This is a genomic window from Ensifer sp. Root127 (assembly GCF_001425225.1).
GTDB classification, from domain to species: Bacteria; Pseudomonadota; Alphaproteobacteria; order Rhizobiales; family Rhizobiaceae; genus Ensifer; species Ensifer canadensis.
Genome location: NZ_LMDX01000053.1, coordinates 1 through 225,822, shown reverse-complemented (window position 1 = coordinate 225,822; position 225,822 = coordinate 1). Strand labels below are relative to the sequence as shown.

The window sequence follows — 225,822 nt, the reverse complement described above, 5'->3', positions numbered from 1 at the left end:
AGCGGCCTATCACCGATGCGGCATTGGCTGAGCCCGCTCCGAAAGCGGCATGGAAGGTAATACCATCCTGGTTCATCCACGGAGATGCCGATAGGAATATTCCGCCACATGCGCTGCAGTGGATGGCCGATCGCGCAAACTCCAGGAAAACAGTTGTCGTTAAAGGTGGGTCACATGTCGTCATGATCTCTCATCCCGGCGAAGTCGCAAAGCTCATCGAGCAAGCCGCTTCGGAGAAGTAATTCTTTGTAGCAGGGGGGCCGGTGTCGGACACCCGACGCCGGCGGTTTCCCAAACGATCTTCCATATCGCGTGGCGTGACTTCGGCGCGCGCGCCGCCTCTCCCTGGTTAAAGGTGGCCGGGCGACGCTCCGGCCAATCCGGGTCGGATCTCCTAAACCTTGGTTTGGGAAGCCTCGCCTAACTCTCGGTGTTACCCTGATGACTGTCGAAAGCAGGAGAGAAGAATGGAACCCCTCAGATACCCCGTCCTTGCCATGATATGGTTTAACATACTGCTCGCCGCCTGGCTCTCGGTATACATGCTCTATGATCCGGAAGGATGGTATTATTTCGTCCCTGGCGTAACCAATACGGGCCTCTACAATCAGCATTTCATTCGAGATATCGGCATCATTCAGGGTTTCATCGCTCTGGCCTTCGCAATCGGCTGGTTCAAGCCGGGCCGTCGAATCGAGCTTTGGGGAGCTGCAACTCTCTGGCTGATCGCACACGCCATCTTTCATCTCTGGGAAGTTGCGGTCGGGATATGTTCGGCCTCTGTCATCCTGCGCGATTTTCCTGCCGTGAGCTTGCCGGCACTTTTCGGCATTGCCGCAACTGGCTGGGCCTGCGCTCGCGGTCAACGATTGGCTCCTCTACCAAAGGCAAAAGGGATCGTCTCCTGAAATCACGAAATCGATGATGGAAAGGACGATGCAATTTGCACCGCCCTTTACATCATCTAACCGAACGGAAGCTGCGGTTACTCTCTAACCGGCAATGCTCTTGGTAAGCCACTCGTGGAAAGACAACTTGCCAGAGATGGTTTGCTTCATGGGCAAAAGCCCGTCAGGAGATAATGCTACACCGAAGTATAGTGCGTCCTTGTCGAGACTGACCGGGCGATTGTCCGCGGTGGCAGTGAGCAATTCGCGGGCCAGATCGGCGAGTTCGATGGATTGCGGTCCACCAAGTTCGACGACGGTGTTTTGCGGCACGGCCACCGCCAGCTTGGTGATCCAGTTTGCCGCTTCGTCTGCTGAGACCGGACGTACGGCGATCGCCGGCAGGCGTAAATCTCCGTTGACCGCCGCAGCGTTCACGATACCGCTGAAGAACTCGAAGAATTGGGTGGAACGGACGATCGTGTAAGGCAATCCGGAGGACCGGATCAGGTTTTCCTGGACGAGTTTGGCGCGGAAGTAATCATTCTCAACCATACGGTCCGTTCCAACGACGGAGAGCGCCAGATAATGCCGGACCCCGGACGTCTTGGCTGCAGCGAGCAGGTTCTTCCCCGATTGCCTGAAGAACGTCAGGGCATCGCCATCTCCGAACGAGCCGGAATTTGTAACGTCGATCACCACATCGGCACCTTCCAGTGCCTTTTCCAGACCCTCACCGGTCAAGGCATCGACCCCTGTTTTCTTCGATGCAGCCACGACATCGTGTCCGTCCTCTTGCAGTCTGCCGACGATCCTGGAACCCATGGCGCCGCTCGCGCCGATTACCGCTACTTTCATCTCGAACTCCATCCGATGCATGACGAGTGGATGATAGGCCTTTGGCCCGGGCGTTCGACTAAACGAAGTTATGGGTTGACCCCCGATTGTTGCAATCTAGCCTCCAATCCCTGTACTTTATCCATTAGCTCAAGGTCCGGTTTCCACGACCCACGTGACAGTGAAGAACATGCCGCAGGGTATAGGACCGCATAGACCAAGGTGTACGGTCACGAGCTCCCTCATCCGTGTTAAATATTGCTTCAACGGCAAGACAAGCCGTCATAACCTTCGCTGTGCGTGCGGGTTTGAACCGTCGGTCGGACAACGCATATCTCAAGTGTATACGGGCCGTTGCGCGATAAAAGTTGAGGGCAATCTGATGCAACACACTCAACCCAAGATGGAAGACGCTGCCGAGCCGATTGTGTACGTCGTTGACGACGACGAGGCGATGCGAGAAGCGTTGCTTGATCTGTTCATGGTGACCAACAAGCGGGCGACGGCATTTTCCAACGGTCCCGAGTTTTTGGAAACGGCTGATATCTGTGCGCCAGGTTGCCTCGTACTCGATTTCCGAATGCCGGGAGGAACTGGCCTGGATCTTCAAGAACGTCTGTCGAAGGCCGGTAGTCGTCTTCCCGTGATCTTTCTGACAGGTCATGCGGACATCCTGACGAGTGTAAAGGCAATGAAGGCGGGGGCGATGGATTTCATCATCAAACCTTTCGCCGATCAGGATCTCCTTGATGCGGTGGATCGAGCCATCAAGCTCGATTCCGAACGACGCAAGGTGGACGCGGAACGGAATCGAATCCAAGCATTGGTCGACACCCTCACGCCCCGCGAATTGGAGGTGATGTTTGCGGTCGTCAGCGGGCTGATGAACAAACAGGTCGCGTATCAGCTCGGTATCAGCGAAATGACCGTGAAGCTCCATCGCATGAGCCTCATGCGCAAGATGCAGGCTCGCTCGCTCGCGGATCTCGTTCGGAAGGTCGAGCAAGTTCGACGGAACTGAGAAGCCGACAAGCCGCACACGCCCCCCAAACCTATGGTTAGCTATGAGCCCAATCGTAATTCCCTAGATTTGCATCTGCCGACAGTCACACCAGTGGACCGACGGATCAAATATAGGAACTACACAATGACACGGCGCATTAATTTCGCGAAGGAATCGCCCAATCTCATGAAGAAGTTCATGGAATTCGTGACGGCGACCAAGGAAAACTCCGTCGAGGAATCCATTCGCAACCTGGTCAACGTTCGCATCGCGCAGCTCAACAACTGCACCTATTGCCTCGACATGCACATCAAGCAGGCGAAGATCCAGGGCGAGCGTGAACTGCGCCTCTACCACGTGGCATCTTGGCGTGAATCCACGCTTTTTGCACCACGGGAGCGCGCAGCCCTCGCATGGGCGGAAATCGTGACGAAACTGCCGGATCTCGGCGTTCCCGACGAAATCTATGAACGCGTTCGTTCGCATCTCAGCGAGAAGGAAATCTCCGATCTCACTTTTGCTGTCATGTCGGCGAACGCGTGGACCCGCGTAAATGCCGCGTTCAAGTCAGTACCGGGCTCGTCCGATGCCATGCTCGGCCTCGACAAAGCAGACCTGAAGTAATTAACGCGGCGCACCGGATCGACTGGTGCGCTTTCCAGCTGGAATTCTCATACTCAAGGAGCGAACTATGAAGATCGTCGTTATCGGTGGAACCGGCCTCATCGGCTCGAAATTGGTCAAGCGCCTTCAGGGGAAGGGGCATGAAGTCATTGCCGCATCGCCAGCATCCGGAGTGAATACAATCACCGGCGAGGGGCTGGAGAAGACATTGGCCGGAGCGCAAGTCGTGGTGGACGTTGCAAACTCGCCGTCCTTTGAAGACAACGCGGTCATGGAATTCTTCCAGACATCCGGCCGCAACCTGATGGCCGCTGAAGAAGTCGCCGGCGTGAAGCATCACGTCGCGCTTTCGGTCGTTGGAACCGAACGTCTTCAGGCGAGCGGCTATTTTCGGGCGAAACTGGCCCAGGAAAAGATTATCAAGGAAGCGAAAATTCCTTACACGCTGGTTCACTCGACGCAATTTTTCGAGTTCATGTTCGGCATCGCCCAATCTGGGACCGAGGGTGAAAAAGTTCATCTCTCGCCCGCCATGATGCAGCCGATCTTGTCGGATGACGTGGCTGACGCTCTCGCCGATCTGGTGCTTGGCCAACCTCGCAATGCCATCGTTGAAATTGCAGGCCCGGAGCCCATCAAGATCGCAGATGCCGTCACGAAATACCTCCGGCAGATCGGAGACAACCGGGAGATCGTCGTTGACAACAAGACGCGATACTTCGGCGCTCTTCTAGACGACACGACCCTGATGCCTGCCGCCGGTGTGCGGCTCGGCGCAGTTGGCTTTTCGGAGTGGGTAAAGACGGCCACTCCGCCGCCGGCGCGCTAACGCCTTTGTCGGAGCCGATGAAGGCTCCGGTTTTCCCTCTCATGCGCGAGCGCTCGTACAGTTCTGCTCGCTATTGGCAGCTATCACGGTCAGGCTATTCCCTTGCCGAGGATCGCATCAACGTTGCGACGAAGTCGGTAAACAGCTGCAGTCGGAAGCTCGGCAATCTGCCTGATGCATGCACAGCCTGGAACGGAACGGTTTGCAATTTCACGTGCGGAAGGAGCTCGATAAGAAGACCCCGATCAATATCGTCCTGGACCGTCCGCTTTATCAGATGTGCTGCACCGACGCCGCTCAGCGCCGCATCGCGGATGGCCGTGGCTGAATCCAGGTCGATCCGGCCTGACGGCAAGATGCTGCCGCCGTCAACGAAGCCGATGGGATAGGGTTTGCCATCTGCGACATATCGGGCGAATGGTATGTTCTTCAGTTGGCCAAGGCTCTCGATATCTCCATGCTTGCGGAGAAAGGAAGGCGATGCGACGAGCGTCATGTCGAGGTGCGAGAGTGTCTTGCACATCAGGCCTGTCTGCTCGACCTGGCCGACCCTGAACGCCACGTCATAGTTTTCCCTCAGGAGATCGACGTGCCGGTCCGTCATGCCAACAGACAACGAAATCTCGGGGTACATCGGGACGAACTCGGTGAATATCGGTTCCAGAATCATCCGGCCGAGTTCGCTGGGCAGACTGGCACGCAGATGACCTGCGGGCGCCCGATAAGACTGAACCGTCTCTGCGGAACTGTCGATCTGCTCGAGCAACGGCATTATCTTGTCGTAGAAGGCTTCGCCTTCCTGCGTCATTGCCAGAAGTCGGGTCGAGCGGCGGAACAGATGCACGCCCAGCAGGCGTTCCAAACGCGAGATGCTTTTTGAAATTGACGATGGCGTCGCTCCGAGGCTGCGGGCAGCCGCACTGAAGGAGCCTGCCTGAACCGTGCGAACGAATGCTATCAGTCCGGTTGCTTCCCTCAGCAGCCTAAGCATGTCGTGATCTCCGACTTTAATTTGTTGTGATGCTCTGATCGTTGCCAGGGCGCGCAAGTCTTACCGCTCTCTTCCTGATCGAGACATCAAACAGAAGTTTGGGTTGCCTTGCATGCGCCAGAAGCACCTATCAAGCTTTGTCGAAGCGATCGGCGACATGGACGCCGGGTGAAACGGCCCGCTCCGTCCGATACCTTTTCCCAAATACATGATCCTGCCTGTCGCCGTCAAAGGATGCGTTCGCCCAAACTTAGGTGTACGAAACGAACGTATAGCTACAACCAATCACATCGATTGGTACGGTTAGTCGCCGGATTTGTAGATCGATGAAGTTTAGATCCTCAGATTTACACGGTTTATTTTCCAATATTTCTTTGAATAGGAGATGAACATGAACCTGGGTTCCACCACGCCGACGCGGCGAGACATGATGACAGGCACACTGGGACTTGCTGCCGCGACAACGGCAATTGCCGCCAGCTCGGCGCGAGCCAAGGAGCCCGCCAAGGGTGCCGGACATCGGTCCGATGGCGAATACGTCACGTCGAAAGATGGTACTGCAATTTTCTATAAGGACTGGGGTCCGAAAAGCGCGCAGCCGATCGTATTCCATCATGGATGGCCCCTTAGCGGCGATGACTGGGACGCCCAGATGCTGTTCTTCCTCGGCAAGGGCTTCCGCGTCGTTGCGCATGACCGGCGCGGCCACGGTCGCTCCGCCCAGGTAAGCGATGGACACGATATGGATCACTATGCAGCGGATGTTGCTGCTGTGATAGAGCACCTCGATCTTCGCAACGCAGTTCACATCGGCCATTCCACCGGGGGCGGTGAGGCGGCTCACTATGCGGCCCGTCATGGAAAGGAGCGCGTTTCCAAGCTTGTCCTTATTGGCGCTGTCCCGCCGATCATGGTCAAGACCTCGGCCAACCCTGGCGGCCTTCCAATCGAGGTCTTCGACGGCTTGCGCTCCGGTCTGGCGGCTGACAGGTCTCAATTCTACCTCGATCTTGCCGGCGGCCCCTTCTATAGTTTCAACCGGGAGGGAGCGAAGCGCTCTGAGGCGATAGTCCAAAACTGGTGGCGCCAGGGCATGGCGGGTGCCGCAAACGCCCACTATCTTGGCATTAAGGCGTTCTCTGAAACGGACTTTACTGACGATCTGAAATCAATCGATGTACCGACCCTCGTCCTCCACGGAGATGACGATCAGATCGTGCCGATCGCAGACTCCGCCCTCCTTTCGGCAAAGCTCCTGAAGAACGCGACGCTGAAGGTTTACAAGGGGCTTCCCCATGGGATGGCGACCACCCACGCCGGTCTTATCAACGAAGATCTGCTGGAATTTATCGTGGCTTGATGATGCGAGAGGGTGCCGTCGGCGCCCTCTTTTCCTCGAAAGCGTCGATACCTATTCAGCGGGCGGGCTACTCCCGCCTGCAAGGCACTTTTGAGGGATTTTGCGACATCGAAACGGCGGCAATCCAAACAGACGTATAGCTGTTCGCTCGAGGGTCGCTTGGGCACGATGATTGCGCCGCATGCAAAGCTTGTTTGCGCGTGGAAAATTTCATTCCACACCATGGATGATGGACAATGACCCAACGCCTCAATTACGCTCAACTTTCGCCGGACCTCTTCAAGGCTCTTATGGCGCTTAGCAACGAAGTCAAGAAAGGCACGATCGAGCAGTCTATTCTCGACTTGGTCGACATTCGCGCATCGCAGATCAACGGCTGCGCGTTCTGCCTCGATATGCACTCCAAGGAAGCGACTATGCATGGCGAGCGCCCGCTTCGCCTTCACCACGTTGCCGTGTGGCGCGACTCGACCCTTTTCTCCTCCCGCGAGCGGGCAGCGCTTGCCTGGACCGAAGCCTTGACCAAAGTCTCTGATAGCGGCGTCCCGGACGAGCTCTACGAAAAGGTCCGGGGGCAATTGTCTGAGAAGGAAATTTCCGATCTCACCTTCCAGATCATGGCGATCAATGCATGGAATCGCGCCAGCATCGCGGTCAAAGCTGTGCCCGGCTCCGCCGACAAGGTTTTCGGCCTTGATAAGGCGCAACTGGCCTAACGAGCAATGGGTGGCCGGTGACCTTACGGCCGCCCTCCAATTTACTGCGGTCCTGACCTCGGTCAGCGACCGCGATGGACCTCCTATCTCAATCGCCAGCTGCTTCAATGGGCCGGCATCGAGGATAAGGAGGGTGGAGCGACGCAAAAGTGCCAGCCAGTTGGCAGGGTTGATCGTCGAAATCGTCCACTCGGACGATCGTAAACGCGTTTCGGGCCAATCTCGATCGCTCGTTCAAGTCGAGTGCCGACGCGCGAGCAGCTGATGGCTGAAACAAGGAGGGATGGAAGGGATGTCCGATCGAAGCGTCGACGTTCTCATCTTACGGCTGAGACGCAGAGAAGCCTTCGAACCCGCCATTGATCAAGACGCAGCGCGGAGCCAGGTATCTCCTCGACGCGGACGTGTCCGTCATTACCCAGGCTCGACAGCGGTGATGCTGCCCATCTGCCACCAACCGGAGTTCGTTGTGAAATGTCGCTCGAGGCATACACGTGCGATGTTCACTGAAGCAGTTCGGATTTTCTCACGAGGTCACTGAGAGAGCGGGCCTGCATCTTTCTCATGGCGCTCCCGCGATGAAGCTTGACCATAATTTCGCTGATCCCCAATTCATAGGCGACCTGCTTGTTCATCAGACCATCTGTCACAAGCTTCATCACTTGCCTTTCGCGCGGTGTGAGGCTTGCCGCACACTCGCGAACATGTCTCAGTTTGGAAGTGATCTCACGCTGTTTTTTGCCCTCCTCGATCGCGGTGGTAACCGCGCTAATGAGTTCGTCTGGCTGGAATGGCTTCAAGAGAAAGTCGATGGCTCCCGCTTTCATGGCGGAGACGCTCGTCGTTACATCTCCGTCTCCAGTCATGAAGACAATCGGTACATCGAAGCCGGCTTCCGACAGCCTTCGCTGAAATTCTATACCGCTCACGCCCGGCAAATTGACATCAAGCAACAGGCAACCGACAGCATGCGGGTCGCCTCGGTGGTTAAAATCGGTTGTGTCGACGAAGGCCTCGGCCTGCATCCCTACGGCTTCGAAAAGTTCGAGCAGCGACAAGCGAAGTTGCTCGTCGTCGTCGATAATGTTCACTACCGGAATGTCGGTGGTTGTCTCAACGTTGTTTGCGTGTTCAGGCACGGCATCGCTCCCTCAGTTGTCAAGCTTCGACACTTCGTGGACCGCGATTTTACTCCAAAGGACTGAGCTGGCTATAAAACCAACGTTTGCTGCGTGCGGGGTGAGCGGCGGCAGCGGAGCTGCCTCCGCCGTCGGCAATCGAACTCACACCTTCGTTCCTACAGCAAGCTGTACCTTCGTTTGGGTTCCTGCGTGTCCGTGCGAAGGCTACAGCCTTGCACAGTGGCTCCCGTCGATCTGTGCCGCCGCGCTGACGCGAGTCTCTCATATTTTCGCGCGATGCCGGCGAACCGTTAATCGGAGCACACCATGCCGACGCCCCTTCCTTTAGTGCCGCTCGTAATGCTGAACCTGCTTGGGCTGGCGGGAATTATAGTCTGGCATCTGCAGGGACGAGGTCGCCCCAATGCACGACTTGTCGTTCAGATCATCTTCTTCGCTGCGATGACGGCAGCTCTTTTGGCTGCGCAGGTTGCACCTTTCCGGTTTGAGAGAATCCACGAAGAAGTGTTTGCGCGGTTTCTCGTCGACTGCGGTAAGGTCTTGTGGTGGACGCACCTTGCCTGGGCAGTGATCGGTTTTACGCGCATCTACATAGTGCTGGACAAGCGACCCAGGGAAGCGCGCCTTATCCAAGATCTCCTGGTGGCCGTCGTCTATCTCGGCACTACTCTTTCAATGATGGCATTCGTCTTCGGCATGCCGATCGGTACACTTCTTGCAACCTCGGGCGTCGTGGCGATCATTCTAGGCCTTGCCTTGCAGAATACATTGTCGGACGTCTTCTCCGGCATCGCCCTGACGATTGGGCGTCCCTATGTTCTGGGCGACTGGATTCTGCTGGCAGACGGAACTGAGGGAAGAGTTGTCGCTAGCAATTGGCGGGCGACCTGCATCCTTACATCGGCAAACAATCTCATCGTGCTTCCAAATAGTGTGCTTGCCAAGCTCGGCCTGACGAATTTCAGCCGCCCGACGGAAACGCACCAGATCAAACTGCCAATAAGAATCTCTCCCACGCTCCCACCGAGCGAATCGATGGAAGTCTTGAGTCTGGCTCTCGATAGCTGCAAGTTGATCTCCAGAGAGGCGCCGCCAACGGTGGCGCTCAAGAAGATGGATGGTATGGGCATAGACGTGGAACTGCTCTTCTATGTCTCCACTCCGGGCGAACGCGTGGCTGCATGCAATGAGGTCATCGATGCCGTCTTCCGCCATTGCGCGGAAAATGGCGTCTCGCTCGCGATGCCGGCCGGCTCCTATGTGTTTGGCACACAATCTCCCATCGGGAGCCACCTGACGCCGACGATGCTCTCTGCGAGGGAGTTGCTGCGGGCCGTGCCTGCTTTTGCTGGATTGCCTCTCGACGAGCGCAACGCGCTTGGTAGTCAAGCGACGACCCGGCAGTTTCCTGCAGGTGCGACAATCGTGACAGAGAATGAGACGTTTTCGAGTTTGATGATCATACAGTCCGGTATTGTCTGCAAGCGGTGGAACGGAAAGGATATCGAGCGGCTTTATCCTGGAGAAATCTTCGGCGCGCGCAGTCTGCTTTCGGACACACCGGAGAGCGGCAGTTTCGAGGCGCTGACCGAAATCTCCATTTCTGTCATCGCAAAGGAGGCGCTCGATAAAGTTATCGGATCTCACCCACAATTGGCGAAAGATCTTGCATCGAGGCTTTCCAGGACCATATCCGATGAGCAATCAGATACTGACACTCCTCTCTCCCAGACGGAAAAAACACCCGTTCTATGGGCTATGACCAACGGGTAGAGATTTAGATCCCGTGTTGGGATTCGACCGTTCGGGCGCGGCGAAAACCCAAGCGAAAGTGGCCGTTACGGCGGCTCTGTATAGAGTTGGCCCAGAACGCTGTCACGGACACGCCTTCGGGCTCCGCGTCCCAACTCCGGCAGCACCTTGACTAACTTCCGTATAGTTTCGGCTCCTATCCCCTCGGTCTAGCATTGCGACACCTGATGTTTCCCATGTCTTTGCCAAAGGGAGCTGGTGGTTGAGTGAGATGTAGATGGAATTGGCTCGATGCCGTCGAATGAGGCCGGATGGTTTTCTCGCCGGGAAGCGCAACCTTTACTGGAAGTATCGGAGTACCGCCGGCACGCGGGTGTAGATGAGGCGGAGGAGCGGCGGCTGATTACCTTGCTAGGTCGATATGCGTCCCGCCACGAGCTACAGATGAATATCATTCGCTCGCTTCGCCGGGTTCGCTAGCACCCAATTATCGCCAGCCGCTGTGCGAAAGACATCATGCGGGAAGCGTTATCTCGAAAACAGTGCCACCCCCGGCAGCATTCCCAGCCTTGAGAGTGCCGCCATTTGCCTCCACCATGCTGACGCAGATGGCGAGGCCGATCCCCAAGCCGTATGGTTTTGTGCTCTGGAATGCTGCAAACAACTTACCCATGATAGCAGGCGATATCCCCGGGCCGTTATCCATGACGGACATCCTAACCGAAGTGGTGCCGGCGTGCGCCAAACCGATCCGGATCATTTTCCTGGGGCCGTCCATGCTCTCCATTGCCTGGATTGCATTGGCGATCAGGTTAACTAACACCTGCTGAAGCTCGATCCTGACTGCGTTCACCGCAGGCAAATCCCTTTCGGACTCGACGCGGATGTCGACCTTGGCGCGAAGCAGATCCGGCGTCATCAATGCACAGGTTTCGTCGACCAGCGACATCAGATCCAAGACCTCTGGCATGCGTCGTTCTTGCCTTAGCAGGCGCCGAGTATTCTCGATAATGTCGCTTGCGCGCTTGCAGTCCCGCACCAGTCGTTCCGCTGATCGCCGCACCGCGACGAGGTTGGGCGGGGCCCTGGACAACCACTTCAACAGGGTTTGAGTGTTGACAGTCAGAGCGGCGAGCGGTTGGTTGAGTTCGTGGGCAAGCGAGGCAGATAGGGCGCCCACGGTTGCGGCTCTTGCTGCTTTGGCCAACTCGGCCTGCGCCTCCAACAGCGCCTTCTGTGTCATCTCTCGTTGTGTGATGTCGACCATTCCGACAACGACGCGGTCAAAGGCAGCCGTGTCTTCCGGAAAGCGCAGACTGATGATCACCTGCCGGGTCTCGGCGTCGTGCCTGACGATAGTTCCGGTCTGCTCGAGGCTTTTTCGTTCATTGAAAATCGCATCAAGGAGGTTGATGGTCGTTTCACGGTCGGCCAGGACGTGACCTGCCATCGCGACGGCGGTTCCTTTTGTCGCTGCATGGCCAAGCAGTTCGATGGCAGCATCGTTTGCAGCAATCGTCCTGACCAAACGGGCGCATTTTTCCACGACGTCAGGATTACCAAGGGCATATGCTCGAAAGTCGGGGATGCCTTCACGCTTGAGTGACAAAAGATAGGTTCTTGCTGAAGAATAGTCGCGCTCCCATAAGGCGACCCGGCTTTGTTCGAAGATCGAGCGATAACGGCGCTCGCTGTCGCGAAGCGCCTTGTTCGATGCGATGAGTTCGGTGCGAGCTGCAGCGTTCCTGAGGATGAGTGCACAGGTAACGGAAATGGCTGAAAGCGAAACCGTCAGGCGAAGCAGACTGGAGATGTCGAAAATGAAACCGTGACCCATCGTGTAAGAGACGACAGTCAGAATATTACATGTCACGCCTACGAAAATTACCCCTTGTCGGCTCAGCAAGCCCGCCGAGAGTAGCATCACGACTACATAGAGCACCGCTATCGCGCTCTCGATTGTCGTAAACGCATCGATGTAGAAGACCGCAGCACCAAGAGCTGCGGCCGCAACTGTATTAGCGATATCAAAAGGCGTAGCGTTTCGAACGCTACCTTTGGTCACCGGGTCTTTACGGATCTGTTGATTGCCGTTTTTCGCCGAGCGACGCCGAAAGGCGGAATTGTCCAAGGCGATACGGGCATGATCTGGGAGCGGCGTCAAAAGCGGTATGTCATCAATGGCTAGTGTCGATGGATAGACGCTATCAGCAGCCGGCTTCGGTGAGGACTATACTCGTGGATAGGTGCAGCTGTGATTTTGTCGGCCCACCTGCAGCCGGGTCGGTGTTCACCGATATTTCATCCAGCAAAGGCTCCAGTCATCGAAACCGATGCGTCCCAGAGACGCCGTGCCGCAACAGGATCGATTGCCCAACTTGCAACCCCCTTGCTGCCTAATTCGCCGTTGTAGGGTTGGGCGACGCCGAAGTCTTCGAGATATTCGCCTCCAAACCCATCAAGCTCGGGGCTGGCACCTGCCCAGACCATTGAAGCGGCGCCTTGTTGCGGGGTCTTGCGGCCGTTCGCTGGATCGATGCGCAGGTTTCCATCTGCATCGTATGCGTCGAACCGTGCCAAGTATTCCGGCGTCAGGTGCCTGACGATATCGGTCAGGATTTGGCCCGGATGCAAGGAAAAGGCGCGCACGCCGACTTCGCGTCCGCGCCTGTCGAGCTCAACCGCGAACAGTGCGTTTGCTGTTTTGGCCTGACCATAGGCGAGCACGCTGTCATAGGCGCGGCGGACGAAATGGATATCGTCGAAATCGATACCTCCCGCCTGATGTGCGCGTGAGGAAACACTGACAACACGCGCGCCATTCGCGCGCGTGAGCGCCGGCCATAGAGCCGCGGTCAGTTGGAAATGGCCGAGGTGATTGATCGCAAACTGCCCCTCGTGGCCGTCCGAGTTGCGCCACAGTGGGGTTGCCATGACGCCGGCACTATTGATCAGCATCGATATGGGTCGCCCACTGGAAACGACTTCTGCCCCGAATGCCGCAATCTCGCTGGGAACCGAGAGGTCCAGATCTGCGATCGTTACGTTGCGCAGATGTGCAAGATTTCGTTGGGCCTTTGAGCAGTCCCGCGCCGGAACGATGACGGTAGCGCCGACGCTGGCAAGCGCGCGTGTTGCCTCCAGACCTAGACCTGAATAGCCGCCAGTGACAACGGCGGTCGTGCCATTTAGGTCAAGCCCTTCGACCACCTGCTGTGCTGTGCTGGCAACACCAAAACGCGAGTTAATGAGATTCGGATTGTGCATGTATGGCTCCGTGATGCTTGTGCCAGGGATATATCGGCACTACCTCTGGAGGATCCATCATCAAGGCGCCAAAGTACTGTCGTGATCGTCCAAAAGCACAACGAAGATGCACTCTCATCCATTCTGGAATGTCTTGGCGCCCGAACCCTCTGCTCGATGCGATTGGAGGCTGGCGGGAGTTGGGCCGTCCATTTTCCCTTGCCGCGGGTACTCAAGTTCGATTTTGTTCGGCGCGGCGAATGCTGGCTACGCCTCAGTGGCGCCGAGCCAGTGCGGATCAACGCTGGTGATTGTATCATCGTAGCCGGCGTCCACTATGAGCTTGCCAACGCTCCGGATACGCCGGCCCTTCCTGCACAGGAGGTGTTTTCGCCAGCGGGACCCGCACAAATCGGCGCTGTGACGGACTTCACTGTCCTCGGTGGGACGCTTCAACTCGACGCTGGCGACGTTCTGTTCGTAACGGGCGTGTTACCTTCCGTTGTCGTAATACGGGCGGATGAAATGGCACCAGTAGGGTGGCTATTGGAGCATCTGGATCACGAATGGGACAGCGGCAGGCCTGGAGCTCGACTGGCGAGTAACGACCTCATGCGCCTTGCTTTCATTCACGTATTGCGTGCGCATTTGGCGAAGCTCGACGAGGGCGTCGGATGGCTTCACGCTCTGATTGATCGAAACTTGGGCCCAGCGATGCGAGCCATTCACGCAGATCCGACTCGTGCCTGGACGGTCAGCGAACTGGCGCGCATCGCCGGGCAATCGCGGTCTGGGTTTGCGGCAAGATTTCGCGCTCATGTGGGATTGTCGCCAATGGACTATATCGCCCGTTGGCGGGTGAGATTGGCATCCGCCAAGCTCCGCGGAAGCAATTTGCCGATATCACATATCGGCCAGGAACTTGGATTTGCGACTGACAGTGGATTTAGTGCCATGTTTCGCCGGGTGATGGGCATGTCTCCCCGACAATACCGCCGGAAGCAGGCCGATCTGCACACATGATCGAGGTGACATAGTTCTCCGGAGTGATAGGGCTCCTGGAAGAAGGAACCAATCGCCAAATGCCTCGTTCACCTTAAGATTGTTTTAACGAGAAGTGCCGTGACAATGCGTTGTGCTTTCGCTAGCCATTGGTGCAGGTGGAGAAGATTGCATGCCGCAGTCTGTTCAAGTGACAGTGCATGGCCAGGAGGACCGTTCATCCATGGCAATCGATGGGGAACAGGAACAGCAGGCAAGTAAACAGAGACCCGTCGTTGCAGTCGTCGATGACGATCCGGTTGTGCTCGAAGCGCTGGAAGACTTGCTGGAATCGGCCGGTTATTCTGCGCGCGGGTTCCCGTCTGCCGCGTCTTTGCTTTCCAACGGTCTCTCCGGGTTGGATGTCATAATCACCGATATTGGAATGCCAGGAATGGATGGCTTTGAACTCTGCGATGCCGTGAACTCTGTTCGGCCGGAAATGCCGGTTTTCTTGATGACCGGCCGCCACGACATTGAAGGCAAACGGAGCGAAACATCGAACTTGGGGATATTCCGCAAGCCGTTCGACACCCGAGTTCTTCTTGCGGCGGTCAAAGACGCATTAGCTTGACGAGATGAAAGCGAAGGGATGCCGGCGACAATGTGCGAGCCGCTTTCCACTCGGCAAGATCTCTCTTGCCTGCGCGTGGCGCAGACCCGAAGCGTTCAAGATCTTTCTGCCGATGGATCGCAAGCCAGTCCTTGAGGTTGGAGATGCGCAAGTTCGCGCCGGGCGTGCGCGGGCGCTGCATCGCCCGGTGCGCTTCCTCCAGTCCTCCGGCAACGGCTTGGCTGGATGCCAAGAGGGCAGCCGCGACCAGCAGATTCGGCAAGTGAGCCGAACGGCATGGGCAACATTGTCGGACGCGCCTTCCGTTTTCGGGTGATCGGACCGGTGCTACTCCCTGCAGTCTATCGCCATTCGAAATCGCAAAAAGGTTTCCAAGAAAGAAAACTGTTGTTGCGTCGATGGCAGGGCAGGTCTATAAGTTTCCAATGTTGGAAACTTAGGAGTGACCCATGCTGACGCTCTACATCCACCCACTTGCCTCCTTCTGCCACAAGGTTCTCATAAGCCTTTATGAAAGCGAGCTGGTCTTTGAGGCAAGGACGGTGGATTTCTCCGATCCGGGATCGGCCGCAGCGCATTTTGAACGTTGGCCTGTCGGGAAGATTCCCGTGTTGCATGATAGCGCAACAGGTCGCGTCGTGCCCGAGACGAGCATCATCATTGAGTATCTGCAGACGCGATACCCCGAGCAATTCCGCTTCCTCCCTGACGACGCACGGCTGCGGCTGGACACGCGGCTCTGGGATCGCTTCTATGATCTCCATGTCAGTGTGCCCATGCAGAAGATCGTCACGGACCGGATCAGGCCGGCCGGAGCCGGAGATCCGTACGGAGTTGCCGAGGCGCATGAGGCGCTCGAGACGGCCTATGCAATGATCGAGACGCAGCTATCGGGAAAGGCCTGGGCGGTGGGTGACGACTTCACGCTGGCGGATTGCGCCGCCTTCCCAGCCTTGTTTTTCGCATCCGTCGTTCATCCGATTGGAGGCGTGAGGCCCGCGTTGTCCTCCTATCTGGATCGGCTCCTGTCACGCCCGTCGGTGGCGCGTGTAATGGACGAGGCACGTCCCTTCTTCCGGTTTTTCCCTTATAAGGAGGCCCTGCCAGAGCGCTTCCGGGAGAAGACTGAATGAAGAACACACCGCAGACGAATTTCGATCGGATGTTTCATGCTCTCTCGGATCCTTACCGAAGAGCCTTCATCGAGCAGCTTTCGAAGGGACCGGCCGCGGTGAAGGAACTCGCTGCACCAGCGGCCGTGCAACTTCCGGCGGTCCTGAAGCACCTTCGTGTCCTCGAGGAAGGCGGCATCGTCATCTCCGAAAAGGTCGGCCGCGTGCGGACCTACCGGATGCGCCCAGACGCCTTTCGTGCAGTGGGCAACTGGATCGATGAGCGCCAGAGCGAGATGAACGATGCCTTCGATCGACTGGCTATTCTGATGGCGCAAACACCGGAAAAGAAGGATCACTGATGGGAGTCAATGTCGACCACCGCACGTTCGTCATCAAGCGCGCACTGCCGGGTAGCCCCGCTCACGCATTTCGCTTTTGGTCTGATCGTGCCTTGAAGCGACAATGGAATGCCTGTCATCCCGACTGGCATGTGCTGGAAGATCGGTTCGACTTCCGAGTCGATGGTTGCGAACGCTTGGTCTGGCGCATGCCTCAGGGGATCGTTCAGGAGATGACCGCTCATTTCCTCGAAATCGCCGAGCGGCAACGCATAGTTTATGCCTATACGATGCGGACAGATGGCCGAAGCTTTTCTTCATCTCTTGTAACCGTGGAGTTCGAAAGCACGCCTACAGGAACCGAGATGACCTTCACCGAGCAAGCCATGTTTGCAGATGTCAAGCACGCAGAGAGAAGAGAAAGTGGCACAGGCGTTGGATTTGATCGGCTGTACCAGGCTATGGAAGCTGCCTCGATTGGGTGATGGGCCTGAACTCCCGCTTTTGGTGCAATACGGGCTTTTGTCGTGCAATTTCTGTTTTTACTTACGCATCATAGCAGTGGCATGATTCCGTTCCTCGAAGCGCGCATCTGACCGGGCTCGGATCAGCTTCGCGGGGGCGCCTCAAACAGAACCTACGTGACGCACCTTGATGGTCCAACGCCGCCTAGCCTTCGCTACCGGTGGCGCTGTTGCACCTCGCGCCAGCCATATTGCCCGTCCGTGACTTTTCCTTCGAGCGCGGCATCAGTTCGATCTGGACATCCTTCATGTGCGACGGGCTGACCGTGTCCGCGCTGATGCCAAAGGTGTCGATGCCGAAACGGTCACCAACGGTTTTTCGATTTTGCCTTCGGTGACTTTCTTGTCACATAGATCGCGGCTGATGCAGCCTTGCTGCACTCGTAGAGGTTTGGCCGCTGTCGTCCAAATCGCCCCCCTCGCTGAGAGGTGTTGCTGCGATTGTCTTGATTTGTCGAGCGAGAGCCGCAAGCTTTTTTGCAAGATCCTGTAATTCGATCGGTGAAGCCGCGCGCTCGCGGGTGTCCTTGACGCTAGGTCCGTGCACGGTGTCCTCCTCTCCCATTGGACATAAGCACAATGTATATTTCAAAAACGGAATATAAGACTACCTCCCAAAACGCGCTATGATCGCGGTACACAGCCAATGGTTTATTTAGCAAAGGTGGCTGTCGCGTTGCCTCGCTATGGCTTGAAGTAGCCGGCTTTCGACCTAAGCGACCGGCATGGGCCGAGCCAAACTTTCTAGACGCGTCAGCGATGATGCTGGAAATCGATGGCGCTTGTAGCTAACAGGGGCCCGGATAATCGTCGCCAGTTATAAGCAAACAAAATCATGGCAGGTTAACGTGAGATCATCGCGACGAGGAATGTAGCCACGACTGCCGTTGATCAGGGTGCGGGTGTAGGGGTGGATAACGGCCCGCTTGATCAGCTGCCGCTTTTCCGCAACTTCGACGAAGCCACCATCCTGCATCATGGCAACGCGGTCGCACAGGTGAGCGACCACGGCGAGATCGTGGCTGACGAGGATATATGTCAGCCCTTCTCGCTCACGCAGATCTTTCAGCAGGTTCAGGATCTCGGCCTGGATGGACACGTCGAGCGCCGACGTCGGTTCATCGAGCAGTAGAATGTGGGGTGACAGAGCCCCCGGGCAATGGCCACGCGCTGGCGCTGGCCGCCGGACAGCTGATGCGGGAACCGATATCGAAAATTCTGTGGCAATCCAACATCTTCGAGTGCTTTGTTCACCCCGTTCCTGGCGCCGATCCAGCCCATGGATCTCCAGTGGCTCCAGAAGCGTGCGACCGATCGCGTGCCGCGGGTGGATGGAACCGAATGGGTCCTGAAACAGCTGCGAGCCTAATCACCGGCGCGAACCTGCTGGGTGGAAGGTGGATGATTCGTCGCCTGAGGCGGGGCTGCGTTCGACGAAGTTGGGTTAATCTCGGGAAGGTGATCGTCGAGGGCGAGGACCGGTATGGCGAGGGCGTCAAATGTCGCGGCCCGGCTTCGAGACCGGGCGAGATATGGTCTCGCCAAAGGTCACCAGAGGTTGAGAATAAGCTGGTTTCCGGCCTCGAGCCGATGAGCGCAGAAGGTGAAGAATATCGCGGAACCGGTGCAGGCTTTCCGCGTCATCCTTGAAGGACAAGTTCCACGCCAATCAAAGCGCATGGGCTGTTCGTCGAATGCATAAAACAGCGCCTGGCCGACGACGCGCTTGGCGCCACGCCCGCCGAGCGCTGCCTGAGGGAACCTTTCCTTTGGTTTCGATTTGAATCTTAGAAAGACGACAAAATTGGAGACCAGCTGTGGACTTCGAGACGATCGGCCGTCGGCGTCTGATGATGCGCTTGCCGGCGTATCGACGGCAGCTAGAAACGCTGAAAATCCTCCCTAAAGGACCTCCTAAAGGCCTACGGGTTCGCGGCCATTCAGAGGGACCAGGTGCGTGCGGTTGAAGGCCACAAAACGCGCCATGCCCGACTGGATTGCGACTGCGCGAGGATCGAGATGGATGTTGTTCGGCTGCTCACGAATGTCGCCGCCCGGGCCGTAAAGGCATAGACCCCACCAGGAACTTTTCTTAGCAGTCAGAGTTGGACCGCTGCGGTTACTGCTTGTGGCCAAAACGGAGCAAGAAAATGAACCTGGAAAAGATCGGCAGAGCACGCATGATGCTACGGCTGCCTGCCTACGGGCGCTTACTTTCCGAGTTAAGAAGCCGATCGATGATCGAGATTTTCATTGCCTATGCCGAGGCGTCAATCCAACTCGATGTGCTGCGCAGCACCGACACTCCCGATGGGGTCTTGATTGAAGAATACGACCAGATTTGCTTGAAGATCGAAAACAGTATCGAGCCATATCTGAGGACGCTGACCGAGCAAAGCCTTACAAGTCACGCGACCAAAGAAACGCAGGCGCGATAGCACGCATCAACTACCCGGGAACCGCAGTAGGAAGCAGCTAAACTTAGCCGCGTTGGATCTGAACGAGAATGGGTTCGGCAGGATCGAAACGCGATCGTCGGAATGCCAGAAGTTGCCGCGGGTCAAAACGGCCGCAGATGAACCGGCATTGGTTCGACGACAATCATCGCGGCGATCCCGATTGCCCGTTCTGTGTAGTAGGCTGCATGACGTTCCGTCGGGCGGCCCTCCACCGCCGTGTTTGCCGTCAGTAGGGATTGAGTTGGTAGTGCCTCGGCCACCTCGCGCTTTCGGGGCAAAGGCCGGCCACCCGGAGCATGCAGCGTTTGGGCGACCGACCAGTCATGTCACGCGGCGGTAGCTGCGACCGTCATTGTGCGATCGTAGGCTTCATGCGCATTGACCATCGCACCGGCCAGCTGGCGAAACGTGACGGTGCCGAGAGGCTTGCCGGAAGAATCGACGACGGTGATGTCGCCTTCGGGTGCAGCTGTGAGCGCACGTACCGCCTCTTCGATCGTGAAATCGGCGGGAATCCGTTGCCCGCTATCGACAGCGCCCGCCCCAAGTGGCGTCATGATGGCCTCAACATGCACGACGCGGCCCCGGTTCACCTCCTTCACGAAGTTCGCGACATAGTCGTCGGCGGGTCTCAACACGATATCCTGGCTGGTCCCCTGCTGTATGACCTCGCCGTCGCGCAGAATGGCGATCTGGTCGCCGAGCCTCAAAGCCTCGTCGAGGTCGTGGGTGATGAAGACGATCGTCTTCTTGATCTCCTTTTGCAGGTCCAGAAGCACCGTCTGCATATCCGTGCGGATGAGCGGGTCGAGTGCCGAATAAGCCTCATCCATCAAGAGCACCGGTGCGTCGTTGGCAAGCGCCCGGGCAAGGCCGACGCGCTGCTGCATGCCGCCCGACAGCTGGTTCGGGTACTTCTGCTCGAAACCTCTGAGCCCGACGCGCTCCAGCCATCGCATGGCGGTATCGATGCTCTGCGCGTGAGACACACTCTGGATTTCAAGGCCGAAGATAGTGTTGTCGAGCACGCTGCGGTGCGGAAGAAGGGCAAACTTCTGGAATACCATGGCCGTCTGGTGACGACGGAATTCGCGCAAATCCTTATCCGGCATCTTCACCACATCGATGCCGTCGACGAGGACTTCGCCGGCTGTCGGGTCGATCAGCCGGTTGATGTGGCGGATGAGCGTCGATTTGCCCGATCCGGAAAGCCCCATGATCACCTGAATGGAGCCCGACGGCATTTCGATGTTGATGTCGCGAAGTCCGAGCACGTGTCCGTGCCGCTCATTCAGTTCGGTCTTGGTCAGACCGCTCCTGACGGCCTCGACATGAGCCTGCGCATTCGGCCCGAAGATCTTGTAGAGATGGCGGATCGCGATGCCGCCGAAAGCATGGTCAGCCATGGACAACCTCCCGATGCTTCTGGAGCCGTTCACCATAGGCCTGACTGACACGGTCGAACATGATAGCAATGCCGACGATGGCAAGGCCATTGAAGATGCCGAGCGTGAAGTATTGGTTCGCGATCGCTTTGAGCACCGGCTGGCCAAGACCTTGAACGCCGATCATCGAAGCGATGACGACCATGGCGAGCGCCATCATGATGGTCTGGTTGATGCCGGCCATGATGGTTGGAAGCGCTAGGGGCAGCTGCACCTTGAAAAGCTTCTGTCTGTTGTCAGCGCCAAAGGCGTCGGCCGCCTCCAGCACATCCTTGTCGACGAGACGAATGCCGAGATTGGTGAGCCGGATCATCGGCGGGATGGCATAGATGACAACGGCGATCAGACCGGGAACCTTGCCGATGCCGAGCAGCATGACGACGGGTATCAGGTAAACAAAGCTCGGCATGGTCTGCATCACGTCGAGCACGGGATTGACGATCCGCTGGACCTTGTCCGAGCGCGACATCAGAATGCCGGTCGGCAGTCCGATCGCGATCGACAGAACGGTGCACACGAAGATCATCGAGATCGTCCGCATCGTGTCGTCCCACATGCCGAAGTAGCCGATCAACAACAGCGTCGCGAGACAGCCGCCGACGATCCGCAGGCTCCTCGTGGCTGCCCAGGCGATGACCAGGATCAGGAGCGTGATGATCGGCCAAGGCGTCTTGGTCATGAACCGATCGGCGGCGATCAGAAAATGCTGCAGGGGCGTGAAGAAGCCCTCGATCAGGTCGCCGTAGCTGCGCGTAAAGCCGCGAAAAGTCTCGTCGATGACCTTCTTCAGATCTCGAAGTGCGTTGTCGTTCATGTGAGGAAATTGATAAAACCAGTCCATTCGGTTCCCCTTCTCGAAAGAGCCGATCCGTTCTTGTTGTTATATCGGCACGCACGGTGCGGTGTGCCGAAAGCGCACCGCACCGGCGTTCGGCAGTGGTGATTAAAGCGCAGCCTCGATCTTGGTGGCGGCCTCCGGGGAAACCCACTTCTTCCAGATATCCGGGTTTTCTTCGAGGAAGTGCTTGGCACCTTCTTCGCCGCTCGCCTGGTTGTCGGTCATCCAGGCCATGAGCTTGGCGATCGTCTCATTGCTCCAGGAGCGTTTGTTGAGATAATCCATGACCTCGGGGCCTGCCTTTTCGGAAAAGGGCTTGGCGACGAGCGTAACGATCGTGTCGACCGGCCATGCGCTGGGTTTGGGGTCGGTGCATTCGGCAACCGTAATGCAGCGCTTCCACTCGGCCGTATTGTATGGCACGCCGGCTTGCAGCTGCACCATCTCGTATTTGCCGAGAAGGGCGGTCGGCGCCCAGTAGTAGCCGACCCAGCCTTCCTTGCGTTCGTAGGCCTTGGCGATTGAACCGTCGAGACCTGCGGCGGATCCGGTGTCAACGAGAGTCCAGCCGGCTTTTTCAGCTTCGAAGGCCTTGTACAGCTGTGCGGTTACGACGGTGCCTCCCCAACCCTGCGGCCCGTTGAAGATTGCCCCCTTGCTCGGGTCTTCAGGATCCTTGATAAGATCGGGATGTTTCAGGAGGTCGGGAATTGTCTTGATGTCGGGGTGGGCATCGGCAAAGTACTTCGGGATCCACCAGCCTTGGATGCCGCCGTCGGGAAGGGGAGAGCCAACCTTGACGATGCGACCTTCCTCCGTACCTTTCTTGACCACGTCGGGCAGCAGATCGATCCAGGCTTCCGGCGCGATATCAGGCTCGCCTTTTTCCGCCATCGACGTGATGGTTGGGACGGTGTCTCCGATGGTGATCTCGGCGCTGCAGCCGTAACCTTCATTGAGGATGATCTTGTCGAGGTTGGAAATTACCTCGGCACTTTGCCAATTCATGCTGGCGATTGTGACGCCGCCGCAGTCCGCAGCATTGGCGAGCGACGAACCAGTGACGGTTCCAAGAAACAGGCATGTCGATGCAAGCAAGCGTTTCATTATCGTTCCCTCTTTTGGCGGCTTATCTTTTGAAAGCGGAGTGCCGCGGAACCCGCCCTTACGGCGCTAGGAGGCTTCCCCCATGCCAACCGATTTCCTCAATGCAGCCGTCAACCCGCGCGAAACGGCATCATCGAACCCGGCCGCGCGCATCTCCTCGATCGCGGCAGCTGTGGTGCCGCGATAGTCAAGGAAGGTCTGGACTGTTTCACTGGGACAGTCGTCCCGCTGTTCCAGCAGCCGGCCCGCACCCACCATGAGGGTGTTGACGGCCCGCTTGGCGATCTCGGGCGACAGTCCATGCGAGATGGCGTCTGTCATCATCGCTTCGGCGAGCAGCGCCGGAAAGGCGGGCCCCGATCCGGTGAGGCCGGTCAGATAGTCGATTTCCGCCTCTTCGCACACTTCATCTTGAGAGCCGCAGGCATCGAATATAGCCCGCACGATCGCCCGATCATCTTTTCGCAAGCCGGCCGTGGCGATCCAAGGCGTGTAGGACTTTCGAACTTCGGCCGCCGCATTCGGCAGGGCACGAACCACACGGTCCGTCCGGTGGTGCGCACAAAGAGCGCTCAGGCGAATACCCGCCATGACGGAGATGAGAAGCTTGCCTTCGGCATCGACGTTCAGGGTGGGCCAGTCCGCCGGGCGGACGGAGAGAACGATAACGTCAGAGCGGTCGGCGAGTGCCTGGTTGTCTGATGTCCAGGAGGAGCGGTTGAAACGGTAGGGACGCTCGCGGCGATAGGAGAGGGACAGGTTTTCAGGTTCAACGACGCCTGCGCCGACAATGGCTTTGGCTATTGCGCCGCCCAGCCATCCGGCACCACCAAGTACGCCAACCCTCAAAGGTCCGCCCGTTTCCATTGTTCTCTCACTCTGCTTTGTAGCCATGCCGGGCGTAGAAGCGGTCGAGCTCCCTCTGCTGCGGCGTTTGTCCGGTATAAATCGCGATGTAATCCGGAATGCGCCTCATACGGAGCGCCAGGTCCTCCTTGGACTGCATCGAGATGTATCCAATCTGGACCAGGTAGGTTGTTCGCGCGCGAACATCCGCTGGTCCCGCCTCGTAGCCGAAACGCATAAACATGCGGCCCAGCGCCTCCATTCTGACCTGATCGGCCTGCTGGACTTCGGCCAGTATCTCCGGCGATTGCAGCGCCCAGCTACGAACGGCGAATTCGAACTGGGAGTCAAACAGCTCCTTGCTCACCCAGCAGTCGAAAACGTTCAGCATCGCCTCGGCCAGGGACTCCGCATAGGCTTCGGATTGCTTGACGAGGTTACCCGTATTCTTCTCCCTCCAGCGCGCAATGAGAGCGTTCAACAGTTCCTCGCGGTCCTTGAAGAACCAATAGAAGCTAGTCCGGGAAAGATTGAGCCGTTTGGCCAACGGCAGGATCTTCACCGACTCCACGCCAGACTCGAGCAGGGAGTCGTAGGCCGCTTCGAGCCACCCCTCCTGAGAACCGCGCCAGCCGGTGTCACTCATCGCCTGTTCCATGATTACCTCCTAACAAATCCAAAGGACTGCTTCAAGCAAAATGTACACGAGTGTCGAAGTTCCAAACTACGGTGTTTTTGTTTGTTGACACCTGTGTACATTTTCGCTTACCGTTGCGAATTAAAGTCCCTTAAACCGGAGCCCCTCGCATGTCGAACGATCCCCTGCTTCAGCCGTTTCAGTTGAAGCATTTGACCCTGCGCAACCGCATCATCGTCACGTCCCACGAGCCTGCCTACCCAGAAGACGGTATGCCGAAGGGCCGCTACCGCGCCTATACGGTTGAACGGGCGAAGGGCGGTGTGGCGCTGACGATGACTGCCGGCTCAGCTGCAGTCTCGAAAGACAGCCCCCCGGTCTTCAACAATCTGCTGGCTTACAAGGACGAGATCGTGCCGTGGATTAGGCAGATGACGGACGCTGTGCACGATGAGGGCGCCGCGATCATGATCCAGCTCACTCATCTCGGCAGGCGCACCCGCTGGGACAAGGGCGACTGGCTCCCGGTCATTGCACCCTCGCACCATCGCGAAGCCTCACACCGCGCGTTTCCGAAGAAGATCGAAGACTGGGATATCGAGCGCATCATCAAGGACTTCGCTGACGCGGCCGAGCGTATGAAGGCCGGTGGTATGGATGGCGTCGAACTTGAAGCCTACGGCCATCTCATCGACCAGTTCACCTCGCCGCTCACCAACGAGCTCGATGGTCCCTATGGTGGTTCGCTCGACAATCGCTTGCGTTTCTGTTTCGACGTCTTCAAGGCAATGCGTGAAAGGGTCGGTGACGACTTCATCCTGGGCGTTCGCTATACAGCCGACGAATGTCTTCCCGGCGGGACCGGAATGAGCGAAGGCATTGAGATCTCAAAACGCCTTCGCGACAGCGGCCTTATAGACTATCTGAATGTTATTCGCGGCCATATCGATACGGATGCGGGTCTGACCGACGTCATCCCGATTCAGGGTATGGCAAATTCGCCGCATCTTGATTTCGCGGGCGAGATCCGCGCCGCGACCAATTTTCCGACGTTCCATGCAGCCAAGATTCCGGATGTGGCAACCGCGCGCCACGCAATCGCGTCGGGCAAGGTGGACATGGTCGGAATGACCCGCGCGCACATGACCGACCCGCATATCGTGCGAAAGATCATGGAAAAGCGAGAGGATGATATCCGCCCCTGTGTCGGCGCCAACTACTGTCTTGACCGCATATATCAAGGTGGCATGGCCTTCTGCATCCATAATGCTGCGACCGGCCGGGAAGAAACGATGCCGCACCGGATCCCGAAGGCGGTGGTCCGCAAGAAGGTCGTAATTGTGGGGGCGGGCCCAGCTGGCCTTGAAGCCGCTCGCGTCTCTGCGGAGCGGGGGCATGAGGTCGTCGTTTTCGAGGCCGCGAACAATCCGGGCGGCCAGATCCGGCTTACGGCCCAAAGCGAGCGCCGACGGGAAATGATCAGCATCATCGACTGGCGCATGAACCAGTGCGAAAAGCTCGGCGTCACCTTCCGGTTCAACAACTGGGCCGAGGCTGACACCGTGCATGCCGAAGCGCCCGATGTTGTCATCATCGCGACAGGCGGACTGCCGCATACGGAGGTTCTTTCGAAGGGAAACGAGCTTGTCGTTTCCTCCTGGGACATCATCTCGGGTGATGTAAAGCCGGGAACCAACGTGCTCATCTTCGACGATGCGGGCGATCATGCTGGTCTTCAGGCTGCGGAGTTCCTCGCCAGGGCCGGTGCGAAAGTCGAGATCATGACGCCGGACCGTTCCTTCGCGCCGGAAGTCATGGCGATGAACCTCGTTCCCTACATGCGCTCGCTGCAGAAACTCGATGTCACCTTTACCGTCACCTACAGGCTGGAGGCGGCAGAGAAGAGCGGCAATCAGATCATCGCGCATGTCGGCAGCGACTATGGCGGCGTGGCCAAGCAGCAGACCTTCGATCAGATCGTCGTCAATCACGGCACCATTCCGCTCGATGACCTCTATTTCGAACTGAAGCCTGGTTCGAGGAACCTCGGCGAAGTGTCCTACGACGACCTGATTTCTGGAACGCCGCAATCGGTTGAACGCAACCCGGAAGGTGCCTACCAACTCTTCCGGATCGGCGATGCGGTCGCGGCGCGTAACACGCATGCGGCCATCTACGACGCGCTGCGTCTTGCCAAGGATCTCTAACGATGGCGCGGGTCGACGCTCTGCAAGCTTTTCTGGATGCGGCTTTCGTCGCGTTCGACCAATTCGCTCAGGATTTAAGGGCGCGCCGGTCCGTCATGGAGATATTTGCCCAACTCGAAGCGCCACAACCCCAACGCTTGAACATCGGAAAGCGCCTTCCGGTGTGCAACCGACATATCGAGAGCGTTCTGGCAACGAAAACCTGGCGACCGTCACTGGATGCGCTGATTGAGCGCTTCGCGGACCTTGAGCCGATGCTCGAATGGAAGTGGCGCTCCGTCTACGATCATACGGCAAGCGAGAATTTCCTGATGAGCCACGCCAATACGATGATCGTCGGACCGGGTGGCTTGGAGGACCGAAGTGACCTATGGCTTGGAGCGACGCTGATGGCGCCGAACGTGCGTTATCCCGATCACGACCATGCCCCGGAAGAAATTTACCTGGTTCTGTCGGAGGGAGAGTTTCAGCATGGCACCTCCGAGTGGTTCTCACCCGGGGTCGGAGGCTCGTTTTACAATCCACCTGGTGTCCGGCACGCCATGCGCTCCGACGAAACGCCGTTGTTCGCCTTCTGGGCGTTGTTGCCTGATCGTCCGAGACATTGAAGTGAACGGCTCGGGTGCAACCGAGCGCAGGAGGAACATTGCCGATAACCATGCCTGCGGCTGCACCAAGTGCTGAAGCCCGATGGTGCTGTCTTCTCGGACGTCGCCGCCGCCCCGACAGACAATGTCGAGATACGAGAAAACGGCGACGAGAGCTTGGTATTGAGGCCTATGACTGCCACAACCCTGGCCTCATGGGACCCATCGCCACCTGGACGGCAAAGAAGAGTGGCGCGCTCGCGGCCTGACAAGCTAAGGCTCGAATGAACCCGTGTCCCGATGCTCGGATGATGCTAGCGATCGATGACGAGATCGCTCAGCGGCTTCGAACAGCACGGCAGAAAGAGTCCGGCATCTATCTCTCGTTGCCGGATGCCGCCATTGTGGTTGATCTCGACCGAGCCGGATACCAGTTTCGACTTGCATGTGCCGCAAACGCCATTCGAACAGGATGAGGGAAGCTTTACTCCTGCCTTTTTTGCGCAGGCGAGCACGGTCTGCTCACCTCCAACCTCGATCTTGCGAGCCTGTTTGGAAAATTCGACCTGGAATGTTCGGGTGGCGGGCTGTTCGACGTTAGGAATATCCACGTCGTCGATCACCGCTGCATCGAAGCTCTCCTCGATATAGTTGGACGCCTGAACGCCCAGTTCGGCCGTGATCGCGCGCGCCGCCGCCATGAACGGCGCAGGGCCGCAGCACATGATGATGCGTTCAGCGACGTCGGGAACCGCGAGTTGCATATATGCAGCCGATATGCGTCCCGTCAGACCGTGCCAATTGGCCTCACCGGAAACGACTTCCGGCAGAAACTGCAGTCGCAGGCCCTTCACTCGGTTGGCCAGATTGGCGAGTTCGTTGCGAAAGATGAGGTCCTTCGGGGTCCGCGCCGCGTGCATGAAGACAACATCGGCGGGTTCGCACGTGTCTGCCAACTCGCGGACCATCGCCATGACCGGGGTAATCCCTGATCCTCCGGACAGAAACAGATACTTCCGGCCGTTCGGCCGAACGAAGTGGCCGAGAGGACCGTTTGCCTTGACCTTGGCGTTGACGACGAGCTTGTCATGAAGCCAGTTCGATATCTTGCCGCCGGCGACCCGTTTGACCGTGACCGAGAACGCATTGCTGCGCTTCGGGGACGACGATATGCTGTAGCACCGGCTTTCCGGCTCGCCATCGACATCGAGGTCGAACAGGAAATATTGACCGGCTTCGAAGGCAAAACGTTTGCCCTCGGGAGACGCAAAGGTGAAGGTCTTCACGTCGTGCGTTTCCTGATGGACATCCACGCAGACCAGATCTTCATCCCTGTCGCGGCTCCACAAGTTGTCAGGCTCAAGACGACCGACCGGAGAAAAGGAGCTCTTAGTATCCATGGGCACGCATCCGGTCGATGTACCACGACGTGAACTTGTCGAGGTTGGTTTCGGAGAAGGGTGAGTAGGGGCCTGGCACATAGGCTGGATCTTCGATCCCGGCGTGCGAGCGGGCGACGAGTTCGGCGTCCTGCTCGGTCGTGGCGATCCAGACGTTGGTCAGCTTTTCGAGGTCGTAATCGATGCCTTCGACCGCATCCTTGTGCACGAGCCATTTCGTCCGCACGAGCGTTTTATCCGCTGAGAGCGGTATGACGATCGAAACGACGGCGTGGTCGCCCATGAAGTGGTTCCAGCTGTTGTGGCCCCAGAGGTGCATATCGCCGAGATCCTTGCGCAATATCGTGCCGAGCAGCGTTGCCGAGGCTGCGGTCGCGTCGGGGGTCTGGGATTCGCCAGCACCCGAAATGATGAGCCGTTGCGTTCGGAAATTAGTGGTGCAGTTCACCAATTGCTCGACCGCTGCAGATGGATACCCGTCTGCCTCCCACCGCTTGGTGCGTTCCGCATAGAGCGAGAAATGCTCCTCGGCCTGGGCGCGATCTTCCAGGCTCAAGGCGTCCGGGTCGAAGCCGAAATCGAGGTCGACAAAGGAGACGCAGAGTTCGGGATGGTTAGCGGAGCAGTGGTAGCATTCACGGTTGTTTTCGATCGTGAGCTTCCAGTTGCCCTGTTCGATGACATCGGATTCGTACGCGACCTTGGCATTGCTGATATCGTAGGGTGCAAGGCGTTCGGCCATGACGTCGATGAGGCGCTCGATATCTTCGGGCGGATTGTCCGATAGGCAGACATAGATGAGGCCGCCAACCGACTTGAATGCCACCGCCTTGAGGCTGCGGCATTCCTTGTCGAAGTTCTTGCCCATATGAGGCGCGTAGCTCAGCTCGCCCGTCAACTCATAGGTCCAGGTATGATAGGGACAGACGAGCTTCGAAACGATCGTCTTGCCCGGATCCAGCAGACGTGAGCCGCGGTGACGGCAGACGTTGTGCATGACGCGGATATCGCCGTCGTCGTCGCGAAGGACGATGAGGCTCGTCTTGCCGATATCAATAACGGTTGCATCGCCAGGCTCCGGCACATCGCATTCAAGGCCGATACAGATCCAGTGCCGGCGGAAGAACACCTCGAGATCTGCCTCGAACACGTCCTCGCGTGTGTAAAGGCCGGCTGGAAGTGAATGTCCTTCAGCCCTTGCGTCCAGGAGGGCCGATATGGGAGAAGCAAATGTCTGCAGCATAAATCCACCTTATGTTCCGATCGAAAGTCCGAGGGGCTGAAAGACAAAATCGCTCAACTATTCTGGTCGCTCAACGGCATAAATATGCGCAGGTGACATTACCAAATGTAATGGAAGACAGATGTCGAACCTGAGGAAGAAACTACCGCCGCTCACCGCCTTGACGGCATTTGAAGCGGCGGCCCGCTTGTCCAGTTTCACGCGCGCGGCGACGGAGCTCGGTGTTACTCAGGCTGCCGTAAGCCGGCAAATCCATTTGCTGGAAGAAGATTTCGGTTTTCCCTTGTTTCGGCGGCTCCACCGCAAGATCGAATTGACGGAGAAGGGCAAGCTGCTTTCAGCAGCGGCCGGCGACGCGTTCAATCTGATTGCCGACACCGTAGCCGACCTCCGATCTGAAGGCCCGGATGATGAGTTGGCCATCTCGGCGACCATTTCCTTCTCGCACTTCTGGCTTCTGCCAAGGATCGCCGCGTTTTCTCGCGCCCATCCCGAAATCAAACTTCGCATCATTACGCAGGATGCCCGAACAAGCATCGAGACAAGCGATGTAGACCTGGCGATCCGCTACGGAACCGGTACTTGGTCGGACGGTCAGGCGGAGCTATTGTTCGACGACGAAGTTTTCCCGATTTGCAGCGCAGATTATTTGCTCACGGCTGGCGAGGTCCGCACACCGCAAGATCTTGTCGGCCATCCTTTGATATCAAGCGATACGGAAGATCCTACATGGACGGGCTGGGAGGAGTGGCTAGCGGCCTTTTCCGTGAAGGCGCCGAAAAAGGCCCGAGGCCTTCGATGCAGTTTCTACATCGAGGCCATTTATGCCGCAATGAACGGGCAAGGCATTGCGCTCGGTTGGAATCGTCTAGTGGCCGACCTTATCCAGCAAACTCGCTTGGTCCGTCTTACTGATGCATCCATCCGCACCAGGGCGGCCTACTTCGTCGTCGTTCCAACAAGGAAGCCAAAAAAAGAAAGTGGGAGACTGTTCATTGAGTGGCTGCGCGAGGTTTCCGCTTCCGCGGTTTGACGATTCTTACGAGTGTGTTGGGCCTGCCGTTCCTCTCCATCTCGAAGCGGGTTCGGGGTTGGGTTCCCGATAAGACAAGCGCTTGTTGCGGACTGCCAGCCTAGCCTTAGGCACGCCATTTGGCAGGCGCACCAAAACCCGCGACAATGTGAAAAGTTCCGACATGGGACTTCAGTCTGATCGGCCCTTGGCAAAAGTCTGAGGTCGATTGTTGGGAAGCCGCGTTGCACTAAATTTCTCAATTAGCCCATGTCGCTGAAGACCCTCACAAAAAAGCCATGGGTTTGTAACGGTGCCAGAGCGGCTCTTCCGTCCCTTCGGCTGCTCTGGTGCTGTTACCTCGGTTCGAGGAGACCATGGGAGATATCAGGATGCATGAAAGACATAGCTATGGGCAGCCGGAAAAAACCGCATCAACCGGGTTGCCCATCGGTGTGATGCTTCTCTCGGTAGCAGCGATAGCCGTTTACCTGATCGTTGGAGGCGAAATTCTCAATGACAATAGCCGGGCCGTCGCCGTGTACCTTCCTAAGGTAGAGGCGAAATAGCTTTACTCAGGGCCAAGGGAGGCGCGGAATGAGCTTGTTAAAGCTAGGGCGGGCTCGCCTGGGGATGGCGCTACCGCGCCATCGTGGGTGGTTGCTCGCAACCAAGGACCGGCGCTTGGACGATCTCTTTGAATCCTACGCGCTGGCATCAACGACGCTCGACAATCTCCGGCGTGAGATGCCCCATCGAGAGGCGCTTATAGACGAATACGAGGAAGTCTGCCGGGACCTGCAGGTAGATGTAGTTACGCTGCTCGCCCTGTTGGAGGAGCGAACCTTGCAGCGAAGCTAGCAGCTTGCCGGGGAGAAGGCGTTTTAAGCGCTCAGCTCGATAGCGTTGTTGCAGCACCCGCAAGCTCCAACGTCGCTGCCGGCATTGTAAATGCGGTAGTTGCATCTAGATCCATAGAAAAATTGTCGACGAAAACAAACTCGGCGCAGTACAGCGCAGGGGCCGTTCGCGCGTCCCGTAATTCAAATAGAAGGCACGCTTGGCGCGTGAAACGCGGTGGGCACCGGACCTCTCAATGTGGGTTTGACCGTCCATGACCGGCCAGGCCTGGCTCCTGTTAACCTTTCGTTAACCATATATCCGGAACCTCCAGCCCTGGGGCTTTCCGCAATCTCTTACGGAAGGAAAACAGCATGAGGCTCGTGACACTGTCGGGAAGAATTATGGAGAACAGCCACCATACCTTGATCGTGATGAGAGATGGCAGCACCTGTCAGGCGGTCTGCGTGGTCAATGACAGCGCGATTGGCGATATTCGTTCCAAGCTTACGATGCTTGAGAGGATTGCCAGCCGCAAGCTCGATGGCGGAGAATTGGCATTCGACGGCCACATTTGGATCACCGCTTCCGATCTGCCCGAGAGGACAGATGCCGTGCCGCATTGATCATCGTTGATCGTACTTGCCCCAAAAGGCCCAACATCCAGACTAGTTGCGGCACCTGCGGAAGGGGCGGGACAAGGTTCGACTTGCGATGAAGCGTAACGGCAAGATCGTCGAAGCTGTCGAGGGGTACACGGCCGTGAGCAAACACTGTGGAACCCACACCCTGGTCAATGACAGTGATCTCGAGGTGCGGTCGGGCGAAATCCATCATCTGGCCGAGCGGTTTGCACGAAACGACCCTGCCAGTGCATCGGCGATGCTCGTGGCTGCTGAAGACGTTGCGGCTCGGATCAAGTTGCCTGTTTCAATGGCCAAACTTCAACGACGCCATGCGCAACCGCACAGGGCACGCACGAAACCTTTTTGATAGCTTCGCTCAGGTCGGCAGCTTCGATGATGGCGAAACCGGCGATCGGCAAGGCGGACGACATGAACGGTCCATCGCGAGTTTCCACGCCGTGAGCGTCTGGATTGCGAAGCTGCACCGGTTCGCCAGCGATCCCCATCACAGCGCCGTCGGACCGAAGTTTGGCGTCCTGGGCGTGCGCGGCGTCTCTGGCGGACTTGGGCGTGCGGTCGTAGTCGGCCGGATCGCCATATCCGATTGTGATGAACTTGGGCATTGTCTCGTCTCCTTTCAGTCACGAAACCACCGACGGTCCGTCCTCGAACATGATGCCCCGCAGGAACACCACTTCACGGAACGCCTCTGCGGCCATTTCAATCGGGCAAATGGATCACACCTCCGTCCCCGCAGGATCGCAAATCTGCTTGCATAATGCAACCGGAGTCTGACGCGCCGGAGCTTGTGCAGATGGCCGACGATCAGTCTTTGATCGCAAAAGGCGACGCGAAAAAAGTCAACCTTACCCGGCTTCGAATTCTCAACGTTTTCAGCCTAGTCCGCCGATCTGTTAATTTGAACGCTCAGACGGAGCTTCAACTGTATCCGTATGAGAAGCGGCCATTTGCATTCTGTGAAATCCTTCAAAGCGCTTGCCGCGTCTTGCTCGCTGCATCGCGGCAAGTCTGCAGAATGTCCTCTTTCTGCAAGCTGCGAGTGGTCCCGCAGACAAAGCACTGGAACACCTCTCTCGTCTCCATGCCCGAGATTGTGAGTCTCTCGCGCATGCCGCACCTCGGGCACTGAATTTGAAAGCTGTCGGAGCGATCCACGGCTGCCTCCCGCTTGCTTCAGAGTTGAACAATCAACTGGCTCACCGAAAGGTAATTTCAAGATGACCTACTGCCCGCCGCTGGATTGGCTCCAGCCGGTGAAGATGTATCGTATCATCGCGGATGGGAGCGTCGAAGCCTATCGACCTCTGATCCCGACAACGAGCACGCTCATTTCGCCAGGGAACTAGCAACACGGCCCACGTTGACTATGCCGCCCACACGCTGGGCCGCAATACCGGCGCGATCGGCGTTTCACTGGCCTACATGGCTGGAGCGATCGAAAGCCCGTTACCCGCAAGATCCCGATGTAATCGCGCACCCGCAGCTTTCTACGAAATCCCGGTCCGGAGGCGATCCTGTCGCATGCGGAAGTCAACCAAGCAGGCTGGTGGGTGCGATCTCACCCGGCTTCCGTTCGCCCCCAAGGTGATCGCTTAGGCCTATGCACCATCACACGCGCCGTGAAGCAAAGTCACTGCCATTTGCCAGCGGCTCGGACTTGATCGGGCCGTCGACGATCACCAATGCACGGCCCTGCGAGCAATTCTCGATGCGGGCATTGACCTGGTAGATTTCCTGCAACATCGGAGTGGTGATGACGCTTGCGGTCTTGCCGCTTGCAACCATTGTTCCATTGGCTATGACGATGGTGTTTTCGCAATAACGCAGGGCATGGTTGAGGTCGTGAAGCGCGATGAGAACGATCATGCCTTTGCGGCGAGCAAGGTTGGAAACAAAACTCAGCACGTCAACCTGGCGGTGAAGGTCAAGAGCCGAGGTAGGTTCGTCCATCAGCAGCACTTCGGGCTTGCGGATTAGCGCCTGGGCGAGGGAGACCAACTGGCGCTGTCCGCCGGAAAGTTCGCCGAGGCCGCGAAACGCAAGCGCGTCGATCCGTAGTGCCTTCAAAATGCTGTCGATTTCATCGAGCTCGTCATTGTGAACGCGCCAGCCGCTGCCTTGCTTTGCAGATAGGAGAATAGATTCATATACCGTCAAGACAGCGTTTGCGCCGGTGTCCTGCGGCATGTAGCAGATGCTTGTTTGCGCGCGCTCGGTGTCAGACAGATGGACGAGACCTGGCCCGGAAATAAGCGACGCTATGCGTTTGAAAAGTGTCGACTTGCCCGCAGCGTTCGGGCCAATCACGGCGGTCATACTGCCTTTTTCCAGAATGTCGGTACTGACGCCGGAAAGGACAGAACTGCGGCCATACATGGCGCCGACTTTATCAAGTGCGAGCGCTACCATGCGCGCCTCCGATTGCTGAAGATCAGGACGAAGAAGAACGGTACGCCGATGAGGGCGGTGATCACACCGATCGGCAAAATCGCACCAGGGATGATCATCTTACTGACGACCGATGTCGCCGAGAGCAGCAGCGCGCCGCAAATAACCGAGCCCGGCAGGAAGAAGCGCTGGTCCTCGCCGACGAGCATGCGGGCGATATGGGGTCCGACCAGGCCGACAAAGCCAATAGTGCCCACGAACGACACCGGGATGGCAGCAAGCAGGCTGACGATCATCATCGTCTGCAGGCGCAGTCGACGCACGTTCACGCCCATGCTGGCTGCCTTATCATCGCCGAGACGAAGCGCCGTCAATGCCCAGGCGTCCTTCATCAGGAACGGGACCATCGCAACCAGAATGGCCCCAGTAAAGTAAACCTTCGGCCAGGTCGCCTTGGTGAGGCTGCCCATTGTCCAGAACACCACCGCTGCAAGCGCCTGTTCAGAGGCCAGATATTCCAGCAAGGAAAGTGCGGCGTTGAACGTGAAGACAAGCGCAATGCCGAGAAGCACGATCGTTTCGACGCTGACGCCGCGCATTGTCGAGGCGAAATGGATGAAGAGGGCTGCCACCATCGCCATCAGGAAGGCATTGAGTGGAACCATGTACTGGATCGCTGCCGGAAACAGCGCGACGCCACCGACCAATGCCAACGCCGCGCCGAAACTGGCTGCAGCGGAAATCCCGAGCGTGAAAGGGCTGGCAAGCGGATTGGAAAGGATCGTCTGCATTTGGGCGCCCGCAACCGATAGGGAGGCGCCTACCGTCACTGCCATCAATGCAATCGGCATGCGGATATCCCAAACGATGACGCGCAGCTGTTGCGCGACGGCGGCCGGGTCGAGCATTGCCGACAGGACGTCCGAAAGTGGGTAATTTGCCGGCCCGAGCGCCATGTCGAGCGATATGCTGAAGCACAATGCAATGACAAGCAAGCTCAAGATGGCAATTCGGCGAAAAGCGAGGGCGCGATATAGATCGCGTCCCGTTGACTCGGTGGTCGCAGCCTCGATCGCCATGGATCATTCATCCTTGAGCGAGACGAAGTATCCCGGCTTGTAATCGAGCGGCAGGAAGCGCGCGTGCAGTTCCTTGAATGTCGCTTCGGGGTCAAGGTCGGCAAACAGTTCCGGATGCAGCCACTTGGCGATCTCCTGGATTGCAACGAACTGATACGGATTGTTATAGAACTGATGCCAGATGGCGTGGACATTGCCGTCCGCGACAGCCTTGACGCCGGTAAAGGCTGGACGCTTGGTCAGCGCTTCAAGCTTGCGATGGGCTTCCTTCAGATCGGCACCGTAGCCGACACCGACCCAGGCACCCCCTGGAACATACTTGTCCCAGTTGCCGCCGGTAATGATGATCTGGTCCGGATTGGAGGCAATCACCTGCTCCGGATTGACCGTACCGAAGGTGCCGGGGATGATGTCCTTTGCGATGTTGATGCCACCGGCGATCTCGACCATCTTGCCGAAATTCTCGTTGCCAAACGACATGCAGCAATCATCGGAATATCCACCGGCACGCTCGACGAACACCAGCGGTTTCTTCGGGTCGGCCTTCGCCAGCACGCCCGTGACCCGCTCGATGCTGTCGGCGCGGAACTTGATGAAGTCTTCGGCGATTGATTCCTTGCCCATCAGCTTGCCCATGATGCGCATGCTCGGCTCGGTGTTTTCCATCGGCTTTTCACGGAAGTCGACATAGACCAGTGGGATGCCGACCTTGCCGAGCTTTTCGATGTAACCAGCTTCTTCCGTGGCAGTCTTGGCGTCGACGTTCATGAGGATCACGTCGGGCTTAAGCGCGACGGCTTGTTCGATGTCGAAGGTCCCGTCCTTCATGCCGCCAAACGTCGGCAGCTTGGCGATTTCTGGGTATTTTGCCAGATAGGCTTCGTAGGATTCAGGGTCGGCTTTCGGCAGGTCGTCGCGCCAGCCTACAACGTGTTCGAACGGAGCTTGCCTGTCGAGCGCAGCAAGGAAATAGATCTGCCGGCCTTCGCCGAGAATCATGTTCTTGACCGGAGCTTCAACTTCGACGTCGCGTCCGGTCACGTCCTTGATGGTAATCTTGTCGGCGAAAGCCGGCCAGGTAGCGGTGGCAAGTAGACCCATTGCAAGTGCGGCTGCTTTGGCTTTAATGCGCATCGAATTTCACTCCGTGGAAACTGCGATGCCTGTATTATTTTATGACTTTAACAGTCAAGTTATATCTATTAGAACCATTTTAATCTCATGCAATCAGGATCGAGCAGGATGAACACAGGAGCGGCTGCGGGCCACAATTTTGGGCTGCGGGACGAGATTAAAACCTATTGGTCGGCGCGTGCGGCGACTTTCGATCAATCGCCCGGACATGAGATCTTTTCAGAAGAGGAACGCCGGGCCTGGCACAATTTGATCATCAGGCACCTCGCTCGAGGAGAAGGACGTCACGCATTGGATCTGGCGTGCGGCACTGGGGTCATATCGCATCTCATGGACGATTTAGGTTACAAGGTCACAGGCCTTGATTGGGCAGAGCCGATGCTGGAACGGGCCCGGGCAAAGGCGAAGACGCGTGGACGAGCGATTGAGTTTCGCATCGCCGATGCTGAAAATACCATGGAGCCGGATGAAAGCTATGATGTCGTGGTAACACGTCATCTCGTTTGGACACTCGTCAATCCGAGGCAGGCATTTGCGGAATGGTTGAGGGTCTTGAAGCCCGGCGGAACCTTGCTTGTCGTTGATGGTGACTTCGTCAACCTCAGTATGGCGGAGCGTGTCGTGAAGACAGCAGCAGAATTGCTCCAGCAGTTGGGATTGACGAAAGCGGACCAGGTCCCCGCGCCGGCGGGCATGGCCGAAATTCACAACCGCATCCTGTCGCAGGTGCATTTCTCAGAAGGCGCGCGCGCTGCGGATGTTGCTGCCCTGATCCAGAATTCCGGGTTTGCGAACGTAACCGTCGATACTGATCTGAAGGCAATCCATCGTGCCCAATCGAAGCACTTAAGTTACCTGAAAGGGCTTTCTCGCGGATTGCAACACCGATACGCGATCGTCGCCCGTAAACCATTAAGGGACCTCTAGATGTCATCTGCTCAGCACGCATCGATCGCCACCGAGCTTGAATAGATGTGGAGGGCACGGCTTCCGCATCGCGCTCCACGGCCGCGATTGCGAACCGCTCGATATAGACCGATAGTCTGTAGTCTTAGGAACGGGTCAGCGCTACGCCGCCAGTTGGGTGGTGGGCCAAGCGAATGCGCGGTTCTAACCAGCGTAGCCTATGGGACACCCGGCGGCCCGACGTGTCGTGCGCCTAACGGCGCTCATCAAACCCTACTCGCGGCGCCGTAGGCCGATCCTGTCCTTTACGGGCAGTTGGGCTTGGAAAGGCGCGGCTTCATCTCGTTGGCAAGATCATCAAGATACTCAAGCGCTTCGCCTGTTGCGATCGCCGAGTTTGTGCTGCCATCATCGCCTGAACGGCGTATGTCGCTCCTGGCTGCTTCCAATACACTTTCGATGAAGGCATGAGGATCCTGGCTGTGCGCCACTGCCCACTGAAGGAGGCGACAGATCAGCCGCTCATTGACGCGCATCGCGGTGATGGCGTGGCTGAGCATCAGGTTCATCTTATGGGCTTCGTCGGCTGTGATCCTTCGCGCCATCGCGTGGTCTTTCAACTTTGCGGGTGAAGGTCTGGCCCGCGACTTGCAAAAATCCAACTGCCTACGCCGGAATTTGTTCCGTTCGGCTAAATCCTCGTGTGAACCGAGGGCGTAACGGGGGCTTCTTCGAAGATATAAAGCTGGCGCCGGCAAAGGTATCCACCGCTGGCTGCATCAAGGTGGTAGCGAACTTCGTGCTATCGATCCTATCCCTGTGCGTCACGCCAGGCTTCTATTGGTATCCTCTCCGCAATGCCGTCGTTGATGGCGAGCACGCTATCGAAGAAGTCTGCTCCTTCTTCTGACTGGATGGAGGAGGTATCGTGCATAACGGCGACTACGATCGCCTCTGGACAATGGTCCTTGATCGATTGGTGAAACGACTGCGCCGCCTGGCCATCAAGTGCGCTCGTCGCTTCGTCAAGGAATAGCAGATCCGGCCTTAGCAGAAGAATTTTCGCAAGGACGAGTTTTTGTTTTTCACCCCCCGACAGGAGTTTGTCCCAGTTCTGCCCATCGCGTCCATCGCTCAAAAGCTCCTCCCCGAACTCTCCGAGGCCGGCGCCTTCCAAGGCCGCCACTACAGAGGCGTCGGTGTGCGCGCCAGCCCGGTCCGGCAAACAAATGAGATCCTTCAGGCAAATACTCTGAAGCTTCACGTCCTGTGCGGCATAGAGGCTCTTTCCGGTCTCTGGCGTCGTGATCGTGCCGCGGCCGTGCGCCCAGAGACCATTTACCGCCTTGATAAGCGAGGTTTTGCCACTTCCGGATTCTCCCACGACTAAAATCCATTCTCCGGGAACGAAGCGCAGCTGGTCAGCGACCAAGAATGGCTCGTCATCACCCGTGTGCAGGAGCTCAATCCGCTCGATGGTCAAACCGAGCGCAGCATCCTGGGTCTTGTATTCGAACACTGAGGGACCGCTGCGAGCATAATAATCCTGCGGCTGCTGCACCGCTTCGACCGCTTGCGCAAGTTCGGTGATTCTGCGTGCGTCGGCCCTTAACGTCGCAATATCGGGCATCGCATGGATGAACCAGGAACATTCGTTGATGAGCGCTGTCGCCAGCTCTGCGCCGGTCACATAATCCTGTAGGCTGATCGTTTTGTCGACATAGGGGATCAGTCCAGGCGCATAGGCGACGATACGCGATCCTAAGAAATTATGCACCAGCTCGAAGCCCATGTAACCGGCGGTCACGCGATTAAGGCTCGCCCAAGTGTTGTCAATCTCGCGATATCGGCGCCCGTTGATGGCTCTCTGGGCCGGTTCGCCCTTGATGACGGCAACATGAAAACTACGGTGCAACAATTGGTTCAGTTCGCCACGATAACTCCCCTCTGCGGACTGAATGCCCACGGATAGGCCTTGCATCACACTGCCGAGCTTGGCTGCGACAAATGTATTGAGTGGCACGTAGATCGCGATGGCCAGCAATGTCAGACAGGCGGTACCGTAGCTACCCAGAAACTCAATTCCCCTGACGGGGCTCGAGGTTTCGATCAGTTTTGTCCCGACAAATCCCAGCGATAGCACAACGCCGGCGATTCCCACGCCAAGGCCGATCGCGCCACCCGTCATGCCCTTTATGGCTTCCTGTACCCTCTGATCGATGTTGTCGGGCGATGAAGTGTCCTGGCCCGTCGTCGCCCCGAACCCGTTTTGCTGAAGATGAAAATGGGTATGGTTGGAATCGAGCAGTGCCTGGTTAAAGCGTGCGTCAAGCCATTGGCGCCATTTCCGATGGAGCGTGGTCGAAAAGAAGTGACGGACCGCAGTAAATCCCGCATCCCTAGTGATCGCGATCGCGGCGAGTGTCGCCGCGGTAGTCAGCAGCGACGAAGGTGTGGTGGGCACGGTTGGATGGTGGAAGTTGGCAATCCGATTGACGAGCTCGCCGGAGGTCAAAGCGAACCAGACGCTCGCTTGAGCCGACAAACCGGTGAGTAGAAGGATGAGGAACGTTAAGCCCCAGGCCTCGCGCCACCGTTCAGATAGCCAATAAGCCAGCAATAGGCCCCAGAAGCTGCGCATGGAGGAAACAGGGCTGCTCCGGCGTCGGCGTTTTCCGCGGAGGGGCCATTTGACCAGTGCTGTTGCTCGTTGTGCGTTGCTGCGCACGACCTCGCTCAAACTCATCTTGATGAATTGGGGCGCCGATCAGACTTTGTCAATTCGGTAGTCGAGAGGCCGGCCGGTTCCGCTGCTGCTGGCCGGCTTTGACGACCGACGTCGGGAACTATCGTGCTCGCGCGCTGTTGGTGCCTAAAAGGAGAATACCGATGACACGAGATATTAGAAGCTCGACATTTTACGTTTTGGAACAGCACGAACCCTCCAGCCCCACCGATGCGATTCCCGTCAGTTTTGAACAGGCTTTCGAGGAGGCCAAAAAGCTCACTGCAACCGGCCGTGCCGTTCACGTCCTTTATACCGACGACGCTACTCAGATGCAGTTGACCCGCTTTGCCGAGGCCGGCATCAGAACGAGCCTCGCTCCGCAAGGATAGGACAAACAGCGACATCACATAAACGGATCGCGGCTGAGCAGTCTCGAGCGTTGAGAGCAGATAATGCAATGTATCGAGGGTTCCGTTCTGCGAGCTAAAAGATCGCATTGTGAGAAGCGCTGAAGACGCAAGGTGAACAGGAGCCGGAACGCTGCCGTTCCAGTTCCGCACGAGGTTTACTCGGCGAAATGAGTCAGCCAGTGGCGCGTCCGCCAATTGAGCAACCCGGTCAACGGATCACCGGCCAGCACCGAGTTTGGGTAAAGCAGATCAGTCCGTTCGTCGGGGGCTAAGCCGTAAAAGCTCAGAAACCAGCCATACGTGCGTAGCGAGCTGCAAGCTCGGGTAAGCCGCCAAGGAAGCTTCGCGCTGCGGTGCATCCGCGGGGTCCAAGCCTTGTGGATGTGGTCCATAGTTCGGATCATGTCCCAAGGAGTCGTGTAGCTTCGGCGATCGCCGTGCTTTCCGGACGGAGCCGGGAATGGGTCAGCTTGCCGCAGCGGGCAGGCTGATGAGCGGATCATCGCTCATTGCGGCGATGGTCTCAAGGGTCAGGTATCTGGAGCGCTGGACAGCCCACTCGTCGTTCTGTTCGAGCAGCAATGCACCGATTTCGTCAGGCCGCTGCAACGCCCGCACGGTCCAGCGGATGCGCCTCTGCTTCATGACCGAGAAGCCGCCTTGACGTATTTGCCGATCACGCGTGCCACGTCGTCGTCACTCGCGAATTCACCTCGGTCCGCCTCGGCAATACCAGCTTCCATTTCCGCAACCTGCCACTCTTCGCGTGATACGAAATCTTCAATACCCTGTGCGGCCATGTAGGAGCGGGAACGGTCGAGTTTTTGGGCAAGTTGGTTTAGACGGTCGGCAACTTCGTCCGGGACGCGGATTGTAAATGCTGCCATGAGCGGACCTTTCAAGTTCACTTTGAATATATTTGAACCACTCTGTTCGTAAAGGTTCAAGCGATTCTTCTTGCAGAGTTTTCGTGTGCGATGATCTTAACGCTAATGACAGCCGGCGACGCCGGGTTGCCCGTCAGGAAATTGGTCCGGTTGACGAATGCGGTCACACGCGCCTTGTCGGCCTGATGGGGGACGGCCCGAAACGAGGGATCGACAGCTTCCAGGATACCCAAGATCGGAGGCAGACTGTCATCGACCTCCTGTGGATCCATAGCCAGGTCGGCATCGCCAGTCTGCATTGCCGTCGCGGGCACCCGGACGCCGACGTACGGCCCCACATCGAGTCCGGCACGCCTTCTCGGAAAGCGCCTACTTGCGCATCAGGCTAAAGGAGAAATGGCTGCCGCGATGATAGTCAATCGCGTAGTTCACCGGGATGCCGGCTGCGTTGAAGCAGGTTTCGGTGATGAGCAGGGCTGGCCCGAAATCCCTGAGGTCATGGCGCGCGACGACGTCATCGGGAAGCATGACGGAAGATACGCTTGCGGCGGACATACGCGGGCGGCTGCCGCATTCCTCGAGCAGGTCCATCAGCGATCCGCTCCAGTCGAGGTCGTAGAGCTTCGCCGGGATAATGCTGCGCGGAACGTAGTCGATACAGTAGAGGATCGGCTCGTCCTCATGCAAACGGATGCGCTCAATGCGGATCACGCGACCGGTGGGTGGGAGATGCAAGCTATCAGCGACGCGCGCGTCGGGTGTTTCCTCGGAAATCGACAGCACCTTGTTGACGGTCGTATAACCGTAATGGTGCGCCATGTCGGTGACGCTCTCGAAGACCGTGATCGGGCGATCGACCTGCACGGCCGCGAGCGCCGAAACGAAACGGCCGCGACCGTGCTCGACATAGATGACGTCGTCCTGTTCGAGCAGCTTCAGTGCTTCGCGAAGCGCCGGGCGGGAAATTTTGAAACGCTGCGTGAGCTGCGCTTCTGTGGGCAGCTTGTCCCCGGGTTTCAGTCCCTCCAACCGGATGAGATCGGCAATCCGGTCCCGAAGCTGAATGGCCAGGGTGCGCGAGTCGCGAAGGGGCTCCTGCACTTAAACGCCTCATGTCGTCGTTGATCGTTCAATCGTTCTTGTCTGACAAATCCTTGCCGGTCAAGTGTACGAAGCCCGGCTTTGGACAGCGCGTCCGCCTCGCTTCACGTGGCGTTTCCGTAGATCGCGGAAAAGCCGCCTTGACAGATATTCCTGATGATGTCAGTTGTCTTACAACTATCTCATGTAGACACCGAGAACAGAACCATGCTGAATTTTGACGAACAGAGATTCCTGCGTATCCAGTCCGGCGCAATCGCGCTGCAGAGCCGCCTGGAAACAGTGATCGTATCCTGTCTTTCGGCCGGCGCAGAGAACATTTTCTTCCTCGGCACCGGCGGCGCTGCGATCCTGATGCAGCCTGCAGTTCAGTTGCTGCAACGGCGCTCACGCTTTCCCACCTTCATCGACATGCCGGCGGAACTGGTGCTCGCAGGCTCGGCGCAGCTGACGGACAAGTCGATCGTCGTCATGCCGTCGCTGTCCGGCACGACAAAGGAAAGTGTAGCCCTTCTCGCCAGGCTGAAGGAAATCGGCGCGACAGTTGTGACCCTGGTCGGCCATCAGGAGACGCCGCTCGGCAAGGGCGGGGACCACGTCTTCGTCAACTTTGCCGAGGACGATACGTCCTGCGAATCCTTCTATATGCAGTCGCTGTTCATTGCGCTCGCGATCCTAAACCACCGTGCTGAAATCGAAAATTACCCCGAGATCGTCAGCCAGCTCTCCCGCATGCCGGCGCTGCTACTGGAGGTGAAGCGAGCCTATGAGCCCAAGGCGGAGGCCTTTGCCAAAGTCCTCGCCGCCTCGGACTACCACATTATTACCGGCGCCGGGAACGTCTGGCCGGAAGCGTTCTATTACGGTATGTGTATCCTCGAGGAGATGCAGTGGATCCGCACCCGTCCCGTGCACGCGTCCGATTTTTTCCATGGCACGCTCGAACTCGTCGAAAAGGGCGTCAGTGTCATTCTCTTCAAGGGCGAGGATGCGGCACGCCCGCTTGCCGAACGCGTCCAGAACTTTGCGCCGGGCTACACCGACAAGCTTACCGTTCTCGACACTGCCGAGTTCGAACTGCCCGGCGTTTCGGCCGATGTGCGGGCGCTGGTGTCGCCGGTGCTGATGGCGACTGTGCTGGAGCGCATCAGCGCCCATCTTGAAGTCCTGCGCAATCATCCTCTCACGACAAGGCGCTACTACAAGCGCGTCGCCTACTGATATAGCTGCTTGACGCTATAATCCGGAGCTGCGAATGCGCATCATCGCGTTCGCGGCTTCCGCGTCCTATCCCGAGATACGCATGAAAACCCTCCGCTTCGCCGCCGTCGGCGACAATTGCATAGACCGGTTCCAGCCTCCGCTTTCGCAATCGCTGGTTGGCGGCAACGCTGTTAACGTTGCGGTACAGCTCGCCCGGCTCGGCCACGGCTCGCACTATTTCGGCGCAGTCGGTTCGGATCCGGCCGGACAGCGAACGCGGCATCTCCTGGCTGAAAACGGTGTCGACGTAACCCACATGCAGGAACGTTTCGGCATCACCGCCTACACGGAGATAGACGTGCTTCCCTCCGGGGAGCGTGTCTTCACTTTCGAGGATTTCGGCGTCTGCGCCGGCTACAAGCCGGACGCGGACGAAATTGCCGTCCTCAAGACCATGGATCACGTGCATCTCGGCTGGATGGACGATGAAGGCGTTCTGCGTCGCACGCTCGCCGATGCCGGTGTCAGTGTGTCCCAGGATGTGTCCGTCAATGCCGATCCGGTCAATCTGGGAATCGAAGGTCTGACGATCGCCTTTGGTTCCGCCGGCGACGACGACGCAACGGCCAAAGACTTGCTGCGCCGCCTGCTGGAATGCGGCGTGCCGCTCGCTGTCGTTACCCGAGGCAGCAAGGGAGCCCTGGTCAGCGATGGAAGACAAACTGTTTCGATCGGCATCCGGCCGGTCGAGGTGGTCGACACGACCGGTGCCGGCGACAGCTTCATTGCCGGCTTTCTCGCAGCCCGTATTGCAAGTCTGCCGCTGCCTGATTGCCTTGCGGCCGGGCGCGATCGGGCCGCAATGACCTGCATGCATGTTGGCGGTTTTCCGCAGGTGCCGCAGCCGCTCTGACGGGGCGGGCGATGCACGTCAGACGGCGAGCCCAGGCTGTCGCGGTAACAGCCGCAGCCTTCGGCCGGTTGCGAAAGACTGGATCTACAGTGCCACGAGGGCGGCCGCGGTTACAAGAAAGGTCGCCTTAGGCGCCGGCAACCCCCCATGCCATGACCTTCACGATGGCACCAGTGGGCGGAGAAGATCGCGAGGGCAACAACAAGAAGGTCCACGGCTGTTCGGCGGCACGATGGATGCGCCGCCGCGGGTCGTGGGCGGGGGCATCAACGGGCATTGAAGCGGCCGAAACGTTCCTCGATGCGAGACTGGGCGTATTCCAGGCCGATCGAAAGGATCCAATAGATCATCGAAGCGGTGATCAGCATCTCGATGTGACGGAACTCCGTCTGGCCCTGGGTGCGGGCGAGATACATGATTTCCCAGACGCCGACGACGGAGACGAGTGAGGAGTCCTTCAGCATGGCGATGAACTGGTTTCCGGTCGGAGGAATGATGACACGCATCGCCTGCGGCAGGATTACGAGCGCCAGGGTCTGGTTGGGGCTGAGCCCGAGCGCGGTGGCGCCTTCCGTTTGGCCGCGTGAAATGCTCTGGATCCCGGCGCGGAAAATTTCCGTCATGTAGGCGCCGTAGCACAGCGAAAGCGCCAGGATGCCGGCAGGCACCGCGCCGATCACATAGCCGACCTGTGGCAGGCCGAGATAGATAATGTAGATCTGCATCAGCAGCGGCAGGCCGCGAAACAGCGAGGTGTAGAAGGTGGCGAGGCCGTAGATGACACCGTTGCTGGACAACTTGGCGATTGCGCCCGCCAACGCGATGACCGTCGCGATCACGATGGAGATCGCGGAAATGTAGAGCGTCGTCACCACGCCCTGTGAAATGAGAAAGCCGATCTTCTTGGCGATGAACGCGAAGGACAGATCGAACGAGTAGAAGAAGAGCATCAGAAGAACGAAAAGCTCAAGCCAGACGCCGACCACCTGCTGGCGCCGTGAAAGCTGGCGCAATGCCTTCCAGTTGGCGGCAACGATGAGCGCGATCAGGAGAGACGAAGCCAGCCGTCCCATGGTGGGGTTTTCGCCAAGCCAACCTGCCGTGGCGGGCAAGACATGGCCGATCCAGGCGGAGCTGACACCGAGCATATAGAGCGCAAGGACCACCAGGGTGAGGATCAGCAGCGCTCCGGCACGGCGCGAGGCCTCGGGATAGATGAGTATCAATCGACCGATCATGGTTTAGACCTTTCCCGTCTTCTCAGGCGGCGCGCTCGCGCCACCAATCCTGTGCCTGGAGCTTCCAATAAGTGAGCTGGGCGACGGCAAGCCCGGCAAGCCCGCCCGCCCAGACGAGGCCGAACGGTTCATAGAGCTTGTAGCGTTCGGTCTCACCGAGAATGCCTTCGGCGATGACCTTGCCGCCGATCGCCGTCGTGTTGAGGCCGTGCCCGCCGAAGGCAGTGCAATACCACACGCCGGGGCTCATGCGCCCGATCTGGGGCATCAAATGGCGGGCGTAGGACATCAGGCCGGACCAGGCAATTTCGGTCTTCAACCCGGCGAGTTGCGGATAGGTGCCGACCATTTCGGCGCGCAGTTCGCGCACGAGCGCGTCGCTCGAGGCTGCACGGGTGGTGATGCGACCGCCCCACAAGAGGCGCCGGCCGCCATCGATCACGCGGTAGTAGTCGCCCGCGCGCCGATTGTCGCCGATGGCATCCTTCGTTGCGATCGCCGAGGCGATAAGATCCGGTGCATCCTCGCTGACCATGACGTAGGTTGCGATCGGCAGGAAGGAGCGCTTCAATTTTCCATTGAGCGATCCGGTGTAACCACCTGTCGTGAAGACGACATCGCGGGCGGTCACGTGTCCACCTGCCGTTTTCACCCGCTTCTGGGCGCCTGCAAGGTCCACGGATTGTACCGCGGACATTTCGCAGATGCGGCCGCCAAGGCGTTCGATCTCGCGGGCGATGGCGCGCAGATAGTTCAGCGGGTGCATGTGGAACGCATTGTCGTTGCGCAATGCCTGGAAATACCGGTCTGACTTGAGGGCCGCGCGGACTGCTTCGCGATCCATGAATTCGAGTTCGTAGCCGTAGCGCCGGCTGGTGTTTTCCGCATAGGTCTTGAGGCTTGCAGCATTGTCGTAGCGCAGGACGCTCATCAGGCCGGGTTGCGGTTGAGCGTCATCGATCGATAGGTCGCGGATGTTTTCGCGGATGAACTCCATGCCTTCGATCGACAGCAGATGGAGGCTACGGGCTGCTTCTTCGCCGGCGATACGCGCGATTTCGTCGCCGTCGGTTGCATAGCCCGGGCTGACGAAGCCGCCGTTTCGGCCGGATGCGCCGTAACCAACGCTTTCGGCTTCCAGAACCGTAACGCTTTTGCCGGCTCGCGCCAGTTGCAGGGCCGTCGACAGCCCCGCGAGGCCGCCGCCGACGATCACGACGTCGCAATCGTGCGAGCTTGACAGCGAAGGACGCGCTGTCAGATCTACCATGGTGCGTTTATAGTAGGTATCAGGATAGGTCATGCTGTCCGGCTCCCAGATGCTTGGTGCGGCGTGAGACAGATCGACCCACGCCGCCATGTCGTCAGTCCGTGCTGTAGTCCTTGCCGTACCACTTGGTGGTCAACGTGCTGAGAGTGCCGTCCTTCTTCATCTCCTCAATGATGCTGCCGACCTTTGCCGTCCACTCCGGATCGACTTTTTCGGCGATTACGACGAGCGGCTCGCGGAAGGCATATTCACCTTCCAGGCTGCGGAGCGGATAGCCATTCTTGATGGCATTGAGGGCCGTCTGCTCAGGCGCGATGACTGCGTCGAGGCGCACGCCGCTGCCAAGGCGAAGATCGTCGAACGGCAGCATGGAATCGGCAAAGGTTCGCACTTCGCCCGGCTCCAGTTTGTATTCAATCGGCGGCAGGCCAGGCGCGTCGATTTCCAGTCGGCGGTTGATGAAGTCTTCCGACGTCGTCGCGGTCTCGACGCCGATGATTTTACCGTTGAGGTCGGCAACGGACTTCGCCTCACTGTCCTTGTGCACGACATAGACATAGGGGCTGTAGTAGTAGATGCCGACGAAATCGATGACCTGTGCGCGCGCTTTGGTCGGCGTTACAGAACCGACGCCGAGATCGTAGCGTCCTTGCCAGCGGCCGCCGGTCAGCGTCGCCCAGTCCGGTGTCTCGAAGCTAACTTCGACGCCGAGGCGCTTGGCGATTTCCCGGGAGACGTCGATATCGAAGCCGACCATCTCGTTGCTGTCGTCCAGATAACTCTGGGGCGGCCAGCCGCTGTTGGTGGCGACGACCATCGCCTTTTTTTCCATAACGCGGTCGAGCGTCTGCCCGGCATGGGCAGACGCGGCCGCGGCGATAAATGCGGCGCCTACGGCCAATCGTACAAAGAGCTTCCTCACATGATCCTCCTATTCGATCCGTCAGCCATGATCCCCTGTTATGTAAGATGTCTGACAACTGAATGTGTCAGTGCTTATATTCCCGAGTCAAGGCCGTCGAGCAGACGAAATCATGAAAGGTTCAGATGGAATCATATCTTTTCGTGATGAGTGGCAACCTAAAGAAGCAGCATTCGAAATCGTCCCACAGCTTTGGCCGTGACGGTCGCTTTTGCCATTTGGGGCCGACGAACGCGAGAGCGCGGTCTCCGAGGAGATCCAAGATCAAGGAAATCAATCTCCAATTTCGTCGCATCCTGGATGCGCTCGTCAAACACCTGGTTAGGCCGAACGGGAGGTGCGACATCACGACGAGGCCAGGATGGCGCTCACTTGAACCGGCAATTCATCTCTGATCTCTCGCTGCGGTAAGCCTTCGATCATTATCCGTTCTGATCGTTGTCTTGGCATTGGCCTTGCGCCGGCTTTTCCGCCAAGAAGTGATCCGCGTAGTGATCCGCGGCCCTGCAAAGCGAAACCTGCGCGCCGCGTCTCAAACCCTGCTTTGCCAGAGCGTGCACAAGTGTGACTATCAGGCGAGCTCGATTGGGCCCGGGGAATGCCAAGTGAGCAAGCGCTACCGTTAGAGGGCACCGCGTGGGATACCAAGGACGGGCGCGACCGGGGCAAATGGCTGCCGAAGCTCGGCCATGCCGTTTCCGCGCATTTAGGCGCTCGCCGTTGCTGTAAAGCTGATGCAGAGTGGCCTGATCGACGTCAAACCGCTAATAACCCATACTCTGCCACTGTCGGATGCGCTCAAGGCTTTCGATATTGGCTCGGACGAGGGCGAGGAAGGCGCAGGTCGATTTTAGCGGATATGCGAAGCGATCAGCCGCTTCGGGAGGAACCATGAGCATCCAACTCTTCGACCTGACGGGCAAACGCGCCCTCGTCACGGGCTCCTCGCAGGGCATCGGCTTTGCGCTTGCGCGCGGCCTGGCCGAGGCAGGCGCCGAGGTCATCCTCAATGGGCGCGACGAGGAAAAGCTGAAGGCGGCCGCCAAAAGCCTCGGGGCAAGGCATACACTTGCGTTCGACGCCACGGATCATGATGCTGTGCGGGTGGCCATTGACACCTTCGAGGCGCAGGTCGGCGCAATCGACATCCTCGTCAACAATGCCGGAATGCAGCACCGCATGCCGCTGGAGGATTTTCCGGCCGATGCATTCGAGCGGCTCCTGAAGACGAATGTTTCGACGGTCTTCAACGTCGGTCAGGCGGTTGCCCGCCACATGATAAAGCGCGGTTCCGGCAAGATCATCAACATCGCCAGCGTGCAGACAGCGCTCGCTCGCCCTGGCATTGCACCCTATACGGCCACCAAGGGCGCGGTCGGTAACCTGACCAAGGGCATGACGGCCGACTGGGCGAAGTACGGTCTGCAATGCAACGCGATCGCACCGGGCTACTTCGACACGCCGCTGAACGCCGCACTCGTCGCGGATCCGACCTTTTCCGCCTGGCTGGAAAAGCGCACGCCGGCCGGTCGCTGGGGCAAGGTCGAGGAACTCGTCGGCGCCTGCATCTTTTTGTCTTCGGACGCTTCCTCCTTTGTCAACGGCCACGTGCTCTACGTCGACGGCGGTATCACAGCCTCGTTGTGAGGCCGACGCCCGGGCGCGACAATCTCGGCTTTTTCGCTAGCTTGATCCAGTTAGCGCGTTTCTCGCAGCTCACGCATGAATTTGGCAGAGCGGGGCGGAGCTCCCCGCCACTGGTCATCGCGGTACAGGTGGTTTCAGTGGCAAAGGCTGGCTTGCAGCACAACGCGTTCTTTCCTGAATGGATGTGTACAGCCGTCCATCGCGCCTCAGATTGCGCACCCGGCCTGGCTGGACAAGCACTATAAGGCTATATCCAACCAATTTGATCTCGAACGCCCGGTTTTCGGCGGCCGGCGCCCCCTTGGCATGTAGCGCCAGGCATCGTCGGGATTTATGGAGGGTTCCTTGACAAGATTCCCATGGGATCCGCCATCAATCGGGGTTTGACCTTCAAGATGGCGCAGACGCCTGTCCAGCGTTATCTGCCGCTGTTGATGGAGCGCATCGTAAAGGGTGAGATCGATCCCTCCTTCATCATCACCCACCGAGCGTCCTTGGAAAAGGGACCTGACCTCCACAAGACTTTCCGCGACAAGCAGGACGGCTGCATCAAGGTGGTCCTTAAGCCCTAAAGCCAAAGACCATGGCGGTCGCACTTGGCAGAACGCGCAAGAAAGCCTGCGCTAAAGCCACCTCGACCGTGATCGTCGATCGTCCTGTCCCGAGGAACAGTAAGGTTACGGGGAGAAAACACAATCGAGCGGTTCAAACGCGCCGACGTGCTCTAAGCCGAATAACGCCAGTCCCGATAACGCGAGAAGCGTTCATTGATGCCTGCCGAGATGCTGGCATGTTATCGGACGCGGACGAAACGCTCGGACCCAACGCCGGCGGTGATCGTCAACACTCGGCGGTCTAAATCGCCTCGGCTGGAGTCCCAGATCCAGACTCGGGTGTCCTGTTGTCATCCATGAGGTGCGCTCGCACACGAACGCACCTCTGCTTTGATGGTAAGAACCGCCTGGGTCGTGGCACACTCTGGACAGGGCCCACCGGTCGGGGCGGGCCTTAAGAATTAGAATTCCATCCCAGGACCAGCAGGCACGGCCGGGGCGGGTTCCTTCTTCGGTTTTTCAGCGATCATGGCTTCCGTCGTCACCAGCAGACCCGCGACAGATGCTGCGTCTTGAAGCGCGGTCCGGACGACCTTCGCCGGATCAATGACCCCTTGGGAGTAAAGGTCGCCATATTCACCGGTCTGAGCATTCCAGCCATAGGAGAACTCGCTCTTTTCGCGCAGCTTGCCAACGATCACAGAGCCTTCCGCACCGGCGTTCTCTGCAATTTGGCGGACGGGGGCCTCAATTGCGCGGCGAACGATGTCGACGCCGACCCTCTGGTCCCGGTTGGCTGTCTGCAGGCTATCGAGCGCCTTCACCGCGCGCAGCAGCGCGACGCCGCCACCGGGCAGGATACCTTCCTCAACCGCAGCCCGCGTCGCGTGCAGAGCGTCGTCGACCCGATCCTTCTTTTCCTTCACCTCAACTTCGGTGGAGCCGCCAACGCGGATGACAGCGACGCCGCCGGCAAGCTTGGCAAGGCGTTCCTGCAGTTTTTCCCGATCGTAATCGGAGGTGGTCTCCTCAATTTGCGCCCGGATCTGGGCCACGCGACCGTCAATTTCCGCCTTCGAACCGACACCATCGATAATGGTGGTATTCTCTTTTTCGATCGCCACCTTCTTGGCGCGTCCGAGCATTTCGAGAGTGACGTTCTCGAGCTTGATGCCGACGTCTTCGGAGATGACCGTGCCGCCGGTGAGGATGGCGATGTCTTCCAGCATGGCCTTGCGGCGATCGCCGAAACCGGGTGCCTTGACGGCAGCGATCTTGAGCCCGCCACGCAGTTTGTTCACGACAAGCGTGGCAAGAGCTTCGCCTTCGACGTCCTCAGCAATGATCAGGAGCGGTTTCCCGCCCTGAACGACAGCTTCGAGAACCGGAAGCATCGACTGCAGGTTCGAGAGCTTCTTCTCATGGATGAGGATATAGGGGTCCTCGAACTCAACGCGCATCTTGTCGGCATTGGTAACGAAATATGGGCTGAGATAGCCACGGTCGAACTGCATGCCTTCGACGACTTCAAGCTCGGTTTCCGCTGTCTTGGCTTCCTCGACGGTGATGACGCCCTCGTTCCCGACCTTTTCCATTGCCTCAGCGAGGTACCGGCCGATTTCCTCGTCGCCGTTGGCTGAAATGGTGCCCACCTGAGCGATTTCGGAGTTGTTAGAAATCTTGCGGGCGTTGGTCTTCAGTTCCTTGACGACCGCGTCGACGGCCACGTCGACACCGCGCTTTAGGTCCATCGGGTTCATCCCCGAGGCCACGGCCTTCGCGCCTTCCTTCACGATCGCCTGGGCAAGGACGGTCGCGGTCGTCGTACCGTCCCCAGCGAGATCATTCGTCTTGGATGCCACTTCGCGCAGCATCTGGGCGCCCATGTTCTCGAACTTGTCCTCAAGCTCGATCTCCTTGGCGACCGTAACACCATCCTTGGTAATGCGGGGGGCGCCGAAGGATTTGTCGATCACGACATTGCGACCCTTCGGTCCCAGTGTCACCTTCACGGCATTAGCAAGCAAATCGACCCCGCGCAGCATACGGTCACGGGCATCGGTGTTGAATTTGACTTCTTTCGCGGCCATTTTTCACTCCTTCAATAGGCAGCTTTGTTGACTGACGTGGATCAGGCGGCCTTAATCTGCTCGGCCTGTGGCTCGATGACGCCCAAGACATCGCTTTCCTTCATAATCAGCAGATCCTCGCCGTTGATCTTGATCTCGGTGCCGGACCATTTGCCGAACAAGATGCGATCACCCGCCTGGACATCCAGCGCCTGGATCTGGCCCGCCTCGTTGCGCGCGCCTGAGCCGACGGCGATGACCTCGCCTTCTTGCGGCTTTTCCTTGGCGGTGTCGGGAATGATGATGCCGCCCTTGGTTTTCTCCTCGGAATCGACCCGGCGGACGAGAATGCGATCATGAAGCGGTCGGAACGACATGTTTTCCTCCAATGGACAAACAATGATGTTGGTGTTCCCCCAGTCGGCCTGGATGACCAGTCCGGTCAGGTACAAAACCTCAATCGAGCGTCTTGCGCGAAATGATCTGGTTTGCCGAATTTTCGATTTCAAGAGGAAGACGCAAAAAAATAGCACTCGAGCTCGGTGGCTGCTAAGGCACTGGAAAGGAACAACAAACCTTCGCGCCGCGTTTCGCTTTTTTGCTATAGGCGCAAAGGCACCGCCTTACAAAGTCAAATGGACGGAGGTGAAGCATGCAATTCTCATCAGATCTCGATTGCCAGCTTAACGGTTATGGTCTCACCACTGCGCATATCCTCTATCGCATTCCCGATTTCGAATCCGTCCTGCAGGCCTATGTCTGGCAGGACTACGATTTGGCTCCCGATTTCCCGCAATTGCATAGGTTCCTCGACTTCTGGCAGCCCAATCTTGAAGGTCCGCTGCACTCTGTCCGCTATTCGTATCAGCGTCTGATCGGGCCTAATGAATGGCGGCGCGTCGACGGCGAGTTCAGATTGTATTGAGGCTTCAACGGAATTAGTTACTCCCTGGCCCATGTGCTCTCGAGGATCGATGAGCTTGATCGGGAAACCAGAGATTTACCGCTGGTCTGAAGGCCGAAAATTTTCCCAGCCATCGCTCTTGAATCCGAAATTCGCGAAAACCAGATCAATTGTCGCCAGCCGCTGCGATCAGGGCTGGCTTTGCTGGAAGCCCCGTCTTTCGGCGCTTCCGTACCCATGTTGCTCAAGGAGGATATGGCTATGGCAACATCTTACGACTACGCACCGCTGTTCCGCTCGAGCATCGGCTTCGATCGGATCTTCAATCTTTTGGAAGACGCGCAGCGCGGCCGCTCGATCAGCGACTGGCCGCCCTATGACATCGTCAAGACCGGCGAGGACAGCTACCGGATTTCGATCGCAGTGGCCGGCTTCGCGCAGGACGATCTTGACTTGACCTTTCAGTCCAACCTGCTGACCGTGACCGGCAAGAGGCAGGAACCTTCCACGGACGGCTATCTGCATCGTGGCATTGCCGGCCGCCCGTTTGAACACCGGTTTGAGCTTGCCGACCATGTCAAGGTGACTGGCGCGGATCTGAAGAACGGTCTTCTGTCCATCGATCTCGTTCGAGAAATCCCAGAAGCACTGAAGCCGAGGAAAATCTCCATCCAGAGCGAACCATCTCTGGCGCCATCAACCGCTCCGGCACAAATCAAAGCGGACAAGGCTGCTTGAGAAGCTGTGAGGGGGCGCCGATGCGTCGGCGCCCTATGACACTTCGGGTCAGGAAGGAGAGAGACGATGAAACCCGATATGTTCAAAGAGCCCGTATCCATTCTTGTTGGCCTCGGTTTTCCCGCAGAGGTTCGCAGCGTCCTCGAGGCCTACCGCTATCTCTCCGAGTGTCCGACGTCACTCAGAGACACGGCACATTCTATTGCGTTAAGGGCATGTGGAGCCGCGCTTCGCGGCGAGATAGAAGCAGAGACCGCGCGTGGCTTGTTCGCGGCCTTTGCAGAGAAACACGATGTGCTGACGCCGGACACCAAATCCATCGTTGCGTTTCGCCTGCCGCGCGATAGAGATCCGCACGTGCGTTGAGTGGCCCAATGATCCACAAGACTTTGGAAAACGCGGTCAACGATGCGATGACGAAAGGACCAACAGTTCTGGCCTTGCAAGGTCTGGCGTTTCAACGGCCAATCGACGTTGTGATGGCACCCGCACTTTCTGTCGATGACAAGCGCGCGATCCTCGCTGCCTGGGCTTCGGACTATTACGCGATAGACTCACAACCGGCCCTGCGTCAAATTCCAGGAACACCTGAACCGGTCCTTATTGACGAGGTTCAGCGCGCTTTGGCAGAACTCGATTGTCGTTACCAAACCTGACCGCATTTCCAGGAGGGGAGCCAGTAGCGACGAGGAAGGGCTCTCAGCTCCGTCGAAGAAACATGGATGAACAGCCGAGAATAGCCGAAACGCAGTCGCTCCTCGCCACCATGGTGCCGTCGGGTGCTGGCCAACCCGAAACCTGAGCACGCGGTGGCGGTCGAAGAAACGTCCCCGACTTTGATGCCCCATCACATGAGAGGTGACGCCCGCCAGCGTGGGGTGGGTCCTCGAGTAGATCGGGACCACCATTGGCTGCGAGCGTAAATGATCGGCGCATTGCTATTGCACCTCGGCACCATCTTGCCGATGGACTCGCATGAGGGCCTTCTCACCGAACGTTTCAGCTAGGCAGGAAGCCGTGCGTACGGAACCAAGCCACTTCATCACGCAGGGTCTCGATCACCGGCCGGAACTCCAGACCCAATTCTCGTGTGCTCTTCGCACAATCATAGCGAGAGCGATCATTCTCCGCTGCCACCGTTTTCGCCATGGCCCAACTCAAGAGGACCGGCTTGCCAGTTATCCGAGCGTAGAGTTCATTGCCAGCGCCGATCAGGTAAAGCAAAATGAGCGGAATGCGGCGCGTCGGTGCCTTTGCCGTGGTGGCTTGTGCGATCAAGGGCAACAAATCGGTCATGGTCATATGCTGTCCGGCGGCAAGGTAACGTTCGCCCCGTTGCCCCCGGCGGTTAGCCAGGATCATCGCCCGCGCCACATCGCGCGCATCGACCACCGAGAAGGAGCCGGGTGGAACACCGGGCAAGCGCTCGAGCGCCACGTCCAGCACCGTCTGGCCAGCCGAGGTCGGCCCGATATCCCCCGGCCCGTGCATCCAACCCGGTAGCACCATGGCCGCCCAGAAATCGGGATGTTTGTCGAGAAAATCGAGCACCACGCGGTCCGCCAGGATCTTGCTGCGATAATAATCATCGGCATCCCGCTCATCCCGCAACATGGACTCGTCTATGGTCTGTCCCTTCGCACCACGCAGTACAGCGACCGAGCTGGTATGGACGAAGCGCCGGACGCCGGCTCGATAAGCGTGATCGAGCAAGCCACGGGTTCCCGCGACATTGGCCGCGTAGAGCGCGTCCCAATGACTCCCGCCCTTGTAAGAGTCGCGGAAATAGGCCGCTGTGTGGAAAACCACGTCCACGCCCTTAAGCGCGTCAGCGAAACCCCGCACGTCGAGCATGTCGCCGGTGATGATCTCCAAATCCAGCCCGGCAAACTGCAATGTTGCTTTTTCGGGCGAGCGAACCAGCGCTCGCACGCTCCAGCCGTCGGCGATTAGTTCGCGGACCAGATTGTTGCCAAGGAGGCCGGTTGCGCCCGTCACGAAGGCAGTGGGCGCATGGGAATCATTATTGGGATAGTTCAGCATGAAAGTGTTCCATATTTGAGGGAACACCTCGTATAAGGCTGGACTAAGGTCCATGGTCAAGAGCTTGAGGGGTGAAATATGCTGATCGGAGAATTCGCCCAGCGGACCGGGTTGAGCCAGGACACTGTCCGATTTTATGTCCGCAAAGGTCTGCTCACGCCGCAACTCGGTGCCAAAGGTGGTCGCAATCCCTATCAGATCTTCACCGACCGGGACGCCTCGACGGTTCGGATGATCCGTTTCGCACAATCACTGGGTCTGCCACTCAAGGAGATCGCGGAGATTGCTACGGAACTCCAACGCGAGGGTTTATCGCCGGCGCGGGAAATCGAGATCATGAACATCCAGCTCGTCAAGCTTGAGCAGAAGGCAACCCAATTGGCCGAGCTGACCAATTACCTGCGGGCGAAGCGCGACTGGGTCGTATGCGGCAAGCCGGGCGATGAACCCCGATTTACCGATGACACGCTTTGCCTAATCCAGCGCCCGGTTTCCGGCTTCAGATGCACTTCTTCAGACGCGGATTGATTCCGGACAGGTTGGCTACCCCAACTCAGGGCAGCGCATTTCCACGGGCCTTTTTTCGGTGAGCGATTGCGGATATACCGCCCTTCTTTCCTGCTGTTGCAGCCTCCGAAATCTAATTTGGAAACACGATGAACGCATTGACCATGACCTGGGGCATAGCTGGCTTGACCGCACTCGGGGTGATTACACGGCCCTTTGCCTGGTCGGAATCAATATGGGCGATGCTCGGCGCGGTTCTGCTTGTTGGGTTTGGGCTTATCGGTCCGACCGATGCCTGGGCTGGTATTGCAAAGGGTATTGATGTCTATCTGTTTCTAATCGGCATGATGTTGCTCTCCGAGCTCGCTCGTCAGGAGGGGCTGTTCGACTGGCTGGCTTCGATCGCCACCACCCACGCCAAGGGATCGCCCAAACGCTTGTTTGTCCTGATCTACGCGGTCGGAGTTGTTGTGACCGTATTCCTGTCGAACGACGCTACAGCGGTCGTGCTCACTCCTGCAGTCTATGCGGCCTGCCGGGCAGCGAAGGTGAGGGACCCTATGCCCTATCTCCTTATCTGCGCTTTCATCGCCAACGCTGCAAGCTTTGTCCTTCCCATCTCCAATCCGGCCAACCTGGTGATTTTCGGAGGCGGGGACATGCCGCCACTATCGCGTTGGTTCGCCAACTTCGCACAGCCTTCGCTCGCCTCTATCATCGTTACATTTCTCGCACTGTACTGGACGCAACGCTCGGTCATTGCGGCTGATGGCGTCGCGTCCAATGTACAGGCCGTGCCATTATCCTTCAGTGCGAAGCTTGCTGGTTTTGCTTTGTGCGGGACGGCCGTCATACTGCTTGGCGCATCGGCGCTGCATTTCGATCTCGGTCTCCCTACGTTTCTCGCCGGTTGTGTGGCAACCGCCGCAGTTCTGCTGATCACGCGAAAAAGCCCTATCGAGACGCTGAAAGATGTTTCGTGGAGTGTGCTGCCTCTGGTCGCCGGCTTGTTCGTCGTTGTTGAGGCATTGAACCGAACAGGACTGATTGATCATCTCGCGCAGTATCTTTCCGACCAGGCATCGGCCTCTCCGGCACAGACCGCAGCTGCTGCGGGCGCAGTCGTGGCTCTGACGTCCAATCTCGTCAACAATCTGCCCGCGGGGATTGTCGCTGGAAGCGCCGTTCAGTTGGCACACGCGTCCGATAAGATTGCCGGCGCGGTGCTGATCGGCGTCGATCTTGGCCCCAACCTCTCCGTCACCGGATCGCTTGCGACGATACTTTGGCTAACCGCGCTTCGCCGCGAGGGACTTCAGATCGGAGCCTGGGCATTCATGAAGACTGGCTTTGTCGTGATGGTGCCTGCGCTCGCTGCTTCGTTGGCCGTCCTCGCGATCCAGTGATCATAGTGGCCAGGCTTTGCTGCAGATCGCTTGGCAACAATCCTGTGCTCTCGTAGGTAGCGAGGGGTAGACTAGAGGCGAGCCGCATGAGGCTGATTTGATGCTGATGTTGGGCGAAATGTCGACTCTCTACAGCCCTGTGCGGGCCAATGCTGTGCTCGATCCTTACGGTTTAGCGCTGACAGGGTTCATGCTGCTCGTAGCCTGGAAAGCGCCGCCCTGGATTGTTGTCAGCTGGTGGGCAGGTGGAGCCTCACTCTCAAAAGAGCGCCGACTGTCGCTGAGGCAGTAGCAATCAGCTGGTCTGTCAGGATGTGTCGCCGGGCTTGGCGGTGTTTTGCTTGCCGCCGATCTCGGCTTTTCGATCGAGCCGGGCGAGGATCACGCCCCATCACTTCGCCGCGACGCATCAAGAGCCGTCGCTCCGTCAAGCTGACCTAGGCTTATGGATGGCCATTCGGCTCAAGGTTGCTCAATGGCCTTTGGTACGCGGCGGCCCCGGACAACGCCCAGAACCGCTCCCAAAGTTCCACCTGTAACCGCGCCTGCGGAACCGCCCGCAAGAACTGCGATGAAGGCGTTCAGCAGTGCAGGCAGGACGCCGGACGCGGCCTGCACGTAAATCCCTGCCGCCAGCCCCAAAACGGCACCCACAATGCCAAGCATAATTGCGAAGCCCGTCACCGTTTCCGACGGATCGATCATTGTTGAACGTGCGGTGTCATCAATCGGCGGATGTTCGTTTTCTGCGCCTTGCTCCATTTTCCACTCCCTATCGCCGCTTCAATTGCCCACTTGCGAAACGCCCTTGTATCGCCGGCGACCCTCGCCGTCGTTCAAGAGGATTCGCGCCGCTGCACCGTCCAAATCGCTGAACTGCTGAACTGTCAGCACACAGGCCGACTGGGCCCATAAGGAGTGCCACGGGTATGAGAACCACCAGATAACTCATGATATCACGGCGGGGTGGCCGCTCCATTGTTCCCAGCGAAATATCGGGCTAGCTAACCGCATGGAATTGCAAACGACAAGAACCGACGACAACGACATTGCAATTGCTGCTGCTAGCGGCGTGACGCTTCCCGCAATCGCAAACGGAATACTGACGACGTTATAGGCCACCGCGAAACCGAAATTTTGGCGGACAAGATCGTTTGCTCGTTTGGCGGTCTCGATAATGTCTCGCACAGCCAACAGATTATCGCTCAGGAATATGAAGTCAGCATGGTTTCGGCCAATGTCCGAGGCCGTTGATGGCGCGATCGAAACATCGGCTGCGGCGAGGGCAGGGGCGTCATTTAACCCATCGCCAACCATCACGACTTTATCTGATGAGGATTGGAGAGCCCTTATCGCGGCAACCTTGTCAGCCGGGAGCAGCTCCGCGCTGTATCTTTCAATACCGAGACGGTTTGCAACGCGAGATACGGCACGTTTATTATCTCCCGAGACAATACCGAGCGAGGTCCCACCCGCCCTCAGTGTTTGAACCAGCTCTGACGCTCCTGGTCGGACGACGTCCTCAAATTCGAAGACGGCAAGTATCTGATCGTCTCTGGTGAGCACCGAAGCGGTCCCATCGAAGTCTCGTGAAAAGTCCGGAAGGTTCGTTGCCCAGGATGCTCGGCCCAAACGGTAGGAATGCCCGTGCCTGCGCCCTTCGATACCAAGACCGTGAATTTCGTCTACACTGTCGAATACTTCCGGCTTCGAACCCGCGCGCGTACCCGCATCGGCAACTGCTCGCGCGACGGGATGGTTTGAAAGCTGCGCAAGGCTGGTTGCAATTCCAAGAGCGCCGGCAGGTATTTGCTCGGCCTTGACCAACTGAGGTAGGCCAAGCGTCAGCGTTCCTGTCTTGTCGAACAACACGGTGCGCGCGTGGCATACCCGTTCCAGGGCAGAACCGTCCCTCACCATGATGCCCCGTTCGAAAAGCCGCCGTGTTGCGACGACCTGGACCATGGGAACCGCCAATCCAAGTGCGCATGGGCAGGTGATGATCAGAACCGCGATCGCAGTTGTGACGGCTTGGTGAAGGTCTCCCGAGACGTACAACCAGCCAGCAAGCGTGATTGCGGCAATGGAGTGGACCACCGGCGAATACAAGGCTGCGGCGCGATCCGCCACGCGCCTGTAGTTTGTTCGAGCGCTCTCGGCCGCGTCCACCATGCGTGCCATTTCTGATAAAAAAGAGTCGCCGGCATTTTTGGTCGCAACAACCAGGATTGGGCTACCAGCGTTCAGTACGCCCGCTGACAACGTTGCGCCCACGTCGACGGACCTCCATCGACTTTCCCCTGACACTAAGGACGAGTCGATTTCGGTTCCTCCCTCGTGCACAACGGCGTCGACCGGTACGCGATCGCCTGACCGGACAAGCAGGCGCATTCCCGGCTGAACTTCCTCGAGTGGGGTGTAAGAAAACGTCCCATCCTCATGCGCGACGTTGGCGCCCATCGGTATGAGTTTTTGAAGATCCTCGATCGCGGAACGTACCTTGCCCCGCATCATTTGATCCAGGGTCCTGCCAGCCAGGAGGACGAAGATGAGCGACACGCTGGCATCGAAATAAACATGTCGCGCGCCTGTAAAGGTATCGTACAAACTGAGGATGAAAGCGAGGATGATGCCGACACTGATAGGTACATCCATGTTGGTCTGTCCGCTCCGCAGCGCCCTCCATGCGGATGCATAGAAAATCCTGCCGGAGTAGAAGACAGCCGGAAGGGCCAAACCAGCGGAAATCATGTGAAATGCGTTTCGTGTTGCTGGATCTGCCCCTGACCAGACCGAAACAGAGAGGATCATGATATTCATTGAGCAAAAGCCGGCAACCGCAAGCGCTACCAAGAACGACGACAAGGATTCATCGGCGGACACATCAGTGACGATGTGAGCAGAATAGCCCGCCATGGCTAACGCCCCGATGAAATCGGGGCATTGGGCCTTTTCGCTGTCCCAACTGACTGTGACGCGTCTTCGTGACAGGTTCACGCGCGCGGATTCAACAGCTTGGAGGTCGCCCAACGCCCGTTCGATCTTTGCGATACAACCTGCGCAATGCACCTCAGGTGTAGAAAAGGTTACCTGTCGAAGTCCATTTCCAACACCCCGGCTTGCCAGGAATATTTCCTCGCCACGAGAACGAACCGCATCCTTGTCTGGACAAATATCAGCGAACGAGCAGCAAGCCATGGCTATTTCACCGCTTTATACGCGTGCCAGGTTGCGTGGCCGAGAAGCGGGAAAATGACGATCAACCCGATGCCCGCGGTGGCCACTGCGATCACAAACAGAGCCAAAATCAGCGCACCCCAGAGCAGCATTGGACGCAAGTTGTTCCAGACCAACGCGGCACTGACACCCATCGCCGTGAAGGCATCGATCTGCTGGTCGAGTAGCATTGGAATCGAAAAGGCGCTGATTGCAAATGAGAAACCTGCGAACAAGGCCCCCACAAATAGACCCACGGCTAGCATCGCCCAGCCGGTCGGCGTGGTGAGGAGCAGTTCGGCGACGTGCTGGAGGCCGGGGAAGGGGCGAACGCCAAAAAAGAGTGCATAAATCAGGACTGCGGCTCGCATCCACAAAAGCATGAGCATGCAAAGGAGCAATCCTGTGAAAAATACCTGAGCGCCAGCTCTCGGGCGGACGCCAAGCATCCCACCGAACGTGGTCTGCTGCGCGCTCTCAAGGCGAGCACTCTTCAAATAGAGACCCGACGCCAGAAGTGGTCCGATGATCATCAGACCGGCAACAACTGGAAAGAGAAAGTAATCGCGCCCGGTTGCAAACAATACCCATACCGAGAGGCTGCAAAGAGCGCAGACGACGACGCCATAGGCCAGGCTTTGGGCAGGGGAGATCAAGAAGTCGCGCCAGCCTTTAGCCAGCCAGGTGAACGGGGCGTTTATGGGCAGGTGTCGTTGCCATTTTGGGTTCCAAGTTTCTTCTATACCCGAGACCTCACTAATGAGACGCCTGGTTTTGTTGTGCGAAACCATATGACTCTCCTTAAGCTCGCGATCAGCACGATGACTTGGCTGCCTTGAACTGCCCCGGTCCAGTTCCGGCAACCTTCAGATGCGCTACACATCCAGGATCGCTGTCGTACGCCACAAACAACAAATGAGCATTCGCGCCCACAAAGAGCGCGCATGCCGCAGCAATGAGAGAGAAAACCAGGATGGCCGATTTTGATCGGTTTCTTGTCGTCATCACGGCTTCTCTACTCCAAGGGAGTTCACATAAAGAGCCAGGACCTTGATCTCGAGGGGCGTCAACCGCTCGTCCCAAGTTGGCATGTGGCCCTGCCGTCCGCCGTGAACTGTATCGATGATATTTTGAAGGCTACCGCCATATACCCAATACTGGTCTGTAAGGTTGGGTGCCCCAACCTCCTGATTTCCTTGGGCATCCTCACCATGGCACGCAGCGCACGTTGTGAGGAAGACTTCGCGGCCGCGCTCCATTTGCCCGACGTTATCGGCAGTGGAGGCGGCGGGAATAGTGAGGGAGCGAACATACAATGCGACATCCCTGACCTGATTGCGATCCAGCATTTCGTCACGGCCAAAGGCGGGCATCTGCGCCACCCGGCTCTCCTCATGCTGGGTGTTGATCCCGACTTTGAGCGTCTGAGCAATGTTTTGCGGACTGCCGCCCCACAGCCAATCGTCATCCGTGAGGTCTGGGTAGTTATTCCTACCCCGCCCATCGACGCCATGACAGGCAGCACAGTTATCTCCGAACAATTGGTGCCCCATCGATCTGACGGTGGCCATCAAACGTTCGTTGGCTCTGATTTCGTCGAAAGATAGGGTTTCAAGTTGTGTCGTCAGGGCGGCCCGGGCTGATGTGGCACTTGCCAATTTCTCTTCGACGGTTTTGCGCTGGTCGATACCCAGCAGCCCCTTGGTGTAGGTCGAACCAAGCGGCCATGTAGGAAGCAGCACCCACCATACAAGCGCGAAAATATGCGTGATGATGAGGAAAAGAAGGACCCCTCGCGGTACCGGAGTGTCCAGTTCTTTTATGCCGTTCCATTCGTGCCCGGTTGTTTTGCGGCCGCTAACGGGATCGATTTCGTCTACTTCCATGGCACATCGTCCTCATCGAGAATGTTGTGTTTTGCCCGGTCGAACCGAGCCTTGTTAGACGGCCAGAAAGTGTAAACAAGCACGCAAATCGAGAAGCCGATGAGGTAGAATAAGCCCCAACTCTTGGCTGCTTCAACCAGAGTATCGTGCGTAAACATTTCGGCTCTCCCCGGGTTCAATCGTTGGGATCGGGTGCTTGTTCCGTCGCTGCCGTGTTGGCATAGGCGGCTTCGGTCAGACGGCCAAGCACTTGGAGGTAGGCCACGAGCGCATCCATCTCGGTCACGTTCGTGGCAACGCCATCGAAGGCAGTGACTGTCGTATTCTCCCCGTATCGCTCGGAGACGCCTGAGGATTGCGTGCTGTCGGGCATTGCCTGGCCGTAGGCGTCAGACGAGGCATTGGCAATCATAGCGTCTGTGTAGGGCACGCCAACCACTCGCTGAGCTTGGAGGTGCTCGGCAAGGTCGTTCATCCGCAATGGCGTCCTCGCAAGCCAAGCATATGCCGGCATGTTCGACTCCGGCACAACGTCACGAGGATTGCTTAGATGAGCGACGTGCCAGAAGTCTGAATACTTCCCACCGATGCGGGCAAGATCGGGTCCCGTGCGTTTAGATCCCCATAACATTGGATGATCGTATTTCGACTCGACTGCAAGCGAGTAGGGGCCGTACCGTTCAACCTCATCGCGTAGCGTGCGGATCATCTGGCTGTGACAGGCGTAGCAACCTTCCCGGACATAGATATTGCGGCCTGCTAACTCGAGCGGCGTATAAAGCCGCATATCGTCCACAGTTTCGACCGTCTCGTCGATCGTGAACAAGGGGGCAATCTCCACAATGCCTCCTACACTTGCCGCAGCGATGATTGCCAGTACAAATCCGATTGCAGTCCGTTCGAGCTTGCGATGAAACAGTTCTGGCATCGCTTTACTCCGCTGGGCCTGTTGCCGTGTTCTGTGGGATTGACGTGATGGGCGGCGCATCTCCTGCGTAACCCCCCACAGGGGCTTCCCGAACGGTCATCCAGATATTGTAGGTCGCAACGATCGCGCCCAACAGGAAGAGGAACCCCCCGAAGGCGCGGGCGATATAATAGGGATACATTGCAACCAGTGAATCGACGAACGAGTAGGTAAGATTGTTGTCTTCACTATAGGTGCGCCACATCAGACCCTGGATGATGCCCGAGTTCCACATGGCAAACACATAGATCAGCGTGCCTGCAAGAGCGAGCCAGAAGTGGACTTCGACCAGCGTGGCTGAATACATGCGTTCCCGTTTCCAGATGGCGGGCACCAGCGTGTACAGTGATCCGTAGGTGATCAGCGCCACCCACCCGAGTGCACCCGCATGCACGTGCCCGACGGTCCAATCCGTATAATGGGAAAGGGAGTTCACCGGGCGTATGGCGAGAAACGAGCCTTCGAAGGTGGACAACCCATAGAAAAAGGCGGCGGTCATCATGAAACGAAGTGTGGCGTCATCCCGAACCTTATGCCACGCTCCGTTGAGCGTGAGCAGCGCGTTCCCCGCTGAGGCCCATGATGGAACGAGCAACATGACCGAAAATGTCATGCCAAGATTTTGTACCCAATGAGGCAATGCTGTGTAGTGTAAGTGGTGGGATCCGGCCCACATATAAAAGAACGTGATACCCCAGAAGCTTAGTATCGATAGGCGATAGGAAAAAATAGGTCGTTCGGCTCGTTTCGGCAAATAGTAATAAAGCATTGCCAGAAAGCCGGCAGTCAAAAAGAAAGCAACAGCGTTGTGCCCATACCACCATTGCACCATAGAATCCTGGACGCCTGCCCAGATTGTATAGCTTTTTGCGTGGCCGAGTGAGACGGGGATCGTCAGGTTGTTGACGATGTGCAAGATAGCGACCACCAGGATGAAAGCCATATAGTACCAGTTGGCGACATAGATGTGAGGTTCACGGCGACGCGCCAAAGTCCTGATGTACAGGATGAAGTAGGTCACCCAGACAATTACCAGCCAGAGATCAGCATACCATTCCGCCTCGGCATATTCTTTCGATTGGGTGATCCCCATGAAATACCCGGTGACTGCCAATATGCAGAATAGATTATAGCCCATCAGCACGAACCACGGACTGAGCTGGTCGGCCAACCTTGCGCGGGACGTTCTCTGGACGACGTGGAATGAAGTTGCGATCAAGGCATTGCCACCAAATCCAAAAATGACGCCCGTCGTATGCGCTGGACGGATGCGGCCGAAACTTGTCCATGCCGTATCGAAGTTAAGACCGGGCCAAGCGAGCTGTGCGGCCGCCCAAACACCGATGAACATCCCAAAGATCGCCCAGGCGAGGGTGAATGCGACACCGGCCTTGATCGGATCATCATAGTATCGCTCGATACGGGTCGGATCGGGCACACCCTCAAATGCACGCGAAATGATGATGAATATGAGCGCGACACTGTAGAAGAAGATTATTGCGCCATGAACGCCCAGGGGGTCGGTTCGACCAGCCACTCCCATCGCGATCCCGATAATCGCGAGCAAAATTAATATGGCGGACGCCAGCCCCCGTTCGATGGTCGTCAACTGTCCCATGGTTCGACCCCTCCTGCGGTGCCTCGTGTTCGACCATCTATCTTCCGCTAAGTGCTTTTCAAGTGCGAAAACAACGAATTGATATTCGTCAGTGGGACACGAGAGGTGACAACAAACTACCCTACTGTTCACTGAAGCCGTGGTCAGTCGGTTGCGCCCTAGCAAGGTAGCAGAACTTTCCTCGCAAGGGCCATGAAGAGTTGTCGAAAGCCGCTTCGCGGCTTGAATAGATTGGACCTTTCCAAGACCCAGACAGGATCAAAGACAAGCTATCGATCCTGCCCTCATTGCTCGGCCGGTTCGAAATCTTGAGCGGTTGCGGCCTACGCAGTGCCCGCTTGTTTTGGAGCGGCGACGACCGCTAACAGCTCATAAGGTGCCTGAGGGCCTCCGCGTCTTGGATGCCGCTTTGGTACAGCCCTATAAGGCGGGCGGCGAGCGCATCAGCCTCTTCACTTTCCAGTGCAACCCGCTTTCGACGCACCAATTCGCGAAACACACCTTCGATTTTCCTAAAGTCTTCAGGCGCTATTATCTCTTGGCGAGATCCAACGGTTTTGTTCATCACACATAACTCCCCACCGGTAAGGAGGACATGTCATGCTGTCCCAGCGCAGATAATTATGCGCCGCATTTGGCGCGGTGCAATCGAGAATTTCCGGGAGTAATGCCTGCTCAAGTGCTGGGGTGTGTGTTGCGGCAGAATTGGCGAATTTGCTGTCGCGCTGTCCGCAGGGATCGGTCAGCGGGCCGGTGTTGCTCGCCCACTTTGGCGGCAAGCATCTCAATATCGAACTGCACGTCCCTGGCTTGACCAACCACATCATCCAAAGCCTGGAGAACGCAATTTTCAGCTGGGGAAACGCGCGGGGCGTCGAGTTCCGGAATGGCCCTGTGGCAATTGATTATATCAAGGTATCTGATACAGATCGGGTGCGACGTTTCGGAGGACATATGAGTACGCGATTTCTGATGATCAGCCCGGAAGACGGCAAGGACGTGTTGAGATGCCTTGCCGCTCCCGCGCGTCTTTCGATGTTGGAGCTTTTGCACAATCGCGGACCGCTGAACGTCAATGAAATAGCGGAGGCATTGGAGCTGCCGCAGTCGACCACGTCAACGCATCTCAATCTACTGGAGGAAGCGGGTCTTATCCGAACCGAGGTTTCCAAGGCGCGAAAGGGCAGCCAAAAGATCTGCCACGCCGTGCACGAGGAGATCATTCTCTCTTTTGCCAGCCCGGCCCGAACAGCGCAGGAGTTGATCGAGGTTGCGATGCCAGTCGGTCTCTATAGCGGATACGAGGTCTACGCGCCCTGCGGCATGTGCTCCCGTGACGGCATCATCGGTTACCTCGACAGTCCCGACACATTCCTCGCGCCAGACCGTATGAAGGCTGGTTTACTATGGTTTTCAAAGGGATATGTCGATTATCAGTTTCCCAACAATGCCCGCATCAAGGGTGCGGAGGTCAAGGAACTCGAGGTCATCCTAGAGCTCTCCTCCGAAGTGCCGGGTACCTCGGACAACTGGCCATCGGACATCACGCTTTCCATCAATGGCAAGAGTATCTTCGTGTGGACCTCGCCTGGCGACTTTGGCGATCGCCGGGGAAAATATACTCCCGACTGGTGGAAGCTTCGGGGCAGCCAGTATGGCGTACTGAAGTCCTTCCGCGTCACCGAACATGGTACCTTCATTGATGGTGTGCGCTTTTCCGACACCAATCTCGCTGACCTCAACCTGCTCGAACATCGTTCAATTCGTCTACGGATTGAAGTTCCGGAAACGGCCCAACACCCAGGTGGCATCAATATCTTCGGTCGAGGTTTTGGCAATTACGACCAAGACATCGTGCTGCGTTTGAAGATCTGATTTGGCGATTGGGCGCTTGTTGCCGAAATTGGCGGATTGACGCCTGCGCCTTCCTGTGTAAATTATCATACTAATTGATATATATCCATAGTTTGGATATACAGGGAGGGAAGCATGCGCGCAGTCGGTACCGCACACAGCGGTTACGTCATCAGTACCGTTGATCCACGCCTTTACGGCTCGTTCGTCGAACATCTCGGCCGTGCCGTTTATTCGGGGATCTACGAGCCGGATCACCCGACGGCTGACAAGGACGGAATGCGCCAGGACGTGATCGACCTCGTTCGTGAAGCCGACGTTCCGATCGTACGCTATCCCGGTGGCAACTTTGTATCGGCCTATAACTGGGAAGACGGCATCGGCCCGCGCGAAGAACGTCCCGTGCGCCTGGACCTTGCCTGGCATAGCTCCGAAAGCAACCACGTTGGTGTCCACGAATTCGCCGATTGGGCGGAAGCGGCCAGCACCGACATGATGCTCGCCGTCAATCTCGGGTCGCGCGGCCTAGATTCGGCTCGCGCCTTCCTCGAGTACGTCAATCATCCGGGCGGCAGCTACTGGTCGGATCTTCGCCGCAAGAACGGCCGCGACGAGCCCTGGAACGTCAAGATGTGGTGCTTGGGCAACGAGATGGATGGCCCCTGGCAAATCGGCCAGAAGACGGCGGAGGAATACGGCCGCATCGCGTTCGAGACCGCAAAGGCCATGCGCGCCCTCGACAAGTCGATCGAACTTGTGGTCTGCGGTTCGTCCTCGCCGAAGATGCCGACCTACCCGGCGTGGGAAGCCACGGTTCTCGATTACACCTACGATTCCATCGACTACATCAGCCTCCACATGTACTTCGATAATCATGCAGGAAACACGGCCGATTATCTGGCGCAGAACGCCCGTCTTGACGACTACATCGCCACCGTTGCAGGCGTGATCACCTACACCAAGGCCAAGAAGCGCTCGCAGAAGGATGTCTATATCAGCTTCGACGAGTGGAACGTCTGGTATCACTCGCGTGAGGCCGACCGGAAGGTGCTGGAAGGCAACGACGGTTGGCCGCATGCCCCGGCGCTTTTGGAAGACATCTACAATTTCGAGGATGTGCTGCAGGTCGGCTGCATCCTCAACACCTTCATCCGCCGTTCAGACGTGGTAAAGGTCGGTTGCCTGGCACAGCTCGTCAACGTCATCGCACCGATCATGACTGTCCCGGGTGGACCCGCCTGGCGGCAGACCACGTTCTTCCCCTACGCCTACGCCTCGCGATATGGTCGAGGCAAGGCGCTGCAATTGGCGCTGGACTGCCCCGGCTATTCCACCGACTTTGCAGAAAATGTCGCCTATCTCGACGTTTCCGCTGTCGAGACTGAGGCCGATGGTGCCCTTACCTTCTTCATCGTCAACCGACACCAGAAGGAAGCGATCGAGCTTGAACTCGCTCTTGAAGGCTTCGGCGACCGCAAGGTGATCATGGACAAGGTCATGGAGGGTCACGATCTTCGCGCCGTCAATGGTCCCGGAGGCGAAGCGATCGAGCCGCGGGATGGCTCGGGTGCATCGGTTGCTGGCAGGCGTTTGGTCGCCGCAATCGCGCCGCTGAGCTACCGGATGATCCGGCTCGGCGCGTAAGACGGCAACGACAGGGAGGAGGGACCATGTCAGCATCGATCGAGATCAGCAACGTCACAAAGCGCTACGGTGCGCTTACCGTGCTGGACGACATTTCGCTGTCGATCAAGGCAGGCGAGTTCGTCGTCTTCCTCGGGCCTTCGGGCTGCGGTAAGTCCACCCTTCTGCGTATGATTGCAGGTCTGGAGGATGTGACGAGCGGCACGATCGCGGTGGGCGATCAGCGCGTCGACACGCTGCCACCAGGCAAGCGCGGCGTCGCCATGGTCTTCCAGTCCTATGCGCTTTATCCGCATATGTCCGTCGCCCAGAACATGTCCTTCGGCCTAGAAAACATCGGCATGCCGAAGAAGGAGATCGGGCGTCGCGTCCAGCAGGCCGCCGCAACGCTGGAAATCGCCCATCTTCTCGATCGAAAGCCACAGAAACTTTCCGGTGGACAACGCCAACGCGTGGCGATAGGGCGCGCCATCGTCAAGGAGCCGAAGGCCTTCCTGTTCGACGAGCCGCTGTCTAATCTTGATGCTGCCCTTCGCGGGCGCACCCGGCTGGAACTTGCGCAGCTTCACGGCCGCCTCGGCAGCACGATGATCTTCGTAACGCATGATCAGGTGGAAGCGATGACGCTCGCCGACCGCATCGTCATCATGCAGAACCGCAGGATTGAGCAGATCGGCACACCGATGGAAATCTATCGACGTCCCGCAAGCCGGTTTGTTGCAGGCTTCGTCGGCTCGCCAGCCATGAACTTCGTGCCGATCAAGAGTGTGGCCGACAAAAGCAACACACTGACGCTCGGGACGAGGGGCCTTGGCGACATCCATGCGGCCTTCCGCTTGCCACCGAGTTTTTCGCCAGAAGGTGCAAGCCTCGGCATCCGCGCCGAGAATGTGGCCGTCCTGCCGGCCGGTCAGGAAGGCATTGCTCTTACGGCCGAAGTCGTCGAGCGGCTTGGCGATCGCACGCTGATCTACGGACAAATGTCTGACGGCACTAAGTTGACGGCCGAAACCGACGGACGCAGCGAGGCGCGCGGCGGCGAGATATTGCAGATCGCTATCGATACGACTGCCATCCATCTTTTTGACGCCGCCGGTATCGCCCACCATTCGGAGCGCGACTGACATGGCCGAGAGTTATCGCCGCAGCCAGTGGAGCAATGGCCTTTTCATCGTACCTTACCTATCCGTCTTTATGGCGCTGCTCGTCTTTCCGCTCTTCTGGGGCGCGTGGCTGAGCCTGCACAAGGTCGATCTGTTCGGGCCGGGTCGTTTCGTCGGCCTTGGAAACTATGCGCGCGTGCTTGCCGACCCAGTCTTCCTGCAGGCTCTGCGCAACACGATCGTCTTCGTGCTTTTGAGTGTGCCGTCGCTGGTGGCACTCGGACTTTTCCTAGCACTTGCCCTCAACAAAACAACACGGACAACCTCGTTCCTGCGCGGCCTGTTCTTTTCTTCGTCAGTACTTTCGGTGACGATCGTGACGCTGATTTGGCGCTTCGTTTTCATCCCCGGCGACGGACTGTTGGCGGTAGTTTCCGAACAGTTCGGGGTACAACCGATCAACTTCCTCTCGACGAGTGGCTGGTCTTTGTTTTCGGTCGGCGTCGCGACCGTGTGGTGGTGCCTCGGCCTGCCGATGATGCTGTTTCTTGCCGCTCTGCAACAAATCCCGAACGATCTCTATGAAGCCGCAGCGCTCGACAATGCCAGCCCTTGGCGCGTGCTCAGCCGCGTTACGCTCCCCTCGATCGCTCGCACCATCATGCTGGTCACGATTATCCAGATCGTCATGCAGTTTCAGCTTTTCGGCCAGGCGCAGATCATGACCAATGGCGGTCCCAACGGCACGTCTCGACCGCTGGTCATGTATATTTACGAAGTAGGCTTCGTGCGCTGGGATGTCGGCAAGGCTGCTGCAGCTTCCGAGTTCCTGTTCCTCATCATTCTCGTGGCGGCGATGGCGCAGTATGTGGTTTCGACGCGCAAGTCGGAGGCCTCCGAATGAGCACGGATCAAACGACCTATCGCCCGGAGGCCCTGACCGGTAATCGGACGCTGCTTGCGATCGCCATTGTGCTCTCGGTCGTCATGATGGCGCCCGTCGCTTGGCTCGTCGGCCTGTCGGTCAAGGACAACAAGGAGCTGATGCTCGGCACGGAATCGGTGTTCCAGTTGCCCTACACGCTTGTCAATTACGTCAATATCATCCACTCGTCGCAGGCCTTCGGCTGGTTCTTCAACAGCGTCGTAGTTGCGATCGGGCAGACGGCCGGCGTGCTGATCCTGTCCTCGCTTGCCGGTTATGCCTTCGCGCGCCTCGAATTTCCGTTTCGCAGGACGATCTTCGTCATCGTGCTCTTCGGCCTTGCCGTGCCCGAGCAGGCGGTCATCATCGCCCGTCACCAGATGTTCAACTGGTTTGGCCTGCATAACTCTTATATCGGGCTGATGCTGCCTGGCATGTCCTCTGCCTTTGGGGTCTTCCTGATGACCCAGTTCTTCAAGGCGATCCCTAAGGAGATCGACGAGGCGGCACTGCTCGACAATGCCTCGTCGCTGCGCATTTTTTGGAAGGTCCTTTTGCCGCTGACGCTGCCGGCCCAGGCGACGCTCGGTATCTTTACTTTCCTGCATGCCTGGAACGACTACTGGTGGCCGCTGATCTCGGCCACGAGGAAGGAGATGTTCACGCTCACCATCGGCATCGCCTCCTCTCAGACCAATTTCGCCCAGAGCGAAGGTCTCGGCTTCCTCAGCGCACAGGCCGTCTTTGCCAGCCTGCCCGTGCTGATCGTCTACGTGATTTTCCAGCGCCATATCGTCACCGCGGTTTCGAGCGGTGCTGTGAAGTGACTGCTGCTGTGGCCGGGAGGAAAGGGCCGCAGCAGGCTTGAACCAGGGCGAGAGCCCCTCAAAGGGAGAGATATACCATGAGACGTTTTCTACTCAGTACGGCAGCACTGATTGCGCTGACCTGCGGCACCTCGGCTCACGCGCAGACGAAGATCGAGCTGCAGCGCTTCTTCGGCGCCTGCGACGCAGAGTATGGTTCCGTCACCGACGTTTCCAAGGCCGTCGGCGAGTGCGGCATCATTACTTCGCTGGTCAACAAGTTCGAGGCCGACAATCCGGATATCGACGTCAATGTGACCACCGTGGAATGGCCGGGTTACGACCAGCTCAACGCCCAGCTCTCATCGGGCGCCGCTCCAGATGTCGTCTCCATGCACTACTCCGCGATCTCTGACTACCAGTCGCGCGGCCTGATTGACCCGATCGATCAGGTTCTTTCCACCCAAGGCATCTCGCCTGACAGTTTCACGGATGCCGCCCGTGACGGAGTGACCAAGGAAGGCAAGATGTTCGGTTTGCCCTTCGACAACTGGACCATGCTCTTCCACGTCAACATGAACCTGATGAAGGAAGCCGGCCTCGTGAACGCAGACGGCACGCCTATTCTTCCGAAGTCGGCCGACGAACTCATAGCTCAGGGAAAGCAGTTCAAGGAAAAGACTGGCAAGCCCTATCTCGTGCAGATCCTCGCCAATGAGACGGCCGCCTATGCGCGTGTACTCTACACGCTGCTGCAGCAGCAGAACGCTGACTTCTTCGCCGATCCGACCAAGATCACGCTGAACACGCCGGAAGCCAAGAACGTCGTGGAGTTGATGAAGAAGATCAAGGACGTAGGCCTGACGACAACCGGTCTCGACTATGCGGCTGCTGTTACGGCCTTCACCAATGGCGATGGTGGCATTGCGGTCAACGGCACCTGGCTGATTGGCGATTTCGTCGCCCAGTCGGAAAAGGAGGGTACGGCTCTTGCGAAGGGCTACACCGTTTATCCGGTCCCGCAGCTCTATCCTGGTCGTGACAGTACCTATGCCGACGGCCACAGCTGGGTTATGCCGCACAAGGATCGCTCGCCGGAACAGATCGAAGCGATCGGCAAGCTCTTCAAGTTCCTCGCCGAGAACGACTTCCAGTGGGCTCGCACCGGTCACCTTCCGGCGGTCAAGGTCGTCTTCGACATGCCAGAATTCAACTCGCTGCCGCACCGTGAAAACATCGCCGAGATTGCCGAGACTGGTCGCTCGCTGCCCGGTGCTGTCCAGCGTCAGTTCGCCATCCAGGACATCATCGGCGAAGAGGTGGGCGCGGCCGTGAACGGCGACAAAACAGTCGACGAAGCTCTTGGCAGCGCGGAGAGCCGCATCAACGACCTGCTTGCCAATCTCTGATGGCAAACAGACCAATTCGGGCGTGGGACCTGGGTCCCACGCCCGAATGCAAAAAAGGATGACCTTCGTGGCGAAGGTCATCCTTGCACACGATCCCGACGGATCATCATCTGGATCGTTTTTTTGCGCGTGCACTAATATAACCGCTAAAGCACAGTTTTGTTCCCCCGGAATGGCGGGTGGTAACGGGATCGTCTCCGACCAGGCCGCTTTTGCTCACTGGGAGACTGCGCCGCCCGCAGGTCAGACGCGTTGGTCTGCGGCAGTGCCGGGACGGTTCATCGGCTTGAGAAATTGACCGGAGAGGAGTGTCTCGGTATCGAGGTGAGGGATGAAGCCGACGGCGGGATCTCAACGTTACTTCCATGCCTTGAACCTGGCCCAAACGGGATTTTTGGTGGGAACCGGTAGCAAATGGCGCGTTCGATCGGCGGGTGGGTAGCCTTTCTCGCCTTCACCGAACTCGGTGCCGAAAACCAATTCGAGCTGAGCCCGCTTCAATTCACGTTTGCTTTGGAACCTTAAGCCCCACACGCCGCTTCCTCTTGTTGAAACGGGAGTAACTGGCTATGCCCAAGAAAATTACTGTAGCTAAGAAGCAAGCGGACCGCCGCCCCAAGCACCAGGAAACGATACCGGAACCCGATGATCTCAATCATCCGTGCCGAGACACGAGAGAGACGCCAGCGCCGAACCCAAACGGCGAGCCTGTCAGACCTCGTAACCGCGTCCCGGCCACTGCAAAAGAAATCTTGCGGCGGCGGTGATTGATCTCGGCTGCGCGCCTTTACTGCCGCCAATCGCACGGCTGGCGAAGCGACTCTCGTCGATTTTCGGATTGCTGGGACGTGCTGCTTACTGAGAATTGGGAAAGCTGGTACCAAGCACGAAATAGGCGAACAAACCTGCGGCGATTGCAGCAAGCGTCGCCAAAGCGAGCGTGAGCGCGTATGATCCTTTGCCGCCGGCTGAAAAGGCCAGCACCACTTTCGTCAGCAAATTGATCATCACCGCGATCAGGATCGCCGCGACGGCAGTTGTGAGATCGACCGACGTCGGCGTAAGCCGTGCAGTCGAAAGCGTGATCGCATCGAGATCCATCAGGCCGGAGACAGCGGCAACCACAAAAAGCATGACCTGGCCGATTCTCTCGACCAGAAACTTTGACGCCACGGTAACGCCGCCGAGCAGGGCGCCGAAACGCAGTACCTCGCCGAGTTCGAATGGGTTTTTCAGGTGAAGATCCGGCGCATCACGCTTACCGCCGCTTCGCCACAGAATCAAACCACTTGCAGCCAGTAGCACGAACACGGCCGGCGTTAACACGATCGCGAGAGGTACCAGGAGAACAGGCGCTATGACGGCACCGATAATGACGACACGGACCAGCGACAGGGCGCCGGCAATCACCGCGCCGCAAGCCAGTCGCCGAGCACTCTCCGGTGCGTCAGCTGCGAAGCGAGCAAAGGAGAGTGTCAGCGCCGTGGAGGAGACCAGTCCACCGGCGGCACCAGCAAACAGAATTCCGCGATTGGGGCCGGCAACGCGGATTGCGACATAGCCGGCAAAGGAGATGGCGGCGATCGTGATCGTCAGCAGCCACAGCGCGAATGGGTTTAGCGCCTGCCACGGATCGATGGGCTCGTTCGGCAACAGCGGGAGAGCAACTAAGCTCATGGCAAGAAGAACGAGGGCTGCTCGAACCTCCCGCCAGGTCAATTGCCGGAGAAAGCCATGCAGGCTGCGTTTGGCCGCAAGAAGTGCCGTGGTTGCAACCCCACCGGCGGCGGCTAGCCGTATGTCGCCCACGACCGCAACCGCGCCAAGCGCGACGACCACGAAACTCGCGATGACTGTCGTTGCGCCGTAATCCTCTTCTTCCTCCGCCTCGCGCCGCTTGAAAATGACGAAAGCAGTGCCGAAGAGCAATAGCAGCACCGCAGGCATGACAGGACCCGATCGTAGGTGGAGATAGCCGGCAAGTCCGCCGAGGAAACCTGAAAGTCCGAACGTCCGGATGCCCGCGGTTCTGCCGCCGGATGGCAAATCGCGGTCCTGCCAGCCTCGCTCGCAACCCACAATGAGCCCGATTGCAAGCGCCACACCGAGTCGTTGGAAGGCTTCAACAAATTCCATTCGAAATCATAATCTTCCGGCGGGCGGAAGGACAGCGTGCACAGCGGTTACAAAGTGACATTCATGCAGTTCCGTAACGGTCAACCAGCCGACCAGCCAAAGGACATTCTCTTCATCGGCGCACGCGATACGCCCATGGGGAGCCGGTCGCGGTGACTTTCGACCAGACGGGGCGCCCACTGTCGCCGACGCGGTGGGCAACGTCATCTCGCGGGTACACCCGTCTAACGTGGGAACGAGCCAACCTGCTGGCGGGGATTTCTGTCGTGAGCATCTTCCTCTGTCCGAACGGCAGGAACACGATGGAACATTTCTATTCGAAAGAAGTTTTGGCAGTTGTGAGTGAGCCGGACGGTATCTCACCCTTCATCGTGCCTGCCCCCCCGGGGGTGAGCCGTCCGGTTTTACTCCTATGCCGCTTTATGGAACCCGTCTCGACGAGGGTTCATTCCCCCAGCGACAAGATTTGGTGGGTTGGTGCGCAGGCGACGATCGTCTTACCTTAACCAATGATGCCATCCCATCCCCCGCTAGCCCCGACTTGACCGTCTCAGCGATGGTCGTGCCCAACGCGACGAGCTTTCCATCGACGCATGTAACAAACCGCCCACTACACCTTGGCTTTTGTATTCTCCCAATCGAAAGAATTCGTCCGCACGGCTTCTTCTGCGTCGGCGAGGCTGCATCTGCGAGATGGCCCCTTGTGACCGGGTGAATAATTGTAGAATCGGACCTGATGCTAAAAGTTCCATTAGGGCGCGCGAATATACGCAACCCTTCTATTTGGGCTGGCCGCTGACAAATCCACCGCGGACGCCGACCCGCTGCACTAGCAAGACTGCCCGCCGCCTCATGCGCTGACGACTCGCGCAGCATGCCCGACATTGATCGAGATGTCGCTGCCACGGCAGATGATGCTGTCAGCGAGGATGGTCATGCGTCCGCCCACGGTGTCGGCGATCCCGGGAAGCGCGTCGACCGCCGTCGGCGCGCAATCCATGTTCCCGCACGCGCTCGTTGACCACCAAGCCCTCGGGTCTCTCTTCGGCATAAGTCGGCAGGTTCGGGATAGGCCTACAAGCGCAACCGATCGGTAGCTGCGGCGTTGGGCGTCGGGCTCGAAGGGCTTGCCCTTGATGATGCCAAGTGCGGCCAGCGACCCCATAATCTCTGGATCGAGCGCCTCTGCCGGTTCCTTTTGCACCAGGTCATTGATCATCTCGAAATAGCTGAAATCATTGGGCGGTATGGTATTCATCGCCTTGCCGGTTTCCCGGTGAATTTGACCGGCTCTTGGGGGTTATGGTCGGAACGACAGGCCGCATTTGCGAGATTTGCTGCTGCAGCAAGGTCGTGCCCACGCTTTTGCCCCCTAGCGATTGTTCGATCTTGGCTGGAGTTGTTAGTTTATGCTAATTCAAGGCGGGCGCAGGTCTATCTAAATTCGCTTGAAGACGACAGCATCGGATGCCGCGACAAACAAATCTTCATGATTTTTGGGAAAAAATTGGTGGCTGCGAATGCCGGAGATGTAAAATCGCCAATCGACTGTGACGCTGGGATTGACGATGCCCCTAGAGGGCATTGTCTACAACCGTGTAGCCCAAAACAGGGAGGATCGATGGTAGAGGTTGGAGAGCGCACGTTCGTTGTGGATCTGCCCGATGCGGATACAACGGACTCTGGAATTTTTACCTGGGATATTGCCCAAGACCTTGTTTATGGCGATGCCGCCTTGGCGGAGCTTTTCGGTCTTGTCGCCGAGGAGACCAATTGCGGATTGCCCCTCAAACTCTACCTTGATCGAGTCCATCCCGAAGATCGGCCACGCTTGGCAAAGAAGATCACCGAAACAATAGTTGGAGGGCGGGCGCAGCAATCCGCCTATCGCGTCAAAACGCATGGTGGCCGCTATGTTTCAGTCATTGCCTTCGGTAGATGCTTCCGCGATCGCAAAGGCAGTCCGGTTCTCTATTCGGGTATCGTGGTTCTGGAAAGCGCGACCTCAACAAACGACAACCGAAAACACTGATTTGCTTGCGGCGGGACAGCACGCGGCCGGGAGGATTGTAGTCCTTTGACCTGGTAACAGCCTGTCGCGAAATCGCTACCAAGCTGTTCGCCGATTGAACGGCACAGGTGCTACATCTCGTTGGTCCACCGACCGCCGGCCAACCGGTGTTGGACCTTTTGAGGTTTGATCACGATAACCCATAAGAATTAATTGATTTTCTTCTCCGTACCCATAGACTTGCACTGCGGGGCACCAACCTGGTCTTGACGAATTTGCTAACAAACTAGGCATATTGCGGCGCCGATTGCTGGATATTTGCAGGTTAAGATTCAAAGTCATCGGACGAGCCCTGGTTCCTGGACCAGGGCTCTTTCGTTAGGGCTGCCCAGAGATGATAAGCCGCTGACAACTCGCGTCGCCGAGTGCTCCAGGGCGCATGACGGCCGGCTAAAGCTCGAATGAACCAACGGAGCGGTTGAGAGTTTAAGAGACATGATCGATTCGCGACGAAGGAATACATCATGACCACTTCCGTCTTCAGTTCAGCGCATCACACCAACAAGATAAAATCCGAAATGAACGCCCTCATCCAGCATCTGCGCGAAGACGTCAATGCCGTCGACGACACGCAATTGAGAGCCCTATGCGAAACTTCGGCAGAAGTCCTTGGTGGATTGGTAAAAGCATTCACCGACTATGAGTTGAAGAACGAAGCCGCCTGGAAATAGTGTGTCGCTCGAATTCATATGTAGCTCGTTCTGCGCCTCAGTGGCTCAGCAACGTTGGTACTAAGGATTGGGTGGGTAGCGGCCTGTCCGTTTCTTGAGATCAGAAGAGGCGCCGCCGTCCCAGGGCGCCGGATCTGTGGTTATGTACCCGAGATATCTTACCTCACACCCCGCTCGCCATCCGCGCATGGTCACATAAATCTTCAATTTCGAGGCGTTCAGACCGACGCTGCGTCTAGCTTCATCCTCGCTGAGTTTGGGTACGGCTTCCGCCACTACAAAGCCCCTCGATCGCGAGGGTGAGCCGCCTTCGCCGCGAGATCATACCGTCTGAGCAAATCGACTTGTCCGGTTACGTCGAAGATGCCATGCGGTTGCTGGCGGTGATATCGCCGGCCTGTTCACCTGCTTTTCAGGGCGGCAGACTTTTCGTGCCCAGACAAGCACCGGACCGTAAGCACCCAAGCCACGAGCGGTGTTCCACGGCTACAGAAAACTATTATGGCTTCTTTGGCAGACTGACCGTTACGCTGAAGCCCGGATTGCCGTGAGAAAAGACAATATCGCCGCCGTGACGCCGGACTATCGTCCTTGCGATCGCAAGGCCTAACCCCACACCGCCCGTCTCGCGGTTTCGGGAGGCTTCGAGGCGAAAGAACGGGGCGAACACTTTTTCATGCATCTCCTCGGGAATGCCCGTTCCATTGTCCTCGACAACGACATCGATGGACTGATCCCCATCATGAAGGTGTACGCGTGCCTCACCGCCGTACCGCACAGCATTCTCGATGATGTTGCGAATGGCGCGCCGCAGGCTGTCTGGGCGGCAACGGTAGGTCGACTTTTCCCCGTCGCAATAGACGACGGGCTGATGCATTTCCGCAAGGTCATCGCAAAGGCTGCCGACCAGCGCGTTCAGGTCGACGGTGCGCGTCTCTTCCGCCGCTGCTTCGCCGCGCGCAAAAGCAATCGTCGCTTCCGTCATGGTTTGGATCTCGTTGATCGTCTCGAGCATCCGCTGCTGAATGTCCGGATCGGTGACGAATTCTGCCCTGAGCCGAAGCGAGGTCAGGGGCGTGCGAAGATCGTGGCCGATTGCCGCGAGCATCCGGGTACGATCTTCAATGAAGCGAAAAAGCCGGGCCTGCATCCGGTTGAAGGCCGCTGTCGTCTGACGGATGTCGTCTGTTCCTTCCTCCGGGAGGGAAGGTACGTTTTCTCCTCTCCCAATCGCCTCTGCTGACGCCGCTAACCGCTTGAGGGGACGGGCGATGCGGTTGGCGGCAAAAATCCCAATCACAGATAGAAAGGTGGCCGCTGCTGCGAGTGAATAGAGCGTTTGCGAGTTCCACCAGGGTGCCGAAGAGTCGGTGTAGTAGGCCGTATTAAGCCACGTGCTGTCGCCCAGCTGGACAGCGAGGCCAAACCCGACCCCATCGTTGCCGCCAAGAGGCATGAACCTGGCAGCCTGCGGCAAATTCCACGTTGCCTCGGAGGGCGTGGCCCATGGCTGGCCGGCATTGGCCGAGGCAATCACGTCTCGTGTGGCATCATCGATGGCTGAGGAGACATTGAAACCCGCATGCTGAGGGAAATCGACGAAATTCGCCAGCGGCCGCGCCAGTTCGTCCGCAGCCTGTTTGCGCCAGGCATCGGGATCGACAGGCTCGCTGTCAGAAATCCAGAAACGCGAATGAGCCGTCTCGCTGGCTTCCAAGGCTTCCTGCTGCAAACTGGCCGGAACGGATCCCATCAGCCGGGTAAGGGATGTGGCGCGCGTATAGAACTCGCTCTTGGAAGCAGCGTACAAGGCACGTTCGCGTTCATTCCGCGATATGAAGAAGGATAGCGCCTGCGACACGATCAGCGTGACCAGCACGAACCCAATGAATTGCGCCGCGAGGCTCCTGCGCCACCAGTAGATCATTCCGAAACCACATCGGCGGAAAGACTGTAACCTCCGCCCCAATGCGTCCGGATGATCGAAGGATTTTTAGGATCCTCTTCCATCTTCTTTCTGAGACGGCTGACATGGTTGTCGATGCTGCGGTCGAACACATCTGCGGCCCTGCCCACCGTCAGATCGAGCAACTGATCGCGCGTGAGCACGATGCCGGGATGTTCGAGGAAGGCTTTCAGCAACCGGAATTCGGCCGTGCTCAGCGGGATCCCGACACCATCGGCGTCGGTCAATTCCTGCCGACCGACATCCAGGCGCCAATGTGCGAAATGAATGATCCTCGCCTTGCTGGACTGTCTCGACTGTGGGGGCAGGCTGTTAACCCGGCGCAGCACCGCGCGGATCCTCGCCAGCAGCTCTCGCGGGTTGAACGGTTTCACCAGATAATCGTCGGCACCGATCTCCAGGCCAACGATGCGATCCATCTCCTCCGTCACGGCGGTCAGGAATATGATCGGTACCTGGCTTGTTCCTCTAATCTCGCGACAGACGGAGATGCCGTCTTCGCCTGGCATCATCACGTCAAGCACGATGAGGTCGATCGCGCCGTGCGCCATGATGCGTTTCAGTGCAGCGCCGCTTTCTGCGAGACTGATCCTATAGCCTTGCTTGGCCAGGTATTTACCGACGAGGTCGCGTATGTCCCTGTGGTCGTCAACGACGGCGATGTGAAGTGTTTCTTCCATTCAGCAGATCCGATCTGTTGGAAGAAACACTACAGCAGCGGGGTGATCGGCGCATTTTGAAATTTGTAAAAGAGTGTGTCAGCCGCGCGTGCGACAGCTCTTAAGACCTTGTTGCGTTCGTACATTTTGCGACAAAGTCTGCGGTTGCTGACAAAGCTCTGCGACAAAATTTTTCTATACCCAAACGCACATTGCTTGCCGACGAAGAGCTTCTTCGACGCGGCCGGACCAAAGGCATCCGACGTTTCAACAAGCATGTTGCAAACATCCGCAAATCTGAGGACGGGTTAGAGATCCATGTACGCCACACGCCTGAGAAACGCCGTTCCGGCACTACTGCTGACCGCCATCTTTGCATCGTCCCATGTGGCGGCGGCCGATCGAATGGAACCCCTGACGATCAGGGAGCAGTCAAGCTTCGCCATCGGCGGAACGGTGGCGAAAACGCCCGGCACCTATGATAACAACAAGCCGAGCGCCGAAGGACAGAGTTTCCACGGCGACCATCTCTACGCATTCTATCAGGTTCCGCAGAACGCCAAGGCGCTGCCCATCGTCATGCTGCATGGCGCGTTTCAGTCGGCGCGCAGTTGGGAGACGACGCCGGACGGGCGCGAGGGGTTCCAGACGATCTTCCTGCGCCGCGGCTTCCCCGTATATCTTGTCGACCAGCCGCGCCGCGGTCGCGCAGGCAACAGCACCGTTGCAACGGTGGTCGAGCCGACGCCCAACGACCAGCTGTTCTTTGACCAGTTCCGCATTGGCAAGTGGCCGAACTACTTCGACAACGTGCAGTTCAATCGTAAGCCTGAGACGCTGGATCAGTTCTTTCGTTCGGTCACGCCGAACACCGGCCCCTACGACGCCGGTGTGATTTCGGATGCGATGGCTGCGCTGTTTGATAAGACCGGCCCCGGCATCCTCTTTAGCCATTCGCAGGCCGGTGGACCGGGCTGGCTGACGGCGATCAAGAATGAGAACGTCAAGGCGATCGTCGCCTTCGAACCGGGCAGCGGTTTCATCTTCCCGGAAGGTGAACTTCCAGCTGAGATGCCGAGCGCGGCCGGCACCCTGAAGCCCGAAGCCGTGCCGCTGGCCAACTTCGAGAAGCTGACCCGTATCCCGATCGTCATCTATTACGGCGACAATTTTCCAGTCGAGCCGACCAACGAGCGTGGACAGGACAATTGGCGTGTGCGCCTCGCCATGGCGAAGCTCTGGGTCGAGGCGATCAACAAGCGTGGCGGTGACGCTAAGCTGGTGCACCTGCCCGAGATCGGCATCCGGGCAACACGCACTTCCCATTCTCCGACCTGAACAACCTCGAGATCGCGGATCAGGTCTCGACGTTCCTGATCGAAAAGAAACTGGACTGACGGGCATCACGGCGATGCACGCCGTGATCTCCAAACACTGAACAGTTGAAAGGATTATCGATATGAGGCGTACGGTAAAGGCGGCGGTTTTGGCGGCAATGACGGGGTTTTCGGCTGGCGCGGCCGGGGCGGCGGACTACAAACAGAACCCGTTCACCCTGGTCTATGAAGGCGCGATCACGAAGAACGAGCCGGGCAAGGTCAATATCCACCCGGTCACGTACAAGCTGAACGGCCTAGATATCGTCGCCAACGTCTACACTCCGGCAAACTACGATCCGAGCCGGGAATATCCTGCAATCGTCGTGGCCCACCCCAATGGCGGGATCAAGGAACAGGTCGCGGGCCTCTATGCCCAGCGCCTGGCTGAACAGGGCTACATCACGATCACTGCGGACGCCGCGTATCAGGGCGGTAGCGGCGGCCAGCCGCGCAGCGTGGACAAACCCTCAAACCGCATCGAAGACATCCACGGCATGGCCGACTTCATCACCCGCTATCCGGGCGTCGATGTCGCGCGCCTCGGCCTTCTCGGCATCTGCGGCGGCGGCGGGTATTCGCTGGCGGCGGCGAAAACCGACAAGCGCTTCGTGTCTATCGCGACGCTCAGCATGTTCAACTCCGGGCGGGTTCGCCGCAATGGCTTCGCGGATTCGCAACTGAGCACCATCCAGGAGCGCCTTAAGCAGGTTTCGCAGGCCCGCGCCCAAGAAGTCGCCGGCGGAGAAATTCTCTATGCCGGCGACGCCAACCTGACGGACGAGCAGATCGCTGCACTGCCTTTTGAAATGTACCGGCAGGGTTACGAGTACTATTGGAAGACGCACGCGCATCCCAATTCGACGTTCAAGTACACGATGAGCAGCCTGCTGGACCTGATGCGCTGGGATGCCACCGATCGGATCGAACTGATCGACCAGCCGCTCCTGATGATCGCCGGCGCTAAGGCCGACAGCCTCTACATGACCGAGGATGCCTTCGCCAAGGCCACCGGCACGACGGACAAGGAACTGTTCAAGATCGAGGGTGCAACGCATATCGAGACCTACTGGGTTCCCGAATATGTGGATGCCGCGATGGGCAAGCTGACGCCGTTCTTCGCCCGAACCCTTGTTTCCGACCGATCGTAACCCGCTGATCCCGTCGCTTAGCGATGACGCCCCGGTTCAGTTGCGGGGCGTCGCGTTCTTCCGCAATTCGAGGAGTCCCACATTGACGAAGCTCGCAAGAAATCTGTTCATCGCAGCCAGCCTGTTCGGAGGAATCTCAACCATGGCTATCGCCCAGGATCAGAAACCCGCCGCGCCCGATGCGACGGCCGGCAAGCGGCAATCGCGCGCGCAGCAACTCTATGGCGACATCGCCCCGAAGATGGCCGAACTGACCGATGAAGTGCTTTATGCCGACATCTGGGAGCGGCCTGAGCTTTCCAAGCGTGACCGCAGCCTGGTCACAGTGACGGCCCTCATCGCCCTCAATCGGCCTGATCAGCTTCGCTCCCATCTCAATATCGCGCGCCAGAACGGCGTCAAGGAAGAGGAACTGATCGAGACCATCACCCACATTGCCTTCTATTCGGGCTGGCCGAGCGCGGTGTCGGCTCTTGCGATCGCCAAGGACGTCTTCAAGAAATGACGCCGAGGCAGAGGAACGCAATGAAACTCGCTGCCATGACATTCGCCTCGCTCATCGTTGCGGCTCCGGCCGCTTGGGCCCAATCCGATCAGGCGGTCACCGTGTCGCACGCCGGATCGCAGCCATCTACGGCAGGCGGGGCCGAGAACTTCACCGGCGCCGTTCGCGTCGACGATCGGTTCAAGGGCAGCGGTGATGCGCGGATCAGCGGCGCAACGGTCACCTTCGAACCGGGAGCGCGCACCGCCTGGCACACGCATCCACTCGGCCAGACTCTGATCGTGATGCACGGGGTTGGCCTGGTGCAACACGAAGATGGCCCCGTTCAGAAAATCCGCCCGGGAGACACCGTCTGGATCCCGCCAGGCGTCAAGCATTGGCACGGCGCGAGCAGCACGGTCGGGATGAGCCACATCGCCTTTTCCGAAGCGCTCGACGGCAAGTCTGTCGAATGGATGGAAAAGGTTTCCGACGAAGCGAAGCTCTTGCAGGCCGCCCGTATGGCGGTCTGTCGCCCAGCCAATCCCGTCCTTAGAGATTAAAGCGAGCCTCTCCATGAAGAGAATTGCATACCCCGTCACATTGAGCGCGCTTGCCGCCTGCGCCGCCTCTCTCGTCGGTTGGCAGGTCCATGCGGAACCCAACCGCGTCCAGTTTCCTGACCTCGACGCGCTGGTGCACTATACGACCGTTCGGCGCGGCAACGTGATGGAACACATCATGACGACGCCCGCGGCCATGGAGGCCGTCAAGAACGGCCATCCGATCCCGACTGGCACCCATTTCGTGCTGGTCGACCATCGCGATGGCGAACTCTATCGCTACTTCGTTATGGAAAAGGGCGAGGGGTTCGGCTCCGAATATGACACAAGCCGCCGTACCGCCGACTGGCAGTTCCAGTGGTTCTGGCCGGACAAATCGATCAACATGGATGAGAACACGGCGCGCTGTCAGTCCTGCCATAGCGGCCAGCAGGACAGCGACTACCTTTATACGGCCTATCGCATCCCCCGGTTCACCGGCACGCCGGTCGAATAAGCGGGAGGTCGAGCGTTTGAACCCTATATTCCTTACGCGGCTGGTGTTCGATCTCATCGCCGCCGGATTGCTGCTGTTTGCATTTTCCTACTGGTGGCTCGGCAACGTCGCGCATGAACTGGCCGGGACCGCCATGTTCCTGTTGATCATTGTGCACAACGTGTTCAATCGCCGCTGGTACGGCACGATCTCGAAGGCTCGGGATGAGGCGCGCGGCCTGTTCAACATCGCGGTAACCCTTCTGCTGCTCGTCGCCAGCGTGCTCATTTCCAACGCGCTCTCCGGAGTGATGTCAGCCTATGGTGGCTTCACCGTGCGGCAGATCCACACGCTCGCCGCCTATTGGGTCCTGGTGATCGTCGCCGTCCATCTGGGCTTGCGCTGGCCGATGCTCATGGGCGTGGCGCGCAAGCTCACCGGCATCAAACAGCCAAATGTCGCTCGTACCCTGGCGCTTCGTGCGATCGCCATCCTCATCGCGCTCCACGGCGTCTGGAGTTCGTTCGCACTTGCCATCGGCACGAAGCTCTCCATGCAGGTAACGCTCGACTGGTGGAACTTCGAGGAATCGGTCGCGGGCTTCTTCATCCACTGCCTCGCGGTTGCCGGGCTCTACATCTGCCTGACGTTTTACTTTCTGAAGTGGGCCCAGGCCAGAAACTGTCGGACGTCCCATACTGCTGACGGCCAAGCTCGCGTACTATCGAAACGTTAATCGCTGCGGAGGAACTCAAATAACTGATTCAGTGCAATCGGACCGTGGTCAATCCTCCGCTGCCGAGGCGCTGGCTGAGGCGGAACGCAAAGGATTCCGGCTTGCTGTCATTGGCCGAACCGGTGCCCTGGTTGCGTTCGCTTTTTTCTACCTTTCGCTCTATGCCTACCCCAACAACGCCTATGCAGCGGCCGCGGTCCTTTCCACGGCGGCAATTGGCACGTTCTCGCTTCGGCCGGTCAACAGCCGATATGAACGTATGGCACGCTTTGCCTTGTTCACATTCGACGCGGCGGCAGCGAGCGCCATACTTGCATTCGCACCACTCAGTAGCGGGGGTGATATTCCGCAGAATCTCGTCTTTCTTTCCAGCCGAACCGAATATTACTACGTCATTGTTGCGGCTTCCATTTTAGCGCTATCGCCTGCGCTGGTCATATGGACGGGCCTTTGTGCCGTGACTGGTCTAGCTGTCGCTACCGTCTGGATCATATCGGGCATGGAACAGATCGTTAGTCTGGGGGATCTGCCGTCTTCGCCCTCGCGCACGGAAGTCTTTGCGGTACTCCTCAGTCCCGACTTCCTCGGCATTCCAGTTCGCGTGATCGAGGGAGTGGTGATCCTGCTCGTGACATGTATCGCGGCGTTGGCGGTCCACCGTGCGCGCAACGTGGTCCGCGCGAATGCTGCCATCGAGGCGGAGCGCGCCCGGATACAGCGAATTTTTGGGCGTTACGTCCCGCCGCAAGTCGCCGAGCAGCTCATTCATTCCGGGCAGCTCGCACCTCAGCTGCGCATGGCTAGCATCATCTTTGCCGATATCGAAGGCTTCACGCGACTGTCGGAAAGTTTGCCGGCCTCGCGCGTGATCACCATCCTCAATAGCTTTTTTAGCGCGGCGACGGCGATCATCGATGAGCGCGGTGGCGTCGTCGTAAACTACATCGGTGATGCCTTGATCGCGGCTTTCAATGCGCCACTTCCCGCCGAAGACCACCCGGCACGGGCGGTTGCCGCCGCTCGCGATCTGCTGGCTCTGGTTTCATTACGCGAATTCGAAGGCCACGCGCTCCGTCTGAGAATCGGTGTTGCTACAGGCCAGGTGGCCGCCGGGACCGTCGGGGGTGAGGAACGTCACACCTACACACTGTATGGCGACACGGTGAATTTGGCGCAGCGACTCGAGGAATTGAATAAGGAGTTTTCAACCGATTGCCTCATTAGCGGCTCCACATTTAACGCCGCGCGTGAGAGTTGCGTTGATGCAGTTGCGATGGGATCGGTGCAGGTGCGTGGACGTCAAACCGCGGTCGAGGTTTTTGCCCTCAGGCGCTGAGCGGGTCAGCCCCGCCGCTGCATTCGAGCTCGGCGCTTGATCCGCTGTTTCAGCGACCCCAAGTGCATTCTTCACGGACTTCCTGCCGTAATCGGTACTTAACGGCCCGACGCGATTTGAAATGGAGGCTGAGATAGCGGCGATTTCCTCGGACGTGAACAACATCGAAACCCGCCAGGCGATTGTGAGTTCACAGTGGTGTCGGACTGGCCTCTTCCAAACGGGCTGTTAATTCCGATTGAAAGCCAAGTGTTCGGTCGTTCGCTTGGTCATTATTTGATCACCTTGACTATCCCAGCCAACTTGTCCCCGTGGGAGGCGAGTTGTTCTCCGAGTGCTTTGGCTTGGAGGGCGGTGAGTCCAAACTGCAAAGCCGAAACTTGTTCCAGATCGTGATCGACACCGAATTCGAGGCGAAGGAAAACATCGGAGTTCTGGTTTATAAGCGTCGCGGTCTTCCAGCCAATGATAGGCGACACCCTTATGTTGCCTTGGCCGTCCTTGTTCCAGCGGTTCATTTTATCTCGCCTCCGATGTGATGGGACGTATGAACATTACGATGCCAGGACCGTGACAGGGCTACGCCGAAGCTCGGCGCGGCAGGCAGCCCGACGCGTCCTACTGCCGGCGATACGCAGGTAGTTGGACCATCAAAGCCTCCAGACAATCGTTCCGAAGTCCACCGCCGATCAGCAGCTTTTAAACCTCAGGACTCCAACCGAAACCGGAAAGAATGGTTCCATTATGACACGCCGCATCAACGAGGCGGGTCTTGCTGGCACCTTCGAATGAAGGTGGACGACATTGGTTCTCCGTTCTCGAACCGTCATAGAACCAGAATTATCTGGCCATCTCGTTAGGCGCCTCAGACTGATCAGGCGCGCCGCGCGGCTCCTTCACTGCCTAGGGGGAGGTGCCTTTCCCGAACTGCTTCCCTGGAGACGCCGACTAAATTCTTGAAGTGGTCAGGCATTATCACCTCAGTGCGAAGTCCAATCACTTTTACTCATAGCCTTAATCCCAGCCGGCCCCTCGGGGATAGGCGGACGTTGCCGTAATCAAGCCCTCGTTCTGGGATTTTCGCGTGGAGATCGGACCTTCTCGAAGAAGGTCCCAGCTGCTTTTGTTGTCACTCCTTGGAGATTGTGGCGTATTCCAGCAGTATTTCCAGCCACTGCACGGAGCATTCCATGTGAAAATGACAGAGCTTAGTGGTGCATCCAGGTCGGCTGTTCGCTCTGAATACGAGGTGTGGGGGCTACCGCCTGCAGAACCAGCGGCCACATTCGGTCAATGCCACTTCATCAGTATTGCCGAACCTGAGTTCATCCATCAAGAATTTTGCGAGGCGGCGTGCGCGAATGTCTTGGCGCGGGATTCTCGCTTCGAAGCAAATTCGATCGAATATCCTTTGCAGGGTGCCGATCTGCTGAGGTGCGAGTTCAAAGCCTGACTGGTCAAACTGAATAGCCATATAGACCTCCCTCTATGAGCTATCGCTTTCACCGGGGGAGAAAAGATAGCGAAATCTCCAATTGGCTCCAAGTGAGCAAAAGTTGAGATTTTTATGGCGGCGGACTGCTTCTGGTAGAGGACGCAGTGGCGCATAAAGAAAAGGCCCTTGCTGAAGGGGCCGGGAGGCTATCGCCGACGTCGGGCAGCGGGTTTATTTGGCGAGATATGGGGGCCACGTTCCGCTCGCGCTTTGCGGGCGGTCTGTGGGTGCGTCTCGCGCGCATTGCACGAGCATCTCATCGATGGGACGATGCCACCATGAATTTCTCTGCCTGGTGCTGGTCATCCGGTGCGTAGTCGATCGGCTAGATATCGCCCAGGGCCTACACGAAACGCGTGAGGGGTGAGCCGATAGATGAACGACAAAGCGACAATCACCGGCAACCTTCGAGCGCTGGGCGTTCAATCTGGCGATCTACTCATGGTGCACGCATCGCTGAAGGCTATCGGCGCCGTGGAGGGTGGCCCGCGTGCCATTGTGGCATCGATCCTTGAGGCCGTCGGGCCGAACGGCACTTTGATGGGCTATGCCTCATGGGATCGATCACCCTATGACGAGACTCTGAACGGCGCCCAATTGAGCGAGGAGCGACGCCGGAATTGGCCACCGTTCCACCCCGAGACGGCGGGAACATACCGCGGCTTTGGCGTCCTTAACCAGTACCTCGTCGATACGCCGGATGCTTTGCGCAGTGCGCACCCGGATGCATCCATGGTCGCGGTGGGATCGCTTGCAAGAGAGATGATCGAGCCGCATGTTCTCGGACGGGCATTCGGTCAAGGGTCTCCCTTGGAGCGTTTTGTCAAGCGGGGCGGAAAGGTGCTGTTGCTCGGTGCTCCCCTGGATGCCGTCACTGTTCTACACTATGCCGAGGCAATAGCCGAAATTCCTGGAAAGCGCCGCGTGACCTATGAGATGCCGCTTCTCGACCCGCAAGGCCAAACCATCTGGGCGCATACGGAAGACTTCGATTCGAACGGCATCCTGAGTTGCTTTGCGATCGATGGAGAGCCCGATGCCGTCGAAACGATTGCAAATGCGTACGTGCTCTTGGGTCGGCATCGCGAAGGCCCGGTGGCGCGTGCGCACAGCTACCTGTTCGATGCCAAGGACATCGTCGAATTTGGCGTCGAGTATCTTGAGCGGAATTTTGGCGCGGCGGGACTTACCTGATGCTGGGCTGGCTCCGCTGGCGGTGAACGGATTCCTCGTTATCGGCATTGCTTATGAGCGCAGAATGGATCACGGCATCGCTTTGAATTTTTGACCATGATGACGAAAGTCAGTGTTATTTCGCCCCGGCCGTCTAGGCCAACAGGCGCCCTCAACTCATTCCTACTCCGGGGAAGCTAATCCAGACCAGATATACACGGTATGTCCTGTGGATGTTCGCTGCTTGTTCGCGACGCCTTGACGGTCTTTCGCCCGATTAATCATCCTCGATCGCCATTCAGGCGGGGAGTTGGTAACGATCCTGGCGATTACCAAAGCCAATGCAATGTGTAGCTGTTGAATACAATCCCCGGCATCAGCGAGATCTTCGCCCGGTTGATCGAATGGTGATGGCTACCAATTCCTCCACATTCCAGTTTGTAAGGCGCACGCAGCCATGATCGACCGGATACCCAAGTAGTCGATCGCCGCAATCATCCTACCGGGCTGTGAAAACCCGAAGCGTGCGGCAGGCTCAAGTGCGGCAACTTGCCCCGAAGTCATGCGGACAGCCGAGAAAGAAATTCGCGCACAAGCACTCGTGCTTCATCGAAGTGGGTTTCCAGCAGCCAGTGACCGGCACCAGCGATCAGATGCAGCTGCGCATTCGGCAGATCACGCAAATAGGCTCGGGCAGACTGGGCCGGCATGTAGCCGTCTTCTGGTCCCCATACGATCAAAGTCGAAGGCTGGTTCTGGCGCAAATAGGCTTGATAGCGGGGAAACCAGGTAAAATTCTCTTCCCAGATTTCGATCAGCCGGACTGAAATCCTTCGTCTTTCCGGCGTATTCATCAAGGGCCAATGCAGTTTCCACAAATCCGGGGGAACTCGTGCGGCAACCTCGGCCGACACTTCACCCACAAATTCCGCGCGAAAGCCTGCTTCCGATACCGCGTCTTCCAACACCCGGTGCGTCTCGGTCGTGCGATCCGCCCACCAGGATTTCAGCGCCGCATACTTGGGGCCCATGAAATCCTCGTAGATGTCGCCGTTCTGAATGATGAGGCCTGTTATCCTATCGAGGAACTGTCCTGAAACTGTTGCAGAAAGCGCTTTTTGAACTCTCCTCCATCGAGGCGCGGACTTGGGCTTCCCTTTCTGGGGATAAGATCAACTTCCAAAATAGTGTCATCGTGCGGCGATCTGCACTTTCGTTGCAAATGACGAAACTCCCGCTCCGCGCATCCTCCGGTGGATGAACGACTGCCCGCGTCACCGTTTGTGATCATGATTTGGCGTCAGGATGATCAGTTCTTCCCGTGGGAATCGTGCTAACGGTGGCGGCGGGCGGATCACTTGCTGGAAAAGACGCCTTCAGACCTTCGTCAAGCTGTTCCTCCAATGTGCCCGTGTCCTTGGCGGTGCGCGCGCTGCGCAGTGATTCTACAGCGGGCGATACCTGGGGATCTGTCTCTGGCTCCACCTCGGTGGCGACCTTATCGAACGTGGCCACCTGGACCATGAGCGCCTTAGCCTTTGCGACGGCACTATCAACGTCCAGATCGTGTTCGCTGTCCTGCAGCCGAACCGAGATCACGTTGCCACCCTCTGCGACCCATTCAACAGTCATCACGCCCCCTGGGTCGGAAAGCACCTGTTGTCCGATGATGTTCATAGCTATCTCCGTTGGTGATAAGGAGAACCACTTCGGACGGCAGATGTTCCCCCTCGAGGCCCGACAGACTGCCAATCGAGCAAAAATCATAATTCGTCTGAAAATATGATCGTATCGCGAACAGCTACCGCTCACACAGCCGGCGCTCTCCCCGATAAGGCTGGTAGGTGCAGTCGGACGCTCGAAACGATCGATAGCTCCGCGCGCAAGCCCTAATATTGCAGGACGCTGCTGGCCCTTCTTGGCTTGTCATCAGCCCTGTATCTGGATCAATCTGAGGTTCAGGTTGGGCCATTGCCGCTTGCATGAAATCCCGCCAAATGCGCGCCGGGAGCGCACCACCGGTGACGCCCTTCATAGGCGTGTCGTCATCGTTACCGACCCAGACGCCGGCAACAAGATCTTCCGTAAAACCTACAAACCAGGCGTCACGGTTGTTCTGGCTGGTGCCGGTCTTTCCGGCTGCAAATGAACCCGGGAAAGCATCACGTCCGGTGCCGCGCTCGACCACAAGCTGCAATAGGCTCACCAGATCCTGTTGGTAGGTGGAGAGATCGGTCGAAGCGGCTGTGAGCGGGCCGACGCGGAACGCCTTGGTTTGGGTCGACGCCTGAAAATCGATTACGCCCCAAGGTTCGACCGGCGATTTTCCCAGGCGGATCGAGGCATAGGCGCCCGTCAGGTCAAGCAGACTGACTTCGGATGATCCGAGCGCTAATGCCGGCACGGGATTTAGTGGAGCATCGATTCCGAGCTCTCTTGCGGCCGCTACAACATTCTCGATGCCCACTTCCTGCGCCAGCGCAACCGTTGCACCATTGAGAGATCGGGCGAAGGCTTCCGCAATTGTTACCCATCCATGATAGCGGCCTGTCGAGTTTTGCGGCGACCACCCGTCGACTTCAATCGGGCCATCGAAGACCTGATCACGCAAGGTAAGTCCGTTCTTCAATGCGGCATAGAAGACGAAAAGCTTGAACGTTGAGCCAGGCTGTCTCTTCGCGGCAACGGCGCGGTTAAACTGGCTGGCCTTGTAGTCGCGTCCGCCGACCATCGCGACCACCGCTCCATCTGGCGTCATTGCGACCAGTGCGGCCTGTGACGCACCCAGAGTTTTCCCTTCCTTATCAAGATTGCGAGCGACGACATCTTCGGCAAGCTGCTGAAGGCGTGGCACCAGCGTCGTGCGCACTGTTGTCGAACCTGGAGAGGCACCTGCAATTTCGCCGGCCTGGGGCGAAATCCAGTCAGCAAACCAACTGCCCGAGCGCCGCGTCGGCGTGGTCGGATGCAATTCGGCAAACTTCGCCTTGGCGGCGGACGCATCTTGCGCTGCGAGCTTGCCGTTTGCCACCATCGCGTCGAGGACCGTTGTCGTCCTTTCGCGTGCGGCTTCGAAATTGTCGATCGGATTCAATTGGCTCGGCGCCTTCAACAGTCCGGCCAGCATCGCAGCTTCCTGGACGTTGAGTGCGGCAATCTCCTTGTTGAAATAGATCCGGGCTGCCGCGGGCATTCCTGTCGCGCCGGACCCGAGGTAAACGGAGTTCAAGTATCGCGTGAGGATCTCCCGCTTGCCAAGCTTCCACTCGAGCCAGAACGCGATAACCAGTTCCTGCAGCTTGCGCTTCAGCGTGCGATCGCTTTCAAGGTACTGCACTTTGATCAGTTGCTGGGTAATCGTGCTGCCGCCTTGAACGACCGAGCCGGCCTGGAAGTTTCTCAATACGGCCCGCATGATGCCTTTCAAATCGACTCCGTAATGATCCATGAACCGCCGATCCTCGATTGAAAGTACGGCATCGACCAAATGCGCTGGAAATTCCTCGTATCGGGCGTAGGGGCCCTGGAAAGGACCTTGTCTTACGATTGGCTGGCCGTCCGCGGCTTCAAGGACCACGATAGGTTTTAGGGAGCCGTCGGCGATTTCTCGCCACGGCACATCCTTCAGTGCCCAGATCAGCATTCCGATCACGAAGATCGCAAAGGTCAACGTCACCATCAAGATCCCGGCTTTCCATGAGCGAGGCTGAAGTCGCAAGGCGGGAAACCATGCCGGCGTGGAGACGACGCCTACTGCACCGGATATTCCTTTGCGGAGGGGGGCCATGGCTGATGCCGCCCTCTGTCGAAATTTGGGGGGGAATGAGGCGCGCGAAGCTCTCGCGACCAGTTTGAGCTTCTTGATCAGCGCGGGCGAACCTGCGAGGCAACGCTGTCCGACTGTGCCGAGATCGCGGCGAAAAGCGGATGCAAGATGGCGAAGTGCGCGCTTGCTTTCCGTAAAGGCGGGTGGGTGCGGCTCGCTCTCGTCTGACGATGCAACCGCAGCGGCGCTGTCGCTAGAGCTGACAGCCGGCTCCACCGCTGCCCGAATGGTTTCTGGTTCGACCCCAATCGTCGAAGAATTGGTATCTTCATCATCGGTCTGATTTGGGCTGTCAGCGGAGTGGGTCATTTCCTGCCGGCGATATTGTTCCTTCTAAGAAATTAGTGCGAGAAAGGGCAGAAGAAAGGCGTTGATGCCAACCGGCCGCGATCGCTATAGAGACCGAGTACGAGCGGCCTGGCTGTAACGAACGCCAAGCGCTTCGTCGTTCATCGTGACTTGGAGTACGTGATCCGCAAATTCAGGCGCTCGATGATCTGCCAGTCGAATTTCCATCGCAGTACGGACATCGTTAGTTTTGTTCCTGCCGCGGGTTTGCGGTAACCCGCACGTCCAACCTCGGCATCCGAATTGAGCGCCTCGGCGGTCGAATTGGGGAACTTTCAGCTCGCGTCGAAGTTTGACTGAAGCGCCTCGTCATCGAGCGAATTTTTAAGAAGTTCGGCCTCACCTAGGAAGGTGGTTGGCATACGAACGGTTTTTGTAAGCCATTGTAACTTATAGATAACCAAAATCTTCTTTGCGACGGAAAAGGAACCATCGCCAAGCACCCGCGTTGTCTCAGCGTCGTTCAATTTTCGCATCGAGGAGACAACAATGAGACAAATGATCGTCGCGACAGCCTTTCTGGCGGCAAGCGCATTCAGTGCCTATGCACAGACCGCAACAACGTCGCCGGACCCTGAAACGCCGGCAATCGCCACGCCCGACACCACCAATCCGACCGCGCCTGTCGAGGGCGCCAACAGCTTCACCGAAGAGCAGGCGCGCGCCCGACTTCAGGAGAACGGCTACACCGCGGTGACGGGGCTGAAGCTGGACGAGAAGGGCATATGGCACGCCTCTGCCACCAAGGACGGAAAGCCCGTAACCGTCACCCTCGACTACCAGGGCAACATCGTCGCCAACTGAAGTTGTTATCTCAGCAAACCCATCGAAGGAAAACCAACATGAAAACCGTGACTGGACTTTTCGACACCTATGACCAAGCATCTGAAGCTGTACGAGCGCTGAAAGCCGCCGGCATTCCCGATGACGACATCAGCATGGTCGCGAGCAACGGCGAGGGCCGATACAAGGTTGACGACACAGAAGGTGCGGCCGAAGGGGCGGGTACCGGTGCTGGCATCGGTGCTGCGGTCGGCGGCGCAGGCGGTCTTCTGACCGGCCTCGGGCTGATGGCGATCCCGGGTGTCGGCCCGGTCGTTGCTGCCGGCTGGCTTGCGGCGACTGCTGCGGGTGCTGCTGCCGGTGCGGTTGCCGGTGGTGCGGTCGGCGGGATTATCGGGGCGCTGACGGATTCCGGCGTGCCGGAAGAAGATGCGCATGTCTATGCCGAGGGTGTGCGCCGAGGCGGCACATTGGTAACAGCGCGCGTTGCCGACAGCGAGGCTGCCGAGGCGGAGGCGATCCTCAGGCGATCGAACTGGGTGGATCTCGAGGAGCGGCGCTCCTCTTATCGCGAGCAAGGTTGGAACCGATTCGATGAGACACTCGATCCCTATAGCCCGGCGCAAATTGAAGAGGAACGCACACGATACGCTAGCCGTGGAACGTTGATCTAACCAAATAGAACTTCGAAAAGGCCGTCCATGTGGGCGGCCTTTCTTATTTGTTTACTTTGCTTCAGAGCGACAAACGTGATCATCCATGCCTCTGGCCAATAACGATAGTGGGCGATCCATTGGGAACACGTACTTTGGCCTTGAGTCGCCAGTAATCGGCGAGGATCTCTCTGCTCATGTTTCTAGAACAATGCAGATAAGAAAATGTAGGGTTGCGCGGTCGCTTCATGGGAAGGTTGGGCCCGAACTTCGGCGATGCCTCCTTGTCGCTTGGATTGAGCGGCCTCTACACCGGGTCTCATGGCGTGGATACCTCCCTTGTCCATCGAATAGTCAAACAGCTTTTTTCGCCGTCAAGACCCGTGACCGAGCCGGTTGTGATGATTGCCGAGCCCGGCCTGTAACGGTGCAAGAAGAGTGGCGCTTCACGCCGGTCGTTGCGGAAAAGCTGTGTCCGACATAGCTACCGCATCGGCATATCCATTGGCCGGCCGCACCAAGACATTTTTTCGGGCACTCCGGACCGCGATCGGCCCGGCCAACTATCAGCTATCCGCACCGTATCGGCGCACGCGCGGGCCAAGCGCTGCTCTTATGAGCCGGTCTCGCGGTGAGGCGCGCCTACAGGCTTGGATTCAGGAGAGCCCCGGTACCTCAAGAAGATCGACAAAACAACAATCAGCGCCGTTGACAGGAATTCCGATTGCCAGTTTTGAAGGGATTCAAACCAGAATTGTGCGCTGCCGAGATGCTGCATGACCGTCGTTGTCGCTTGGCCATGCAATTGCGCCGTCTCGCTCTCCGATCTGGCGCTGGAGACAAGATGGAGTACGAAACTCGCAAGGAAGAGACCGGTGAGAACAATTCCCAGCGAGTACGCATAAAGCAGCCGTACCATACCGCCCCTCTTGACTGGCCACGGCGCCTCGGGATCTTCTTCTCGGTGCGCAAGTCCTTCATCTTGAGGCGACCTCTCGTCAGGATCCTTGGATTCCGCAGAGCCCCTTTGATAGAGATAGGCGGTCAGCACGACATAAACCGACATTTGCAGAAATTCACTTTCCCAGTTCTCGAAGACGGCGGATAGAAAGTCGCCGCTTAAGCCATACTGCATCAATGTCAGCGCCGGCGATCCGTGGGCCGCCAACTCTTCATTGTTCGCCAGCCAGCCGGCTATGTACATGCCGGCGATGGTCATGAGTGTCGCGGTCACGAGGACGATCGTCAGGCTGTTGTCTCGTAGAAAACGCACGTCACGCTCCTCCATTTGGATGTGCCACTAACCGCGACCGGATCAAGATAGTTCCGAAATCGCAATCTCCGAGGCGCAAGGCGGTAAATCCTAAGAGCTGGTCGAGCGACGCCGTAAAACTTCCCCGGCTCGCGACAATCAATCGAGCCATTGATTGCGAAACGTGAGCGTTGCGACCGAACCGGTTTTGCCGATGTCGGTACGAACCAAAACGGATATGTCTGTGCGGTTGCGATCTGGGAGTTCATCCCGAGCAACGTCCAAGAGGATTTCCTGCGTCACGGCATCCCGCGAACCAAGCTCGACGCCTTGCTCATCTCGTGTTTCGCCGTCACCGTTATGAAGATCGAAAAAATAGCGCGTCATCAAACCTCCAATCGAAAGGAAAAAGCAGGAAAAGCCCTCATTCTTCCCGAGGATGACGAGCATCAGTGCACGCTGCCTCCGCAGAACGACGTTCACGCTCTCGTACACTTCCAACTGCTTGACATGCTCAATGGGTGCCTTCGTGTGCAGCACCACGGGCCCTCTCACTGGGGGGCGCAGTTCTCCTTTGTTTTTTTCGCTCCAGGCGGCGCGCCTCCGATCGCGCTTCACGCAGCTCGTCCAGAACTGGCCGCCACCAGCCCCGCGCCATCTCGAACGCGTTCGGCTTCTCACGCGCCGGCCAGGTTGCCACCAGTTCGGCTAGCGACGCCGGGCGCCAACGAACCCAGACAAAATCGCGCGGATCGCCTGCAGCATGGGGATAGAAGCGCTTGATATCATCCGGCTCGGCGTATTCTCCGGCCACCTCGGCTATAATCACCACGCCGTAGGAACATGTCGTCACCGCCTGACCGATCGGTGGTAGCGCCCCGGCTGGAACCGGATAACGCCGGCGGCGACGTTCGGCATAGCGCAATTTCGCGCGCTCGGACTTCGCCGTATGTTTTTCCGCTTCCTTCCGGCGCTTGCGCTCCTCAGGTTCGCTAGCGCGCGCAGCTGCGTCTATATCAGGCCATGAACGTCGCAGTGCTTCGTAGGATCGGAACGGCACCCGCCAAGCGTGCATCTCATCATCCCACCGAGCCCAAGGGATTAACCGCAATTGCTCAACAACGTCCCTGGAATAAGGGGTGCGTATCTGGATATCGTCTTCGATTTGAAGATATTGACTGGAAATAGGATCGAAAGCGTACGCATCGCGGCCTTTGGCATCCGCATATAAATCGAGGTTTTCGCTCTCGCGCGCCAGCCACTGTGCAATGCGTTTGCCGGCGGTCTTGCCCGGCACGAACCAACTGCGTTGCTCCTCGTTCCAGCGAGCGCGTGGGAATGCATTGCGGAAGCGTTCCACCGTCATTCTGTCGTAGGCGAATTTCGCTGTGGCGCCACGACGGGGTTCGCTATCAGACCTTTCCTTGGGCTTAGGCATCGTCGTCACCGTAAAATACTATCTGGTGAGCCTAACGCTCACGAACGCCACAGGTTCATTCGTCACGAACGCTCCATTGGGGCTGGCATTTGTAAATGCTCGCCGCGGTCGTTTCCGATGGAACAACACGACGTTTTCACCGTTGAGTGGCATTGCCTTCATGTGAGAGGAAACAGCGATGGTGGATCAGACCGGCTACGAAAGCGATGGCGATTTCGCAAAAGTCGGGGTCGTCAACGAGCCACTCGAGACGGCACCAGAAAATGACGCCACACTGGCACGACAGGCCCAACTTGAGGCGCTGCGGACAGAAATTGTGAACCTGCGCGCGGAACTCGCCGCAATCGTTGGTGGGACGTCCCGGTTGGCCGTGACTGAGGCTGTCGTCGCACTTGAAACAACGCAGAACCGGATCAGAGACCACCTCGCCCCCGTTCTGATTGCGGCCGCCGCCATAGGATACCTCTGGGGGGCGTCTATCCGACGGCGTTAATGATCGTCTCTGCCTTCCAGATCAGGCCGTTGATCCGGCGCGCTCGATGTTGATCGCTCACGTGGATCGAAAAGGTAAACACGTACCAGCCGGCAAGCTTGATCGCGATGGTCGATCTTCGGTTCTTTATGATGCCGTCGCGCTTCTGGCATCCAAGAAAGGTTCGGATGTGTTCCAACGCTAAGCGAACGCGAGGATTTGTACCGATGTTTCGTCCATTGCAAGTTATTGCCTTTTGAGACGAGCGTACCGCTTTTAAACATAGGACGGGTTGCGTAAGACGTCGGCGAAAGGTCGACTGAGCTTGCCTATCGATCTGGGCCGCCAGACGCTGGCGGCTTCTGTTGGGAACGGCCCAATTTCGTCGCCCACAAGGCCACCGGAGGAAGGAGGAACAGCAGTGATTTCGCACGCGTTTTTCAATCGTTACGCTGTTGATGTTGCCAAAGCGCTGATCGGGACCGTCCTGGAGGTCGACGGCGTCGGCGGCATAATCGTCGAAACAGAAGCTTACACAATCGAAGATCCCGCTTCCCATAGTCACAAAGGCCCGACGAAACGCAACGCTTCCATGTTCGCTGCAGCTGGCAATGCCTACGTTTACAGGTCCTATGGGCTGCATTGGTGCCTGAACTTCGTGTGCGAAGCAGGCAGCGCTGTGCTGATCCGGGCGATCGAACCGACCACTGGCATCGAATCGATGCGACAGCGACGCAGCGGCGCCAACACATTTCTTTTATGTGCAGGCCCCGGGCGCCTTTGCCAGGCACTGGCTGTGTCACAGGAGTTCGACGGATTGTCACTTTTTTCGGCCCCCTTCAGGCTTTCTGCCGGCAGCAGTGCAGTCGAGGTTTGCCGAGGTCCGCGTGTTGGCATCAGCAAGGCTGTCGATCTGCCGTGGCGATTCGGCGCAAGGGGTTCTGGTTTTCTAAGCCGGAGTTTTCCAGACCCGACCGTTTTGTCGGAAATTGACGCGCCGGCGTCATAATCAATCCATCGAAGGGAATGACGGTGGAACATCCCAGCACCGGGTGCATTCCCTATAAAGGTCACAGGCTGTGCCAAGCGGACGCGATGGGGATGGAGAACATCAGGGTTTTTCCGCTTTCACCTTTTGGCCAACGAAACGGCAGTCGAGCTTCTTACCCGTCCAGCCTGCGACCGTCCGCCTCAAGCGCAAACTTCCCAATCCGGCACCGCAAATGCTAAAACGCGCCATCCGTCGTTGCGGATCAACAGGATAAGCTCATGGTAAAACGTTCCGGTAGTGCCGATCTTCCCCTCCACGGCGGGCGCGTGCCGAAGTGGCTCGGAGATCGCATGACGAAGCTCGGTGCCATCATTACCGAAGCTGTCATCCTGCACTACGGACGAGACGAATTCCTGCGTCGAATGGCCCACCCTTTCTGGTTTCAGTCCTTTGGCGCCGTGATGGGCATGGACTGGCACTCTTCCGGTATCACCACCAGCGTCATTGGCGCTCTGAAGCGCGGACTGACGCCGCTGTCCGCGGAACTTGGAATTCATGTTTGCGGCGGGCGTGGTGCGCAGTCACGTAAAACTCCCACGGAACTGCTTGCGATCGGTGATCGGGTCGGCTTCGACGCTCACCGTCTCGTAACCACCAGCCGCCTCGTCGCGAAGATCGACAGTGCCGCGGTTCAAGATGGATTTGATCTCTACCTGCACGGTTTCATCGTCACCGACGATGGACAATGGGTCGTCGTCCAGCAGGGTATGAACGGCGATCAACGACAGGCCAGGCGCTATCACTGGCTGTCGGAAAACCTGGAAAGCTTTCTCGATTCCCCGCATGCTGCCATTGAAGGAAACGCCCAAGGCATCATCGTCAACCTCGCCGACCGGCGCGCTGAGCGATCGCGAGAAGGACAGCTTGACCTGCTTGCAAATATGGGACCCGACAGCATCGTGCGCGAGGCCCTCGCCGTGCGGCGGGGAGGGCCCCTTGCCGAAAGTCTTCCAGATCAACTGTCGCTCCCGCATCTGATCATGCCGGCTCACCACGACGTGCGCGAAAAGGACGTCAATATGGGTCGTCTGCATGCAGCGCTCGCCTCTGCAGCCGAGCGGGGACCGAAGGATTTTCAGGAGCTGCTTTTGACGCCTGGCGTCGGCGCGCGAACCGTCGAAGCACTGGCCATGGTTGCTGAAGTCGTCCACGGCGCACCATGCCGCTTTTCCGACCCTGCACGCTTTTCGTTGGCTCACGGCGGCAAGGATCGTCATCCGTTCCCCGTTCCGTTGAAAGTGTATGATGAAACACTCAAGGTGATGAAGTCCGCCGTTTCAAGAGGCAAGCTCGGTAACACGGAAGAGCTCGACGCACTTCGGCGCCTTGACGAGCAGGCGCGTCGCCTTGAACATTACGTGACCGGCCCTGACCTGAAAGAAATCGTTGCCGGCGAATTCCGAAACTCCGCCTCACTTGGCGGACGCAGTGTCTTCGGCTGGGAGCCGCCGTCAGAGACCGAGCCATCAAGAGAATAGAGGCTGAAGCATTCAGACTGTCGCCATCGTCAAACAGACCGAGCTTCTCCCAGCGTGACACTCAGATCTGTACCGGCTTTATAGTCGCTATCGATATGTCGCCTTCCATCAGGCCGCGCACAAGCCCTGGCTTTGCATGCTCGACCTCAATGACCGTGTAGAGCTTTTCGTCACGGAACGCGCTTGCATCAAGCGTGCTGACGCCTTCGGCGGGTGCGGCATCGACCTCCATGTAGTCTAGTTCGCATCCCGAAGCGACGACACGCGCATCGCCCGACGAACGAGCGGCCACCAGCACCTCACCTTGATTGAGGGCATTCTGCCACCGCGGGTCCGTGGGTGCGGCCACCGGCACCAGCCGATAGACGTTCAACGTCTCGCCATCCCCGACAAAATCGGTCGATTGGCGCCGCGCATCGGCAAACTGTGCCTTGCTTTCCATTGATCTCCCAAACTCCGTATCGCTCTCGCCGGTGGACTTCACGTCGCCACCACGCTGCACATTGTTGGACATTTTTATCTCCTTCGGGGTTCGGCCGCGGTTGATCAGTAGGTAGGGGTCGGAATTCCCCTGTCAGGAAGAAACGGCGCGCTCGGCAACCGGTTCCGTATTATCGAAAGGTCTCTCATTTGGCGGGCGTCACCCGCCAGATCGCATTGCCGACGTCGTCGGCTACGAGAAGCGCACCCTGCCGGTCAACGGCAACGCCGACGGGACGACCGCGGGCCTTGTCGTCGCCTCCGATGAACCCGGTCAAAATATCCTTTGGCGGCCCGGACGGCTGACCGTTGGCAAAGGGAACGAAAATTACCTTGTAACCGCTGCGCGGTCGGCGGTTCCAAGAGCCATGTTGGCCCACAAAAGCCCCATTCCGATATTGCTCTCCAAAGAGCTCGCCGGTGTAAAACGTCAATCCGAGGGAAGCTGTATGAGGTCCGAGTGCATAGTCCGGCACGATTGCCTTTTCGACGAGATCGGGTCTTTGCGGTTTTACTCTGACGTCGACATGGGTGCCGAAATAGCTGTACGGCCAGCCGTAGAACCCGCCGTCCTTGACTGAGGTCATGTAATCAGGGACGAGATCACTTCCGATTTCGTCACGCTCATTGACGGCAACCCAAAGCGCGCCGGATTCGGGCTGCCATGAAAGCCCGTTGGGATTGCGCAGTCCGGATGCGAAAAGGCGGAGTTGTCGGCTCACCAGATCGACCTCCAGCACGGCTGCCCTGTTGGTTTCCGCCTCGATGCCGTTTTCACCGACATTGCTGTTGGAGCCGACGGTTGCGTAAAGCTTGGTGCCTTCCCGATTGGCAATGACGTCCTTGGTCCAATGGTGATTGATCGGACCGGCAGGCAGATCGACGATTTTTTTGCCCTTTGCCGTGATCGTCGTGTCGCCATCCTTGTAGTCGAACGCCATGATGGCATCGGTGTTGGCGACATAGAGGATCCCGTTCGACAGGGTCATGCCGAATGGCGAGTTGAGGTTTTCGAGGAAGACTGACCGGGTTTCTGCAACGCCATCGCCATCCGCATCGCGCAACAGCGTGATCCTGTTAGCGCTCGGAACCTCTGCCCCGGCTCGCCCCATGAACAGTCCCATGGCAAAGCCGCGCAAGCTGAAACCTGTGTCTTCCTTTTCTGGCTTGTTCGTTTCCGCGACAAGAACGTCGCCATTTGGCAGGACGTGAAGCCAACGCGGATGATCGAGTTCCTCGGCGAAAGCGCCGACAACGAGCCCATCGGCAGCCGTCGGCTTTTCGCCTGGGGCCCAGTGGGACGCCTCCGCCACATTGACCGTGGGGATAAGGGTGGGATTGGGTGCAGGCAGTAGCGGGGCTGTTCCGTAACCCTGTTCAGCCGTTAGTTTCGCCTGTTCTTGAGATAAGAAAACAAGCGCTGCACCGACAATCAGAAGGACGGCGAACAATGCCGCCATCGATATCAGAACGCGTTGCATGCTGACACTCCTCGGAAGACTGTGACAGCCGTCTAACTCGCCAATCCGTCGTTCGTTTCATCGCTTGTCTCCAAATGCGCCGAAACGTGATTTCGGAAGGAACTTCCCGCCAAGGTCGCAGTTTCCATCTCATCAGGGAAGGGGAGGGCCATTTGACCTGTCGATGCAGCCGCTGGGCGATGCGTAGTCTTGTTCGCAAAAAGACGAGTAGTTTCATCCACCGTCACATTGTCATTGGCGTTCGCGGTTCCGTCGCAATGCTGCTTTCCATGCCGCTCCCAAGCTGCGGCGATCGGCAATCCACCTTCGCAGCGGCTGGCCGCGAGGCTTCGGCAATCGAGAGCCTGATCACGGTAACGGTGGTCGGTGCAGCCTTCGTCTGGCTCGTCGTCATATCCCTCCTGATCTACGCCGGCCGTGCGCGCCGGGGCCAGTTGAGCCAAGAGCAGGCCCAAAGGTTTATCACCTGGGGCGGCGTGGTAGCGCCGACGGCGGTTCTCTTTGCGCTTCTGTCCTATGCGGTGTGGAGCATGCCGGCGACGAGACCATGGTTCGATCGGCAGCAGGCGGACCTGGCGATCGAGGTCACGGGCGAACAGTTCTGGTGGCGCATTCGATACCTCGACAAGTCAGGGGGGATTGCTTTCGAAACCGCAAACGAACTCACACTGCCCGTCGATCGACGGATCCGGATTTCGCTCAAGGCGCACGATGTCATCCATTCGTTCTGGATCCCCGCGCTTGCGGGCAAGATGGACATGTTGCCCGGGCGAACCAACACCCTCTGGCTGGAGCCGACCCGCATCGGTTCGTATCGCGGGCCATGCGCGGAGTTTTGCGGCACGTCGCATGCCCTCATGAACCTTACCGCAGACGTTCTGTCCGCAGAAGATTTTCAGACATGGCAACAAAGCCGCGCGAAAAGGCGATCAACAAGTAACCACGCCGCAAACGCTTTTCTCGTTCATGGCTGCTCGGCCTGTCACGCGCTTGATGGGACACAGGCACAAGGCTTGACAGGACCGAACCTGACAGGGTTCGGGCAGCGCAAGCATGTGGGAGCAGGGGCGCTGGCCAACACGCCGGAAAACCTCGCCCGTTTCATTCGTGATCCTTCCTCCGTCAAGCCCGGCGCCCAAATGCCGGCATTCCCTATGATCCCGCAGGACGAATTGAACGAAATCATCGACTACCTCGCAGGTGAAACATGACCACCACCGAGGACCGGCTCGGCGAACAGGCGTCGAAGAGCGAGGAAGAGCGGCAGCTTCGAGCTGTCTGGGCCAATCCGTCGGGATGGCGCTATTGGACTTCGGTCAACAATACCCAAATCGGCCTTTGGTATGCGGCCACTGCCTTCATCTTCATGTTGTTTGCCGGCGTCCTCGCGTTGCTCGTGCGCGCGCAGCTCGCCATACCCGAAAACGATTTCCTGTCGGCGGATTTCTTCAATCAGGCGTTCACCCTGCACGGAACCGTCATGATGTTTCTGTTTGCCGTGCCGATCTTCGAGGCTGTGGCGATCTTCCTTTTGCCGCCGATGCTCGGCGCGCGCGAACTACCCTTTCCGCGGCTTTCGGCGTTTGGTTTTTGGAGTTTCCTGCTCGGCGGGTTGTTTGTATGCGGATCGATCTTCTTTGACGCAGCACCCAATACGGGCTGGTTCATGTATCCACCGCTGGCCACGGACAAACAGTATTCGGGTATTGGCGCTGACATCTGGCTGCTCGGGCTATCCTTTATCGAAGTGGCCTCGATTGCCGCAGCAGTAGAGTTGATCGTCGGCATCATGAAATGCCGCGCTCCGGGCATGCGCATCAACATGATGCCGCTCTTTGCCTGGTATCTGCTGATTGTCGCCGGTATGATCCTTTTTGCCTTCCCGCCTCTTATCGCCGGCGACATCCTGTTCGAAATGGAGCGGATGTTCGACTGGCCATTTTTCGATGCCGAGCGTGGCGGTGATCCGCTGCTGTGGCAGCATCTTTTCTGGATCTTCGGTCACCCTGAGGTCTACATCATCTTCCTGCCGGCGATCGCCCTGATGGCGATGATCGTTCCAACCTTCGCCCAACGACCGATCGTCGGCTACTCCTGGATCGTGCTGGCGGCGGTCGGAACCGGTTTCTTAAGCTTCGGCCTTTGGGTCCACCACATGTTCACCACGGGCCTGCCGCAAATCTCCCTTGCCTTTTTCTCCGCGGCCTCCGAGGCCGTCGCGATTCCGACCGGCGTCCAGATATTCGTATTCATAGCAACGATGCTGGCAGGGCGCGTGATCCCTTCCGTACCGATGCTCTTTGGCGGCGGCGGTCTCGTGATCTTTGTCATCGGTGGCCTGACAGGCGTCATGGTTGCGCTCGTACCGATCGACTGGCAGGCGCACGACACCTACTTCGTCGTCGCGCATCTGCACTACGTTCTGATCGGCGGCATGCTCTTTCCCGTCGTTGCCGGCATCTATTACTACTATCCGCTCATCAATGCCCGGAAGCTCTCTGACCGGTTGGGCAAGATTGCTTTCTGGCTGATGTTTTCAGGCTTCAACCTCGCCTTCTTTCCGATGCACCTCGCCGGATTGCGCGGCATGCCCCGGCGTGTCTTTACCTATCCAAGCGATGTCGGTTGGCATTGGTTCAATCTGATCTCGACGGTGGGCGCCTTCATCTTCGCCTCGGGCATCCTCATTGTTGTCGTCGATGTCTTGAGGCCAAAGCATCGCCAGCCCAGGGGCGAGGCTAATCCCTGGAATGCCGGAACCCTCGAGTGGATATCCGAACCAGAGGAAAACTGGGGTGTGCGCTCGATCCCGATCATAAGCAGTCGCTACCCGCTTTGGGACCAGCCGGGAATTCGCGAAGATATAGACAACGCGCGCTTTTATCTGCCCGATGCAGCAGAGGGCTTTCGCGAGACGCTCGTCACCTCTGTGCTCGATGCCGAACCGATCCAATGTCTGCGCGTCGGCGGTACATCCTATCTGACCATCCTCAGTGCGGCCGCGCTAGGCGGGGTGTTTGTGGCCGTTACGTTTCACTGGTGGCTCCTGGCCACGTTGTTTGCCGCCGCCTTCCTTGTTTTCGTGGTCAGCTGGTTGTGGACCGGCACGGCGACCGTGCCCGAGAAAGCGGGAAAAGATGTCGGCCTTGGCCTTTCCTTGCCACTCTACGTCTCTGGACCCGCATCGGTTGGCTGGTGGGCGATGTTCATCACCATGGTTGGTGACGGAACGGCGTTCGGTAGCCTGGTTTTCGGCTACTTCTTCTATTGGACCATCCATCGCGACTTCACGGCCGGCCTTTCCGGGCCTGGTATCGGATGGCCAATGGCGTCCCTCTGCCTGTTTCTCGTAGCTTGGTTTGCAATGGTTACGGCGCGGTCGGTGAACCGCAGGGGTCAGAGACTTGCGATGCGTCTGCTTGTCTTGTGTGCACTTGCTCTGACGCTTCTCGGCAGTGTCGCTACATTGGCCGGGCCGTGGCTCTCGCAGATGGATCCGACGCAGCATGTCTATCCGGCCATCGTCTGGGTTTTGGTGCTTTGGCTGGTTTGTCATGCCGGCGTAGGCGTGGTGATGCAGGTCTATTGCCTGGCGCGAAGCTTTTTCGGTCACCTGACCGCTGCTCATGACATCGATCTCGTCAATGTGGTTCTATATTGGCACTTTCTGACGATCACCGCGTTTACCACCCTGGGTGTCATCGGTTTGTTCCCGGCAATGATGTGAGAGGAACTATGCGGCTATTACCGCGAGAGATCGAGACTTTTTGGACGCTGTTTACGGCGCCGATTGTCTGGGCGCTGCATTTCCTCGTCTGTTATCTGACGGCGGCGATCTTCTGCGCCAAGGGAGGAAGCGCGCAACAATATGTCGGCCTTCAGTTGATGCTTGGCGCCCTAACTTTGCTGGCACTCGTATCGATCGCGATTTCTGCCTATCTCGCTTGGAGACAGTGGGGATTTGGCACGGCGGACCCACCGCATGATGAATCGACGGATCGGGCGCGCAGACTCTTCCAGGGCTTTGCAACCCTGCTTCTATCGGCCCTGAGTTTCGTCGCCGTCCTGTTCGTGGCGACCCCGATCATGCTGATCAACGGGTGCTTTTCATGAGATGGGCCAGTCTCATCGCTGCTATGATTTTGCTGGTGGCGGCGGGATGCACATCTCTGTTTGTTTTCGACCCACGGGCATTTTCCGGACATATGGGGACGCACATGGCGCTCGTTGCTGTGGTCGCCCCGCTCGCTGCTTTCGCTGTCTCGGGAACACGATGGGACCCGAGCAGCCACTGGCATCCTGGCGCCGGCCTTCTGTTGTCCTTCGTCGAGCTCGTCGTCGTTTGGGTTTGGCATGTCCCGGCGATGCGGGATCTGGCGGAAGCCTCGATTGGCATGCGTTTGGCTGAGCTTGCAATTTTTCTGGTCGCGGGCGGCCTTCTCTGGATTGCGTGTCTTGGAGCCGGCAGGAAAGCAGATGCGGGGCTTAGCGGCGCTGTCGCACTCCTTCTCACCTCGATGCATATGACGCTTCTCGCAGTGCTGCTGACGATGGCTCCGCGCCCTCTTTATGGCGTGGCTGATGTGACCTGCTTTGGCGTGACCATGACTGCGAGCCAAGATCAGCAGCTTGGCGGCATCGTCATGCTGTTTGTTGGGGCAGTTGCCTACCTTGCAGGTGGCGTTGGCCTGGCCGCGAGACTCTTGCGTGCGTCATTTGCGAAACCGACCGAAGGGCAGGCACCATGAACCGCTGTCTGAAATGTTTGGCTGCCGCCGCCGCCCTGGCGCCCGTTGCCGGCTTGCTGATCGCCTGGCTCGGCATCATTCATGTTGGTGCAACCGGCGGCCATTGGGCAGTCACTGAGTGGTTCCTGCACTGGACAATGCGTTCGTCCGTGAGAACTGCGGCGCTCGGCATCAAAAAGCCTTCCGGTTTCGAAAGTGCCAAACACCTCAAGGTCACGGCAGTGCATTTCCAGATGAGCTGTGCCGAATGCCATGGATCTCCGGATCGCCGCCGCTCCCCGGAAATGCTCGCGATGCTGCCGCCACCGCCCGACCTCAGGGACACTGTTGGCAACTGGAAGGACGAGGAACTGTTCGTCATCGTGCGCGACGGTCTGCGCTATACCGGGATGCCCGCCTGGCCCGGCGCTGGGCGCGACGACGAGGTCTGGGCAATGGTTGCGTTTCTAAAGGAGCTTCAGACGATGAGCCCGGCCCGCTACAAAGAGCTTTCCGGTGCGAAGGATACCGAAAGCGGCGATACGCTATCCGGCTGCCTGGCGTGCCATGAGCAAGGTATCGAAGGCAATGACCCGATAGCTCCAGTCATTGCAGGGCAATCAAACGCCTATCTTGCTGAAGCCCTTCGGGCCTACCGCAAAGGGAGCCGTGAAAGTGGGTTCATGGAGGTCGTCGTCTCGCGGTTGAAGGATGCGGACATCGATGCCACGGCCGGCCACTTTGCCCGCAAGGATGGGTTGCTGTCAGCGACGCCGAGAGCTCGCTCCGGCGACGAGCGCACATTGTCTCTGGTGCAAACCGGCGATCCCGTGAAAAAGATCGCTGCCTGCCAAGCCTGCCATGACGGCCGAAATCCTCTTTATCCTTTGCTTAGCGGCCAGTCCCGCACCTTCCTAATAGAGCAAATTCTCCTGTTCAAACAGGATCTACGCGGTGACAGTCCAACGGCTCGATTGATGAGCCGTGCGGTGCGCCATCTAACGGTTGAGGATGTGGCCCGGCTTGCCGATTACTATGCGTCGCAGCCGTTGGCGCGTTGACGATCGCATCAACGGCGAAACCGCCCCAAGGTGGCGGTTTTGAAGAAACTTCACAACGCCCAGAGGGAACAATCCTAAATAATTAGGGTTTGCTCATATGAAGAGATGAGAGGAGTTTCGCAATGGTCCTGATCGCGCCCGATGGTGGCAGACCTCAGGAACGCAGCGCAGACGCAGCCGCGCTCCTGGCTTCTATACGCTGTGCCGTGAGTTCCGAGACAACATTCGAAACGGGCGGCCTTTGTTTTCGTTTGCTCGGCGATGTGGTGATTATTGAAGGCGTGCTGCGGGAACGAGACGCTTCAGACACCATTCGACGGATAGCCGAGGAGATTGCCGGGGCCGAGCGCGTGATCGTCCGCATTGGTTGCCCGCTGGATCTACCGGAAGCCAAGTGATGCCATCGTGCCACAGAATGCCAGCGATTTTCACTCTGGACATGGATCGACGGCCCACTTTTTTCATTTCGCGCCAATGGCTTGGGATTGTTCAACACAATCTACTCAAGAAGCTTGGGTGTAAGCGTCTCGCGGGAGAGTTGGTTCCACGGCCAGCACGGAACAGAGGAACGGCCACGGTTCGATCATCTCGATGGGCGCAAAGCCGCATCAATCGTCGATGGCATTTGGGATCTATCATTCCTTGGCAATCATCATCAAAGCCGTCGCCAGGGCACCGAGGCCAAAGGATGCGCCGAAAGCGTAGACCTGGAGCCCGAATGCAAGCGGATCAAAACCCTCGCCGTGCCCGAGGGCGCCCGGAGCGACTATTGCGATCGAAGCGGCGGTTGCTGCCCCAAGCAGAAACCCCACGCCCACATTCAAAATAACGAACCTGATCAGCGTCGGCATGATGAACCTCATGAACCTCGCGATCCATCCCAAACCTTAAAATCGACTATCGGTTCCGATCGCCCAGGAGAAATCGATCACGAACGTCGCAACGAATGAGCGGAACAAAGGAGAGGGCCGACCGTTAGCAAACAACATCACAGCGGAAGGAATCCCAATAGAAATCGAAGCGGAAAACGATTCCGCCGCCCGAGCTTCCCTGAGCATGATTGATCAGCTTCGGCGCGTTTGCCGCCCGGCGGCTCGACTGCCATGGGAGGGAACTGCGGTTTTCCAGCAAAGATAGGAGCTAAGAGCATGCAAATTGCCCAGATCATGACCAAGAACGTGCATATCGTCAGCCCGGATGATACCGTGGCTGCAGTCGCCCGCCATATGGCTGACAACGACATTGGATTTCTTCCTGTCGAACAAGATGACCGCCTCGTCGGCACGATCACCGACAGGGACATCGTCGTGCGGTGCGTGGCCGACGGCCGCGACGGGGATACGACAGTGGCTGAGGTGATGTCGGCGGACGTCAAATACTGCTTTGAAGATGAAGAAATCGGCGACGTTGCCCGTAACATGGGCGACATTCAGGTTCGACGACTTCCAGTGCTCAATCGCGACAAAAGGCTGGTGGGCGTCGTGTCACTTGCAGACGCCGCTCGCAGCGATCCTTCGCTCGCGGGTGCAGGATTGCGGGGCGTGACGGCACCTGGTGGCGCCCATAACCAGGAATAGGCCCATGCCTGAGAAGCCGGGCAACGAAAACGAACCGATGGACAGCGGTGTCTTGAGCTCGCACGATGCATTGCTTCTCGCCAGCGAAGTAGCTGCTGAGGCCCATCAGGGGCAATTGGACAAAACGGGGCAACCGTATTTCAGCCACTGTCAGCGTGTTGCGAACGCCGTGGACGGGATGGATGCCAAGGTCGTGGCCTATTTACACGACGTCCTGGAGAAGGGACCGGGCTGGTCGGCTCAGCGATTGCTGAAAAAAGGATTTGATCCCGTGATCGTTGGCGCTGTCGTGGCGCTGACAAAAGAACTGGCCGAGCCGGAACCAGCCTTTGTAAGGCGGGCGGCGTCAAACCCACTTGCCCTCCCGGTCAAGCATGCAGATCTCTTGGACAATTTGGAACAGGCGATGGCGAGCGGGGTGGAAACGCATAAATACCTCGATGGACTGCGGATCCTTGAAGCCGAATTCGGTTACCACTCGGATTGACTCCGTGCGCAGCAATGAGCGCGTTGACGTTTAATGCAGGGGATTCCCATCGCAGGTACAAGCCCATGCGGGACTTAGCCGCCCGCTCTGATCGGGCCGACAGGGTATCGGCAGATGGCGGTCGCTTCCTGGTAGCTCAATCCGAACCCCGCCACCTGTTCAGAATTAGCTTAGTGATGGCGTCCAGTGCGAGAGGCGGTTGCCTGTTGATCACACACGATTTCAGATTGGTGCTCGCACTCTGCAAAACTATGTAGTAAATCCACAAGTAGGAACGAGGCGTCGCCGCTCCATTTGCGCAGAGCTCAACAGGCTCCCCGTTCATTCCGGCAATCCGGCCATCCGATAACCTTCAGCCAAGCGCTGGACCGTCTCCATGTCGCGGGCGGGTTGTGCAGTAGACCAGTGAGCAATCGTGAAGTTCGGTGTCGTCGCGATGAAAAGAGCGGCCTCCCGCATTGCCTCGTCTCTGCGGCCGAGCACATACTTGGACGGCTGCGTGTTCGTCCGATCATCGAGCCTGCCGTCAGCTGGGCGATAGGGAATAATTCGGAACGCCCTTGTGTCGTAGTATATCCAGTTGGCAACGTTTTGCTGAGGACCACGATCATGAATTCTCGCAGAGTTCCGCTCGTTCTTGGTATTCCAGGGGTCATTTTGCTCGGAGCGATCACTGCGGGTTGCCTGGCCGCCACCGCGCAAAGAACCGCAACGGTGCCGACAAACGGTGGCTACGGCCCTCATCCGACGCTTCCGAAACCGAAACCCACACTGATCCCGACGATCAACATCGCCCAAGCAAAAGGGTGGAACGGCGGCGCGAGGCCAAAGCCGGCGAAGGGCCTGAAGGTCAACGCCTTTGCGAAGGGCCTCGATCATCCGCGCTGGATTCATGTCCTGCCAAACGGCGACGTGCTTGTGGCCGAGACAAACGCGCCCGCCAAGAAGGACAGCGGATTCAGCCTGCGCAAGGTCTTCATGGCGCAGGCCATGAAGCGGGCGGGCGCGGCGACGGAGAGCGCCAACCGCATTACGCTTTTGCGGGACACGGATGGCGATGGTGCTGCCGATCTGCGCAGACCCTTCATCGAGGGGCTCAATTCGCCGTTCGGTATGGCGCTCGTCAACGGAAAGCTTTACGTTGCCAATACCGACGCCGTCGTCGCCTATTCTTATTCCTCCGGTCAAACCCGGATAACGGCGGCGCCGCAAAAGGTCGTCGACCTGCCGGCCGGAGACATCAATCACCACTGGACCAAGGATCTGATCGCCGGGCGCGACGGTGGGAAGCTCTACGTTACCGTCGGATCTAACAGCAATGTCGGCGAGAATGGCATTGCGGCGGAGAAAAACCGTGCCGCGGTGCTGGAAGTAGATCCCGCCCGCCACAAAACACGGATTTTCGCTTCGGGCTTACGAACCCCAATGGACTTGCCTGGAATCCGCACAGCGGCAGGCTCTGGGTGGTCGTCAACGAGCGCGACGAGATCGGTGACGACCTCGTACCGGATTACATGACTTCGTTGCGTCAGGGCGGCTTCTATGGCTGGCCCTTCAGTTACTTCGGCCAGAACATTGACATCCGCGCAAAGCCGCCGCGCCCGGATCTCGTCGCCAAAGCAATCAAGCCCGACTATGCGCTCGGCTCCCACACCGCTTCCCTGGGATTAACCTTCGACAAGGAATCATCTCTTCCTTCCCCGTACCGCGGCGGCGCCTTCGTTGGCCAGCACGGTTCATGGAACCGAAGCGTGCACAGCGGCTACAAAGTGATCTTCGTGCAGTTTCGCAACGGCCAACCAGCCGGCCGGCCGAAGGACATTCTCACGGGCTTCATCGGCTCCGGCGATACGGCGATGGGCCGCCCGGTCGGGGTGACTTTCGACAAGACGGGGGCCTTGCTCGTCGCCGACGACGTGGGCAACGTCATCTGGCGGGTAACATCCGCCCCACGCGGGGAATGAGACACCGTCCTGGCGCGGATTTCTCTCGTGAGTGTCTTCCTTCCGAAAGGCAGGGAACAACTTTCAAAAAACAGCAGTTCTCCAGTCCAAGGAGGAATAAAAAATGGGTACCCTTGATATGCGTCTATCTCATGACCTCATTGCCAGCGACAAGGTAGTGGGGATGTACGTCTACGACAGGACCGGCAATCACATGGGATCTATCGAGAAGATCATTCTCGAAAAGCGTGGTGGACGCGTTGCCTATGCTGTGCTGAGCTTCGGCGGTCTTTTGGGAATCGGAGATGACCACTATCCTCTTCCCTGGGACGTACTCGACTATAATCCAGGCCTCGGCGGTTTCCAGGTAAGCATCACAAAGGATCAACTCGAGGGAGCTCCAAGATATCCGCGAGACCAGGATTTTGATTGGAGTGCCGAGAGAGGCCGACAGGTTTACGACTACTATGGGATTGCGCCCTATTGGGTGTAATTCAAAAAAGTCTAAAGGTTTGCGATAGATCGAACCAACCTAACTGCTATGACCCATAACAGTCGAAGAGAAAAAACCGACATGGATTGGGTCGCAGGTCACGTTGGCGAAACTGCAAAGACCAAGGCTCGCCAAATCACGCATGGATCGAGACATTCTCGGCTCCCGGCGGACCTTCTTCGCTCGGGTTCATTCTCAATAACTCGTACGACGCGATTATCGAGACCATCTGTGTCGTTGAGGCGATTTGTTTCCATTGGCATGGAACAGGAACGCGCGAGCGTTGTTCTGCGGCAACAAGGAGGAATCATCACCATGGCAGAAGATCGATATGAACGTGAGGAACGGTATGGCCGTGACCACGAGGCTGAACGCGACGGTTACCGCAGACCGGAAAAGCGCAGCCATCAACGCCCGTTATCGGGTCAAGGACGACCCCGCCCGGAGACCGATTTCGAGCGCGGCAGTCCCGAGGCTTGGAGCACCGACGATCTAGGCTACACCGAGCGCGCAGATCGGGCTGGCTACGGCCAGCGTCGACGCTACTCCGCCAATGAGGATAGCTACGCGCGAAGCGGTCGCGGTTACGACGAAGAACGTGGATTTCTCGAAAAGGCCGGAGACGAGGTTGCGTCCTGGCTCGGCGACGAGAATGCGGAATATCGCCGTCGGATGGACCAGTTTCGCGGCAAAGGCCCACGCGGATACAAGCGTTCCGACGAACGCATCAGAGACGATGTCAACGATCGGTTGACGGATGACGGGTGGCTGGATGCTTCCGATATCGAGGTTGTGGTTTCGAGCGGCGAGGTGACGCTCACCGGGCTGGTTTCGTCACGCCAGGATAAGCGGCGTGCGGAAGACTGCGCCGACGCCGTCACTGGCGTCTCGCATGTCCAAAACAATTTGCGGGTCCGCACCACGGATACGACTACTGGTATTGGCGAGCTTTAACGACAACGGCAGGCAAACGGACCTAAACAGATGTCGTCTCATCAGTTGGCGATGAGACGATCTTTAGAATTGTCGGATGCGGATTTTGTTCCCGCTTTCGCGGTGCGCCCCGTGACGAACAGCTGTCGATTGATACTCCAAGCGTAACGCCATGATGAGCTCGTCGATTTCCGCGTCGTGGCCCAATAGGCCGTTTGAAATACGCGTAGAAGCGGATCGCAATACCGGGAACGCGGACGGCGAACAACGATCGAGCGCGGTCAGATTTTTATCAATTCGAGGTAACTTGCCTTGGCGACGGCGTGATGGTTGGTAGAGGCTCCGAGCTTGAGCTTTGCCGAACGCAGATACAACTTCACCGCATTTTCCGAAATGCCCAGGTTCGCTGCTATCTGCTTGGAAATCCGACCTGTTCCCAGCAGCTGCAGGCACTGGCATTCGCGTTTAGAGAGGCTCCGATAACGACCGACTTCTCGAAGTGCAGCGGTAGAAAGCATCGTCTCATGAAGGGAGTGAGAAAGGATCTGCAGCTCGTGGATGCTCGAAGCGCGTTGCCTTAACCAATTGCGCTTGGATAGGTTTGAGGTCACGGAAAAGAGACTGCGTTCGCCTCTCGGGCCACGGATGGGGATCGTTAGGCCGTGACCATACGGGAGGTTAGTGTTGGCCGCTGATCAAGAGACGACCAATCCACCGGGAAGAATCCCGAGCGAACGACGTCAACAACCGGATCTATGTCGAAATAGCACTTGTCGACGTAGATCTCCGTCCACTTATCCGGTCAGGTCGTGCAGTAATACGGATATAAGGCTGAGGTTCCTCCGCCGCAAACCAAGAGGAAGGTCATGTGCGACAAGCCGTATCGCTTGCGAAGTTCGCCCAGCAGAGGGTTGAAGATCATCCGCCCAACTGGCTGCCCGTAGCTTCCTCATGGACAATGACAGTCTGCGGTTATCGACCATCGGGGAATACTCCAGTGTCCCGCCCATTTGGATCTGTGTTCCCGAACCGAACTTTCAGATCTCAGAACAGATCCTAATGGCGGCGCTTGGGCAGCGGAACTGCAGGAAATACAGGTAGCAGATGCGGGGCGCACCTGAAACTGCAGACTGCAGTTCCGTCAAAGACGTAGCGCGGGTAACAATCGACTGCGATCGGCGGCGGTACGAGCAGACTTGGCCGCCGTTCGGAAAGAACACAAGTCGTTTAAGCGGCTCCTCAATGAAGGGCGTGACAGTCCGATTGGGCTCTGCTTTAATTAGAGACGCCTTAAAGGTAATGGCTGACGGCAAAGCACCTGACGTTACCGTAAGGCATGAGCGCGAGCGGAGTGAATCAGCTGGCTTTGAAACCCTCTCCTTGCGGCTGGTGATGGACTGGAGATGGACCGGGAGTTGTTGCGATTTCGACATCACTCTGGCACATCAAAAAGGGTTTTGAGGAAACGATCTTGAGCCGTTCTTGCCGGAACGCACCGGCGACCTAGTTTCCGAAAATCGGAAGAGAGGAGCTTCTAATGAATGACCACAAGGATCAGCGCGGCTCGATTGATGAGATGCCTAGTGCAATGGCACTTCAAGACATTTCGTTGAAGCTGCGAAAACTGGCGGATGAGCTGGCGGATCTGAAAGATCGTGCGACTGAAGAAGTTGGCGCTGACGACTCGTCGGACGAATTGCTCCCCGAAGACTGAGCCATGGCCCGCAAACTCTTCATAACGGACCTGGGTTAACTTTCAGAACCGAACGAAATGTCGGAGTTGACTGATGGGCTATGACTGGAATGGCGCTCGCTGGCGGCGGATGAGGGTGGCGCGATATGGCACGGCGGTAGCTTTGGCAGGATTGCTCGTAGCCGTTGCCAGCAGGGTCGTCATCAATGCACTTTGATCGTATTGGCTTGCGGCGGCGATTGCGCGGGGATGCGCCATCGAGACGCGATGTCGGGTTCGTCTTTCCATTTTCAAAAAAAGGGCCAGGTGGCAACGATGTTGCCAAGGATGACATTCGCGTTTCCGGATCTAGTGGAACCTTGGACCTTGAGCTCGGTTTATGAGAGACAAACGCGACAGGAGAGTTCCATGGCCAGCTATCTCGACAACAAAAAAACCAAACAACACGACGCCGCGCCAATTCCCGCGGTCCGCGCCCGCCAAGGTTTTCTTGGCGTTCCGGTTCTCGCTGTGCTTGTCGGTGGACTTGTTCTTGCCATGGTCGCATGGGGCATAGCGGGTCTTTACGGTGAAGGTATCGACGATGACGCCGCGACCGCCCCAGAACAGGTCACAACGGAAAAACCAGCAGTAACTCCGAGCAACCAAGGCGTCATCGACAACAATTCTTCAGAAAATGGGAGCGCGCAAACTGCCCCTGTCGATCGCGATCCGACCGCCGAGTCTGGAACTGGTGGTCCGTCAGAGATCAGGACGCCAACCGGAACGGAGAAGACCAAGTAGGTCCCGCGACTAAAGCAATGCAACCATTATAGCGATGGTCAACATAGCGAACGCGACCAGGCCGGTATTGAGAAAATGAGCTCGGCTTCGATTGGTTTTGAAGGTACGAGACATGACCTCACACCTCACCATTCAAGGAGAAACGCGGGCCGTCCTTGTGCGATGCGTCGCCGGGTGCTTATCGCGTGAAATTTAGCAGCGTTCGATGTATTTTTTCAATTCGCACGAGAGGGGACGGACTTGCGTCGCCGCTTTTCTTGTTCAAGGATGGCGCGTGGTCCCAGCATGGTTCGTGAGAGTGAAATATGTCTTCTGATTCTTGTGTTGAAGCGTCGCGTGGTGAAGCCGTGCCCCCGGTAGGCGATTGTCCTGAGGGACCGGATGCTGGCGCTCTTCTCGCTGCAATCGTAGAATCCTCTGATGATGCAATAGTCAGCAAGAGCCTGCAGGGGATTATCACGAGCTGGAATCAAGGAGCTCAACGGCTATTCGGCTATAGCGCCGATGAGGTCATTGGCAAACCGGTCACCATTCTTATTCCCACCGATCGGCTGGATGAGGAGCCTGCTATTCTGGCTCGACTTCAGGCGGGAGAACGTGTCGATCACTTTGAAACGATTAGACGTCGCAAGGACGGTACTTTGCTCGACATTTCGCTGACGGTTTCACCTATCCGCAATACGCAAGGCAAGATCGTCGGGGCCTCCAAGATCGCGCGGGATGTCACCGAGCGTAAACGTCATGCCGAACAACAATCCCTGCTGCTCCGCGAAATGCATCATCGGGTGAAGAACCTGTTTGCCTTGGCGGGTGGATTGGTGACCCTTGCAGCAAAGAATGCTGAGACGCCCTCCGAACTTGCACACGGGTTGAGGGAGCGATTGAATGCCTTGGCCAGGGCACATGAGATCACCTTGCCTAATCTCCAAATGGACAGCGTCCCTGCGCAACATACCACGACGCTTTTCCGTCTCTTGCAAACCTTGACGGCGCCCTACCAGGAGGACGCGCGCCCGAGATGCGTCATGTCAGGCCTCGACGTCGAAATTAGTGCTGGGAGTTTGACAAGTCTGTCGCTCCTCTTGCATGAATTTATGACAAATGCCGTCAAATATGGAGCATTTTCCGCCGATACGGGCGATATTTCGGTCGAAAGCGAACTTCACTCCGGGACATTGCACCTAACTTGGCGAGAATCCGGCGGCCCTCCAGTGTCTCCGCCGGATGCAGAACTTGGCACCCTCGGCTTTGGGAGTCGCCTGGAAACGGTGCTGAGAACCAACCTTAAATGCCAGATCATGCGTGAGTGGCGCCGCGAAGGCATCGTTATCCGAGCACTGTTTCCCATCGCGGTAATCAATGACATAAATACGATATGATGCACGGCAACAAGGCGGCGCGGCGATAGGTCGGTACGAGATTGCTTCGGCTCTACGGTTAGCGAGCCTCTAGTTGCAGGAACGTTACTAGGGCCGTTCTTCTACTTGCACGAGCGGGAGGGGTCGCGATAGCCGGCCGTCCGAACGGCGCCGGGTAACAAAACGTTTCAGTTGGAAGGGGGAGCCGGGTCACCCACCGTATCTGCGACATAGGCCCCTCGCTCGCCCATCGGAAGAGGGCTACCTGTTGTGGAATCGCACATCGTTTGATGCTCAAGTTCCGCGTTGATTTCCGCCCCAAGGATGAGGATGATGACCGAGATCCAGGTCCAAACCATGAAACCGACAAACGCGCCGAGTGTGCCATAGGTTGCATTATAGTTTGCAAAATGGTCGAGGTAGAATGAAAACAGCAGTGATGTGCCCAACCACATGAGTGTGGTAAAGGCAGCACCCCAGGTAAGCCATGGAGACTTCGCCGGTTCACGACTTGGTCCAAACCGATAGAGCATCGCGGCACCTCCGGTGAACATAAGTAGCAGTATCGGCCATCGAGCGAAATCGACGAGTAGTTCAGCCCATCGCTCGAGCCCGATGAAGCCCAGCCAGACAGGTAACACCGCGACCGCTAGGACTGCCAAAATAGCTGCAATCATGCCGCCGACGGTGAAAGCCATCGCTAAACTGGTGCGGTGCAAGAAGCTGCGCTTCTCGCTTTCGCCGTACGCAATGTTCATTGCTTCAAAAACCGCCGCGATCCCGTTATGCGCGCTCCATAACGCCATACTTGAGCTGATCAGCAGTCCAAGGCCTGCCGTGGTGGGCTTCTGCGATGCAAGTGTACCTAATTGGTCCAGGATCAGTCTTAGGGCTTCCGATGGCACGATATATACGAGGAATTCCATCTGCCTTGAGATATCTGCTGGGTCCGCGGCAAAGGCATAGAGAGAGACAAAGATGCCCAATGCGGGGAAAATTGCGAGCAACAGGTAGTAGGTCACACCGGCCGCAATCATCGCAACCCTGTCCTCGGTAAAGCTGACATAAACCCGCCAGGTCACATCCCACAGTCCCTTCGCGGGTATCTGCCCTGGCGATTTGGCGTCTCGACCCTTTGGGTCGTTCCCGGCGTTGTTCTCTGGCACTATGGGGTTCCCTTTCGCCGTCGATAGCTTCCGTCTTCGATTAAACGGATTGGTGGGAAACTGGTTCGAACCTCTGCAGTCCAAATTGCGTTGTGTGGTCGGCCAGTGGCCGGTTACGAGCGCATCTACCGATGCTACGTCGAAACTCCTGCGTTCTCGGTCTTGCAATATCGGAGCGCGCATATCGAGACCAACCACGAGCGAAATTGAATGTTCCAAAGAACCGGATCAACGATAGCCGCGGCTTGCTGGAAGAGCGGACCAACCCAAAGCCCTCATCGTTAGGCCGTTAAGCGTCGGCGCGCATCAAAGTGTTTCATGGAAAGGGGATCGTCTGGCCTTTGACTTAAGGCAGATCCTTCACGTCGCATGCGCCTCGATATCTTAAGCGGGAATGGCCGTCTCGAATGTTGTGGCGATCGCAAGCATGTCATTTGCCGCGGCCACACTTCATGCTGCTAAGGGTTCTATAGTGTTGTCGCGGCAATATTGCTGGCGCTGCCAATCGACTTCCTTAAAATTCATCGACAGCGGTTTTGCTTTGGAGCGCTGTTATCGACGGTTCTGATGCCCAATTCCAAGCGATGAAGGCAGTATACAGTTGGAAGGCTTTGCAGGGTTTCGGGTGGTCCGCGACGGCTGCGATGGCTCGCATCCTTGGCGAAGATCAACTTATGATCCGCTGATCGAAAGGCAAAATCGGTTTGCCCGAGAGAATGTCTCCTGGGTGGAAGGAGCGGTTGATTGGTCAAGTGAGCCGGCGAGATTAGGTGGCCCCTCCGGTTGCCAAAAAATCGGAGGAGCCGGGCTCACAAGGTGCAATGTCAGACTTCGCTGACGACCATCCAATCGCGATCGCTGAAGAAGGTTCCAGCATTTGGGAACAAATTTTGCCCGAGCGTCTCAAACTGACATCTTCAGTTTCCTGCGGTCGGGTTCTAGAGCGCCACGCCTCACGCCATAGTGTGTGCAAGCAGCGTCACCTCGTCGTTGGTTCCGTGGAATTCATCCATGATGAAGCGAGCGCGCAACGTCACACCACATGCATACCCCGATCGAAAACGCCCTGCAGGAACTTCAATTCGCCCGGGCTCACCTGCTTGGCTTTTCCCGCAATATCCCGCATCGCAGCCTCCTTATCAGTGGACTGACGGCTGCAAAAGTATATCATAATAACAGCGGATTGGCTGTGCTTCCTAAACCGGTACCAGTTCTCCGGCCGGTACTGATATTGCTGGATCTGGACACTGAATATCGACAGGGTGCTCCGCTTGACGTGTACTATCGGCTTGGATATTCCAGACCTCTCACTCCGTAGCTGACGATAATGCGTGGATGCACGTCTGGACATTGACGCCCTGAGGCTCTACGCGGGAAAAGCGAATAGTCCAATATGGGAGAATAACATGGTGGATGAGAGTAATATCGAGCAACCCGCAGTTCACGGCGAAACAATCAGCGATAAAATGACACGGAAGCCCGCGGCATCTAAAAGCCAGGACAAGGCATCCCCAGCCAAGGCTCCCGCAGGCAGGTCTGTCAGGCACTCGCAGGAGGAGAAAACAGCAAAGCTCAATCGGATTGAGACCTTGATGCGCGAACGCAAAACCACGCTCAAGGATGCTGTAAAGGATGTTGGTATTGGCGAACAGACCTATTACAACTGGAAAAAGGCCGCCGGTGCCCAGCTCGTAATGCAGCCGAGTATTGAGGCTCTGCCCGACGATCTGGAAGATTTGGTGAAGCTTGAAGAAGAGAACTTGCGACTTCGCAAGAACCTGGCTGAAAAGCTGCGCTCGGAAAATGCCGTGTTGCGCAAACGGCTTGGTTTGGACTAAACACTAGGCTCATGGGCGGCGGCGTCACAACGCCGCTCCGGTCGGGAAGCGTCGGTGTTCTCATGGGGCGCTGTTCCATTTGATCGATCATAAGGATCAGTTCGTAGCGAACCGCACTCGGCGTTGGGTGCTCCTTTCGGGTCGCTAATTCTCATTGCTAGTTCGTTGCGGAGTGAAGGCTCATATGAAGCCAAGTAAGAGAAGTTTCGTCGTGGAGTTCAAATCGTCTCGGCGGCGCCCAAAGCCCCAGCCTACGTCGATTTGGGGTGGTACAGATTTTAAGTCGCTTGCTCGCGAGGTGGAAGTTCTCTTGCCTCATGCATCACATCTGGACGAGCCTTTCGTCGAGGCCAGCTCGCCAGCTGACAATTCCGTAAGTTCATTGCCCGTATTCACTGGGGATCTAACCGCAAGCGCAAAAGTGCTTGAAGGAGAGGCCATCACAGCGGACGACCGCAAAATTAAACTGCCCCGGAAAATAAGAACGTTACCGCCCCAAAAACAGGCGGCTCTTGGAGAGCAGGCGGCAGAGGTATTGGATAATCTGCCGCGCCTCAATCACAACGCGTCCACTGAAGTTGGTCTCGATTCTGCCTCCCGTGTTGAGCTAGATAAACTTGAACACGAGAATGTGTGGCTGAAGAGATTGCTAGCTGAAAAGCTCCATTCCGAGAATCTCAAGATGCAGAAAATGCTCCAAAGATTCAAGTGATCACCACATAAGCCCACCTACCGCCGCAAGGCGGGCGGGTGGGATCCAAGTGTCCGATGCTATGATAGAACTAGCTGCTCTGTGCTGTCGCCCAATGTGCCCCCAGCTTCTCCGGCTGCTGTCGAGATGAACTCCGCGGCTCTCGACCGCTTCTGTGTCGCCCAGTGGTAGGCAGCCGCTGACCCGGTTCTTTAGCCGTCCGGAAGAGGGCTCCGCGAGCAGGAGCCGTTAAGGATCGTCTTTTGATCTCAGCACGATATGCAGAGCGCTCGCGGTAAGCTCCTTACAGCCACTCCGGCAGAGCGAAGACGACTGATTGAAGCGCATCGGCAAGCCTTGCCGCGCCAGAACCGCTGATCATTGGGAACCTTTCGACCGACAAACGGTTTTTCCGTTTGTCGTCTCCGGCGCCGGGCCGGTCCGCTGTGTCCCATGAAACGAAGTCTGAGGCAAAGCGCAGTCAGGGTGCGCGATGGCGACAATTTTAATGGTCGCTCGCCGCTAGTTTGCGGCTGAGGACATAGGTGTCGTGATAGCCAGGACCGAGCGTCGCCTATGGAACGGCAGACCTCTAGAGGAGAGTTTCTATGACACATGACAAAGATGAGCAGGCAAAAGTCTGGAACCTTGCTGAGAAGATCGGATTCTGCATGCTTGCTACCCAGGTCGGCGATAGCATTCGCTCCCGACCAATGTCTGCACATCCACAGGCGAGCGAAAATGCTTTTTATTTCCTCACGGACGTCGCAAGTCACAAGGATGACGAGATCGAGACAAATCGCTCCGTCTGCCTCGCTTTCGCAGAATCCAAGGGGCAGAAATACGTTTCGATTTCCGGCGCCGCTGAAGTGCTAAATGATCGATCAAAAATTCGCGACCTGTGGGCCACGCCTGCCAAGGCTTGGTGGGATAGCCCAGACGATCCGTCGATCCGTGTCCTCAAGGTCACCCCTGATTTCGCCGAATACTGGGACAGTCCGGGCACGATCGTTAGCTACATTAAAATGGCTGCGGCCGCAGTCAGCCATGTCCGGCCGGACATGGGCGACAACGCCAAGGTCACTATGTGAACGATCCAGGGAAGGAAGTGGGTTATGAGCAGTTCAGAAAGTACTACGGACCACGACACGATCCGATCATGGGTTGAAAAACGGCGTGGAACCCCTTCCGTCATCCGCACGGAAGGAAAGGGCGGCGTGCTTCGTATCGATTTCGGAGAAAAAGAGGAAGCTTTTGAAGAAGTCGAGTGGGAGGAATTCTTCAGGATTTTCGACGAGGCGAAGCTCGCCTTCCTCTACCAAGATAAGACAAGCGATGGCAACCTCAGCCGTTTCAACAAATTCGTGGAACGAGGCTGAAGTCAACACTTCGATGAAGCGGATCGCAGCGCTGAGTGATGCAGCGAAATCGAGTCTTGCTTGAGTTGCCGACGGGCTTCCCCGAGGGCAGCATTTTTAGCTTAAGAGGAAGATAAATATGTACGTCGTCCTGGGAGCCACCGGACATGTCGGTTCGAGCGTTGTCGCGGCTCTCGGTTCGTCAGGCGAGCACGTTACCGCCATCGCTCATGATCCGGAAAAGGCGAAAACTATCCAAGGAAACAACGTCGAAGTAGTTATCGCTGACGTGGCAAATGAGGATCGGCTTCACGCTGTTTTCAGGCAGGCAAAACGCGCTTTCCTTCTCAATCCGCCGGCAAGCCCAGCCTCCGATACCAACAGCGAGGAACTCAAAACCGCTCGAAGCATCGCGAGAGCTGTCGGAGGATCAGACCTGGAGAAGGTCGTCGTTGCATCCTCTTATGGCGCTCAGGCTGGCGACGGCATTGGTGACTTGTCCGTCCTTTACGAATTTGAGAAGCTTGTGCAAGGAACTGGGGTACCGACTGCGATAAACCGGGCGGCCTATTACTTCACCAATCTGGATAATCTGCTGGAGACAGCTAAAGAGGGACATCTGTCGTCGCCTTTCCCCGGAGATCTTGTGTTGCCGATGGTCTCTCCTGCGGACCTCGCAGAGGTAGCGGCGATACGACTTTCAAGCACCAACAATGACGTCGGTATTAAGTATGTCGAGGGCCCGCGAAGATACACTTTTACGGAAGTGGCCCAAGCCTTCTCAAACGCGCTTGGTCTTCCTGTCGCACTACAAGGGATAGCCCGTCAAGGGATCGAAAAGAGCTTCCGAGAGCAGGGGTTTTCCGAGGCCGCCGCCCGCTCCTATGCCCGCATGACCATGGCGACGATTGACGGTGCCGAACTGCCTAACGAGCCGATCCGTGGGAAAGTCACACTCGAAGAGCATGTCAATTCACTCGTCTCGCAGACGTAACCTAAGCGTCGAATGCGTCACTACCCACCATTTCGAGTTTTGCGTGCGCCCGCTTTCCGTGATGATGAATGGTTTCAGCGACAGCGACATCTCCAGCCGACCGAGAGTTTCCCGGCGCCTCACAGGTGCGCGTAGCGGCGCTTTTGGAATTTCATGTTTCGGCATCGACTTCAGGGTCTTTGTTTGTCTCCAGCGCTCTTACCGTCAGAGCTTCTGGAACGCTCCTCAAATCGGTCCTCGCCCTTTGCCAGCGGGCTTCCTTTCTGGCGTTCCACCCGTCTCTCCTCCTTTTCAGCGCTCTCTTTCAAGCCTTTGGCCGACTCTTCGCCTGCGGGCGTCGGTTTTTTGGCCTCTTTCATTTTCAATCTCCAGAGTTTTGTTCCCACAACGGTGGACGCCAGGTCTCGACCAGGAACACAAGTTTCCGATTTCAGTTGAACGTCTATACTCGGGCGATGTTCCTCACACCTCTTCTCCGCGCCGCTGGAGCCGCGCGCTCGATCTGGGAACTGCCTAATCGCTGAGAAAGACGATCCGTAAACGGATCACTTATCTGCAAAGGTCCCCATACATATCATTTTTATTGACTGTGAGGTTAGATATTTATACGTATCATTTCGAATGGAATGATATGTTAAGGTATCAAACATGAGATCAGAGGCTCTACTTCAAATCGGTCGATTGTTAAAGACGAAGCGTAAAGGCTTGGGGCTCACACAAGAGCAAGTTGCCGAGATGGCAGGCATATCGCGTCCTCGGTATCGCGAAATCGAGACGGGGAGCGCCGCGGCCCGTACGACGACGCTGATCAACATTGCTCGCGCCCTCGGTCTCGAAATTATGCTTATCCCTCAGGCGATGGTCCCAGCCGTTGATGCGTTGCTACGACCGAATGACGACGACGATTTGCCCGCCTTCATGTCCCGTCCCGACGGTGACACTGATGTCTAATACGTCTCTAAATCCCAAATCGGTCTCATTGCTTGAGGTGTTGTTGAACAATCTGAAGGTCGGCACGATCGTCAGGACACCCGGCGATTTCAACGCGTTCAGCTTCGAGGATAGCTATCGCGCTACGGGTGGTTTCCCTGTGCTCAGTCTGTCTTTTCGCGCGGCAACCGGAGGATTGCGCAAGGATCCAAAACCTGTAGCTAGAGCTTTGCCCGCATTTTTTGCCAATCTTCTTCCCGAGGACAAACTGCGCGAGGCGATGGAAAAGCACCACGCAGGCAGTGTTCGCGCTGGGAACGATTTCGATCTGCTTGTCGCCCTCGGGTCGGATTTACCAGGTGCTGTCCGCGTCGTACCAAGCGAAGGAGTGGTTGCTAATGCCGACGCTCTGTCACGTCCCGAACAGAAGGCCCGGTTTTCGCTCGCGGGTGTGCAGATGAAACCTTCGGTCATCAAGAACACGGGCAAGGGTGGGGGCCTGACCATCCCGCTCGGGGATGAGCAGGGGGCTTATATCGCCAAGTTTCCTTCGACTTCGTTTCCGGGCGTCTCGGAGAACGAATATGCCAATCTAGCTCTGGCCGATGCGATCGGCATGGATGTGCCGGAACGTGAGCTTGTCGAACAATCGGAATTCGCGGGTACTCCGGAGGAATTGAATACGCTGTCCGACGGGAAAGTCTTGCTCGTCAAACGCTTCGATCGCGGCGTGGATGGTGAGCGGATCCATGTCGAGGATTTTGCTCAGGTGTTCGGCATCTATCCTTCGCGCAAATACGAAGGCGCGGCCTATCACGATATCGCCGCTGCACTCGGCGTTGCGGTTTCCTCTTCGGCCGCGCTGGAATTCGTCCGACGGTTGGCTTTGGCCGCCATCAGTGGCAATGGTGACATGCACCTCAAAAATTGGTCGCTGATCTATCGCGGCGCCGGCGACAAGCCGGCACTTGCACCGGTCTACGACGTGCTCTCGACGGTTCCCTATATTCCGGCTGATGCTATGGCGCTGCCGCTTGCCGGCGACCGCTCCTTCAAGGCAATGAATGCACAACGGTGGAAGGCCTTCGCTAACCGTTCACGTCTGCCGGAAGCTGCTGTGCTCAAAGCGGTGACCGAGACGGTTGAATGTGTAAACCAGCTTTGGTGGTCCCTGCCTGAACGTGCCGTTATTCCTGAAAAAGTGCTGGAACGAGTCGATGCCCACATAAAGCTTATGACGCCAATACTCGGCACTTGCGCAGATTAGCATTGGAAATCCGTTCGAATGCCGCATCCGGCAGGGCCTCAAATCGAAACGAGGTGGCCGTCTGGTTTCAGAACGTTTAAAGCTTTCGCAAGCATTTCGGATCGTCGCTATTCAGCACGACGTCGTAATTCAAGAGTCGAGCGGCCTTAGCGTCGGATGCGAAATTGTGGTTCATCTCCTCGATTAAACGTATCACGTTTATTCTTGCATTAATGAATAAATGTGATACAGAAATGCATGAAGATCGCCTACGATAACCACAAGCGCCAGTCCAACATAGTCAAGCACGGCTATGACTTTGACGATCTGGACGGCGAGTTCTTCATGTCGTCTCTCGTGATCCCGGCAAAGGAAGGCCGCTTCATGGCAATCGGCGTCCTGCGCAACGGCGTTATCGCAGTCGTGTTCGCCCACCTTGGAACCGAAGGCATTTCCATCATTTCCATGCGTGACGCCAGCCAGAAGGAAAGGAACCTACTATGACCAACCAACCCCGCAAGGTTCGCTACCTCTCCGATAAAGAAGAGGCTGAAATCCAACGTAAGATAGCCAGTGACCCCGACGCGCCAGAGGCAACAGATGATCAGTTAGCTCAAGCAAGGCCGTTTGCGGAAGCTTTCCCTGACCTGGCTGAAAGCATCAAGAGGTCTAGAGGGCGCCCGGCTATCGAAAAACCTCGGCAACAGATATCCATTCGGTTGGACCCCGACATCATCGAGCACTACAAGCGCAACTGCGGCAAGGGCTGGCAAAGTCGATTGAACGACGATCTTAGAAAGGTCGCGGGATTGAAGAAAGCCAGCTAACCTCGCCCCCGGACTATCGGGACGGGTGTCAATTAGGCGATATCTGTTCGGCCTGTGAGCGCGCCGCCGCAAGTCGCAGTTTATCGATTGTTGTCCCAGATGTTGGACACTCGATGTTGTACTCTGAGCTTCCTGGCGAGCGCGTCCTCTCCCAGGACAAGGGCCGTCAGCCATGCCGGTTCACCGAACGGTCCGTGAAGGTTCGACATCTTTGCTGCGGCGAGTGCGGGTCGGGCCGAAAGTGCAAGCGCCCTCAGCAGATGGGCCGAGCCGACGGAACACACCATCTCGATTGCCCACCAGTGATCCTCGCTGATCTCGCGCGCGAGCTTCTCCGTGCGGATGCGCCATGCCTGGGCGTAGCAATGGGAACCGAACAGGAGATGTGCGTGATACGGATCGGGCCGGGCAGCATTCCTGCAGCCTATATCTCGATGGTGGGGCGCGATGAGCGCTATAGGAGTGGCGGTTACGGTGGCGATCTCCTTGCCGATTGTCTCAAACGGATTGCCCGAATTGCCGACCAGATCGGGATCGCCGTTGTTCTCCTTGACGTCCTCGAATGTGGCAATGAGGAAAAGACGAGGCGTCGCGTCGAACTCTACGCTGGGTATGGCTTCCAGTCGTTGCCATCGATGCCGATGCGCATGTTTTTGCCTGTCGCGACGATCAAAGGCCTATTGGATTGATCGGCCACGTTCCTTTGCGTGAAGAGAAGTTAAAGCCTTCTTTGAAAGTTTCACCCTTGATCTCGGTCATGGCTGCCTCGATGCCGGCGCGATGCGTTGCTTGAAGTAGCGATCGGCTGAGACAAGGATCCGTGAGCCGAGCAAGCAGCGCGGTTGTCCCTGCGGGTTGATCTCCTCGCTTTTTACGAAATAGAGAGAACTACGATGGTGGCGAGCCTTGTGCGTCTAAAGGCCATCGTTGGACGCGCTCCGTTGCTCGCGAGCGCGTCCAAGACGAATGCTAAATATCAACCTCTCAGAACTCTTCCCAGTCGCTGGTTGCCAGCGCCGCATTGCCGCTGAATGCGGACGCGACCTTACGGTTGAGCGAGCGGGCAGGGGAGGCGACTGCGGAATCAGCGCTACGGGCAACGCGCGGTGAGCCGGGATGCGTTGCGGTCATGCCTTCGAGCCTGAACTGGCTGACCAGTTCCCGCAGCCTAACGGCTTCCGAGGCAAGTGTGTTTGATGCCGCGTTCGATTGTTCCACCATTGCGGCATTCTGCTGGGTCGTCTGGTCCATCGAATTGACAGCCGTGTTGACCTCGGCAAGCCCCACTGACTGTTCTTTCGCGGATGTGGCGATCGATTCCATGTGCGCGTTGATCTCGACGATGAAGCCGCTGATGGTTTTCAATGCCGAACCGGCATCGCGAACCAGTTTCACTCCGTTTCCGACTTCTGTAGACGAGTTATGGATGAGCCCCTTGATTTCCTTGGCCGCTTGGGCGGACCGCTGGGCAAGTTCCCGCACTTCCTGGGCTACGACGGCAAAGCCCTTGCCGGCGTCGCCCGCCCGTGCCGCCTCCACCCCGGCGTTCAGCGCCAGGAGATTGGTCTGGAAAGCAATCTCGTCAATGACGCCGATGATGTTGGAAATCTGTTGTGAGCTTTCCTCGATCTTGCGCATGGCCTCTTCAGCATGTGAGACAACTTGCGCAGATTCGGCAGCCGATTGATTGGCGCGGCTCGCGACATTCTTGGCTTCTTCGGTGCGCTTGCTGGAATTGGCGACGTTGACAGTGATCTCGTCAAGAGCTGCGGCCGTTTCCTCCAGCGAGGCCGCTTGCTGCTCGGTGCGCTTCGATAGGTCGTCCGTACCGTCGGCGATCTCGCGGGTGCCGGTATCGAGCCCAGAGATCGAGTTCGATATTTCGGACATCGTCGTGCCGAGCTGGGAGACGGACTGGTTGAAGTCGCGGCGCAAGGCTTCGAAATCCTGCGCGAAGGCCTCGTTGAGCTGGAAAGCGAGGTCGCCGGAGGCGAGGCGCTTCAGGCCGGCGGCGAGTCCGGAGGTCGCAACGCGGAGGCGTTCGGCTGCATCGGCTTCGGCCTTTTCCTGCGTCGCAATCCGCTCGGCCTCGGCACGCCTGCGATTTTCTTCCGCCTCTTTCTCCAATCGCTTGTTGGCGATCGCGCCTTGCCGGAAAACTTCCAGCGCCTTGCCCATGTCGCCGATTTCGTCATTGTTCTTTGCAAGATCGATCTGGGCGTCCAACTGCCCACCTGCGACGAGGCCCATCGACGCACCGAGTTTGTACATGCCGCCAATGATCCGCTTGAAGGTCACGAGACCGACAATGGCAAGCATCAAAACGAGAGCGGACATGGCAGCGATCGTCAGGCTCCAGTAGAAGGAGGCACGCGCGTTCGCCTCATCCACTGCGGCTTGGGTGCGCGCTTCGAGTTTGACGAAGAAGGTATCGACCGGCTTCATGATCTCGGCCTTATAGCGATGGTAGTCCGGCGAGTTAAGCATCTGCGTCGCCTTGCGCTGGGACTCCGGCCCCTTCGTCGCGGCATTGTCCACGAGATCCATCGCCTCGGTTTCCAGCTTGATCAGGGCGTCGGAGCGCTTGCCGGCCTCGTCAAGGAGCGAGAATTCCTCGTCCGTGAAGCCGGCCTGCTTCATGAGGTCGTTTAGGGAAGCGGCGACACCATCTGGACGGGGCTTGGTCTCTCCGCTTGCGACGAAGTCCCAATAGATCCGGTGATAGTCTTGCGGGCGCGGCCGTGTACCGTTTCTGATCTCTACGACGGCATTGTATTGTTCCTTGAAAGAAACGTCGCCGGTTTCGGCATATGTCCGCACCAGACGAGTGAGGTCGTCGGACGACTGGCGCAAATTATCGGCAAGCAGATAAGATCGGTACTTCTGGTCGTAGGCCTTTGTCACATCCGTGGCAGCGCCGTCGTATCCCCACAGGCTACCGACCAGGCCCGTAATAGCGACACCGGTGGCGGATGCCAGGATGATGAATTGGTTCTTGATTCTCATGATGGACATTTCTCAACGTGGACATGTCTCTTCTGGCGCGCCGAATTCATTTCTGACGTGATGAAGTCATGTCACACACAAGTGCAATTCCCGAGATCATCGTCGGGTGGCTGAGGGAACGTGATGCAAAATGGTTAGCAAAGTGAGAATCTTTGAATGGATCTGCATTAGAAGCAATATTTTGTCTGAATACAATGTAAAGTTGCACCTATAAATATCTGCGATGCTCCGACATGTCGTAATCCGTTACTTCGTCCACCGGAGCAATACCTCTTTGCGCACACGTTACATGGCCGCCTGCATAGTGGCGGCGGATCGGATTCGCATCTAAGTATTCTGCATGAAGCCCCGATATGCCTCTGGAGTTCGGAGAAGAGTAGAGTCAACGAGGCGTTCCCAGCAGGCGACGTTTTGTCTTCATCGAAGGCGTCCAGTTGGCGTTATTTGCCGTTCGGTGTCTTCCCAGTTCGGAAGCTTCGCAAGGCGGCCTCAAAGCCTCATCAGCGGCATATTTGTAGTTTCAAGAGTGCGGTTTCGGCTCTGTAGCTGAGTGAGTGAGTATATCGATGGCCCAACAATAAAGGCGTTCTTGGACCGTCATGCCTGACCTGCTTGTTGCAACACGCGCTCTGTTTGTTGCTTTTATTCCAGACCGGATTCGCAACACAGGTGGACGGTGTAGCGCGGACCGTTCAGAGCCTTTGTTGCTTTCTTCATAGCTGCGGAGCCTATGGCGCTCGCCGCCTTTCCTCCTGCCGCCTGCGACACGGGGTGTGATTCGGCTTGGAATGTTCGGCGTTGATGCAATCTCGAATACGTTTTTCGACGCTAAGGCATTTTTGCATCGCATTTTTTACGCTCGAATGCATTTTTGAGGGCGCTCTTCTGAAAATGCTTGGCCATATAGCGTTTTTTGACGGCAGCAGGTAAAATAAAACGAATCTGAACAAGCGAATGCGTTTTTGAACGGGCGGGTTCCACGATGAGCGAATTCCCAGTCGGACAGAATTGGCTGAAGACGCATCTGGGCTTGGATTGCCCTGCGCCAGCCGTCGAGTCCTGGTGCGGCCAGACGTCTCGGAAAACATATGTAGAAGAGGGGAGAGTCATTGAAAAGTACCCCCTTGTCTATGCTCCCGAAGAAAGCACTGCAGGAAACCTCAAATTCGCTCTGAAGAATGAAACACTCGACATGGGCGTCATGGCCCAGACCATGAACAAGGTCGATCCGGCAGAGATCGAAGCCTGGGTCAAAACCGAGCCAAAAGGTGCGTTCGCCCGCCGGGCATGGTTTCTCTATGAATGGTTCACTGGAGCACGGCTTTCTCTGCCAGACGCGGGTACCGTGAATTACGTCCATGCGCTGGATGAAAAGAAAAACATCGGCGCGGCCGGCAGATTCTCACAACGCCACAAGGTTGTCGACAACATGCTCGGCGTGCCGGGACTATGCGTCACCGTACGTCCCACGAGGCTGATAGCCGATGCAAGAGCGTCGGAAATCAACAGGCAGGCTCAAGACATCGTAAACGATTGCGACCCAGCACTCCTTGCCAGAGCGATCCAGTACCTGTTCACCAAGGAGACGAAATCCTCCTTTGAGATCGAGCGCGAAGAGCCCACCGCGCAGAGAGCAGAACGCTTCGTTGCCGCGCTGAGGAATACCGCGGCTTTCGATCCGGCGAGCAAACGCGATCTCGTCGAGCTGCAGAATACGATCGTCGATCCGAGATATGCGGCAAACGATTTCCGCGATTTCCAGAATTTCGTCGGGCAGACGATCGGCCCCGGATTTGAAAAGGTCCATTTCATATGCCCGAAACCCGAGGATGTCGAACCGTTGATGGCCGCTTGGTCATTGCTGACCAAGCGGCTCAGGGGCATGTCGGACCCTGTGGTCGCGGCGACGGTTGTCGCTTTCGCTTTCGTCTACATACATCCGTTCGAAGACGGCAACGGGCGAATCCACCGCTTCCTGATCCACAACGTCCTGTCCAGAGAAGGCTTCACCCCCCCCGACTTTCTCTTCCCGGTATCCGCCGCCATCATCCGTGACGAAAAAGCATACGGGGCCACGCTTGATACGTTCTCGCGTCCCGCATTGGAAAGAACGGACTGGCGATGGGACAGGGATCACAACATCATCGTCAGGAACGACACCGCCCACCTCTATCGATATTTCGATGGCACTCCATCGGTGGAGTTCATCTATCAGAAGATCGCCGAGACGGTGCAGAAAGACCTCAAGGAGGAACTCGACTACATTCGTTATTTCGATGCCGGCTACACAGCTTTGACCGATGTAATCGATATGCCCAACCGCAGGGCGGCTTTGTTCGTCAAGCTGTGCCTACAGAACGGCCGCATCTCGAAAAAGAAACGCGGCCTGTTCGGGGAGCTGACCGATGACGAGGTTTCGTATCTGGAAGCCGCTGTGGCGGAAGCAGTTCAGCGCGTGAAGGATGGTTTGGATTGCGACGCCGAAGACGATGACACTTAGAACCCTCGGGACGCACGCCTTGGTGATCGGTCCGAAGGGAGATTTGGCGTCCCGAGGCGAACATGATCGACTCTGGATTGTGATCCGGCGTGCAATATTCAGCGCTGGTTGAAAGACAGCTCCAACGAAGGCTCCAGCACATCGCTCAGATCGTGGCCCAGAATGCGGAGCGCCGAAAAAACCGACGATGACCATTCCGGAAATCGTCACTGGCAGCGAGGAAGAAACAAGATTGACTGGCATCGGGAAATCGCTTGTCAATGACGAGCGCGCCTCTGACGTTCTACCGGAAAAGCAATAGCCGAAACCGTACTATATCGAGGAATTCACGGCGGCTTCAACGGCGATTTAAGCGCAAAAGGCAACACGGACGAAACCGTGGCCAGTTCCATAATTACTCTTATCTGATCTGACGTAATGAAATAACATCACATAAAACGGTAACAACCGCACTCCTGGCGCGAACACCTCGCCCGTCGTTTCACTGCCCCGGTCTTGTCCCAGGGCGACAACGGCGAGCACACACTCTTCTGGTCTCGCTGAACAGGCCAATGGCGCTACGCTTCAGGCGGGGCAATCAGCATGCCGCGCACCCGCCGTTGCGTCATCCGGCCACGATCAAGCAACGCAACAAGCCGCGCCTCATGCTACTCAACATTGATGACTACGAACGGCTGATGCGGCAATCTGATGACCGTTCTGTCGGGACCCCAGACTACCCGGGCGAGCTACTCGATGAATTCGAGGCCGCGGTCGACGAGACCAGACGACGAGCAGCGATGGTTGTCATTTTCTTCTAAAATTACTTGACATAATTATGGCGATATACCCATAGTATGTCCATGAAGCCCGCAGCCCCTACCCCCAAACCTTGTGTATTTTTGGGGTCCAGTAAGAAAGATCTGTTGGGACTGCCTGACGACGTTCGCCAAGAAATGGGCTATGCATTGCATGAAGCCCAATGTGGCGAAGAACCGCTTGATGCGAAAGCGTTGAAGGGGTTCGGAGGTCGGTCTATCATTGAAATTGTCAAGGCCCATGACCGTGACACCTTCCGGGCCGTTTACACCGTGCGTTTCGAGCAAGCCCTATATGTACTTCATGTCTTTCAAAAGAAGTCGAAGAAGGGCATTGCGACCCCAAAACACGAGATCGACCTCATCAAGCAACGGCTACGTGATGCTGAGGAGCATTACCGGCTGAACTTTAACGAAGGAGGGCGCAAGCCATGAAATCGAACGTAGAGCCTGTAGTTGCTGTAGTTGGCAGCGGCAACATCTTTGCTGATTTGGGGCTCCCCGACGCAGAGGAAAATCTGCTTAAGGCCCAAATCGTCGTTGTCCTGCACCGGCATATCAAGGCCCGTAAGCTGACGCAAACTGCCGCCGCCATGCTGCTCGGCGTTGGTCAACCCGACCTATCGCACATTCTGCGCGGACAGTTCCGCGGCTGGTCGGTTGAACGACTCATGCGGATGCTGACGGCCTTCGACCAAGATGTGGAAATTACCGTTCGTCCGCATAGCAAGCGCGGCGAACGCGGTGACATTACATTCAACGCCGTTATGGCGTAGCGACGTGAAATTCTAAGCTCCCACCAAAGCCTCCGACACGCGGAGGCTTTTTTTATCTGGCTGCTACTGAACCCGGTTCGGGCACAGCGCCTTGAACTGATCGAGATCGACGTCATAGCCTGAAGCGCTCCAGCCATCCAACGGCTCGTTGCTGCCAACTCAACCAGCAGATCCTCTGTGCTCATCGTTCTCGAGATCGAGGAGTCCTTCGAGACCGATTGGAGCCGGGCCGATGAGCCACATTCGCGGCCCGCTTGGGGGCCTCTATCATCTCGAAGTCGAAACGCACGGACGAGGACGCGGTATCCTATGGCCGCGTGTTGGCTCCGCTCGTCGAACACATCGAAATAGCCTTCGCCATCGTCATCGTCCGGTAAACATTTAGTTTGGAGATGACGGTGCGGAAGCCTTGCCGACGTCGAAAGAACACGTCCATGGAGGGCTGCTTCGACATCGTCGCAGCGACATTGGGCTTCTGTCCGGGGGCCACTCCGTCATCCCCGGCTGGTGAGCCGAGGACTCACCCCGCGAAACGGAAGCTTCGCCCCGGGCCGAGCATGACGGATGGACGATCAACGGCCTCACTTCACCGCAGCGGCCGGCCAGTCCATCACATCCTCCTTGCCGCCCGCCAGACGACCGCGACTGCCGATAACGATGTCGTAGGGGAAGCCGAGCGGGATGGCGCTGGCGGTATCGAGGCGGGCGATCTGCTCTTCGGTCAGGCGAACATTGAGTGCTGAAAGATTGTCGTCGAGCTGCTCCTTGGTGCGCGGACCGATGATCGGCAGCGTTGAGCCTTTGGCTAGTACCCAGGCGATGGCGATCTGACCGGCAGGAAGTCCGGTTTCCTCGGCAATCGCCAGAACCGCGTTAACGGTTGCCGTCTTGCGATCGTCGCTTTCACCATGGATGACCGCGCCGAGCCCTTGCGCCCTGCCCGTCTCGCCCTTGCGATATTTTCCGGTGAGGAGACCACCGCCAAGCGGTGACCAGCTAACGGTGCCCAGTCCAAAGGCATTGGCCATGGGGATCAGCTCGCGCTCGACGGTGCGTTCCACGAGGCTGTATTCGATCTGCAGCGCCGAGATCGGCGACCAGCCGCGCAGGTCTGCCACGGTGGCGGCGGTGGCGACGCGCCAGGCTGGGAAGTCCGACAGGCCGGAATAGAGGATCTTGCCGGAACGGGAGAGGTCATCAAGGCCGCGGACGATTTCGTCGATCGGGGTGACGGCATCCGGCATATGCACCCAGAGAAGATCGATGCGATCGGTGTTCAGGCGCTTCAGGCTGGCTTCCACGGATTGAATCATGGCCTTGCGGCTGTTGCCAGTGCGCTGCAAGCCGCTGGTCGGCGCATCGCCCAGCGAGAACTTTGTAGCGAGCACGATATCGTCGCGCTCGCTAGTGATGAATTCGCCGGTCAGCGTTTCCGAGTGGCCGAACTGATACTGGTCGGCCGTATCGATGAAATTGCCGCCGGCGGTGCGGTAACCCTCGAATATCTGCTTCGCAGTCTCTCGGTCCGCGCCGTAGCCCCAGCCCGTGCCGAAATTGCCGGTGCCCAGCGCCAACGACGAAACGCGAAGGCCGGTGCGGCCGAAAACTCTATAACGCATGCTCATGTGCTTCATCCTTCTAAAAAGCGTTTCCGCCGGGTTGGTTAATTTAAATGACGGTCGTCATGCATTGCATTTAAATGACGGTCGTCATATAATTTGTCAAGGGTATTTTCCGAAAGGAGTTGCGCATGCGTCCGACCAAGGAACAGGCAAAGGATAACCGGCAGCGGATTCTCGATACGGCGGCAAAGCTGTTTCGCGAGAATGGCATCCATGCCGTCGGTGTCGATGCCGTCATGAAAGGGGCCGGCCTCACCCATGGCGGCTTCTACGGCCACTTCAGATCCAAGAGCGATCTTGCAGAGCAAGCGCTGGCCTATGCGATGCAGAACATGCTAGGCGCCGATGCCCTCAATGGTTCGTTGGACGATTTCGCGAAATCCTATCTTTCACCAGAGCATCGCGCCGCCGTTGGAGCGGGATGCACCGTGGCCGCTCTTGGGCCGGAGCTCGCAAGACTGCCGGAGGCGGAGCGAGGCCCGGTGACAGATCATATCCGCGGGTTGATCGCCCATATGGAGAACTGGCAGACGGAGAGTGGTTTCAAGCCTGACCGCAGCCAAGCGATCGCAGATGTCGCAAGCTTCGTCGGCGCTCTCGTCATGTCCCGGGCGGTGAACGATCCCGTCTTGTCCGACGAGATTCTGGAGAGCGTGCGCGACCGGGTGACCGGAAAGGCCCAGGACCAACCGATTTCGGGGTAACACGACGAAGACTGCATAGCTCCCTCATGCGATCGAACGTCGAGAAGGCGGATCGCCGGGATTAGCATGACGCGAATCCCCTTTCCCCGGAGTCCTGGACCCTCACGGGCGGCGGCTGTTCGCCGACCCAGAAATCTTGATTTCGTAGGTGCGCCTACCAGCCAGAGGTTCGAAATCAAGTCGCATACCAGATCCAGCCCCTTACCGCTGCTGACTTGGTCAAGCGGCCCAAGACTTCCAGGCGGGGAGTTCGAGACGCAAGACCAAGCCGCCAGCTTCACGCACGCAGATGCCCTTCAAGGATTGCTGTCCTCTCTCAAACTGCTCCCGAAGAAGCCGATCAATATGCACCATCAACCTGGTCAAGGCGCCCGATCTCCTCGATCCGACGAAGGCGGCGATCGCCATACGAGGCAAGTTTCTTGCCCATGCCATAGGACCGCTCCAGTGCGATGGCCGTCTTCGTCGCTTTGTCAGGTCGGATCCATCGCCGCCCGCGACACCGTCATCGTGACCGCCAAGAACACCTGCTCGATCCAAAAGCATCCGTTTGGACAGGCTGATTTCCTCAACCTAAAATCTTTTTGAATCCAAGATTATCTGGCGACGCTCAGGCGCGGATAACGCTTTAGTCGGGCATCGGCTCTCCTAGGTCCAAAGTTTGTGTATGAATTCTGGTCAGTAGGCGCCCGCAACACATTCATTCCGCCGGAAGAAAGGGTTTCGCTGCCGCGGTCCCGTTCTCCATCCCTGCACCGGCACATTAGATTCTCCGTTGTTTCTGAACGGGCGTTTACATCAACACCATGAATCAGTTCGCCCCAACCGATTCAAAAGTCTGATTGGACGTGGAATCTTGAACACGTGATGCTGTGTTCATGACCCAGCAGTGCTCCAACCTATACTTTCAACGGATAGATCCAAGCCGCAACATGGCGCGCTATTATATGTTGTCGATACAGCCGACGCTGTTTGGCGAAGTTTCCCTCATTCGAGCTTGGGGGCGCATCAGTACGCGCGGCCAGGAGATGAGCCACCAATTTGCATCCGAGACTGACGCTTTGGTGCTTCTTCGGAAAATCGTCCGCCGGAAGTCCGCGAAGGGCTACGTTTTCAAGGGAACTTGTTGAAAATCACTAAGGATACTGCTGTTTTTGCGGACATCGATGATTGTTGACATCGGCGCGACGGGGAAACATTCGTCTGGCCTATTGGAACATTCTTTGGCGACTGCCGTTTGGCCAGAGCAGCAGTGAAAGGGTTTCCCGTGATCACACGCTCGACGATGCACGCACCAAAGTGCGCGGTATCATTCATGGTCAACGGCCAAACAACAAACGTCGAAATCGCCCCATGGATTACGCTGCTGGATCTGCTGCGCGGTCCGCTCGAGCTTACGGGCACTAAGAAGGGCTGCGATCATGGACAATGCGGCGCATGCACGGTCTTGATTGATGGTGAACGCATAAATTCCTGCCTTAAGCTCGCCGTATCGCTGGATGGGGCTGATATAATGACGATCGAAGGCTTCGGCACTCCGGATGCTTTGCACCCGATGCAACAGGCTTTTCTTGATCACGATGCGTTTCAATGCGGCTACTGCACGCCAGGGCAAATTTGCTCCGCGATAAGCCTCGTCAACGAAGGCCGAGCGTATTCACGCGCCGAGATCCGAGAACTGATGAGCGGTAATCTCTGCCGGTGCGGCGCCTATACCAACATCATCGACGCCATTGAAACAGTCCTGCAGTCGAATGGTCGGCATAAATCGGACGGATCCGGACGATGAAGCCGTTTTCCTACACCCGGCCCGAATCCGTGGAGAATGCGATACGCGCGCTTTCAGCCAATCCGCGCGCTTTCGTCCTCGCGGGCGGTACCAATCTCGTTGACTTGATGAAATACGATGTTGTGCATCCAGAAGCGATCATCGACATCAACCGCCTGCCGTTGAAAGACATCGAAGAGTTGCCCGACGGCGGGCTGAGGATCGGCGCGCTGGTCAGCAATTCGGCGCTCGCCCATGATCGACGAGTGATAAGTCGCTATCCCCTACTCACAAGCGCCATTCTGGCTGGTGCATCACCACAATTGCGCAACGCGGCTACGACCGGTGGTAATCTTCTGCAACGAACCCGTTGCTACTACTTCTACGATCCTGCCACGCCTTGCAATAAGCGCCGTCCCGGCTCGGGCTGCTCTGCGCGCGGCGGCTTTAATCGAAATCACGCTATCCTTGGTGCGAGCGAAAGCTGCATCGCAGTTCATCCGTCGGATATGTGCGTTGGCCTGGCCGCCCTGGGAGCGACAGTCGAGGTTATAGGACCGAAAGGCCAACGTTGTATTGCGCTGGCCGACTTCCACCGGCTTCCCGGCCAGGAGCCAGACCGGGACAACTCATTGGAACCTGGCGAAATCGTCGTCGCGATCCGACTCGAGCCTAACCACTTCGTCGCGCACAACAGCTATTTGAAGCTGCGTGACCGCCTCTCCTATGCCTTTGCGCTCGTCTCCGTTGCCACAGCAATCGATCTATCCGACGGACGCATCGTTGATGTGAGGCTGGCCCTCGGCGGGGTGGCGCATAAACCTTGGCGAGACCCTCTGGTTGAGGCGGAGTTCGCTGGGGAAACGGCGCAAGAAGCAACTTTCCGTCGTCTTGCCGACAGGCTGTTGACCGGCGCCAAAGGATACGGTGCCAACGATTTCAAAATAGTGTTGGCGAAGCGCGCCATTGTGCGTGCACTGACCGAGGCGGTGACGGGTCCGTCCCAATCTCAGGGGAATGGGCCGCGACAGACACGATAGTAAAGGGCTTTTACATGCTACGCGAAAACAAAGCGGTCGGCGCGCCACATTCACGCGTGGATGGCCCGTTAAAGGTAACCGGTCAGGCGCGGTATGCCGCCGAACATTTTGACGCAGGCTTGCTGTTTGGATGCGTGGTGTCCGCCAATATAGCAACGGGTAAGATTGCATCGATCGATATAGATCATGCGGCCTGCTTTCCCGGTGTCGTAAAGGTCTTCACGCACGAAAACCGCCCGGCGGTCGCTTACCGAAATAGCAAGTGGAAGGATGAGGTCGCTCTGCCCGGTCATCCCTTCCGCCCGCTAGAAAATGACCGCATACTTTTCGACGGTCAGCCCGTGGCACTTGTGGTTGCCGACAGCTACGAGGCGGCACGAGATGCAGCGAGCTGTGTGCGGGTACACTATCTGCCCAACCGTCCGCAAACTGATCTTGAGCGCAATCTCGACGAAAGCTACGTGCCGCCAGTGCCCCGCTCTGAGCAATCTATGCCGCCGCCGCCTCGCGGCGATGCGCACGCTGCCTTCGCAACCGCGCCATACAAGATTTCCGCCGAATACCGGATGGATGGTGAACATCACAATCCGATGGAACTGTTCGCCACGACAGTGATACGAAATGGCAACGGCGATTTGACCGTGTATGACAAAACCCAGGGCTCGCAGAACTCCCACGAGTACATTTGCAATGTATTCGGGTTAGCGTCCGAAAAATTAACGGTGAAGAACAGTTTCGTAGGAGGTGCTTTCGGGCAGGGATTGCGGCCGAAGTACCAACTCTTTTTGGCTGTGATGGCGAGCCTTGATCTCAGACGATCGATCAAGGTCGAGATGAGCCGCCGCGAGATGTTTTACCTGACTTGGCGGCCCTCTAGTTTCCAACAGGTCTCCCTTGCAGCCGATGGAAATGGAAACCTGATATCGGTCATGCACCACGCCGTCCATTCGACGTCCCGTCATGAAGATTACCAGGAAAACGTCGCTAATTGGTCCGGCCTCGCCTACCATTGCGACAACGTCAAGATTACGTATGAAATCGTCAAGCTCGACGTCTCTACTCCAGGCGATATGCGCGCGCCCGGGGCGGCAACAGGTGTAACGGCCCTTGAGGTGGCAATTGACGAACTCGCTTTCGCCACAGGAATTGAGCCATTGGATTTCCGCATCCGCAATTTCGCCCATCGGGACCAGAACCAAGACAAGGAAATCACCTCCAAGGCGTTGATGGCTTGTTACCATGAAGGCGCTTCCCGCTTCGGATGGTCAGGGCGTTCGGCAGAACCGCGCTCGATGCGCGAGGGAAATGACCTTGTGGGTTGGGGAATGGCAACGGGCTTATGGGAAGCTAAAATGTCGCCAGCTCAAGCCAAAGTGCGGATTTCTTCTGATGGCAAAGTCTACGTGTCGGCTGCCGCTTCCGATATCGGAACCGGTACCTATACGATCCTCGGCCAGATCGCCGCTGATTGCTTTGATGTTTCAATTGACAACGTTACCGTGGAGATCGGGGACTCTTCTCTTCCTAGGACGGCCGTCGAAGGCGGATCCTACACAGCTGCATCATCTGGTACTGCCGTCCAGGCAGCATCAAAGCGTGTCATTGAAACTCTCCTCAAGCATGCGCATGTCATCTCGGGCACGCCGCTAAAACACGCCGCGGCCAATGAAGTCGAAATGGCCGAAGGTCGCCTCGTTCTCAAGACCAATCACCAGGTCGGTCTGGCATTGTCCGACATCATGAGCTTTATTGGCGTCTCGGCGATCGAAGAACTTGGGGTATCCGGGCCAGACAAGAAACTCGCCAAGACATTTGCTGCCTACACCCATTCAGCCGTGTTTGCCGAGGTCAAGGTGGATGCTGATCTCGGCGTTGTTCGCGTCACGCGAGTTGTCAGCGCCATTGCCGCGGGCCGCATCCTTAACCCCAAGACCGCTCGAAGCCAGATTCTGGGCGGCATTGTGATGGGAATTGGCATGGCGTTGCATGAAAAGGGGATGATTGACCACCGGATCGGCCGGATCGTCAACCATAACTTGGCGGAGTATCACGTACCCACAAATGCCGATATCGACGGGCTTGAGGTGATTTTTGTCGAGGAGGATGACAACAAGGTAAGCCCCATCGGAGCAAAAGGACTGGGCGAGATCGGCATTATCGGTGTTGCCGCTGCCGTTTCAAATGCGATATTTCACGCAACAGGGGCTCGTTTCCGCGACTTTCCCATTACTATCGACAAGTTACTAATGAGCGGCACCTCGAGCGATAACGGGCCTCGGCATCACCTTTGATGCTACCTAGGCCACTGCAGGCTTCGTGGAGAAATGCGCGTTGCCCAAGCCTGTTCCAATCGTCAATACGCCCCAGTTTTGTGCATCATCGAGAAAGGGAAGCTGCGACAACCCTTGTACGACGGCGTCATTGTGCATGACGAAAAAACTGTCTTGGTCTCCAATCTTCGGTACCGCACGTCGCAAGACCTCGGGCAGGTTGAAGCTTTCGCTCTCCCAGTTGCCCCCCGGCAGATTTTGCGCACCGCGGGTAATCGAGCCCGTTTCTTCGATGATCCCGGGACAGGCGATGCCGACTGCCGGAGCGAGATCGAGCTTTTTCTTTCGCGCATATTCCACCATATGCCTGAGCATCGCGGCGACCTTTTCAACGCACGTGGTCCGGTTCGGCTCATCGTCGGCGTGCCGCCATACGTGCGATTTGCCAACCTTCGCATGAGTAAAGTTCTTAGCCTTTTGCGTGTTCAGTTCGACGACACCAACTCGAATATTGGTTCCACCGATGTCCACAGCCAGGATCGCTTGGTGCCCTTTGAGCATCCAATGAGGTAAAAGGTGCACGCTTCCGATCAGCCCCGCGTCGTCGGGATGATGACGAATTATATTGAGCTCCATTGCTGAACCTTGCTTCCTCAGGATCATCTGGGCTCGCTTTATACTCAACGCCCCGGCCTGGCTGGAAACGAAGCCGCCTCCCACAACCACCTTTTGTGTACCGCTCCAGCTTTTCTCCGCCAGGTACCGCAGCAAGACTGACACGAGCTCATGGGCGAACTCCTCGATCGCACTCCACACCGTCACCGCCGCCGCCGGCTTTCCGTCAGTCAGGAAACGATCGATCTTTCTTTTCGAGAGCATTTCCGTTTGCTTGCGCCCCAGAGGGTCGGGGGCGTTGTCGGATGCGATCTTGCGCCATCGTGCGAGCATCTCCTTGAATGCTTCCTTGTTGGCTCGGTCGCCAATGAAGCCGTTCTTGTCTTTGATTTCAAAATTATACTCATCGACATGAACCCGGGGGAGATCCCCTGCCCCATGCGCAATGGGCTTACCCTTGCTTCGTTCCATTTCCGCCCGTGCCCTTGTCGCTTTTGTCATGAATTTCGTCCCGCCAGATAACTACCATCGAAACGCGGGTTCCGCATTGAGGTTCCTTGGGCCGCGGCAGTTCGTGAGTGACCCTCGATCCCCGCGAGCGTCTTGACGGATTGCCTCTCTCTGATTGGCTAATGCCTCCGCCGGCCGTGATGACGATCCGTTGATTGGCCCCTCACGAAGTTGACGGGCCACAGTTCATGGATCTCGTTTGCTGGTCGTCCGGCAAGAAGTTCGAGGATCAACTCGCCTGCACGCATGCCGGCTCGGTGCAGGGATGAACGCGTCGCACTTAACGTAGGTGACATATGTTCGGCGCGCAGATATGCGAGTCTATCGTCATGAGCTACGACCGACACATCTCTCCCCACTATAAGGCCGCAGGCTTTTGCGGCGCGATAGACGCCAAGTGCACTCGTTGTAGATCCTGTTACAACGGCCGTGGGACGCGGGTGCTGTTCGAAAAAGGACCGCCCAAGGGCAAATCCGTTTTCATCGGTCAGGTCACCATTGGCTACAATTTCAGGATCGTATGGTAGCGCCCGTTCGGCGAGCGCTTCGCGATATCCTCGGTGGCGTTGCGAACTAAAAGCGAGTTCTTGTGGGCCGCTTATCAGGGCGATGCGTTGATGCGCAAGATCCAGCAGATGTTCCGTTGCGAGTTTCGCCAACCCTACGCTGTCGATATCGAACCAAGCGTGATTTGAGCACTCTGGCAATTGGCCGTAGGTCAGGAAGGGAACGCCCTGCTCGAGGAGCGAAGCGAGCCGCGCGTCACCGGCCAAAGGACTGCTCAATATCACTGCGTCTACACGCCCGCCTTTCGCCAACCTGTCGCACATTTCTATATCGGAATCCTGCGAACCGGATGCCACAGGCGCTATCAGCATTTCGCACTCCCGGGCGACAAGTGCCCGTCCCACTCCCGTTATGAATTCTGCGGTTTGGTAGGCCAGCGAACGGTCAAAGATGATGCCTATAGCGCCTGCTTTACCGGTTGCAAGGCGAACGGCCGTGCTGTTGGGTCGATAACCAAACCGGCTAGCCTCTTTCAAAACGCGCTGGCGCGTTTTCTCGCGCACCTCTGGATAGCCGGCGAGCGCACGGCTGACAGTCGTTGGGGATAGGCCCAACTTCTCAGCAAAATCCTTCAATCTCATCTATCGTCCTAAGCTCCGCATAGATGGGAAACCATTTTCCATCCAATTAGATCCCTGGGGCTGCGGGAACTTTGAAAGTCAGTGGACCAAGGGATGCTGATCGCCGCGAAGAGTTACGTAACGTCCTGGACGTTTGTCTGGGAATCCCTGGTGAGGGGCCTTTTATATTAGGAAGATGTTGTTAGCGGTGGAGGGCGCTGGAACGAACCCGATTACTCGTACGTTGTGTGTGAGCAATGATCGAGGATGGTCATGACCGAAGGCACCAAAAAGGAGTTCGACGTGATTGGATTGCTTCCGTCGCTGAGGCAGTTCGCCAGTACACTCGAGACGGATCCGCAACGGTCAAAGCTTCTGGTCGAGCGTACGTTACGTCGAGCCGTCTCCGAACTTAAATCCTATCGCATCGGCATGGACCTTCGTCGGTGGCTCTTCAGATTAATGCTTGAGACCGCAGAACTGCGGGCTTCTCATGGGAAGATAGCTTTAGCAGCCCGGCGCGATCGATCACGACAAAGTCTTATGTCCTGACGTACGGCGGGCAGGATAGTGCACTAAGCAGCTGAGAGTGAAGCTCAGTCCTTTTTTGTTTTCATAGCGTCCGAAAGCTTGGTCCGATCGGGATCGTTAAGATTTTCACCAACAGCATCACGATCACTGTCCGGATCATCAACTGCCGGAAGGTAGCCGCGCGGGCGGGTCTGTCTTGGCCCTTCCCACCGCGGCGACTGATCGGTGGTGCCAGGTTTACCATCACGTGGCGTTTTCATTTTCTTTTCCTTTGTTTGAGTTCATAACAAGTCGACTTGCGTCTCCACATCCCGCCACTCGGCCCACCTCGACCTGGCCCAGCGAGTACTGTCTGCTACTACGATCCAGACCAACTGTTGACGGCAATGCTAGCTTCGCGCGCGGCCTCAATAAACGCACGACGGGCGTCATCGGGCGAACGCGAGCTGTGTTCTCCCATATGGCATATTGCCAAAGCCGCCTGTCGGGCCGGCCCGTCGTCGTGATGCCAGTGGTTCCGCAAGATGAGATATGCATCGCGAGTGCTCTGAACGCGAAATATCCGATCACCATCCGCCAGGAAGATCTCTTCATCCCAAAGTCGATCGACACCCAATTCTTCTCTCATGCTTCGACCTCCATGACTGCGAACTGGGCGGGTTCGGTCGATCTGCTCAGGATCATGCCCGCAACTTCCGGATGAACACGTGCGATGTCTGATAGCGAAAGAACCCCGACCGCCTCATGGCGATCATTCACAACGACAAGACGGCGAATCTTGCGTTCTGCCATCTTTTGCGCCGCATTCAATATGCTATCCTCAGGAGTGCAGGTTTCTGGCGAGACGACCATAAATTCGCGCACCGCACGAGTAGGGGGCGTGCCTTCGGCAAGCACCGACACAACAATATCTCGATCGGTAAGAACGCCAATGATGGCGCCAACACCGGGGACTTCCACCGGAAGTATTCCGACACCAGTTGCCGCCATCAACCGGGCGGCGGACTGGGCACTATCATTGGGTGAGATCGTAAAGGGCGTCGGCGTCATAAGTGAACCCACATTTGTAACCTGCTCAGAGCTTGCCATCGATCAAGCTCCTGCCGTTAATCGTTGCTGGCACCGCGATTTCGTCAGCGGGTGATTTTGGCAAAGGAAGATCGACGCGGTACGGTGGTACGACTTGCGCATCGCGGATCTTGTTCTTGCCATGTACGGGCGGCCCGAAATATTCGGGCTTCGGTGGGCGCGGCGGAAGACGTTTGAAGCGGAGGCGCATAACAGGTCCCTTTCAGTTGATTGTCAAAACTCAACTCAATCCGCCGGTAATTGTTCCGATTTTTGCTGGTCGTGGTCCTCACCAAACCGTGCCTCGACTGCGTGCAATATCGCTTGGAGCTCCTCACTGAGAGCATTTTGTGCAGCGAAGGCCTCACTCGGCACCACGCCTGGATCTTCCTCATGATCCTTCACGACCAAATCGTCCTCCACCTGTCCTAGGAGGCTTTGCCATTCCTCAGGGCGAGCTTGGCGAACAATACCCAGTAGTCCAATCAGGAGCTCTCTGTGCGCTGCAAGTTGAAATTCTAACTTGTTCATCTACGGCTCCATTCGTTCTCCACTCTGCACTCGAACTCACGTGGCCCGGCTTAGTTCCCAGGTGTGATAGAGACCGTCTGGTCGCCTAAGATTAGGAGTGCAGGAAACTGATCAATGATCGCAATGTGGAGCTCATGGACGCTCATGCTCGGCATCGAACAGCTCGTGTCCGAGCGTATGCCGCCCATGTCGGGTTTGAGGTTCACCTCACATCGTCCGATAAAGGTTGGCCAGAAAACGCTGTTTCGCAGTACTGAGATATCTCGGTTCAGCTAAAGGGCGATACCTGGCCATATGGCGGCGCCGACCGCTATCGTGCGGAGCCGGGCTATTTTCGCGATGCCTCTTTTTTACCTTTACAAAGATGGTTTGGTAACATCACCAGTATCGCGCGCTTCATCTTGGGTGGCGTCGGATGGCCAGGTTTGATACCGATTCGTCTCGCTCGGCATAGTTACCTCGTCGGGGCCCATCTCACGGGCTGCCTGCTCCCAATGACGTCTCTCCTGTCCCTCAGGGCGCCCCTCATTTTCCCATATCGCATAGGCTCGGCGTCGTATTACTTCGTCCCTGTCATTCATGGCCTGATCTCCGGATTTCGTGTCAACTACGGTGCTGCTAACCGGCCAGTCGATAATTTGTTCCAGTTTGATGACGGCGATTGTGGGAACACATTATCGGCTCGGCGGTTTTTCGACCAACGGCGGTAGCTAGGAGAAATGAGATGCCAAAACAGCGGCGCACGACTGATGACTATTCAGCGGAGCCCCGGGGGGCGGACTACGAGAACTCGATTTATGGGACCGTTCCCGAAGAAGGGGATTCCCTGACAGAAATTGCCGGCGAGCCACGGCGTCAAGCGGAAGAAATTGCAGAGCGCGTTCGGAGCGTCAGCCACGTACAGAACAATTTGCGAGTGGACCTTGAACAGGCCGTCGGACGCTTTGTCTCACTACGCGGACAGAGACATTGGATAAAGTAGATCCTAGACCGCGATTAGGCCCCGCGCTGGCAGACGATCACGCTGAGGCGAAGACGCTAAGAAGGTTGGAAGCACAGGCGCAAGTCTGTCGCCGCTGTGATCTTTACAGGCACGCGACGCAAATGGTTTTCGGCGAAGGGCCGCGGTTTGCGCGCCTAATGTTTATCGGGGAGCAGCCTGGCGACCAGGAGGATCTTTCTGGACGCCCATTCATCGGACCGGCGGGAAAGTTGTTTGCTGAGTGCTTGGTTGAGGCCGGCATCGATCGGGCAGAGTGTTATGTGACCAACGCTGTTAAACACTTCAAGTTCGAGCAGCGCGGCAAACGTCGGCTTCATTCGCGTCCGAATGCCGGTGAGATCCAGCGATGCTCTTGGTGGCTCGGCGCTGAACTTGATCTCGTGTCTCCCCAGGTCGTCGTCGCGTTGGGCGCGACTGCGGCCCGTGCTCTTCTCGGCCCGTCTGTTAAGGTGACGCGGGACCGTGGACAGGCGTTTGCGAGCGATCGCCCCTTCAAGGCGCTTGTGACCGTGCACCCGTCCTTTCTCCTGCGCATTCCGGATCGAGGGAGAGCCGAAAAGGAACGCCAACATTTCGTTGCCGACCTCGTTGCTGCCAGCCTGGCTATAGAGGCGACGGGTAATACGGGTTGAACCGTTGAGTGAGAATCTTTCAAAACGACCGGGAAGGAGCGATTATGTCTACACCTAAACCGCCAAACCCTGACGAGCAGCCTCCGATGCCCGCGCCGACCTGGATTCCCAGGCCGATGGAAGAACCGGAACCGGATGAATTGCCGGACGAGAAGCGGAATCCCAATCCAGATGAGGTGAGTGAGCCCCCCAAATATCTATCCAGCCAAGGCAGCGGCTGTGCAGCGACGTCCTGGGGAAGCAACCGCCCCGAGTTTTGGAGTCGCAAACGACTGTAGAGGAGCTAAATCAAGGGAAAGCGCATTATTCATGGTTCTGCCGTTGTGGGCCTTCGCTTCAAACCTGCGCTCTGCAAAAAAGGTGAAACGTCGGCAGTATCCGTCCGGACAAACCTGAACGCACCTGGGCCTCAGCGCCAACTCACTGCGGCTCCGGCAAAGGAGCATATGAAAGTTGCGGGACGGAGACGGACTGTAAATCTGTAGCGGTGGCCTCGAAGACACGCAAAAGGAGCGTCATATGCGGACTGTAAGTGGACTTTTTGATAATCATGATGACGCGCGGAACGCCGTTGCGCAGTTGGAAGCGGTGGGCGTGCCTTCATCCGACATTAGTCTCATCGCCAACAACGTTGATAACCGCTACTCCGATAGCGATACGAGTGCTGCCGAGGGCGCCGGTGCCGGTGCGAGTCTTGGTGCCGCAGGAGGCGGAGCGGTTGGGCTTCTAACGGGCCTAGGATTGATGGCAATACCAGGTGTTGGCCCTGTGGTGGCGGCGGGTTGGTTAGCATCAACCGCAGCGGGAGCTGCCGCGGGAGCGGTGGCCGGAGGAGCTGTCGGAGGCATGATAGGGGCCATCACCAATTCGGGGATAAGCGAAAGCGACGCTCACGTTTATGCCGAAGGTGTGCGCCGTGGTGGTAGCGTTGTCATAGCCCGCATTGATGAAGGGCTGGTAGCGGAGGCGGAGGCAATACTGCGCGCCAATTCGGTCGATCCCATTGGAAGGCGCCAGGCGTATACTGAAGCCGGTTGGCAGCGGTTTGATGACCGAGCCGCGCCTTACAGCGCAAGTGAAATCGAAGAAGAACGGCGGCGCTACACCCGCATCCCTTGATGAATGCGACAATCACCGTTGATCTAGCCGATTCAGGCTCCTCAGTGCGCCCGTGATCAGCGCACGGAGCGAGAGGGCGGCAAAACTCGAATCTGCGAAAATTGTTGTCGACATCCTTTCGGAGCGAATGGCTGCAGGGCGGCTCTTTCTTCTCACCGACGTACACGACCGAAGAGCCCGCAGAATGTCTTCGAGGCCACTGAGGATCGCGACGACATTTCTGGTCGTTGTAAGACTGGCGGCGGATCGGTTAGCAGCGCTCGCGCCAGAAGTTGATGCTAACTGGCCGGCAACTCGTAGATTGCTCGGGCGCACGCTGCATCGGTGGACTCTGTTATTTGTCACTGGCCAGATCGGCCTCCCGCGCAGCCTTGAAAAATGCGATTCGCGAAAGATAAGCAGGAGCATGACCCGAAAGGACCTCTTCGCATGCGGTTAGCGCTGAGGTGTACGCAGGGCCTGTTGCCGCAGCCGGCGGCCAGCGCTGCAAAAGGATTTCCTTTGCCTGACGAGCGTTGCCGACAACCTCTACACGGTCGGCATCGGGCAACCTGATCACGATTGATTCATTCCATGCTCCTGGGTGAGGTGACATGCTGCTTCTCAAACGGTTGATGATTGTTGGCTAGAACTGCCCGTCACTGGGCCGCTTGTTGTGCGAACCCTCGAGTTGCTCTGGACATGTAATACTCCGGAAACTGCGTCGACGCAGTTCTCGGCTCGCCATATGTCCTGACGAGAGGACACCTGGCCTGGAAGCGTCACTTCTCCATTGAAGACCGAGACCAATTCGTCAGTGCTCCAAGCACTCGGATCACCTTTGTCGAAACCAAACCTTGGGTCACATCGCGGCGTGCCTTCGAGTGATAGATAGCGGCGTCCCCTTTTCATCCCCGGATGATCGTCACGCTGGGCTTCATAGTCGCGCCCGTAACGTTCCTCGCGTTCGTAACGATCCTCTGCCATCGCCAGCTCCTCCTTTTGATCTGCCAAAACATCGCAATCGCGGTCCTGTTCCGCATAGATCAAAAAAGATTGCTTCAGGCAGTTCGAAGGATCCGGCTGCATGTTCCGGCCATGCACCCGATCATCACGACGATGTGTCTAGCTATGCGGAACGTTGTTGGCGGTTCCCAGTTTGGCAAGGTGTTCAAGGCATTTTTTAAACAGGAGTTCATCATGCTCAGGAAACTTTTAGTGGGAGCGTTTTTATGCGTTCTCGTGGCGCCTTCTGCTTTTGCTCAGTCCGATATCACCTGTAACCAGGCGGCCATGACGAAGCTTGAGACAGACGTGAAGGCCATCACCGATGAGATGAAAAAGGACTACGCCAACAAGGAGTTGGCGATGGCGAAGCAAGCCCTTGCATCGAATGACGCTGACAAATGCAAGACCCACATGTCGAACGCAATGAAGGGAAATGACCCGATGTGATCGTCCCAAATCACTGTGCGCAAGCAGTGCGGATCGCGCCACAGATCGCGATCCGACGGCAGCAGTGAGATATCTTTGACAATGCGTTTATATAATTGACGATGTTGTCCAAACGGATCAACCGACCACCCATCTCAAGAGTTCAAGTTGAAGCGTGCAAAGATCGGAAGATGGTCAGACGCGCGTCTTGCTGGAGGCGCAGTGATCACCTCAAGCGATAGGAGCTCAAGTGCGCCCGAGTGCATGACATGATCGAGCCGCAACAGAGGATAGAGCGACGGGAAAGTTGCCAACGAACGACGCGACCCGGTCTGCGCAACGAGGACCTCCTTGAGGCGTTGCAATTCGCGCGAACCGGGGAGCGCATTCAGATCGCCAACAAACACCGTCGGGTTGTCTCGACAACGCTGATTACCCAGCCAGTCAGGTCCCAGCAATTCCATGGTCTGTGCGAGACGCTCCCTCCGTCTGAGGCCGAAATGGGTATTTAAAACGTTCAGTCGGAAATCGCCAAAACGGACCTCCACCCACAATGCGCCGCGAGGTTCACCAATCGACGGCAAGGGCCCTGCACGCACCAGCTCCGAGGGGTGTGCTGTCATTATGGCATCTCCATATTGCTCTTCTTCCAAATGTAGAGCCGGATGGAAGTGCGATTTCATCCGAAGATGTTCGGCTATAGCTTCTGCCTGATCGATGGTCTGCGTACGCGCGCGGCCCACATCCAGCTCCTGGAGGGCAATCACGTCAGGATCGCAAGCGGCAATCACCTCTGCGACGCGCTTGATGTCCAGTCGGCGATCCGTGCCGATGCAACTGTGAACGTTATATGTCAGAACAGAAAATTCCATGCGGGAGATCCGATGTGGTTGGTCATTGAAAATGAAACAGGCGCAAGCGGGTTGGCGCCGTCCCTATGGTCGTCTCCTGAAGATTGCTTGCGTGAGGTCGCCGTCACGCAAGAACTACAACTTCGGTGTCTTTGCTTGCGCCTCCTCCGTGAAGATATCCCACGCGGATATGAAAAGGGCGGCTATCAAAGGACCGATAACAAATCCATTGGCGCCAAGCACGGATAGGCCCCCCAGCGTTGAAAGCAGCACCACATAATCTGGCATTCTGGTCTCCTTGCCGACAAGCCGGGGACGCAACAGATTGTCCACCAGCCCGATTACCAGGAGGCCGACTGCGACGAGCACAACGGCTTTCAACCAGAGTCCGATCAAACCGAGGTAGATGGCCGCCGGTACCCATATAAGGGAGGTGCCCAGTATTGGGATTAACGAGACAAAGAACATTACGACAGACCAAAGCAAGGCTGGTTCGAGGCCCAGGAGCCGGAAGGCCAGTCCCCCGATGATGGCTTGAACCAGCGCTATGACGAGGGTCCCACGCACCGTTGCGCGCACAACTGAAGTGAACTTGACAGAAAACTGGCGCGTATTCTCCTCGCTAAGCGGAACGACGCGGCGAATGGCTCCGACCAGATCCCGACCATCACGGAAGAAGAAGAACAACAGATAGAGCATAAGGCTCGACGAGACCAGGAACCCAAAAGTCCCCTGCCCGAAGCTCAAGGCTCTTTCGGCGAAGAAACTCCCACCTTCCATCAGGCCCGAGGATAATGACGCGTTCAGCTCGTCGAAGGTCTTAAACTCAAAGCCTTGAAACCACCTGCCGACGGATGCAGGAAGAACATCCTCGATTTTGCGCGCAATGGGTTCGAGATCGATCGCACCGCTTTTTATCCGAGTGTAGAGTTTGCCACCTTCCCTAAACAGCGAAACGATGACAGCCAGTCCGGGAACGACGACCAGGCAGACACAGATACTAAGGCTGATTGCTGCCGCCGCGTTTGAGCGTGGACCGAGCATGCGGGCAACGCGGCTGTGTAAGGGATGGAACATGATCGCCAACACAACTGCCCAAAGAATCGCCGAATAGAATGGAGCCACAATCGCAGCGAAAGCCACCGTCACCAGGGCGAGAAGCAGATAGAAAAAGAAGCGGTGTTTGGTCATCAACGCCTTTCCACTGTGCGGACTTCGAAAAACTGGCCAGTTTGCGCCGAACTTCTCGACCCATCAGGTGAAACGCGTGTGAGGGAAGATCGTTGCCCGACACCGTAGCCAACCTTCGTCCTTCGCAAGTTAGGCCGCCACTTGAACGCAGCAACGCGACTCCCTCGCCGATGCATCCGTGAGTTGACGGGCAAATCCGCGATCGACGCTACTAATCGAACTCGGTGTCTGCCCGGGTTGTTCCGGTTTGCCGTGGAAGACTTGCCTGACGGTTTAGGGCTAAGCTGAAATCTGGAGCATCAAGTGCAATGTTGATACAAGCTCGTCTTCCGCGACAGGTTTTTGAAGCCGTAACATCGTGGAAAATTCGGACGGTACGCTCTGGTGGTCATAGCCTGTCAGGAAAAAGAACGGGACTGCACGCTCCTTGAGCCACCTGGCGATTTCGAAACAGGGGCCCTTGCCCATGTTGATGTCAACTACGGCCCCCGAAATCTCACTGGTGGCAATTTGTTGCATGCAGGAGTTGACGGAAGGAAAAGGACCAACGACTACCGCGCCGGTTTTTCTGATGATGCGAGAAATTTCATCTGCCTGAAGATAGTCGTCCTCGGCTACAAGGATGCGATATCCGGTCAGTTCCGTCGTCATCTTTAGGCCCTAGTTTCACCCCCAGTTTGTTTCAAAGCACTCGATAAACGAAGTACGCGCCAAAAAGTTCACATACGGACATTGCGGATCTTACTGCCTCCGGCGCTCCTAACACTGATGCGAGTGATCCGCGACAATTCTCAGCACGGCTATTTTTTCAGAGATCCCTGCCCGTGGAGTGGGTGGGAAATCAGACACTCAACCGGACCATAGCTTCGGTGGTCACGATTAACTCGGACACGTAGCTCGGAAACGTTTGGCGGCAATAGCGGGGATGCTGACAAGGCCCGGAAGAAAAAGCTTCCCAGATTCATTGCCCTCTTAGAAGAAGAGCAGGGGCACTTTCAATGCAAGTTCAGGACGCGGAGCCTAATGGGCCACCTGGGAAGCTGCCGACATCAATTCCTCGGGATTGGGCGCGCTGAATGTTTGTAGGCCACCCTTCAGAACTTCAGTGAAGCTCCAGCGTATGATGCCCTCCCGATCAATCAGGAACTGACCGACAAGTTGCCCCTGGTCGGAAGTGATCATCTGCTGATCGGCTGCGGTAATTTCATATCCTTCCCTCTTATTGATAAACTCGTCCATTGCCATCACGTCCATTGGCTCAGGCAACTCGCCCGGGAGGTCGATCCGTATCGCCATGACCGTGTCCATTCCGACTTCACGCAAGCCGAAAGCATGGTGCGAAGCCCGCACCGGGTCGGACGCTGCAAGAACTTCGGGAATCGGATGGTAACGGAAATAGAGTCGGGCGCGTTCGACCGGGGTGTTTACGACCGCTAGAGTTTGAACGCCCTTTTCACGCAGGGCCGGGTTAAGCTGTGCCATCGCCGCGACATGGCGCCGGCAGAACGGACAGTGCAAGCCTCGAAACAAACCAATCAATAATGGATTACGGCCTCGAAAATCTTCGAGCGCGATCTTGCCGTCGCCCGAGATCGCATCGAGCACAACATTCGGCGCCCGGTCACCCGGCTGCAGCGGGCGGTCGACGCTGCTCATGGGCATGGACAACCTCCTGGTCCGGCTCAGTCAAAAAGGCAGCGGCACTCGCGCGGTCTCAAAACTTCCTGCACGAGGCTTTGCAACCGGATCATAGCACGGAAAGTGCCTCTGCGGTTCGCCGATTTCCGCAGCTTTCTGCCATCAAAGAAATGATCAGTTTCTGTTTGCTTTGTGACGCTGCCGGCGGCGGTCAGCTATTCTCCATGGCAAAAGCTAAATAATCGCGCAGATCTTGCGGCGACTGGATCGTACCGAGTGCGCATGAAACAGCTGATGGGCGCCCGATTCGGATCGAGTAACCACCCATCGCGTTAGCTGTCGCAAACATCGTTTCATCCGTGAGGTCGTCACCGATTGCAAGTGGCCGCCTGCCACGGAATGGAGGATTGGCCATGAAGCGCTCAAGAGCATCGGCCTTGGAAGCCCCAGCAGGGCGTAGTTCGCACACCTTTTTTCCCATTTGCAGGGTCCAGTCTGGTCCTGCTTTCTCAGCATAACGCCTCATTAACGCTTCGACTTCCTGCTCAAAACTCGGCGCGAGCCTATAATGGAGGGCGACCGCGGCACCCTTGTCCTCGACAAGGACATCCGGCATGTTTTGCGCTTCAGCCAGTAGGTTCCCCTTCAGTATGGCGAAAGCTGTCGGCGCCTCTACAAGGAGGAGATGACCATCAGTACCGCGCATTTCACCGCCATGTAATCCGGCGATGGGGAACTCGAAAGGTTGAAAAAGCTCATCCGCATACAGGAGCGCGCGTCCCGTCACAATCGCAAGCGCGCCATCCATTCGGGTAGAGAGATGGTGCAGGTTCTCGGGAAGCTCCGCGGGAACGTGAATTGCATCGGGCGTTGGTGCCAAATCGAGCAATGTCCCGTCGATGTCCAAAAAGAGCGCCCAAGCAAGCGGGTTTTCAACCAGGTCGCGCAGGGCGGTATCCAGTGCAGGTGTCTTGCGTGCGAACGGTAGCTTGCTGTCGTCGGTGGTCATCCTAGCTTTCTCCGTCTAAGGCGCCCCACGAATGCCCAGTACATGCTTCCGTTCAAAATAACGCGTAGCGGTCTTGATGAGCAGGCGCGTCTCTTTGGTCGGTGTTTATTGCAAGGGCGGCCCCTCCAGGTCGTCCAAAAACCATTCGCACCAATGCTGGACGTCATGTTCCAGCAGATGGTCGTACATAGATCTCCATCTTCCCCGCCTCTCTTCAAGCGACATCGTCAAAGCTGTCGAGAGAGCCTGGGCTATCCCCTCCACGTCGTAGGGATTGACCTTGATCGCGCCATCGAGTTCCCTGGCCGCGCCGGCGAATGCAGAGAGTACCAAGACTCCTGGATCGTCCTCGCTTTGGGCGGCCACATATTCCTTTGCCACCAAGTTCATGCCGTCTCGCAAAGGCGTAACGAGGCCTACTTTCGACAAGCGATAAAGTCCGGACAAAAGGTTATGCGGCACGGAACGATTGATGTATCTGATGGGAACCCAGTCGAGCGTACCTAGCTCACCATTCACCCGCCCAGCCTGTTCGGCAACCACGCGCTGCATCGCTTCATATTCAGGGACTTCGGAGCGTGATTTGGGCGTGATTTGTAGGTAGGTGACTTTTCCTTGCATGTGCTTTTCAGAGCGAATGAAACGTTCAAAAGCATCGATGCGCTGCGTTATACCCTTTGAATAGTCAAGACGGTCGGCGCCGACGATTAGATCTCTGCCCCTGAGGCTCTCGGCTGCTTTGCGCAGGGGCCGGCTGGTCGCGGATTGTGCAGCAAGCGTGCTGAAGCGAGCCGTGTCAATTCCGATGGGATACGCCCCTACCCGGAGTGATTTGCCTTCCGTCGTGGTGATTATCCCGCCTACGTGTCTGGCGAGGCCACTCCTTTGCAAACAACCCAAAAAATTCTCTACGTCGTACTTTGTCTGAAAACCGACCACATCGTAGGAGCAGAGGCTTTTCAGGATTTCTGCGTGAACAGGCATGGCGAAAAAGACGTCGGGAGGCGGCCAGGGAATATGAAGGAAAAAACCGAGACGGTTGCGAAGCCCGGCCCTTCGCAACTCCGCTGCGAGAGGAATAAGATGGTAATCATGGACCCATACAAGGTCCCCTTCCTGTACCAGGGAGGCTAGACGCTCGGCGAAAAATCGGTTGACGCGGAAATAGCCGCTCATTTCCTTGCGCTCATACTCCGCGAGGTCGAGTCGATAATGGCAGATCGGCCAAAGCACTCGATTGGCAAAGCCTTGATAATATTCTTCCAGGTCTTTCTGAGTAAGATCAGTCAACGCGTAGGTAATTTTTCCCACTGTGCTGATTGCCAACGGTGCGGGGGCCTTGTCGTCCGTTTGCTGACCTGACCAACCCATCCAGAGACCTCCCCGCTGCGCCAAGGCTGCGTTCAATGCGATAGCGAGTCCGCCAGCTGATGATGGTTGAGCGAGAGTAACGCGGTTGGAAACGACGATAAGACGGTTCATTGGCAGGGGGGTCTTCCGTTTGTTCATGGTGACGGTGGAACGAAGAAGCGAGTTCGAATGTTCCAACCCACCTGAGCCATGCGGCAGGAACAAGCACCCGTTTGGCGAATTGTACTGGCGGAAACGCACAACTGCCTACGCGTGGAGATTGCCATGAAGGAGAGTTTGTTTTTCTCACCGGACGAAATCATGGTGGGCTTGGTGGCAGACGATGTTGAGACCGTTCTCGAGGCTGGCGCTATTGCCTTGGGGGCAGCGGCTGGAATGCCGTCCCAAGGCATTTACGGACGCCTGCGCGAAAGTGAGCAGCTCGGCTCCACGGCCACTGGGGCAGGCTTCGCACTGCCTCATGCATTTATGACCACGCTACATGAGCCGATGAAGCTTTTGATGGTGCTTCGCGAGCCTGTGCTATTCGATCCACATAACCCACTCACAGCAGTCGATATTGTTGTGATGATGATCTGGCCCGCATTCCGTCAGCAGGGCTTCCTTCCCTCACTCGCACGCCATTCGAGGATTTTCGCGAATATTAGGCTTTTGGAGCGTCTCCGCTCCGCGCGGAATGAGGCGGATGTCATCACGGTACTCACCGGACACAAGCGGGGCACTCCCGCCATGCGCTCCGGCGTCGCAAAAGGCCTGATAAGTTAAATTAACATCGCTCTCTAACTTAGGCCGAAGAAAGACAAAATAGCGATGACCACAACAACGAGGCCTACGAGATAGATGATTTGGTTCATGTCACACTCCTTCGTTCTCATAACAAAACAGCCAGAAAGCCAAACTGTTCCCGAATGTTGCGCCCTGCGCGTATCCGCGCTTGCCACGACGAGCCTGGCCCGGTTTTGTCCGATGCGGAAAGCTCCTTCGATTAAAATATACGTCGGTCTCGCGAAGCAATTTTTGACAAACTTGGAACAGGCTTGGGTGGGCGCTGTTGGAAGCCTGTATCTAGTAGAGAATTGGATGACGCTTCGAATGCACGTACATCTGGCCAAGCAGTATGCTCTACACAGTGCAGGCTATCTTCGCCGACCTACGCCGTTGCGAGCCCTCTTGTGTTCGCATTGGCCATTCACGTCGTGGGGCGCTGAAACACGCCTGCTCAATACCTTCAACAGAAGGATATCAATATGTCGCATTTTTGCGTAGCGCTTGTTACCGGCGCCGGCTCGGGTATCGGCAAAGCAGTCGCGGAGCGACTTGCCCGCGAGAACGTCACCGTTGGTGTTCTGGGACGCAGCGAGAGTGAACTAAGGGAGACATTCAACAAGATTGTAGCTGATGGTGGCAAGGCGATCGTGCTGGTGGCCGATATATCAGATGAAAAACAGATGAGAAGAGCGGTTCAGCAACTGGTTGACGAAACCGGGCGCCTCGATATCGTTGTTGCCAATGCCGGCATAAACGGCGTTTGGGCCCCCATCGATGACCTGCAACCTTCCGAGTGGGATCAGACCATCGCCGTCAATTTGCGCGGAACCTATCTTACGCTGCACCTGACCGTGCCGCATTTCAAAGGATGCGGAGGCGGATCAATCGTTGTCGTATCGTCGATCAACGGCACTCGTACCTTCACGACTCCGGGTGCTACGGCCTATACTGCAACCAAGGCTGCTCAGGTGGCGATGGTGCAGCAACTCGCGCTGGAATTAGGAAAGCACGGCATCAGGATAAATGCCGTATGCCCTGGTGCGATTGCAACCAAGATAGAAGACAACACCAGCCTGCGTGGTGAGAAGGAAACCGTAATTCCGGTGAACTGGCCGGAGGGCGATGTCCCGATAACCGGCGGAGACCCCGGAAGGCCTGATGATGTCGCCGAGGTGGTCTGGTTCTTAGCCTCCCGTGGTTCGCGGCACGTGACCGGAAGCCCCATCTGGGTAGATGGGGGCCAGGGTTTACTGCGCTGATTACGAAGGCTTGGAAGCGCGGCGCATTCGCGCAGGGCCCGTGCGCACTTCCGAGAATCCGTGCGGTACCTCACTACCTTATCAAACAATCCGCGCTCGCCATGATGTAACGCATTTGGTTAAAGACAGGGAGTGCCATCGGCCCGAGATGGTTTAACTAGAAAACAAAGATCAAAAAATCGGCCTAAGACCCGGGATTTGAAGTTTGGGTCGGAACTTTGTTTAGCCGAGAGCATTCCACAGATTGATCTCACGTCTGGCTAGATGAAAGGCGTCGTTCATGTCCACGGTACCCTCCGGCCAACATCAGGTTACAATCCAAGATCAGGTCGTCGATCTTATCCCGGCTCTACGCGCTTTTGCGCGCACATTTGTTTCTGCCAGCCACGAGGGCGATGATCTTGTACAGGAAACTCTGTTTCGTGCGTTGCGCAGCATTGATCGCTTCGAGGAGGGAACTAATCTGAAATCATGGCTCTTCACGATCATGCACAATGTTTTCCGTACGCAATATAAGGTGCGTAAACGCGAGGCCCCTGGGGTGGTCGATTGTGCGGAGATGCCCATCCCCATGGCAGCGCCGCAGGACTGGCACGTGCTGAACAAGGATCTTCGCAAAGCGCTCCAGTCCCTGTCCCCTGAACACCGAGATGTCATAATACTCGTAGCTGGCTATGGTTTAAGTTATAAGGAAGCGGCGGATATTTGTGATTGTGCCATCGGAACAATCAAGAGCCGCCTTAACAGGGCCCGCGATGAGCTAGCCCACGAGATGCAAGGCAACCCGTTGCATTGAAGCGGGTTGCCTCATCGAAAAGGGGCCAGCGGCCAGATCTTGACTTGGAGCCGCCTAAACCATCTCACTTTTGTATGGGTCCCACGCGACCTCGACGATGTTTCGAAGGGCTCGTGCCTCCTGTCTTGGGCACGCGGGCGTCTTCGTACCCGCCAAGCGCGCCGGTGGATCCCTCGGTCTCGACAAAACGATCCCGGGGTTCTTCTTCTGACGAAAATTGGCGACTTGCTTCTTCCCAGTGCCTGGTTTCCTGCCCGTCCGGTCGCCCTTCTTCTTCCCAGATCTGGTAGGCTCGCTGTCTGATGCGTTCGTCCCTGTCATTCATCTAACTCGATCTCCGGCTTCGAATGTTAGCGCAGCGGCAGAACTGGCAGTGCTTGGTTTTGTTCCTTCTTGAGCTGCCAAAATCTATCGCAGGACGCTGGCGGCCGAGAACCGACAGCTTGTGAAATCACGCATCCGCAGCGATTTCCTCAGACAGAAAGACGACGGCGGTCTGACCCGCTACTGTTTCGACGGCGTTTGGTGCTGGACTAACTGCGCCTTCGCCTGCACTGTCAAATATACACTTCCATGCCGAGTGAGCAGGCTTGGGAAGGGCGAAGTCGCAGGGTTCGCCTGCGTTGAGGACAAGCAGGATTTGAGTGCCCGCTAAGGTTCCCGTACCCGTCAGCAAAACACCGAGAGTTTTCCGTTCACCGTCCTGCCAATCACTATCGTTCATGTTCTGACCGTCGGCGCGAAGCCACGTGACCGCAGTTCCATGCTCGTCAGTGAGGTCGCCCGTAGGAAAACGATCGTGCCGCAGGAGCGGGTACGATTTTCTCAAATTGATCGCAGCGCAGCAAAATTCAAAAAACTCGGGTTTCATGTTGCTCCAGTCTATCCATCCAATCTCATTGTCCTGGCAATAGCTATTATTGTTGCCGCCTTGAGTGTTGCTCAACTCATCGCCGCTAAGCACCATCGGCACGCCTTGGCTAAACAAGAGCGTCGCCATCATTGCCCGCCGCCGTCGATTGCGTGCAGCTAGAAGATTCCCGTCTTCCGTTTCCCCCTCAACACCAAGGTTGTCTGAATAGTTATTGGAATGCCCGTCCTGATTGCCTTCGCCATTCGCATCATTGTGCTTCTCGCGGTACGACACGAGGTCACAAAGCGTAAACCCGTCATGGGCAGTGATGAAGTTCACGGAGGATGTTGCGGCTCTGCCCGAGTGATCGAATTGCCTGGGCGAACCAACAAGCCGCTCGGAGAGGGCCGGCAACATTCCGTTGTCTTGTTTCCAGAATCGTCGGACATCATCCCTGAAGCGATCGTTCCACTCGCGGAAGGGGTGCGGGAATCCTCCGAGTTGATACCCGCCCTCACCGATGTCCCACGGCTCGGCTATGAGCTTGACGCCCGCCAGAACTGGGTCTTGTCGTATTGCATCAAAGAATCCCCCCTCCTGGTCGAACTCGTATCCCTCCCTTCCAAGAGTGCTCGCTAAATCAAACCGAAACCCGTCCACATGCATGGCGGTAACCCAGTATCGCAGGCTGTCGAGAACCATGCGCAGGACCATGGGATGAGCGACATTGAGAGCATTTCCAGTTCCTGTGGTGTCGTACGTATGACGCATTTTTTCGGGCGACTGCAAGTAGTAGCTCAGGTTGTCGATGCCACGGAATGACAGGGTCGGGCCCCGCTCCGAGCCCTCCCCGGTATGATTGAAGACCACGTCCATAATCACCTCGATGCCGGCGGAGTGAAAGGCTCTGACCATGGCCTTGAATTCCCGAATGGACCCGTTCGATTGATATCGGGGCTCCGGCGCGAAGTATCCAAGAGGTTGATATCCCCAGTAATTGGACAGTCTCTTTTCAAGCAGATGCCTGTCGTCGACAAAATGCTGAACAGGCAGAAGTTCGATTGCTGAAACACCCAGTTTCTCCAGATGCTCAAGTATCGCCGGATGCGCGATTGCTTCAAACGTGCCCCGGACGTCGTCAGGCACGCCGGGATGCGTCATCGTTAATCCACGTACGTGGGCTTCGTAGATGATGGTGTCGTTCCAGGGGCGACGTATCGCCTCTTCTCCCGACCAGTCGAATTCCGGATCCTGGACTATCGCCTTGGCCATATAGGGAGCGCTGTCTCGCTCATCGAACGACAAATCAATGTCTTTGTGGCCGATTGTGTAGCCGTACAATGCATCATCCCACCGAATGTCACCGAATATCTGTTTGGCATAGGGATCGAGTAGAAGTTTGTTAGCGTTGAAGCGATGGCCCCGCCTTGGATCATAAGGACCATGAACGCGATAGCCGTAAATCGTTCCCGGCCCGATGCCTTCCACATACCCTGACCAGATGTCGCCTTCGCGGTCGGGAAGGGGCATGCGAGCGACTTCCTCTTTGCCGTCGGACGAAAATAGGCAAAGCTCCACCTTCTCGGCGTGGGCGGAAAACAGCGCAAAATGGGTCCCGCGCCCGGTGTACTCAGCCCCAAGCTCGGGCTTTAAAAAGTCAAGCTTCGAGAATGTAAGATCCATGAGAGGTTCCCGAATTTGATGAGCTAAGCGTCGATCGGCAGGATAGCTGGCCAGGCTCGAACGCGCCGACTAAAGTTTTGTTCCCCTAGCGCTCCGACGTCGAGGAACCTTGCCCAATGTGGCGGGTTCTTTGGCGCAACCTAAGGAGAGCTATAATGTCTTTTGATTATGTTACGGGAACCGTATCCCTAAGCTGGGGTGCGGCGATAGTATCGCATAGTAGGGAACTTTTACTGCTGTGGGCACCGCATGAACTGCGCCCGCCCGTTATTGGTGGTCCAGCTATCGCTTGGATGGACTTGGTTTCGATGCGGTTGAGCATATCGTAGATCGCCGAAAACCTTCGTTCCTTAACGAGCTCACGTCTTCGCTGGGTGCACCAGGCAAGCCTTTCGGCAACGCGCTGCGCTGTGGTGCCTACCACGGCGCCCGACAGATTCTGCTGGCGGCCTCACCGCAGCCAAACTGGTAACTGCGAGCAATCAAGAAACTGCTCATTCTTGGTCTTGTAGCCCAGGGCCTCCCAGGCGAATTTCTGAGCTGCCCGCCTCGCAGCATCTCGGTCGGGATACTGATCGGGCAACACATAGTCCCTAGATCCGCACGACAGCAAGGCGCGGCGGCTTAACACGTCAAAGTGAAGTTGTAGGTTTTCGCTTGCTTGCATAAGTCGGCTCCCTGGGCAGCGAACAAACAGCGGGGAAGAAAGTTCCATTCGGAAATTAGAAAACTGTCATCCAAATACCGCGCCAAAATAGACAGTCGGGATCATCGATCCCCACACGTTCCTTGGGAATTTCTCTTTCGGGCGCGCGTAAGGGTTCAATCGGCCGATTTTTGCACTGTCCGCCTTGCCCCTGACCTCCCGCGGTTGTTCGTTTGCTTTGCAACAATCAGGGTAATGGGCATTTTAGCCCTCCTCCTTTAAGCCCCCGGCTTTCGCGGAGCCAGCGATCGGTCCGCATGCGGGCCGTTGGCTGCGACAGCCACCCTCGTCGTCGCGCAGTCCGCGCATCCGAAGTGATTTGAGCATTCGAGTTCGCACGGCGATGAGCTCCAACTCGTCAGTGGCGACAGAACCAACCCCTTACGGCCAGCGGCGCCAGTCGCGAGATCTCTTTGGGCAGCGATGCGATGAATTGATCCGCTGAGAATTCTCGCCCTTGAACACGGCACCCCCGATTGTTCCGTTTTCAGAATCTTCTCCGTCGGAGTTTTTGCGCGGAACATTCCACCCCGGCGCAGTGTTGGAAGTCGGAGTGGTCAGACATTGAAGGGATGACTTCGATGGACATTTTGGCGGTGACGGCTGAGGTATTTCCCTTAATCAAGACCGGCGGCCTCGCGGATGTGACGGGCTCGTTACCCAAAGCACTGAAAAAGTTTGGCGTCCGTGTTAAAACCCTTATTCCGGGATACCGGGCAGTAATGCGCGCTCTGCCGGGCGCTAGATTGGTCAAGACCTACGACGATCTATTCGGTGTACAAGCCAGAATTCTGGCTGCGCAGGCGGCCGGTCTAGATCTTCTTATTCTCGACGCTCCCGAGTTCTTCGACCGGCCCGGCGGCCCCTATCTCAACGAGTACGGGAAAGAGCATCACGATAATTGGAAGCGGTTTGCTGCGTTTTCGAAGGCCGCCAGCGAGGTGGGAGGGAGCGGGGTGAAGGAATGGAAGCCTTGTCTGATTCACGCCCATGATTGGCACTCGGCGCTAACACTTGCCTATCTGAAGTATGGCGAACACTTCGAAGTGCCTCGTGTGTTGACGGTTCATAACCTTGCGTTTCAGGGGCAATTCCCGGCCTGCCATTTCCCGCGCCTCGGCCTCCCCGCTCAATCCTATTCAGAGGCGCTCGAGTATTATGGGGAACTGGGATACCTCAAGGCTGGCTTGGCAGCTGCGGACAAAATAACAGTTGTGAGTCCGACCTACGCCCGCGAAATCATGTCACCGGAAGGCGGGATGGGTTTGGATGGCGTGATGAACGCCCGGCATGACGACGTGATCGGAATAGTCAATGGAATTGACCTTGAAGTATGGGATCCATCCTGTGACCCGTACCTGAACTACCCATTTTCAGCACGCACGCCGCTCAGAAGGCTTGGCAATCGCTACGACCTGCTTGATCGGTTCGGGCTGCCTCACCGGCACGGCCCGGTCTTTGCAAGCGTCAATCGTCTGACCTGGCAGAAAGGCATGGATTTGCTTGCAGACGTTGCCGACGAGTTTTTTTGGAAAGACGGGATGCTGGTTGTGCATGGTCAAGGCGACCCACACATTGAGGGGAAGTTCCTGGAGGCGGCCGAACGGTATCCCCAACATGTTTCTGTCAAGATTGGGTATGACGAGAGCTTGGCACACTTAATACATGCTGGAGCCGACGCGATGCTCGTCCCTTCTCGGTTCGAGCCCTGCGGATTGACGCAGTTGTACGCGCTTAGATATGGCTGCATACCCATCGTCGCGCGCACAGGCGGCCTGTCCGAAACCATCATCGACGCTAATGATGCAGCCGTGCATGCGCAAGCGGCAACCGGCATTCAGTTTCTTCCCATAGACCATCATGGGCTTAGGCACGCGCTGCGAAGGGCCTTCAAGCTCTACCGGCGGCATCGCACGTGGGAACGGCTCCGACGACAGGCTATGAAGACCGACTGCTCGTGGGAACGCAGTGCCGAACAGTACTGCGAGATATATTCGCGGCTCCTGAACGAAAACGCGGAACTGCGCCAAACGGGATAGGCAACTCAACGATTTGGAAGACCCCGATCGCGACCACAGGCGCGAGGAGCAAGGGAGGCAAGAGTCGGGACCGGTGTCGACACTGCGGTGGTGAAACGCTCCGTTCTGGACGCGCTGGAGCCGGACCAACAGGTCAGAAGTTTAAGGCCGGTCTATGAATTTATTGAAACGACTGATCTTTCCATCAGCCGTCCTGTCTTGGTGCAGGAATAGGAGTTTGTTATGATCGAAGATCGTGAAGAACTCCTCCCAAGAGATGGGCTCCAATGTCTCGTCGCGCTCGCCGAAATCTATCCGCAAGATTTCGCCGTTAATGGCTCCCTTCGCCCGTGATGGGCGTCCTCTTCTCTTTTCTGCCCAGGCCCTAATCGTTTCGTGATCGTCGGTCGTATCAGCTTCTTTCACTGAATTCTCCCGTGTTAGCCACATCCAACCGAGCCGAAAGAAGATTGTTCCTCCAAGCGATTTCGGCTTATTGAGATGAACGGGAACATCGGGCATCACCCGTATTCGACAGTTTGCGGGCAGCGATGGGGCCATCGCGCCGACCCACCGGTGTCCGCCGGGGTGCAAGTTGTCGCATCGAGACTAAAGATCCGTGCAAGAGTCCCGTTCGGGTCAGTCGCACGCTCCCCTGCCTCTTATAGTCGTCGCTCCTGACTGGTCCCAGCGCATTGTTTGGGTCCGGCCAACTTAAGGTTTAACCTTGAGATTGTTCTTTTCGAAGGGGCTTGTTTGTTGTGGCGGCCGTGGAACTGGCTGGGTAGTGCCGTAGCGCTAGTTTGGTCCGAATGGCGCCTCTGCAAAAATAGAAAGCATAATCTGGTGCAACCACGCATCCAGAGGCTGCCCATCACCCCTGCTGGAAACCTCTGCAATTGCCTTTTCAAGCGTCCTCTCCACAAGTCGATCCGCAGCCCGCGGCGTCGGAAGCAAAAGCCGTGCCCGCAATCGAAGCCCAGGCACAAGCTCGAGAACGCGCTCTTCTGGCGCTTCGGGCCTCATCGGCGTCAGGCCAGACATCGTTTTCAACCGCTGCTCAAACACTGCATTCAGAAGATCGCTCACACTCGCCGTCTTGCTCACCGTTAGAGCCGTCGAAAATCGCTCCGGAACGTCTATTTCATCGTAGCTGGTAAAAAAAACCACCGGAACGGCCCGCCTGGCGAGTTCGTCAGCCACCGGATATATCAATTCGCCATTCAAGTTTATGTCGAGAACCGCGACATCGATCTCGGGGGTTGCACTCAAACTTTTCAGTGTGCGCTCAACCGACGGCAATGGTCCAATAACAGTTGCGCCAGCCCGCTCGAGCCAGGATGCGATGTCGTCGGCAAGCAAATATTCGTCTTCCGCGACCAAAACGCGCAACGGTTGGCGGGTTGGCATGCGGTGTTTCCTCCTCCAGGCGCCCGAAGCTTAATGCTTCTTAACGCGACTTAGGCTCTTTAAGCCTGCAGAGCTACTTCGCGCGTCGAGTGCTTTTTGCAGGCGGTTCGCCAGCACCAGCAAGCTGTCCGGCGAATCATCGACCAACAGGTTGGCGGTACCCTGGTCCTCGTCCTCAAGGAGGGGGGAGGAAAAATCCTCACCACCGGCGCCGCCTTTTTTTTGAGGTGCCATAAAAGTCGCCTATATTCGTCGCGCTCACATGGCGCCACTAAATCACAATACGCGCTCGCGCTCCGCATGCCAAGACTAGGCCCGGTTGAGGGAACGGACCGTCGGTGCCGGGCGTTTCGTTAGTGCAGCGAGACTTTCAATCAGAACCTGAGAACGCGATGCCTTCCTCCCTCATCGACAAGTTCAATTATGATCCGGCCAGCAAGATATTGTCGATATGGCTCTTGCCGTCCGGGAACCGGTATGATTACCGCGATGTTCCGCCGGAAATCGCGGAACAATTTAAGCTCGCATTCGCCAAAGGCCGCTTCTTCAACTCGTCCATCCGCGGTAAATTTAAGTACACACGGGATAGCGTCTCCACTGCCGTCACCCGCGCATCGCCGCGAGCTGGCTCTCGGTGAAGTGGTTCTATTAGGGATGCGTAGAGGCCTGTTCCGCGTAATCCGGCTCCGTCTTTGCGCTTTGCCCAACGGGATCGACGGCTTCTCGATAACGACCTTGCGAATGTGCGCTGTGGTGGTTTACGCAGTGCCGGGGGCGGTCGGCGCAGGTAAACTGGAGTGCGAGAATGGTGCGGAGTTCGGAACTATTGGGCAGAACTAAGGTTTCTAGGGAAACTTCGATTATTGACCATAGGGAGACCACAATGTCGCTATCTCACCAAATCCCGTCGCCGCGTGAACCCGACCAGTACGAGGGTCGGGAGGCCGACTGTACGGCGGCACTTAGGCCCTTGGTGGCTGATATCGCGACCGCCGAGCCTGAAGCGCTCGTTGCTGCATTAAACGGAAACATGGACAGCCTAGAAAAGGATACTGCTTTGTCTTTCGTTGTCGAAGCCGCGAAATCCGCCGGCTGGGACAGCGAGGAGGTCGGCCCTGCGGTGATGCGATTAGCGCGGGAATACGAGGGCGCAAAGGGCGCCATTTTTGACTGAGGCGCCCTCATATCTCAAAAATTAGGTTGTTCTCGGGTTCCGGGCGCCGCCTCCCGCTGTTCGGCGTCGTCAAGGTCTGTCTTACGATGTAAGTGTCAGCGTGTTGACGCGCGGCTTCGCGGCGAGCATCGATGTTGGCGATCTTATCCGGCAGAATTCGTCCTGTTTGTTCAAAAGATCTCGTTCACTGTCGACAGTAACCGGCTCGATCGTCTTTTTGATGTTTTTGGCATTTTTCATGAGGAAATCCTTTCATACTCTCTCATCGGTGACCCTCGGGATCACCCCTAGGTTCTCCATCGATCACGCCAATGCGGCGGTTGATCAGCGACGTGTCCGAGCCAAGGCGATCGCTGCAAACCCGATGACTACGACTGTAAGAATAGCGAAGGTGGGTAGCGGCCTGCTTGCTCGCAGGCCGCCTTCCACGCCGCCTGGATTTGCGGCAGAGCGAAACAAGTTGCCATGGCTCACCTCTGTGCGAGGCGCGCCCTTCAGATATCTGGCAAGGATACCGGCCATTATTCGTGCCGTACTGTTGGGAGCCAAAAAGTGGCCAAGCCGCGCCAATCTGGCGGGACTGCCGAGAGTCAAGGAAGCGCGCGGATGATTTGCAAGTCGCACGATCGAGCGAGCGGCTTTTCGTGGATCATAGACAGGTGGAGGTACGGTCAGCGCGCGTCCCGTATAGTTAGCGCTGTGTGCAATTCCAGGGGTGTCGAGAAACGTCGGATAGACGTCGCAGATATGGATGTCGCGATAGGGTGCTAACTCCGCTCTCAGCGACTCGGTAAGCCCTTTGAGTCCGAATTTGCTGGCGGAGTAAGCAGCAGCATAAGGCGCTGAGGCGAACCCGCCGAGCGAGATCATATTGATGAATGTACCATGCTTCTGGCGTTTGAAAATGGGTACGACCGCATAGGCGTCGTTGAGATGCCCGATGAGGTTCGTTCGGATCACCTGCTCATGGGCTTCCTGCGGCGTCTCGTCAAATTTTCCCACCGCACCGACGCCCGCGTTGCTAAACCAGACATCGATTTCGCCAAAGCTTAGAGCCTTCTGTGCGAGCTGGCGCACCTCATCCGCCTTGGTGACATCGGTGGGTACAACTAAAACTTCGGCGCCCAGTTCCCGGCAGCGCGAGGCCACAGAATGGAGTGCTGATGCGTTGCGCGCTGCGATCACCAATCGAGCACCGCGGCGAGCAAATTCTTCAGCGGTCGCCTGTCCAATGCCGGATGATGCGCCAGTGATGACGACGACTGGGTGGTGGGGTCTCTGTTGCAGCATTTGCACATCCTCATACGATTTATGGCGTTCGAACGTCGGCGCAGACGGGCTCAGTCGCCTTCGCCGGGGTAACGTGCGTTGGACAGCAAACGAGCAAGATGGCTAGTGTTGCGCGCGAGCATGCCCGCCATCGTTTGCACGGCCTCCGGAACTTGCTTTAGGTCTATGAAGTTTTGGCTACCCATGGCTTCGCCGACCCAGTAGCAAACAGCATTCGCCGGAATCGTAAAACCGACATCGTTCAGCGCCTGGAACAGCTCAGCCGAAACATGGTGAGCTCCATCTTCGTTTCCGACGACTGCCACGGCTGCGACACGTCCACAGGACACCATACGTCCCTGCTCGTCAGTCTCGTCCAAAAACGCATCCATGCGCTCAAGTGCCCGCTTGGCCACGCTCGAGGGCTGTCCGAGCCATATAGGCGTTCCCACGATTAGTATGTCGGCGGCTAGGATCTTTTCGCGGATCTGCGGCCATTCATCACCTTCGCCCTCGTCAGATTTTACTCCAGGCAGAATGGCACGATCAGCGAGCTGGATGGTTTCCGTCTCTACGCCGTCTTTTTTCAGTTTCTCGGCAATCAGAGACAGGATGCGTTTGGTTGATGAAGCGTCTGACGGCTTAGTTTTCAGAGTACAGTTCAGGGCGATTGCATTCAGCGACATAGGGTGAAGCCTCCTTCGTTTGGTTCAAAGATTGTCAGCAAGCCCAACGCTCCACGCTCAACCCTTAGCTCGCCAAAGGGTTCCGAGAACTGCGCGGTTGGGGCCTGGTGAAGCGCCCAGCGGACTGCGCTGATGCTCGTGTTCTCGACGCACCTCAACGTAGCCGCTTCGCTCCGGCCCGTGGCAGGCAGTTGAAGACCGAGGCTTGCAATTTTGGAAGTTGCGCGCGTCGCTCTTACGTCAAAGCGTTTTGGCTACCCGCAGGGTTGATGGGACGCAAGGGTTCGGCGCCACGCACTGGCCGCCCAAGAGCGAGAACGTTCGGCTATGTACAGAGCAGAGCAGAGTGTTACAGTGCTGCGTGTAACTCGGGAGGTAGGAATTCCAGCAGTTTGCGGGCGGTCCAGCCATCAACATGTCTCGCCCGGCTCACGACCGCGTCCTACTGCATCGCTTAATCAAATCGACGCATCGTTTGCTGAAATCTCGCGTACATGATGTCTGACCGATCCGCATAACAAAAGTTCTCTAGCTTTGGGAACGACCTGCTACCACTTGCCCGCGCAAGCACTCTCAAGAAAAATAGAGCCCAGGACTTGGGAACATGACTTGCATTCTGTTGTTGGGATAGCTCTGGACGCGCGGCTGAGTACAGCACACAACTGAGGCGCGCGAGGCCAATTATCAGCTAGGGCAGTCGGATGAACCTCGAATACATAGGACGCCAGCGGCTAAAGTTGCGTCTACCCGATCGGCGCGGTGCACTAATCGGCGTGTCGACATCAGCGCTCAAACAATTATGCGTGGCTTATGCAAAAGCGGCCATTTTCCGCGATGAATTGCGCGCGATGAGGGGTGCCGACCACAATCTTATAAGGGAATACGACCTCGTGTGTCGTGAAATCGAGGAAGATGTCGTGCGCCATCTGGCACTTCAAGACGATCGCAAAGCCTCTCCCACAACGGGCCGCTAAGCTGCTTTGCGACAAGCCTGTCGCCGGCTCCTGGGACGATCTTGATGATTATATGCGCCGGTCACCACTGAGCTGATGGGACATCGCTACATTCGGGAGCTCCGCTCATGGCAACGCGGATTGGCTAGAAGGTTCAGTCGGCAAGCGGATTACCTTTCACGGTGAAACCGCCCAGTTGCCCGTGCAGGGACCAAAGAAATCGGGACTTTTCGTACACAACCTCGGCGACGGAGTTGAGCGCCTGCGGTGCAACTCTCCTGAGAACTACGGAGCCGAACCCGGAACGGAGTTCACCTGAAGACGGGAACTGTCCCAATGTTTGTTCGTCCCAACACACTCTGAACGACGGCACGTTGTCGGGCACTTCAACTCGCCACGATATCTCGATCTTTCCAGGTTTGCCGCTCAGGACGCCGTGCCGCGCAGAGTTTAGTGCCAGTTCGTGGAGCGCCATGCCCAGATTTTCGACGGCGGTTGGTGTTAGCATGATGGCGGGGCCGGCAAACATAAGCGCTTCATCCCGGCCGAAGGGCTTGAGCTGAATGGCGACAAGATCAGCCATCGTGGCACCTTCCCAATCCGCCGATACGATTAGGTCGTGTGAGGCTGAAAGTGCCATGATCCGCTGCGCGATATGACGCTCGAACGTGGGGCGGTCGTAATTGCCCTGTGCAGTCTGACGGATCATAGACAAGATGATCGCATACTGGTTTTTGACGCGGTGGTTGACCTCGCGCAGAAGAATGCGAATGCGCCGTTCACGATCTTTAGTGGCAGTTATATCGCGCGCGATCGCAGACGCGCCGACGATTTTGCCCGCAGCGTTCCTGATCGGTGACACGGTCAACGAAATCGCGACATAAGTCCGATCCTTGAGTTGCCTCACTGTCTCAAACGCCGAAATTCGATCACCTCGGCTGACCCGTGCCAGGATTGCACGTTCCTCCTCCTCAAGATGGGGCGGAATAAGCTTAAAAATCGAGGCTCCTATCATTTCATTGGCACTGTAGCCAAAAAGCTGTTCGGATGCCCTATTCCAGGTACGCACGGTGCCATCGAGGTCTTTGCTAATGATCGGATCGAACGAGGAATCGACAATCGCAGCCAATCTGGCCCGATCGAGTTCCATGGCATCGACGTGAGTTTCGCTTCTTTCCGAGTCCATATCAATCGATCGCCCGAGTGTCCCGCCGCATCAATGTGTTCCGGCATGGCGTAAACGACCTCAGTGACCGAAGGTTCCGACCTGGGCAGTCGCAGTAACCGAATGACAAGCTCAGATTTTGATTAGTGAGGGAATACCATCTGATCGGTCAGCCGGTTGTTTGTCTGGAATTTAGCGGGTAGGAAACTTTCAGTTTGGGTAGGCGCAGTTGTCCTTCGGCGCCGCTTGGGCCCTGGCGCCGCCGCGGAGCGTCGCTATGTGCGAATTACCGAAAAATGCGGCGAGCCCGTGAAATTTGGTCGGACCGCAGTCTCTTCTCCAGATGCTATGAACTTCCTTCCGCATGCATGTTGAAGAATTCCGATCGGCTCGTGCGAACAAACTTCGCCTTAACTGGTTGGGGAGTACATCTATCTATTCCGCTCATGCGCAGGCGCGCTGCCGGCAGCGATTGATTGGAGGAATGATCCATCCCGTCGCTGCGTACAACAATCGACGCCCTGTACGGAAAGGAGAGCCGTGTTGAACACGTCCGTGCCTTGGAGTTCGTGTTTCGCTGGCAAGCGTGTCCTTGTCGTTGAGGACGAGTTCCTGCTTGCCGACGAAACCCGACGCCAACTCGAGCAATTGGGGGCGATCGTGGTGGGTCCAACTCCGCAAGTCACCGCAGCGCTTGTGCTCATCGACAAGCAGATGATCGACGTTGCAATCCTTGATATCCTGCTCGATGGTGTCGAAGTTTTTCCGGTCGCCGAGCGTCTCAGGGAACGCGGTATTCCTTTTGTCTTTGCGAGCGCGTTCGGATCGTCCGCCATACCAGAGCGTTTCAAAGGGTATGTTCTTTGCGACAAGCCAATAGAGCTCGAGAATATCGCTCGTGGGCTCTTTGAGCCAACCATTCGAGACCACTGACCCGGGTTCGCTTGTTTGAGTTCAGGTCTTTTTGCTGGAAGTCAGAAGCGCGACTGGGCCGTTCGACAGAAGCGAGCCGATGCGGAGTGTATGGCTAGCAAACAATCGGTCGGTCAGGAGGTCAATACTTTCTGGATGAAATCGTTTCGGCAGCAATACTGACGTATCGCCCCAAAAATCTTTTCCGGCCGTTAAGGTGACGGGCTCAACGTTATTTAGCATCCGCACCGAGGCGATAGCTATGACATGGTGATCTGGGTTCCAGCGCGCAAACGCCAATACATGGTCTTTTCGCTCCCCAACCGGGATCAATGGCAGATAGTCGCCCTCGGCAAATAATGCCGGCCATATGCACCTGAGGCGAAGGCCCTTGGCAATCAGCTGAAACTTGGCTGTGGCTGGAGCTGATGGATTTTTACCAGTGTGCGGATAGCCGGTTTCAAGAGGGTACCGGTTGTCGGGGTCAACGAGCGCGTACTGCAGATATTCGCTGCCCTGATAGAAATCTGGGATCCCGGGTACGGTCAACTTCATCAAGGTGACACTGAGCGAATTTACAAGGCCGGCGAGCATAAAAGGTTCGCAGAAGCCATGAAACTCCCGCAGGAATGTAGCATTATCAGTCGCGAGCAACGCCGAGGCGTAGTCGGAGAGCTGCGCCTCATATGCGACATTCACACTCTCCCATGACGTAGCGACCTTTGCCTCGCGAGCGGCTTTTATCAAGTAGGCTGTGAACCGTTTTTGCAGACCATTTATCGCATCGGGGGAAAGATCGACGGGCAGCACTGCAAGGAGTGCTTGAAAAATCATCCACTGGACGTTTAGTGCAACCAAAGGCGTCTGGAAGCGCGTCGTACTGGTTACCCATCTGTCGAACTGCAACGACCACGCTTCGACATCCTCCCCGATGGTAAATAGCCTTGCGCGGGCATCCTCGCTCCATTTGGTGTCATGGGTGGAGGTGGCGGTGAGGCCCGCCGGCTGAAGGGCCAGACGATCCCGCATGCGTCGGTGAAATTCTTCAACGCCGCCATGGGCAATGTGGGCCTCGCAGCCCACCTCATTGACTGCCAGGCAACGCGTATACCTGTAAAGGAGTGTATCCTCGACCGCCTTCGCCACGATGGGACCGCTCAGCTGCTGGAAACGATTTAGAAAAGCCATTGACGTTTCTGATCCGCCGCTTGCCGACAGCAGATGACTGACCTCAGATAGTGAACTGGCATCCCTCACATGGTCGGATGCAACAGCGATTGCCTGAGCAAGCACCGCATCGTCTTCCTGAGTGCGGGTATTCTGGGTGAAGTAAGTCCTATAGCGCGGAAAAGCGATCAAAAGCTCCTCGAGCGCCTGTCTAAAAGCCGGCGCTTGGCCCGTCCCAGGTTCGGCAATTTTTACAAGACGAGTGACCTCACCAACGAAATGTTTGCGCACCATCTGCCATTGAGCCGCCCGCCGTTCGGTGTCGATGTCACTGTTCTGCGGCGCGATCTTGCGATAGGCTTCGTCAAGTTCGCAAGGACCACAGGGCGGAAGAAAAACCGCGCTCGATGCGGCAATGAATTCGTAACCGGTTGTTCCCTGTACTGGCCACGCAGGCAATCGCTCTCCCTCAACCAGAATTTTTTCCACGACGATGAAAACGTCTGGTCCAACGGCGTCGCGTAACCAGTCCAGATAACCTGCCGGATCCACCAGGCCGTCAATATGGTCGATCCGCAGACCCGACACTTGCCCACTTGCCACTAGCTCCAGTACCAGTCGATGGACGTGGTCGAGTACCTCTCTCTTATCCATTCGAAGTCCAACCAACTCACTGACTTCAAAGAAGCGCCGGTAGGACAGCCGGTGCGCTGCCTCCTTCCATGGGATCATTTCCCAAGGCTGTGAAGCGTGGAGCGATCTCATGAAGTCGTTTGATTGCGACAATGTATCCAGTTGGGTCGACTGCAGGAGGGATGATGTGGCGCCGCTCAGTGTCAAAGGATAGCAAACGTCGCGATACCTTATGCTCGCTTCATTGCCATCGGTTGCAAGAGAAAATGCGCCTGTTCCGACTTCCTGAGAGAAATCCTGTTCGAGAATGGGCAGCGTCAGACGGCGGCTCCAATCTATATCGAAATAGCCGGAGTAAGCGCTTTTCTCACCCTGCGCCAAAACGTCCCGCCACCACACGTTCTCGAGCGATGCGGCCATGTGATTGGGCACGATGTCGAGGAGGATTTGCAAATTGTAACGTCGCAGGACACTGCAAAAGTCCTGAAAGCCGTCACTTCCCCCCAGGCATGGATCAATCTCGTTGAAATCGGTCACATCATAGCCATGGGTGGACCCTTTTGCCGCTGTCATGAGCGGCGAGGCATAGACATGGCTTACACCGAGCCGCACGAAATGTGGAACCAGTTCGGCCGCGCGGGCGAAGTCCATGCCTTGGCGAAACTGTACGCGGTAGGTGGAGGAAGGAAGGATCATGTGCGCGGCTTCCGAATGGGAGGTCAACGCGGGTAAAAGCGGCTGTATCCGTAAAGGTTCCAGCTTGCCCCGCCTCCAACTCGCTGAAAAGCAGCTACGAAAACGACATCGTGACGTGTAGGGATTTGAGCTTGCAAAACATCAATTCCCGAACGCTCGTTTTGGCCTGTTGATAGTGAGCATCATCGATCCGCCTCGAAACCTAGCTCCCACAAACTCCAAAACTGCCCGCTGCTCGCCCAATCGAAACTTTCGACCCAATGGAACCTGTCGACTTTGCTACCGTTCACCCATCGTGGAACGGAGGACTTAAAACGATATGCGCCTACTTTTCAGGATCGCAATCAGTGTCGCGGTTTGCGGAGCGATCTTCCTACTCTACCAAACCCTGCGCGAATACACCTTCACCGAGATCATCGACGCGCTGGGCACGCTCCCCAGCAAGAACGTTGCGCTCGCCCTTTGTTTCGCCGCCGGTTCGTACCTTTGCCTGTCATGCTTCGATGCGCTTGCTGTTCGCTACGTCGGCAGGTCGCTGGCGTTCCATCAAACAATGTTAGCCTCGTTTGTGAGCTTGTCCATTGGTCACAATGTCGGCGTTGCCGCCTTGAGCAGCGCGGCAGTGCGCTACAGGTATTATTCGCGATGGGGCCTTACGACAGGGGATGTCGCTCTTATCGTCTTCTTTTGCGGGACAACGGTAGCCCTGGGGCTTTCCACGCTTGGTTCTTTTGCTCTGTTCCTGCGCGCAGCCGATGCCGCATCGATGATGCACATTGCTGAACGCACGGTCTATGGGGTTGCAATCATAGCTGCCCTGGTTCCGGTCGGCTATCTGATGCTTGCCGCGACCCTGCGCCGGCCGGTGCGGTTTCGCCAAAGGAACTTCAGGTTCCCCTCGCTTCACTTAGCAGCGTTCCAGATTGTGGTCGGCTCGTTGAACTTTGCGTTTGTTGCCGCCTGCTTGCATCAAACGCTTTCAGCCTTCACGCAAGCAGCCTATTTCAAGGTTGCCACCGTCTCAATCATTGCCAATGTGGCGGCAATTATCAGCCATGTGCCTGGTGGGCTCGGTGTGCTTGAAGCCACGGTCGTGCAAATTCTTCCGGGCGTGACCTCCCTCGCCGCTGTAATTGCCTTCCGTGTGATTTATTATTTCATTCCGATCATGATTGGCCTCCCGTTGCTTGGGCTGAGCGAACTCATGATCAAAGGCGACCAAACCTCAGGCCCAAAGGCCGAGCAGGCGCGAAATCACGCGCTTTGCGCGGCTACGCAGCCAGACAAGCGGGTGAAAGGGCTTTCGGGGGTCGATGAGCGTGGTTCCCGCGATTTCTTTGGTGGGGCCTCGGGTGATGTCGATGTCGAAGTGGCGCAGGCCCCTGGCAGATTTATTAAGGCGCCTGATGGTCTCCATCAATGAGTTGGTCTTCGCGAAGACATCGTGCACAGCGTCAGGGGTTGTGCCCAGATGTTCGGCGAGCAGTCGATTGCGGACCGTACTGACTGAGTGCCGGCAGGAAGTGGTCAACCCCTCGATCGTCAGGTCCGCTTCTGTATCCAGGCCCTCCGATCGGCGGTTGAGGTTGGATGAGCCGACACGAAGAAAGTGATCATCGACCACGAGAACCTTCGAATGGACGAGAATCTCGCGTTCATTCCCCTGGTTGTCCGGAACAACGGGATACATAACCCAAAGACGATCATCGCGGTCGGCGCGCTTCAGCTTCCGTATCAATCGATCGCGGTTGTCGCCCATGATCAATTTTTCAAGCAGGCCATGCGAGATCCGGGTGACGAGAATGACGATCTCAGGTCCATCTTGTTCGCAAAGACGTTCCAGCAATATGTCGCCGACACCGAATGATGCGAGATACTGAGCTTCTATATATATGTGCTTACGAGCGGCGCGCAGAATGTCGTGTACCAAGGTAATTGATTCACGACGCGACCGCCGGCGATCGCCATGGGCTTCCGTGCGGGACAATGCAATTCTGCAATCGGTGAAATCCGCGGCGAGACCGGGTGGCCAGAGTGTGACGGGGTTTTCAAGAGGCTCGATGACCTCGCGGGTGGCGTGGAACCAGCGCCGGCGCACCAGCGCGCCGATCATCTGTGCCGCTTGTCCGTGAACGGCCGCCTGCACATCGTGGACGGGATCATAGGCCTTGCCATCCGGCGTCACGCGCTGCGGGTTGTCCGGATCGTGGCGGCTGTTATCCCATCGCCGTGCCGTCAGGTCGATTCCGCCGAGAAACGCCAGATTTGCATCCACAGTCACAAGCTTCTGGTGGTGGGAGCCAAAAAACGGATGACGAAGGTCGAAGGCGATTCTGACCCGTTCGTGTTCAAGGATACCTTGTTTTCGGAATATCTTGAGCGATTTTCCTGAATAGAGCGGGCCAAAACCCCAGACAAGTATTCGAACCTCGAGGTCTGGGTTCGACGCGAGAATGCGTCCTAGTAATTCTGCAAGGCTCTCAGGGCGCTCGGAGCCGGGTTCAAGGATGATGTCGGGATTAAAGTCCCAGCCTACGATCCAAATCTCCCTTCGAGCGCGTTCAAATGCGCTGCGCACCTGCTTGAAGTAATCTGCAGCGTCGACAAGGATCGATATCCTGTCCGCGATCTCGGTTCTCCAGACATTGTCGCCCGCTTTGAATATAGATGCACTCATCGGAAAAACACCGGTTTCCCATCGCTTCTTTACTCGGCGACGAAGACAACGGCCGTGTCTTAAAAATATCGCCTTAATTGATCGGCTTCTTCTTCAAGTAAATTCGCGACATCGTCTATCGGCATGTGGGTTGCGCAAAGGTGAACTGCGCACTCCAAGAAACGTATTGATGAACGACGCAAATAGGCTTCTCGTTCGCTCTCTGCGAGTTGTTTTATAATTCGATACTTTTTTCCATCGTCTGTCATGGCACCAAACCTTGAACACGCATCTAGCTGCCGAATCTACCATAGCCTTGTTGGCTTGAAGTTGTTCCCGGGCGCCCTGCTAAGTACACCTCGGGTTAAGTGGGAGGGCCACTTTCGGGCAATCTCTGCCAGAATGGCATTCCTTATGACCGAGGAACGAGAGGGAACCGAGCGGCTGCGTTGCGCAGCCCACAGCACGGCAAATGCTGCGGCTGCGGCCGCAGCTCCGAAAAGGAGGGTTGATGCGCGAGGATCGACCCGGGTAGACTGTATATCAACATCGTATCCGGCTTCTTTGAACTTCTGCCGAAGATTGGCCAGCTCCCTACGCAAGTGCTGAATTTGCTTTGCCTGGCTCATGGGTTTTTGTTCGCCCACAGATCCTGAAGCCGTGTCGATGACACCCTTTGGGATGGTTTCTCCGATCCGCGTTGGTTTCGCCATGGTCCTATCCTTGATCATTTATGCTGTGAGGAAAAAGCCAACCATCGGTTACCTGCGGCGGCACAGGAGAGAGCGCCGCAAGTTTTGCGCCCGCCTCCAGGCAGGCAGAGATGAAGTGTTCGCGGGCGACAGCAGCAGGAGCTCTGCCATTAAGAGCGGCGCGGCAGGTGATGTAGCACTGTCTATATTGCTCCCCATCAATCCGCGGCCACCCGTCCTGAACCAGTGCGAAGGCCTCGTTGACCGACGAAACCGTATGCTCTTTTCCATTCGGCAAGTTTATGTGAAGCGGTGTGGACCATATGAGTTCGGTATAGATCATTTGTCGCTCCGAGCGCTCGATCCGCGGTAACGCGGGAAACAAGATAATTGCCACCCAACGCCGCAACGGCCAGGAGGTTCCCACCCCACAACAGCATTTCTCCTTGGAACACATAGAGCGCTATTGAGTTCGACAGATGTTTAAAACGGCATTTTGCCGATTCCAAAGGAGAAATACGATGTTACTTAGATCAGTAGCCGCAATAGTGTTCGTCGCTGCAGCCGTGACTCCCGCGGTGGCCCAGCAGGACATCGTGTGCGACGAAGCTTCAATCATGAAACTTGAGCAGGGACTTGGTCAAATTCCCGACGGGGCAAAAAAGATTGAATCGGCAAAAGAGATAACTATGGCCAAGGAAGCTATGGCGGTAAATGACATTGAAAAATGCAAGTCGCATCTTGGAAATGCGGTCAAAGGCATGGATGCGATGTAACCGATACCGGAGGGCGCGATCGGGTTCGCGCCCTCCGTGTTCAGCCCGAAACGTTCCCGGGATAAGTACTGGTTCAACCCCGTGTGAGCCGATATATGGCGGGTCAATGCGAATCGGGGATACCAGACCTTGGACGAGACCCCATCACGTTTCGCTCAATTAACCTAACAGGCCCTGTATAATGTGCAGCCCTGCTTGGAGATGGGGAAATGAGTTTGGTTGAGACGACAGAATCGAATGATGCGGGGTTGGCATTCACACGATCTGAAAAAATCCAGCTGGCGCTAAAACTCGTTCTACCTGTCGTAGCCGGTGCTTTCCTGATGGCTGCGATCTACTCGTCTGTGTACTGGTCGGCGGGCGGCGCCGATGATGTCGCAGCCGCGCGCCAGACCCGCCTGTTCCAATTGGTGATCTCAAAACTGAGGATGGAGCTTGCTCACGAACAGGAAAGCGTGACGGTCTGGGACGACGCCATTGATGCCGTAACTGCCCAAACAAAAGACCAGGAATGGCTCGACATGAACCTCGGGCGGTGGATGCACACGTACTTCGGACACGATGGTGCTTTCGTACTGTCACCGGCCGGGCGCCCCGTTTATGCTTTCTGGCGCGCAGAACGGCGCGGGCCAGAGGCCTTCGACGAAGTCGCCGATGCCGCCATGCCCTTGATCAGAAACTTAAAATCGAGGCTCGCCGCAGGCGACGAGAGCGGTATCACGCAACAAGTCCTTTCCATCGGGGAGAGCGACTTTGTAGTGATTGATGCAAGGCCGGCGGTGATCAGTGTCAAACCCATCGTTTCTGATACGGGCAATCGCACGCAGGCGCCAGATGAGATCTACATTCATGTCGCGGTGCGCTACCTGGATCGTCGCTATCTAACGACGCTTGGTGAAGAATATGCTTTCGATGATCTACAGTTCCACAATGGAATTATTGGCGATCAATCGAGGGCGACGGCACCGTTGACCACACGTTCGGGTCAGGTGGCCGGTTACTTTTCTTGGTCACCTTTCTCGCCCGGAGCCGACTTGGTTCGAGCGACCACTCCCATCCTAGCAGCGACCACAGCGTTGATTTTGGCTTTGACAGTCTCAATGGGTGCCTCAATCTGGAACCGGTCACGGCGCTTGAAAACGAGCCAAGCACAATTGAACCATCTTGCCTTTCACGACGGATTGACAGGGTTGGCCAACCGGCGAACGTTTCACCGACGCCTTGCTGAAAGGCTCAACGGCGCGAGCAAGCCGCGTGAACTTTCAGTTCTGTACATGGATCTGGACCGCTTCAAGCAGGTCAACGATATGCTTGGACACCCAGTCGGCGACGCATTGATCATAGCGGTGGCTAAACGATTGAATGAGGCCGCCGGACTTGCCGAAACAATTGCGCGCATTGGTGGAGATGAATTCACTGCTATCATAGCCCATACAAACCGGCAGGATGTCGAAAAACAATGTCAGCGGCTGATCGACGCGATCCAGGAACCCTTCGAGGTCAAGGGGCACCCCATTCGAATTGGGCTCAGCATCGGCGTGTCCATGTTAGGAAGTGCGCATGGCACCCAACACAAATCGGCGGACGAAATGATGCGCGAGGCCGATATCGCCCTCTATCACGCCAAGGGCGCGGGACGGAACTGCTATGCCATCTTTGGCGCGCACATGGACGAACTGATCAAAATGCGCCGCGAGCTCGAGCGAGATCTACGCGCTGCTCTCGAAGCAAAGGATCAGTTCGAAATCCATTACCAGCCGGTCTATTCCGCATTAGGCCGCCAGATTACGGGCGTCGAAGCCCTGTTAAGGTGGAGGCATCCTCTCAAAGGTTTGATACCGCCGGATATGTTCATCGGTCTTGCAGAGGAAATTGGGGTTATTGAAAAGATTGGCTCCCTTGTCCTTAAGGAGGCCTGCACCGCCGCCTTACCATGGGAGGGCCTCGGACTTTCCGTCAACGCATCGGCGCTTGAGATGCGGAACCCGAACTATGCCCGCAATGTGCTGGCCGTTCTTGATGAACTGAAATTTAAGCCGGAGAGACTGGAAATCGAAATCACCGAGACAGCGCTTGTCGATGAAGATGGGCAGTGCGAGAAGAACATACGCGCACTTAGAGCGGCGGGCGTTCGCTTCGCTCTTGATGATTTTGGCACGGGTTTTTCTTCCTTCGGGCGCCTACAGCGTCTGGAAGTCGACCGCATAAAGATTGACCGTTCTTTCGTGAGTGGTTTCGGAACGCCGGGGGGAAACGAGGAAATTGTTCAGGCAATCATAGGTCTGGCGCACGCCAAGGGGCTGAAGACGACCGCCGAAGGAATCGAAACAATCGAGCAACAAGAAGCGCTGTGTCGCTTGGGATGCGACGACCTACAGGGTTTTCTGTTATCTCGCCCCGTGCCATCGCAGGTCATCGCGGAGATCCTGCAGCAGCGCGCATCGACAATTGAGACGTAGGCCCCATCGTGAACCACGTGCCCGTGTTGTGAGTTGAAGGTGCCAACAGCACCTTAACGCGAAGGCGGAGTAAGGGCACGAACGTCACCTTTCGAGTGAAGGAAATCGGCAGTCGTGGAGAGCGTCAACTGCGCCGAAAACCGTTCACCTAACAAGCGTAGCGCGGCATCATGCGTCTGGTCAGCGCCACTACAAACGGCATCTTCGAGCACAAGGACCCGGTAGCCGAGATCGACGGCGCCGAGCACAGTCGCGAGGACGCAAACGTCCGTTTCCCCACCCGTCAGCACCACCGTATCCACCCCGCATTGTCGCAGTGATTGATGAAGTTGGCCTTCGAGCCAAGGTGAGTAGATGCGTTTGTCGATGATCCTTGCCGGCGGAACAAGTCGGGCCAAGCAAGCTGGAAGCTCCAACAATTCTCTGGGCAGATGCTCGCCTGTCATCATCCACCATTTTGCGTAGTATTGAGCCCACATGCCCGGTGCGTCCTGCGCGCGTTCCGGTGGGATGAAACGGGTAAAAATGGTCTGCTCTGGAAAATTGGCGGAGACCTCCGCGACATTGGGTAATACCCTGGACATCCATTCCACTCTCCACGGCGTGTCCTCATTGAAGAGCCGTTGCATGTCGATGCAGAGATGCTTCCAGTTACGAGCCAAGTTCAAATCTCCCTCCGAGCTTGCCGGCGGTTGCCCCGCGCATCATCCTTCGAACTCAATTTGTGTATGATCGTTCCCTGAGAATGTGCGGGGGTAGCGAGCCGGCCTTGCAGCAAAATTGCTCAAGCCTAGTGCCTTTGATTTTTCACTCAGCGAAGCCCACCCTGCAAACAGCGGGTTACGTCGAGGGGCGACCGCGAGCAGGCTGAAACCACCTCGCAATTGGTCTCTCGCGAACTATGGTCAGCTAAGTTTTGGGAAAGGGAACATTGAACATCGAACGCCGTTGTTCGGAGATCGCTGGTGTAAAAGCGAGAAAGGCCAGCTCGTCGACCGTAAGCGCGATTTTCGATGCGCATTGACGGCTGCGGCACTGAACCGCCCTCATATCGGTAGCGTATCCAGCTCTATTAGGCCGCAGAGTTTTTGGAGAAGTTGAACGGTAGCAGGTCGACGATGTCGGCCGCTTCGTCGCGCTGCAGCAGCTCATTTAGCACATTGCGCAGCCAGGTGAGTGGGTCGATCCCACAGGCGCGGCAAGTGAGCATCAGACTGTAGATCACGGCGCTGGCCTTGGCTCCGTCAGCGATGTCGCTGAACAGCCACGATTTTCTGCCGGTCGCAAAAACTCTGATGTCGCGTTCCAGAATGTTGTTACCAATCGGCATCCTGCCGTCGCTGGTGTAGCGCGTTAGGTAATCCCATTGGTTCAAAGTGTAGGACACGGCATCGCCGAGCTTGGTATCCGGCACGAGCTTCGACGCGATGTCGTCGAGCCACGTCTTTAGGGCGTTCAGGACAGGCAAGCTGTGCTCTTGCCGGAAGCGGTGAATGCAGTCGGCCTCGTCTCTCCGGCATCTGGGGTTTTGTCTCTTGCCTGCTTTTCGATCCGGTAGAGCTGTTCGAAGAACCGGAGCGCCTGTTCCGGCAGTCCACCCCCGTTCTTTCTGGTTCTGAGTCGTCCCAGCCATGATCAAGCTTTTGCTTGAAAGTACGGATCGATGCGCAACATGGCAGTGCGAACCGGCGGCAGGCGCTCATCGAGACGCATGGCAAAGATCATTGCATGCGACAGCAGAATGGCGATGGCGAGCAATGCCGCATAGACCAGCAGGACCGTCGCCATCGGAACAACGAAGTTGAGTTGCGGCAGGGCACCCAGCATCATCGGCACGTACCAGGAGGTGGCGGACACAGCGCCGGAAACGAGAAAAGCGCTGCGCTGCGTCGATGTCATGCCGTCCATCAAGGAGCGACCGACCTGCTCCTTGATCTTCGGCAGGATGATCGAATGGATAAACATGCCGTTGATGGTAAGGATGAGCACGATCGCTATCTTCGCCCAGACCTTCTCGTTGCCGAGCTTTGCAGGGTCGAAAATGCCGTAGTAGATCAGGAAGCCGATCCCTGATGCCCACAGTATCATCAGGCCTGCATTGACGATGCTGGAGCCGAACTGAAACACTGCCAAGTGTTCTTTGGAGATTTTTCCCTTCAGCAAAAACCGAAGGATCAGAAGGTCGAGTACAGTAGCCGCGCCCAGCCCCAATGCGAGTCCTAGAAAATGTACTATTCTCAACGCCGACTTAAGTGTCGTTGCCGGCTCCTGGCAGAGCGTATGGATTAGGATATTCAGATCGATCACGTTGCACCTCTTCTCCAGTCCACAGTGCACAGGTATTCCTCGCCGCAGACCGATTCCGGCCGCAACTCGAATACTTTGTCTTTTCAGGGATAACGGAGAACTACAGCGAACAATCTAACCGCATCATGTCCTGACTACATGTGCACTACGGGATTTACCCGTGCCCACTTGTTGATCTATTGGCGGAATGGGCCGGAAAGGGGGCATTTGGGTGGCGAAAAGGGGGCTGCGCCCTGATATATAATGACATTATAAGAAACTCAGATAGTTAGCGGGTTGCCTGAAGCCACTTTTTTGATCACCGGCCTGTGAATTTCCGTGATTATGGTGCTTGGTCCCATGCAATCCATCCCCGTCAAAACCTGGTGCGGCGAGTCCGAGATCTCAAATCACCCGCTCTAGGCAACGCAAATCAACCGCGCCGGCGGTAAATAGCTTCCAGCCCGCCGGCGGCTTTCATTGAATTCTTGAGTACAGATTTGAAGCGTCGACCGAACCAACGCACGGCGTTTGGCTGAGCTTTCGAATCTGGACGGGACGAATAACGGATGCATGAGCCAAGCCTTGCGCCCTCGGGACAGGAAAGCGGCTCGGCGCCAATGCGGCAACTTCATATCTTCCCACTTATGACGCAAAGCGCGGGGGTTCGGTTACATTTGGAGAATCCCATAGTCCAAGCTTGGCCGCCCGTGAGCCAGCACCCTGCGCCCCGTGTTAGAGCGGGGCACGGCGGTTGCTGGCTCACTGTAGTTCAGGTCAAGCTGCCTTTGCCTTCATATTTGCCGCGCTAACCGCTAACTGGGTCAATTTCTTATCCGTAGCGCCTTCTTCCTGAAGGGTGGCGTCGAGCAAGGCGACTGCGTCCTTAAGACCCAACTGTTGGGCCCAGGTTTTCAGCGTGCCGTATCGGGCGATTTCGTAATGCTCAACTGCCTGGGCAGCAGAGATGAGGCCAGCGTCGATCGCCGGTGAGCCTTTGAACTCTTCGATGATCTCCTCTCCCTCAGCAATCAAACCCTGGACCGCCTCACAGGTCTTGCCCTGGGCACGTTTCCCGATGAGTTCAAAGACTTGCTGGAGCCGTTCCACATGCCCCTCCGTCTCGTCCTTATGCTTCTCGAACGCGGCCTTGGTGTCACTTGACTGGGCGGCACGGGCCATCTTCGGCAGCGCCTTCAAGATCTGACGTTCTGCGTAGTAGATATCCTTCAGAGTCTCGTGAAAAAGCTTCTCCAGATTTGCTTCAGCCATGTGTTCCTCCTTGGTTGAGGATACTCTAACCTGACTTGCAGCAAAAAGTTCCGGGCTCGTGTGCAGATCGATAACAGCCTGGCTCTTCGGCCTCCCGCGAACGGGACCATTCGGAACCTATCTCTCGCGATGAAGTTATCTTGATAGGCTACAACCAAGCCACCATGGCGACATCTCGCCAACAACGCCGTTATGGGGCGGAGATTAAGCATGCCGTTGTTTTACTTCAGGACGACCGATCAGGAGGGGTTTAGCGCCGATGATCGTGGCTTCGAGTTCCCTGACGAAGAATCCGCCCTCGCGGAGGCGAAGTTAACACTTGCTGAAATGGCAGCAGATGGGCTGCCGCTAGATCCCGTGTCGATGATTAGCGTGCAGGTCATGAACGAGGACCGTATTTTGCTGCTGGAAATGCGGCTCGTCTTGGAGATAATTCCGAACACGAACTGGTCGGAAACTGGCAACGACACGCTCTCCCATTTGCCTGAGTCGCGACAGGGCCGCGGAAGATAAACGTGCTTTAGAGTTGTTTCAAAGGAAGATGGCCAGGACTCAGCCGATGAGATGCTCCTGCCAGTCCGCAACATCCTTTGCTGACGGAACCCGTTGGGGCCCTCTCGCTTCGGGCGTTAGTAACAACGCTGTGTTGCCAGGTAGCACCCAGCGTCGATCAAGATCGGCGGGCCGTTGCCCGCCTCCTCCATATGGAAAATCCTCGCTAGACCAGACTATTGTCCACCGGTGAAACTCCGGAGGAGCGAATAAAGGATCGGCCAGGCTGGCAATCACCAGATCACGACCGAGATTTATGAGCAGAAGGCGATCATCCTTGCCTTGCGCAGTGAGGTATCGCAATAAGAGGCAGCGATCGGTCAAAACACTTCCATCCACCGCTGCCGGCGGCTCCCCTTCGCCAACGACCGGAATGCACCGCCGTAGGGCGATCAGGTCTGTGTGCAGTGCGAGCATGTCTTCATTGCGCTCGGCATCTTCCCAATCAAGCTTGCAACGCTCGAATGTTGATCGATCACACGGATCGGGCATGTTCCGTCTGATTTGCTGGTCCCTGAAACTCGCGAACTGCGACAGGAAAGCAAGCCTCCCATCTCGTACGCTCGATCTGTTGTCCTTTGCAGCGTCGCTGAAATAGAGGAAAGGTGTGCTCGCTGAAAACTCTTGCCCTTGGAACAACATCGGCGTTTGAGGTCCGAGAATAAGAAGCGCCGTCATTGCCCTGAGGCGTGCGCTGCTCGTCAACTGATGGATGCGTTTTCCGCTCGCCGAATTCGCGATTTGATCATGATTGTCGAGGAAATGCACGAAATTCGCCGGAAGCAGATCGCGCGCTGGCTTGCCCCGGGCCTTGTTCTGCCAGTTGTATCTTTGGCCCTGGAAAAGGTAACCATATTTCGCTGCCGACACGAATTCCTGCGGGTGGCCCCGATAGTCGTGGAGATAGGCCTCGCGTCGACCGGTAAGCGCAACCTTGGCCGAATGATGGAAATCATCATTCCAAACGGCGTTCATGCCAAGCCCCCCTCGTTCCGTTTCTCGGACCAAGTTCGCGTCCTGAGGTTCGTTTTCGGCGAGCAGGTACAGCTTCCTCACGCCCGCTGCCCGTCGACAGGCGTTCGCGATCTCTGCCACAATGTGCTTCTCGCTTTTGTCTTCAAGTGCCTGAGTGGCATCAATCCTCAGCCCATCAAAGTGAAACTCCTCGATCCAGTAGACAGCATTGCAGATGAAATAGGTCCTGACTGCATCACAACCGTCACCGTCCAGATTCAGCGTTCTGCCCCATTCGTTGCGTTCGCCCTTAAAATACGATGCAGCGAACCGATCAAATCGATCCCCGGGCCCGAAGTGATTGTAGACGACATCAAGAATAACACCGATGCCGACAGCGTGCGCGGCATCCACGAATGACCTCAGATCGTCGGGCGTGCCGTAAAGTCGCGTTGGAGCGAAGAGTAAAACGCCATCATAGCCCCAGCCGAAGCTGCCCAGGAATTCGTTCACTGGCATCATCTCGATCACTGTTACACCGAGATTGCGCAGATGTTGCAGCCGTTGTCGCGCTGCTGTCCAGGTCCCTTCTGGCGTAAACGTGCCGACGTGTAGCTCGTAGACGACTCGGCCTTGTGGGGGCACTCCTGTCCAGCCCTGGTCGCGCCAGATGAAATCTGACGGTTCGATGACCTGCGAGGGTCCCGTCGGTCCGAGTGGCTGGAACCTGGAAGCAGGGTCGGCTTCCAGGACCCCGTCATTATCGAGGTCCAAATGATAGTTTGTCCCGATGCCCAAACCAGCTACGAGGCCAGAGAAATATCCATTCCCTTCAGCGTGGAGTGGGTAATGTCCATTATCGGTGACGACCGAAACGCACTTGCGCGCCGGTGCCCACACTCGAAAGGATACACCTCCCCGCATCGGTTCGGCCCCAATGGGGAAACGCCGGCTAATCAGTGCCTCGTGCGCACTCGGACTCATCTGACATACTCCATTAGCCAGCATCACTCGAAGGGAGGGTGATGGAGCCTAACCGGGAACTTTGAGGCAAGTTCCAAGGATGCTAGCTGGCACCGAACTTCCTGCGGCATTCGATCCGACTGTTTTCTGCCTGGAAGGTGCTTGGCTACACGCTGACCAGCGTAATCTCGCCTAAGCTCGAGGCTCACCAAGATGGCCTCATGGCGGCGCGGCGCATGCTCTTGCGGATCCGCGGCAACGAGACGGTACAGGATATTCAGGCTCTAGTGTATTTGTCGGTCGGGCGTCCAGGCTGGCCCAAACCACAGGAGCCAGAGAGCCGCAAGAATGGGAAGGGACCCAACGGTTAACAATATTACGGCCACCATGATTCAAACCTCCGTCGGGACATGGTGTTGCGGTATCGGCCCGTCGCATCACATGCACTTGCCGTCAGTTAAGACCCAACAAACCGGCAGTGTTTTCGTTCCACTGCTGCAGCAGCTGCGTGATGGGCCTGCGCTGCCACCTACCGCATCGTCGAGGCAATTTCGGTGGTCTTGCCTGCTCCCGTCGTAGTGCGATCAAGAGAAGAAGAAACCGGTCGCGCGGCTGGGAACCTTTGTCAGGACCAGCGGTTAGTTCCTAGTATGAACGTCATCCTGCAAAAGGGAAATCGGGTGACCAACGAATGTCGTCAAGACAATGAGAAAATCGGAATGGAAAGGCTCCAACTACCGGGACCGGAGAGGTGAAAGCGCAATGACGACCGGCGTGGAAAACAATCCACGCACAGGCGTGCTCCCTCCCCTTGAATTGAACAGGTGAGAAGTCGTGAAATCTGCCGATAGAGATGTAGTAGCGCTTTCCGAACAGCTTCGAGCGATGACGGATGACGAACTGTTTGGCCGCATGGGCGAACTGGAAAAGGAAAGTGAGCGACAATCGGTACCAGACCAAGCCGTCTTGGCATCGATCGCGCTTGTGGAAACCGAAATCGAAAGACGTTTTCCAGGTCAACTCATGGCTCCTTACCGTGAATGGCGGCGCCGCGAGATCTTATAGCTCCCCGGCGTCACGCATTGCGGGGCGCATGGCCCCGCATCACAGAAGCCGCTGATCTACTGGCGTGACGTCTTGCGCCGCGCCGCCCGCATTTCGGAACAGTACTGGAGACCCCGGCAAAGTACGGCACACCCTATGGCACCGCCTGCACCTCGATGCGCTGCTATCGTAAGGCATTTTCAGCGATCGCTGCGTCATCGAGTGATCGCGTTTGCGTTCCTCCTAGCCAGATCGGCAGGCCTGCGAGATGATCTGCAACAAGTATCTGAACGAGAGCTACCTGGGCACTAGATCCGCAACCAGGCGACCTTGGTGGCTGAACCCTTTGCCAAGCGGCCCCAGCATGTCGTGAGCCGGGACCTAACCGGTGGCTTTCGAATCTGCGGCAGCACTCATCTAAGCCTCGGAGCGCCGCGGTTGATCTCCGGAGACATCGCCAAACGAAGACTCGGAACACAACGGGGCTCAAAGGGTTGGAGCCGCACGTATGGATTGAGAGACTATACAAAGGAGTTTACGATGAAATACATTGCCCTTGCTACCGCGACACTGCTTCTGGCGGGCTCCGCCATGGCCCAGTCCGCGGCGGAGAAATCCGGTGTCAATACAGCGCTTGGTGTGCCGCCTAAAACCGAGGATTTTGTCAAGGAGGCAGCCACAAGTGACATGTACGAAATTGAATCGAGCAAGCTTGCCGTGGAGCGGGGCGATCAAGCGATCAAGAGCTTCGCCGAGCAGATGGTTGCAGATCACACCAAGACGTCGGATGAACTGAAGCAAATGCTCTCGTCCAGTAAGGTGAAGGCAGAGCTTCCAACTGCGATGACTGACGAGCAAGTGGAAGCGATCAATGAACTAAAATCCATGCAGGGCGCGGACTTCACCAAGGAATACCTCTCCCAGCAGGAAGACGCGCATGAAGATGCGGTGGATCTTTTTACCCGATACGGGAGCGAGGGTGACAATCCCGAACTGAAAGCTTGGGCTGAAAAGACCAGACCAGCGCTCCAGCATCACCTTGAAATGGTCGAGGGCATGAATAAGTAAATGGAGTTGCTTGTTAAAAGCGAAAGCGTCGACCGTTGGCCGCAAGCTCGCCGCGTCCCTAATGAGGATGCGGCAGTGCCGCTTGGCAGACAAATGTGAGAAGTCGCTGTTTCGATTCTGCTGTTCATGTTCTCGTCCATCCCAGCCGTATCAGAGCACTATCCGTCGAGCAACGATCGTGTTAGGGTTGCAGGGCTCGAGCAAAAAACGTCTTAGAATATAACCCGACCCAGCCCGGTTGTCTGCCGAGCTATAGATCCTGAGCCTGGTTTAGCACCACGCGCTTGGCCAACCGGCCAGGCAAACCCCAAGGAAGGAGCATGATAATGAACCGCATAGCGACTTTATCCGCGATTGTTGCCCTCTCCGTCTTAAGCATTAGCGAAATTGCTTATGCCCAGGGTGCCGAAATGAACTGGCCGGCCAACATCGAGAAAACGGTGACGGACTTCAAGGGCGACAAGGTTAGCGTTGTTCAGGTCAGCACGCTGGCGGAAGCGAACCAGACGCGCATGTGGGTGGAAAAAGCGACTCCCGAACAACGCAAAGCATTGCTCACGGCGGTCGAAGGCAATAAGGCCCTTGCCGAGCAGCTGAAATCGCAAAAAATCGAGATGGAAAACATCGCAGGCGCCGAACAGGCCGCGGACGGCGCATTGATCATTTACGTTCGCTGAGCCCGACAGACGCGGGATGTGAAGCTTGAAACTGTCGCGTCCCGCATCTGCCAAGATTTGCCGGGGGAGCAACTCCCCGGCGCTCAAACTCACTATCAATACACTCGTCGGTTCCGCGCGACTGAAAGGGCGGAGGCAACGGTATGCGTGCCGCTTTGTTGGTGCCGCGATATGAGCGTTTGGATATGCGCTTCGCTTGTATATCTCGACTTAAACAGCAGGATTTCTGAACGGTTGTGCGTCAATCCGTATCGGTTTTTCTTTGCGCCCTTCTGCCGGTAATTGGTACCCATGCACTTTGATGCCGCGGGGGATAGCGGCCTATCCTGGCGTACCGACCAAATCAGCGATCAGAAGATCTGGTAGGGGATGGGATCCTTTCCCCCCTGCGTCGTGAAGCGGCGGCTGATCTCCAGCGGTGTCTCGTTCTCGGAACTTCCGTGACAAGCAAACGTTTGATTAGCACTGGGCATGGGCCCTTTCCCACGACCTGGCTAGGCGAGGTCGCAAGATCGAGAAAAGGAGCGCTTATGCAAACCGTGGATAGACTTATCATCGACGCGGAGCGCTTGGCCGATTGCAGGGACATGGTGGAGATCGAACTTCACGAGCTTATCGAGCGAGCAATCAGATCAGGTTACGCGGCCGGAGAGGTACTCGTAGCCGTAAGTGAACTGGCCGCCGAAGAGCTGGCACCAGCGCTAGAATTTCCAAGCCTGCACTGAGATAGGCGACTTCTAGCGCTTTACCAGAAAAATAGAAAGACGGTACCGCGTGTGCCGGCATGCGTTGGGATCAGCGCCTTTGACATAAAAAGGCCTCCCTATCCTCCCCTTTCCACCGCGATTGCGAATAGTAGATCTAGGTTCGAACCGGCTCTCGTTTCTCGCCTCGCTCCTCTGTCACCTCTTTGAACTGCTGGAATTTGCGAGCCGGAAGTCCGTGCGATGCCAAAAGAATCGTGAATCCGACAAGGCAAGCCCGAATTGCCAGTTGCGCGGGCCTTGCTGACGCCAACAGAATCGGTGTGTGATCGGCAATTGGAGCCCATTGGCTGCACCGCGGGCGGACAAGTCGATCTCGCGGCCAGTTCGATGTGGCAAAGTGCTTCGCTTAAGACTGGCGTTGGCCGGATTTGTGCGGAGAAGATGAAACAGGAGTTGGAACGCAGAGGAATAAAGACCGCCAGACGTTTCCGTTGTGGAGCCCTTCTCGATCTGTAGCGAGAAAGAGAAAGAACTCTCCACATTAAGTTGCATCAAGTGCAGCATCGGCACGTTCCGGTGAGCGGCATTCTTTTGCCTTTAGCAAGGTGAAATGGACGATGGAGAGAGATGCTGTAACGACGCCCTTCGGGCGGCGAGCGATGACGCTTGGCATGTTGGCCACCCAAGTGCTTTCCCGACAAATCGGACCGGGACAAACGGCCGGAAAGTGGAAACTGTTCCAGTCGTTATGCGAAGCAAGGTTGCATTTCGGCCTCAGTGAGCGTTCGCTGCTGGTGCTGAATGCTTTGTTGACTTTCTATCCACACGACGAGATCAGTGAAGAAAACGGGCTTGTAGTCTTTCCGTCCAATTCGCAGCTTGCTCGTCGGGCGCATGGGATGGCCGAAGCGACTTTGCGCCGACATCTCGCTGCCTTGATCAACGCGGGCGTCTTGGCTCGAAAGGATAGTGCCAACGGAAAGCGCTACGCACGCAAGGACCAGTCGGGTGGCATCAGCGAAGCGTTTGGCTTTTCTGTCGCGCCGCTTCTCGTGCGTGCCGAAGAGATCACAGCGATTGCCATATCAGTAGCAAATGAAAGGCAAGAACAGCGACGATTGCGCGAGCGATTGACCATCTGCCGTCGTGACGTTTCCAAGCTCATAGTCGTTGCTCTGGAAGAGGGGGCACCAGGAGACTGGTTTGCGGTCCAAGAGCGATTGCGAGTTATGACCCAGACGCTTGTTCGACGCCCGACCAGGCAGCAGGTGGAGGACGCGCTTGAGGAATTCGAGATGCTGCGAGAAGAGGTCACCAGCCGGCTGGAATTGAAGTTTAAATCGAAGGTTATGAGCGGCAATGCCGATCATATTGATCGGCACTTACATAATTCAAACCCCCACTCCCCATCTGAACTTGAACTTGGCTCTAGAAGGGAGCCAAAAGCGAAATCCGAGCCAACCAACCCCCGTGAAAACGGGGAGATGACGATCTTCCCGATTCAGGTCGTGCTGAAAGCATGCCCCGAGATTGTTCCCTACGGACCCTATGGAACAATATCCAGTTGGCGCGATTTGATGGTGGCGGCGGTGACCGTGCGCTCGATGCTCGGTGTTAGTCCGTCTGCCTATCAGGAAGCTTGCGAGGCGATGGGCCCGGAGAATGCCGCAACGACCCTCGCCTGCATTCTCGAGAGAGCCGGTCACATCACTTCCGCGGGCGGCTACCTTCGGGACCTGACCGCCAAGGCTCGCGGCGGAAGGTTTTCGCTCGGTCCAATGATCATGGCGCTGATGCGGGCAAACGGACAAGGGATGGGTTAAGTGCGGTCGGTCGTCGTTCGCTCTACGCCTATTTTGCAATTGAAAGCCTGCCTAAGGGCCGAATTCGCTAGCCCCAATTCCTGTCGGATTTTGGAGAGCGAGAACACGACGCATACGCCTGCTTCTCGCCAGTGATTTGGTGGAGCTTGCAAGGAGAAATCATTGGAAAGAGGAGCGCGTGCTTGCGGGTGATGGCCGTTCGTCAAACAGGGCGGATTAAGACAGGAGCCAAAACATTTGAAAACATGCGTAATAAAGATCTTTTGAGGCGGAACATACACTCGCGGCAGATGTTGGGTGTTCGCAAGAAGCCGGACGGTCCAATTCCCTCACCGCGCCAGCCCCCCGGTGGACCGTTCGGCGCTCCCGGTGTCTTTGTGAGGTAGGCGGCGGAACAAGTCGGTCCCGGTTGTTTGTTCCAGGACAGCAGGAGGAGGTTGATGCGTTCCCCATTGCCAACTCACTTCAGTAGATTTCTCCTTTTCACTACCGCCGTTACCCTGTCAGCGACTGCCTCGGCGCAGATGAAAGGCACGGCAGGAGAGTTCTCGGATGTCACAATCGAAAGCTCCGTATTGGAGCCGGAGAAACTCGCCGTGCCGGACGACAAGGAGCTCACGTCTTTAATCAAGGCGCCGGAAGGCTTCACGGTTGAAGTATTTGCGAGGAACCTGGTGAACCCCCGTATGCTTGCAGTCTCCGAGTCAGGAGTTCTTTATGCAACTCGTCGAGCCGTTGGTGACGTAATCATGTTGAAAGACGACGACGGCGACGGCAAAGCGGAAACGGTACGGACGGTTGCCAGCCGACCCGGCATGCACGGCATTGCTTTCGCTGAAAACGACGTATTTCTGATCACCGTCAATGACGTCTACACTGCTCCGGTCAAGGAGGATGGCACTTTCGGACCACTGACGCGTATCATCAACGATCTTCCCGATGCCGGCCAACACGCCAACCGAACGTTGGGTCTCGGGCCCGACGGCATGCTCTACATTTCCGTTGGCAGTACCTGCAACGAATGTCAGGAGAGTAATGCTGAAAACGCGACTATATTGAGGGCGTCCAAGGATGGAATCTCGAGATCGATATTTGCCAGCGGACTGCGCAACACCATCGGGTTCGATTGGGAGCCTACCACGGGGGCTCTTTATGGGTTTGATCACGGTATCGACTGGTTGGGTGATGAGGTCCAGATCGAAGAACTCAACCACCTTGAGCAGGGCAAGCGCTATGGCTGGCCATACATATTCGGCGCCGGCGAATTCAACCCTCATATCAATCCTGCGGAAGGCATAACCCTGTCAAAGTGGGCCGCGCTATCGACTGAGCCGGTGCTCGGCTACACTGCGCACAGCGCGCCGATGCAGATGGCCTTCTATCAGGGCACTATGTTTCCGTCGGATTATCGGGGAGACGCCTTTGTGGCAATGCGCGGATCGTGGAACCGCCGTCCTCCCAGCGGCTATGAGGTCATTCGCGTCAACTTTGAGGACGGCCAGCCGAAAGCTTTCGAAAAGTTTCTCCAGGGTTTCTTGCTACGCCAGGAGAACGGCAGATACGGTTACCTCGGACGATTGGCCGGCATTGCGGTCGGCAAGGATGGTTCCTTGTTCGTCGCCGATGATTCAAATGGCTTGGTATACCGGGTCTCATACTCGGGCGAAGTCAACGGCTCGCAGTCAAGCTTAGTGAACACCCCCAATACTTACCGCGAACTTCCTCCATCGAAAATCGCGATCGAGCTGCTTGTGGCGAAGTCCCCCGCTCCAATAGAACTCAACGCAATTTTCGCTGACAAGAAACCGATCCCGCTGTCTTATGCCGCAGACGGTGAAAATGCTTCGCCGACGCTGGGCTGGCGCGGCGCGCCCGAGGCAACGAGATCCTTTGTCATTATCGTTGATGATCCCGATGCTGCAACGCCGAAGCCATTCGTTCACTGGCTAGCCTACGATCTGCCAGGCAATCTCAATCACTTGAGGGAGGGCCTGCCGAATGATCCGGTCCTCTCGCACCCAAAAGATGCAAAGCAAGGCATGAATTCGGCTGGATCGCTCGGCTATATCGGTCCGAAACCGCCGGTCGGTGACCCAGCTCATAATTACCACTTCCAAATTTTCGCGCTGGACGTGGAGACGCTAGGGCTCGATCCTGGGATGACAAGAGACGCCGTGATTGCAGCGATGAACGGACACGTGCTCGCCAAGGGTCAAGTTATCGGGACGTTCCAGCGTGAAGACACTCGTTGAAAGCCAGGTTCGGCTCCAAGGATGGGCCCTTGGGAGACCATCAACGGTCCAAGATCTTTTGAGATTCAGCCGATCCCACTTCGGTTACCGAGCCGTACCGCCCAACCGTTCGATCGCCGTTGCGAGCGAGCGCTGACTGTTGCAATAGTCCTGCCAGGCGGTGCTCTTGGCCAATAGGTCTGGCACGCTGCGGATGGTGTAGTGTGTCGGGTCAAGGCCCTTTCTTACCTGGCTCCAATTCAGGGGCATCGAGACGGTTGCCCCGTCACGGGCCCTGGGCGACAACGGCGCAACTGCGGTCGACATTCGGTCGTTTCGCAGATAGTCGAGAAAGATGCGTCCCTCCCGCTGGTTCTTTGCCATTTTGATCAGATAATGATCTGGATTGTCGCGCGCCATTTCCTCGCAGACATCGTGGGCGAACTGTTTGGCCACAGACCAGTTCAGGGCTTTGCCTTTGGCTGCTGCAAGGGGGGTGACGACGTGCAGTCCCTTCCCTCCGGTTGTCTTACAAAAACTGACAAGACCGAGTGTTTCCAGGCGGTCGCGGATTTCTCGCGACGCTTCGATGACGCGATCAAACGCCACTCCGGGGCCGGGATCGAGGTCGAACACAAGGCGTCCGGGCACCTCGGGTTCACCGGGTTCGCAGTTCCAAGGATGCAGCTCTATGCCGCCTATCTGAGCGATGGCGGCAAGACCTTCGACCCGATCGATCTGGAGATACGGCTTCTTGTCACCGAAGACAGTGACGAGCTCGAGCAAGTTCGAGGTACCAGGCAAAGCGTGCCGTTGGAAAAATTGTTGACCATTAATCCCATCGGGCGCTCGGATGATCGAACAGGGGCGTCCTCTGATGTGCTCGATAAGCCAAGAGCCCACAGCCTCATGATAATGAGCAAGATCGACCTTCGTCACTGGCTCGCCATCACCACTATCCGGCCATAGCGGCTTTTCAGGGTTGGAAATCAGCACCCCCATCACTTCGGCTTTGCTTTTCTTGCGAGGAGGTGTCGGCAATGTTGCTGGTGTTTCGGGATCCGCAATCGCCTTCTTCGGGGAGGCGGGCGCTTCCGCTTCGACCTCTCGGGCCGGTTTATCTTCGCGAAGACCCTTGAACGCCGCTTGGCGCACCTGCCCGTCTCCCGTCCAGCCGGCGAACTCGATCTCGGCGACAAGCTCGGGCTTGAGCCACACGACACCGGGCTTCTTCTTGGGCGCCCCTATGCCGGTGAACGGAGACTTCGCCGCTTCAAGCGCCTGCAGTTTGGGCAAGATGCTTTTAACTGTCTTGGCACTGTAACCCGTGCCAACCCGCCCGACGTAAACGAAATGGTCACCGCGATTAACGCCAACAAGTAAGGAGCGGAATTTGCCGTTGGTTGTCGAATAGGCGCCGATCACTACCTCATGTCCCGCGCGGCATTTTGATTTCGCCCAAGTATCGGTTCGGCCCGATTGATAGGGCGCGTCCGCCCGTTTAGAAACAATGCCTTCAAGTGAAAGTCGACAGGCCGACTTTAAGACCGCATCTCCGCCCGTTTCAAAATGCTCAACAAAACGAACGCGGGGATCATCGCCAGCTTTCGAGAGCATCGCAGCTAGTTGATCCTTGCGGGTTGTAAGTGGCTTTTCCCGCAGGTCTTCGCCTTCGGCAAACAGGAGATCAAAGGCGAAGTAGACCAGGTCATCAGTCTTCGCCTCTGACAGGGCTGCCTGGAGAGCCGCGAAATCGGGCGCCCCATTTTCATCGATCGCGCAGACCTCACCGTCAAGTATACTGTCGGGAAGAAAGGCTCCCGCCTTGGCAATGGCTGGATATTTTGCGGTCCAATCCAGGCCCTTTCGGGTCTTCAGCGTAACGTCGCCGTCTTTGACCCTCATTTGGATACGGTAGCCATCGAATTTGATTTCGTGAACCCAGCCCTCAGTCGAGGGCGGACGAGCCAATGTTTCGCATAGCTGCGGCGGGATGAAATCTGGTGCGGGTCCGCGTGTGCTGCTTGCTGGCTTCTTGCTGGTCCTACGACCGGCTTTTTGCTGTTTTGCGGCTAATCCGTTCTTGCTGTCCCAAACAGCGTCGGCCTCCAATCCCCCGTCTTTCGACATGAAGGGCGTAGGCTGTCGTCCTTTTCCTGACGCGATGGCTTCCATGGTGCGGCCAGATGCAACCGAACGGTTATTCTTCTCCAAGACAAACGCACCGTTCTCCTCCACGGAATATTCGTCGCGATGTTTGATCAACAGCCAGTTGGTGCGTTTGCTGCCATTGCGATCGTTGCGCATGCGCACGAGCACGAAGCTGCCTTGCAGACGTTCACCTTCCAACGTGAACTTCAGGTCACCGTTGGCTAAGGCCTCGTCCGGAGCCTCTTTCCCCTCCGGTTCCCAGTAGCCGCGATCCCACAGCATCACCGTTCCGCCGCCGTATTGACCCTTGGGGATGGTGCCTTCAAAATCTCCGTAGTCGAGGGGATGATCCTCGACCTCTACGGCCAGGCGTTTATCGTGCGGATCGAGCGACGGCCCCTTCGTCACGGCCCAGGATTTGAATACGCCATCAAGCTCGAGGCGGAGGTCGTAATGCAAACGCGTGGCGTCATGCTTCTGAATGACAAAGCGCCGGCGATTAGAGGGCTTTACCTCCGATTGACCGCTTGGTTCACGGGTCTTTTCGAAATCGCGTTTCTGTCGGTAGCTGGATAATTTCTCACTCGCCATGACGCCCTCGACTGACATTAAATGGACCTTCCGGGGGAGGCTTGCCTTAGCTAGATAAAGCCCCTCAGGCGATGAAAGTTCCTGGGTGGCCGAGTGTTTGGTTCTTGCGAAGAGAGCTATTGTTAGGCGGGCCGCAAAACCGGTCCGGCGGCAGATGATTGGGGCAGGCTCCTTATCCTGCGCCATTGAGGATGACATTCCTTGAGGCTTTGCTGCAGCGCACACCGGGCCATGGTGGCAAGTGTGCAAGGGGCAAGGCTTTGTCCAGCGAGCAGGTAGAAGATGACCGCTAGATATGCGTTATGGTCCCTTTGCGGGATGGGTATTGCAGCTCGTTGGTGGCGTCCAGTTACCTGCTCCAGGAATGGTTGCGACACTCCGAACCAGAACAATCCTATTCCACGCGGTTGCCGTCGAGGTGGCGGAACAAAGGCATTGCCTTGTGGTTGGAGCGCAAAGTGCAGCAGTCGCTGCCTGAAACACCTCGTGAGGAAGCCATGCCAGACCCAACCAACCAGATCACACAGGGTGGCGTTATGCCCCCAGCCGAACCCAGGTTCTCCGAAAGCGCCAAAGATGGAGCAAAACCCGCCAGTCTCAGCGACTTAAAAGCGAGGGTCAGCGACGATTTAAGCGCTGCGACGGATGCCGTTAAGGACAGCGCGAACACTGCGATGGAAAGGGTGCAAGACACCCTGGCAGAAAAAACGACGTTCGCGGCGCGTCAAACGGCGGGGATCGCTACTGCTCTAAAGAAGGTGGGTGCGGAGCTCGAAAGGGGTGACCAGCCGGAAGTAGGCCGGTACGCTAAGCAGATCGGCGCGAGTGTCGCAGCGGTTGCACGGAATATGGAAGGCCGAGACCTCGGTGAAATAGCCGGAATGGCGGAAGACTTTGGCCGCAAGCAGCCGGTCGCATTCCTGGGGTTGGCTGCACTGGCCGGGGTCGCTGCGAGCAGATTCCTTGCAGCGTCTGCACGACGCGCTTCTAGTCACGCTGCAGCCAGCAAATCGGCTGCCGGTGACTTTCAGTCCCCTGGGGCGAGCTCCCCACTAGGAGGGCGTGACAATGGCTAAAACGACCGATCAGATGCCCCTTTCCGAACTTGTTGGCGGCCTTGTTTCAGATGTCTCAGGCCTCTTGAGGAAGGAGATTGATCTTGCAAAGACCGAGGCCTCCGAAAAGGTGGCAAAAGCCCTCGGCGGCGTCGAAGTCCTCATGATTGGGCTGATTTTTGCGATCGGCGCGGTTGGAGTGTTGCTGAGTGCGCTGGTGAGCGGTCTTGCTGCGTCTCTCGTCAGCAACGGAATGAACGAGGTCACCGCCAATGCGACGTCCGCCCTAGTCGTCGGCCTGGTGGTTGGCCTGATTGCTTGGGCGCTCATTTCCAAAGGTCTCGCAACATTGCGGGGCTCCAATTTCAAGCTTGACCGCACGACCGCATCGCTTCGCCGCGATGTCGATGTCGTCAAGGAGAAAATGTGATGGACCAATCGTCAGAAAAATCCTCGGCCGACATTCAGCAGGAAATTGACGCCGACCGTCAACGGATCGAAGCACGTATAGGTGCGATCCAGGAGCGTATGTCCCCCGGGCAGCTCGTCGATGAAGTGATTGCCTATGCCAAGGGCAGCGGCGGGGCCGAGTATCTCAGCAACCTCGGCAACGCGTTGAAAGCAAACCCCTTGCCCGTGGCCTTGATGGGGGTGAGCCTCGCCTGGTTGATGGCCAAGCAAGGGTCAGCCCCGGACGAGTATGCAGTACCGTTCGAAGAACCTTATCCGCTTTATACCGCCTATGGATCCGTGCGGCGCGTTGGTCCGCCGGAAATGGTTGGCGAGGAACGCTACAGCCATTTCACCGACGACGCTGGACAGCGTTTCCGGGCTCTGACCGACAGCGCGGGTCGCCGTGCAGGCAACTTTCTTGACGCAAGCGGAAAGGCCTATCGGGGGTTTGCAGATGCCACTGGCAAGCAGATCTCGAATATTACCGATGAGGCGGGTGCGGTGCTCCATGCCTCTACTGGTTGGGCGTCTGCGAGTTGGAACAAGGTCAAGGACACGGCTGGTGATGTTGCTCGAAGAGCCACGGACGCGGCAAGCGCCGTGGTCGGTTCGTCATCTGCGGCAGGATCAACTCTCAAAGACCAGTCCCATCGTCTTAATGATGCTATCCTAACGCACTTCCGCGACCAGCCGCTTGTTGGTGGGGCACTGGCGTTTGCCGTCGGAGCCGCCATCGGTGCAGCGTTACCGCACACTGACGTGGAAGACGAAGTTCTTGGAGAGGCGGCAGATGCCGTAAAGACCAATATCGCCGCGCAAACCTCCGAACTTGTCGAAGAAGGCAAGGAGATGGCATCTGATGTCTACGAGACCGCTGTCCACGTCGCCTCGGACGTTCATAATGTCGCCAGGGATCGCGTCATGGAAGAAGTTGAACAAGTAAAGACGGAGCGTTAGCGCTAATCGCGCCATCCACGGTGAACGGTCGCGCTGGTGCTGCGATCGGTATCAGAGCCTGTGGGCGGTCTGGACGAAGCCCCTCGGTTGGTCATGGCGAGAGGCTGCAATCTGGCCCAGTGAGCGCATAGTTTACGAATATCAATGTAGTGAGGGTGCGGCGAAGGTGTTGAGCGAACAACGGATAGCCGCGCTCTAACTGAAAGGACGAACGTCTCACCAGCAGAACACCCCGACAAACACCCCAATCAGGGGGCCGCATCATCTCGGAACAAGGGGGCGGTTAATTCTCGGAATTGGGGGGCGGCATCATTTCGGAATGCGGGGGCGGATTGCCTCGGAATCTGCACTCCTTGGTGCTTCCGCGTTCTCGCGAGCCACGCGTTTAGGGTGGTTAGCTCCCCAGCGGCTGACAGGAATTCCTGTTCACGAGTGAGCATACGATCTTGTGAACAGGCTTGGGGTCGGAGGTGGAGGCGTTCGGCGGAAGGCACCGCGCGAACATAGGCTATCTCGGTCGAGGAAGCTCGTTACAAGAGCCCGTATTCAGGACGGGCTCTTGTTCGCTTATTTTGTGTTCTTGTGGCTCTGCTGGCCGGCTTTCACGTCCTGTTCGTGACTTCCGCCTTGTTTGCCCGGGGACGTGCTCTTTTTCGTGGCAGCGTCCTTCCTGCCCGCCGACTTTGCACCTGGTTTGCTTGTTGCTGCCATTTCGCATTACTCCCTTAATCGTGATCCTGATTGATCTCGATGGTGTGCAAACCGCGAAATCGAAAACAAGTTCCAGGCTTCGCCTTGGTAAGTCGAGAGCTGTTTGGCTGAAGATAATCAGCTCCGTTGCGCTCTACGGCTCGACGGCTTCGTGGCGGTCTGGACGCCTGCGGGCATTGTTGCCTGGGCACTGATGACCGCAGCCGGTTCGATCTGCCTAAAATCACACTGGGATGGCTTCTTATCCGGGCGCCATCTAAGGAGCTTTGTCCCGTGCCTAAATCTGCGTCCCGTAATCTGATCGAATTTAACCTCGACCACCAGAGAAGGTCTAAGGGGCTGCCACTGTGAAGTGCGCTTCGTCGCCCAACGGCTCGGACCTCCCGGAGCCTTGCCTGTAAAGCCAGGTGCCTCGCGCAAGGCCTCAAGCTTTGCTGTGAGCTCTGGTTTTTCGTCGTTCCTTATCGTGGAGGTGTAGCCGACATGGTCGAGTTCACCATTGTCATTGTAGAGCCCGAGCAACAAGGATCCGACCAGCTTGCCGTTGCTGTCATATCGAAAACCGCCGACAACGCAGTCGGCCGTTCGAAGCCGCTTAACCTTCGTCATTGCCCTATCACCAGGCAGATAGGGGGCCTCGATGCGCTTGCATATCACGCCGTCTGTGTCGCCTCCTGCGTCGGACAACCAGCGGCGGGCTTCAGCGACGTCGTTGGTGGACGGCGACAGCAAGAGATGTTCTCCGTCCGCTACGGTTTTCGCCAGAGCTTCCAACCTGGCTCGGCGGTATCCTAAACTCTTGGCGAGGAGGGACATACCGTTTGTGTCTACCAGCATGTCGAAGGCGACTAGCCTTGCTGGTGTCTTGATCGACAATGTCGTGATGCGGCTTTCCGCCGGATGGAGTCGCATTTGCAGGGCGTTAAAATTAAGTTCCCCGTCGATCGCGATGACAAGCTCACCATCGATCACGAACTGATCAACTGGCAGCGCAGCGAGGAATGCCACCATCTCCGGGAAAAAGCGGGCGAGCCCCTTGCCTGACTTTGCCCGCAAGTCCACTTCACGACCCTTCTTGAAAGCGAGGCATCGGAAACCGTCCCACTTCGGCTCATACTGCCAACCCTCTCCTGATGGGAGTTGATCCGCTGAACGCGCTTCCATGGGTTCGGTTTCTATCGATATTCCAAAGTTCAGATTTGTTTTCGAAACCTGTTTTGCCATCACACCTCGTTCTGCGGCAATCCTGCATTGGCACTGGGTGATTACCGAACGCGTCAGCTGAGAAAGACCCCTCAGTAAATCAGGCCACGGTGGAAGATGCGATAGCGTTGGCCGTTGACCCCTCCCCGCTTGCCACCCTGCTGTACGCTTGACCGCCGCCCTGATGACCGCCTTGGCCGCCCTGGCTACCACTCTGTGGCCACCCTGGCCTGGCCACCTTGCTGCTGATGACCCGTGTCCTGTTTCCTCCGGTAAAACGTTGTATTCAACATGACGTGTCGCCCTAACCTCGGGCAAAAGGACTGGTTCCCATTTTGATATTTTTTTGTTTTTTCAGCATGGCGATTCTGCGGTAGACAGAAGTGTTGCTGCTACGCAAGTCAGCACTTGCAGGAAGCCGATGTGCCTGGCAGAAAAGCGTTCGTTCGTCGCCCAGCATGACCGAAGGCTGGGCGATGGAAATCTCACGCCTCAATGTCAACGGGACTGTTTGCCTCGTCAGGTCCGGGAGCTCATGGCGTTGATCCATGCTGAAAGGCGATGATCGCCGCGGCAACTTCGTGTGGAGCTTCCTCCGCCATGTGATGGCCGCTGTCGATACTGCGACCAACGATACCTGGTGCCCAAGGTCGCCAGATCGAAAGTGGATCACCATACAATTCTTCCAGGTCATCGCACTTCGACCACAAAAGACATGTCGGACACATGACCGTCTTTCCGGCTTCCCGGTCTCACATCCGCTGACGGCCCTACAAATCTAGGAGCGCATAAGCTTTTCCGGTCGGTTTTTCGACGTGAGATGCGACATTGTAAACTGGCGCGCCTCCTGGGGTTTTACCAGAGTACTTTCCGCGATGAGCGTGACCGTGAACGACCGCAGAGACGGGAAATCGGTCGATGGTCTCAGCAAGGCGGGATGATCCGAGGAAGGGATAAATCTCAATTGGCTCGCCCTCCACTGTTTCAACGATGGGAGCATAGTGAAGCACGACCATCGCCCGCTCCGATCGGATCTGGCGAAGGGCGTTTTCGAGCCGCATCGACTCTTCAACGCTTTCGGCCACCATGGCTTTGATTGCGGGCTCGCCGAAAGAGCTTAGCATGAACCGACCAAACCCACCTGCAAAGCCTTTGACCCCGGCGAAGCCGACGCCATTTAGGTCCACCGCTTGTCCTTCGAGAAGATGCATCCCCGAGCTTTTGATGATCGCCCTGACTTCCTCCACATGGCCACATTCGTAGTCGTGATTTCCCAAAACGCCGACCACCGGAATGGAGCAGGATCGCAGATCGGCAACAAGAAGCTCAGCCTCGCGCGGTTTGCCGAGATCCGTAAGATCTCCGGTCAAGACGAGTATGTCGGCCTCCTGAGAGACCTCGCTGAACAACTCCTTGTAAGACGGGGAGTCCTGCTCTTTCATATGCAGGTCACCCATCGCGGCTATGCGAACCTTGGCAGAGGTCAAGGTTCTATCGGCTTGGCTCATTTCCGTCACACCGCGTCTCCTTGTGCTGTCTCGTCTTTTACATCCCGCAATTCCCCTTCTCCACCCACGTCAGCAAACCCCCATTCCTTGACATCGATTTCGAAGTCGACCCGGCTATACATCCTGCCCCGACAAACCTTCATTTGCGGCAGTGGCATCTTGCGCTGTGCACTCAATCGGTCGAGTAACTCTTCCAGCAACCATTCAGGAACCTTGTCGCGCTCGGTTGGATAAACCCAGCGAAAATTCAGCAAATGGATAAGGAGGACCTCCCAGTGGACTTCCATGTGACTGAGAAGCCGATGCCAATCAATTTCATCGCTTGCGCGCAGGATCATGTGAACCACGTCGCCGCCATCGTAGCGATGGCGGACCTGAATGAAGCATTTGGACCAAATGAGTTCCGTAGGCGCTATGATCCGGATCTTGTGCCCGTTCATCTCAATCTGACGCGCGTTCTCAAACCATGAATCGCTGATAGGCATCGTGCCGTTTGATGCTGCGAAGATGACGTCGAAGAAGTGCCGACCCTTCCGGACCTTGCCCAGCCAACGGTCGTCCTCGACCTCGATCGTGTAGCCCTTGTCCCTGAAGTGAGCGAGGATTCGGGCGTAGTCTCCAGCCTTGCAGAAGATATCAAGATCCTTCGTCTGCCGGGCAATACCGGTATAGGCGCTCATCGCAAAGGTGCCGGCCAAGAGGAACGGGATCGAACAATTGGCAAGTTCCTGAACAGCTTCGGCCACGAACGCCTCCGCATCCGCATCGGCCATTGTCGGCGAGGCCTTCACCTCCATTCCGGGCATCGCCTCAACCGGGTGGGCGGCCGTCTCCGCTGGCGTATTCGCGCCAGCCTGGGGGTCATTGGGATCTGCGTTCATCAAAATCTCCGTTCTCTTTGAATGAAACATCCAACAAAACCGGATGTTCCCCTCAATTCGCACGGCAGGGATGCCAAACTCATGTTCGACTGGATCTACGGCCCTCAATGACTTGCAAGTGAAGGCTGCCTGCCCGTGGCCAAGACATTCGCAGCGTCGGTGAACATCCCTCCAAGACCTAGAACTCGTGTCTGGTATTGTCTTCAGCATTCTGCTGCCAGCAAACAATTGCGAACGCACTCGCTGGTTCCCTCATCAAACTGAGACAGTTTTTCGTTCGATGGAGGAACTTTGACCCCGCCCCGACGTTCGGCCCTCGTCATCCCTCGAACGCGATCGGAGCTGTGATGCTTACGGGAGAAACCCTCGATCCCTTTCAAGACACCCCCGAGGACATCTGTTTAGTTGAAAAGAACGTCTTGAGGGAACGGCCAAGGACAGCGCACCTCGCCCTGGCTGAGAACAGCAGGGGAAGTTTCCTCCAGCACCGCGGCAAAACTGAAGGCCAGGTCGAACTCCTGGTCGAGATCTTTGGCAAGCCGGCGCTCTACAGCCTTCTGATCTCAGAGGCGGCATGGTCAAAGCTCGGCGATCGATCGGCCAATCCAAGAGGGTTCCGCAAGAAAACAAGCTAGTGACAACGGGGCAGACACTTCCCTTCGAAACGCCCCCTTGCTTCTGATCGCCAGCAACAATCCAAACCCGAGTTTTCCAGGAGCTATCCAATGGCAAAGAAGACGACAAGCGTTCCGTCAGCACAACAAGCGACAATCGCAGAAATACACGATCAAAAACTGCGACGCGGCCAGGGCGGCGAACTTCACCAGATCGCTGAAAACGACACACCCGTCCTTACGACCGCTCAAGGCGGCCCGGTCGCTGACGACCAAAATACGCTGCGGGTCGGCGCACGCGGACCAGCGCTGATCGAAGACTTCCATTTCCGCGAGAAGATTTTCCACTTCGACCATGAACGAATTCCCGAGCGCGTCGTTCACGCCCGCGGCTATGGCGCCCACGGATTTTTTGAAACATACGAATCTCTCGCGGCATACACTAGAGCAGATCTGTTCCAGCGACCGGGTGAGAAGACGCCTGCCTTTGTTCGCTTTTCAACGGTCGCCGGCAACAAAGGCTCGGCTGACCTCGCGCGTGACGTTCGCGGTTTCGCGGTCAAGCTATACACTCAGGAGGGGAACTGGGACCTCGTCGGCAACAATATTCCAGTGTTCTTCATTCAAGACGCGATCAAGTTTCCTGATGTGATCCATGCTGCCAAGCAGGAGCCGGACAGAGCATTTCCGCAGGCTCAAACCGCACACGATAATTTCTGGGACTTTATTAGCCTGACACCGGAAAGCATGCACATGGTCATGTGGGTCATGTCTGATCGTGCTATCCCGCGCTCCTTCCGTTTCATGGAAGGCTTCGGAGTCCATACGTTCCGTTTTATCAATGCCAAGGACGAGTCCACGTTCGTCAAGTTTCACTGGAAACCCAAGCTGGGATTGCAGTCGGTCGCCTGGAACGAAGCCGTCAAGATCAACGGCGCTGATCCGGACTTTCACCGTCGGGATCTTTGGCAATCGATCAAGTCGGGGAATTTCCCCGAATGGGAGCTGTGTGTTCAGCTTTTCGATCAGGAATTCGCCGACAGCTTCGACTTCGATGTACTTGATCCGACAAAGCTCATCCCGGAGGAGATCCTTCCCGTCAAGGCGATCGGTCGCCTTGTGCTTGATAGAATGCCCGATAACTTCTTCGCGGAAACCGAGCAGGTAGCCTTCATGACGCAGAATGTTCCGCCAGGCATCGACTTCAGCAACGATCCGCTGTTGCAAGGCCGGAACTTCTCCTACCTTGATACGCAGTTGAAGCGACTTGGCAGCACGAACTTCACCCACCTGCCGATTAATGCTCCGAAGTGTCCCTTTGCCCATTTCCAACAGGACGGGCACATGGCCATGCGCAATCCCGTGGGGCGAACGAACTACCAGCCCAATTCTCACGGGGAGGGACCGAGGGAGTCTCCGATGCGCGGATATCGGCATTTCCCTGCCGAAGAGCAAGGCCAAAAAGTTCGCCTTCGCCCTGAAAGCTTTGCTGACCACTACAGCCAGGCCCGGCAATTCTACATCAGTCAGACCCCGCCGGAGCAGCGGCATATTGCAATGGCGCTGACATTCGAACTCAGTAAGGTTGAAACACCCGTCATTCGCGAGCGCATGGTGGCTCATCTTCTCAATATCGATGAGACCCTTGCGACCACCGTTGCCGAAAAACTCGGTCTTCAGACCATGCCAAAGCCCGCCGACGCAGCTGCGCCGACCCGCCAGGATCTGACGCCGTCGCCCGCATTGAGCATCATAGAACGCGGGCCGAAACGTTTTGAAGGCCGCAAGCTGGGCATTCTTGTATCCGATGGCGTTAACGCCAAGCTCTTGAAGGAACTGACTGGGGCAATCATTGAGGAAAAAGCCACGGTCGAACTGATCGCTCCAAAGGTCGGTGGGGTCACTGCATCCGACGGTACGTGGGTCGAAGCCCACCATATGATCGATGGCGGCCCATCAGTTCTGTTTGATGCTGTCGCCCTTTTGACTTCAGAAGCCGCGATGGATGACTTGCTGAGAGAGGCAACGGTTCGCGATTTTGTCGCCGATGCGTTTCAGCACTGCAAGTTCATCGGCTACGATCAATCTGCTCTCCCTCTGCTGGAAAAAGCGGGCATCGCCGAAGCGGTCGACGAAGGCGTTATTGCCCTTCCTGGCGACGAAGGGCTTCCAAGCTTTGTATCAGAGCTCGGCAAGCTTCGCGTGTGGGGACGTGAGCCATCGATAAAACTCGGCAAAGCCTCTTCGCCGCCAATCAAATAGGAGCACGCACCGGCACGGCTGTGAAGCCGTGCCGTTAATGCTCGGCGACCTCCTGTGGTGTTTTGATCGCCGCACCGTTGCTCATGTCTCCATATAATTCTGCGCAGCGCCATGCGTTGGGCAAAGCCTTCCCAATCACTGTCGACTTTGTGCGGCAGGTCCGGACGAAGCCACTGGCTAGAGTGCGTCGCGGAAAGCGCCGCGAAGGCGACGTTGTCGGCGACGCGGCGCCCTTTCAAACCCGGAACATGATAATCATTGCCTTCTCGCTCAATAAGGCGAGACACACGCCTGCCGCGGGCCATAGTAGGGCTGGAACGTGTTGTCGTAGGCCCTGTAGGAGCGATATCGTCCGTAGCACCAACGCGTATGAGCATTTCCGCCGTAATAGACTTGGCGTTGGTAACGCGGCGCATAATAGCGCGGAGCGTAGTAGCTCCGGCCGTAATAGTTGCGTGGATAATAGCCTGGCCGGTAATATCTCGGTCCGTAGTATCCCGACCCGTAGTATCCCGGCCCATAGGGCTGATAATATCGGGGCTGCGCCAGGAGGCCCCCGATAACTGCGCCGGCGGCAAGCCCACCTAGTGCCCAGGCCCACTCATCACCACCATTATTATGGTATCCACCATAGTACCCGCCGCCGCGATATCGTGCGTATTGAACCAATTGCGCTTGCCCCGCGTCGATCTTCGGCGTCGCTATTGTGGGAAACGCCATGGCAGGCGGAATGCCTGTAACCATCATCACCAGCGACAGGGAAACGATTGCAAACCTTTTCATTGGCTTACCCTTCCTTTGCGGCGCAGTGCGTCGAAGTCGGCGCGTCAACCGCAGCCTTTTTTAAGGACGCATAATTTTACACCAAAATCGCTTTTTACAGGCGAAATTCTGCGTCGCCGGGGAGCAGCTTTATTCCAGAGTAGGGATTGGACAAATTGCCGTCCGGCTGCCTTCTGCTGTCCATCCGCCAGATCACTTCATCATCGCAGACGACAATTGAGCCCGCCGGAGATCGACGAGGAGCCAGGCGCGGGAATGGCTAAAATCGCGTTGGCTGTTGGGCTCTCGGGCTCACGACCGGTCAAAACGCTCCAGCATTTTTCTGAGGTGGAGATTCTGCAGATGGAGCTTTTCGGCCAACAGGGTTCTCAGTTGCTGAATTTCGTCGTCCAAAACCGCCACTTCCTCGAAAAATGCTTCCCGGGCTGATAACTGTGCGCCGGGATCCGTGTTCGCTTTCGAAGGGAACTTCTTAACGTTCCCGGTTCCGGACTTCTTAGCGCGCGCTTGAATTTGTGGCGCCTTAGGAGATTGCTTGCTTTTAGGCAACGAGGCTGACTGTTTTGGAGGCAGTTCGCCAATTCGCTGATTTTCCGGCGTAGGTGCCTCTTCAACGGCGGCGTCTGTAGAGACGGCTTGGGCGTTATCATCCTGGTGTTCGGTCAGATCCGAAGATGCAGCCTCCTTGAGTTCATCCGATCCATTCTCACGATCCTGAAATGCACCGGTTGGATCCGTTGAACTCAACTGAGCGCCGCGGACTTGTTGTTCTTGCGTGTCATTTGCTTGACTGTCGGCGTCGTGTTCAATCGAAATCTCGCGTGGTTCTGCCGACCGTCCCCGCGATGTCAGTCGAGCAAATAGGTTCCATGGTGATTTCATCGATCGTCAGCCTCGAGCGATCCGAACTCTCACGTGAGTTCGGTGAATGTCTGTCCTACGAGGAATGTAGGGGCCAAGGTCGATCTCGCAACCGGCCCCTGCTGTCGGTCCCGGTCAATCAAGTCCTAACCGCTTGCGCAGTTCCGAATTTTCCGCCCGCAGTTTGGTGGCCAGTTCCTTGCGGAGCCTTTTATTTTCTTCTTCAAGCTGGATGAGGTCGGCCATTTCATCGATCGCCGAGACGGACGACGAAGCCTTTGGTCCGCCGAGCTTCGACGTCTTCGTGCTTCCGGTCTTGAGGGCGGAAGTCGTCTTTTCAGCAACTTGCTTTTTGACGGGCGCAAGCTTTGCGACTACGCCCTCGTCGGTGCGCTTCCTGCGCTCTCTCGGCGTCTTCGCAACCGTTGTGGTGCCCGTTGCTTCTGCAGTTGCTTTCGTGCCCCGCGGCGCACGCTGCTTTTTCGGTACCGGCGTCTTTGCCGGTGCGGCGGTCTCTACAGCTTCGATTGTGGTACCAGTATTGCTTTCATCAGCCATCAGTTTTCTCCCTCTGCTGCCAAGAATCGTTTTCCGCTGAGTGAAACGCGGAGTCAACCATGACGTTGTTGGATTGACACGATGAAGATCGCGCGGGAACGCAGGTATGAATCGAGCCATTGTCATTTCGCCGGCTGCTGGTTGAGCCGAAGTGACGGCGGCTGGCCCAGGAGGATGAATGTGATCGCGAAACCAGACGGGCGACACTGATGCTGCCCACTGGAACTTTTGGCAACAGAGGCAGTTGGCTTATCGAACAGGTCACTCAGGCGGCCCCGCAAAGTAGCGTCCAGATGAGGCGACGACGATGCATCACGAAAATACCAGAACAGGATTCGGCAAGCGCATTAGTGATTGGAACACGCGGTATGACTTAGATGAATTCATCCGAGCTCATGGGCTTCAACCGCGAGCAGCACGCGAACTGTTCGAAAAGTTTGGGCCCTACACAGCTGATCTTGATAGCAAGATTGCCGAACTTCGGGCGAACGGAAAAATCGACCGTAATCACTGAACACGGTCAACGGATGTCTGCCTTGTGAATTTGATTACGCGGCTGCTTGAAATCCCCACAAGCAGTCGCTCTCTGGCCCAGTTCCAGGGGGTATTGACCGGATCTGATATTCCAAGCGCGCATCAACCCTGAGCTTACTCCGCCCGATTGGACGCCGCCACGATTTCGGCGAGCTTTTCAATCACCTGAGACGGATCGATTGGCTTGGCTAAAAGCGGAACCTGACTATACCTGCGGGGCAGATCCTCAAGTCCGTATCCTGTGGTGAAGACAAAAGGAATATGGTTGGCGCGCAGCAGGTCGGCGACCGAGAAGCTCAATTCACCCCGTAGGTTCAGGTCCAGTACGGCGCCGTCGAGCTTCGCACCGTTCTCGATGGCGGCCGTAGCCTGGCGAAGGCCGGCAAAAGGGCCAACAACAGTCGCCCCTTGCAACTCCAAGGCGCAGACGAGCTCCATCGCGATCATTGGTTCGTCTTCCACCACCAGCACGTGGCCTAACGCCGATGTCATGGCTTTTTTCTCTTCCTGTCAAAAGCTTAGACCAACATGACCGTTCCATGTTCCGGTGTCGATTAAATATTGCCAAATATAAGCTTCCGTCCTAACTCTAGTCCATAGGGGGACCGCGTATTCGGTCTAAAGGAGCGGCCCTGTTGACGCGATTAGAGCCAAATTTTCCCGTGGTTGGCATTGGCGCCTCGGCGGGTGGGATTCCGGCGCTGGAGGGATTTTTTAGTGGCCTTCCGGAACGCTGCGGCATGGCGTTCGTCATCGTCACCCATCTAAACCCTGCGCTCGAAAGCCACCTTCATGAGGTCATCGCGCGCTTCACTGACATGCAGGTGGTCCTCGCCTCTGGAGAAGTCAAAATCCGGCCGGATGTGGTCTACGTCATGCCGCAGAATGTGGTTCTGACGATTGAAAACGGCGTCCTTGCCAGCAAGAAACTTGAAAATCACATCCGTGAACGCAAGCCAATCGATATATTTTTCGGCGCGCTCGCTAAGGATCAGGGAGAATATTCGGTCGGGGTTGTTCTCTCTGGCGGAGACGGCGACGGCACCCTCGGTGTAAAGGCGATCAAGGAATATGGTGGCCTTACGATTGCGCAGATTGCCGACGGCTCTGGTCCCCGCAATCCAGATATGCCGCAAAGCGCAATTTCGGTCGGTCTGATCGATCTGGCATTGCCTGCCCAGGCGATGGGCGAAAAGCTCCTGGCTTTCGCACAGAGCTTCGACCTGCTCTCGGATCTCGGCGACAATGACGAAGCGAAGAAGGCGAGTGATCTTAATCACGCTCGTAATCAGATCTATGCCATTCTGCGAAAGCAGACTAGCCACGACTTTTCCGGTTATAAGCCGAAGACCTTCCTAAGGCGCGTCAGGCGTCGAATGCAGGTCAGACAATTCGATACGATCGAAGCTTACGTGGGGTGTCTGGAACAGGATCCCGAAGAGGTATTGCGGCTTTTCAGCGACCTGCTGATCAACGTCACAAACTTTTTCCGCGATGCTGACGCATTCGCGACCCTTGCCAAAACGATCATCCCTCAACTCTTTGCCGGCAAGTCAGCAGCCGATACCGTTCGGGTATGGGTGCCGGGCTGCGCAACCGGCGAGGAGGTTTACTCGATCGCGATCCTGATGCGCGAGTTTATGGAAAATATGGCGAGCGTGCCGCGAGTGCAGATATTCGCGACCGATATCGATGATCACGCACTGCAGATCGCGCGGACCGCGCGCTATCCAGAAGCGCTGCTCGAAGGCGTTTCGGAGGAACGGCGAAAGAAGTTCTTCAGCTCTGAAGGAGCAAGCTATATCGTTGCCGGTAGCGTGCGCGAACTGTGCATCTTCTCACCCCATAGCGTTATCCGCGAGCCGCCTTTTTCACGAATGGACCTCGTCTCGTGTCGCAACCTTCTCATCTACCTCGGATCTGAGGTTCAGAACCGTGTCATTCCGACGTTTCACTACGCATTGCGGCCTCAAGGATATCTGTTTCTCGGCACATCCGAGGGTATTGGCCAACATGGAGACCTCTTCACCACGGTTGACAAGAAGAACCGCATTTTTCAAGCGCGCGGCCATGCAACGCCCTACCGACCTCAGATGCTGGGGCGCGACGAGCAGTACACAATTCCCAACTTGGCAAAACTCGAAGCACGGGGACTTGGCGGTTCGCAGTTGCGGCAAGTGGTGGAAACACATGTGCTTGAGAGCTTCGCCCCGGCCCACGTCGTCGTCAATGCCGACGGTGATGTCGTTTACACCTCCGGCAAGACCGCTAAGTTTCTCGAAGTGCCTCAAGGCAGTCCAAGCCGCCAGCTCCTCAATATGGCTAAACGGGATCTTCGCCTCGATTTGAGAGCGGCCTTGCGCGAGTGTGCGTCGTCGCGAAATCGCGTGATCAAGGATAACGTTCTCGTCGACGCGGATGACGACCGTGTACAGCATGTGACGATTACAGTTGAGCCTTTGAACGGGCGAACGACCGGTGAACCGTTGTACATCGTTCTCTTCCATTCGGTTGGCCCGTTGCGGGCACGCTCGGGGCCAGGGCGTGTACAGCGCGATGTCGACGGCACCGTCGAACTCGAGCGGGAATTGCGCGAAACTCGCGAGCGTCTCCAGTCGACAATCGAGGAGTACGAGACCGCGCTTGAGGAACTCAAGTCGTCCAACGAGGAGCTCGTTTCCGTCAACGAGGAAGCCCAGTCGTCCAACGAGGAGCTGGAGGCCTCGAAGGAAGAGATGCAGTCGCTGAACGAGGAGCTCAATACGATAAACGCCGAACTCAATGGAAAAGTGGAGGAGCTCGACCGGGCGAACAACGACCTTAGGAACCTGTTCGATGCAACCGAGATTGCCACTGTGTTCCTTGATCGAAACCTGGTGATCCGCAATTTTACACCGGCTGCATCCAAGTTCTTCAAGGTGCGGCCGGCGGATGTCGGACGACCGCTCACCGAATTGTCCAGCGAGATCCAGTATCCGGACCTGAAAGCCCATATTTCCGAAGTTTTTTCCACCGGTGAAAGTCGCGACAATCATCTTTCGCGCGACAACCAGGGGAGACATTTCCTTGCGCGGCTCATACCCTATCGAGGTGAAAACAACAGGATTGACGGGGTTATTGTCACACTCATCGACGTCACAACTCTTGCGGAAGCCGAAGACCACCAGAAAGTTCTGATCTCGGAACTCAATCACCGGGTCAAGAATATGCTGGCGGTCACGATCAGCATTGCTGCCCAAACTATGGAATCTTCGTCATCACCGGAAGCATTCTACACAGCCTATGTCGGACGGCTGAAAGCCATGTCTCGCGCATACGCTCTGCTGTCGCGCGACAACTGGAAAGATGTATCCATCCTGGAGCTCGTCTCTCAAGAGCTCTCGCCCTTTGGCGGCGACCGGGTCACCCTGGACGGACGGGACATCAAACTCGATCCTCAGCGCGGGCTTGCCTTGGGAATGGTCATCCACGAACTCGCGACGAATGCTGCCAAATATGGAGCGCTTACCAGTTCCGATGGCCGCGTGCTCGTTCACTGGAAAGCCGATGACAACCTTCTCACTTTGAAATGGATGGAGCGGGGAGGTCCCTCCATAACTGCACCCCCCAAGGACGGCTTTGGAATGAAGTTATTGCGGGGAGAAATCGGGTACCGGCTTGGAGGCGAGGTCGAAACAAAGTTCGAGCCCGAAGGTTTGACTGTTTTTCTGTCATTTCCCTTAAACTGAATGTTCAGCAAGTGTACTGCTCGCGCCTTTTCGGTCCGGCGAAGTAGAGGCCCGGCCGGCCGCGCACGCTGTCCGTGTGAACGGGCGGGCTTCGTCGAGCGCATCAGGAAGTCTCACATAGCTGAAATCGCCGCTTGAAGTCTGCGCCCCGTAAACGGTGCGTCGGCGTAGCCTTGCTGGGCACGCGCCAATAGTAACCTACTTTGAGGCGGGCGATCAGCTCCTCGTCGTCGACAAAGCTGTCGAGGAAGTCGTTCCATTCGTCGGTTGAACGGCGGGCGTAGGAGAGCATCTGTTCCAGTTCCTCCATGCCGTCGTCTGTCAGCGCGGTGATGGATTCGTCCTCCCCGTTATAGACGCTGATGATGCTGCCGTAGGTCAGATTATCATCGTTGGAGATGATTGCCCGGAGAAGCTCCGGATCCTCGCCAAGAATTTCAGCGACATATTTGATCGTGCGGACATAAGTGATTATTGCCATCAGGCTGCCTCGGCGCAGGTGGTGGCGACTGGTGACCAATTCCAGGGGAGTAGTTCGTCGAGGCGATTGATCTTGTGATCGTGGATACGGTCGAGCACGTTAGCCAGATAGGCCTGCGGATCGATACCGTTCATCTTCGCCGTCTCGATGATCGTCATGGCACGCGCCAAGGTCTCTGCCCCGGTGTCAGCGCCGGCGAATAACCAATTCTTTCTTCCGATTCCAATTGGGCGCAGGGCCCGCTCGGCGGCATTGTTATCCATGGCGACGCGACCGTCCTCCAGGAACAGGCAGAATGACGCCCACCGGCTCAGGCCATAACGGAAAGCCGTCGCCAGATCGCCCTTGCCTGGAATGCGGGTCAATTGGGCTTCGACCCAGATGCGGAATGCTTCGACCTTTGGCTTGCTGTGCTTCTGACGCGCGGCAAGGCGGATATCGGCAGGCTGACCGGCAATGTCGCGCTCGATGTCGTAAAGCGCGCCGATACGATCGAGAGCCTCTCGCGCGATCTCGGATTTGTTCGATGTCCAGATATCATGGAAGTCGCGGCGCCAGTGCGCCCAGCAGGCCGCTTCGCGGAAGCGGCGCGCCCCATCAGCTCCAGGTTCATAGAGCTTCCCGTACCCTTTGTAGCCGTCGGCTTGAAGGATGCCGCTTGTCTGCCTGAGGTGATGGTGGACGTGCTCTTCCTTCCAGTCCGGGGCGAAGTAATAGATCGCGCCCGGTGGAGCCGCTCCCGCCCAGGGACGTTGATCGCGGAGATACGTCCAGATCCTGCCCTTCTTCACACCCTTGCCCAAACCCTTATCCCGAAGAGAACGATCCAGCACCCGGATCGGGGTGTCGTCGGCATGGAGGAGGTCACTGCCCATGATTGCGGTCTCGATCCGCTCAATCAGCGGCTGGAGCACCTGCATGGCGCGACCGCACCAATCGACCAGCGTGCTGTCCGGAATGTCGGCGCCCATGCGGGCGAAGATCTCGTTCAGGCGATACAAAGGCAGATGGTCGTCGAACTTCGAGACCAGGATGTAAGCCAAAAGTCCAGCACCTGCCATGCTGCCCGGGATTGGACGGCTTGGTGCCGGCAACTGCACCATCTTCTCGCAGCAACGGCAGGACTTCTTCAATCGAGCGACCTCGATGACCTTCATCTGCGCAGCGATCATGTCGAGGATTTCGCTGGCGTCCTCGCCGACAAGGCGCAATTCACCACCGCAATCGGGGCAGCAGGTACCGGGATCGAGTTCCTTGCGCTCGCGAACTGCCTTTTCCGATACCCGCGGCCGGCGGCGCATCGTCTTTTCGGGCGTGCTTGCCACAGGCGCGGCAGTNCCGGGATCGAGTTCCTTGCGCTCGCGAACTGCCTTTTCCGATACCCGCGGCCGGCGGCGCATCGTCTTTTCGGGCGTGCTTGCCACAGGCGCGGCAGTCACTGCCGCATCGACCTCATCGAGCGGCTTGGTGCTGCTTTCCGMTGCGGCGATCAAAAGATCCTCCAGCGCCAGTTCCAGCTGCTGGATTTCCCGTTCGATCTTTTCCGAGGACTTGCCGAAGACCTGTTTCTTCAGCTTGGCGATGCGCAGCCGCAGTTCCCCAATCAANTGCGGCGATCAAAAGATCCTCCAGCGCCAGTTCCAGCTGCTGGATTTCCCGTTCGATCTTTTCCGAGGACTTGCCGAAGACCTGTTTCTTCAGCTTGGCGATGCGCAGCCGCAGTTCCCCAATCAAYTGGTCGTGCGCCTGCAACGTCGCCGACATCTTCGCGTTTTCCGCCTGCAAGGCGGCGATYATYGCCTTCAGGAAGGCCGGATCGTCGGGAAGATTTTGGCTCGCGTTCGACATGATCCTGACTACCATAGGTCAGGACGCATATCCATAAAAACAAGCAGATTCAGTGACATAAAATCAACCGACACGCGCCGGTGGAGCGCCCCAGTTCGGACGTCGCCAATCAATCCCTTCCCACAACATGGCCAGTTGCGCCGYTGTCAGCCGCGCCGTTCCATCGGCTGCTGAAGGCCATGGAAAACGCCCTCTCTGCAAAATTTTATAGTACAGGCAGAAGCCCTGGCCATCAAAATACAGNTGTCAGCCGCGCCGTTCCATCGGCTGCTGAAGGCCATGGAAAACGCCCTCTCTGCAAAATTTTATAGTACAGGCAGAAGCCCTGGCCATCAAAATACAGAAGTTTTATGCGATCGCCCCGTCTTCCTCGAAACGCGAAGACTGCACCTCCCGTCGGCTTCTGGCGTAGCACATCCTGCGCAAGCGCAGCCAAACCTTCTACCCCTTTGCGCATGTCCGTGGCTCCGCAGGCGAGATAMACTCGAACACCGGTTCCTGGTCCGATCATGCTGCTTCAACCGCCCGGATGAGCCGAGTCAGGACGGCRGCATCAACGCSACTGTCGAAGCGAAGGCTGCGYCCATMGTTCAACCGCAACTCGATCATTGCAGGCACGCGCGCAACGTCCTCACGCACGAGCGGGGCGCCATGCATGGCGGACGTGTCTACGGCAAGGAAGACCGTATCGGCAGTGGGCGGCAACAAACCCTTCTTCTTCAGCTCATGCCGCCAGGCGTAAATCTGCTGCCGGCTCACATCGTGCCGATGGGCAACCTCAGTAACCGTCGCACCGTCGAGCCCAACCGACATGACGATGTCGAGCTTCTCCTCGTCACCCCAACGCCGCCGCCGTTCCTGACCAAGAATTTCGACACGCATCCCATACCCTCGCCTAAGACACGTCGCAAACGACGTCGCTAAATCCGGCAGGCGGTGCCAATCGGGCGGTTACCGCCAATAAGAGGCGTTGTGTTGTGCGACCTAACGTTATTTTCGCGGTCTATGCCGGAAAGCATCGACGAACGCCGAGAAGGCTGGCGAGTGATTTCGACGGCTCGGATAATAGAGGTGATAGCCCTGGAAGGTCGGGCACCACTCCGAGAGGACCGGACGCAGTCGCCCGCTTTTGACATGCTGCAGAACGAGGTCCGTTGGGACGTAGGCGAGACCGATGCCGTCCAATGCAGCGTCCATTGCGGGCGCGATGTTGCTCAAGGTAAGCTGACCTTCCACCCGCACGTTGAACTCACGGCCATCCCGTTCGAATTCCCAGGCGTAAAGCCCCCCGGACGTTGGAAGCCGCAGGTTGACGCAGTTATGGCCTGTCAGGTCCTGCGGGATTGACGGCGGCGTGTGCCGCTCCAGGTAGTCGGGCGATGCGACAACGGAATACGACACGTCAGGCCCTATGCGCACGGCCACCATGTCGCGGGCGATGGCCTCGCCGAGCCGCACCCCGGCATCGAACTGCCGCTCGACAATGTTGGTAAAACCATTGTCGACAATGATCTCCACCGTGACGTCGGGGAAATCCCGCAGGAACGCGGACAGCCGAGGGCGGAACACGAGCTCGACCGCGTCATCGGGGCAGACGACCCGGACGTCGCCGGACGGCTTGTCGCGTAGCGCGGTGATGGCGCTGATCCCGGCGGCGATGCTCTGGAAATGGGGCTGGATACTCTCAATGAGACGTTCCCCGGCGGCCGTGGGTGCCACGTCGCGCGTGGTACGGGAAAGAAGCCGAATGCCCAGCCGCTCCTCGAGCGCGCTCACCGTATGACTGAGCGCAGAGCGCGTTAGACCCAGCTTGGCGGCGGCGCGCGTGAAGCTCCGCTCCCTGGCAACTTCCAGGAATGCCCTCATCTCACTGAACTCGTCCCGCCGCATTGGTGAATCTCCTTCACATCTACATGCACATTGTAGCTTCTAGTGCACGTTAACTCATCTGGCTATCTAGTGCGGCAAGCGGACAGGAGAGCGCGGAATGGCTATTGAGCTGACAGTTAATGAGATGACTTCTCCCGAAATGGCGCAGACGCCATGGGCTGCCGTGACATGCCTGTCGCTCCTTACCTTCCTGCTGGTCGGATTGGAGTTCCTGCCAGTGAGTTTACTGACCCCGATTGCACGAGACCTCTCGGTATCAGAAGGACAGGCCGGACTGGCCATCACCATTTCAGGCGTCTTCGCGGTTCTCATCAGCCTCTTTGGAAACGGCCTCCTGTCAAAGGTGGATCGGAAGGTGGTGGTGTTGTTCTACACGGGGATACTGATCATCTCCAGTTTGACTGTCGCTCTCGCTCCCAACTTCGCCGTCTTCCTGGCAGGCCGGGCGCTTGTCGGTGTGGCGATCGGAGGCTTCTGGTCGTTGTCGACAGCCATCCTCGCACGTCTGGCCTCGAAATCTGACCTGCCTAAGGCCATCGCCCTGCTCCAAGGCGGTACCGCGTTCGCCATCGTCATCGCGGCCCCTCTCGGCAGCTTTCTCGGAGGACTGATCGGCTGGCGTGGCACCTTCCTGATTACCGTTCCGGTTGGACTTGCCGCGCTGGTCTGGCAATTCGCCGTCCTGCCGAAGATGCCGGCGACGACAACGGTATGGGTGGGGAAAATGTTCGGGCTTCTGCGCAACCGCACCTTCGCCATCGGTATGGCGGCGACCGGCCTCGCCTTCATCGGCCAGAACTCGCTGTCGATCTATCTTCGCCCATTCCTCGAAAACATCACCGGACTGGAAGTGAATGCCCTTTCCATGGTGCTCCTCGGCCTCGGCCTCGGCGGCCTGACTGGTACGACTGTCATCGGCTTCGTCGTCCGGCGGCATCTCGCAACCCTGCTGATCGGTTTGCCAGGTGCGCTTGCGCTCATCGCCCTCCTCCTTATCGCCCTCGGGCCATACGCAGCAGTCACTGCTTTCCTGCTCGTGGTGTGGGGCTTCTTCTCCACGCCCATTCCGGTCGCCTGGAACACGTGGATGGCGGCGATTGTTCCCGGCGAGCTGGAGGCGGCGGGCGGCCTGCAAGTCGCGTTGATCCAGCTAGCAATTGCGGGAGGCGCTTTTGCAGGCGGAGTGCTCTTCGACACCGCGGGATGGTGGAGCCCCTTTCTGCTGGCTGCCTGCCTTCTCACGGGCTCGGCATTGCTCGCGGTTCTTGCCAGCCGCCGAGCATAAAAAATCTTCCGAGATCTCGAAATCAGGAGAACATCATGTCTCAAGGAATAGAAAATAAAGTCATCGTCATTACCGGCGCGAGCAGCGGTCTTGGAGAAGCAACGGCACGCCATCTCGCCGAGCGAGGTGCTACCGTGGTGCTGGGTGCCCGACGACGCGACCGTATCTATGCGCTGGCCAGCGAACTCATGTCGAAGGGGTACAAGGCCAGAGCGGTTCAGACCGATGTCACGGACAGGCAGCAAGTCAGCAACCTGGTGAATACGACTGTCGAAGAATACGGTCGCATCGACGTGATGCTCAACAACGCCGGCCTGATGCCGTTGGCCCCTCTCGAACGCCTCAAGGTCGACGAGTGGGACCGAATGATCGACGTCAACATCAAGGGCGTGCTCTACGGCATCGCCGCCGCGTTGCCGCACATGAAAGCTCGGAAGTCCGGCCACATCATCAATGTCTCCTCTGTCTATGGACATGTGGTCGATCCGGGTGCCGCGGTCTATTGCGCCACCAAGTTCGCCGTCCGTGCACTTTCCGAAGGGCTGCGCAAGGAAGTGAAGCCCTACAATATCCGGACGACCATCATCTCGCCCGGAGCCGTCAGCACCGAGCTTCTCGAGCATATCAGCGAGAAAGACATCCAGGCCGCAACGAAGGAATTCGTCAGTAAGATCGCGGTCGGCGCGGACACGTTCGCCCGGACAGTCGCCTTCGCCGTGAACGAGCCCGACGACGTCGACATCAACGAAATCCTGTTCCGGCCCACGGCACAACCGGTTTGACGGGATCGAGGCATGGCAACGACGCTCCCGCTTCTTACGCGAAGAACCGCTGTCGGCGGAGCCTTGGCGGCCGCGGCGTTCCCGTTCGCGGCGCGTGGGCAGGAGGGACGTGACCCCGCCAGCCAGGAGCCGACCGACGTGAGGATCAGGGTGACGTTTAATGACCTGTCCCGGACGGCCATGCTCTACGACAATCCGTCGGCACGCGACTTAGCTTCGATGCTTCCTTTGCACCTCAAGATCGAGGACTACGGCAGGAACGAAAAGATCGTCCATCTGCCGCGCAAGCTGACGCAGGACGGCAGCGGTCCGTTCGGGAACGAGCGGCCGGGCGACCTCTGCTACTTCAAGCCATGGGGCAATCTCGCCTTGTTCTACGACGAATACCGCTGGGACGGGCTGATCCGGCTCGGTCGTTTCGACGGAGGTTCGGAGCCTCTACTTGTTCGCGGCGAGTATCCCGTGCGCATCGAACGGATTTGAACCACTACCCTCCCATTCGAAAAGGACCACACGAATGAAGCACTTCAAGATCGCGCTCGTAGCGCTGACGCTGGCCGCATCCTCTGCTGCCTTCGCTGACGACAGCAAGTCCTCGATAACCGGCGCGTGGCGCATGACGTCGTTGCAGGTCACCGACGCGAGCGGCGATCGGACAGAAATCCCCTATTCCGGCCAGGTTATCTTCTCCACTGGCGGAACTCTCTCCGTCCAGGCGATGAATCCGGACGCCGCAGCGCAACCGACACCCTATACGGCAAATGGCTACGAGGCCTATTATGGCCCGGTTGAAGTCGACGAGGCCAAAGAGACATTCGCCATCACCGTGGAATCGTCCCTCGTCCGCAATCTCATTGGCCAGCGCATGGAACGCAAGTTCAAGGTTGACGCCGACCAACTGACGATCACGCCCGCTGATCCCAAGGAAGGCTGGAGGGTCACCTACGAGCGGCTCTGAACGCAAAATTCGGAACCTCCGGTGGCAGTTGCGGTTTGGTGGTCATGATTTCGTTCCGGTTCAATTCGATGACCCATTGGTTGCGCATTGTTAGCCTCGTCCTTGCATCTTTGGCTTTGGTGCCAGCGGGTGCGCACGTGTTTTCTCTCGTCAGCAAGATGCGCCTGTCGGGCGAAGATTATCTTGCTGCGCAACGCGCATATGATGGATGGAACCTCTTCGCGTTGATTGTCGTCGGCGCAATAGCTGCGCTCCTCTGGCTTTCGATCGCTCTCTATCGAGCGGGGGAACCGGCAATCCCCGCTATAGCCGCTCTTGCGTGCATTGTCGCTACGCAAGCCATATTCTGGACTTTTACCTTCCCGGCAAATCAGGCAACCGACAACTGGACTCTGCTTCCCGAAAACTGGACGCAGTTGCGCCGTGGATGGGAATATTCTCATGCGGTCAGCGCGGTGTTTAATTTTTTCGCGGTGTGCCTTTTGGCGATCGGCAACGCAAAATAGGGGATGGCTAACGCGAAAGGTTGGAGCGCCTTATCGACGCGCAGTGTTACTTGCGAAGGAGCCTGAATATGGCAAAGAAGAAGAAGAAATGGTCGCGAAAGGTGACCGAAAACAGCGACGCACTGGACCTCAAGGAAGGAATTTTCAATCAACGGAGCGCCAAAAAAATAGCGGATTCGTTCAAGGAGTCGGCAGAGAAAAGCAACAGACGCAAATCAAGTCCGTTGCGTTCGGCCATGTCCATGCTGACCTTCTATATCAATCGCGCTGGCATCCTGCTTTCCAATGGGCGCCGCGAGACCCTCGAAAAGGCGAAGGACGAATTGCGCAAGGATTTTGGCAAGGCACCGAAACATGGCAAATGAGTTGACGATCAGACAACCGGAGACGCTTTTCTTGACGCCAAGCGACTGGGTACCCAATCATCCCTCTCTGCCCGTACTCTTCTACCGCAACATCCTCGCACCCGCGCCAACGGACTGCGCTCCTGTTTTCGAACGGCTTTTCTCGGACGCGGGATGGCAGGGGCTCTGGCGCAATGGAATTTTCTCCTACCAGCACTATCATATCAGGGCACATGAGGTGCTCGGCATCGCCAAAGGCACGGCCGAGCTTTTGATCGGTGGACCGGGCGGCTGCGTTCTTCATGTCAGCGCTGGGGATTGCTTGGTTCTGCCTTCCGGCACTGGGCACATGTGCAACTCTGCCAGTGACGATTTCCTTGTCGTCGGCGCCTATCCTGCCGGCCAGCATGCCGATATCGAAACGGCTGCCGCAACGCCCGGCGATTTGAAAATCATCGCCACATTGCCCATTCCCCAAAGTGACCCGATCTACGGTCCGGGCGGTCCGCTGCGTGCCCTGTGGGGTGATCTGTAAAAGCGGCTTCGGTGGCCAAGATGCCGACGGCAACACCTGATGCTGCCTTGTCGTCCAGTGACAAATGCCGGGCTGCGGTTTGGCTGGATGCCGTGCCCAGGGCGCTGGAGACGCCGGGACGTAGCCCGCCGCTTTGCATTCGAGCTCAAGCAACGATGCAACTGATGAAACCATACCCACGCCCCTGTTTGCAGAAACTGCGCTCCATACGCCGGTTCACGAGAAGCGTTCCGTGCTCGGAACATTTCGCCATCGCCATTGTTGGAGGGACACACCCGAAAAGCCGCGAGGAAACCGATGCTTGTACGTGAAATGATGAATAGCCATCCTGATGTACACGGGCGTTCGGCAGACGCGCTGATGCGCTGCATAGAGGATTGCTACAGCTGCGCTCAAGTTTGCGCGAGTTGCGCAGACGCCTGCCTTGGCGAGACGAACGTCGGTGAACTCGTTCAGTGCATTAGGCTCAATCTCGATTGCGCCGACATCTGCGTTGCAACCGGGTCGGTTGCCACCCGCAGGACCGGCACCAACATGGATGTCGCCCACAATCTCGTTTCGACCTGTGCTGATGCCTGTCGGGCGTGCGCTGCGGAATGCGCGAAGCATGTTGAGATGAACGAGCATTGCCAAATTTGCGCCCGCGCGTGCGAAGCTTGCGCGCAAAGCTGCGGCGAAGCCCTCCCTCTGTTTCACTGATCGTTCAGTCGCCGCTAAGCGCCCAGCCGGCCGCCCCGTCCTTGCGCTAGGTCTCACACAGGAGAACACGATGTCTGATTATCCCAAACCTCCCTTTCCTGCCCAAAAACAGCCGATGCCTGGCCTCACGAGAAAGATGAATCCGGTTCCCGACCACGGGGAACAAACATACAAGGGGTCGGGACGTCTCGCCGGCAAGATGGCCGTAATCACCGGGGCAGACAGCGGTATTGGACGCGCGGTGGCGATAGCATTTGCTCGTGAAGGTGCTGACATTCTGATCTCCTACCTCGAAGAAGACGAGGACGCCCGGGAGACAGCACAGCATGTCGAGGAGGCCGGCCGAAAGGCCGTTCTCGTCAAAGGCGACATTCAATCGGCCGACCACTGCCGGAACATCATCGACCGTGCCATGACCGATCTCGGCGGTATCGATATCCTTGTCAATAACGCCGCTCATCAGTCGACGTTTAAGGAGATAGGCGACATCCCCGACGAAGAATGGGAGCTGACTTTCAGGGTCAACATCCATGCAATGTTCTATCTATCCAAGGCAGCCGTCAAACACATGAAGGACGGTGCCGCGATCATCAACACCGCATCGGTTAACTCGGACATGCCTAATCCAACGCTGCTTGCCTACGCCACAACGAAGGGGGCAATTCAGAATTTTACCGCCGGACTTGCCCAAATGCTCGCCGAAAAGGGAATCCGTGTGAACGCGGTGGCACCCGGTCCGATCTGGACTCCGCTCATTCCATCGACCATGCCCGAGGAAGCCGTCTCAAGTTTCGGTAAGCAGGTTCCGATGAAACGCCCGGGGCAACCGGCCGAACTCGCCACCGCTTACGTCATGTTGGCCGATCCCCTCTCAAGCTATGTATCGGGCACCATGATCGGGGTGACCGGTGGCAAGCCGATCCTGTGAATGACTACACCGCAGATAAGGGAGGGAAATCTGGATATCGCAATGCAGTCAATTGCACCATCAATAGAAATCCGCTGACGGCAACGGCGAGCAAATAGGCGATTTTGCTCGGCACCTATTTTGATCCGAGCCGAGACGGCCCATGCCTTGCCTCGGCACTCAGTCTGGAGCGGCATTGCTCCTACTGTGTCACCCGTTTTTCTCGGAACATTGTCGGGCCGAGCGGGTTCGAAGGGCACAAACCCGATCGATTAAACCTTACGGGAGAGACCAAGCCGTGCCGCTTCGTTTCGTCCTTTTTCTCACAATGGTTTCCCTGGCTGCGACGCCAGCGTTAGGGAAATGCACAGCAATGAGAACCCGGCAATGTCCGATCGATGCCGAACCTTGCCGGACGGCGGCGCGCCGGATGCGAACGGGAACAGTACTGACGAGGAGGCGATGTCTGAAACGCTAGAGGATTGCCAAGGCGTTCTCAAACCGCCACGGACCGGCGACAGCGAATTGATAGAGCCCGCTCCTGATATCGGCAAGACTCCGTTTATTCGTCCTCATGAGATCCCTGAGGATTAGAATGCGAAGTCATCAACCGGAAAATCGATTGGAAATGTCAGCGGAGTCGCCCCGATAGAACGACTGCGAAGGTAAGGAGATTGGAAATGGTGTCGCGCGATCCGATTAGAGAACCGATGGAGGCAAAGGCCGTGGGTGCCATCATCGACGAATTGGAACGGCAATCGATGCAGCAGCCGCAAAAACTCACGGTTGTGCGCAAGGGCGACGGCGTCGACGTGCGGGGAGAGATCGATGTGGATGCTCTGGTCATGGTCGTTGTCGGGTGCATGGCCGGAGGGCCGTAGCGAGCGAAGCTCTCAGATCTAATCCGAACTTGCGAACGCCACTCTCGGCAGCGCTGGAACATTGCCTCGTTGCGATAGTTGGGCGGTCGTCACCCGCGCAAGGTCAGTAACCTAAAAAATGGCCCAGGGGACTAGGGTCCGGACTCACAACCACCAGATGACGGCGGCTGCGAGTGCGATTGCCCCCATGAAGTTTTTGATGTTGCGGTCGAAGCGGGTCGCGAGGCGACGNTAGGGTCCGGACTCACAACCACCAGATGACGGCGGCTGCGAGTGCGATTGCCCCCATGAAGTTTTTGATGTTGCGGTCGAAGCGGGTCGCGAGGCGACGCCAGTCCTTGAGGCGACAGAACATGCGCTCGATGACGTTGCGCTGCTTGTAGATGGCCTTGTCGTATTCATATTGGATTTTGCGGTTCTTGCGCGGCGGGATGACGGCTTGGGTACCACGCTCGTCGAGCCACTCGCGCAGAGCCTGGCTGTCATAGCCTTTGTCGGCGACGAGTTCGGCGGAGGGTGGCAGAGCTTCGATACAGAGCCTCGCCACCTTGCAATCGTGGACGTTGCCGGGCGTCAGGAGCAGGACGTGAGGGCGGCCTTTGGCATCGCAGACAGCATGGAGCTTGGTGTTCCGTCCACCTTTGGTGCGGCCGATACCATGAGCCAAGGCCCCCCTTTTCCTCCACCCGCACAGCGGTGGACCTTGATGCAACTGCTGTCGATGAACAGTCGATCCGGCGCATCATCGGCCCCTGCGAGCGCACTGAAGATGCCTTCCCAGATGCCGCGTTCGGACCAGCGGACGAAGCGGTTGTAGAGTGTCTTCTTCGGTCCATAGACATCTGCGCAATCCGCCCAGCGGCCACCACAGCGCAGCGCATGGACGATCCCGCTCAAGACCCGGCGGTCATCCACGCGCGGCTTGCCTCGCACATCTGTCGGCAAAAGCGGCTCTATCCGCTCCCACTGCGCGTCGGAAAACCAAAAGAAATCAGACATGCAACCGCCTCCTCGCTGAGGCGAGTGAATCACGTCGCAGTGCGCAAGGAAACCCACTTATTGGGTCCGGACCCTA

220 protein-coding genes and 15 pseudogenes (1 of these 235 only partly in view) are annotated in these 225,822 nt (G+C 57.2%); 124 read left to right on the top strand and 111 right to left on the bottom strand.

The annotated features are described in order from the left end of the window. Both ASD03_RS35050 and ASD03_RS35045 read left to right on the top strand, forming a co-directional pair. On the top strand, positions 1–242 hold the 3' end of the coding sequence (locus tag ASD03_RS35050) for an alpha/beta hydrolase (protein ID WP_244494742.1). 487 nt of this gene lie to the left of the window's left edge; the window shows 242 of its 729 coding nt (coding positions 488–729); the start codon falls outside the window, past its left edge; its stop codon occupies positions 240–242. Positions 243–542: 300 nt separating this feature from the next. Next, the gene (locus ASD03_RS35045; protein WP_244494735.1) at positions 543–908 is read left to right on the top strand and encodes a hypothetical protein; all 366 of its coding nucleotides are present in this window, start codon (positions 543–545) and stop codon (positions 906–908) included. 84 nt (positions 909–992) lie between these two features. Here the strand turns inward: ASD03_RS35045 and ASD03_RS35040 are convergent, their stop codons facing one another. Beyond that, positions 993–1,757 carry an NAD(P)H-binding protein gene (locus ASD03_RS35040; protein ID WP_244494734.1) on the bottom strand — a complete coding sequence of 255 codons (765 nt, stop codon included), beginning with the start codon at positions 1,755–1,757 and terminating at the stop codon, positions 993–995. 349 nt (positions 1,758–2,106) lie between these two features. On the opposite strand from ASD03_RS35040, the gene ASD03_RS35035 reads away from it, so the two are divergent. The 3 genes from ASD03_RS35035 (at position 2,107) to ASD03_RS35025 (ending at position 4,180) form a co-directional block, all read left to right on the top strand. Next, positions 2,107–2,745, top strand: coding sequence for a response regulator (locus tag ASD03_RS35035; protein WP_057209121.1), 639 nt, complete (start codon positions 2,107–2,109; stop codon positions 2,743–2,745). Between the two features lie 126 nt (positions 2,746–2,871). Next, positions 2,872–3,351 carry a carboxymuconolactone decarboxylase family protein gene (locus ASD03_RS35030; protein ID WP_057209118.1) on the top strand — a complete coding sequence of 160 codons (480 nt, stop codon included), beginning with the start codon at positions 2,872–2,874 and terminating at the stop codon, positions 3,349–3,351. Between the two features lie 67 nt (positions 3,352–3,418). After that, positions 3,419–4,180, top strand: a complete 762-nt coding sequence (locus ASD03_RS35025) for an SDR family oxidoreductase (RefSeq protein WP_057209115.1) — start codon at positions 3,419–3,421, stop codon at positions 4,178–4,180. A 94-nt stretch (positions 4,181–4,274) separates the two neighbouring features. On the opposite strand, the gene ASD03_RS35020 is transcribed toward ASD03_RS35025, so the two are convergent. Beyond that, a complete protein-coding gene (locus ASD03_RS35020) occupies positions 4,275–5,171 on the bottom strand; it encodes a LysR family transcriptional regulator (protein ID WP_057209113.1) in 897 nt (298 codons plus the stop codon). Between the two features lie 391 nt (positions 5,172–5,562). On the opposite strand from ASD03_RS35020, the gene ASD03_RS35015 reads away from it, so the two are divergent. Beyond that, positions 5,563–6,531 (top strand): alpha/beta hydrolase, encoded by a 969-nt coding sequence (locus ASD03_RS35015; RefSeq protein WP_057218633.1) that lies wholly within the window; start codon positions 5,563–5,565, stop codon positions 6,529–6,531. A 236-nt stretch (positions 6,532–6,767) separates the two neighbouring features. Next, the gene (locus tag ASD03_RS35010) at positions 6,768–7,247 is read left to right on the top strand and encodes a carboxymuconolactone decarboxylase family protein (protein WP_057218632.1); all 480 of its coding nucleotides are present in this window, start codon (positions 6,768–6,770) and stop codon (positions 7,245–7,247) included. A gap of 503 nt (positions 7,248–7,750) precedes the next feature. On the opposite strand, the gene ASD03_RS35005 is transcribed toward ASD03_RS35010, so the two are convergent. Beyond that, on the bottom strand, positions 7,751–8,386 hold the full coding sequence (locus tag ASD03_RS35005; RefSeq protein WP_057209105.1) for a response regulator: 636 nt from the start codon (positions 8,384–8,386) through the stop codon (positions 7,751–7,753). Positions 8,387–8,695: 309 nt separating this feature from the next. Between ASD03_RS35005 and ASD03_RS35000 the strand changes: the two genes are divergently transcribed. Together ASD03_RS35000 and ASD03_RS40975 are read left to right on the top strand one after the other, a co-directional pair. Next, positions 8,696–10,162, top strand: a complete 1,467-nt coding sequence (locus tag ASD03_RS35000) for a mechanosensitive ion channel family protein (protein ID WP_057209102.1) — start codon at positions 8,696–8,698, stop codon at positions 10,160–10,162. Positions 10,163–10,432: 270 nt separating this feature from the next. Then, positions 10,433–10,621 carry a hypothetical protein gene (locus ASD03_RS40975; RefSeq protein ID WP_082557482.1) on the top strand — a complete coding sequence of 63 codons (189 nt, stop codon included), beginning with the start codon at positions 10,433–10,435 and terminating at the stop codon, positions 10,619–10,621. Between the two features lie 34 nt (positions 10,622–10,655). On the opposite strand, the gene ASD03_RS34995 is transcribed toward ASD03_RS40975, so the two are convergent. Both ASD03_RS34995 and ASD03_RS34990 read right to left on the bottom strand, forming a co-directional pair. Beyond that, on the bottom strand, positions 10,656–12,272 hold the full coding sequence (locus ASD03_RS34995; RefSeq protein WP_244494733.1) for an ATP-binding protein: 1,617 nt from the start codon (positions 12,270–12,272) through the stop codon (positions 10,656–10,658). Positions 12,273–12,442: 170 nt separating this feature from the next. Continuing rightward, a complete protein-coding gene (locus ASD03_RS34990; RefSeq protein WP_057209098.1) occupies positions 12,443–13,408 on the bottom strand; it encodes an SDR family NAD(P)-dependent oxidoreductase in 966 nt (321 codons plus the stop codon). 81 nt (positions 13,409–13,489) lie between these two features. Here ASD03_RS34990 and ASD03_RS34985 point away from each other — a divergent pair, with 81 nt between their 5' ends. From ASD03_RS34985 to ASD03_RS34960, 5 genes are all read left to right on the top strand, one after another. After that, positions 13,490–14,410 (top strand): AraC family transcriptional regulator, encoded by a 921-nt coding sequence (locus tag ASD03_RS34985; RefSeq protein ID WP_244494732.1) that lies wholly within the window; start codon positions 13,490–13,492, stop codon positions 14,408–14,410. A gap of 202 nt (positions 14,411–14,612) precedes the next feature. After that, a complete protein-coding gene (locus ASD03_RS34980; protein ID WP_057218696.1) occupies positions 14,613–15,002 on the top strand; it encodes a response regulator in 390 nt (129 codons plus the stop codon). A 449-nt stretch (positions 15,003–15,451) separates the two neighbouring features. Then, positions 15,452–16,135, top strand: a complete 684-nt coding sequence (locus tag ASD03_RS34970; RefSeq protein WP_057218631.1) for a glutathione S-transferase family protein — start codon at positions 15,452–15,454, stop codon at positions 16,133–16,135. Next, positions 16,132–16,476, top strand: coding sequence for a metalloregulator ArsR/SmtB family transcription factor (locus tag ASD03_RS34965; RefSeq protein ID WP_057209084.1), 345 nt, complete (start codon positions 16,132–16,134; stop codon positions 16,474–16,476). Before ASD03_RS34970 ends, ASD03_RS34965 begins: the two co-directional genes overlap by 4 nt. Continuing rightward, positions 16,476–16,940, top strand: a complete 465-nt coding sequence (locus tag ASD03_RS34960) for an SRPBCC domain-containing protein (RefSeq protein WP_057218630.1) — start codon at positions 16,476–16,478, stop codon at positions 16,938–16,940. Before ASD03_RS34965 ends, ASD03_RS34960 begins: the two co-directional genes overlap by 1 nt. A gap of 856 nt (positions 16,941–17,796) precedes the next feature. On the opposite strand, the pseudogene ASD03_RS41210 reads toward ASD03_RS34960, so the two are convergent. After that, positions 17,797–18,336: pseudogene (locus ASD03_RS41210) on the bottom strand (ATP-binding cassette domain-containing protein); the annotation flags it as partial. Positions 18,337–19,129: 793 nt separating this feature from the next. Between ASD03_RS41210 and ASD03_RS34945 the strand changes: the two are divergent. Continuing rightward, on the top strand, positions 19,130–19,417 hold the full coding sequence (locus tag ASD03_RS34945) for a hypothetical protein (RefSeq protein ID WP_057218627.1): 288 nt from the start codon (positions 19,130–19,132) through the stop codon (positions 19,415–19,417). 72 nt (positions 19,418–19,489) lie between these two features. Here the strand turns inward: ASD03_RS34945 and ASD03_RS40960 are convergent. The 6 genes and pseudogenes from ASD03_RS40960 to ASD03_RS34920 all read right to left on the bottom strand — a co-directional run. Then, a pseudogene (locus ASD03_RS40960) lies at positions 19,490–19,665 on the bottom strand (NADH oxidase); the annotation flags it as partial. 99 nt (positions 19,666–19,764) lie between these two features. After that, positions 19,765–20,844, bottom strand: a complete 1,080-nt coding sequence (locus ASD03_RS34940) for a glycine betaine/L-proline ABC transporter ATP-binding protein (RefSeq protein ID WP_057218625.1) — start codon at positions 20,842–20,844, stop codon at positions 19,765–19,767. After that, positions 20,837–21,724, bottom strand: coding sequence for a proline/glycine betaine ABC transporter permease (locus ASD03_RS34935; RefSeq protein ID WP_057209225.1), 888 nt, complete (start codon positions 21,722–21,724; stop codon positions 20,837–20,839). Before ASD03_RS34935 ends, ASD03_RS34940 begins: the two co-directional genes overlap by 8 nt. A gap of 102 nt (positions 21,725–21,826) precedes the next feature. Then, positions 21,827–22,828, bottom strand: a complete 1,002-nt coding sequence (locus ASD03_RS34930; RefSeq protein WP_057218624.1) for an ABC transporter substrate-binding protein — start codon at positions 22,826–22,828, stop codon at positions 21,827–21,829. Between the two features lie 66 nt (positions 22,829–22,894). Next, complete coding sequence (locus ASD03_RS34925; protein WP_057218623.1) at positions 22,895–23,695, bottom strand: pyrroline-5-carboxylate reductase dimerization domain-containing protein; 801 nt, start codon at positions 23,693–23,695, stop codon at positions 22,895–22,897. Positions 23,696–23,702: 7 nt separating this feature from the next. Continuing rightward, the gene (locus tag ASD03_RS34920) at positions 23,703–24,332 is read right to left on the bottom strand and encodes a TetR/AcrR family transcriptional regulator (protein WP_057218622.1); all 630 of its coding nucleotides are present in this window, start codon (positions 24,330–24,332) and stop codon (positions 23,703–23,705) included. 149 nt (positions 24,333–24,481) lie between these two features. Here ASD03_RS34920 and ASD03_RS34915 point away from each other — a divergent pair, with 149 nt between their 5' ends. The 3 genes and pseudogenes from ASD03_RS34915 to ASD03_RS40955 form a co-directional block, all read left to right on the top strand. After that, entirely contained in the window at positions 24,482–26,518 is a 2,037-nt protein-coding gene (locus ASD03_RS34915) for an NADH:flavin oxidoreductase (protein WP_057218621.1), read from the top strand. Between the two features lie 2 nt (positions 26,519–26,520). Next, complete coding sequence (locus tag ASD03_RS34910; RefSeq protein WP_057218620.1) at positions 26,521–27,126, top strand: dimethylsulfonioproprionate lyase family protein; 606 nt, start codon at positions 26,521–26,523, stop codon at positions 27,124–27,126. Positions 27,127–27,160: 34 nt separating this feature from the next. Then, positions 27,161–27,374, top strand: a pseudogene (locus ASD03_RS40955) (hypothetical protein); the annotation flags it as partial. Between the two features lie 45 nt (positions 27,375–27,419). Here the strand turns inward: ASD03_RS40955 and ASD03_RS34905 are convergent. Together ASD03_RS34905 and ASD03_RS34900 are read right to left on the bottom strand one after the other, a co-directional pair. After that, positions 27,420–28,505, bottom strand: coding sequence for a hybrid-cluster NAD(P)-dependent oxidoreductase (locus ASD03_RS34905; protein WP_057209245.1), 1,086 nt, complete (start codon positions 28,503–28,505; stop codon positions 27,420–27,422). Further along, the gene (locus ASD03_RS34900; RefSeq protein ID WP_057209247.1) at positions 28,495–29,748 is read right to left on the bottom strand and encodes an SRPBCC family protein; all 1,254 of its coding nucleotides are present in this window, start codon (positions 29,746–29,748) and stop codon (positions 28,495–28,497) included. Before ASD03_RS34900 ends, ASD03_RS34905 begins: the two co-directional genes overlap by 11 nt. A gap of 121 nt (positions 29,749–29,869) precedes the next feature. On the opposite strand from ASD03_RS34900, the gene ASD03_RS34895 reads away from it, so the two are divergent. Continuing rightward, the gene (locus tag ASD03_RS34895; protein ID WP_057209249.1) at positions 29,870–30,781 is read left to right on the top strand and encodes a LysR substrate-binding domain-containing protein; all 912 of its coding nucleotides are present in this window, start codon (positions 29,870–29,872) and stop codon (positions 30,779–30,781) included. Positions 30,782–31,477: 696 nt separating this feature from the next. Here the strand turns inward: ASD03_RS34895 and ASD03_RS39570 are convergent. Then, entirely contained in the window at positions 31,478–31,678 is a 201-nt protein-coding gene (locus ASD03_RS39570; RefSeq protein WP_156408129.1) for a hypothetical protein, read from the bottom strand. Positions 31,679–31,974: 296 nt separating this feature from the next. Here ASD03_RS39570 and ASD03_RS34880 point away from each other — a divergent pair, with 296 nt between their 5' ends. Then, a complete protein-coding gene (locus tag ASD03_RS34880; protein ID WP_063997132.1) occupies positions 31,975–32,226 on the top strand; it encodes a hypothetical protein in 252 nt (83 codons plus the stop codon). A 290-nt stretch (positions 32,227–32,516) separates the two neighbouring features. On the opposite strand, the gene ASD03_RS34875 is transcribed toward ASD03_RS34880, so the two are convergent. The 4 genes from ASD03_RS34875 to ASD03_RS34855 form a co-directional block, all read right to left on the bottom strand. After that, positions 32,517–32,849 (bottom strand): YciI family protein, encoded by a 333-nt coding sequence (locus ASD03_RS34875; protein WP_057218615.1) that lies wholly within the window; start codon positions 32,847–32,849, stop codon positions 32,517–32,519. A 1,006-nt stretch (positions 32,850–33,855) separates the two neighbouring features. Then, entirely contained in the window at positions 33,856–34,656 is an 801-nt protein-coding gene (locus ASD03_RS34865) for an ABC transporter ATP-binding protein (protein ID WP_057218612.1), read from the bottom strand. After that, a complete protein-coding gene (locus tag ASD03_RS34860; protein ID WP_057218611.1) occupies positions 34,650–35,714 on the bottom strand; it encodes an iron ABC transporter permease in 1,065 nt (354 codons plus the stop codon). Before ASD03_RS34860 ends, ASD03_RS34865 begins: the two co-directional genes overlap by 7 nt. 3 nt (positions 35,715–35,717) lie before the next feature. Then, positions 35,718–36,848, bottom strand: a complete 1,131-nt coding sequence (locus ASD03_RS34855) for an ABC transporter substrate-binding protein (protein ID WP_057209274.1) — start codon at positions 36,846–36,848, stop codon at positions 35,718–35,720. A 108-nt stretch (positions 36,849–36,956) separates the two neighbouring features. Between ASD03_RS34855 and ASD03_RS34850 the strand changes: the two genes are divergently transcribed. Next, positions 36,957–37,775, top strand: coding sequence for a class I SAM-dependent methyltransferase (locus ASD03_RS34850; protein WP_057218610.1), 819 nt, complete (start codon positions 36,957–36,959; stop codon positions 37,773–37,775). A 284-nt stretch (positions 37,776–38,059) separates the two neighbouring features. On the opposite strand, the gene ASD03_RS34845 is transcribed toward ASD03_RS34850, so the two are convergent. Beyond that, positions 38,060–38,323, bottom strand: a complete 264-nt coding sequence (locus ASD03_RS34845; RefSeq protein WP_156408128.1) for a hypothetical protein — start codon at positions 38,321–38,323, stop codon at positions 38,060–38,062. 242 nt (positions 38,324–38,565) lie between these two features. Then, positions 38,566–40,494, bottom strand: coding sequence for an ATP-binding cassette domain-containing protein (locus ASD03_RS34840; RefSeq protein WP_244494731.1), 1,929 nt, complete (start codon positions 40,492–40,494; stop codon positions 38,566–38,568). A 149-nt stretch (positions 40,495–40,643) separates the two neighbouring features. Between ASD03_RS34840 and ASD03_RS34835 the strand changes: the two genes are divergently transcribed. Then, on the top strand, positions 40,644–40,871 hold the full coding sequence (locus tag ASD03_RS34835; RefSeq protein WP_057218606.1) for a hypothetical protein: 228 nt from the start codon (positions 40,644–40,646) through the stop codon (positions 40,869–40,871). Between the two features lie 486 nt (positions 40,872–41,357). Here ASD03_RS34835 and ASD03_RS34830 read toward each other — a convergent pair. The 4 genes and pseudogenes from ASD03_RS34830 to ASD03_RS34815 all read right to left on the bottom strand — a co-directional run. Further along, a pseudogene (locus tag ASD03_RS34830) lies at positions 41,358–41,483 on the bottom strand (IS256 family transposase); the annotation flags it as partial. 50 nt (positions 41,484–41,533) lie between these two features. Then, positions 41,534–41,779: a CopG family ribbon-helix-helix protein gene (locus ASD03_RS34825; RefSeq protein ID WP_057218603.1), complete on the bottom strand. Its 246-nt coding sequence runs from the start codon at positions 41,777–41,779 to the stop codon at positions 41,534–41,536. Positions 41,780–41,904: 125 nt separating this feature from the next. Then, positions 41,905–42,105 (bottom strand): annotated as a pseudogene (locus ASD03_RS34820) (GSU2403 family nucleotidyltransferase fold protein); the annotation flags it as partial. A gap of 43 nt (positions 42,106–42,148) precedes the next feature. Then, positions 42,149–42,880: a GntR family transcriptional regulator gene (locus tag ASD03_RS34815; protein WP_057218601.1), complete on the bottom strand. Its 732-nt coding sequence runs from the start codon at positions 42,878–42,880 to the stop codon at positions 42,149–42,151. A gap of 207 nt (positions 42,881–43,087) precedes the next feature. On the opposite strand from ASD03_RS34815, the gene ASD03_RS34810 reads away from it, so the two are divergent. Both ASD03_RS34810 and ASD03_RS34805 read left to right on the top strand, forming a co-directional pair. Beyond that, complete coding sequence (locus ASD03_RS34810) at positions 43,088–44,101, top strand: SIS domain-containing protein (RefSeq protein WP_057218600.1); 1,014 nt, start codon at positions 43,088–43,090, stop codon at positions 44,099–44,101. Between the two features lie 82 nt (positions 44,102–44,183). Beyond that, positions 44,184–44,996, top strand: coding sequence for a PfkB family carbohydrate kinase (locus ASD03_RS34805; protein WP_057218694.1), 813 nt, complete (start codon positions 44,184–44,186; stop codon positions 44,994–44,996). 266 nt (positions 44,997–45,262) lie between these two features. On the opposite strand, the gene ASD03_RS34800 is transcribed toward ASD03_RS34805, so the two are convergent. The 3 genes from ASD03_RS34800 to ASD03_RS34790 all read right to left on the bottom strand — a co-directional run bounded on the left by ASD03_RS34800 (position 45,263) and on the right by ASD03_RS34790 (position 48,426). Next, the gene (locus tag ASD03_RS34800) at positions 45,263–46,234 is read right to left on the bottom strand and encodes an amino acid ABC transporter permease (protein WP_057209309.1); all 972 of its coding nucleotides are present in this window, start codon (positions 46,232–46,234) and stop codon (positions 45,263–45,265) included. Between the two features lie 22 nt (positions 46,235–46,256). Continuing rightward, on the bottom strand, positions 46,257–47,537 hold the full coding sequence (locus ASD03_RS34795; protein WP_082557492.1) for an FAD-binding oxidoreductase: 1,281 nt from the start codon (positions 47,535–47,537) through the stop codon (positions 46,257–46,259). A gap of 61 nt (positions 47,538–47,598) precedes the next feature. Beyond that, entirely contained in the window at positions 47,599–48,426 is an 828-nt protein-coding gene (locus ASD03_RS34790) for a transporter substrate-binding domain-containing protein (protein WP_057218599.1), read from the bottom strand. Between the two features lie 891 nt (positions 48,427–49,317). Between ASD03_RS34790 and ASD03_RS34785 the strand changes: the two genes are divergently transcribed. Together ASD03_RS34785 and ASD03_RS34780 are read left to right on the top strand one after the other, a co-directional pair. Further along, the gene (locus ASD03_RS34785; protein ID WP_057218597.1) at positions 49,318–50,073 is read left to right on the top strand and encodes an SDR family oxidoreductase; all 756 of its coding nucleotides are present in this window, start codon (positions 49,318–49,320) and stop codon (positions 50,071–50,073) included. Between the two features lie 320 nt (positions 50,074–50,393). Further along, a pseudogene (locus ASD03_RS34780) lies at positions 50,394–50,645 on the top strand (glutathione-dependent formaldehyde dehydrogenase); the annotation flags it as partial. A 443-nt stretch (positions 50,646–51,088) separates the two neighbouring features. Here ASD03_RS34780 and groL read toward each other — a convergent pair. After that, positions 51,089–52,717, bottom strand: a complete 1,629-nt coding sequence (gene groL, locus ASD03_RS34775) for a chaperonin GroEL (RefSeq protein ID WP_057218595.1) — start codon at positions 52,715–52,717, stop codon at positions 51,089–51,091. A 41-nt stretch (positions 52,718–52,758) separates the two neighbouring features. Beyond that, complete coding sequence (gene groES / locus ASD03_RS34770; protein ID WP_057218594.1) at positions 52,759–53,073, bottom strand: co-chaperone GroES; 315 nt, start codon at positions 53,071–53,073, stop codon at positions 52,759–52,761. 275 nt (positions 53,074–53,348) lie between these two features. Between groES and ASD03_RS38505 the strand changes: the two genes are divergently transcribed. The 4 genes from ASD03_RS38505 to ASD03_RS34750 all read left to right on the top strand — a co-directional run bounded on the left by ASD03_RS38505 (position 53,349) and on the right by ASD03_RS34750 (position 54,994). Then, entirely contained in the window at positions 53,349–53,621 is a 273-nt protein-coding gene (locus ASD03_RS38505) for an usg protein (RefSeq protein ID WP_082555694.1), read from the top strand. Positions 53,622–53,861: 240 nt separating this feature from the next. Continuing rightward, entirely contained in the window at positions 53,862–54,338 is a 477-nt protein-coding gene (locus ASD03_RS34760; protein ID WP_057218592.1) for an Hsp20 family protein, read from the top strand. A 66-nt stretch (positions 54,339–54,404) separates the two neighbouring features. Continuing rightward, positions 54,405–54,704 carry a DUF982 domain-containing protein gene (locus tag ASD03_RS34755; protein ID WP_057218591.1) on the top strand — a complete coding sequence of 100 codons (300 nt, stop codon included), beginning with the start codon at positions 54,405–54,407 and terminating at the stop codon, positions 54,702–54,704. An 8-nt stretch (positions 54,705–54,712) separates the two neighbouring features. Next, on the top strand, positions 54,713–54,994 hold the full coding sequence (locus ASD03_RS34750) for a hypothetical protein (protein ID WP_057218589.1): 282 nt from the start codon (positions 54,713–54,715) through the stop codon (positions 54,992–54,994). A gap of 343 nt (positions 54,995–55,337) precedes the next feature. Here ASD03_RS34750 and ASD03_RS34745 read toward each other — a convergent pair whose 3' ends face one another. Beyond that, positions 55,338–56,381, bottom strand: a complete 1,044-nt coding sequence (locus ASD03_RS34745) for an SDR family oxidoreductase (protein ID WP_057218588.1) — start codon at positions 56,379–56,381, stop codon at positions 55,338–55,340. 78 nt (positions 56,382–56,459) lie between these two features. Here ASD03_RS34745 and ASD03_RS34740 point away from each other — a divergent pair, with 78 nt between their 5' ends. Next, positions 56,460–56,909 carry a MerR family transcriptional regulator gene (locus ASD03_RS34740; protein WP_057218587.1) on the top strand — a complete coding sequence of 150 codons (450 nt, stop codon included), beginning with the start codon at positions 56,460–56,462 and terminating at the stop codon, positions 56,907–56,909. A gap of 128 nt (positions 56,910–57,037) precedes the next feature. Then, positions 57,038–58,294 carry an arsenic transporter gene (locus ASD03_RS34735; RefSeq protein ID WP_057218586.1) on the top strand — a complete coding sequence of 419 codons (1,257 nt, stop codon included), beginning with the start codon at positions 57,038–57,040 and terminating at the stop codon, positions 58,292–58,294. A gap of 462 nt (positions 58,295–58,756) precedes the next feature. Here the strand turns inward: ASD03_RS34735 and ASD03_RS34730 are convergent, their stop codons facing one another. From ASD03_RS34730 to ASD03_RS34695, 9 genes are all read right to left on the bottom strand, one after another. Next, entirely contained in the window at positions 58,757–59,056 is a 300-nt protein-coding gene (locus tag ASD03_RS34730) for a hypothetical protein (protein WP_057209341.1), read from the bottom strand. A 186-nt stretch (positions 59,057–59,242) separates the two neighbouring features. After that, positions 59,243–61,492 (bottom strand): heavy metal translocating P-type ATPase, encoded by a 2,250-nt coding sequence (locus ASD03_RS34725; protein WP_057218584.1) that lies wholly within the window; start codon positions 61,490–61,492, stop codon positions 59,243–59,245. A 2-nt stretch (positions 61,493–61,494) separates the two neighbouring features. Further along, a complete protein-coding gene (locus tag ASD03_RS34720; RefSeq protein ID WP_057209347.1) occupies positions 61,495–62,301 on the bottom strand; it encodes a DUF2189 domain-containing protein in 807 nt (268 codons plus the stop codon). A 22-nt stretch (positions 62,302–62,323) separates the two neighbouring features. Next, entirely contained in the window at positions 62,324–62,515 is a 192-nt protein-coding gene (locus ASD03_RS41400; RefSeq protein WP_082557479.1) for a hypothetical protein, read from the bottom strand. After that, entirely contained in the window at positions 62,515–63,396 is an 882-nt protein-coding gene (gene ccoP / locus ASD03_RS34715; protein WP_057209350.1) for a cytochrome-c oxidase, cbb3-type subunit III, read from the bottom strand. Before ccoP ends, ASD03_RS41400 begins: the two co-directional genes overlap by 1 nt. Then, positions 63,387–63,554, bottom strand: a complete 168-nt coding sequence (locus ASD03_RS34710) for a CcoQ/FixQ family Cbb3-type cytochrome c oxidase assembly chaperone (RefSeq protein ID WP_057209352.1) — start codon at positions 63,552–63,554, stop codon at positions 63,387–63,389. Before ASD03_RS34710 ends, ccoP begins: the two co-directional genes overlap by 10 nt. A gap of 17 nt (positions 63,555–63,571) precedes the next feature. Continuing rightward, positions 63,572–64,324 (bottom strand): cytochrome-c oxidase, cbb3-type subunit II, encoded by a 753-nt coding sequence (ccoO, locus tag ASD03_RS34705; RefSeq protein ID WP_057209355.1) that lies wholly within the window; start codon positions 64,322–64,324, stop codon positions 63,572–63,574. 4 nt (positions 64,325–64,328) lie between these two features. Then, positions 64,329–65,981 (bottom strand): cytochrome-c oxidase, cbb3-type subunit I, encoded by a 1,653-nt coding sequence (ccoN, locus tag ASD03_RS34700; RefSeq protein ID WP_057218583.1) that lies wholly within the window; start codon positions 65,979–65,981, stop codon positions 64,329–64,331. A gap of 361 nt (positions 65,982–66,342) precedes the next feature. After that, positions 66,343–66,546: a hypothetical protein gene (locus tag ASD03_RS34695; protein WP_057209358.1), complete on the bottom strand. Its 204-nt coding sequence runs from the start codon at positions 66,544–66,546 to the stop codon at positions 66,343–66,345. 389 nt (positions 66,547–66,935) lie between these two features. Between ASD03_RS34695 and ASD03_RS34690 the strand changes: the two genes are divergently transcribed. The 6 genes from ASD03_RS34690 to ASD03_RS34665 all read left to right on the top strand — a co-directional run bounded on the left by ASD03_RS34690 (position 66,936) and on the right by ASD03_RS34665 (position 73,722). After that, the gene (locus ASD03_RS34690; protein WP_057218689.1) at positions 66,936–67,856 is read left to right on the top strand and encodes a metalloregulator ArsR/SmtB family transcription factor; all 921 of its coding nucleotides are present in this window, start codon (positions 66,936–66,938) and stop codon (positions 67,854–67,856) included. 114 nt (positions 67,857–67,970) lie between these two features. Beyond that, positions 67,971–69,479, top strand: coding sequence for an alpha-N-arabinofuranosidase (locus tag ASD03_RS34685; RefSeq protein ID WP_057218582.1), 1,509 nt, complete (start codon positions 67,971–67,973; stop codon positions 69,477–69,479). A gap of 26 nt (positions 69,480–69,505) precedes the next feature. Then, entirely contained in the window at positions 69,506–70,603 is a 1,098-nt protein-coding gene (gene ugpC, locus ASD03_RS34680; RefSeq protein ID WP_057218581.1) for a sn-glycerol-3-phosphate ABC transporter ATP-binding protein UgpC, read from the top strand. Position 70,604: 1 nt separating this feature from the next. Beyond that, positions 70,605–71,486 carry a sugar ABC transporter permease gene (locus ASD03_RS34675; RefSeq protein ID WP_057218580.1) on the top strand — a complete coding sequence of 294 codons (882 nt, stop codon included), beginning with the start codon at positions 70,605–70,607 and terminating at the stop codon, positions 71,484–71,486. Then, a complete protein-coding gene (locus ASD03_RS34670; RefSeq protein WP_057218579.1) occupies positions 71,483–72,334 on the top strand; it encodes a carbohydrate ABC transporter permease in 852 nt (283 codons plus the stop codon). The genes ASD03_RS34675 and ASD03_RS34670 overlap by 4 nt, the downstream gene beginning before the upstream one ends. A 77-nt stretch (positions 72,335–72,411) precedes the next feature. Next, entirely contained in the window at positions 72,412–73,722 is a 1,311-nt protein-coding gene (locus ASD03_RS34665; RefSeq protein ID WP_057218578.1) for an extracellular solute-binding protein, read from the top strand. A gap of 855 nt (positions 73,723–74,577) precedes the next feature. Here ASD03_RS34665 and ASD03_RS34660 read toward each other — a convergent pair. Together ASD03_RS34660 and ASD03_RS41395 are read right to left on the bottom strand one after the other, a co-directional pair. After that, complete coding sequence (locus ASD03_RS34660) at positions 74,578–75,858, bottom strand: MgtC/SapB family protein (protein WP_057218577.1); 1,281 nt, start codon at positions 75,856–75,858, stop codon at positions 74,578–74,580. 850 nt (positions 75,859–76,708) lie between these two features. Next, positions 76,709–77,116 carry an alpha-hydroxy-acid oxidizing protein gene (locus tag ASD03_RS41395; RefSeq protein ID WP_057218576.1) on the bottom strand — a complete coding sequence of 136 codons (408 nt, stop codon included), beginning with the start codon at positions 77,114–77,116 and terminating at the stop codon, positions 76,709–76,711. 363 nt (positions 77,117–77,479) lie between these two features. Here ASD03_RS41395 and ASD03_RS34650 point away from each other — a divergent pair, with 363 nt between their 5' ends. Both ASD03_RS34650 and ASD03_RS34645 read left to right on the top strand, forming a co-directional pair. After that, the gene (locus ASD03_RS34650) at positions 77,480–77,890 is read left to right on the top strand and encodes a PAS domain-containing protein (RefSeq protein WP_057218574.1); all 411 of its coding nucleotides are present in this window, start codon (positions 77,480–77,482) and stop codon (positions 77,888–77,890) included. A 503-nt stretch (positions 77,891–78,393) separates the two neighbouring features. Further along, entirely contained in the window at positions 78,394–78,600 is a 207-nt protein-coding gene (locus tag ASD03_RS34645) for a hypothetical protein (protein WP_057218573.1), read from the top strand. 499 nt (positions 78,601–79,099) lie between these two features. On the opposite strand, the gene ASD03_RS34640 is transcribed toward ASD03_RS34645, so the two are convergent. The 3 genes from ASD03_RS34640 to ASD03_RS34630 are packed head-to-tail and all read right to left on the bottom strand — an operon-like array spanning position 79,100 to position 81,503. Continuing rightward, a complete protein-coding gene (locus ASD03_RS34640; RefSeq protein ID WP_057218572.1) occupies positions 79,100–80,527 on the bottom strand; it encodes an ATP-binding protein in 1,428 nt (475 codons plus the stop codon). Further along, positions 80,524–81,246: a response regulator gene (locus tag ASD03_RS34635; protein WP_057218571.1), complete on the bottom strand. Its 723-nt coding sequence runs from the start codon at positions 81,244–81,246 to the stop codon at positions 80,524–80,526. The genes ASD03_RS34640 and ASD03_RS34635 overlap by 4 nt, the downstream gene beginning before the upstream one ends. Positions 81,247–81,275: 29 nt before the next feature. Next, entirely contained in the window at positions 81,276–81,503 is a 228-nt protein-coding gene (locus tag ASD03_RS34630; protein ID WP_057218570.1) for a hypothetical protein, read from the bottom strand. A gap of 40 nt (positions 81,504–81,543) precedes the next feature. On the opposite strand from ASD03_RS34630, the pseudogene ASD03_RS34625 reads away from it, so the two are divergent. The 7 genes and pseudogenes from ASD03_RS34625 (at position 81,544) to ASD03_RS34595 (ending at position 87,346) form a co-directional block, all read left to right on the top strand. After that, positions 81,544–82,622: pseudogene (locus ASD03_RS34625) on the top strand (alpha/beta fold hydrolase). A gap of 62 nt (positions 82,623–82,684) precedes the next feature. Continuing rightward, positions 82,685–83,752 carry an alpha/beta hydrolase gene (locus tag ASD03_RS34620; protein WP_057218568.1) on the top strand — a complete coding sequence of 356 codons (1,068 nt, stop codon included), beginning with the start codon at positions 82,685–82,687 and terminating at the stop codon, positions 83,750–83,752. A 142-nt stretch (positions 83,753–83,894) separates the two neighbouring features. Continuing rightward, entirely contained in the window at positions 83,895–84,257 is a 363-nt protein-coding gene (locus ASD03_RS34615) for a carboxymuconolactone decarboxylase family protein (protein ID WP_082557491.1), read from the top strand. After that, complete coding sequence (locus ASD03_RS34610) at positions 84,254–84,799, top strand: cupin domain-containing protein (protein ID WP_200957378.1); 546 nt, start codon at positions 84,254–84,256, stop codon at positions 84,797–84,799. The genes ASD03_RS34615 and ASD03_RS34610 overlap by 4 nt, the downstream gene beginning before the upstream one ends. A gap of 13 nt (positions 84,800–84,812) precedes the next feature. After that, the gene (locus tag ASD03_RS34605; protein ID WP_057218564.1) at positions 84,813–85,295 is read left to right on the top strand and encodes a cytochrome P460 family protein; all 483 of its coding nucleotides are present in this window, start codon (positions 84,813–84,815) and stop codon (positions 85,293–85,295) included. A 16-nt stretch (positions 85,296–85,311) separates the two neighbouring features. Further along, complete coding sequence (locus ASD03_RS34600) at positions 85,312–86,010, top strand: DUF4405 domain-containing protein (protein WP_057218563.1); 699 nt, start codon at positions 85,312–85,314, stop codon at positions 86,008–86,010. A 31-nt stretch (positions 86,011–86,041) separates the two neighbouring features. Next, complete coding sequence (locus ASD03_RS34595; protein ID WP_057218562.1) at positions 86,042–87,346, top strand: adenylate/guanylate cyclase domain-containing protein; 1,305 nt, start codon at positions 86,042–86,044, stop codon at positions 87,344–87,346. A 272-nt stretch (positions 87,347–87,618) separates the two neighbouring features. Here the strand turns inward: ASD03_RS34595 and ASD03_RS34590 are convergent, their stop codons facing one another. After that, on the bottom strand, positions 87,619–87,864 hold the full coding sequence (locus ASD03_RS34590; RefSeq protein ID WP_057218561.1) for a hypothetical protein: 246 nt from the start codon (positions 87,862–87,864) through the stop codon (positions 87,619–87,621). Positions 87,865–88,604: 740 nt separating this feature from the next. Next, complete coding sequence (locus ASD03_RS34585; protein ID WP_057218560.1) at positions 88,605–88,820, bottom strand: hypothetical protein; 216 nt, start codon at positions 88,818–88,820, stop codon at positions 88,605–88,607. A gap of 396 nt (positions 88,821–89,216) precedes the next feature. On the opposite strand from ASD03_RS34585, the gene aac(3) reads away from it, so the two are divergent. Next, positions 89,217–90,035, top strand: coding sequence for an aminoglycoside 3-N-acetyltransferase (gene aac(3) / locus ASD03_RS34580; RefSeq protein WP_057218559.1), 819 nt, complete (start codon positions 89,217–89,219; stop codon positions 90,033–90,035). Positions 90,036–90,574: 539 nt separating this feature from the next. Here the strand turns inward: aac(3) and ASD03_RS34575 are convergent. The 3 genes from ASD03_RS34575 to ASD03_RS34565 form a co-directional block, all read right to left on the bottom strand. Further along, complete coding sequence (locus tag ASD03_RS34575; protein ID WP_348523288.1) at positions 90,575–91,075, bottom strand: alpha/beta fold hydrolase; 501 nt, start codon at positions 91,073–91,075, stop codon at positions 90,575–90,577. Positions 91,076–91,301: 226 nt separating this feature from the next. Beyond that, positions 91,302–91,691: a hypothetical protein gene (locus ASD03_RS34570; protein WP_057218557.1), complete on the bottom strand. Its 390-nt coding sequence runs from the start codon at positions 91,689–91,691 to the stop codon at positions 91,302–91,304. Between the two features lie 124 nt (positions 91,692–91,815). After that, positions 91,816–94,149, bottom strand: coding sequence for a PBP1A family penicillin-binding protein (locus ASD03_RS34565; protein WP_057218556.1), 2,334 nt, complete (start codon positions 94,147–94,149; stop codon positions 91,816–91,818). Positions 94,150–94,677: 528 nt separating this feature from the next. Between ASD03_RS34565 and ASD03_RS34555 the strand changes: the two genes are divergently transcribed. Together ASD03_RS34555 and ASD03_RS34550 are read left to right on the top strand one after the other, a co-directional pair. After that, complete coding sequence (locus ASD03_RS34555; RefSeq protein WP_057205554.1) at positions 94,678–94,992, top strand: hypothetical protein; 315 nt, start codon at positions 94,678–94,680, stop codon at positions 94,990–94,992. A 38-nt stretch (positions 94,993–95,030) separates the two neighbouring features. Next, positions 95,031–95,645, top strand: coding sequence for a general stress protein (locus ASD03_RS34550; protein ID WP_057205552.1), 615 nt, complete (start codon positions 95,031–95,033; stop codon positions 95,643–95,645). Positions 95,646–96,237: 592 nt separating this feature from the next. Here ASD03_RS34550 and ASD03_RS34545 read toward each other — a convergent pair. The 3 genes from ASD03_RS34545 to ASD03_RS34535 all read right to left on the bottom strand — a co-directional run bounded on the left by ASD03_RS34545 (position 96,238) and on the right by ASD03_RS34535 (position 98,314). After that, on the bottom strand, positions 96,238–96,897 hold the full coding sequence (locus tag ASD03_RS34545; protein WP_057205612.1) for a DUF6766 family protein: 660 nt from the start codon (positions 96,895–96,897) through the stop codon (positions 96,238–96,240). Positions 96,898–97,035: 138 nt separating this feature from the next. Next, a complete protein-coding gene (locus ASD03_RS34540) occupies positions 97,036–97,263 on the bottom strand; it encodes a hypothetical protein (protein WP_057218687.1) in 228 nt (75 codons plus the stop codon). A 127-nt stretch (positions 97,264–97,390) separates the two neighbouring features. Beyond that, on the bottom strand, positions 97,391–98,314 hold the full coding sequence (locus tag ASD03_RS34535; RefSeq protein ID WP_057218554.1) for a hypothetical protein: 924 nt from the start codon (positions 98,312–98,314) through the stop codon (positions 97,391–97,393). 178 nt (positions 98,315–98,492) lie between these two features. On the opposite strand from ASD03_RS34535, the gene ASD03_RS34530 reads away from it, so the two are divergent. The 3 genes from ASD03_RS34530 (at position 98,493) to ASD03_RS34515 (ending at position 101,315) form a co-directional block, all read left to right on the top strand. Then, positions 98,493–98,807, top strand: coding sequence for a hypothetical protein (locus ASD03_RS34530; RefSeq protein ID WP_057218552.1), 315 nt, complete (start codon positions 98,493–98,495; stop codon positions 98,805–98,807). Between the two features lie 403 nt (positions 98,808–99,210). Continuing rightward, positions 99,211–99,795 carry a DNA-3-methyladenine glycosylase gene (locus tag ASD03_RS34520; RefSeq protein ID WP_113567621.1) on the top strand — a complete coding sequence of 195 codons (585 nt, stop codon included), beginning with the start codon at positions 99,211–99,213 and terminating at the stop codon, positions 99,793–99,795. 260 nt (positions 99,796–100,055) lie between these two features. Next, the gene (locus ASD03_RS34515; RefSeq protein WP_057218547.1) at positions 100,056–101,315 is read left to right on the top strand and encodes a DUF763 domain-containing protein; all 1,260 of its coding nucleotides are present in this window, start codon (positions 100,056–100,058) and stop codon (positions 101,313–101,315) included. A gap of 61 nt (positions 101,316–101,376) precedes the next feature. Here the strand turns inward: ASD03_RS34515 and ASD03_RS34510 are convergent, their stop codons facing one another. Beyond that, positions 101,377–101,829, bottom strand: a complete 453-nt coding sequence (locus ASD03_RS34510) for a hypothetical protein (RefSeq protein ID WP_057218545.1) — start codon at positions 101,827–101,829, stop codon at positions 101,377–101,379. Positions 101,830–101,941: 112 nt separating this feature from the next. Beyond that, the gene (locus tag ASD03_RS34505) at positions 101,942–103,276 is read right to left on the bottom strand and encodes a sorbosone dehydrogenase family protein (protein ID WP_113567609.1); all 1,335 of its coding nucleotides are present in this window, start codon (positions 103,274–103,276) and stop codon (positions 101,942–101,944) included. Positions 103,277–103,350: 74 nt separating this feature from the next. Between ASD03_RS34505 and coxB the strand changes: the two genes are divergently transcribed. The 6 genes from coxB to ASD03_RS34475 all read left to right on the top strand — a co-directional run bounded on the left by coxB (position 103,351) and on the right by ASD03_RS34475 (position 109,462). Beyond that, a complete protein-coding gene (gene coxB / locus ASD03_RS34500) occupies positions 103,351–104,487 on the top strand; it encodes a cytochrome c oxidase subunit II (protein WP_348523287.1) in 1,137 nt (378 codons plus the stop codon). After that, complete coding sequence (gene ctaD, locus ASD03_RS34495) at positions 104,484–107,003, top strand: cytochrome c oxidase subunit I (RefSeq protein ID WP_057218544.1); 2,520 nt, start codon at positions 104,484–104,486, stop codon at positions 107,001–107,003. Before coxB ends, ctaD begins: the two co-directional genes overlap by 4 nt. 8 nt (positions 107,004–107,011) lie before the next feature. Beyond that, a complete protein-coding gene (locus ASD03_RS34490; protein WP_057218542.1) occupies positions 107,012–107,389 on the top strand; it encodes a hypothetical protein in 378 nt (125 codons plus the stop codon). A 23-nt stretch (positions 107,390–107,412) separates the two neighbouring features. Further along, positions 107,413–108,024 (top strand): cytochrome c oxidase assembly protein, encoded by a 612-nt coding sequence (locus ASD03_RS34485; RefSeq protein WP_162250557.1) that lies wholly within the window; start codon positions 107,413–107,415, stop codon positions 108,022–108,024. 53 nt (positions 108,025–108,077) lie between these two features. After that, positions 108,078–109,064, top strand: a complete 987-nt coding sequence (locus ASD03_RS34480; RefSeq protein WP_162771113.1) for a c-type cytochrome — start codon at positions 108,078–108,080, stop codon at positions 109,062–109,064. A gap of 122 nt (positions 109,065–109,186) precedes the next feature. Then, the gene (locus ASD03_RS34475) at positions 109,187–109,462 is read left to right on the top strand and encodes a hypothetical protein (RefSeq protein ID WP_057218536.1); all 276 of its coding nucleotides are present in this window, start codon (positions 109,187–109,189) and stop codon (positions 109,460–109,462) included. 237 nt (positions 109,463–109,699) lie between these two features. Here ASD03_RS34475 and ASD03_RS34470 read toward each other — a convergent pair whose 3' ends face one another. Continuing rightward, positions 109,700–109,915 (bottom strand): hypothetical protein, encoded by a 216-nt coding sequence (locus ASD03_RS34470; RefSeq protein WP_156408127.1) that lies wholly within the window; start codon positions 109,913–109,915, stop codon positions 109,700–109,702. 297 nt (positions 109,916–110,212) lie between these two features. On the opposite strand from ASD03_RS34470, the gene ASD03_RS34465 reads away from it, so the two are divergent. From ASD03_RS34465 to ASD03_RS37250, 5 genes and pseudogenes are all read left to right on the top strand, one after another. Further along, on the top strand, positions 110,213–110,641 hold the full coding sequence (locus tag ASD03_RS34465; RefSeq protein WP_057218530.1) for a CBS domain-containing protein: 429 nt from the start codon (positions 110,213–110,215) through the stop codon (positions 110,639–110,641). Between the two features lie 37 nt (positions 110,642–110,678). Then, positions 110,679–111,128, top strand: a complete 450-nt coding sequence (locus tag ASD03_RS34460; protein ID WP_057218681.1) for an HD domain-containing protein — start codon at positions 110,679–110,681, stop codon at positions 111,126–111,128. A 609-nt stretch (positions 111,129–111,737) separates the two neighbouring features. Next, positions 111,738–113,092, top strand: a pseudogene (locus ASD03_RS34455) (sorbosone dehydrogenase family protein). Between the two features lie 103 nt (positions 113,093–113,195). Further along, positions 113,196–113,564, top strand: a complete 369-nt coding sequence (locus ASD03_RS34450; RefSeq protein ID WP_057218528.1) for a PRC-barrel domain-containing protein — start codon at positions 113,196–113,198, stop codon at positions 113,562–113,564. Between the two features lie 309 nt (positions 113,565–113,873). Next, on the top strand, positions 113,874–114,518 hold the full coding sequence (locus ASD03_RS37250) for a BON domain-containing protein (RefSeq protein ID WP_244494740.1): 645 nt from the start codon (positions 113,874–113,876) through the stop codon (positions 114,516–114,518). Positions 114,519–114,778: 260 nt separating this feature from the next. On the opposite strand, the gene ASD03_RS40940 is transcribed toward ASD03_RS37250, so the two are convergent. Next, a complete protein-coding gene (locus tag ASD03_RS40940; protein WP_244494730.1) occupies positions 114,779–115,015 on the bottom strand; it encodes a helix-turn-helix transcriptional regulator in 237 nt (78 codons plus the stop codon). A 137-nt stretch (positions 115,016–115,152) separates the two neighbouring features. After that, positions 115,153–115,254 carry a hypothetical protein gene (locus ASD03_RS41205; protein WP_280137643.1) on the bottom strand — a complete coding sequence of 34 codons (102 nt, stop codon included), beginning with the start codon at positions 115,252–115,254 and terminating at the stop codon, positions 115,153–115,155. Between the two features lie 780 nt (positions 115,255–116,034). On the opposite strand from ASD03_RS41205, the gene ASD03_RS39565 reads away from it, so the two are divergent. From ASD03_RS39565 to ASD03_RS34430, 3 genes are all read left to right on the top strand, one after another. After that, entirely contained in the window at positions 116,035–116,211 is a 177-nt protein-coding gene (locus ASD03_RS39565; RefSeq protein WP_156408126.1) for a hypothetical protein, read from the top strand. Positions 116,212–116,598: 387 nt separating this feature from the next. Beyond that, positions 116,599–116,973 (top strand): hypothetical protein, encoded by a 375-nt coding sequence (locus ASD03_RS34435; RefSeq protein ID WP_057218525.1) that lies wholly within the window; start codon positions 116,599–116,601, stop codon positions 116,971–116,973. 305 nt (positions 116,974–117,278) lie between these two features. Beyond that, positions 117,279–118,352, top strand: coding sequence for a PAS domain S-box protein (locus ASD03_RS34430; RefSeq protein ID WP_082557478.1), 1,074 nt, complete (start codon positions 117,279–117,281; stop codon positions 118,350–118,352). Between the two features lie 167 nt (positions 118,353–118,519). On the opposite strand, the gene ASD03_RS34425 is transcribed toward ASD03_RS34430, so the two are convergent. After that, a complete protein-coding gene (locus ASD03_RS34425) occupies positions 118,520–119,497 on the bottom strand; it encodes a YihY/virulence factor BrkB family protein (protein ID WP_244494729.1) in 978 nt (325 codons plus the stop codon). Positions 119,498–120,903: 1,406 nt separating this feature from the next. Between ASD03_RS34425 and ASD03_RS34415 the strand changes: the two genes are divergently transcribed. The 5 genes from ASD03_RS34415 (at position 120,904) to ASD03_RS34395 (ending at position 124,378) form a co-directional block, all read left to right on the top strand. Then, the gene (locus ASD03_RS34415) at positions 120,904–121,335 is read left to right on the top strand and encodes a transposase (protein WP_057218520.1); all 432 of its coding nucleotides are present in this window, start codon (positions 120,904–120,906) and stop codon (positions 121,333–121,335) included. 184 nt (positions 121,336–121,519) lie between these two features. Then, complete coding sequence (locus tag ASD03_RS34410) at positions 121,520–122,047, top strand: hypothetical protein (protein ID WP_057218517.1); 528 nt, start codon at positions 121,520–121,522, stop codon at positions 122,045–122,047. Positions 122,048–122,634: 587 nt separating this feature from the next. Continuing rightward, positions 122,635–123,117 (top strand): pyridoxamine 5'-phosphate oxidase family protein, encoded by a 483-nt coding sequence (locus tag ASD03_RS34405; protein ID WP_057205507.1) that lies wholly within the window; start codon positions 122,635–122,637, stop codon positions 123,115–123,117. Between the two features lie 24 nt (positions 123,118–123,141). Beyond that, on the top strand, positions 123,142–123,405 hold the full coding sequence (locus tag ASD03_RS34400; protein WP_057205504.1) for a hypothetical protein: 264 nt from the start codon (positions 123,142–123,144) through the stop codon (positions 123,403–123,405). Between the two features lie 118 nt (positions 123,406–123,523). Next, a complete protein-coding gene (locus ASD03_RS34395) occupies positions 123,524–124,378 on the top strand; it encodes an NmrA family NAD(P)-binding protein (RefSeq protein ID WP_057218515.1) in 855 nt (284 codons plus the stop codon). 170 nt (positions 124,379–124,548) lie between these two features. Here ASD03_RS34395 and ASD03_RS34390 read toward each other — a convergent pair whose 3' ends face one another. Then, a complete protein-coding gene (locus tag ASD03_RS34390; RefSeq protein WP_057205499.1) occupies positions 124,549–124,737 on the bottom strand; it encodes a hypothetical protein in 189 nt (62 codons plus the stop codon). 289 nt (positions 124,738–125,026) lie between these two features. On the opposite strand from ASD03_RS34390, the gene ASD03_RS34385 reads away from it, so the two are divergent. From ASD03_RS34385 to ASD03_RS40930, 5 genes are all read left to right on the top strand, one after another. Further along, a complete protein-coding gene (locus ASD03_RS34385) occupies positions 125,027–125,329 on the top strand; it encodes a helix-turn-helix transcriptional regulator (RefSeq protein WP_057218513.1) in 303 nt (100 codons plus the stop codon). Further along, positions 125,322–126,575, top strand: a complete 1,254-nt coding sequence (locus tag ASD03_RS34380; RefSeq protein WP_057218511.1) for a HipA domain-containing protein — start codon at positions 125,322–125,324, stop codon at positions 126,573–126,575. The genes ASD03_RS34385 and ASD03_RS34380 overlap by 8 nt, the downstream gene beginning before the upstream one ends. 237 nt (positions 126,576–126,812) lie before the next feature. Then, entirely contained in the window at positions 126,813–127,058 is a 246-nt protein-coding gene (locus tag ASD03_RS34375) for a BrnT family toxin (RefSeq protein ID WP_057218509.1), read from the top strand. Continuing rightward, positions 127,055–127,381: a BrnA antitoxin family protein gene (locus ASD03_RS34370; protein WP_025431031.1), complete on the top strand. Its 327-nt coding sequence runs from the start codon at positions 127,055–127,057 to the stop codon at positions 127,379–127,381. The genes ASD03_RS34375 and ASD03_RS34370 overlap by 4 nt, the downstream gene beginning before the upstream one ends. A gap of 389 nt (positions 127,382–127,770) precedes the next feature. Further along, on the top strand, positions 127,771–128,070 hold the full coding sequence (locus ASD03_RS40930; RefSeq protein WP_244494728.1) for a hypothetical protein: 300 nt from the start codon (positions 127,771–127,773) through the stop codon (positions 128,068–128,070). A 295-nt stretch (positions 128,071–128,365) separates the two neighbouring features. Here the strand turns inward: ASD03_RS40930 and ASD03_RS34360 are convergent, their stop codons facing one another. Together ASD03_RS34360 and ASD03_RS39560 are read right to left on the bottom strand one after the other, a co-directional pair. Next, a complete protein-coding gene (locus ASD03_RS34360) occupies positions 128,366–130,387 on the bottom strand; it encodes a methyl-accepting chemotaxis protein (protein WP_244494727.1) in 2,022 nt (673 codons plus the stop codon). An 828-nt stretch (positions 130,388–131,215) separates the two neighbouring features. Next, on the bottom strand, positions 131,216–131,368 hold the full coding sequence (locus ASD03_RS39560; RefSeq protein ID WP_156408125.1) for a hypothetical protein: 153 nt from the start codon (positions 131,366–131,368) through the stop codon (positions 131,216–131,218). 1 nt (position 131,369) lies between these two features. Between ASD03_RS39560 and ASD03_RS34355 the strand changes: the two genes are divergently transcribed. The 4 genes from ASD03_RS34355 to ASD03_RS34340 all read left to right on the top strand — a co-directional run bounded on the left by ASD03_RS34355 (position 131,370) and on the right by ASD03_RS34340 (position 134,460). Next, positions 131,370–132,887 carry a Fic family protein gene (locus tag ASD03_RS34355; RefSeq protein WP_063997128.1) on the top strand — a complete coding sequence of 506 codons (1,518 nt, stop codon included), beginning with the start codon at positions 131,370–131,372 and terminating at the stop codon, positions 132,885–132,887. Positions 132,888–133,438: 551 nt separating this feature from the next. Continuing rightward, entirely contained in the window at positions 133,439–133,687 is a 249-nt protein-coding gene (locus tag ASD03_RS34350) for a hypothetical protein (RefSeq protein ID WP_057218504.1), read from the top strand. A 42-nt stretch (positions 133,688–133,729) separates the two neighbouring features. After that, positions 133,730–134,119, top strand: a complete 390-nt coding sequence (locus ASD03_RS34345) for a type II toxin-antitoxin system RelE/ParE family toxin (protein ID WP_057218676.1) — start codon at positions 133,730–133,732, stop codon at positions 134,117–134,119. Then, on the top strand, positions 134,116–134,460 hold the full coding sequence (locus ASD03_RS34340) for a helix-turn-helix transcriptional regulator (RefSeq protein ID WP_057218502.1): 345 nt from the start codon (positions 134,116–134,118) through the stop codon (positions 134,458–134,460). Before ASD03_RS34345 ends, ASD03_RS34340 begins: the two co-directional genes overlap by 4 nt. 581 nt (positions 134,461–135,041) lie before the next feature. Here ASD03_RS34340 and ASD03_RS34335 read toward each other — a convergent pair. Further along, the gene (locus tag ASD03_RS34335) at positions 135,042–136,085 is read right to left on the bottom strand and encodes an aldo/keto reductase (RefSeq protein ID WP_244494726.1); all 1,044 of its coding nucleotides are present in this window, start codon (positions 136,083–136,085) and stop codon (positions 135,042–135,044) included. A 125-nt stretch (positions 136,086–136,210) separates the two neighbouring features. Between ASD03_RS34335 and ASD03_RS34330 the strand changes: the two genes are divergently transcribed. The 5 genes from ASD03_RS34330 (at position 136,211) to ASD03_RS34305 (ending at position 141,885) form a co-directional block, all read left to right on the top strand. Continuing rightward, the gene (locus ASD03_RS34330; protein ID WP_057218500.1) at positions 136,211–136,786 is read left to right on the top strand and encodes a TetR/AcrR family transcriptional regulator; all 576 of its coding nucleotides are present in this window, start codon (positions 136,211–136,213) and stop codon (positions 136,784–136,786) included. Between the two features lie 878 nt (positions 136,787–137,664). Further along, entirely contained in the window at positions 137,665–137,916 is a 252-nt protein-coding gene (locus tag ASD03_RS34320; RefSeq protein WP_057218496.1) for a WGR domain-containing protein, read from the top strand. A 155-nt stretch (positions 137,917–138,071) separates the two neighbouring features. Continuing rightward, positions 138,072–138,575 (top strand): 2Fe-2S iron-sulfur cluster-binding protein, encoded by a 504-nt coding sequence (locus ASD03_RS38490; RefSeq protein WP_082557474.1) that lies wholly within the window; start codon positions 138,072–138,074, stop codon positions 138,573–138,575. Beyond that, positions 138,572–139,594 (top strand): xanthine dehydrogenase family protein subunit M, encoded by a 1,023-nt coding sequence (locus ASD03_RS34310; protein ID WP_057218492.1) that lies wholly within the window; start codon positions 138,572–138,574, stop codon positions 139,592–139,594. Before ASD03_RS38490 ends, ASD03_RS34310 begins: the two co-directional genes overlap by 4 nt. Before the next feature lie 14 nt (positions 139,595–139,608). Continuing rightward, positions 139,609–141,885 carry a xanthine dehydrogenase family protein molybdopterin-binding subunit gene (locus tag ASD03_RS34305; protein WP_057218490.1) on the top strand — a complete coding sequence of 759 codons (2,277 nt, stop codon included), beginning with the start codon at positions 139,609–139,611 and terminating at the stop codon, positions 141,883–141,885. A 6-nt stretch (positions 141,886–141,891) separates the two neighbouring features. Here ASD03_RS34305 and ASD03_RS34300 read toward each other — a convergent pair whose 3' ends face one another. From ASD03_RS34300 to ASD03_RS40925, 8 genes and pseudogenes are all read right to left on the bottom strand, one after another. Then, positions 141,892–142,980, bottom strand: coding sequence for an ROK family protein (locus ASD03_RS34300; protein WP_057218489.1), 1,089 nt, complete (start codon positions 142,978–142,980; stop codon positions 141,892–141,894). Between the two features lie 128 nt (positions 142,981–143,108). After that, positions 143,109–144,137, bottom strand: coding sequence for a substrate-binding domain-containing protein (locus ASD03_RS34295; RefSeq protein ID WP_057218487.1), 1,029 nt, complete (start codon positions 144,135–144,137; stop codon positions 143,109–143,111). A gap of 575 nt (positions 144,138–144,712) precedes the next feature. Further along, a complete protein-coding gene (locus ASD03_RS38485) occupies positions 144,713–144,907 on the bottom strand; it encodes a hypothetical protein (protein ID WP_082557473.1) in 195 nt (64 codons plus the stop codon). Between the two features lie 98 nt (positions 144,908–145,005). Further along, positions 145,006–145,275: a DUF982 domain-containing protein gene (locus ASD03_RS34285; protein WP_057218484.1), complete on the bottom strand. Its 270-nt coding sequence runs from the start codon at positions 145,273–145,275 to the stop codon at positions 145,006–145,008. Continuing rightward, on the bottom strand, positions 145,272–145,736 hold the full coding sequence (locus tag ASD03_RS34280; RefSeq protein ID WP_057218482.1) for a CBS domain-containing protein: 465 nt from the start codon (positions 145,734–145,736) through the stop codon (positions 145,272–145,274). The genes ASD03_RS34285 and ASD03_RS34280 overlap by 4 nt, the downstream gene beginning before the upstream one ends. Further along, entirely contained in the window at positions 145,723–145,926 is a 204-nt protein-coding gene (locus ASD03_RS34275) for a hypothetical protein (protein ID WP_057218480.1), read from the bottom strand. Before ASD03_RS34275 ends, ASD03_RS34280 begins: the two co-directional genes overlap by 14 nt. 35 nt (positions 145,927–145,961) lie before the next feature. Next, the gene (locus tag ASD03_RS34270; protein WP_063997127.1) at positions 145,962–146,246 is read right to left on the bottom strand and encodes a hypothetical protein; all 285 of its coding nucleotides are present in this window, start codon (positions 146,244–146,246) and stop codon (positions 145,962–145,964) included. Positions 146,247–146,716: 470 nt separating this feature from the next. Then, a pseudogene (locus tag ASD03_RS40925) lies at positions 146,717–146,827 on the bottom strand (DUF2934 domain-containing protein); the annotation flags it as partial. Between the two features lie 388 nt (positions 146,828–147,215). Here ASD03_RS40925 and ASD03_RS34255 point away from each other — a divergent pair. Next, a complete protein-coding gene (locus tag ASD03_RS34255) occupies positions 147,216–147,881 on the top strand; it encodes a UdgX family uracil-DNA binding protein (RefSeq protein WP_057218473.1) in 666 nt (221 codons plus the stop codon). Positions 147,882–148,400: 519 nt separating this feature from the next. After that, entirely contained in the window at positions 148,401–149,000 is a 600-nt protein-coding gene (locus ASD03_RS34250; protein ID WP_057218471.1) for a hypothetical protein, read from the top strand. Between the two features lie 603 nt (positions 149,001–149,603). Here ASD03_RS34250 and ASD03_RS40915 read toward each other — a convergent pair. Next, positions 149,604–149,891, bottom strand: coding sequence for a BON domain-containing protein (locus ASD03_RS40915; protein ID WP_244494739.1), 288 nt, complete (start codon positions 149,889–149,891; stop codon positions 149,604–149,606). Between the two features lie 6 nt (positions 149,892–149,897). Between ASD03_RS40915 and ASD03_RS40910 the strand changes: the two genes are divergently transcribed. After that, complete coding sequence (locus ASD03_RS40910; protein ID WP_244494743.1) at positions 149,898–150,434, top strand: hypothetical protein; 537 nt, start codon at positions 149,898–149,900, stop codon at positions 150,432–150,434. Between the two features lie 134 nt (positions 150,435–150,568). Here ASD03_RS40910 and ASD03_RS34235 read toward each other — a convergent pair whose 3' ends face one another. The 6 genes from ASD03_RS34235 to otsA all read right to left on the bottom strand — a co-directional run bounded on the left by ASD03_RS34235 (position 150,569) and on the right by otsA (position 156,584). After that, complete coding sequence (locus ASD03_RS34235; protein ID WP_057218468.1) at positions 150,569–151,285, bottom strand: endonuclease/exonuclease/phosphatase family protein; 717 nt, start codon at positions 151,283–151,285, stop codon at positions 150,569–150,571. Between the two features lie 114 nt (positions 151,286–151,399). Beyond that, positions 151,400–152,455 carry an AI-2E family transporter gene (locus ASD03_RS34230; protein ID WP_057218467.1) on the bottom strand — a complete coding sequence of 352 codons (1,056 nt, stop codon included), beginning with the start codon at positions 152,453–152,455 and terminating at the stop codon, positions 151,400–151,402. A 279-nt stretch (positions 152,456–152,734) separates the two neighbouring features. Beyond that, a complete protein-coding gene (locus ASD03_RS34225; RefSeq protein ID WP_057218466.1) occupies positions 152,735–153,106 on the bottom strand; it encodes a response regulator in 372 nt (123 codons plus the stop codon). A gap of 369 nt (positions 153,107–153,475) precedes the next feature. Beyond that, a complete protein-coding gene (locus ASD03_RS34220) occupies positions 153,476–154,117 on the bottom strand; it encodes a peroxiredoxin-like family protein (protein ID WP_057218465.1) in 642 nt (213 codons plus the stop codon). A gap of 187 nt (positions 154,118–154,304) precedes the next feature. Further along, positions 154,305–155,102, bottom strand: a complete 798-nt coding sequence (otsB, locus tag ASD03_RS34215; RefSeq protein ID WP_082557471.1) for a trehalose-phosphatase — start codon at positions 155,100–155,102, stop codon at positions 154,305–154,307. Positions 155,103–155,207: 105 nt separating this feature from the next. Then, positions 155,208–156,584: an alpha,alpha-trehalose-phosphate synthase (UDP-forming) gene (gene otsA, locus ASD03_RS34210; protein ID WP_057218463.1), complete on the bottom strand. Its 1,377-nt coding sequence runs from the start codon at positions 156,582–156,584 to the stop codon at positions 155,208–155,210. 153 nt (positions 156,585–156,737) lie between these two features. Here otsA and ASD03_RS34205 point away from each other — a divergent pair, with 153 nt between their 5' ends. From ASD03_RS34205 to ASD03_RS34195, 3 genes are all read left to right on the top strand, one after another. Further along, positions 156,738–157,238, top strand: a complete 501-nt coding sequence (locus tag ASD03_RS34205) for a PTS sugar transporter subunit IIA (RefSeq protein WP_057218461.1) — start codon at positions 156,738–156,740, stop codon at positions 157,236–157,238. Between the two features lie 482 nt (positions 157,239–157,720). Beyond that, the gene (locus ASD03_RS34200) at positions 157,721–158,500 is read left to right on the top strand and encodes an SDR family NAD(P)-dependent oxidoreductase (RefSeq protein WP_113567599.1); all 780 of its coding nucleotides are present in this window, start codon (positions 157,721–157,723) and stop codon (positions 158,498–158,500) included. A 280-nt stretch (positions 158,501–158,780) separates the two neighbouring features. Further along, a complete protein-coding gene (locus ASD03_RS34195) occupies positions 158,781–159,296 on the top strand; it encodes a sigma-70 family RNA polymerase sigma factor (protein ID WP_057205453.1) in 516 nt (171 codons plus the stop codon). A gap of 217 nt (positions 159,297–159,513) precedes the next feature. Here ASD03_RS34195 and ASD03_RS40905 read toward each other — a convergent pair. Together ASD03_RS40905 and glgX are read right to left on the bottom strand one after the other, a co-directional pair. Next, positions 159,514–159,621: pseudogene (locus ASD03_RS40905) on the bottom strand (DUF2934 domain-containing protein); the annotation flags it as partial. A 126-nt stretch (positions 159,622–159,747) separates the two neighbouring features. Beyond that, on the bottom strand, positions 159,748–161,832 hold the full coding sequence (glgX, locus tag ASD03_RS34190) for a glycogen debranching protein GlgX (protein WP_057218458.1): 2,085 nt from the start codon (positions 161,830–161,832) through the stop codon (positions 159,748–159,750). A 1,287-nt stretch (positions 161,833–163,119) separates the two neighbouring features. On the opposite strand from glgX, the gene glgA reads away from it, so the two are divergent. Further along, positions 163,120–164,577 carry a glycogen synthase GlgA gene (gene glgA, locus ASD03_RS34180; RefSeq protein WP_057218454.1) on the top strand — a complete coding sequence of 486 codons (1,458 nt, stop codon included), beginning with the start codon at positions 163,120–163,122 and terminating at the stop codon, positions 164,575–164,577. A gap of 141 nt (positions 164,578–164,718) precedes the next feature. Here the strand turns inward: glgA and ASD03_RS34175 are convergent, their stop codons facing one another. The 3 genes from ASD03_RS34175 to ASD03_RS34165 all read right to left on the bottom strand — a co-directional run bounded on the left by ASD03_RS34175 (position 164,719) and on the right by ASD03_RS34165 (position 166,200). Then, on the bottom strand, positions 164,719–164,982 hold the full coding sequence (locus ASD03_RS34175; protein WP_107027308.1) for a hypothetical protein: 264 nt from the start codon (positions 164,980–164,982) through the stop codon (positions 164,719–164,721). Between the two features lie 372 nt (positions 164,983–165,354). Continuing rightward, the gene (locus ASD03_RS34170) at positions 165,355–165,966 is read right to left on the bottom strand and encodes a response regulator (RefSeq protein ID WP_057218450.1); all 612 of its coding nucleotides are present in this window, start codon (positions 165,964–165,966) and stop codon (positions 165,355–165,357) included. A gap of 30 nt (positions 165,967–165,996) precedes the next feature. Further along, a complete protein-coding gene (locus ASD03_RS34165) occupies positions 165,997–166,200 on the bottom strand; it encodes a hypothetical protein (RefSeq protein ID WP_057218447.1) in 204 nt (67 codons plus the stop codon). Positions 166,201–166,358: 158 nt separating this feature from the next. Between ASD03_RS34165 and ASD03_RS34160 the strand changes: the two genes are divergently transcribed. Both ASD03_RS34160 and ASD03_RS34150 read left to right on the top strand, forming a co-directional pair. Continuing rightward, the gene (locus ASD03_RS34160) at positions 166,359–166,604 is read left to right on the top strand and encodes a KTSC domain-containing protein (protein WP_057218445.1); all 246 of its coding nucleotides are present in this window, start codon (positions 166,359–166,361) and stop codon (positions 166,602–166,604) included. Between the two features lie 245 nt (positions 166,605–166,849). Continuing rightward, complete coding sequence (locus ASD03_RS34150) at positions 166,850–167,140, top strand: hypothetical protein (RefSeq protein WP_057218441.1); 291 nt, start codon at positions 166,850–166,852, stop codon at positions 167,138–167,140. A 324-nt stretch (positions 167,141–167,464) separates the two neighbouring features. Here the strand turns inward: ASD03_RS34150 and ASD03_RS34145 are convergent, their stop codons facing one another. Continuing rightward, positions 167,465–168,430, bottom strand: coding sequence for an SDR family oxidoreductase (locus ASD03_RS34145; protein ID WP_057218438.1), 966 nt, complete (start codon positions 168,428–168,430; stop codon positions 167,465–167,467). Between the two features lie 50 nt (positions 168,431–168,480). Continuing rightward, entirely contained in the window at positions 168,481–169,095 is a 615-nt protein-coding gene (locus ASD03_RS34140; RefSeq protein ID WP_057218437.1) for an NAD(P)H-dependent oxidoreductase, read from the bottom strand. 701 nt (positions 169,096–169,796) lie between these two features. On the opposite strand from ASD03_RS34140, the gene ASD03_RS39555 reads away from it, so the two are divergent. Then, positions 169,797–170,069: a nodulation protein gene (locus ASD03_RS39555; protein ID WP_146160884.1), complete on the top strand. Its 273-nt coding sequence runs from the start codon at positions 169,797–169,799 to the stop codon at positions 170,067–170,069. Between the two features lie 133 nt (positions 170,070–170,202). Here ASD03_RS39555 and ASD03_RS34135 read toward each other — a convergent pair whose 3' ends face one another. Next, positions 170,203–171,234, bottom strand: a complete 1,032-nt coding sequence (locus ASD03_RS34135) for a PAS domain S-box protein (protein WP_082557468.1) — start codon at positions 171,232–171,234, stop codon at positions 170,203–170,205. Positions 171,235–171,756: 522 nt separating this feature from the next. On the opposite strand from ASD03_RS34135, the gene ASD03_RS34130 reads away from it, so the two are divergent. Next, positions 171,757–172,146 (top strand): response regulator, encoded by a 390-nt coding sequence (locus tag ASD03_RS34130; RefSeq protein ID WP_244494725.1) that lies wholly within the window; start codon positions 171,757–171,759, stop codon positions 172,144–172,146. A gap of 21 nt (positions 172,147–172,167) precedes the next feature. On the opposite strand, the gene treY is transcribed toward ASD03_RS34130, so the two are convergent. Next, positions 172,168–174,621 (bottom strand): malto-oligosyltrehalose synthase, encoded by a 2,454-nt coding sequence (gene treY, locus ASD03_RS34125; protein ID WP_057218430.1) that lies wholly within the window; start codon positions 174,619–174,621, stop codon positions 172,168–172,170. A gap of 319 nt (positions 174,622–174,940) precedes the next feature. Between treY and ASD03_RS40900 the strand changes: the two are divergent. Beyond that, a pseudogene (locus ASD03_RS40900) lies at positions 174,941–175,786 on the top strand (lysylphosphatidylglycerol synthase domain-containing protein); the annotation flags it as partial. A gap of 60 nt (positions 175,787–175,846) precedes the next feature. Here ASD03_RS40900 and ASD03_RS38465 read toward each other — a convergent pair. Both ASD03_RS38465 and ASD03_RS38450 read right to left on the bottom strand, forming a co-directional pair. Beyond that, the gene (locus ASD03_RS38465; protein ID WP_082557467.1) at positions 175,847–177,298 is read right to left on the bottom strand and encodes a phospholipase D-like domain-containing protein; all 1,452 of its coding nucleotides are present in this window, start codon (positions 177,296–177,298) and stop codon (positions 175,847–175,849) included. Positions 177,299–177,994: 696 nt separating this feature from the next. Then, positions 177,995–178,312 carry a DUF982 domain-containing protein gene (locus ASD03_RS38450; RefSeq protein WP_158268930.1) on the bottom strand — a complete coding sequence of 106 codons (318 nt, stop codon included), beginning with the start codon at positions 178,310–178,312 and terminating at the stop codon, positions 177,995–177,997. A 178-nt stretch (positions 178,313–178,490) separates the two neighbouring features. Here ASD03_RS38450 and ASD03_RS34100 point away from each other — a divergent pair, with 178 nt between their 5' ends. Together ASD03_RS34100 and ASD03_RS34095 are read left to right on the top strand one after the other, a co-directional pair. Next, a complete protein-coding gene (locus ASD03_RS34100) occupies positions 178,491–178,745 on the top strand; it encodes a hypothetical protein (RefSeq protein WP_057218422.1) in 255 nt (84 codons plus the stop codon). A gap of 209 nt (positions 178,746–178,954) precedes the next feature. Next, on the top strand, positions 178,955–181,204 hold the full coding sequence (locus ASD03_RS34095) for an EAL domain-containing protein (RefSeq protein WP_063997125.1): 2,250 nt from the start codon (positions 178,955–178,957) through the stop codon (positions 181,202–181,204). Positions 181,205–181,257: 53 nt separating this feature from the next. Here ASD03_RS34095 and ASD03_RS34090 read toward each other — a convergent pair whose 3' ends face one another. The 4 genes and pseudogenes from ASD03_RS34090 to ASD03_RS34075 all read right to left on the bottom strand — a co-directional run bounded on the left by ASD03_RS34090 (position 181,258) and on the right by ASD03_RS34075 (position 184,762). Beyond that, positions 181,258–181,833: a cysteine hydrolase gene (locus ASD03_RS34090; protein WP_057218669.1), complete on the bottom strand. Its 576-nt coding sequence runs from the start codon at positions 181,831–181,833 to the stop codon at positions 181,258–181,260. Positions 181,834–182,276: 443 nt separating this feature from the next. Next, a pseudogene (locus ASD03_RS34085) lies at positions 182,277–182,800 on the bottom strand (transposase); the annotation flags it as partial. Positions 182,801–182,839: 39 nt separating this feature from the next. Next, complete coding sequence (locus tag ASD03_RS34080) at positions 182,840–183,511, bottom strand: hypothetical protein (RefSeq protein WP_199197000.1); 672 nt, start codon at positions 183,509–183,511, stop codon at positions 182,840–182,842. Between the two features lie 756 nt (positions 183,512–184,267). Beyond that, on the bottom strand, positions 184,268–184,762 hold the full coding sequence (locus ASD03_RS34075) for a ferritin-like domain-containing protein (RefSeq protein ID WP_057218419.1): 495 nt from the start codon (positions 184,760–184,762) through the stop codon (positions 184,268–184,270). Positions 184,763–184,972: 210 nt separating this feature from the next. Between ASD03_RS34075 and ASD03_RS34070 the strand changes: the two genes are divergently transcribed. Further along, positions 184,973–185,275 carry a hypothetical protein gene (locus tag ASD03_RS34070; RefSeq protein WP_063997124.1) on the top strand — a complete coding sequence of 101 codons (303 nt, stop codon included), beginning with the start codon at positions 184,973–184,975 and terminating at the stop codon, positions 185,273–185,275. A gap of 39 nt (positions 185,276–185,314) precedes the next feature. On the opposite strand, the gene treZ is transcribed toward ASD03_RS34070, so the two are convergent. Continuing rightward, on the bottom strand, positions 185,315–187,192 hold the full coding sequence (gene treZ, locus ASD03_RS34065; RefSeq protein WP_244494723.1) for a malto-oligosyltrehalose trehalohydrolase: 1,878 nt from the start codon (positions 187,190–187,192) through the stop codon (positions 185,315–185,317). Positions 187,193–188,065: 873 nt separating this feature from the next. On the opposite strand from treZ, the gene ASD03_RS34060 reads away from it, so the two are divergent. The 6 genes from ASD03_RS34060 (at position 188,066) to ASD03_RS34035 (ending at position 194,802) form a co-directional block, all read left to right on the top strand. Next, a complete protein-coding gene (locus ASD03_RS34060) occupies positions 188,066–188,296 on the top strand; it encodes a hypothetical protein (protein ID WP_348523286.1) in 231 nt (76 codons plus the stop codon). Positions 188,297–188,815: 519 nt separating this feature from the next. Continuing rightward, complete coding sequence (locus tag ASD03_RS34055) at positions 188,816–189,343, top strand: DUF4142 domain-containing protein (RefSeq protein WP_057218413.1); 528 nt, start codon at positions 188,816–188,818, stop codon at positions 189,341–189,343. Positions 189,344–189,669: 326 nt separating this feature from the next. Next, positions 189,670–190,020, top strand: a complete 351-nt coding sequence (locus ASD03_RS34050) for a hypothetical protein (protein ID WP_057205418.1) — start codon at positions 189,670–189,672, stop codon at positions 190,018–190,020. Positions 190,021–190,550: 530 nt separating this feature from the next. Then, positions 190,551–190,745, top strand: a complete 195-nt coding sequence (locus ASD03_RS34045; RefSeq protein ID WP_057218411.1) for a hypothetical protein — start codon at positions 190,551–190,553, stop codon at positions 190,743–190,745. Between the two features lie 599 nt (positions 190,746–191,344). Beyond that, positions 191,345–192,550: a plasmid replication protein RepC gene (repC, locus tag ASD03_RS34040; RefSeq protein ID WP_057218409.1), complete on the top strand. Its 1,206-nt coding sequence runs from the start codon at positions 191,345–191,347 to the stop codon at positions 192,548–192,550. 440 nt (positions 192,551–192,990) lie between these two features. Continuing rightward, entirely contained in the window at positions 192,991–194,802 is a 1,812-nt protein-coding gene (locus ASD03_RS34035) for a YbhB/YbcL family Raf kinase inhibitor-like protein (RefSeq protein ID WP_082557464.1), read from the top strand. Between the two features lie 84 nt (positions 194,803–194,886). On the opposite strand, the gene ligD is transcribed toward ASD03_RS34035, so the two are convergent. Then, positions 194,887–197,523, bottom strand: a complete 2,637-nt coding sequence (gene ligD / locus ASD03_RS34030) for a DNA ligase D (protein ID WP_057218665.1) — start codon at positions 197,521–197,523, stop codon at positions 194,887–194,889. 458 nt (positions 197,524–197,981) lie between these two features. Between ligD and ASD03_RS34025 the strand changes: the two genes are divergently transcribed. From ASD03_RS34025 to ASD03_RS34015, 3 genes are read left to right on the top strand one after another with little or no spacing between them, the layout of a single operon-like run. After that, positions 197,982–198,599, top strand: a complete 618-nt coding sequence (locus tag ASD03_RS34025; protein ID WP_244494722.1) for a nutrient deprivation-induced protein — start codon at positions 197,982–197,984, stop codon at positions 198,597–198,599. Next, entirely contained in the window at positions 198,592–199,008 is a 417-nt protein-coding gene (locus tag ASD03_RS34020) for a phage holin family protein (RefSeq protein ID WP_057205397.1), read from the top strand. Before ASD03_RS34025 ends, ASD03_RS34020 begins: the two co-directional genes overlap by 8 nt. Beyond that, positions 199,008–199,988: a DUF3618 domain-containing protein gene (locus ASD03_RS34015; RefSeq protein WP_057218407.1), complete on the top strand. Its 981-nt coding sequence runs from the start codon at positions 199,008–199,010 to the stop codon at positions 199,986–199,988. The genes ASD03_RS34020 and ASD03_RS34015 overlap by 1 nt, the downstream gene beginning before the upstream one ends. 828 nt (positions 199,989–200,816) lie before the next feature. On the opposite strand, the gene ASD03_RS34010 is transcribed toward ASD03_RS34015, so the two are convergent. From ASD03_RS34010 to ASD03_RS33995, 3 genes are all read right to left on the bottom strand, one after another. Then, complete coding sequence (locus ASD03_RS34010; RefSeq protein ID WP_082557463.1) at positions 200,817–201,923, bottom strand: ATP-dependent DNA ligase; 1,107 nt, start codon at positions 201,921–201,923, stop codon at positions 200,817–200,819. Between the two features lie 749 nt (positions 201,924–202,672). Further along, positions 202,673–203,410 (bottom strand): metallophosphoesterase, encoded by a 738-nt coding sequence (locus ASD03_RS34000; protein ID WP_057218660.1) that lies wholly within the window; start codon positions 203,408–203,410, stop codon positions 202,673–202,675. A 5-nt stretch (positions 203,411–203,415) separates the two neighbouring features. Continuing rightward, positions 203,416–204,207, bottom strand: coding sequence for a nucleotidyltransferase family protein (locus tag ASD03_RS33995; protein WP_057218658.1), 792 nt, complete (start codon positions 204,205–204,207; stop codon positions 203,416–203,418). Between the two features lie 431 nt (positions 204,208–204,638). Between ASD03_RS33995 and ASD03_RS33990 the strand changes: the two genes are divergently transcribed. Together ASD03_RS33990 and catE are read left to right on the top strand one after the other, a co-directional pair. Continuing rightward, complete coding sequence (locus tag ASD03_RS33990; protein ID WP_057218403.1) at positions 204,639–204,926, top strand: hypothetical protein; 288 nt, start codon at positions 204,639–204,641, stop codon at positions 204,924–204,926. 90 nt (positions 204,927–205,016) lie between these two features. Next, on the top strand, positions 205,017–207,167 hold the full coding sequence (gene catE / locus ASD03_RS33985; RefSeq protein ID WP_057218401.1) for a catalase C: 2,151 nt from the start codon (positions 205,017–205,019) through the stop codon (positions 207,165–207,167). 270 nt (positions 207,168–207,437) lie between these two features. Here the strand turns inward: catE and ASD03_RS38440 are convergent, their stop codons facing one another. The 3 genes from ASD03_RS38440 to ASD03_RS33975 all read right to left on the bottom strand — a co-directional run bounded on the left by ASD03_RS38440 (position 207,438) and on the right by ASD03_RS33975 (position 209,369). Then, positions 207,438–207,950 (bottom strand): BA14K family protein, encoded by a 513-nt coding sequence (locus tag ASD03_RS38440; protein WP_082557461.1) that lies wholly within the window; start codon positions 207,948–207,950, stop codon positions 207,438–207,440. Between the two features lie 291 nt (positions 207,951–208,241). Further along, a complete protein-coding gene (locus ASD03_RS39550; RefSeq protein ID WP_146160886.1) occupies positions 208,242–208,832 on the bottom strand; it encodes a hypothetical protein in 591 nt (196 codons plus the stop codon). 114 nt (positions 208,833–208,946) lie between these two features. Next, positions 208,947–209,369 carry a hypothetical protein gene (locus ASD03_RS33975; protein ID WP_057218397.1) on the bottom strand — a complete coding sequence of 141 codons (423 nt, stop codon included), beginning with the start codon at positions 209,367–209,369 and terminating at the stop codon, positions 208,947–208,949. A 307-nt stretch (positions 209,370–209,676) separates the two neighbouring features. Here ASD03_RS33975 and ASD03_RS39545 point away from each other — a divergent pair, with 307 nt between their 5' ends. Next, positions 209,677–209,883, top strand: a complete 207-nt coding sequence (locus ASD03_RS39545) for a hypothetical protein (RefSeq protein ID WP_146160887.1) — start codon at positions 209,677–209,679, stop codon at positions 209,881–209,883. 134 nt (positions 209,884–210,017) lie between these two features. Here ASD03_RS39545 and ASD03_RS33970 read toward each other — a convergent pair whose 3' ends face one another. Then, positions 210,018–210,395 carry a response regulator gene (locus tag ASD03_RS33970; RefSeq protein WP_063997123.1) on the bottom strand — a complete coding sequence of 126 codons (378 nt, stop codon included), beginning with the start codon at positions 210,393–210,395 and terminating at the stop codon, positions 210,018–210,020. 143 nt (positions 210,396–210,538) lie between these two features. On the opposite strand from ASD03_RS33970, the gene ASD03_RS33965 reads away from it, so the two are divergent. Continuing rightward, entirely contained in the window at positions 210,539–213,631 is a 3,093-nt protein-coding gene (locus ASD03_RS33965) for a CheR family methyltransferase (protein ID WP_057218395.1), read from the top strand. A gap of 202 nt (positions 213,632–213,833) precedes the next feature. Here ASD03_RS33965 and ASD03_RS33960 read toward each other — a convergent pair. From ASD03_RS33960 to ASD03_RS33940, 8 genes and pseudogenes are all read right to left on the bottom strand, one after another. Beyond that, positions 213,834–214,112: pseudogene (locus tag ASD03_RS33960) on the bottom strand (hypothetical protein); the annotation flags it as partial. Beyond that, a pseudogene (locus ASD03_RS33955) lies at positions 214,112–215,449 on the bottom strand (IS66 family transposase); the annotation flags it as partial. The pseudogenes ASD03_RS33960 and ASD03_RS33955, both read right to left, overlap by 1 nt. Before the next feature lies 1 nt (position 215,450). Further along, positions 215,451–215,719, bottom strand: a pseudogene (locus ASD03_RS40895) (transposase); the annotation flags it as partial. 1 nt (position 215,720) lies between these two features. Further along, on the bottom strand, positions 215,721–215,975 hold a 255-nt coding region (locus ASD03_RS39540), incomplete at its 3' end, for a transposase (RefSeq protein ID WP_210177782.1). Positions 215,976–216,023: 48 nt separating this feature from the next. Beyond that, on the bottom strand, positions 216,024–216,161 hold the full coding sequence (gene tnpB / locus ASD03_RS39535) for an IS66 family insertion sequence element accessory protein TnpB (protein ID WP_280137642.1): 138 nt from the start codon (positions 216,159–216,161) through the stop codon (positions 216,024–216,026). A gap of 43 nt (positions 216,162–216,204) precedes the next feature. Next, the coding region (gene tnpB / locus ASD03_RS39530; RefSeq protein WP_210177781.1) for an IS66 family insertion sequence element accessory protein TnpB at positions 216,205–216,417 on the bottom strand (213 nt) is incomplete at its 3' end. 50 nt (positions 216,418–216,467) lie between these two features. After that, positions 216,468–216,842: a transposase gene (locus ASD03_RS33945; RefSeq protein WP_057218389.1), complete on the bottom strand. Its 375-nt coding sequence runs from the start codon at positions 216,840–216,842 to the stop codon at positions 216,468–216,470. A 108-nt stretch (positions 216,843–216,950) separates the two neighbouring features. Further along, positions 216,951–217,850: a LysR family transcriptional regulator gene (locus ASD03_RS33940; protein WP_057218386.1), complete on the bottom strand. Its 900-nt coding sequence runs from the start codon at positions 217,848–217,850 to the stop codon at positions 216,951–216,953. 97 nt (positions 217,851–217,947) lie between these two features. Here ASD03_RS33940 and ASD03_RS33935 point away from each other — a divergent pair, with 97 nt between their 5' ends. The 10 genes from ASD03_RS33935 to ASD03_RS33885 all read left to right on the top strand — a co-directional run bounded on the left by ASD03_RS33935 (position 217,948) and on the right by ASD03_RS33885 (position 224,747). Next, a complete protein-coding gene (locus ASD03_RS33935) occupies positions 217,948–219,135 on the top strand; it encodes an MFS transporter (protein ID WP_057218384.1) in 1,188 nt (395 codons plus the stop codon). Positions 219,136–219,170: 35 nt separating this feature from the next. Continuing rightward, positions 219,171–219,917, top strand: a complete 747-nt coding sequence (locus ASD03_RS33930) for an SDR family oxidoreductase (RefSeq protein ID WP_057218382.1) — start codon at positions 219,171–219,173, stop codon at positions 219,915–219,917. A 12-nt stretch (positions 219,918–219,929) separates the two neighbouring features. Beyond that, positions 219,930–220,400, top strand: coding sequence for a cyclophilin-like fold protein (locus ASD03_RS33925; protein WP_057218380.1), 471 nt, complete (start codon positions 219,930–219,932; stop codon positions 220,398–220,400). 34 nt (positions 220,401–220,434) lie between these two features. Next, on the top strand, positions 220,435–220,875 hold the full coding sequence (locus tag ASD03_RS33920) for a lipocalin-like domain-containing protein (RefSeq protein WP_057218378.1): 441 nt from the start codon (positions 220,435–220,437) through the stop codon (positions 220,873–220,875). 44 nt (positions 220,876–220,919) lie between these two features. Further along, entirely contained in the window at positions 220,920–221,381 is a 462-nt protein-coding gene (locus ASD03_RS33915) for a hypothetical protein (protein WP_244494738.1), read from the top strand. 68 nt (positions 221,382–221,449) lie between these two features. Continuing rightward, complete coding sequence (locus tag ASD03_RS33910) at positions 221,450–221,746, top strand: DUF3175 domain-containing protein (protein WP_057218375.1); 297 nt, start codon at positions 221,450–221,452, stop codon at positions 221,744–221,746. Further along, positions 221,736–222,260, top strand: a complete 525-nt coding sequence (locus ASD03_RS33905) for a cupin domain-containing protein (protein WP_057218373.1) — start codon at positions 221,736–221,738, stop codon at positions 222,258–222,260. Before ASD03_RS33910 ends, ASD03_RS33905 begins: the two co-directional genes overlap by 11 nt. Positions 222,261–222,557: 297 nt before the next feature. Beyond that, positions 222,558–222,959 (top strand): four-helix bundle copper-binding protein, encoded by a 402-nt coding sequence (locus tag ASD03_RS40890; RefSeq protein ID WP_082557459.1) that lies wholly within the window; start codon positions 222,558–222,560, stop codon positions 222,957–222,959. A 70-nt stretch (positions 222,960–223,029) separates the two neighbouring features. Next, positions 223,030–223,887, top strand: coding sequence for a glucose 1-dehydrogenase (locus tag ASD03_RS33895; protein ID WP_057218369.1), 858 nt, complete (start codon positions 223,030–223,032; stop codon positions 223,885–223,887). A 659-nt stretch (positions 223,888–224,546) separates the two neighbouring features. Continuing rightward, entirely contained in the window at positions 224,547–224,747 is a 201-nt protein-coding gene (locus tag ASD03_RS33885; protein ID WP_057218365.1) for a hypothetical protein, read from the top strand. Positions 224,748–224,991: 244 nt separating this feature from the next. Here ASD03_RS33885 and ASD03_RS38420 read toward each other — a convergent pair. Next, positions 224,992–225,746 (bottom strand): IS5 family transposase gene (locus tag ASD03_RS38420; protein ID WP_156408123.1). Its coding sequence is split into 2 segments (ribosomal slippage): positions 224,992–225,413 and positions 225,413–225,746, totalling 756 coding nucleotides; the frame shifts between segments, so codons are not numbered across the junction. Positions 225,747–225,822: the final 76 nt, after the last annotated feature.

What these genes read in the sequence shown, in the direction of transcription:
- ASD03_RS35045 (WP_244494735.1), top strand. Translation starts at nt 543, where the DNA reads ATGCTCTATGATCCGGAAGGATGGTATTATTTCGTCCCTGGCGTAACC.
- ASD03_RS35040 (WP_244494734.1), bottom strand. Translation starts at nt 1,757, where the DNA reads ATGGAGTTCGAGATGAAAGTAGCGGTAATCGGCGCGAGCGGCGCCATG.
- ASD03_RS35035 (WP_057209121.1), top strand. Translation starts at nt 2,107, where the DNA reads ATGCAACACACTCAACCCAAGATGGAAGACGCTGCCGAGCCGATTGTG.
- ASD03_RS35030 (WP_057209118.1), top strand. Translation starts at nt 2,872, where the DNA reads ATGACACGGCGCATTAATTTCGCGAAGGAATCGCCCAATCTCATGAAG.
- ASD03_RS35025 (WP_057209115.1), top strand. Translation starts at nt 3,419, where the DNA reads ATGAAGATCGTCGTTATCGGTGGAACCGGCCTCATCGGCTCGAAATTG.
- ASD03_RS35020 (WP_057209113.1), bottom strand. Translation starts at nt 5,171, where the DNA reads ATGCTTAGGCTGCTGAGGGAAGCAACCGGACTGATAGCATTCGTTCGC.
- ASD03_RS35015 (WP_057218633.1), top strand. Translation starts at nt 5,563, where the DNA reads ATGAACCTGGGTTCCACCACGCCGACGCGGCGAGACATGATGACAGGC.
- ASD03_RS35010 (WP_057218632.1), top strand. Translation starts at nt 6,768, where the DNA reads ATGACCCAACGCCTCAATTACGCTCAACTTTCGCCGGACCTCTTCAAG.
- ASD03_RS35000 (WP_057209102.1), top strand. Translation starts at nt 8,696, where the DNA reads ATGCCGACGCCCCTTCCTTTAGTGCCGCTCGTAATGCTGAACCTGCTT.
- ASD03_RS40975 (WP_082557482.1), top strand. Translation starts at nt 10,433, where the DNA reads ATGCCGTCGAATGAGGCCGGATGGTTTTCTCGCCGGGAAGCGCAACCT.
- ASD03_RS34990 (WP_057209098.1), bottom strand. Translation starts at nt 13,408, where the DNA reads ATGCACAATCCGAATCTCATTAACTCGCGTTTTGGTGTTGCCAGCACA.
- ASD03_RS34980 (WP_057218696.1), top strand. Translation starts at nt 14,613, where the DNA reads ATGGCAATCGATGGGGAACAGGAACAGCAGGCAAGTAAACAGAGACCC.
- ASD03_RS34970 (WP_057218631.1), top strand. Translation starts at nt 15,452, where the DNA reads ATGCTGACGCTCTACATCCACCCACTTGCCTCCTTCTGCCACAAGGTT.
- ASD03_RS34965 (WP_057209084.1), top strand. Translation starts at nt 16,132, where the DNA reads ATGAAGAACACACCGCAGACGAATTTCGATCGGATGTTTCATGCTCTC.
- ASD03_RS34960 (WP_057218630.1), top strand. Translation starts at nt 16,476, where the DNA reads ATGGGAGTCAATGTCGACCACCGCACGTTCGTCATCAAGCGCGCACTG.
- ASD03_RS34945 (WP_057218627.1), top strand. Translation starts at nt 19,130, where the DNA reads ATGAACCTGGAAAAGATCGGCAGAGCACGCATGATGCTACGGCTGCCT.
- ASD03_RS34940 (WP_057218625.1), bottom strand. Translation starts at nt 20,844, where the DNA reads ATGGCTGACCATGCTTTCGGCGGCATCGCGATCCGCCATCTCTACAAG.
- ASD03_RS34935 (WP_057209225.1), bottom strand. Translation starts at nt 21,724, where the DNA reads ATGGACTGGTTTTATCAATTTCCTCACATGAACGACAACGCACTTCGA.
- ASD03_RS34930 (WP_057218624.1), bottom strand. Translation starts at nt 22,828, where the DNA reads ATGAAACGCTTGCTTGCATCGACATGCCTGTTTCTTGGAACCGTCACT.
- ASD03_RS34925 (WP_057218623.1), bottom strand. Translation starts at nt 23,695, where the DNA reads ATGGAAACGGGCGGACCTTTGAGGGTTGGCGTACTTGGTGGTGCCGGA.
- ASD03_RS34920 (WP_057218622.1), bottom strand. Translation starts at nt 24,332, where the DNA reads ATGGAACAGGCGATGAGTGACACCGGCTGGCGCGGTTCTCAGGAGGGG.
- ASD03_RS34915 (WP_057218621.1), top strand. Translation starts at nt 24,482, where the DNA reads ATGTCGAACGATCCCCTGCTTCAGCCGTTTCAGTTGAAGCATTTGACC.
- ASD03_RS34910 (WP_057218620.1), top strand. Translation starts at nt 26,521, where the DNA reads ATGGCGCGGGTCGACGCTCTGCAAGCTTTTCTGGATGCGGCTTTCGTC.
- ASD03_RS34905 (WP_057209245.1), bottom strand. Translation starts at nt 28,505, where the DNA reads ATGGATACTAAGAGCTCCTTTTCTCCGGTCGGTCGTCTTGAGCCTGAC.
- ASD03_RS34900 (WP_057209247.1), bottom strand. Translation starts at nt 29,748, where the DNA reads ATGCTGCAGACATTTGCTTCTCCCATATCGGCCCTCCTGGACGCAAGG.
- ASD03_RS34895 (WP_057209249.1), top strand. Translation starts at nt 29,870, where the DNA reads ATGTCGAACCTGAGGAAGAAACTACCGCCGCTCACCGCCTTGACGGCA.
- ASD03_RS34880 (WP_063997132.1), top strand. Translation starts at nt 31,975, where the DNA reads ATGAGGCTCGTGACACTGTCGGGAAGAATTATGGAGAACAGCCACCAT.
- ASD03_RS34875 (WP_057218615.1), bottom strand. Translation starts at nt 32,849, where the DNA reads ATGCCCAAGTTCATCACAATCGGATATGGCGATCCGGCCGACTACGAC.
- ASD03_RS34865 (WP_057218612.1), bottom strand. Translation starts at nt 34,656, where the DNA reads ATGGTAGCGCTCGCACTTGATAAAGTCGGCGCCATGTATGGCCGCAGT.
- ASD03_RS34860 (WP_057218611.1), bottom strand. Translation starts at nt 35,714, where the DNA reads ATGGCGATCGAGGCTGCGACCACCGAGTCAACGGGACGCGATCTATAT.
- ASD03_RS34855 (WP_057209274.1), bottom strand. Translation starts at nt 36,848, where the DNA reads ATGCGCATTAAAGCCAAAGCAGCCGCACTTGCAATGGGTCTACTTGCC.
- ASD03_RS34850 (WP_057218610.1), top strand. Translation starts at nt 36,957, where the DNA reads ATGAACACAGGAGCGGCTGCGGGCCACAATTTTGGGCTGCGGGACGAG.
- ASD03_RS34845 (WP_156408128.1), bottom strand. Translation starts at nt 38,323, where the DNA reads ATGAACCTGATGCTCAGCCACGCCATCACCGCGATGCGCGTCAATGAG.
- ASD03_RS34835 (WP_057218606.1), top strand. Translation starts at nt 40,644, where the DNA reads ATGACACGAGATATTAGAAGCTCGACATTTTACGTTTTGGAACAGCAC.
- ASD03_RS34825 (WP_057218603.1), bottom strand. Translation starts at nt 41,779, where the DNA reads ATGGCAGCATTTACAATCCGCGTCCCGGACGAAGTTGCCGACCGTCTA.
- ASD03_RS34810 (WP_057218600.1), top strand. Translation starts at nt 43,088, where the DNA reads ATGCTGAATTTTGACGAACAGAGATTCCTGCGTATCCAGTCCGGCGCA.
- ASD03_RS34805 (WP_057218694.1), top strand. Translation starts at nt 44,184, where the DNA reads ATGAAAACCCTCCGCTTCGCCGCCGTCGGCGACAATTGCATAGACCGG.
- ASD03_RS34800 (WP_057209309.1), bottom strand. Translation starts at nt 46,234, where the DNA reads ATGATCGGTCGATTGATACTCATCTATCCCGAGGCCTCGCGCCGTGCC.
- ASD03_RS34795 (WP_082557492.1), bottom strand. Translation starts at nt 47,537, where the DNA reads ATGACCTATCCTGATACCTACTATAAACGCACCATGGTAGATCTGACA.
- ASD03_RS34785 (WP_057218597.1), top strand. Translation starts at nt 49,318, where the DNA reads ATGAGCATCCAACTCTTCGACCTGACGGGCAAACGCGCCCTCGTCACG.
- groL (WP_057218595.1), bottom strand. Translation starts at nt 52,717, where the DNA reads ATGGCCGCGAAAGAAGTCAAATTCAACACCGATGCCCGTGACCGTATG.
- groES (WP_057218594.1), bottom strand. Translation starts at nt 53,073, where the DNA reads ATGTCGTTCCGACCGCTTCATGATCGCATTCTCGTCCGCCGGGTCGAT.
- ASD03_RS38505 (WP_082555694.1), top strand. Translation starts at nt 53,349, where the DNA reads ATGCAATTCTCATCAGATCTCGATTGCCAGCTTAACGGTTATGGTCTC.
- ASD03_RS34760 (WP_057218592.1), top strand. Translation starts at nt 53,862, where the DNA reads ATGGCAACATCTTACGACTACGCACCGCTGTTCCGCTCGAGCATCGGC.
- ASD03_RS34755 (WP_057218591.1), top strand. Translation starts at nt 54,405, where the DNA reads ATGAAACCCGATATGTTCAAAGAGCCCGTATCCATTCTTGTTGGCCTC.
- ASD03_RS34750 (WP_057218589.1), top strand. Translation starts at nt 54,713, where the DNA reads ATGATCCACAAGACTTTGGAAAACGCGGTCAACGATGCGATGACGAAA.
- ASD03_RS34745 (WP_057218588.1), bottom strand. Translation starts at nt 56,381, where the DNA reads ATGCTGAACTATCCCAATAATGATTCCCATGCGCCCACTGCCTTCGTG.
- ASD03_RS34740 (WP_057218587.1), top strand. Translation starts at nt 56,460, where the DNA reads ATGCTGATCGGAGAATTCGCCCAGCGGACCGGGTTGAGCCAGGACACT.
- ASD03_RS34735 (WP_057218586.1), top strand. Translation starts at nt 57,038, where the DNA reads ATGAACGCATTGACCATGACCTGGGGCATAGCTGGCTTGACCGCACTC.
- ASD03_RS34730 (WP_057209341.1), bottom strand. Translation starts at nt 59,056, where the DNA reads ATGGAGCAAGGCGCAGAAAACGAACATCCGCCGATTGATGACACCGCA.
- ASD03_RS34725 (WP_057218584.1), bottom strand. Translation starts at nt 61,492, where the DNA reads ATGGCTTGCTGCTCGTTCGCTGATATTTGTCCAGACAAGGATGCGGTT.
- ASD03_RS34720 (WP_057209347.1), bottom strand. Translation starts at nt 62,301, where the DNA reads ATGGTTTCGCACAACAAAACCAGGCGTCTCATTAGTGAGGTCTCGGGT.
- ASD03_RS41400 (WP_082557479.1), bottom strand. Translation starts at nt 62,515, where the DNA reads ATGACGACAAGAAACCGATCAAAATCGGCCATCCTGGTTTTCTCTCTC.
- ccoP (WP_057209350.1), bottom strand. Translation starts at nt 63,396, where the DNA reads ATGGAAGTAGACGAAATCGATCCCGTTAGCGGCCGCAAAACAACCGGG.
- ASD03_RS34710 (WP_057209352.1), bottom strand. Translation starts at nt 63,554, where the DNA reads ATGTTTACGCACGATACTCTGGTTGAAGCAGCCAAGAGTTGGGGCTTA.
- ccoO (WP_057209355.1), bottom strand. Translation starts at nt 64,324, where the DNA reads ATGCCAGAACTGTTTCATCGCAAGCTCGAACGGACTGCAATCGGATTT.
- ccoN (WP_057218583.1), bottom strand. Translation starts at nt 65,981, where the DNA reads ATGGGACAGTTGACGACCATCGAACGGGGGCTGGCGTCCGCCATATTA.
- ASD03_RS34695 (WP_057209358.1), bottom strand. Translation starts at nt 66,546, where the DNA reads ATGAACAAAACCGTTGGATCTCGCCAAGAGATAATAGCGCCTGAAGAC.
- ASD03_RS34690 (WP_057218689.1), top strand. Translation starts at nt 66,936, where the DNA reads ATGAGTACGCGATTTCTGATGATCAGCCCGGAAGACGGCAAGGACGTG.
- ASD03_RS34685 (WP_057218582.1), top strand. Translation starts at nt 67,971, where the DNA reads ATGCGCGCAGTCGGTACCGCACACAGCGGTTACGTCATCAGTACCGTT.
- ugpC (WP_057218581.1), top strand. Translation starts at nt 69,506, where the DNA reads ATGTCAGCATCGATCGAGATCAGCAACGTCACAAAGCGCTACGGTGCG.
- ASD03_RS34675 (WP_057218580.1), top strand. Translation starts at nt 70,605, where the DNA reads ATGGCCGAGAGTTATCGCCGCAGCCAGTGGAGCAATGGCCTTTTCATC.
- ASD03_RS34670 (WP_057218579.1), top strand. Translation starts at nt 71,483, where the DNA reads ATGAGCACGGATCAAACGACCTATCGCCCGGAGGCCCTGACCGGTAAT.
- ASD03_RS34665 (WP_057218578.1), top strand. Translation starts at nt 72,412, where the DNA reads ATGAGACGTTTTCTACTCAGTACGGCAGCACTGATTGCGCTGACCTGC.
- ASD03_RS34660 (WP_057218577.1), bottom strand. Translation starts at nt 75,858, where the DNA reads ATGGAATTTGTTGAAGCCTTCCAACGACTCGGTGTGGCGCTTGCAATC.
- ASD03_RS41395 (WP_057218576.1), bottom strand. Translation starts at nt 77,116, where the DNA reads ATGAATACCATACCGCCCAATGATTTCAGCTATTTCGAGATGATCAAT.
- ASD03_RS34650 (WP_057218574.1), top strand. Translation starts at nt 77,480, where the DNA reads ATGGTAGAGGTTGGAGAGCGCACGTTCGTTGTGGATCTGCCCGATGCG.
- ASD03_RS34645 (WP_057218573.1), top strand. Translation starts at nt 78,394, where the DNA reads ATGACCACTTCCGTCTTCAGTTCAGCGCATCACACCAACAAGATAAAA.
- ASD03_RS34640 (WP_057218572.1), bottom strand. Translation starts at nt 80,527, where the DNA reads ATGATCTACTGGTGGCGCAGGAGCCTCGCGGCGCAATTCATTGGGTTC.
- ASD03_RS34635 (WP_057218571.1), bottom strand. Translation starts at nt 81,246, where the DNA reads ATGGAAGAAACACTTCACATCGCCGTCGTTGACGACCACAGGGACATA.
- ASD03_RS34630 (WP_057218570.1), bottom strand. Translation starts at nt 81,503, where the DNA reads ATGCTTGTTGAAACGTCGGATGCCTTTGGTCCGGCCGCGTCGAAGAAG.
- ASD03_RS34620 (WP_057218568.1), top strand. Translation starts at nt 82,685, where the DNA reads ATGAGGCGTACGGTAAAGGCGGCGGTTTTGGCGGCAATGACGGGGTTT.
- ASD03_RS34615 (WP_082557491.1), top strand. Translation starts at nt 83,895, where the DNA reads ATGGCTATCGCCCAGGATCAGAAACCCGCCGCGCCCGATGCGACGGCC.
- ASD03_RS34610 (WP_200957378.1), top strand. Translation starts at nt 84,254, where the DNA reads ATGACGCCGAGGCAGAGGAACGCAATGAAACTCGCTGCCATGACATTC.
- ASD03_RS34605 (WP_057218564.1), top strand. Translation starts at nt 84,813, where the DNA reads ATGAAGAGAATTGCATACCCCGTCACATTGAGCGCGCTTGCCGCCTGC.
- ASD03_RS34590 (WP_057218561.1), bottom strand. Translation starts at nt 87,864, where the DNA reads ATGAACCGCTGGAACAAGGACGGCCAAGGCAACATAAGGGTGTCGCCT.
- ASD03_RS34585 (WP_057218560.1), bottom strand. Translation starts at nt 88,820, where the DNA reads ATGGCTATTCAGTTTGACCAGTCAGGCTTTGAACTCGCACCTCAGCAG.
- ASD03_RS34570 (WP_057218557.1), bottom strand. Translation starts at nt 91,691, where the DNA reads ATGAACATCATCGGACAACAGGTGCTTTCCGACCCAGGGGGCGTGATG.
- ASD03_RS34565 (WP_057218556.1), bottom strand. Translation starts at nt 94,149, where the DNA reads ATGACCCACTCCGCTGACAGCCCAAATCAGACCGATGATGAAGATACC.
- ASD03_RS34555 (WP_057205554.1), top strand. Translation starts at nt 94,678, where the DNA reads ATGAGACAAATGATCGTCGCGACAGCCTTTCTGGCGGCAAGCGCATTC.
- ASD03_RS34550 (WP_057205552.1), top strand. Translation starts at nt 95,031, where the DNA reads ATGAAAACCGTGACTGGACTTTTCGACACCTATGACCAAGCATCTGAA.
- ASD03_RS34540 (WP_057218687.1), bottom strand. Translation starts at nt 97,263, where the DNA reads ATGACGCGCTATTTTTTCGATCTTCATAACGGTGACGGCGAAACACGA.
- ASD03_RS34535 (WP_057218554.1), bottom strand. Translation starts at nt 98,314, where the DNA reads ATGCCTAAGCCCAAGGAAAGGTCTGATAGCGAACCCCGTCGTGGCGCC.
- ASD03_RS34530 (WP_057218552.1), top strand. Translation starts at nt 98,493, where the DNA reads ATGGTGGATCAGACCGGCTACGAAAGCGATGGCGATTTCGCAAAAGTC.
- ASD03_RS34515 (WP_057218547.1), top strand. Translation starts at nt 100,056, where the DNA reads ATGGTAAAACGTTCCGGTAGTGCCGATCTTCCCCTCCACGGCGGGCGC.
- ASD03_RS34510 (WP_057218545.1), bottom strand. Translation starts at nt 101,829, where the DNA reads ATGTCCAACAATGTGCAGCGTGGTGGCGACGTGAAGTCCACCGGCGAG.
- ASD03_RS34505 (WP_113567609.1), bottom strand. Translation starts at nt 103,276, where the DNA reads ATGCAACGCGTTCTGATATCGATGGCGGCATTGTTCGCCGTCCTTCTG.
- coxB (WP_348523287.1), top strand. Translation starts at nt 103,351, where the DNA reads ATGCGCCGAAACGTGATTTCGGAAGGAACTTCCCGCCAAGGTCGCAGT.
- ctaD (WP_057218544.1), top strand. Translation starts at nt 104,484, where the DNA reads ATGACCACCACCGAGGACCGGCTCGGCGAACAGGCGTCGAAGAGCGAG.
- ASD03_RS34490 (WP_057218542.1), top strand. Translation starts at nt 107,012, where the DNA reads ATGCGGCTATTACCGCGAGAGATCGAGACTTTTTGGACGCTGTTTACG.
- ASD03_RS34485 (WP_162250557.1), top strand. Translation starts at nt 107,413, where the DNA reads ATGATTTTGCTGGTGGCGGCGGGATGCACATCTCTGTTTGTTTTCGAC.
- ASD03_RS34475 (WP_057218536.1), top strand. Translation starts at nt 109,187, where the DNA reads ATGGTCCTGATCGCGCCCGATGGTGGCAGACCTCAGGAACGCAGCGCA.
- ASD03_RS34470 (WP_156408127.1), bottom strand. Translation starts at nt 109,915, where the DNA reads ATGCCGACGCTGATCAGGTTCGTTATTTTGAATGTGGGCGTGGGGTTT.
- ASD03_RS34465 (WP_057218530.1), top strand. Translation starts at nt 110,213, where the DNA reads ATGCAAATTGCCCAGATCATGACCAAGAACGTGCATATCGTCAGCCCG.
- ASD03_RS34460 (WP_057218681.1), top strand. Translation starts at nt 110,679, where the DNA reads ATGGACAGCGGTGTCTTGAGCTCGCACGATGCATTGCTTCTCGCCAGC.
- ASD03_RS34450 (WP_057218528.1), top strand. Translation starts at nt 113,196, where the DNA reads ATGGGTACCCTTGATATGCGTCTATCTCATGACCTCATTGCCAGCGAC.
- ASD03_RS40940 (WP_244494730.1), bottom strand. Translation starts at nt 115,015, where the DNA reads ATGCTTTCTACCGCTGCACTTCGAGAAGTCGGTCGTTATCGGAGCCTC.
- ASD03_RS39565 (WP_156408126.1), top strand. Translation starts at nt 116,035, where the DNA reads ATGAATGACCACAAGGATCAGCGCGGCTCGATTGATGAGATGCCTAGT.
- ASD03_RS34435 (WP_057218525.1), top strand. Translation starts at nt 116,599, where the DNA reads ATGGCCAGCTATCTCGACAACAAAAAAACCAAACAACACGACGCCGCG.
- ASD03_RS34430 (WP_082557478.1), top strand. Translation starts at nt 117,279, where the DNA reads ATGTCTTCTGATTCTTGTGTTGAAGCGTCGCGTGGTGAAGCCGTGCCC.
- ASD03_RS34415 (WP_057218520.1), top strand. Translation starts at nt 120,904, where the DNA reads ATGGTGGATGAGAGTAATATCGAGCAACCCGCAGTTCACGGCGAAACA.
- ASD03_RS34410 (WP_057218517.1), top strand. Translation starts at nt 121,520, where the DNA reads ATGAAGCCAAGTAAGAGAAGTTTCGTCGTGGAGTTCAAATCGTCTCGG.
- ASD03_RS34405 (WP_057205507.1), top strand. Translation starts at nt 122,635, where the DNA reads ATGACACATGACAAAGATGAGCAGGCAAAAGTCTGGAACCTTGCTGAG.
- ASD03_RS34400 (WP_057205504.1), top strand. Translation starts at nt 123,142, where the DNA reads ATGAGCAGTTCAGAAAGTACTACGGACCACGACACGATCCGATCATGG.
- ASD03_RS34395 (WP_057218515.1), top strand. Translation starts at nt 123,524, where the DNA reads ATGTACGTCGTCCTGGGAGCCACCGGACATGTCGGTTCGAGCGTTGTC.
- ASD03_RS34390 (WP_057205499.1), bottom strand. Translation starts at nt 124,737, where the DNA reads ATGAAAGAGGCCAAAAAACCGACGCCCGCAGGCGAAGAGTCGGCCAAA.
- ASD03_RS34385 (WP_057218513.1), top strand. Translation starts at nt 125,027, where the DNA reads ATGAGATCAGAGGCTCTACTTCAAATCGGTCGATTGTTAAAGACGAAG.
- ASD03_RS34380 (WP_057218511.1), top strand. Translation starts at nt 125,322, where the DNA reads ATGTCTAATACGTCTCTAAATCCCAAATCGGTCTCATTGCTTGAGGTG.
- ASD03_RS34375 (WP_057218509.1), top strand. Translation starts at nt 126,813, where the DNA reads ATGAAGATCGCCTACGATAACCACAAGCGCCAGTCCAACATAGTCAAG.
- ASD03_RS34370 (WP_025431031.1), top strand. Translation starts at nt 127,055, where the DNA reads ATGACCAACCAACCCCGCAAGGTTCGCTACCTCTCCGATAAAGAAGAG.
- ASD03_RS34360 (WP_244494727.1), bottom strand. Translation starts at nt 130,387, where the DNA reads ATGAGAATCAAGAACCAATTCATCATCCTGGCATCCGCCACCGGTGTC.
- ASD03_RS34355 (WP_063997128.1), top strand. Translation starts at nt 131,370, where the DNA reads ATGAGCGAATTCCCAGTCGGACAGAATTGGCTGAAGACGCATCTGGGC.
- ASD03_RS34350 (WP_057218504.1), top strand. Translation starts at nt 133,439, where the DNA reads ATGGCGCTACGCTTCAGGCGGGGCAATCAGCATGCCGCGCACCCGCCG.
- ASD03_RS34345 (WP_057218676.1), top strand. Translation starts at nt 133,730, where the DNA reads ATGAAGCCCGCAGCCCCTACCCCCAAACCTTGTGTATTTTTGGGGTCC.
- ASD03_RS34340 (WP_057218502.1), top strand. Translation starts at nt 134,116, where the DNA reads ATGAAATCGAACGTAGAGCCTGTAGTTGCTGTAGTTGGCAGCGGCAAC.
- ASD03_RS34335 (WP_244494726.1), bottom strand. Translation starts at nt 136,085, where the DNA reads ATGAGCATGCGTTATAGAGTTTTCGGCCGCACCGGCCTTCGCGTTTCG.
- ASD03_RS34330 (WP_057218500.1), top strand. Translation starts at nt 136,211, where the DNA reads ATGCGTCCGACCAAGGAACAGGCAAAGGATAACCGGCAGCGGATTCTC.
- ASD03_RS34320 (WP_057218496.1), top strand. Translation starts at nt 137,665, where the DNA reads ATGACCCAGCAGTGCTCCAACCTATACTTTCAACGGATAGATCCAAGC.
- ASD03_RS38490 (WP_082557474.1), top strand. Translation starts at nt 138,072, where the DNA reads ATGCACGCACCAAAGTGCGCGGTATCATTCATGGTCAACGGCCAAACA.
- ASD03_RS34310 (WP_057218492.1), top strand. Translation starts at nt 138,572, where the DNA reads ATGAAGCCGTTTTCCTACACCCGGCCCGAATCCGTGGAGAATGCGATA.
- ASD03_RS34305 (WP_057218490.1), top strand. Translation starts at nt 139,609, where the DNA reads ATGCTACGCGAAAACAAAGCGGTCGGCGCGCCACATTCACGCGTGGAT.
- ASD03_RS34300 (WP_057218489.1), bottom strand. Translation starts at nt 142,980, where the DNA reads ATGACAAAAGCGACAAGGGCACGGGCGGAAATGGAACGAAGCAAGGGT.
- ASD03_RS34295 (WP_057218487.1), bottom strand. Translation starts at nt 144,137, where the DNA reads ATGAGATTGAAGGATTTTGCTGAGAAGTTGGGCCTATCCCCAACGACT.
- ASD03_RS38485 (WP_082557473.1), bottom strand. Translation starts at nt 144,907, where the DNA reads ATGAAAACGCCACGTGATGGTAAACCTGGCACCACCGATCAGTCGCCG.
- ASD03_RS34285 (WP_057218484.1), bottom strand. Translation starts at nt 145,275, where the DNA reads ATGAGAGAAGAATTGGGTGTCGATCGACTTTGGGATGAAGAGATCTTC.
- ASD03_RS34280 (WP_057218482.1), bottom strand. Translation starts at nt 145,736, where the DNA reads ATGGCAAGCTCTGAGCAGGTTACAAATGTGGGTTCACTTATGACGCCG.
- ASD03_RS34275 (WP_057218480.1), bottom strand. Translation starts at nt 145,926, where the DNA reads ATGCGCCTCCGCTTCAAACGTCTTCCGCCGCGCCCACCGAAGCCCGAA.
- ASD03_RS34270 (WP_063997127.1), bottom strand. Translation starts at nt 146,246, where the DNA reads ATGAACAAGTTAGAATTTCAACTTGCAGCGCACAGAGAGCTCCTGATT.
- ASD03_RS34250 (WP_057218471.1), top strand. Translation starts at nt 148,401, where the DNA reads ATGCGGACTGTAAGTGGACTTTTTGATAATCATGATGACGCGCGGAAC.
- ASD03_RS40915 (WP_244494739.1), bottom strand. Translation starts at nt 149,891, where the DNA reads ATGAAAAGGGGACGCCGCTATCTATCACTCGAAGGCACGCCGCGATGT.
- ASD03_RS40910 (WP_244494743.1), top strand. Translation starts at nt 149,898, where the DNA reads ATGATCGTCACGCTGGGCTTCATAGTCGCGCCCGTAACGTTCCTCGCG.
- ASD03_RS34235 (WP_057218468.1), bottom strand. Translation starts at nt 151,285, where the DNA reads ATGGAATTTTCTGTTCTGACATATAACGTTCACAGTTGCATCGGCACG.
- ASD03_RS34230 (WP_057218467.1), bottom strand. Translation starts at nt 152,455, where the DNA reads ATGACCAAACACCGCTTCTTTTTCTATCTGCTTCTCGCCCTGGTGACG.
- ASD03_RS34225 (WP_057218466.1), bottom strand. Translation starts at nt 153,106, where the DNA reads ATGACGACGGAACTGACCGGATATCGCATCCTTGTAGCCGAGGACGAC.
- ASD03_RS34220 (WP_057218465.1), bottom strand. Translation starts at nt 154,117, where the DNA reads ATGCCCATGAGCAGCGTCGACCGCCCGCTGCAGCCGGGTGACCGGGCG.
- otsB (WP_082557471.1), bottom strand. Translation starts at nt 155,102, where the DNA reads ATGACCACCGACGACAGCAAGCTACCGTTCGCACGCAAGACACCTGCA.
- otsA (WP_057218463.1), bottom strand. Translation starts at nt 156,584, where the DNA reads ATGAACCGTCTTATCGTCGTTTCCAACCGCGTTACTCTCGCTCAACCA.
- ASD03_RS34205 (WP_057218461.1), top strand. Translation starts at nt 156,738, where the DNA reads ATGAAGGAGAGTTTGTTTTTCTCACCGGACGAAATCATGGTGGGCTTG.
- ASD03_RS34200 (WP_113567599.1), top strand. Translation starts at nt 157,721, where the DNA reads ATGTCGCATTTTTGCGTAGCGCTTGTTACCGGCGCCGGCTCGGGTATC.
- ASD03_RS34195 (WP_057205453.1), top strand. Translation starts at nt 158,781, where the DNA reads ATGTCCACGGTACCCTCCGGCCAACATCAGGTTACAATCCAAGATCAG.
- glgX (WP_057218458.1), bottom strand. Translation starts at nt 161,832, where the DNA reads ATGGATCTTACATTCTCGAAGCTTGACTTTTTAAAGCCCGAGCTTGGG.
- glgA (WP_057218454.1), top strand. Translation starts at nt 163,120, where the DNA reads ATGGACATTTTGGCGGTGACGGCTGAGGTATTTCCCTTAATCAAGACC.
- ASD03_RS34170 (WP_057218450.1), bottom strand. Translation starts at nt 165,966, where the DNA reads ATGCCAACCCGCCAACCGTTGCGCGTTTTGGTCGCGGAAGACGAATAT.
- ASD03_RS34165 (WP_057218447.1), bottom strand. Translation starts at nt 166,200, where the DNA reads ATGGCACCTCAAAAAAAAGGCGGCGCCGGTGGTGAGGATTTTTCCTCC.
- ASD03_RS34160 (WP_057218445.1), top strand. Translation starts at nt 166,359, where the DNA reads ATGCCTTCCTCCCTCATCGACAAGTTCAATTATGATCCGGCCAGCAAG.
- ASD03_RS34150 (WP_057218441.1), top strand. Translation starts at nt 166,850, where the DNA reads ATGTCGCTATCTCACCAAATCCCGTCGCCGCGTGAACCCGACCAGTAC.
- ASD03_RS34145 (WP_057218438.1), bottom strand. Translation starts at nt 168,430, where the DNA reads ATGCTGCAACAGAGACCCCACCACCCAGTCGTCGTCATCACTGGCGCA.
- ASD03_RS34140 (WP_057218437.1), bottom strand. Translation starts at nt 169,095, where the DNA reads ATGTCGCTGAATGCAATCGCCCTGAACTGTACTCTGAAAACTAAGCCG.
- ASD03_RS39555 (WP_146160884.1), top strand. Translation starts at nt 169,797, where the DNA reads ATGAACCTCGAATACATAGGACGCCAGCGGCTAAAGTTGCGTCTACCC.
- ASD03_RS34135 (WP_082557468.1), bottom strand. Translation starts at nt 171,234, where the DNA reads ATGGACTCGGAAAGAAGCGAAACTCACGTCGATGCCATGGAACTCGAT.
- treY (WP_057218430.1), bottom strand. Translation starts at nt 174,621, where the DNA reads ATGATCCTTCCTTCCTCCACCTACCGCGTACAGTTTCGCCAAGGCATG.
- ASD03_RS38465 (WP_082557467.1), bottom strand. Translation starts at nt 177,298, where the DNA reads ATGAGTGCATCTATATTCAAAGCGGGCGACAATGTCTGGAGAACCGAG.
- ASD03_RS38450 (WP_158268930.1), bottom strand. Translation starts at nt 178,312, where the DNA reads ATGATCTATACCGAACTCATATGGTCCACACCGCTTCACATAAACTTG.
- ASD03_RS34100 (WP_057218422.1), top strand. Translation starts at nt 178,491, where the DNA reads ATGTTACTTAGATCAGTAGCCGCAATAGTGTTCGTCGCTGCAGCCGTG.
- ASD03_RS34095 (WP_063997125.1), top strand. Translation starts at nt 178,955, where the DNA reads ATGAGTTTGGTTGAGACGACAGAATCGAATGATGCGGGGTTGGCATTC.
- ASD03_RS34090 (WP_057218669.1), bottom strand. Translation starts at nt 181,833, where the DNA reads ATGCAACGGCTCTTCAATGAGGACACGCCGTGGAGAGTGGAATGGATG.
- ASD03_RS34075 (WP_057218419.1), bottom strand. Translation starts at nt 184,762, where the DNA reads ATGGCTGAAGCAAATCTGGAGAAGCTTTTTCACGAGACTCTGAAGGAT.
- ASD03_RS34070 (WP_063997124.1), top strand. Translation starts at nt 184,973, where the DNA reads ATGCCGTTGTTTTACTTCAGGACGACCGATCAGGAGGGGTTTAGCGCC.
- treZ (WP_244494723.1), bottom strand. Translation starts at nt 187,192, where the DNA reads ATGCGGGGAGGTGTATCCTTTCGAGTGTGGGCACCGGCGCGCAAGTGC.
- ASD03_RS34055 (WP_057218413.1), top strand. Translation starts at nt 188,816, where the DNA reads ATGAAATACATTGCCCTTGCTACCGCGACACTGCTTCTGGCGGGCTCC.
- ASD03_RS34050 (WP_057205418.1), top strand. Translation starts at nt 189,670, where the DNA reads ATGAACCGCATAGCGACTTTATCCGCGATTGTTGCCCTCTCCGTCTTA.
- ASD03_RS34045 (WP_057218411.1), top strand. Translation starts at nt 190,551, where the DNA reads ATGCAAACCGTGGATAGACTTATCATCGACGCGGAGCGCTTGGCCGAT.
- repC (WP_057218409.1), top strand. Translation starts at nt 191,345, where the DNA reads ATGGAGAGAGATGCTGTAACGACGCCCTTCGGGCGGCGAGCGATGACG.
- ASD03_RS34035 (WP_082557464.1), top strand. Translation starts at nt 192,991, where the DNA reads ATGCGTTCCCCATTGCCAACTCACTTCAGTAGATTTCTCCTTTTCACT.
- ligD (WP_057218665.1), bottom strand. Translation starts at nt 197,523, where the DNA reads ATGGCGAGTGAGAAATTATCCAGCTACCGACAGAAACGCGATTTCGAA.
- ASD03_RS34020 (WP_057205397.1), top strand. Translation starts at nt 198,592, where the DNA reads ATGGCTAAAACGACCGATCAGATGCCCCTTTCCGAACTTGTTGGCGGC.
- ASD03_RS34015 (WP_057218407.1), top strand. Translation starts at nt 199,008, where the DNA reads ATGGACCAATCGTCAGAAAAATCCTCGGCCGACATTCAGCAGGAAATT.
- ASD03_RS34010 (WP_082557463.1), bottom strand. Translation starts at nt 201,923, where the DNA reads ATGGCAAAACAGGTTTCGAAAACAAATCTGAACTTTGGAATATCGATA.
- ASD03_RS34000 (WP_057218660.1), bottom strand. Translation starts at nt 203,410, where the DNA reads ATGAGCCAAGCCGATAGAACCTTGACCTCTGCCAAGGTTCGCATAGCC.
- ASD03_RS33995 (WP_057218658.1), bottom strand. Translation starts at nt 204,207, where the DNA reads ATGGAGGTGAAGGCCTCGCCGACAATGGCCGATGCGGATGCGGAGGCG.
- ASD03_RS33990 (WP_057218403.1), top strand. Translation starts at nt 204,639, where the DNA reads ATGCTTACGGGAGAAACCCTCGATCCCTTTCAAGACACCCCCGAGGAC.
- catE (WP_057218401.1), top strand. Translation starts at nt 205,017, where the DNA reads ATGGCAAAGAAGACGACAAGCGTTCCGTCAGCACAACAAGCGACAATC.
- ASD03_RS38440 (WP_082557461.1), bottom strand. Translation starts at nt 207,950, where the DNA reads ATGAAAAGGTTTGCAATCGTTTCCCTGTCGCTGGTGATGATGGTTACA.
- ASD03_RS39550 (WP_146160886.1), bottom strand. Translation starts at nt 208,832, where the DNA reads ATGAAATCACCATGGAACCTATTTGCTCGACTGACATCGCGGGGACGG.
- ASD03_RS33975 (WP_057218397.1), bottom strand. Translation starts at nt 209,369, where the DNA reads ATGGCTGATGAAAGCAATACTGGTACCACAATCGAAGCTGTAGAGACC.
- ASD03_RS39545 (WP_146160887.1), top strand. Translation starts at nt 209,677, where the DNA reads ATGCATCACGAAAATACCAGAACAGGATTCGGCAAGCGCATTAGTGAT.
- ASD03_RS33970 (WP_063997123.1), bottom strand. Translation starts at nt 210,395, where the DNA reads ATGACATCGGCGTTAGGCCACGTGCTGGTGGTGGAAGACGAACCAATG.
- ASD03_RS33940 (WP_057218386.1), bottom strand. Translation starts at nt 217,850, where the DNA reads ATGCGGCGGGACGAGTTCAGTGAGATGAGGGCATTCCTGGAAGTTGCC.
- ASD03_RS33935 (WP_057218384.1), top strand. Translation starts at nt 217,948, where the DNA reads ATGGCTATTGAGCTGACAGTTAATGAGATGACTTCTCCCGAAATGGCG.
- ASD03_RS33930 (WP_057218382.1), top strand. Translation starts at nt 219,171, where the DNA reads ATGTCTCAAGGAATAGAAAATAAAGTCATCGTCATTACCGGCGCGAGC.
- ASD03_RS33925 (WP_057218380.1), top strand. Translation starts at nt 219,930, where the DNA reads ATGGCAACGACGCTCCCGCTTCTTACGCGAAGAACCGCTGTCGGCGGA.
- ASD03_RS33920 (WP_057218378.1), top strand. Translation starts at nt 220,435, where the DNA reads ATGAAGCACTTCAAGATCGCGCTCGTAGCGCTGACGCTGGCCGCATCC.
- ASD03_RS33915 (WP_244494738.1), top strand. Translation starts at nt 220,920, where the DNA reads ATGATTTCGTTCCGGTTCAATTCGATGACCCATTGGTTGCGCATTGTT.
- ASD03_RS33910 (WP_057218375.1), top strand. Translation starts at nt 221,450, where the DNA reads ATGGCAAAGAAGAAGAAGAAATGGTCGCGAAAGGTGACCGAAAACAGC.
- ASD03_RS33905 (WP_057218373.1), top strand. Translation starts at nt 221,736, where the DNA reads ATGGCAAATGAGTTGACGATCAGACAACCGGAGACGCTTTTCTTGACG.
- ASD03_RS40890 (WP_082557459.1), top strand. Translation starts at nt 222,558, where the DNA reads ATGCTTGTACGTGAAATGATGAATAGCCATCCTGATGTACACGGGCGT.
- ASD03_RS33895 (WP_057218369.1), top strand. Translation starts at nt 223,030, where the DNA reads ATGTCTGATTATCCCAAACCTCCCTTTCCTGCCCAAAAACAGCCGATG.
- ASD03_RS33885 (WP_057218365.1), top strand. Translation starts at nt 224,547, where the DNA reads ATGGTGTCGCGCGATCCGATTAGAGAACCGATGGAGGCAAAGGCCGTG.